Below are 230686 nucleotides of genomic sequence, written 5' to 3'. Positions count from 1 at the left end.
ATCTTTTAAACCATGGTGCGGATGCCACCATGAAAACAAAGCAGCAATACGATGCCGCACAATGGGCACGCTTGAAAAATCATAACGAGCTGGCCGACAAGCTTGATGTTGCTGCTGCCAAGGTATTGGCCCAACGCAATGGGACGGCATCAGGCAGGCCCAAGCAGCAGGCTGGCTCAGGTGGTCGTGGCGCAACTAGCGCCGATACCGCTAATGTTGGGCAAACTCCAGCCACCAATGCCGGAAACAAGACAAAAGATAGTTCGTCTTCCCGTTATTTCGATCTGGATCGCTTTAACGAAGAGCCTACACCCTGAGCAGTAGCCGCCGTCAGCCCCAGGGCGGCTACCCTCCGGTCATTAATTTGATGCGGGCATGAATTCTGGTCGAAGTATGCCTTGCAGCGAGGCATACGGTATCAGCAATTCGGGTTGCCCTGACGAGTAGGGTGCAAGTTGGTACGAGTCATACTTAACCACCAGCCCCTGGTCGGTAAAGCCGAAATTCTTGCTTATCTGGAAGGGCCACATCCGATTGAAGGTTTCCATGTCACGCTGGGCATCGGGGTGGGAAGCACGCCAAGTTGAGTGTGCCTGCTTCAAGACAGTTACATAAGCGTCATATTGACCAGGTTGAAGTATTTTTTCCAGGCTCAGTACTTTTCCGCTGTTGTTGTCCCAGTTCAGAAATTGAGTGGCCGAAATTCCATGTGCTGCTCCGGTGGTGTATTGCCAGCTGTTCAGCTCGATGACGGTCAGGGTGCGATTACGGTAGCGTGTTTTGGCAGACAGCAGCGTAGAGTCGCGTGGTGCTGCGGTTTTCCAGAAATAGTCTTCGTATTCCGCGATGGTGAAATAGGGAGGTGGTCCGCTATCACCCAGACCGGTCATTACGGCCAGGGCATGATCAACCAGTTCGGTGAGCATTGGGACGCCGGGAAATACAATGGAGTCGAGCTCTAGCGTGGGGCAGTCACCCTCGCAATCGGGCTTGGCATGCTTCCATTTGACCTCTTGAACGAACAAGCCTTCTTTGCTGGTTTGCTGGTCGGTGGCAACAGGGATTCTGGAGATATTTGCGGAAGGGCCGCTGGCACAGGCCGCGAGTACACTCAGAGCAATCGTCGTCACGCCCAAGCGAAGAAAAGGGGTCAAGTACATGCCTGCCCTCATTTGATAGTACTGGCGTCTTGGCCGAAAAGCAGCTTGCGGGATGCTTCGTCGCTGACCGAGGGTGTAGTGTTGATCAGTTCGGCTTTTTCGTAGGCTCGCCGAGTGGCGGGCCGTGCTTCAATCGCATCGAACCAACGTTTAAGATGGGGAAAGTCGTTCAGATCTTGCTCTTGGCGCTTATGAGGGACTATCCACGGATAGCAAGCCATGTCGGCAATAGAGTAGTCATGCGCGATGAATTCGCGGTCAGCCAGTTGCTTGTTCAACACACCGTACAAACGGGCTGTTTCACGTACATAGCGGTCGATGGCGTAGGGGAGTTTTTCTTGGGCATAGGTATTGAAGTGATGATTCTGCCCGGCCATGGGCCCCAATCCACCCATTTGCCAGAACAGCCATTGCAGGACTTCAGTCCGCTCGCGCAATGCAACAGGCAGGAATTGGCCGGTTTTTTCCGCCAGATACAGCAAAATGGCGCCCGACTCAAACACTGACATCGGTTCCGCACCCTCAGCAGGTGCGTGGTCCACGATGGCGGGTATGCGGTTATTGGGAGATATTTTCAGGAATTCAGGCTTGAACTGGTCGCCCTTACCGATATTGACGGGAAAGATGGTGTAGGGGAGCCCGGTTTCTTCGAGAAACAGGGTGATCTTGTGCCCATTCGGAGTGGTCCAATAATGTAGATCTATCATGTGTTTCCTTTTTCCAGCGCCTTTTCAATATCGCGGCGCATTGCCTCGGGTTTGGTGGTGGAACCATAGCGTTGCACGACCTTGCCGTCCCTGCCGATGAGGAACTTGGTGAAATTCCATTTGATGCTCTGACTGCCCAGTACGCCGGACTTTTCGGATTTAAGCCAGGCGTACAGCGGATGGGAACCAGGACCGTTGACTTCGATTTTCTCGAACAAAGGAAATGTCACGCCATACTGTTGCGTGCAGAAACTGGCGATCTGTGCAGCGTCACCAGGTTCCTGATGGCCGAACTGATTGCAGGGAAAACCGAGCACCAGCAGGCCACGGTCACGGTAGCTTTGATACAGGGCTTCCAGGCCTTGATACTGAGGCGTGAAACCACATTCCGACGCCACATTCACGATCAGTAGAACTTTGTCGCGGTAGCGGGAAAAATCTATGGCTTCGCCGTCAAGGGCAACCGCAGAGAAGGCATGTACCGATGTCATGTTCGCCCTGGTTTGTGTGGATGATGTTCATTGAACTTTACCATTTAACGCCCATTGCTTGACGGCTGCCATGGTGTTGGGAACGTGGTCGTCCGGATTCGAGCTGCTGAACTCATAATAGACCTTGTGATCGGGTGTGATGACATAGGAAACACGGCCGGCCATATTGGGACGAAATGCCATGCTGGCGTCGTAGGCCTTGATCACGCTGGCAGCCGGGTCGGCGGCGACGGCAAATTTGCTGCGGCAGGCACTCACGGAAAACTCCTTGAGTTTCTCCAGATTATCGGCCGACACACCCAGCACCGTGGCACCATAAGACTTGTACTCATCGGTAGCTTCGGCAAAGTTATGGGCCTCTATGGTGCAACCCGTGGTGAATGCGGCTGGGTAGAAATATAAAACAACAGGTCCTTGCTTCAGGGCCTCGTAGAGGGAAAACTCGAACGCATCGCCGGCCAGGGTCGCTTGCAGTGTGAAGTCAGGAGCCGGCGCGCCAGGTTTCAACTGCGCCGTCGCCGTTCCTGGCAGCATACAAATCAGCACCAGCGGTGCAAGCAGGCGAAACAGCGATAAACGGGCGGATTTCATAAGGACTCCTTGCAACGGCACAGTAGGCTGCCCCGAGCGCTTTCCTGGGTTGATGAGTGCAGCGGCGGCATCAAATTCGGATAATATGTCGCTTTTATGACCATTTATCTGGCTAGGGAAGCCCTGAATCAGGGCCTTCCTAGGCACAGGCACTGGACAGGGTTCATCATAATCCGTGCTTAGGGGTTCTGGATACACGAAGCGTATATGGTAAGCATAAAGCATGACCCCTGAAATATTCGGACTGGTAATCTGTGCAGCCGCCTTGCATGCAAGCTGGAATCTCATCTCGAAAAAAGCTAATGCATCAGCAGGTCATTTTGTTTTTGCCTATCGCCTGATTTCCGCTGTTCTGTATGCCCCGTGGGTGATCTATATACTTTGGGCCGATGGCATGAGCTGGAGCCTGCAAGCCGTGTTCTTCATCGCCTTGTCCAGCCTTTTGCATCTCGGCTATAGCCTATGTCTGCAATGGGGCTATCATGCTGCGGATCTCTCGATTGTGTACCCTATGGCGCGAGGAACCGGCCCCTTGCTCTCGAGCCTGGCCGCTTTCCTGTGGCTGGGCGAGCAACCGTCCACCCTGGGTATTTTGGGCATATTCAGCATCGTCGCCGGTATCCTGTTGATCGCGTCAGATGGCAATTTGCGCCGCTTTACCTCGCCCAAGGCCTGGACCGGAGTACGCTGGGGCCTGTTTATTGGTTTGTTTATTGCCGCCTACACAGTGGCCGATGCCTATAGTGTGAAGGTATTGCTGATTGCCCCGGTCATTCTCGATTGGCTGTCAGCGTTGGGCAATGCCATGATTCTCGCTCCACGCGCCTGGATGCGCCGAACCAGCATGCTGGAGCAAATGCGCGGCAAGTGGGGATACGCACTGGCGGTAGGTGCTTTATCGCCCATGGCTTATATTCTGGTGCTGTTTGCACTGCAAAAGGGTGGTCCGGTCAGTCTGGTCGCACCTCTACGGGAAATGTCCTTGATGATGGCTACGGTTGCCGGATTCTTCATCTTGAAAGAACGGGCTTCGACGGCTCGCTTGCTTGGATGTGCAGTGATTGTGGCTGGGGTGGTGTTGCTGACGCGCTGATGCGCGTCAGTCCTTGCCGCTAGGAAACTGACCCCGCCGTAAAAATATGCAGGTGTCTGGGGCGTGCCACCAATGTGTCGAATGGCTTGAGCTGCAGCTGCGAAAACCGTTCCGCCGAAATAACGGCTTCGATGACCTCATCCGTATCCTTACGCTTGAGCTCCAGCTGCGCCAAGGGACCTATGGCATGAAAGCGCTCCAATTGCACCACTATGCCCTGTGCATCCGGAGTGTATCGCACGATATCGATATCATGCGGGCGGACATAGGCTGTACCTTCTTCGTTTTCAGCCTGGTGGTGGCCTGGTGTCTCCAGACATACATCGCCGGTTTTCAATACGCCATTTTGCAGTCGACCCTGAAACAGATTGACGTGCCCAAGGAATCCGTACACAAAAGGCGTGGCAGGGTGCTTGTATACGCTCGCTGGCGCACCGGTCTGTTCGACCCGTCCCTGGTTCATTACCACAATTTCGTCAGCCACTTCCAGGGCTTCTTCCTGATCGTGGGTAACAAAAATGCTGGTGATGTTCAATTCCTCATGCAGCCGTTTCAGCCAGCGCCGCAATTCCTTGCGGACCTTGGCGTCCAGCGCGCCGAATGGCTCATCCAATAGCAGCACGCGTGGCTCAACTGCCAGTGCACGGGCCAGCGCAATGCGCTGACGTTGGCCTCCCGATAAGGCCGATGGCTTGCGTTCGGCAATCCAGTCCAGTTGCACGAGTTCGAGCAAACGCGTCACGCGTTCACGAATAGCGTTTTCGGAAGGGCGTTCCTTGCGCGGCTTGATCCTCAGGCCGAAGGCAATATTTTCAAAGACGCTCATATGTTTAAACAAGGCGTAATGCTGGAAGACAAAACCTACTTTTCGCTCCCGCACATGGCGGGCCACTGCATTTTCCTGGTCCAGCAGGATCTCGCCGGCATCGGGATGCTCCAGACCGGCGATAATGCGCAGCAGCGTCGTTTTTCCGCAGCCCGATGGGCCCAGCAGGGCAGTCAGCTTTCCATCAGGAAATTTCAGCGATACATTGTTCAGGGCCGTGAAACTGCCGAACTGCTTATGTATATGACGAACCTCTATACTCATGTTCAATGTGCTCCTGCATCGGACTCTGACACCGCATGATGTTGTGTGAGCCACGCTACCCACGATTTCAGGGCAAGCGTGACCAGTGCCAGCATCGCCAGGAGCGATGCCACGGCAAATGCGGCAGAAAAGTTGTACTCGTTGTAAAGAATCTCCACGTGCAGTGGAATCGTATTGGTCAAGCCGCGTATATGGCCCGACACGACCGACACGGCGCCAAACTCACCCATGGCCCGGGCATTGCAAAGAATGACGCCATAGAGCAGCCCCCACCTGATGTTGGGTAAGGTCACCCGCCAGAAAGTTTGCCAGCCCGAAGCGCCCAGTACTAAAGCGGCTTCTTCCTCTTCGCTGCCTTGCGATTGCATCAGGGGAATGAGTTCACGCGCGACAAAAGGAAAGGTGACGAAAATGGTGGCGAGCACAATGCCGGGTACCGCAAACAGAATCCTGATGTCATGCTCATATAGCCACTCTCCCATCCAGCCCTGTGCGCCGAACAACAATACGTAGATCAGACCAGAGATAATCGGCGACACCGAGAACGGAATGTCGATCAGGGTAAGTAGCAAACTCTTGCTACGAAAATCAAATTTGGCAATGCACCAGGCTGCCGACACACCAAACACCACATTGAGTGGCACTGCTATCGCCGCCGCCAACAGGGTCAGCTTGATGGCCGACACCGCGTCGGGCTCGATGATGGCTGTCGCATAGGCTCCCCAACCTTTGCGTAAAGCCTCGGTGAAAACCGCAATCAGTGGCATGAGCAGAAACAAGCCCAGAAACAGCAACGCTACCGAAATAAGGGTATACCGAAGCCAGCGGGGTTCTTGCGTCACCGATGGGGTGACTGCACTATTTTCCGAGTACAGGCATGCAGGTGTTTGGGGCCCGATGATGGCAGGTTTTACCAAGCTCAGGTCGGACACACTCATGTCAATTTCCTTTTTGCTTCGGTGCTGTGGCGCGCCCGGGCTTGCAGTAGATTGATAGCCAGCAGCAAGGCGAATGAAATGAGTAGCATGACAGCCGCTATGGCGCTCGCGCCCGCATAGTCGTACTGTTCCAGCTTAGTCACGATCAGCAGTGGGGCGATTTCGGAAATCATGGGCATATTGCCAGCGATAAAAATGACCGAACCGTATTCGCCACTGGCCCGGGCAAAAGCCATGGCAAAGCCGGTCAGCAAAGCGGGAGCAATCGTCGGCAGAATCACCCTTGACAGGGTCTGCATCCGATTTGCACCCAGGCTTGCAGCGGCTTCTTCCAGTTCTTGCTCGGCTTCTTCCAGGACGGGTTGCACCGTTCGCACGACAAAAGGCAAACCAATAAAGACCAATGCAACAACGATACCCAAAGGCGCGAAGGCGATTTTGATGCCCAAGGGCTCCAGCAATCGGCCTATCCAGCCATTGGGAGCATAAAGTGCGGTCAGTGCAATACCAGCTACGGCAGTGGGCAAGGCAAAAGGCAAATCCACCAGGGCATCGATGATTTTCTTGCCAAAGAATCGATAGCGTACCAGCACCCAGGCCACCAAGGTGCCGAAGACAACGTTGACCATTGCGGCCAGGAACGCCGCTCCGAAGCTCAACTTATAGGAAGCCACTACTCGTGGTGCAGTAATGGTCTCCCAGAAATCGCTCCAACTCAGGGTAAAGGTTTTAAGAAATACGGCCGACAAGGGAATCAGGACGATCAGGCTTAGGTAGAGCAGGGTGAAGCCCAATGTCAGGTTGAACCCGGGTATGACCCGGAATGGGGCCGCACTCCGCGCCGGCTGGCTATTCAGAATAGGCATAAAGTGTTTTCTTTCTTCTTATACAAGGTCATTACCTGCCGGCAGGTTGGTAAATTTGGTCGAAGATGCCACCGTCGTCAAAGTGATGCGCCTGAGCCTGGGCCCATCCACCCGCCACCTCTTCTATGGTGAACAGTTCAATGTCGGGATGCTGGCCGGCGTATCGGGCTGCTACCTCCTTATTGCTGGGGCGGTAGTAGTTCTTGCCTGCAATGTTCTGGCCTGTAGCGCTATACAGATATTCCAGGTAAGCCTGGGCCACGGCACGCGTTCCTTTCTTATCCACGTTTTTATCAACGATAGCGACAGGTGGCTCTGCCAGGATGCTGACCGAGGGCGTCACTATTTCCACCTTTTCAGGCCCCAGCTCCTTGATGGCCAGCAGAGCTTCGTTCTCCCAGGCCAGCAAGACGTCGCCGATACCGCGTTCAACAAAAGTCGTAGTCGAGCCACGCGCCCCGGAGTCCAGCACCGGCACCTGTTTGTACAAGTCGCCTACGAATTCCTCGGCACTTTGCTCGCTGCCACCCGGAAGGCCCAGAGCGTAACCCCATGCAGCAAGATAGTTCCAACGCGCCCCACCTGAGGTCTTGGGGTTAGGAGTGATGATTTGTATGCCGGGTTCCAGCAAATCCCCCCAGTCCTTGATGTGCTTGGGATTGCCTTTGCGTACCAGAAAAACAATGGTGGACGTATAGGGCGCACTGTTCTGCTTGAGTTGCCGCTGCCAGTCAGTCGCAATGGCTCCGTGTCCGGCGATTGCATCAATATCGGATGCCAGGGCAAGTGTGACCACATCCGCCTCCAGTCCATCTATGACTGAGCGTGCCTGCTTGCCTGAGCCGCCGTGTGATTGCCTGATGGTTACTGTGTCGCCAGTCTTCTCTTTCCAGTAATCCGCAAATGTCTGGTTGAACGCCTGATACAGCTCCCGTGTGGGATCATAGGATACGTTCAATAAGGACACCTCCGCAGCATGAGCAACGGGGGTGGCTAGCAAGGCAGCTATAAGTGCCGATTTGAATATTGACGTAAATCTCATGAATCTTCCTGTCCTAACGAGTGTGGGGTGGCCCGGTATCTAGACTACGGAAGCCTGCGCCAAAACAGAACGATTACTTTTTCCAATATTTATAAGCTGTGCGCATAATGTGCCCGAGCTATATGCTTAAGACGTGCGGAATCGGGTAAGCTATTTTCTTTTTTTTGCGCTACAGGATCGATCGATGAGTCTTTATGCCCAGTTGCAGGAACGCGCTGCTCAGAACAAACCCATACGCGTCGGATTAATAGGTGCAGGCAAATTCGGCGCCATGTACTTGTCACAGATTCCACGTACGCCGGGTGTGCATCTGGCTGGCATCGCCGACTTATCGCCCGAAGCAGCCCGCAACAGTCTTGCACGGGTCGGCTGGAAGCCTGAACAGTACGGCGCAAGCTCTGCCGATGAGGCTTTGCGTACAGGCTCCACATGGATCACCGACGACTGGCAGGCTTTGGTCAGCCTGCCCGAGATTGATGTTGTGGTGGAATGCACCGGAAATCCCATTGCGGCGGTCGAGCATTGCCTGGCTGCTTTTGCTCAGGGCAAGCATGTCGTCAATGTAACGGTCGAGGCCGATGCCTTTTGTGGCCCGCTGCTGGGCCGGAAAGCCGCTCAGGCTGGTGTGGTGTATTCCCTCGCGTTTGGCGACCAGCCGGCACTTATTTGCGACTTGGTCGATTGGGCCCGCACCTGCGGATTCCCGGTCGTTGCGGCTGGTCGCGGGCATAAATGGCTGCCACATTTTTCCGAGTCAACACCCGATACCGTCTGGGGCTATTACGGCCTGACGCCTGAACAGGCAGAACGCGGAGGTTTGAACCCCAAGATGTTCAATAGTTTTCTCGACGGCTCCAAACCTTCTATAGAAAGCTCTGCCGTGGCCAATGCCACTGGCCTGCGTGTGCCGTCGAACGGGCTGCTTTACCCACCAGCCAGTATTGAAGACATTCCTTTTGTCACGCGCCCCATCAGCGAAGGTGGTGTGCTGGAAAGCAAAGGCATGGTCGAGGTGGTTTCGTCATTGGAAGCCGATGGCAGGCGTATTCCCTACGACATACGCATGGGTGTCTGGGTAACCGTCGAAGCCGAAACTGACTACATCAAGAACTGTTTTGAAGAATACAACGCACACACCGATCCTTCAGGCCGCTATTTCACTTTATACAAACGTTGGCATCTGATCGGCCTGGAAGTGGGCATGTCCGTGGCTTCTGTAGCCTTGCGCAAAGAGGCCACAGGGGTTGCCACATGCTGGCAAGCCGATGTCGTGGCCACGGCCAAACGTGACCTTAAACCAGGCGATATTCTTGACGGCGAAGGCGGCTATACGGTCTGGGGCAAGCTGCTGCCGGCACAGAAATCAGTCAGTATTGGCGGGCTGCCTCTGGGCCTGGCGCATGGCATCAAAGTACTGTGTCCGGTAGCCAAGGGGCAATCTCTAAGTTGGTCTGATGTAGATATCGACACCAGCACACCCGCTTATCGGATACGCAAGGAAATGGAATCACTTATCCCACCGCAAGCCCAGTAAAGCTGGGTAAGCCAGGCTTCGATCCCTGCAGCCTGGCTTTTCATAGTACTGATGCAGTTGTACCTCTACGGTTTACGACAACCATCACATCCTGTACAGTGCTTCCTGACTCACCAGAGATGGCGGCTGCACATCTCATGAACGCATAGCGGAGAATGATGCATGAATCTCGATGCACTGATGCTGGCTCGAATTCAGTTTGGATTCACAATATCCTTTCACATTCTTTTTCCCGCCATCACCATAGGATTAGCCAGTTATCTGGCCGTGCTCGAAGGCTGTTGGCTCAAAACGGGCAAACCGGTATACAGACAGCTCTACCATTTCTGGATCAAGGTATTTGCCGTCAATTTTGGCATGGGCGTTGTCTCTGGCCTGGTCATGGCCTATCAGTTTGGCACCAACTGGAGTTATTTTTCCGATTTTGCCGGCAGCATTACCGGGCCACTGCTGGCCTACGAAGTCCTGACCGCTTTTTTCCTTGAGGCGGGCTTTCTGGGTGTGATGTTGTTCGGCTGGAATAGGGTAGGGCCAGGCCTGCATTTTTTCTCCACTGTCATGGTTGCCCTGGGCACACTCATGTCGGCCACATGGATTCTGGCGTCCAATAGCTGGATGCAAACGCCTGCGGGCTACGAGATCATCAACAATCAAGTGGTACCCGTCGACTGGCTGGCGGTAATCTTCAACCCGTCGTTTCCGTATCGCCTGGTGCATATGGTCATTGCCGCCTTTCTGGCTACAGCGCTGATGGTGGGGGCTTCTGCGGGCTGGCACCTGCTCAAGCGCAACGATACGCCGGCCATACGTAAAATGCTGTCCATGGCTATGTGGATGCTGCTTTTCGTGGCGCCCATACAGGCGATGGTGGGTGATTTTCACGGGCGCAACACACTCATACATCAACCAGCCAAGATCGCGGCCATAGAAGGGCACTGGGAGAACACGCCGGGCGAAGCCGTGCCTCTTACGCTCTTTGGCTGGCCCGATATGCAAGAAGAAAAAACCCACTTCGCGCTCGACATTCCCCACTTGGGCAGCCTTATCCTGACCCATAGCTGGGACGGCCAGTTTCCAGGTCTGAAAGAATTCGCCAAAGAAGACCGCCCCAATTCGACCATCGTGTTCTGGTCCTTCCGGATCATGGTGGGACTGGGCGTGCTGATGATAGGACTGGCTTTTTGGGCAGCCTGGGCTCGCTGGAAAGGCTCACTCTACCGATCACCACTACTGTGGCGCTTTGCCCTGTGCATGGGCCCCAGCGGGCTTATCGCATTATTGGCTGGCTGGTACACCACCGAAATCGGCCGCCAGCCCTGGGTGGTATACGGTGTGATGCGTACCGCTGACGCCGTCAGTCCTCATGGGGCGCTCGAGGTCGGGCTGACGCTGATTTTATTCGTCGTCGTTTACTTTATGGTATTTGGAGCCGGTACGGTATATATGCTGCGGCTGATACGCAAAGGTCCCACTGCACAAGAGCTCCTGCCTCCCGGAGGGCCGGGCGAAGCACGCACACCGTCACGACCGCTCTCGGCGGCCGGCCGGCCGCAGAAACCTCTGGTACCCGATGGTCGACCAGCTCCCATCAACACTGACAAGGATGAATGACATGGGTATCGATCTGGCTCTGCTGTGGGCAATCATCATTCTGTTTGGTGTACTGATGTACGTAATCATGGATGGCTTCGACCTGGGCATAGGCATACTTTTCCCCTTCGTACCCGCCAAAGAAGACCGTGACATCATGATGAACACCGTTGCGCCAGTGTGGGATGGTAATGAAACATGGCTGGTGCTGGGCGGCGCAGGCCTGCTGGCTGCATTCCCCCTGGCTTATTCCGTCATTCTCAGCGCATTTATGCTGCCTTTGATATTCATGCTGCTAGGGCTGATCTTTCGCGGGGTCGCTTTTGAGTTTCGCTTCAAGGCTGAGGAGCACAAGCGTCATTGGTGGGACAAGGCCTTTATTCTGGGCTCTGTGACCGCCACCTTTTTCCAGGGTGTGACCCTGGGTGCTTATATGCATGGCGTGCAAGTGATTGGTCGCAGCTATACGGGCGGCCCCTTCGACTGGGTCGCTCCATTTCCCTTGTTTACCGGCTTGGGCCTGTTGGTGGCTTACGCCTTGCTGGGTTGCACCTGGCTGATCTTCAAAACGCAGGACGCCTTGCATGACCGCATGCTGCAGCTGGCCAGACCGCTTACCCTGACATTGATGGGCGTGATAGGCATCATCAGTATCTGGACGCCACTGACCCATAGCAATATTGCCGAGCGCTGGTTCACGCTGCCCAATATATTCTGGTTCGCGCCCGTGCCCGTGCTGGTGCTTTTGACTGCGTTTTACCTGCTGCGCTTGCTCAGGCAAGAGCCTCATGCTGGCCCCTTCCTACTGACACTAGCCTTGGTTTTCCTGGGTTATAGCGGTCTGGGCATCAGCATCTGGCCCTATATCATTCCGCCGGATATTTCAATTTGGGACGCCTCGGCACCGCCGCAAAGCCAGGGCTTTGCCCTAGTAGGGGCCTTGCTGATCGTGCCCATGATCCTGATGTACACAGCCTGGTCTTATTATGTATTCAGAGGCAAGGTAGTGTCGGGCGAAGGCTACCACTAGTGGAGCAAGTTGAGCGCAAACGGCTCTGGGCCAAGCGTCTGGCCTGGATGCTGGGCATCTGGCTTGCCAGCATCGCTGCGCTGGGGCTGGCGGCTTATTTGCTGCGCCTGGTCATGAATGCCGTCGGCATGACGGCCTGAGAGTGTACTGGTCTTTGGGGCTGACAGCCCGATATCAGCTTAAGCGAACGGGTGAATAGCCGGCTTCACGTATGGCTGTTTCTATGGCATCGGCGTCGGGCGCACCATTGATCTGCACGTGATGGTTGTCGAGCCTGATGTCGAGCTCTGCACCTGGCGCAATGGCTTGCACGGCCTTGGTAATCGTGCTCGCGCAGTGACCGCAAGTCATGTCCTTGATTTCAAATTCCAGCATGTTTAGCTCCTTGTGATTTGGGCCAGTGCTTGGGGCAGCCATGGCAATAGTCGGACTATAAACCTTACAACAGTGACAAGGTCAAGCCTGGAGTTTCAGGCGCCACAAACACTGTGGGGACACCCAAACAGGGTGTCCCCACAGTGTGATAACCGGGAAACTGTACAGCTGTAGTTTAGCTGGACAGTTTCAGGGTGCCGGTCATGATGGCCCAATGGCCGGGGAAGGAGCAGAAGAAGGCATAGTTTTCGCCAGCGGCCAGTTTGCTGACATCAAACTTAACTGAAGTGGTTTCACCACCGCCGATAACCGGGGTGTGGGCAATAACACGAGCGTCGTCGGGTTTGACGTAATCGTTGTCGAGGCCGGCAGCCATGCCATCAGTGGCAGCGCCTTGCTTGTCGGCTTCTTTGGTGAGCACAACGTTATGGCCCATGGCTGCCTTAGGCAGTTGACCGGTGTGCTTCAGGTTGATCGTGAATTCAGTGCATGTTTTGTCGACAATGATTTCTTTGGTGTTGAACTGCATGGCATCGTTGCCCTCAACGGTGACGTCGCACTGGGCGGCCAGTGCTGGCAGGCTCATGACGGACAACAGGGCGGCGAAAGTGGCTTTTGCTAGCATAGGAATTCTCCAGTTGAAAAAAAGTGGCGGCATCACATGAATGCCCTATAGTGGTATTGGAACTCATTACACAACAAGAAGTCTTGATTCACATCAAACCAGTAGGGGTTTTCCATAACCAGGAGCTTACATGCACGATCTTATCATTGAGACCCGGGAACACGATCTCGGAGGTGGGTTTAAAGTAGGGCGTGTGCTGCCATTTCGCAAGCGCCGTATGGTGGGGCCGTTTATTTTCTTTGACCGCATGGGGCCGCATACACTGCCCGCACCTGTGCCGCAGCATATGGACGTTCGGCCGCACCCTCATATAGGTCTGTCTACCGTTACTTATCTGTTTGAAGGTCAAATGACGCATCGCGACAGCCTGGGGGTGGAACAAACCATCTTGCCCGGCGCCCTGAACTGGATGACGGCAGGATCAGGCATCAGCCATTCTGAACGTTTTGACGGCATGCGCACACAGGGTGGCCGCATAGATGGTATACAAGCATGGGTTGCAGTTCCCGAAGCCAACGAAGAAGACACGCCTGATTTCGCTCATTACTCGGCCGACGACCTGCCCAGTTTCAGCGATACTGGCATGTCTGGCCGAATGATTGCAGGTAGCGCTTATGGCGTAGACAGCCCTGCTAAAACTCATTCGCCCTTGTTTTATGCCGATATCACGCTTGAGGCCACAGCCTCTATCGCATTGCCAGACTCTCATCCTGAACGGGCAGCCTATATTGCCAGCGGCGTCATCGAGTTTGAAGGCCAGCGGTATCAGGCTGGGCAGATGCTGGTGTTTTCGGCAGGTGGGGCGCCGGTGCTCAAAGCGCTAAATGACTCGCGGCTGATGCTGCTGGGGGGCGAGCCATTGGGTGCCCGCCATATATGGTGGAACTTTGTATCGTCACGCAAAGAGCGTATTGAACAGGCCAAGGCAGACTGGATGGCTGGACGCATAGTCTTGCCTGAACACGATAATGGCGAATTCATTCCTTTACCACAGACGGTGGCGTAGCCTCGCAGCAGGCGAGGCGTCGACCACCAGCCGTTATGCCGCTTCGGTGGCAAAGGCGGAGGAACTTTTCAGCGGATGCAGGTGAGCCAAGAAGGTTTCCGTCGAGGCACGCCACGAAAATTTCTCTGCATGACTGCGAGCAATTTGACGCGGAATGTCCAATGCCTTCAGGCAAGCCAACCTCAAGTCCTCATCCATGACTCCCGCCGGCGCATCGCCAAGCACGTCTATGGGGCCTGTCACCGGGTAAGCAGCCACCGGACAGCCGCAGGCCAGCGCTTCCAGCAACACCAGGCCAAAGGTATCAGTACGGCTGGGAAATACAAATACATCGGCTGCGTTATACAGGCTGGCCAGCGTCTCCTGGTCCATCACGCCGGTAAAGCGTACCTTGGGATAACGCAGCTTGAGGTCAGCCAGCAAAGGGCCGTCGCCGGCCACCCATTTTGTGCCGGGCAAATCCAGCTTCAGGAATGCCTCGATATTCTTTTCGACCGCCACACGGCCCACACACAGGAAGACGGGTGGCTTTTCCTGATGAGACAGTGCAGGTCCCGGCTTGAAGATATTCAGATCCACACCGCGCGACCACAGCACAACTTGTTGCGCGGCAAAGCCATTGTCGAGCAGATCACGCCTCACTACCTCGGTGGGAACCATTACGGCACTGGACGGGCCATGGAACCACCTCAAAAAACGATAGGTCAGCGACAAGGGAAGGCGGGTGCGGGCCTGGACATACTCGGGAAAGCGTGTGTGATAAGCGGTGGTGAAAGGAATCTTGTTGCGCAAAGCATAAGCCCGTGCCGCCATGCCCAGGGGACCTTCGGTCGCAATATGCAAGGCATCAAGCTTGGCTGCCTTCAGGCGGTTGTTCACCTTCCTGCGCGCAAACAGCGATAGGCGAATTTCAGGATAAGTGGGGCAGGGCAAGGTACGAAACTCCAATGGATTCAGTAGATCGACCTCGTGTCCCATCTGCATGAGTTCGTCGCGAGTTTGAGTCAACGTGCGAACCACGCCATTGACTTGCGGCTTCCAGGCGTCGGTGACGATAACAATTTTCAATTTTGCGTAACTCCTTCGGCGGTTTCTGTTTCCACAGTTTGTGTGACAGCTTGCGGCATGATGGGGGTTGCGACTAGCGGCGAGGATTCTTTTCCGCGTGACTTCCTGGGTTTTGGACTTCTTTCAGGCAGCCATGAAATGATTTCCAGGCGGCCATCCACATGTTCGACCAGTGCGGTAAGGCTCTCGACCCAGTCTCCATCATTGCAATACAGAACACCGTCGACCTCGCGCATCTGTGCCTTGTGGATGTGGCCGCACACGACGCCGTCAAAACCACGACGCTTGGCCTCCTTGATCAAGGCATCTTCAAAGGCAGTAATAAACGAGACGGCATCCTTTACTTTGTGCTTCAGGTATTGCGACAAAGACCAATAGCCCAGACCCATACGGGCACGGGCGCGGTTGAACCAGACATTTCCGGCCAACACCAGGCTGTACAGTCTGTCCCCCAGATAAGCCAGCCAAGGCGCATACTGAATAACGCCATCGAACAAGTCGCCATGCGTGATCAGCAGACACTGTCCCTTAAGCGTCGTATGTTCGGCCTCAAGATGCACCTCGATACCGCCGAATTGCTCGCCTGTGTACTGACGGGCAAAGGAATCATGATTGCCCGGTACATAGACCACTCGCGTACCTTTGCGAGCCTTACGCAAGATTTTCTGCACGATATCGTTATGCGACTGAGGCCAGTACCATCTTTTCTTCAACTGCCAGCCGTCGATGATGTCGCCCACCAGATAGAGTGTTTCGGATTCGTGTTGTTTCAGGAAATCCAGCAGTGCGTCGGCCTGACAGCCTGGGGTACCCAGATGCAGATCAGAAATCCAGATCGTTCTGTATGTTTTGCTTGTGTCGTGTGCTTGTATCAACTCGAGTACACCGGTACGAGATTAACGATGCCTTGCATTACAGCAAGCACACGTGACGGACTGGTGACAAAAACAAGTAATAAGGCAATATGTGGTGTAAATGCCGCGCCGGATCGACGTCCAATATAATGGGCTCTTTACCCGAAATAATATAGGGACTGCGACAAAGCCCCTGACAGGAAGGATGTATTCATGGACTCCGCCATCATCTATCACAACCCTAAATGCAGCACATCACGCAATGCGCTGGCCTTGATTCGCGAGGCGGGTATAGAACCGCAGATCATTGAGTACCTGCAATCGCCGCCCGATCGCGCCACTTTAATCAGTCTGATCAAACAAGCCGGACTATCGGTGCGCGATGCACTACGCGAAAAAGAGACTCTCTGCTCAGAGCTGGGCCTGGACCAAGCCGACTTAAGTGACGATCAATTGCTCGATGCCATGCTGGCACATCCCGTCTTGATCAACCGACCCTTTGTAAGCACCTCTCTGGGTGCGCGCTTATGCCGGCCGGTAGATCTGGTACGGGAAATTCTGCCGAATCAGGCCTCTGCCAGCTGACGGTTACCCGGACTTTGCAGGTCCAGAAGCGGGCCTGCCGGCACGATGCCATTAGGATTGATGGTGCCGTGGCTACGGTAATAGTGTTGTTTGATGTGGTCAAAGTCTACGGTGGCCGCGATGCCGGGCCATTGGTAGAGCTCGCGCGTATAGCTCCATAGATTTTTGTAGTCGACCAGGCGCTTCAGATTGCATTTGAAGTGACCATGGTAAACAGCGTCGAAGCGAATCAAGGTGGTGAACAGGCGCCAGTCGGCTTCAGTAATGCGATCATCCACCAGATAGCGTTGTTGCCCCAGCTTGAGTTCGAGCTTGTCCAGGTAGGCGAACAGCTGGCTGACTTCCTGTTCATAAACGTGTTGGTCTGTAGCGAAACCCGCCTTGTACACGCCGTTGTTCACCGTATCGTAGACTTCGGCATTGATGGCGTCGATCTGGGGCAAGAGTTCCACAGGAGCATAATCGCCTTTACGCGCTCCGATCCCATCAAACGCTGTATTCAGCATGCGTATGATTTCAGACGATTCATTATTGACGATGGTATTGCCGTGCAAATCCCACAATAGCGGCACCGTCACGCGGCCACTGTAATTAGGTTGCGCGCGCTGGTAGATTTCATACAGATATTGGGCTTGCCCGACTGGATCGGCCACCACACCCGAGCCAGGTTCAAATGTCCAGCCGTGTTCACCCATATAGGGGTTGACGACTGACAGGCTAATCATTTGTTCCAGGCCTTTTAGCGCGCGCAGAATCAAAACACGGCTGGCCCAGGGACAAGCCAGTGAAACATACAGGTGATAGCGTCCGGCCTCGGCCTTGAATCCTGCTGTACCGCTCGGGCCTGCGCTACCGTCCGGGGTGATCCAATTGCGGAACTGCGTATCGCTGCGAACAAAGTTTCCGCCAGTGCTGCCAGTGTCATACCACTGATCATGCCATTTTCCGTCAATCAGAAGTCCCATATCGATTCCTTGTTGTGCAAGTCAGGTAAGCCCGCCCTGTATGTGCATATGGCGCGGTTCGCATAAACCGCGCCGCGGCGTGCCGGTTTACTTGGCTACGGCCTCAAGAGCGATGTCTAGCGTTACTTCGTCGCCTACACCGGGAGCATACTTGCCAGCGTTAAACTCGGTCCGCTTGATGATCGCCGTTGCGTTGGCACCGATGGCCTCTTTTTTTAACATGGGATGAGGGCCTTTATAGAAGGAAGTCACCGTCAGTGTTACTGGCTTGGTAACACCCTTGATCGTCAGATCGCCCTCGATGCTGACGGGCTTATCGCCTTCAAAATTGACTTGAGTCGACTTGAAAGTGGCCGTGGGAAATTGTGCGGTATCAAGAAAATCTGCGCCCTGGATATGTTCGTCGAACATCGGAAAACCCGTATCTATCGTGGCCATGTCTATGGTGACATCAACCTTGGCTTGCTTGGCTTCCTGGTCCAGCACAACCGTACCGGTGGTTTTATTGAAGCGTAGAATTTGCTTGGACATACCCATATGGTCATATGAAAACCGGGGGAAGGTATGGGTGGGGTCGAGCTCGTAAGTTTGTGGGGCGGCCATGGCCTGACCAGCAAACAGGGCAGCGAATGCTGCAACGATAAGTGTCTTTTTCATGATGAATCCTTCGTTTTAAGTTAGTTGTTACGCCCGCGATGTGAGCAATCAATTAAGGTTTGGCGACGATGTTGAACTTGATTGCAATGTCATTGGCGACAATGCTGAAATCCTTCCATTGGCCTTCGCCCACGCCAAAGTCAGCGCGATGAAAGGTAAAGCTGCCTTCAAAGACACCAGTATTGCCGTGTTCCTTAAAGCTAAAGGGAACCGTCACTTCTTTGGTCTTGCCCTTGATGGACAAATCGCCAATGACTTGATAGCCATTGGTCAAAGCTTCTACCTTCTTGGATGTGAACGTAGCCAACGGATGCTGGCCCAGAGCCAGCCATTCGTCTTTTTCCAGCTCCGCATTCGCTTCTTCGTAGCCAGCATCAATACTGGCGAGCGCGATCTCTATAGTGACTTTGGCCGCCTCGGGATTCTGTGGGTCGAAATTGAATTCAGTCGCCTTGATCTTGCCAAAGCTACCGTCCATCGACACATTCATTTGGCTATAGCCAAACGTGACACTGCTGGCGTCAGTATCCAATGCCGTATAGACGGCAGCGCTGGCATTGCCCAGGGCACCCAAACCTAAGGCTGCGGCCAGCGCCACTGCACGCAGAAAGGGAATATTCATGAAGATCTCCGTTTAATCAAACACTTATCAGCTGATACGTGCTTCAGTATGCGTGTGAACAAACCTGGCAGGGCGTTCAACAAAAGGTCTATTCTATTAAAAATAAAAACAGCGAAAAAGCCATATATTGATCTATAATATTTCCATATTTGGAACAATCCAGGTAATATGAACGCTAATACGCTCTATGCAAATGACTTGATATTGTTCGCCCATATCGTAGAGGCGGGCAGCTTTACCGGTGCATCCGAGCATACCGGCTTGCCCAAATCTACGTTATCACGCCGGCTGACTGACCTGGAAAATGAGCTTGGCGAACGTCTGCTGCAGCGTAGCACCCGGCGCTTGGTACTCACAGAGTTTGGCGAGCGCATGCTGGAATATGCCCGACGGCTTCAGGAAGAAACAGAAGCCGCCTCGGCCTTGGCCCAACACCGTCAAATCACCCCCCAGGGAACCTTGCGCATATCCTTGCCGCCAGAGTTCTATGAGTTCTCCTTCGTCAACGTCCTCACTGAGTTTTCGCAAGAGTATCCCGATGTTCGCCTGGAATTGGATCTATCACCACGCCGCGTGGATCTGATTGCAGAACGCTTTGATGCAGCCATTCGAGCCGCAACACATCTACCGGATGACAACACCTTGGTAGCGCGGCGCATCACTACGCTGCAAAACTGCCTATACGCCAGCCCCGAGTATTTGCGCAGCAACGGGGAACCAACGTGTCCCGCCGACCTGTTGGACCATGTAGGCCTGGTTCTGGTTACCAGCGCAGGAGAGCAGCAACAGTGGCGCCTGTCCCGAGGGGATGAGCGCTGGGAAGGGCTACCGTTGCGCAAACTTTCAGCAAACTCCCTGGGGCTGCAGCAGGCGCTTTCCGCAAGAGGCCTGGGCATTGTGGGTTTGTCCGAAGGGTTTGCGGAGAAATTCGTGAGCCAGGGCGAGCTCAGGCGAATTTTGCCGGACTGGAAGCTACCACCCACCACGATATGGTGCGTGACACCAGGGCGACGTCTGCTTCCTCAGCGAACCATCGCGTTTATTGACACGCTGAAAAGAGTGCTGTTCGAGAAGAGGGCATAACGGGTCGCATTAAAAGGCACAGGCAAGCAGCTTTGTAACAATTACGACATATTGCTTCTTTAGACTTGCGGTTTCCTTTTACTGGGGGCCCAGGTGCACCGGCTTTCAACTCTTACAGTCCGAACCAAAATTACACTCGGGTTTCTCATCGTTGCAGCGATAGCCGCGATTATCGGCAGCGTCGGTATTTGGTCAACCCAGCAAGTCCGTCAGATGGCGCTGCTGATGTACGAGCAAGAGGTGGCCGGATTGCGCCACGCCGCGCAGGCTCAGAACAATGTTGTCGCCGCGGGGCGGGCAATACGCAGTGCATTGTTGGCGACGGACAAAGGCCAGCGCATTGGTGATGTTTACTTCATGCGCGACTTCATCCAGGCAGCGTCTATCGAAATAAACAAGCTCCACGATCTTATTGACACAGATGAAGGTAGGGCTACCGTTGCAGCAGCGACTGCAGCCATTAATGCCTACAGCCAAGTTATCGAAGAACTCGCACAGGAGCTTGAACAAGCCGCTATGGAGCAAGTACCTTCTGCCGTCATTGCGCGGCTTCAGATGGAGGCACGTCCCCTAGGCGAAACTGCCGAAATGATGCTGAATTCCCTGATGCTGGAAAAACAGAACACATCGGGAGAATTGGCCGCTCGCACAGACAGCATTTATGCGAGCACTCTTCAGCTTATGTTGGCGTTGACCTTAAGCGGGGCCTTGATAGCCATAGTATTGGGGTTGATGCTGACTCGGGATCTCATGCGCCAGATCGGTGGCGAACCTCGTGAGGTGGCTCACGTGGCTACCACGATTTCCACTGGCGATCTAACGGCCAACATCAACACTCATCGAGCTCATTCCAAAAGCATCAGTCAGGCTATGAGCCATATGCAGGCTTCGCTTTCGCGGTGGTTGCCAGTGAAGTACGCAGCCTTGCGCAGAAAAGCGCCGATGCAGCCAAAGACATCAATGCACTCATAGAGAACAGCAGCCGCACGGTGGCAGCCGGAACCAAGCTCGCCCAGGATGCTGGCAAGTCTATGAATGACATCGTTGCCCAAGTTAAGGGTGTGACTGAACTCATCAATGCAATCAGCGTAGCAACGCTGGAGCAAAGAACTGGTCTGGAGCAAGTGAACACAGCCGTTTCGTCTTTAAGCGTGGTGACGAGCGAGAATGCTGTTTCAGTTGATGAAGCCGCGCAGGCTGCAATGCAGCTAAATGAGCAGGCCAATCATCTTGTGGAGCTGGTGGGCGGCTTCACGCTTGACGGTGAGAAACAGACTGCGGTCATTGAATCATCTAAGCCCAGACAGGCGCCTGGCATTGAGCGATCGCGTCGTCGATGGGTGAGGAGTCTGAGCCGATGCTGGGCTTGAGAATGATTACTCTGAAATACGTATAATGTGTATTATGTAAAGTTTAGTATTTGGGAGAATTATATAGCACCCCAATTCACTAGCAAGTCAGCATCAGCAACGCCACGATAAAAGGTTCCAGCAACTCCGCCCGCCAATGCGCCGGCGACTACATGGCTGTTTTCAGGCAAATACCAATAAGCCAGTAAAGAAGCAAAGCCCGCGACCACCCAGATGGCCAGTATGCGCAGGTTTTTCTCGCCACTTACCACCATGGCAAGCAGGAAGCAGCCCATGATCATGTCCAACCCAAAGCGCCTGGGATCACTGATGGCATTGCCGAAATAAATGCCTATGCAGGTACCGAGCACCCAGAAAAGCCAAAGGGCAAGGCCTCCTCCGAACAACAGGCCCAAGCCAGGTTTGCCTCGGCTGAATGCTTGATCTGCATGCCGAGACCTTGGCAGAATTTCGCGGCCAGGAATTAAGTGGCCGAATTCGGCTAGGTGTTCCCGATGACTATGCCGCCAAGTACCTTACTCCGGTTTTGAAGCGCTTTGCCCCCAGTCATGGGGCGGTCGAGATCGAACTGAGCTGTGAGCAATCGACCGCTTTGATTCCACGCGTTGAAAGCGGCGAACTGGACTTGGCGTTGGTATCCCGGAATTGCCGTACTGACCCAATGCAGCGCACCGTCGCATCTGAAGATTCTAGGCGGCAACCATCGCCTGGGGCCGCTTGAACCCATGGAGGTATCTGTGTTCAGGAGCCCTACCTCACAAAGTTCCGTAGCGGTAGATCGACTATACAAGCTGCTCATCACAACGCTCAGAGCGGCGGAAGGCTTGTAGGCATTACGGAGCTTAGTCCCTGGAAAACGGCTTACCGCTAAAGTCTACAGTAAGCAAATTACCGTCCAGCTCGCCCATGCCGGGTGCGTTCAGCGGCATGCCGGGCGCCGATACACCTTTTGTCGATGAACTTGCAAGCAGCTTGTTGACGGCATTGGCGGGCACATGCCCTTCTATGATTTGCCCGGTGGATTCGACAACGCCCGTATGGCAGGAAGCAAGCTCCATGGGCACGCCCAATTTTTGCTTGACTGCAGCCATACTGGCCGTTTTGATGGCCGTAACGTCGAAGCCGGATTCGCGCATATGCTCGACCCAACCGCCACAGCACCCACAATTGGGATCCTGATACACAGTGATTGCTGTGCCGGCCGCATTGGCAAAGGTTGTAACGGTCGCCAAAGCGGCCGCCGTCAGCCATAATTTCATGTGATCTGCTCTAAAAGATATTGGAAAACAATTATTCAGTAGTAGTGCCGTCGAAATGCTCTTCTTGCTCGTCGGCCTTGGTTGCGTGCAGCACGCCCTCGCGGTGCTCGGGTGGGCCGTATAAGGTGTACAGGCGCAATGGTTCGCTGCCTGTGTTGACGACGTTATGCTGGGCTCCTGCCGGCACAACAATGGCATCGTCATCTTGTATTTCATAGGTATTGTCGTCGATGAAGACGCGCCCTTTGCCCTCTTCAATGCGCAAGAATTGATCGTGTGTTTCGTGCACTTCTGCGCCGATTTCTTCACCAGGCTGCAAGGTCATCAGGACTAGTTGCATATGCTTGCCGGTATACAGCACCTTGCGAAAGTTGTCGTTCTCTATGGTTAGTTTCTCGATGTTCTGTACAAAGCCTTTCACACATGACTCCTAAAAATGTTCGGTTTCATTGATGTTAACACCGCCTTATATTTAAGCGATAAGATAGTCACACCGTAGACTCTTTAATATAGACAAGGTTTATCCATTGTCAAATAAACCTGAACATGGGCAAGCATGAATATCGGTGAAGTATCCAAAGCCTCGGGCGTTTCAGCCAAAATGATTCGTTATTACGAGCAAACGGGCCTGATCCCCTCCGCGCAGCGAACCTCATCGGGCTATCGCGTATATTCCGATGCAGATATTCATCGTCTGCGCTTTATCCGGCGTGCGCGTGATCTGGGCTTCTCGGCTACCGAGATCGGCAATCTGCTCAATTTATGGAATGACAATTCGCGGCAAAGCGCTGACGTAAAACGACTTGCCCAAGCGCATATAGATAAGCTGCAGCAAAAAATCGACGGCTTGCAACAAATGGCCAACACCCTGCAAACACTGATCAACTGCTGCGCAGGCGATGACCGTCCAGACTGTCCCATATTGGCCAATCTGGAGCAGCCGGAGCACTAGATACTCGTTCTGTACCAGCCATAACAGCTAAAAAAAGCCGCATATCCGGATTAATGCCGTTAGAATTACATAAAGAAATATAAAAATAACATTCGCAGGCTTTAGATACACCCTGTCGCCTGACTGCACATTTCTCCGGAGACAACATGCTCTTACGAACCAGCCTGGCTTTGCCTATTGCTGCCACGCTCCTCACACTTGCTTCCTGCAGCAGCAACTCGAGCTCCGACTCCGCAAGCATCCCTCCCGAGCGTGTCCTGCAAGCAGTGGCACAAGTTGACGGCATCGTTAACGACATCATGGCTCGCACCGGCGTTCCCGGAATCGCTGTTGCCGTTGTGCATAAAGGCCAAACCATCTATGCCAAAGGGTTTGGTGTACGACGTGTAGGCGATGCCACTCCTGTGGATGCTGACACAGTGTTTCAGCTGGCATCGATATCAAAATCGGTTGGCGCCACGGTGGTGGCCGCACAAGTCAGTAAAGGGATTATTGGCTGGGATACTCCTTTAGTGCAGCATCTGCCGTGGTTTGCCCTTCATGACCCCGACGCTACCAGGCAAGTAACGGTGGGCGATATGTATGCTCACCGATCCGGCTTGCCCGAACACGCAGGCGATGATCTCGAAATGGTGGGCTACGATCGCAGAGAGGTGCTGGAACGTCTGCGCTATTTAGCTACCGAGCCCTTGCGCACACGCTATAAATATACCAATTTCGGCCTGACCGGCGGCGCCGAAGCCGTGGCAGTTGCATCTGGCATCGATTGGGAAAGCCTGTCAGACCGAGAGCTTTACCGTCCGCTGGATATGCGCAGTACCAGCTCCCGCTATGCCGATTTCATGGCACGCTCCAATCGTGCGTATCCCCACCTCAGCGTCAATGGGTCCTTCCGGCTGACGCAGCAACAACGACAGCCCGATCCGCAATCGCCTGCTGGTGGCGTCAGTTCCAGCGTCAATGACATGGCGAAATGGATGGCATTGGTTCTACATGAAGGCGAGTATCAGGGCAGGCAAATCATTCCACGCGCCACCCTGCTGCCCGCGCTCAGCCCTCAGATGCAAACCTCCCCTGCCACTGAAGACTCCGCTGCGAGCTACTACGGATACGGATTCAATATTTCCACCACAGCCGGTGGCTATACCATGTACGGACACTCAGGCGCATTCCTGTTGGGTACGGGCACTGCCTACAACTTGCTCCCTGCAGCCGATACCGGCATCGTTGTCCTGACCAATGCCTGGCCGGTAGGTGCTGCCGAATCAATCAGCATGTCTTTTATGGATCTGGTGCAGTTTGGCGAAATATCCCGAAACTGGCTGGACGTTGTAGGCCCCCTTTTTTCCGACTTAACCAAGCCAACAGGTGAGTTTGTAGGCCAGTCTTTTCCGTTGTCCCCCACTCCTGCCCTGCCCGTTCATGCATATGTCGGCACCTACACCAATGACTATTTCGGCGATATGGGCATAATAGACCAGGCCGGTCAACTGGCGCTGGTCATGAGCGTTTCGGGGAAAACCATCCCATTGGACCATTGGGATGCCAACATCTATGTATTCGAGCCAGATGGCGAACTGGCTGCGGTGGGTTCCCGCTACAGCGTAAAGTTTGCAATTGGCCCAGGCGGCATGGCGCAAAGCGTTACCATAGAACTATTGGATGAGTACGGACTGGGCACGCTGACAAGAAGGTAACTGACGCATGAATGTCGGCACCAACGAACAGGGCTTTCGGCGCAAGTATGTGCAGCTTTTACGCCGCTGACACGCGCCGATACCCCCATAACAAAGCCAGGCCAGCCAACCAGATCAGACCTGCGGAACCCCCAGAGCTCCCACCACTTTGTGGAGCAGGAGGCTTGACAAACAAGGCGGCATACCAGGCTACGCCTTGATTTTCACTACCGCTGAGCCTCAGGTGCGCGTCAGCATCTGTTGTAAATACGTGGCGTTTGGTTTTGAGTTCGAAAAAGCGGTACACAGGCTCAAGGCCCGTCCAAGGCTGGTCAAAAGCGCCAAAGGCCCGCCCTTCGGAACGCCAGCCAGGTGCTTGGTCGAGCCTGGCCTGCTCTACCGGATCCAGGGTATAGATACGGTCACCGGTTTCCGAAACATAGCCCATCACGGCGCTGACGCCAGGCCTATCGGTTTCGTTGGCAAACCCGACATGCTCCAGGCTATAGCCCTGACTATCAACCCATTGATTGGCTAGTCGTGAATTGCTGGTCAATATATCTGCCTTGTCATCGGCTTGCAGGCGAAACACTACGGGCAGGTCATCATCCAGGTCGTAATCGGCAAGCGACTGGCTGGCGTAACTAACGGTGCGCGGCTGATCCACGCTATGGAAGATAGGGTATGTTTGCGGCAGCGCAGGCTTGGTATACGGTGTGGTCGGCGTTGGGGTACGCCCTGGGCCACCCGGGTTATAGATATCGCTGTAGCCAGTCACCGCGGAAGTGGGTATTTCGACTGACTGCAACAAGTTGATGGCTGCCTCATCACCCTTAAGCATAATATCGAAATAATTGTCGTGGTCTTCAGCATAGTAAGCTGGATCGACCGTACCATCTGTTGGCGGACCGACTTCTGCCAGGCCAATAATTTCAATTTTTCCCACGCCTAAATCGTATGTGTGCCCCGCCTTATCGAGCGTGACCAGCTTGCCCTCGGCATCATGAGCATGCAGGCGAAAGAAAGTTGCGAAGTCAGTTGGCAAGAAACCACTTACCCCATCGGGTGAAAACCCACCGGAAGTGAACAGGCGCAAACGGTATTGAGCTGCATTCCCATAGAGTGAATAGGCATCATTTGGAAAGGCGCTATTGAGCGCTGGCGGTGGAAAATCACCGGCCGGTGAAAAACGGCTGAGCTTGGCCCCAACCAACGCCGGCCCTGCCACATAAGGGTGACTACTGAGTGCCGACAGGCCTACGATGGAAATCGGCCCGTCGGGGCCTACCGCCATCAGGGGCGAATCCCCTTGTACAAAAGAGACGCTGACCGGATAAATTGCGCCCGGGGTGTCGGGCGTGAGGCGATTGGCAAACTCACCAAACACCACAATCACGTGGCGCTCGTTGTAGTCATAATTGGGATTCAACGCCGCAGCAACGGGATGGACGATTTCACCTGTATTCAGGGTGATTGCGATGTTGTCCGGCGATACCGAGCCAGGTAACAATGGCCAGCTGACTTCAATAGGCATGGCGTCGGCAAGCTGTGGCGTAGCGCCGAAGCCGGCAATGGCCAGGCCGAGCACCCCGGCGGCACTAGTAAGGTTGCGCAGAGGCGGTGCGGGATCAAGAGCTGCCCAGTCAAGATTCACACCAGCACCTGCAGCTACCGCGCGTGGCAGATCGTCGACCCCCATCAGGCCCGGAACACCAATAATCCCTTCAAACCCGTAATTGGCAGCGAGTATTTGAGGTTGATCTGTCCATAAGTCGGCGTTAATCAGGACAGCGCGTTGTAGCTGAATATACGCTGGCGCCTGTTTTGCCAATTCTGCTTGCTGGGCGGCCTGCACGGGAAGTGTCAAAAACGTAACGGCAAATGCCTTGCATAGGAAGGAGTTCATAGTGCCCTCTTCGCTCTTAATTTGATGTAAATGGTAACATTAAGAACTTTTTTTACATCAAATTATTTCAGCCAGAGCTGATGCGTCGGCACACCATGCCAACAAGCATCATGGTCAGCCCCGTACCAAAGCCATATAGGTGGGCAATGGCGGCGATACGCCCACCTATCCACTGTTCTTCGGTGGTTGACGGCCCAACCGCCAATTGCCAAAGCATCCAGCCCGCCGTCATGGCCAGGGCAAGCGCTGCCAGTCTATCTTTACGCCGGGCCTGAGGCCACAAACCCAAGACCAACAGACCATACAACACACCCGACATACCCGAATAAACTGTGATTTCGGGAGACCAGCACCATAGCGATAGACTCACTCCCAGCGCCAGGCAGACCAACTTGAGCCAAAGACGATAGTCAAACAGCTGGGGGGCTAGTGCGCAACACATCAGCACACCCAGGATATTCAAAATGGTATGGATCCAGCCCAGATGAACGAAATGCGCTGTCAGCAGGCGCCACCACGCTCCTTCGTCCAGAGCTTGACGGCTAAATCTCAATATGGCTTGTGCATCATCCCCCACCGTCTGCAGCAACAACAGCAATCCGATCAATAGCAAGGCTTGCGGCCATACCCGCTTGACCATCAGGGCTGTGTGAGTTTGGTGGATTTGGTAACGGGCACAAAGCCCTGTACCACATCGGCGGGGTTGGCTGGCATGGTCAGTTGTTCTATGACACCATCCTGATCTATGGATACGCCCTGGGCTGAAACGCCGGACAGGGTGACCCCGGGCGCGAGTGACTGACCCACACGATAAGCTTGGGCCGTAGTGCCGTTAATGGACAGCAAGGCGGCGCCACGCCCTCCCTCAGTAAAAATCACACCTGCCAGCGATATGGGCACACGCAGGGCGGGACCGCCAAACCAATTGGACACTGGCCCGGTATCTTGCCCTGAAAATGGGGCCGTATCGAGCGCAGGCGGCAAATCCTGTGAGACGGGTGCAAACAGCAAGGCAGCCCATACGCCCAGCCCGACCGCCATCAGCATGAAGGCCAGGCCACGCAGCAAGCGAGGGCCGTTTATGCCTGAGAACGTAGGTGGCAAGCCCATGCGATGACCTCCGGATTGATAGTTGTAACTTGCAAACCAACAGGATAATTCTAAAATGATCTAAATATAACAATTGTCAAATTTTGTTGCCCAGATAATATTAATGAAAAGTCATCACTCTTCTTCGTCGCAGCGCATTATCGCCAGCCGCCAGCTTGGCTTTTCCCTTATCGAAATCATGGTGGTCGTAGTCATCATGGGAATCATGGCCGCCCTGATCGTTCCCAATATCATGGATCGTCCCGATCAAGCCCGGACGGTAGCTGCTCGCCAGGACATTGGTGCCCTGATGCAAGCGCTGAAGCTGTATCGATTGGACCATGGCCGCTACCCAGGTGCAGACCAGGGGCTACAAGCGCTACTGGGCAATCCGCACGCCAGCAAACCCGCCGATAAGCAGGCATATATGGATCATCTACCCAACGATCCCTGGGGTACGCCGTATCAATATCTCAATCCTGGCGTGCATGGCGAAATCGATGTTTTTTCACTGGGCGCCGATGGCCGAGCCGGTGGCGAAGGGAGCGATAGTGATATCGGCTCCTGGACCAGGTAGCTCAATGGCCAGGCAACAGGGGTTTTCGCTGATCGAAGTCTTAGTGGCCCTGCTCATCATCGGCATAGCTACCACCACAGTGAGCGTTGCCGCGTTCTCGCACGGCGATGCTCGCAAATTGCAGCAGGATGCTCGGCGACTTGGCCAGCTGTTTGCGGTTGCGCAGGCACAAGCTCGCAAAGCCGACAGTTCAATCATCTGGTTCTACGATACGCAAGGATATCGCTTCGCACAGGCTCCCCCCAAGCTCCTTCTGCCCACCGGACTGACACAGCAATCGGGAACGGTTCAGACCCTTGATTTTTCAAACTCCAGCCCACTGCGCCCACGTAGCTGGACCCCCGATAATGCGATCCAAGTTCGTATCGAACCGCCCGGTGCGAATGTATTCAATACCGAATGGATCTCGGGGCCATTGGCCATAGAACTGGACGACGGCACGACCACTGTCAGAGTCGAACGTCTGGGCAACGGACAATACCAGGTAAAGCAATGAGTTCGGCTAGCGCACAGACGGGATTCACATTGATCGAGGTTCTGGTTGCGCTGGCCATAGTCAGTATTGCGCTCACCGCCAGCATGCGTGCCCTGGGCGTCAGCGCGAGCAGTTCGCAATCCATGCAAGAGCGCAGCCTTGCTCTGCAAGCAGCTGAAAACAAGCTTGCCGAGCTACGTTTGCTACGTGCGTTTCCTGCACCGGGCCGCAAAACCGAACCCTGCCCGCAAGGCCCTTTGTCCCTTGTGTGTGAACAGCAATTCCAGACTACTGTAAATGGCAATTTCCGTTTGGTAACCGTGCGCGTACGTCTGGAACAAGGCCCTGTACTCGCTGAACTGAACGGCTTGCTGTCATCCTTGCCATGAAACATATGCCATCGAACCAGCACGGCTTCACTCTGATCGAGGTACTGATCGCCCTGGCCTTGATGGCACTGCTCAGCATTATTTCGTGGCAGGCCCTTGATGTGGTGCAGCGCTCCAGTGAGCGCCTGAATGCCAGCACCCATGACACGCTGGCACTGGCGCGCGTGCTTGGCCAACTGGAACAAGACATCAGCCAGCATGCTACTGCCGGCATCTTGCCACAGTCTGCCCAGACACACCCACCTGTGACTGACCCATCCAGCCCCGACGTGCCCGATTCCAGCCTGCTGCCGCCAGGCATACACTGGAGTTCACCAGTGCTCACCATCTTGCGTTCAGCCCATGACGGCAAATGGCAGCAAGTCATATGGGGCCAACTTGGCCAGACGCTACAACGTGCGGTTGGCCCCGCCTCGCATACATTACCCTTGCCGCCCGCGCAGGCAAGCCAAGAGGTATTGCAGCAGATAAAGTCTTTTAGCGTACGTGCCTGGATACCCGGCCAAGGCTGGACTGCTCCCGACACCACCATCAGTCAGTTGGCCGCCACGGGGCTGGAAATAACCATCGTGCGCGAGCACAGGCAGCAAACTGAAACCTACAGAAAAGTGGTGCTGCTGCCATGAATATGCCCAGGCATCCTATACACAGGGGCGCGGGGCGCGACCCGGCCCGTCGGCAAACCGGCGTGGCGATCATCGCTGCCTTGGTCGTTGTGGCTGCAGCATCAATCGCAAGTGCAACCATCATCGAAAGCCAGGCCTTGCTGGCCGATACCTTGGCCGGCGAGCGCGAGCGCGTACAAGCCAAATGGCTGTTGCGCGGAGGGCTGGACTGGTCACGCATCATTTTATTGAACGACGCACGCCGAAATGCTGTCACCCACAAAGGTGCAATCTGGTCCCAAGCCATTGTGGGACTGGAAGTGAGCACGCCCGGGCAGTCGCGCAAGGCATATTTTTCGGGACAAATCGAAGATGAGCAAGGCAAGTTCAATATCTGGAGTCTGGCCGAAAACGGCATGATTCGGCCCCAGGAACTGGCCGTGCTTGAAAGCCTGCTGTCCGGGCTGAATCTGCCCATGTCGCTGGCCCAGTCCATAGCAAGGCGGGTTGCCGATACGCAGGCAGGCCCCTATGCCAAGCAAACAGCGCCAGGCCTTAGAACCTTGAACGATTTGCGGAAAATCGATGAGCTGACACCCGAAACAGCAGCCATCCTGGACACCTATCTGACTATCTTGCCGGAAAAAACCACCATCAATGCCAATACAGCCAGCGCCGAAGTGCTCAGCGCAATCGTACCTGGCCTGCACCTGGCCGAGGCTCGAGATATGGTCGGTCAGCGCGAACGTGGGCAATGGTTCAACAGTCGTGCCGATTTTTTCAATCGTCTGGGTAAACCCGCCATTAAATCCAGCAAGCAAATAGGAGTTGACAGCGAATGGTTCAAAGTAACTGGACAGATTACGCTCGGCGAGTCTGTTGCCAGCATGCAAGCCTTGCTGCACCGTCAGGGCGGGCAGCCTCCTTCCATTCGCTGGGCGAGCAACTGACATGAAAAGTACCCTGCGCCTGGCCCTGCCGCCCTTGGCATCCGTCACACAAGACGCTGTTGTAACGTATGCCTTGCGTGATCGCAGCCACAAGCTGCTGCGCTCAGGCCAGTTGTCTTTACGCCAGCTGGCGCACGCCATACCGGCTGCACGGGTACAGGCGGTGTTACACCCCGACGATGCCATCGTCACCCACATAAACCTCCCTCCCCTGGCTAACAAACGCCTGACTGCTGCCGTTCAAGCCAGTGTCGAGCCTATGGCACTGAGCAACATTTCAGACCTATGTATTGCTCATGGCCCCCGCGCTGCCGACGGCAGCGTCTGCGTAACCTGGGCAGACCGTCCAGTCCTGCTGCAAGCCTGGAACCAACTTGAAACGCTGGGTTTCAAAGTGGATGCTCTCGTGCCCTTCTCGCTGGCCATACCCCAGGATGATCCACAACCAACTCAGCCACTGGCCCTGCCCGTCAATGAGCGCTGGTCGACCACGCTGCCGCACTGGTCGCTCGCCAGGCCTGAATGGCGTCCGGTTTCTCAAAGCAAACGTTGGCGCAGCCCATTGCTATGGCTGGGCGCAGCCATAGTGCTGTGGCTGGCCGGTTTGCAACTGTATGCCGCTCAGCTTCGCCACGAAGTCAATGGTTTGCGTACAGCTACCGAAAGTGCTGTACGCGACGCGTTTCCGTCCGTTTCCATTATTCTCGACCCAATCAAGCAGGCGCGCAGTCAGCGCGACATGCTGCGTTTGGAGCATGGCACAACCTCTGCAGATGCATTCATACCTCTGGCAATAGGCGCTGCCCAGATACTGCCTTTTGCCGAAGGCCATGTCGCTGCTGTACGCTACGAGAAAAACATACTGACCCTGGTGCTGAACGAAGGCTATGAGCCGCCTTCAAACGAAGTCACTTTGCATCAAGCAGCCGCTGCGCTGTCATTGGATCTAGAAAAAGACCCGAAGACCGCCCACACCTGGCATATCAGACATACCGATATGGCACTCACCACCAAGGTCCAGCCATGAATCGGTATTCCTACACTTCAAATACATCGCAAGCCTCCGCCTGGCGACAACAAATCGACACGCTGTCCCAACAGATACGATCATGGTGGAATACACGCAGCCGGCAAGAGCGCAAGCTGTTGCGCTTATGCTCCATCGTGATTGTTGTTGCGCTGGTGTGGGTGCTGGGACTGCAACCCGCTCTCAAATCCATAGAGCAATCACGTGCACAACTTCCTGTATTGCATGCCGACGCAGCGCAAGTGCAGGCGTACATACTCGAGGCACAGGCTCTACAGCGCCGACACACAGGAAAAATAAACGCCGCCGATCTGACACCAGCCTTGCACACCAGCTTGCAGCGTGCGGGCTTGCAAGAGGCCCTGACCATAAATGAAATTCACGATTCGGGCGACATCTCGATGCAGCAGTGGGAGATCACGGTATTCAATGCCAGTGCCGCACGCACCATGGCCTGGTTGGCTGAGCTGCCTTATTTGCTCCGCTTGCACATATCCACCGTCGAGCTAGAGCGCGCCAATATTCAAGGTCGTGACAGGCCGGGACACGTATCCGGGCATATTCTGGTTCAGCGCGCCGTAAAGGGTCAGCCATGAGCCTGCACCGGCGACTTTTTCTAACCGGAACGCTGGTGCTGCTGGCCTGCTGCGCAGCCTTGGCAATACTGCCCGCCCGCTGGATCATGGCGGCTATTCCAGACCACTGGCCGTTGGCTGTGGTGGATGCCAACGGTACCCTCTGGTCTGGCAGTGCGACGCTCGCCTTGGGCGCGCGCGAGCATCAACGCACCTTGCCCGCCCCACTACGCTGGAATACTTCCTGGTCCCAAGGGCCCAAGCTGACAGCCACCCACCCCTGGCTAAACGGCCCTGTAACGTTCAAACCGGTCTGGTCAGGCTTGTCCATTTCAGGTCAGAGCATGCAACTGCCGGCATCGGCTTTGGCGACACTGGATGCGCGTATAGCGGCTATTGGCCCAGCCGGTACCTTGTCGATCAAGTGGCCCGCCACCATCGTTGGAACGGCTGCACGCCCAGCAGGAACCTCGTTGCTGAAGGCACAATGGGTGGACGCCGCGTCGGCATTGACATTCATCCGCCCCTTGGGCAGCTACACACTTCTACTGAGCCAGGCCGCCTCCGGACTCATTGACGTCACTCTCAGCACCCAGCAAGGACCGCTGATCCTGAGAGGCAAAGGCATGCTCGACAGCAATAAAGGCTTGCAATTCGATGGCACAGCACAGGCAGACCAGGCCGCCAGCGACGATATTCATGCGGCTCTGCAAGATGTGTTGGCAGCTCTGGGACCGCAACGAAACAATCTAACTCTATTGCGTGTCCGGTAACGCAACTCCACAGGATTATCGATTCAGTCATGACGAATTTCCCAAAAACCAGACAATACGGCCATCGTATCGGTCTCACTCTATCAGCACTGACACTCGCCCTGACTGGCTGCGCGACCCCCGACCCCGTAGCCGATGCCAACAAGCCGTCTCAATTTGTGGTGCATACGTCCACAAGCAAGGGCTGGCAGCAAGAGGGACGTACCAGCGCAACCCAGCCCGTGCCAGAGCCCAGACCTCGTACTCGCCGTCTTTCGCCTAGCGCTGCGGCACCCGACGCAAATGACTCTTCGCTTGCGGCTGAGTCCAACGCCGGATCACCTGGCGAACAGACCATGCTTAACTTTGTTGAGGCTGATTTGCAAGGGGTCGTGCGCGCCCTGGCACGTTTTACCGGGCACAATTTTGTGGTCGATCCACGTGTCAAAGGTCAGTTGACGCTTGTATCAGAAGCACCCGTCGACCCGGATACAGCCTATACCATGCTGCTCAGCGCGCTACGCATGCAGGGCTTCGCCGTGGTGGACGTCGATGGGGTAAGCCGGGTTGTACCCGAAGCCGACGCCAAGCTGCTCGGGGCGCCGGTGGCCGGCCCGCAGCAAAACAGCAGTGCTTATGGCGGCGAACTCATCACGCGCGTATTCCCGCTCAAGTTTGAGAACGCAGCCAATCTGGTTCCCATTCTACGGCCCATGATTGCACCCAATAACACCGTTAATGCCTACGCGGGCAACAACACCCTGGTCATTACCGACTATGCCGACAATCTTGATCGCATTGCCCAGGTCATTGCCGGTATTGACACACCCAAGGCCATCAACACCGATATCATCCCCATTCATTATGGTGTTGCACTCGATGTTGCCGCCTTGGCCAGACAGCTGCTGGGCAATGGCACCAGTGGCGCTGCCGGCATGCAGGCGACTGTGGTGGCCGATCCACGCAGCAATTCAGTTTTGCTACGCGCTGCCACACCTGCGCAGCTGGACATCGCACGCGACCTGATTGAACGCATAGACAGCCCGGAGACACAGAGCGGAAACTTGCACGTGGTGTACTTGCGCAACGCTCAGGCAACACGCCTGGCGGAAGTCCTGCGTGGCGTGCTGAGCGGCCAGGACGGCAACACACCAACAACCGAAGACACCTTTGGCAGCTTGTCCGGCTCAATGGGTGATGCACTGTCGGGCAACAACGCAGGCCGACTCAATACCAGCACAAACTCCACCATGGGAAATGAGGCGGGCAACAGCCTTGTGGGCGGTTCGATCGATGGTATGGGGGCGGACCTGGGTGGATCGCGCAATACAAGGCAGTCAATGGCCTTTACCGCAGGCGGAGCCACCATACAGGCAGACCCGGCTACCAATACGCTGATTATCTCCGCGCCGCCGCCGCTATATCGCAGCCTGCGTGAAGTCATAGACCAACTGGACCAACGCCGTGCTCAAGTCCTGGTCGAAAGCCTGATCGTTGAAGTCAGCACCGACAAGGCAGCCGAGTTCGGCATTCAATGGATGGCCGGCGGAAACGATCTATCCAGCGGCGACTCATCCTTCATTGGAGGTGCCAATCTCAATGGCAGCGGCATCAATCCCAGCGGCATCACCACCATCGACGCCCTGGCTCAAGGCTTGAGCCTGGGTGTAGTCAAGGGAACAGTGGATATTCTGGGTACTGAAATCCTTAACCTGGGTGTGTTGGCTCGCGCCTTGGAATCCAAGGGAGATGCCAACGTGTTGTCAACTCCCAACCTGATGACCCTGGATAACGAAGAAGCCAGCATTATCGTCGGACGCACCGTTCCTTTTGTGACTGGTCAATACACTACTTCCGCCGACGGTGCGAGCAATCCCTTCCAGACCGTCACGCGCGAAGATGTCGGCCTGACACTGCGCATACGTCCTCAGATTTCCGAGGGCGGTACCGTCAAGATGGCGCTTTACCAGGAAGTCAGCAGTATCGATGCAGCCGCTTCCAGCGCTGGCGCCGGACTGATCACGCGCAAGCGCGCGCTGGAAACCAATGTCCTGGTTGACGATGGACAAATCATTGTGCTGGGCGGCTTGCTTGAGGACACCATCGACGACAGCACGAGTTCAGTGCCCGTGCTGGGCGATATCCCCATATTGGGCAGTCTGTTCCGCTACGATAAGCGCAGCCGGACCAAGACCAATTTAATGGTGTTCCTGCGCCCGCATATTGTGCGCAATGCCCGCGATGGCGCCAGCGTAACGCTGGACCGCTACAACTATATGCGCGCAGCACAGGCCGGACTGCCGGTGCGATCCACCTGGTTCGCGCCGGACGCTGCCGTGCAAAAGCTGCCTGAAATACTGCGCAATCCCAGCACCGGATTGCTGGACCTGCGTGAGCCTTCGCCACCAGGAGCCCTATGAACATGCGGCTACCCTACACTTGGGCTCGCAGCCATAGGGCGCTGATCCATATCGGGCCTGGCGGCAGGGTGCTGACCACAACCGCCGGCACACCTGCCTGGGCCTTGGATGAAATCCGGCGGCGTCATGGTGAGCTCACTCGCCACGAAGTCAGTGAGTCTGAGTTCGATACGCTGCTCGCGGCCTCTTATGCGCAAACAGATGATGCGGCCGCGGTGGTGGATGCGGCAGGCAACGAGATCAACCTCGACCGCCTGATGCAGGATATTCCCGAAGTGGCAGACTTGCTGGAGGCCCACGACGATGCGCCTGTCATCCGTATGATCAACGCTCTATTCACCCAGGCCGTACGTGATGGCGCCAGCGACATCCACCTGGAAATATTCGAGACCCATTCCGTGGTGCGTTATCGGGTGGACGGCACACTGCGCGATATCGTCAATCCGCGCCGTGCTCTGCATAATGCACTGGTTTCACGCATCAAGATCATGGCCAGCCTGGACATTGCCGAAAAGCGCTTGCCCCAGGACGGACGCATCGCCTTGCGCGTGGGTGGCCGCCCTATCGATGTGCGTGTATCCACACTGCCCACCGGACACGGCGAACGGGCCGTACTGCGTTTGCTGGACAAGGAAGCTGGACGACTTGAGCTTGAACGACTGGGTATGGCCCCTGAAGTGCTGGCCAGGCTAGACGGGTTGATAAGGCAACCACACGGCATAGTACTGGTGACCGGCCCCACCGGCAGCGGTAAAAGCACGACTTTATATGCCGCGCTGGGCCGCCTGGACGCCACCACCACCAATATCCTGACGGTCGAAGACCCTATCGAGTACGATCTGCCCGGCATAGGACAGACTCAGGTCAATGCCCGTATAGATCTGAATTTTGCCACCGCCCTGCGCGCCATTTTGCGCCAGGACCCAGACGTCATCATGATAGGCGAGATCCGCGACCTGGAAACTGCCCAGATCGCCGTCCAGGCGTCATTGACCGGCCACCTTGTGTTGGCAACCCTGCATACCAACGACGCTGCCTCGGCTGTTACCCGGCTGGCCGACATGGGCGTGGAACCTTTCCTGCTGGCTTCTACCCTGCAAGGCGTACTGGCACAGCGTCTCATCAGAAAACTGTGTCCTCACTGCAAAACCAGCCACGAAGGCATGACCGGCCGGAGCCCCGGCGGCTGTACAGCTTGCAGCCATACCGGATACCTGGGTCGCACTGGCGTACATGAACTATTTGTGCTGAACGATCATATACGCAGCCAGATACACGCCAATGCCGGCGAGCAGGCATTGCGTCAGGCTGCCCGGCAATCAGGCATGCGCAGCCTGCGCCAGGACGGCAGGCGCTGGGTTGAGCGGGGCATCACTACCGAAGAAGAAGTCGCCCGCGTCACGCGCGACACCTGATTGAGAAAGCGAGACAATGCCTAGCTATCAATACGAAGCTTCCAACTCCGCCGGCCGTATAGAACGCGGATTGGTCGATGCGGATTCCGAGCGCAACGCCCGACAAATACTGCGTATGCGCGGCTTGTTGCCGCTTTCGCTGAAAGAGACGGGACGTCGCAGCAAAAGTAACGTGCTGTTCAAGGGGGCACGCATCAGCGATTCAGACCTGGGTTGGCTGACTCGCCAACTGGCCAGCCTGCTGGCGGCGGGTTTGACACTGGAAGCGGCACTCAGCGCAACACTGGAGCAGGCTGAACGCCAGCATGTTGCCCATACACTGGCAGCGGTTCGGGCCGACATTCGGGCCGGCCACCGATTGGGTGAGGCATTGGCAGCTCGCCCGCGCGATTTTCCGCCCATCTATCGGGCCTTGATCGATGCTGGTGAGCAATCGGGCGATTTATCGCAGGTGATGGAGAAGCTGGCCGACTACATCGAATCGCGTGGTGCCCTGCGCAACAAAATTCTGACCGCATTCATCTACCCTATCGTAGTGTCCGTTGTATCCATAGGGATAGTGGTCTTTTTGCTGAGCTACGTAGTTCCCCAAGTAGTGGGCGCCTTCAATCATACGCAGCAGACCCTGCCTTTACTTACCCGCATGATGCTGGCTGCCAGTGACTTTGTACAGAACTGGGGCGTCATCACTGCGCTGGTCCTGGCCTTGCTATTTGGCTTATGGCGCTGGCATTTGCGTCACCCCACAGCCCGCCTTGCCTGGCACACAAGTGTATTGCACATGCCATTGGTCGGACGCTATGCACTAGGCGTCAACACCGCGCGCTTTGCCGCGACCTTGGGCATACTCACGAGCAGTGGCGTTTCGCTGTTGGCCGCGCTTGACGCCTCGTGCCGTACCTTGAGCAACGATAGGCTCCGCCTGGCTGTTGACGAAGCCACCCGACACGTACGGGAAGGCAGCCCGTTGGCCTCGTCCCTGGCTGCACAAAAGGTTTTCCCGCCGTTGCTGATACATCTGATTGGCAGTGGGGAGCGTACCGGAGAAATGCCTGCCATGCTGGAGCGGGCCGCTAAAACCTTATCTGGCGAGCTCGAGCGCCGGGCCATGACTATGACCGCCCTGCTTGAACCCTTGATGATTTTGATCATGGGCGGCATTGTGCTTCTCATTGTGCTGGCCGTGATGATGCCCATTATCGAGATCAATCAAATGATCCAGTAATTTGTTTTGTTCGCCTGCCCTGGTATACAGCGGGCAACCGGACGGAGCCCTGTTACATACCTAATGTGCATTAATTATCTGATGCACAAAAAAATATATTCTGTTACGATAATTTCGTTTATTAACATAATAAGCAAGCGGCTCTCACAGTTTGTGCGTCCAGGCCGCCAAGGCGCACAGCTTGGTGTTGTATCGCTCCGTCCTCGCCCGGATCACCCATGAAAAAAAATATTCCAGCATTGCTCGCCCTGGTATTTGCTTCTGCAGGTCTGACCGCTTGCGGCGGAAGCAACAATACGGCCTCCCTCGACACACCACCCAATATTCTGTTTGTCGTCCTTGACGATCTCGGTGTCGATCAGTTGCCGGTGTTTGGCTATGGAGGCCTGACACCGGCCAGTACGCCCAACCTTGACGCCATCGCGCACGCCGGTGTGCGTTTTCGCAATGCCTGGTCCATGCCTACTTGTACGCCTACGCGCGCGACCTTTTTTCAAGGGCGCTATCCAATGCGCACTGATGTCCTGAATGCCGTTGTCGCGCTGGATCTGGCCAACTCTCAGGTTTCTCCCTTTGAAATAACTACGCCGAAACTCTTGAAGGAAAAGGGCTACGTCAACGCACTCATCGGTAAAATGCATCTGTCGGGCTCAGACCTGAATCCCGCCAACAACCCGTTGGGCAATGGTGTCATGCATGAGTTGGGCTGGGATTATTTCGAAGGCTACCTGGATGGGGGCCCCTACCCCATCGATACGACGGCAGGAGGTGTGAGTCAGGTCAGTGGTGGTTTCTATGGTTGCGGCTTTGTCCCCAACACCGCAGACAATCCCACTTACGGTGCCGATAGTGGCGCATGCTATCTGGCCAATGACAGCTGTTCCACGCTGTCCCTGTCTGACGCCCCGACCCCCGGCCGCACTTGCCTGGAACGCGGCGGCATTTTCGACCCTGGCCAATCCTGCAAACCCTCGCGCCCTACCTATCTGGATTTCGAAACCCAGAACGGCTACTACACAGGCGAATGGATCATTAACCATCCTGACGGCGGCGTACAGGTGTTGCCAGCTTCCGACGCAAGCAGCCGCGGCTACCGGAGCATTCTTGAAACCGATCGGGCCCTGGCCTGGCTCAAGCAGCAGTCGGCCGACCAGCCCTGGATGCTCAGTGTGGGCTATTCCGCCATACACACTCCGCTGCATCAACCACCGGTTGCGCTATTGCCTGCAGGCTCCGATGCAACCGGCGCCTTTACCTGTGGCACCGATGCCATTCAGGAACAGCGCATCATCACCAATCAAATGCTGGAAGCCCTCGACCACGAAATCGGCCGCCTGCTGGTCGAGGCCGGAATTGCCCGGTTCAAGCCGGATGGCGCGCTGGATTACCATCCCGAGAAAACCAATACGGTGGTAGTCATCATGGCCGATAATGGTACCTATGCACCCAGCGTCAAGGCGCCATTCAATCCGGCGCGCGCCAAAGGCTTCCCTTATCAAGGAGGCGTGTGGGTTCCATTGATCGTGGCCGGCCCCATGGTCAGCCAGCCTGATCGCGATATTCCGCACATGGTCAATTCAACCGACTTATACAGTCTGTTTGCTGAAGTGGCTGGCATAGACCTGGCCAGTGCAGTACCCGCAAGCCACAGCGTCGATGCCCAGCCGTTGCTGCCCTACCTCACCAATCCTTCCCAAGCCAGCATACGCCAAACCAACTACACAGAGATGGGCACCAACATCACCTCGACCATCGTGCCGCCTGCACCGCCCTGCGTCATTCCAGCTTCCAATGTCTGCGTGCAGATCTTTCCCCAGGAAGGAATATGCCTGGATCAGAGCGGGATCTGGTATGGCCCGGGCGGCGTGGCCGGCGCCCAAGGGCTGGGCTCGTGCTGCGCCGTCAACGACTACCGTATCTCTCAAGGAGAAGAAGCAGTCGACATCATGCCGGACTCACAAAGAGCCATACGCAACGAATTCTACAAGCTGGTACGCATAGAGCGCCTGAACTGCAGTACGAAGCAGCTGGAGTCCACCGACGAATTCTATCGGATCAACCAGGCCACACCCATACCAAAACTCGATAACAAACCCGGTAATTTGCTGGCGCATGCAGTCATGACGCCAGAGCATCAACAAAACTACCAAGACCTGAAGTCAGAACTGCAAAAACTGACCGAGAGCAGAATTCAATGTCCCGGTGATGGTAATCTGGATTTGGTCGTAGACGCCACAGACGTACAAAACTGGAAGCGCTTCAGTACCGAAAATGGTGGTAACTCGAGCTGGTATGACTTCAACCACGATGGCCTCACCAACGAGACCGATCTGATGGTCATCAATCAGAACATGGGCAAGAACTGCCAGCCAGCCTGACACCCACTCCGCCCCTGCCCTTGCTAGGCTGGTGCGGGGGCATCCCTAACCAGCCTGAAGCCCAGATGCGACATGGGACTGTAGGGGTCGGAACTGCGTCTGGCGCTGGGCCTGTACGATAGGCAATACGATTCATTGCACAGAAACGATCCGCCGCGTATGACCCGCTTGGGCGCATTGGCCGGCACACCCGGTTCGTTTGGATCAAAAGACTCGCTTGGCCCCTGAGGATTGTCTATGGGCGTTTTATCGGCATGAGCCGCCTGCAGGGCAAAATAATCAAAGCGATACCAATCAGACACCCATTGCCAGGCATTCCCTGTCATGTCGTGCAGCCCATAGCCATTGGGCGGAAAAGTACCCGCCGGCATGGTATTGGCTGCGCCACCCGCCTTGGGACTGACCACAGGAAACGGCCGTTCGGCGGTATCCCAGTAATTGGCCTGCATTTCGCCATTGGGCATGAGCTCGTCGCCCCATACATAGGTAGCCTGCTCCAGGCCACCACGCGCAGCAAACTCCCATTCAGCCTCGGTAGGCAAACGCTTGTCTGCCCATTTTGCATAACGCTGAGCATCTGCGTAGCTGACTTGCACCACAGGGTGATCGCCCTTGCCTTCGATGGAGCTGCCCGGCCCTTGCGGGTGACGCCAATCAGCACCTGGCACATAGCGCCACCACTGTGAATAATCATTTAAATTGACTTGAGCGTTAGTACCTACAAAGACCATGGCACCAGGACGCAGGACATTATCAGGAGGTTTGGGGACACCGGGAGGCAGTTGCACGCGAATGGTTTCCCAGTCTGGCTTTTGCTCGGCAGTGGTGACATAGCCAGTTTCTTTCACAAATGCCGCAAACTGGTCATTAGTCACGTGGGTAATGTCCATCCAGAAACCATGGACCTTGACCCGGTGCGTGGGACGCTCGTTGGCTTGGGCCAGCTTGCTGTCGCTACCCATCAGGAATACACCACCCGGAACCCAGGCCATATCTTGCGGCGTGTTCACACCATCACCCAGAATCACAACGGGTTCGGTACTCGGTTGCTGCGATGGCCAGGCCAACCATGCCGCCGCACCGCCTGCAGCGGCCAGCCCCAGGATCGCCCCTCCTGCCATGAATATGGAGCGGCGCGACAACTTAATGAAGCGCATAGGATTTTTCGCAGGTTTTACCCAAATTGTTTTGGATGACGGTTTCGTCGAGGTTGTTGGTCAGGCCGTCATAGAAGCCATTGATCATGAAATCGTAAACGCTGGATTGCCCCCAGTCATGTGCAATACGCCGCCACTCTGCCAAGTCCTTGGCATCGACCACACCGTCCATATTGCCGTCACCTGGGCAATCGGGATTGGAAGCCAGCATGCGCTCCAGCTTGGCGCGCAAATCATCGTAGATGGCCTGAGTTTGAGGCGTTGGAGACAGCAGCAGATTACGGTCTGTTGTGTCCAGCAAGGGTTTGGGAACAGCCTGATCTATTTGGTAGAGCTCTTCGGTGGTTGACAGCCCGAAACTGTCGGTGGCCGGTTCGTAGGTTTGGGTGATGTTTCTGACCAGTTTGTAGTCGTCGTTGCGTATGGCCATCGAGGTTTCAGGCAAAATATTGATAAGCGGCTGATTATCTTTGTATAGAGCCTGGTTCACTTCACCGCACATCAAGTAGCCCGCGCCACCATTGTCGACCACCGACGCATCGCTATAACCAGAGCCCCACCATATGCCCTGGTTGTCTTCGCACACGCTCTTCGTGACGGGTATTTGCGAGCAACTGCCAGAGATGACACAAGGGCCATTACGTGCGCCATTTTTCTGAATGTTGACCCCACCCAAAGTAAAATTGACGGTACGCAGACTGGCTTGATCCGGATTGGACAAATAAGGCAATACGCCCGTTGAATCAATGGTATAGGGTACGGTTTGTTGAACGTCAATATCGGCCAGTTCGCCAAACAGCTGGAACACATCAACCGTGTTGAGCATATGGTCAACTTCGCGATCTGGCTGTGCAACCTGCGGGCCTGCAACGATTAATGGAACCCAGACACCCGTCTGGTAAGCAGTGCCTTTGGCTTGACTGAGCTGGAAGGGATATTTGACCGCCGAGCCCAAAGAGCCGTTATCGCCGGCAATGACAATAATGGTGTTGGATGCGGCAGGGTTATAAACCAGCTTGCCATCGGCATTGCGCTCCGCCAGACCGGTGTCGACCAGGAGCCGGCCAAACTCGGTGTCCATGGCTTCGGTCATTTTGTCTTGTATCAGGCGGCCGGCAACACTGCCCTTGCAGTCTACACCGCTGGCTGCAGGCCCTTCATAACCGCTTACGAGGCTCCCGGGAGGTTGCTGCCAGGGAGTGTGAGCGGCACTGTAGCTGACGGTGGCCATCCAGGGCTTGTCGGCAGGACGCGATTTGATCCAGTCTATGGCGGCCTGGGTTTCAATGCGAGTGCGATAGCCGCGCGACCTCGGATCTGTCAGCGGCACTTCTTCCATGGTGTCCCCATCGATAATGACCAGTGGCGATACGTAATAGCCATTCTGGCGCGTGAAATCGAGTGAAGCCGGGGGCACGCCGCATACTTCGTTGCGGACAAAAATACCGCCGGAGTCCAGGCACTGCATGCCTGCGGAATCTTGTTGCGGCAAGCTATGGCTTATTTGCTTGCAACTGTTGTCGGCCTGGTAGCAGGCACCAGCATTGGCGCCGCCCAAATTGGGTTTGGCAGGTACAAAACCGCAGCTATAGGTATTTGCGGGCGCAACGCCGCCCGCCGTAGTGTCGACTGACGCCGGTAGACCACCGATCCAGCCGTAGAAATAATCCCAGCCCAAAGTGCGGGGCGTAAGATTGCCCGCCTGATTGTTTTCAGGGCCGGCCAAATGGAATTTTCCGAACATGGCACTTTCATAGCCCGCCTGCTTGAGCAGCTTGGGCGCGGTCATGGTGTACGGCGATATCTGCGAGTTGGCCAGATCGTTCTGGCCTATGGCTTGGCGGATATTAGTGCGGGTTGGATATTGCCCAAGGAAAAAAGCCGCGCGGCCAGGTGAACACTCGGGCATGGACCAGGTATTGCGAAAGCGCACCCCTGCCTGGGCGATGGTGTCGATATTAGGCATTTTCGGCTGAATCTTTCCGCCGTAGCCGAAGGATGCCATCTGATCTATGCCCACATCGTCCATAATGACAAAAAGAATGTTGGGAAAATTGCTGGCTTGTTCGTTTGACGCCACATCGGTATTACTGTCGCACGAGGCTAAACCCATTACGGCTAATACAGCCGTTAGCAAAGCCGGAAATTTCTGGGGCACGAATGGTCTCCTGGACTGCAGCGCCGACGAAAAACACCCAATCATCATGTGGGCATAAAGCACTGGATAAATCTATTTTTAATTTTCCAAATGTTAGAAAATAATAACAGATTACATTCACACCGCCGTTGAAATTTTTATTGCCGCAGTGCTGCTTCTGAAAGCTTGATCAGCACACTAAGCTCAAAGCTGGCACAACATAGTGGATAATGCCCAAGCTATGTTGAAGATTCGCCCGATAATGAAAAGCAGCTCCTTCCGGCTTGCTCTGGCTGCCTGTATTACGGCTGCCGCTGCAGCCGTGCTGGTTTACTGCCTGGCAACAGAAACCGAAACGCGGCTCATACATACCGAGCCATCCGAGTTTGCGCCGGTAGTGGTTCTTGAGGAAGCCGGGCAGCGCTGCATGAATTTCCACACTATCGAAGACAACGGGCGGCACACCTGCGTTGACCTAAGCGATCCCGACAAAATGGTCTTTGCCTACACCCGCATGATGGCCAGCGCGGTGCTTGTAAAGCCCAATACCAAAAACGTACTGGTTATTGGACTGGGCGGTGCAACCCTGCCACTGGCCCTGGCCAAAATGCTGCCAGATGCCATCATAGACAGCGTCGAAATCGACCCGGCAGTAGCCCGTGTGGCCGAGCAGTTTTTCGGCTATCGACAGGGTTCCAGACAACGCCTGTATATTGAGGATGGTCGCAGCTATGTGGAACGGGCGCGCAAGCACGGCAGACGCTACGACATGATCATGCTCGACGCCTTCGACGTTGATTACATTCCAGCCCATCTGCTCACTCGGGAGTTTTTTGAGCATGTACACGCCATTCTCGCGCCAGGCGGCGTGCTTGTAGCCAATTCATTTACCATCAGCACCTTGTACGAACGCGAATCAGCGACTTATGCTGCTGTATTTGGTGACTTCTTCAACCTGCGTCCGGAAAATTCTGCCATAACAAGCAATCGCGTCATCATCGCTACGAAAGGCCCCTTGCCCAGCATGAGCACACTACGCCAAAGTGCGGCTGAAATGAAAGCCCTACTGGCACCTTTTGGGATACAGGCTGAGCAGATGCTCAAGCTGTATTCACGCGAACGTGACTGGCCCCAAGATGCTGCCGTACTGACAGACTAAGTATTCAAGGAAACTGCACAGGTGATATGGAATTGCCTCATTATTGAAGACGACCGCGACAATGCGCGCTACATTGCCGACGGATTTCGCGAACTTGGTCACTGGCCCGTAGTTTGTCACGACGGCGTTGACGGCCTGCAGCGTGCCACCGCCGAGCCGTGGGATATCATCGTCCTGGACCGTATGCTGCCCAATCAGATCGACGGCTTGTCCATATTGACCACTATGCGTGGGGTTGGCATCAAGACGCCTGTCATCGTTCTGAGTGCACTGACTGCGCTGGATGAGCGCGTACGCGGCCTGAAGTCGGGTGGAGATGACTACCTCACCAAGCCTTTTGCGCTGGTCGAGTTGATGACACGTGTCGAAGCATTGGTGCGCCGTTCCCGCAGCAACGCCAGCGATCGCATACTGACGGTTGCCGACCTGCGCCTGGATTTGTCCTCGTCCAGGGCGACCCGGGCAGGCAAGCCCCTGGCTTTGCAACCCCGTGAGACTCGACTCCTGTCCTATATGATGATGCACCCTGATCAGACACTCACCCGAGCCATGCTGCTGGGCGCGGTATGGGGTTACCAGTTCAATCCGCAAACCAATGTCATCGATGCAGCCGTCAGCCGCCTACGCCAGAAGATCGATGGAGACAATCAGGGGCCTCCCCTGATCCGTACGGTCAGAGGCGTGGGTTATATGTTGACCAGCCAGCCAACTCGCGACGAAACATCCTGAGATGGCACAGCGCACACGTGCTGGGCGGGTTACCCATGCCTGGCGCAGGCTCTGGGACTCGGTCGCCTTTCGCCTGACCTTCAATTACAGCCTGCTGGCGGTTTGCACCACCACTTTCTTGCTGATTTTCGCCTACGGGAAAATCACCGATGTCCTGCAGACGCAATTCCAGCGCCAGGTAGTATTGACCACTCAGCGATTGATGGCTCACCAAGAACAATATGGCCGCCCCGCCCTGCGCGCCGAAATCATGCAGCTGCTGTCCGATCAGACTGATATTGATACTGAAATGTATTTATTGCTGGACGAACAAGGAGGAAAACTGGCAGGAAATCTTGAGTTTTTTGCCGCCGCCGAGCTCGCCCACGACACACGCGGTCCGATTGAACTGAACGTGCTCAGGCATGGCAAAGAGGTCGAGGCATTGCTGGGCATACGGCGCCTGAATGACGGCAGTACCTTGGTGGTCGGACGCGACACTCAAGACATGGCTGAAATCCGACGGCTTATCGGCAATGCGGTCATAGCCGCCATGCTGGTGGCCTTGTTGCTGGTGATGATCGGTACCGTCATCTTCCGGCGTGCACTGGGACAGCGCGTAGCGGCCATTCGAGACACCGCCGTGCGGGTGGGCACAGGCCAGTTGGCCAGACGCATCCCCGTGTCACCACAGGCAGATGAGTTCGAGCAATTACGCGGCGATATCAACCGCATGCTGGACCGTATTGAATTACTCATGAGTGGCGTGCGCAATGTGTCGGATTCGATTGCTCACAATATTCGTACTCCGCTGGCACGCGTGCTGGCCGGATTGGATAGAGCCCGGCACGGAGAACGCAAGCAAGCCGATCTTACGGCCGCTATCGATGCGGCTTCAGGTGAAATCATGGATCTGATTACAGTGGCTGAAAAATTGTTGTTGATTGCCGAGGCCGAGTCAGGCGTACGACGCCAGGCTTTTCGTCCGACAAGGCTGGAGGCCATCGTGCAGGACGTTATCGAACTCTATGAGCCTTTAGCGCTGGAGCGCGGTACATCCCTGACACATACGTCGCAAACGATGATAGGCGTAAAGCAGGAAACCTGGGTCATGGCCGACGCCGATTTACTGGCAGGCGTGTTGGCCAATTTAGTCGACAATGCCATGAAATTTACTGGCCCGGATGCGCACATCCGGATCAAAACAGAAAGACAGGCAGACAGGGCAATTCTGACGGTGACCGATAGCGGCCATGGTGTTGGCCCTGAGCATCTGGACCAGCTTGGTACACGCTTTTTCCGGCTGGAGCCCGAAGTGCCCGGTTCAGGGCTTGGGCTGGCATCCGTACGTGCCATCGTATCGCTCCATAACGGCATCCTGAGCTTCGAAGATGCACAGCCAGGCCTGCGCGCGCGCATCGAATTTCCTCTGCACGATGAACAAAATATCGAACATGACCAAACGGTAATGATTCGGTAATGAAACGGCGCCCTAAACGCCGCTAGCCTCGCCTACCATTCCAGGCTCCTATGGAACAAGGAGAGAGGCTTCCACGATGAACATCAGAAATAAACAGGACTTCTGGTCCGGCGTCATGTTTTTTGTCATAGGCGCGGGCTTTGCCCTGAAAGCAACGGATTACTCAATGGGTACCGCGGCACGCATGGGACCAGGCTATTTTCCATTCTGGCTGGGCATCTGCCTGGCTGTGCTGGGCGCAATAGTTTCATTGAATGCCATGCGGCCCAAGGCCGAAGATGTAGAACTGGAAAAGTTCGACTGGAATGTTGCCATCATCGTGCTGGGCAGCGTGGCCTTGAGCGGTGTGCTGTTGAACTACCTGGGCGTGTACATATCTGTATTTTTACTGGTTTTCCTGAGCAGCTTCGCCAGCCATGTGTTCAGCTGGAAAGTCGCTGCAGCCAATGGCTTGTTTCTGGTCGTTTTCGTCTGGCTGGCTTTCATCAAGGGCCTGGGGCTTATCTTCCCGCTATGGCCCACCTTTCTAGGCAGCTAAGGAAACACGAACATGGAAATTTTCGATAACCTGATGTTGGGGTTTTCCGTTGCGCTGTCAGTCGAGAATGTGGCCTATTGCCTGCTGGGCTGTTTGCTGGGCACACTGATAGGTGTGCTGCCCGGTATCGGCCCCGTGCCCACGATTGCCATGCTGCTTCCTATTACCTATGTGCTCCCGCCGGTTGCTGGCCTGATCATGCTGGCCGGCATCTATTACGGTGCGCAGTATGGGGGGTCGACCACGGCGATTCTTGTAGCGCTACCCGGCGAGACCTCGGCGGTGGTCACCGTGCTGGATGGGCACCAGATGGCGCGCAATGGTCGAGCAGGCGCCGCCCTGGCCATCGCCGCCCTAGGTTCGTTTGCCGCGGGTTGCTTTGCCACCGTTCTGCTGGCGGGCTTCGCACCGCCCCTGGCCGAGCTGGCCTTCAAGTTTGGGCCAGCCGAATACTTTTCCTTGATGGTGTTGGGTCTGATCGGTGCGGTCGTTCTGGCGTCTGGTTCGCTACCCAAAGCCATATGCATGATTTTGCTAGGCTTGCTCTTGGGCATGATAGGCACTGATGTCAACTCTGGCGTAGCTCGCTACGATTTCAGTATTCCCGAGTTGCAGGACGGCATTGATTTTGCAGTGGTGGCCATGGGCGTGTTTGGCTTTGCCGAAATCATGACTAATCTTGAGCTGCGAGACCAACGGGTAGACCTGACCGATAAAGTTGGCCGGCTCTACCCCAATATGCAGGAATTCAAGGAAGCGGCGCCTGCCTGCATACGCGGCACTATGCTCGGGTCCGCTCTGGGCATTCTGCCAGGTGGCGGGGCTGTGTTGTCTTCGTTCGCCTCATACACGCTAGAAAAGAAAATCTCGAAGAACCCGGAGCGTTTCGGCAAGGGTCATCCTGCCGGTCTTGCAGGTCCTGAATCCGCCAACAACGCCGCCGCGCAAACATCCTTCATTCCACTTCTGACTTTGGGCATACCTGGCAATGCCGTCACCGCCTTGATGATAGGCGCGATGACCATACACAACATTCAGCCCGGCCCGCAAGTCATGACCAGTCACCCCGAATTATTCTGGGGCCTGATCGCGTCCATGTGGATAGGCAACTTGATGCTGATCGTACTGAACTTGCCGCTGGTCGGACTGTGGGTCAAGCTATTGAAAGTACCTTACCGAATCCTGTTTCCAGCCATTTTGGTGTTTTGCACCATCGGCGTGTACTCGTTGAATTACAACGTATTCGATATCTGGATGACAGCGGCATTCGGCCTGGTTGGCTATCTATGGGCCAAACTCAAGTGCGAGGGTGCCCCCCTGTTGCTGGGCCTGGTCCTGGGACCCATGATGGAAGAGAATTTCCGCCGTGCCCTGCTGCTGGCCCGTGGTGATTACAGCACCTTCGTATCAAGGCCGTTGTCGCTATCGTTACTGATTGTGGCAATACTGCTGGTGGTTTTGGTGACCTTGCCCTCAATCAAGAAAAAAAGAGAAGAAACCTTTGTTGAGGAGGGTTGAGCTTTGTGTGTCAAGGCGTGTGTCCACGGGCACACACTTTGGCCCGCCTCAGGGGTTTATGATGCAATCCCATCCCCAGAAAGGCCTTGTCCGGATTGACGCAATCCCTTACGCTAGCCAAGGAGCGCTTGCCTTAAGTGCCACCACCTAATCTTATTCAGGAGATCTCCATGGCCCAATATCAAATCGCTGTCGTCGTAGGTAGCCTTAGGAAAGACTCATTCAATCGCCAGTTGGCCCATGCTCTGATCAAGCTTGCGCCGTCCGAATTCACTTTCAAGTTTCTGGATATCGGTGCCCTGCCCCTGTACAACCAGGATGACGACGATCATCAGGCTGAAGCAGTCCAGAACATGAAGGCTGAAATAACGGCATCCCAGGGCTTGCTGTTCGTCACCCCTGAATACAATCGTTCTATGCCGGGCGTGCTCAAGAATGCACTCGATCATGCCTCTCGCCCTTACGGAAAAAACGCCTGGTCAGGCAAGCCTGCCGGCGTCATCGGCGCTTCTATAGGCGGTATAGGAACAGCCCTGGCCCAACAGCATCTGCGCAACGTACTGGCATATCTCGATGCCCCTACGCTGGGGCAGCCCGAAGCGTTCATTCACGCTAAAGAAGGCTTGTTCAATGACGACGGCAGTATCGGTGCAGGCAGCAAGGATTTTCTGCAAGGCTGGATGAACAGCTATGCGGCGTGGGTAAAAAAGCACGCATAAATACGTCGCCTGCCGTGGGTCTATGCAAAACGCAATACCCGGCTATATTGCTTCGAAGCGATCAAAATACCGCCCGGTATGCTCTTCCTGGTGCTCGACCAGATCAACACGAGCATTGGGTGGGCCATGATGCAGCCACGACAGCATGCGGTCGACCTGGTCGTGCGGCCCCTGCAGCAAGGCTTGCACCGTACCGTCGTCCAGATTGCGCACCCAGCCTTTTACACCTTGCAGGTGCGCATGGCGCACGGTGGCCGCCCGAAAACCCACGCCTTGAACATGCCCGCTTATCGTGACGAGCAAGGTTTCAAGGCTATGCTTGTGATGCAGCGTTTTGATCGTCTTTCTCCTGAACCTTGATATTTATCATGATCCGATTTTACGGGTCTTTTAAAATAAAGTTAAAACAGCAACGCTGCTTGCCCTTCGTGGGGAAAACTAACCAGCACTCACTTCACAATGGGGATTTTCATGAGAACCATACTAGTACCTGTAGACGGATCCGAATCATCTTTGCGCGCTGTTCGTGCTGCCATCAAGGCCGCCAATGAGCTGGGCGGCGCCAATTTGCACGTCATCACCGTGCAAGCGCCCATTCTCTCAGGCAATGTAACCCGGTTCTTTTCAGCCGAAGCGATCCAGGATTATTATCAGGACGAAGGTAGCAACGCCTTGGTTTCGGCCAAAGCACTGCTCGACGAGTCAGGCGTGGCATATCAAAGCAAAGTAGTCGTGGGCCCGGTTGCCATGACTATTGCCGACTATGCCAAGGACAACAGCTGCGACCTCATCATCATGGGTACACGCGGCCTGGGCTCGGTCACAGGCCTGGTATTGGGCTCAATCACCACCAAGGTGCTCAGCCTGACCGAGCTGCCAGTCACTCTGGTCAAATAGATCTTTATTGCTGCAACCCTATTTTCAATAGCTTGCCTGCGGCCTCGTCGGTCAGTACATATACGTAACCGTCGGGGCCCACACGCACATCGCGTATGCGCTCGCTTCGGTCTTCCAAAAAACGCTCCTCACCGACGATCTTATCGCCCTTCAGGGTCAGACGTATCAAGGCTTGCTCTTTAAGCGCCCCGATAAATACTGAGTGCTGCCAGGCAGGAAAAAGATCGGCATCATAAAAAGCCATGCCTGATATGGCAGGCGACACCCTCCAGTAATAATGCGGCTGCTCGGTACCTTGTCTATGAGTGCCTTCGGCCTCGGGAATACGCAAGCCTGAATAATTGATGCCGTAGGTGGCCAGCGGCCAGCCATAGTTCTTACCCGCTTGCGGAATATTGATTTCGTCACCACCGCGCGGGCCGTGCTCGTGCGTCCATAGCGCTCCGGTCCAGGGATTCAGCGCCGCCCCTTGCTGATTGCGATGGCCATAAGACCAGATTTCAGGCCTCGCTTTCTTGTTGTCGACAAAAGGATTATCGACCGGGATACTTCCATCAGCGTGCAGGCGAACAACCTTGCCTTGCAGTTTGTCCAGATCCTGGGAGGTCGACCTCCGGTTGTTTTCTCCCAGTGCAATGAACAGATAGCCTTCTTGGCTGAAAACCAGCCGGGAACCGAAATGCGCTCCCGTGGACAGCTTGGGTTCCTGGTGAAAAATAACAGTGAAGTTCTCCAGTCTGCGGCTGTCGTTGGACAGCCTGCCATAACCTACTGCCGTGCCCGCGTGACCCTGCCCATCCTTTTCGGCATACGACAAGTAGACCAGCCGATTTTGGTCAAAATCGGGTGACAGGGCCACATCAAGTAAACCACCTTGAGAGTGAGCGTAAACGTCGGGCACGCCTTTTATGGGTTCGGACAGGCCTGTTGCGCGTTGCCATAAATGCAAATGTCCAGGCCGCTCGGTGATCAAGACGCCAGAGCCATCAGGCAAGAAAGCCATAGCCCAGGGATGATCAAGCCCGCTCAGGACTTCACTGACCACGAGGGGGCTGTGTCCATCACCTGGTTTCCATTCACTTTGCCCCTGCGCCACCGATATGCTGACCGACCACGGCAGAAGCCCGTAGGACAAAATTGTGCTTAGTGTCACTACCCATCTGGCATCCTGCCGCATATTAGCCCCTTGTTTTTCGGGTGGTTTGCTAGCCTTGCTCTTTGCCCTGCTCTGCGTGGCCGCCAAACTGCTTGCGCATGGCCGACAGAACACGATTGGCGTAATCGGCATTGCCACGCGATTCGAACCGTGAAAACAAGGCTGCGCTGAGAACTGGTGTGGGCACGCCCTGGTCGATGGCCGCTGACAAGGCCCAACGCCCTTCACCGGAGTCTGAAACATGGCCTGTATAGCCGTCCAGATCAGGGTCGCCCTGCAAGGCCTGAGCCGTCAGGTCGAGCAGCCACGAGCCCACCACACTGCCTCGACGCCAAAGCTCGGTAATTTCCGGTAAATCAAAGTCGTACTGATAGTGTTCGGGGTGTCGCAAAGGTGTGGTTTCCGCATCGGCCTTGCGCTCTTGTTTGCCAATATTGCCTTGATGCAAAATATTGAGCCCCTCGGCATAGGCCGCCATGATGCCGTACTCGATGCCGTTGTGTACCATTTTGACGAAATGCCCTGCGCCATGTGGACCGCAGTGTAGATATCCTTTGTCGGCGCTGGTTTGGCCCACCCGTCCCGGGGTATGCGGCGCGGCTTCTGCTCCTGGCGCCAGGGCGGCGAATATCGGTTCAAGATGCCGATAGGTGGCGGCATCGCCACCTATCATCAGGCAATAGCCTCGCTCACGGCCTGCTACCCCACCACTGGTACCCACATCCATATAATGCAGGCCACTCTGGGCCAGTTTGCTGGCTCGGCGTATGTCGTCATGGTAAGACGAGTTGCCGCCATCAATCACGATGTCATCCTCGTCGAGCAGCGGTGCCAAGGTGTCGAGCACACCATCCACCACAGCTGCGGGCACCATCAACCATATCGCACGCGGCCTGGCCAATGCCTGTACAAAATCAGGTAAGTTCGAAAACGCCGCAGCCCCCTGATCCGCGGCGGCAGACAGGGCTTGCGGCTGGCTGTCGTACACCACACAATCATGCCCTCTGGATTGCAGGCGCTGCACCATATTGCTGCCCATACGGCCCAAACCTACCATTCCTATCTGCATACCTACACTCCAAAATAAAGTCTACACTGCAATTATATTGGTCTATCATGACCAGCGAGCTTTAGCTGCACAGGGGATATTCATGAATCCAGTCGTCTATCAGCAGGCGCCATCCTGGTCGGTCAGTCAATGGATGAATACACGCGACGAACACATCAGCCTGGAGGCATTACGCGGTTTGGTCGTGGTCCTGCATGCTTTCCAGATGCTATGCCCTGCCTGTGTCTCACACGGCATTCCTCAGGCTAAATCCATACATATGGCATTTCCACTGGACAAGGTCAGGGTGATAGGCTTGCATACCGTGTTCGAACACCACGATGCCATGGGCCCTGTAGCATTGGCCGCCTTTATGCATGAATACCGGCTGGGGTTTCCCGTAGCCATCGATCAAGCCGACGAGCACAGCCCCATTCCCAAGACAATGCAGGCTTACGGCATGCAGGGCACACCCACGCTAGTCCTGATTGATAAGGCCGGACATATCAGGCTGCATCATTTTGGCTCGCTTGACGACTTGCATGTCGGTGCAGCCATAGGCCAGCTTTTGACTGAAGAAGTCTGATCGGCTGATGCTTTCCTTATGCCTGACCTTAGCGAGCTAGCCGTTTTTCTTGCCCATCAGCTCAGACAATAAATCTACCGGAACCGGAAACACCAGCGTCGAGCTTTTATCCCCAGCTACCTGCGTCAGGGTTTGTAAATAACGTAGCTGCATGGCTGAAGGCTGCCTGGCCAGGATTTCCGCTGCCTCCATGAGCGCCTGCGCCGCCTGCTTTTCACCTTCGGCGTGAATCACCTTGGCCCGCCGCTCGCGTTCGGCCTCAGCCTGGCGAGCAATCGCGCGCACCATGTTTTCATTCAAATCAATGTGTTTGATCTCGACATTGGTCACCTTGATGCCCCAGGAATCAGTTTGTGCATCCAGAATTTGCTGGATGTCGGTATTGAGCTTCTCGCGCTCGGATAGCATTTCGTCGAGTTCGTGTTTGCCCAGCACCGCCCGCAACGTCGTCTGCGCTAACTGGCTGGTAGCATCGAGATATCGTTCTACCTGAATAATGGCCTTATCGGGTGCCACGACACGAAAGTACAGAACCGCATTGACCTTGACCGATACGTTATCGCGCGAAATAACGTCCTGGCCGGGCACATCCATGGTCACCACACGCAGATCAACCCTCACTATTTGCTGCAGCACCGGAATGACGAATATCAGCCCAGGACCCTTGACGCTGCTGAAACGCCCAAGTGTAAAAATGACGCCACGCTGATATTCACGCAGAACCTTGATGGCATTGACGATCACCAGCAACAAAACAATGATGATGGCCGTAAGCCCAATATTGACGCTATAAAACATGCGATTCCCCTTTGACTGCCAGGCTGACGGCGGCTGCCTGGCTGGTACGAACAACCTGCAAAATCAGGCCATTCATTGCAACGACCTTTACCCTATCGCCAGGCGACAAGGCTTCCGCACTGGAAACCCGCCAGCTTTCGCCGCGCATCTCGGCATAGCTCATGCCGGCGTGTGTGGAGGTGACTGTACCCTCGATACCCAGCATATCTTCCTGGCCGCTCACCACCTTGCGCTTGTGCATGCGCGCAGCCAGGATACCCGTAGCGATGATCAGACCAGCACTTGCCAGGGAAAGCCCGATCAGGAAAGGAATGGAAAGATCAAAACCCGGCATGCCCGTGTCGGTCAGGAATAGTCCGCCCAACACAAACGCCACGATACCACCCACACCCAGCACACCAAAACTGGGAAGAAAGGCTTCGGCGATCATCATTGCCGAACCTGCCGCAATCAAGCCAACACCTGCCCAATTGACCGGTAGCAACTGAAAGGCATACATACTCAACAACAAACAAATCAGGCCAGCGACGCCAGGCAGCGCTGCGCCGGGGCTCATGAGCTCAAAAAACAAACCATAGATTCCCACCATCATCAGGATCAAGGCTATCTGGGGATTGGCCAGCAAAGATAATATTTGCGTGCGCCAACCAGGTTCTACGCGCTCTATGATGGCCTGCTTGGTATGCAGAGTGACCGCGACACCGCCATCCAGCATGACCGTTCGACCATCAATCTGAGCCAGTAGTTGCTCTATATTGCCCGCAAGCACATCTATCACACCCGCTTTCAGGGCCTCTTGGGCGGACATGCTGCGCGCCTGCAATACCGCCTGTTCAGCAAAGTCTGTATTGCGGCCACGTAGCTGCGCGAGGCTGCGAATATAGGCTGCCGCATCGTTGGTAGCCTTACTGCTCAAGGTGTCGGCATTGCTCTTTTGTTTTCCGCCCTCATTATTGTCTGACTTCTTGTCCTGATTTTCGGCACCGGCACCAGGCATGCCTATGGAGACCGGCGATGCGGCCCCCAGATTGCTAGCCGGCGTCATGGCGGCAATATGGCTGGCATACAGGATGAATGTACCCGCACTCGCTGCGCGTGCACCACTTGGACTGACAAAACTGGCTACAGGTATGGGCGAGGCCAGAATCTGGCGAATGATGGAGCGCATGGAGGTATCGAGGCCACCGGGGGTGTCGAGCTCGATGACAGCCAATGCAGAGCCATTTTCAACGGCTTTCTTTAAGCCTCGCGTAATGAAATCGGAGGTAGCTGGACTGATGACACCATTGACTTGCAAAACGGTAACCGTTAGAGCCTGGGCCTCGGCCTTGGCTGCAAATTGAGTTGCCGCAGCCAGAAAGCCCAGCAACAAAATACACGTGAACAAGCCTGCTCGTATTCTGTTCATGTCGGCCTCCTGCTTTCAGGTGCTGCCCGGGTACGCGCCCTGCACGAAGGGGTGCAGCCGCTTTTCAAGGCACCATCTCAGTATAGACGGTTTAGCTCGGCTGCCAAGATCAATGCATGGTTGTGATCGGGGTCTTTGGCACCATAGATCAAGGTTATCTGCTTGCCGCCCGCAGCTGTGATCAGGGCGCGCATGCGGTCTGTTTGTTCTGGCTTGCGCAGCTCGGACTCGTAGCTGTCGCGAAACTGCGCCCAGTTTTCAACCTTGTGTCCAAACCATTTGCGCAAGCCGGGACTAGGAGCAAGGTTCTTGCACCACTCATCGTAAGGCAGATCTTCCTTGCGCACGCCACGCGGCCACAGACGGTCAACCAGGACCCGATAGCCATCGGCATCGCTCGCCTGGTCGTATGCCCGCTTGATATGAACGTGCCGTGTCATATCTGTTCAACCTGTATGCGTCATGTCCAGAGGTTTAATCCAGTTATCGTACTCCTGCTCGCTGACATAGCCTAGCGCCAGGGCTGCCTCGCGCAAGTTGGAGCCTTCTTTCTGGGCCTTCTTGGCAATGGCGGCCGCCTTGTCGTAGCCGATATGCCGATTCAGCGCCGTCACCAGCATCAGATTCTTTTCAAGATTGTCGGCAATACGCGAACTGTTGGGCTCGATACCAACAGCACAATGATCGTTGAAGGCCAGGCAGGCATCGGCAAGCAAGGTAATGCTTTCCAGCACATTGTGCACCATGACGGGTTTGTACACGTTCAGCTGGAAATTCCCTTGGCTGCCGGCGAAGGCCGTGGCGGCATCGTTGCCGAACACCTGTACGCAAACCATGGTCATGGCCTCGCACTGGGTGGGGTTGACCTTGCCGGGCATGATGGACGAGCCCGGCTCATTGTCTGGAATCATCAGCTCACCAATACCGCAACGTGGGCCACTGGCCAGCCAGCGCACATCGTTGGCCATTTTCATGAGTGCACCCGCCAAGGTTCGCAGCGAGGCTGATAGATTCACCAGGGCATCATGCGCAGACAAGGCAAAAAACTTGTTATCGGCCGAGCGGAAAGGCAAACCGGTAATCTGGGCGATATACCCGGCCGCAGTATCGCCGAAGCGAGGATGGGCGTTCAGGCCGGTACCCACCGCCGTACCACCTATTGCCAGGTCGTAAATGCCTGGCAAATCGGACTGCACGGCATCCAGTCCGAAATCGATTTGTGCCACCCAGCCGCCTATTTCCTGGCCCAGGGTAATGGGTGTGGCATCCTGCAAGTGAGTGCGGCCAGTTTTAACGATTCCCTGATAAGCCTCGGCTTTTTCGGCCAGTGTATTGCGCAGTGCGCCTACGGCGGGAAACAGCCGGCGCTGAAGCTCTTGCGCCACCGCGATATGCATGGCGGTAGGAAAGGTATCATTCGACGACTGTCCACGATTCACGTGATCATTAGGGTGCACGGGCTTTTTCGTACCCATTTCACCGCCCGCCAATTCAATGGCCCGGTTGGAAATAACCTCGTTGGCATTCATATTGGACTGCGTGCCCGAACCGGTCTGGAAGACCACCAGAGGAAATTCATCGTTCAGTTTGCCGACAATGACCTCGTCGGCGGCCGATACAATCAGATCGGCAATGTCATCAGGTAATTCGCCCAGCTCGGCATTGGCCTGGGCGGCGGCTTTTTTCAGTATGCCCAGCGCCGTAATAATGGGCGCCTGCCAGGTAAAACGGCCAACACCTATGGGAAAGTTATGTATCGAGCGCTGCGTCTGGGCTCCCCAGTAATGTGTGGCGGGGACTTCGATTTGACCCATGGAATCGGATTCAATGCGGCTGGCGGTCATGCCTGCTCCTTCAAGTTAGTACAGCTCGATGCGTCTGGAACAGGCGGCAGGCCCTGAAACCGGGCTGACCAGGCTTGAACGACGTCAAGCATGCGATTGGCGAACCCCCATTCATTGTCAAACCAAATGAACAGATTGGCGAAACCATCACCATTAGTGCGTGTCTGGCTCGCGTCGATGATGGCGGAATGCGGGTTGTGATTGAAATCGATCGATGCGTGAGGATGGTCGGAATAATCCAGCAAGCCTCGATAATGTTGAGTTGCGGCCAGCAGCATTGCATTCAATGCCTGTGCCGGCACATCGCTTTGCAGCTTGACCATCAGGTCGATGGCGGAAACGTTCAGAATAGGCACGCGTATAGCCTTCGCCTGTACCTTGCCCTTTAACTGTGGCAGCAGCCGTTCTACACCTTGTGCCAGCCCGGTTGCCACCGGCACAATCGACTGCATCGCGGAACGCGTTCTGCGCAGATCAGAATGATGATAGCCGTCAATCATGGGCTGGTCATTCATTACCGAGTGCAAGGTTGTCAGGAAAGCGTGGTCAACGCCGAAAGCGGTGTCCAGTTCGGCCAGGATGGGCACGATGGCATTGGTGGTGCACGACGCGTTTGAGACTATGCTTTCGTGGCCGGTCAAACCCTTGTGATTGATGCCGTAAACCACGGTATAGTCCACATCTTGTGCGCTGTTGGACGGCTGAGATACCAGCACGCGGGGGCAGCCTGCATCGACAAACCGTTGAAGCTGTTGACGTGAGCTGTAGCGCCCGGAACATTCAAGCAAAAGGTCTATATCGAGTGCAGCCCAGTCTACCGCCTCTGGCTCTGTTGCGTGACTGACCTGTATGCGTTGGCCGTTGACCACCAGGCTATTGTCTGCCTGCTCGACCTTACCTGGGAAAATGCCATGCGTGGAATCGAACTGCGACAAATACGCCATGCTGGCCAGATCTGCCGGTTCGTTGATGGCAACGATCTGGAAAAAGTCTTTGAGCGGAGACTCGTAGAGGGCGCGCAATACGCATCGACCTATACGGCCATAACCATTGATTGCCAGACGTAAAGGGCGGCTCATGCAGTGCTCTCTGGAGTATTGAAGAAGTGTCGCGGCACCATGCCCTGAACGGATAAACCCGAACAGGGCATAGCGCACATCTTCAACTTTACTACTTTACGAAGTGCGTTACATGGTGGGCATGACGAACTCGTTGCCTTTGCTGATGTTCTGGGGCCAGCGCTGCATGATGGACTTCTGCTTGGTGTAGAAGCGCACGCCCTCTTCGCCGTATGAATGCGTATCGCCGAACAGGCTGCGCTTCCAGCCGCCAAAGCCATGCCACGACATGGGCACGGGAATCGGTACATTCACGCCAACCATGCCTACCTGTATGCGGCGCGCAAACTCGCGGGCGGTGTGACCGTCGCTGGTAAAGCACGATACGCCATTGCCGAATTCGTGACGATTGATCAGGTCGACCGCGGCGCCCAGGTCGGGAACATGCACGCAAGCCAGTACCGGCCCAAAGATCTCTTCCTTGTAGATGCGCATCTCGGGAGTCACATTATCAAACAGCGTGCCACCAACATAAAAACCTTGATCATGGCCTTCGACCTTATAACCCCGTCCATCGACCAGCAAGTCGGCACCTTCTTCCACACCCAGGGCGATATAGCCCTCGATGCGCTTCAGGGCTTCCGCTGTCACCACCGGACCCATTTCGGCATCTAGATGCATGCCATCCTTGATTTTCAGCGTGGTTGCACGCTCTTTCAGTGCAGGCATTATCTTCTTACCAACGTCACCCACCAGCACCGCTACTGAAATAGCCATGCAGCGCTCGCCAGCCGAACCATAGGCGGCGCCGACCAGAGCATCTACCGTACGCTCGATATCGGCATCGGGCATGATGATCATGTGATTCTTGGCACCGCCGAGTGCCTGAACACGCTTGCCGAAGTGCGCACCCCGCTCGTAAATATACTGGGCAATTGGGGTCGAACCGACAAAGCTCACTGCCGCGACGTCGGGGTGCTCAAGCAAGCCGTCGACCACGATTTTGTCACCCTGCACCACACTGAATATGCCGTCAGGCAAACCTGCCTGCTTGAATAAGTCTGCCATCAGCAGCGATACACTGGGGTCGCGTTCGCTGGGCTTCAAAATAAAGGCATTACCGGCGGCAATGGCCATCGGAAACATCCAGCATGGCACCATGCAGGGAAAGTTGAACGGCGTGATGCCCGCCACAACGCCTAATGGCTGGCGCATGGTCCAGTTATCGATCCCATTCGCGACCTGCTCGGTGTAGTCGCCTTTCAATAGCTGGGGGATGCCGCAGGCGAACTCAATCACATCAATACCGCGAGCGACTTCACCTTGGGCGTCGGTAAAGACCTTACCGTGCTCGGCTGTGATCATGGCTGCCAGCTGATCGGTATGCTGATTCATCAGGCCCAAAAATTTATTCATGATGCGGGCACGCTTGACCGGCGGCGTGTCGGCCCAGGCGGGCGCAGCGGCTTTGGCTGCGGCAACGGCGGCATTCAGGTCATCCAGTGTCGACAATACAACCTGGCGCGCGACCTTGCCGGTAGACGGATTGAACACGTCTTGCTTGCGGCTGCCACTGCTGGTCTTGGCTTGCCCATTGATAAAGTTGATGACATCACTGCTGTCGGTGTAGGGAGCCTGCGTGCTGAGTGTTCCGGCCGGCTGGTTCTGGTCTTTCATGGAGATCTCCTGTCTGGAATGCGGATGTCAAAAGTATAGGGAGGCAGCACTTGATCAACAAGATCTTATTCCTGGATACATTGTTTAATTTATTAGACAATAGAGTAAACAGGATCTGCAGTTTTGCAGTCTGAACACTCACCGCCCGAGAATGTCGTCATGAAGGAACAAAAAAACGAATTGATGTGGTCGCACATTTATTGGCTGGGTATGCTGGGCACCACAGGCAGCTATACCGCCGCTGCCCGGCGTCTGGGCGTCAGCAAGGGCGCGGTCAGCTTGCGTATTGCCGAGCTGGAACAAGTCTCGGGGGTGGCGCTGGTGCAGCGCACCACGCGCAGTGTGCGACTTACCGAGGCTGGCGAGGCTCTAGTGAACAGCACACGTAAGGCATTTACCGATATCGAGCAGGGTTTCGACAGCATACGCGACCTGGCCAGTACGCCTCGTGGTGTGGTTCGAGTCACCATGCCAGTTGCCCTGGGGCGGCAAAAAATCATGCCCTTGATCAACGACTTTCTGCATAGCCATCCTGATGTCCGGATGGAAATCGAGTTGTCGGATCATGTCAGCTCGCTGGCCCGGGAAGGTTTTGACCTGGCCATCCGTCATACCAGCCATGTTCCTGATACCCATGTTGCCTGGCTCTTGCAGGCATCCAGCACGCTGCTGGTGGCTGCACCCACCTACCTGCAGGCACATGGGAGCCCCAGGCGGCCCCAGGACCTGACAGGCCATAACTGCCTGTATTACCTGCGCTCAGCCGCGTCGCCAGCCTGGAGTTTTGCACCCGTCAGACGTGAAAGCGAACGGCATAGCGTCGAGGTGCAAGGCAATTTTTGCGCCAATAACAGCGAGGCACTTCGAGAACTGGTATTGGCTGGCCAGGGCATTGCCATGCTGCCCGACTTTACGGCGCAAACCGAGGTTGATGCCGGCCACCTGGTGCACTTGCTGCCCGGCTGGAAGCCGGTAGGCGTGTTTGGTGACGCCATCTATGCAATCAGACCCTACAGTGCCTATGTGCCCCGAGCGGTACGTGCCTTTGTTGATTATCTTAAAGAGGCCTTTGCGCCTGCCAGCCAGGCCCGCGTGCAATCACTGGCACGCTGACGCAGGTATTCACCCGCTTGCGCATAAGCCTGCTCCAGAGAAATCGGACCTGGCGCCAGGCTGAAGGCGGCGGTAATCCCCACTTCGTAGAGGGCCTCGTAGCCGTCGCCCAGGGAGCCCGCCAGGGCAATGACCGGAATGCCACGCCTGCTGGCACAGCGCGCCACGCCAGCAGGCGTCTTACCCAGCAAGGTTTGCGCATCCATGCGCCCTTCACCCGTAAAGACCAGCTCAGCGCCTTCCAGCGCCTCCTCGAGGCCGGAAAGTTCTGCCACCAGATCCACACCAGGTCTGAAACTGGCCTGGAAGCAGGTTTTCACGGCAAAACCCAGGCCACCGGCGGCGCCCATACCCGATATATTGCGGTTGTCTTGGCCGAACTGACGGGTACAAACGTCGGCAAAATGCGTCAGGGCCGCATCCAGCGTGGCCACATCTTCGGGCGTCGCACCTTTTTGAGGGCCGAAGATAGCAGAGGCACCGCGCGGCCCGCATAGTGGATTATCGACATCGACTGCAATTTCGAACTGTACTTCGCGCAGGCTGGGATCGATACCGTCAAGCACGATGCGATCGAGCTGTTGCAAAGCGGCACCACCTCCCGGCAGATCCTGGCCCTGAGCATCGAGCAAGCGTACGCCCAAAGCCTGCAGCAGACCGGCACCGCCATCGTTGGTGGCGCTGCCTCCCAGACCCAGCACGATATGCCGCGCACCTGCATTTACAGCTGCCTGAATGAGCTGCCCCACCCCATAGCTGGTGGCCTGCAGCGGCTTGCGCTCAGAAGGCGGAATTTGCTCAAGCCCCGCTGCCGACGCCATTTCGATAAAGGCCCTGCCCTCGCCCAGCCAACCCCAGCTGGCCTTACACGGCTGGCCGTTGGCATTGTGCACAAGCAGTTTCTTTTGTTGGCCTCCGGTGGCTGCCAGCACGGCGTCAAGAGAACCTTCGCCGCCATCAGCCATGGGTATGCAAACAACATCGGCCTGAGCCAGCACTTGCTGCACACCGGCTGCAATCGCCTTGGCAACTTCCATTGCACTCAGGCATTCCTTAAATGAATCAGGTGCGACGACTATACGCATGGACACAACCTTATTTAAATCGCGAAACGGCTATACCGCCGGAAACCATTCGTTTATTTACGAGCACCAACGACATTGCGTGGCTGCCCTTGATGAAAGGCGTCGATATTATCGATAAGCTGGTCTGCCAAGCCCTGTATGGCTTCCTGGCTGGCCCAGGCCACATGCGGCGTAAGGATGAAATTAGGTAAATCCAGTAACTGAACCAGAGGGTGATCATCGGGTGCTGGCTCTGGGGTTGTCACGTCGAAGCCGGCCCCTCCGAGTTGGCCGGAACGCATGGCCCTGACCAAAGCGTCATCGTTGACCAAGCCACCACGAGCGGTATTGATCAGCAGCGGTTTGCGTTTCATCAGGGCAAACTCGGCATCACCGATCAAGTCGCGGGTCTGCTCATTTAGCGGACAATGCAAAGTAATGACATCACTTTGCTCCAAAAACTGTTCGAACGGCGTATACAAGCTGCCCTGCTTCTGGCCGCCCTTGCGTGCGGCGAAGAGCACGCGCATGCCCAGAGCCCGGCCTATGGTGGCCACCGACTGTCCCAGCACACCTTCTCCGATGATGCCCAGGGTTGAGCCGGCCAAATCCTTGATGGGATAGTCAAAATAGCAAAATTGCTGCGATTGCTGCCAGCGTCCCTCCTTGACCGACTCCCGGTAGGCAACAATACTGCGGCGTAAGGCGAATATCAGGGCAAAAGTATGCTCAGGTACGGTATTGACGGCATAGCCACGAATATTGGACACCACCACATTTTTTTCAGCGCACGTGGCAAGGTCGATATTGTCGGTTCCCGTAGCGGCCACCGCGATCATTTTCAAGCGCGTGGCGCCCGCCAATGCTTCCCGGCGCAGCGGCACCTTATTCGTAATGACGATATCGGCATTGGCGATCCGCCCGGCAACCTGCTCGATGCTGGTACGGTCGTAGACCGTCAGCTCGTGATCAAAAGAAAATGGCCGGATAATGGTCTCGGGAGAAATGGTGTCGCGATCAAGGAAAACAACTTGTAGAGCTTGAGTGGCCATTGAGTACCCCGTGGATTGATTGACAGCAATGAAGCGCAGCCGCTCACCTTTGCATGCGGCGGAGGCTGGATAATAATCCGATATAGTAATGGGAAATGCGTATTGCACAAGCAATCGTCAACCAGCGTACCGCACTAAACTTGAGGCTTCCCCTTATGACGTTAAAGAAATATGCTGTCCAGGACTTTTTCCGTAATCCCGAGCGCGGTTTTTTCCGTTTATCCGATGACGGTGCCATGCTGGGATTCATGGAGCCGGTCAGCATAGACGGGCAGGCTGCCCGCATGAATGTTTGTGTTCAAGCACTTGACGGCAGCACGCCTACCGGCGCCATACGCCAGCTAACCAAAGAAACCGAACGCGATATTGCGCAGTATTTCTGGAAAGGCTCAGACACCATCATTTATGAAAAAGACTTCAAGGGCGATGAAAATTTTCATGTACTGACCGTAGACGTGAAGAGCGGCACACTTACCGACCTGACACCATTTCCCGGGGTACGCGCCAGCATCGAAGACGATCTGGAAGATGACCCCGATCATATTCTGATCAGCCACAACGGGCGCAATCCCGAAGTCTTCGATGTATACCGGGCGAATATCCGCAGCGGTCAATTGACGCTGGTCGCCGAAAACCCTGGCAACATCATCGGCTGGCAGACTGACCACAAAGGTCATGTGCGGGCCGGCATTGCCAGCGACGGCTTGCACACCACCCTTCTCTACCGTGACACCGAAGCCGACGAATTCCAACCCATTATCACTACCGACTTCCGCACCAGCGTAGTCCCTCAATTCTTTACTCCCGACAACCGCGCCATGTACGCGCTAAGCAATCGCGGACGCAACTATCTGGCCCTCGTTATCATCCATCCGGATGATCCCGACAACGAAGAGTTCATATTCAGCGCCACTGGAAATGATCTGGACGGCGCCGGGTACTCGCGGCTGCGCCAAGTGCTGACAGCTGCCGTCTACCAGTCCGACAAGCCTCAATATCACTTCTTCGACAAGATCAGTGCCGAACGCCATGCATGCGTTAGTGCCATGCTTGAAGGCTACGATGTCACTTTCCAAAGCAGCACGCGCGACGAGAACAAGTTCATCGTCGCTGCCTATAACGATCGCACACCTGGTAGCCGCCATATTTACGATGCAGCCCGCAATACACTGGACAAGCTTGCCGATATCAACCCTGTTCTAGACGAACACGATATGGCACCCGTGCAGGCCATCAGCTATCCATCGCGTGACGGCCTGACCATACATGGCTATCTGACTTTGCCCGTCGGGCGCGAGGCCAAAAATCTGCCGTGCATCATTAATCCCCACGGAGGACCCTGGGCCCGCGACGGCTGGGGCTTCAATCCCGAAACGCAATTTCTTGCCAATCGTGGGTATTGCGTCCTGCAAATGAACTTTCGCGGCTCCACCGGTTATGGCCGTGAGTTCTGGGAGGCCAGCTTCGGCCAGTGGGGCCTGGCCATGCAGGACGACATTACCGACGGGGTGCAATGGCTGGTGGCACAGGGCATTGCCGACCCCAGGCGCATTGCCATCTATGGCGGCAGCTACGGCGGCTATGCCACTTTGGCTGGCATCACTTATACCCCCGACCTGTACGCAGCCGCAGTAGACTATGTAGGCGTATCGAATCTGCTCACATTCATGAACACCATACCGCCCTACTGGAAGCCCATGCTCACCAAAATGCACAGTATGGTGGGCAACCCCGACACCGATCGCGAGCGACTGGTGGCTACGTCTCCCGCACTCAATGCCGATCGTATTGTTACGCCCTTATTCATTGCCCAGGGAGCGCACGATCCCCGAGTCAACAAAGACGAAAGCGACCAAATGGTAGCTGCCCTGCAGGCCCGTAGCGTCGAAGTTGAGTATATGGTCAAGGACAACGAAGGCCACGGTTTCCATAACGATGAAAACAAATTTGAATTTTATGAACGCATGGAAGCATTTCTTGCGCAGCATTTGAATCCGTCATCCGCCGAATAGGCTAATTAGGAAGCATCCTCATGAAACTGTATTATCTCCCGGGCGCCTGCCCACTTGCATCGAACATCGCCTTCGAATGGGCTGGCCAGCCCTACGAGCTGCAGCTTGTCAGCCGTGAAGCGCTCAAGCAGCCGGAGTACCTGGCACTGAACCCTTTGGGTGCCGTGCCCACCCTGGTTGACGGCGACTTCGTGCTAACTCAAAGCGCAGCCATCCTCGAGTACATCGCCGAATTGAATCCATCAGCCAAGTTGATGCCCGACACTCCCCGCGGCCGTGCTGAAGTACGGCGCTGGCTGGGGCTCTGCAACGCCGACCTCCACCGCACTTTCGGCAATATCTTCGGTGCCCAGGCTCTGGCCAGCACCGAGGAATTCCAGAACGAACTGATTGCCAAGTCATCAGCCAAGCTGCGACAGCTATTCGCGGTAGCCGACAAGCAACTGGAAAGCCAGGACTGGATTGCCGGCACACGCTCCATTGCCGATACCTATCTGTACACTCTGCTGCGCTGGACCCGTGCCAAGAAAGTCGATATTAGCGACATGAAGAACCTATGGGCCTTCTACGACCGGATGGAGCAAGATCCCGGCGTGCAGGCAGCGCTGAAGGCGCAAGGGCTGTCGTAGCCAAATCAGGCACGGTGCTGTCAGAGGGAGTGAGTTCACCCGTCGTCCAGCTGGACGACGTAAACGCAAGAAAAAGCACGCTGTAGCCGGTTCCACCTCAAGGCCCCTCTAACAGCAGAGCACGATGAAATGGCCAGCAAACAGACTCCAGCTTATGCCCCCAGATACGCCTTTCGCACCTCATCATTGAGCAGCAAATTCGCACCCGTATCTGCCAGCACCACCTTCCCGGTTTCGAGCACGTAGCCACGATCAGCCACTTGCAGCGCCTTGTTGGCATTTTGCTCAACCAGGAATACAGTCACGCCCTCTTCCCGGATCGTGCGAATAATGTCGAAAATCTGCGCAATGATCAAAGGTGCCAAACCCAGGGTAGGCTCATCCAGCAATAATAATTGCGGCTTGGTCATCAAGGCGCGGCCTATGGCCAGCATCTGCTGCTCACCACCCGACATCGTACCGGCGCGCTGATTCGCGCGCTCTTTTAGGCGAGGAAACAAAGTATATACGTGATTCAGACCGGCCTCGATTTCGTCACGCTTCAGGAAAAAGCCGCCCATCTTCAGGTTTTCGGCTACCGTCAGGTCAGGAAACACCCGGCGGCCTTCGGGCGAAATGGCAATGCCGCGCTGCATGATCGTGTGCGTGTCCTTCTGGGTGATATCTTCATCCAGGAAGGTCACTGTGCCACTGCTGGCGCGCGGCGAACCGCAAACCGTCATGAGCAGCGTTGTCTTGCCCGCGCCATTGGCGCCGATCAGGGTAACGATCTCGCCCTTGTTGACCTCGACCGAGACATCATTAAGCGCTTGAATGGCACCATAGTAGGTGTGTACGTTTTGGAGCTTAAGCACTTACTCTTCCCCCAGATAAGCTTTGATGACACGAGGGTCGGTACGAACATCCTCAGGCAACCCTGTGGTAATGGGTTTACCGTGTTCCATGACAAGAATGCGGTCAGAAACGCCCATGACCAGGCTCATATCGTGTTCGATTAGAAGAACAGCTACGCCGAACTCCTTGCGCAACAGATCTATCAATTGCTGCAGATCACGTTTTTCTTGTGGATTAAGGCCCGCAGCGGGCTCATCAAGCATCAGCAGACGTGGCTGGGTAATCATGCAACGCGCAATCTCAAGGCGACGCTGGTGACCGTAGGCCAGATTGCCTGCCTCCCGGTTGGCATATTCACGTATACCCATGAAGTCCAGCCATTCAGCGGCCCGCTTTTGCGCCTCTAGTTCAGAACGGCGAAAACTGGGTGTTTTCAGCAAACCCTGCACCAAGCCGGTTTCGATATGAGTATGCTGCGCCACCAGCAGATTCTCGAGTACGGTCAAGCTCTTGAACAAGCGGACGTTCTGGAAGGTACGGACCAGTCCATGCTGCGCGACCTTATGACTGGGCAAGCCTTGAATGGGCTTACCGTCCATGACAATGTTTCCGGTGGTCGGCTTGTAAAAACCGCCAACACAATTGAATACAGTGGTTTTGCCCGCGCCATTAGGGCCAATAATGGCAAAAACCTCATCAGACTTCACATTGAATTCAACGTGGTCGACTGCCAGCAGACCGCCAAACCTCATTGTCAGACCCGACACCTCAAGCAATACTTCGCTCATGCTTTCAACTCCACCTGCGGGCGCTTGACGGGCAGCAAGCCTTGAGGGCGCCACATCATCATCAACACCATGACCAAACCAAAGATCAACATCCGATACTCTGCGAACTCACGCGCAATCTCGGGCACCACGGTCAGTATGATGGCGGCCAGAATGACCCCCACCTGCGAGCCCATGCCACCCAACACAACAATAGCCAGAATCAGAGCCGACTCGATGAAAGTGAAAGACTCGGGATTGACCAGGCCCTGGCGAGCGGCAAAGAAAGCACCGCCAAAGCCGGCGAACATGGCCCCCATGGTAAAGGCAGACAGTTTGATGCGCGTAGGGTTCAGCCCCAGGGAGCGGCAGGCGATTTCATCCTCGCGCAAAGCCTCCCAGGCCCTGCCTATAGGCATGCGTATGACGCGGTTGGAAACGAACAAGGTGATCAGGGCCAGGCATAAGGCCATCAGGTAAAGATAAATGATGACGTCCTGGGTATCGTAATTCCAGCCAACCAGCTCATGGAAGGTCGTCACACCTTCGGGTGCGCGACGAGCCATGGGAAAGCCAAAAACAGTAGGCTTAGGAATGCCTGAGATGCCATCGGGACCACCTGTAAGGGTGTACAGATTGATCAGCATCAAGCGGATGATTTCGCCAAAACCCAGCGTGACAATGGCCAGATAGTCGCCGCGCAGGCGCAATACCGGAAAACCAAGCAGGAAGCCGAATAATGCCGACATGCCGCCGGCAAAAGGCAGGGCCTCCCAGAAGCCCCAGCCTGCCCAGTGATATAACAGGGCATAGGTATAAGCACCGACGGCATAAAACCCCACAAAGCCCAGATCCAGCAGCCCTGCAAAGCCCACCACAATATTCAGGCCCAGCCCCAGCATGACATAAATCAGTACCAGAGTGGCAATGTCGACTTGTGCACGACCTGTAGTAAATGGCCAGACCAGCGCAAGAGCGATCAGCAGGAAGATAAGCCCGCGCCGCATTGGTTCGGTGAGCACCGGCATACTGCGTTTTTTACCGGAAGATTTGAATACCCGGCCAAACACCGGCCGAATCATCTGGAAGATGAAAACAATGGCCATACCCGAAAGAATCATGTTCCACTCGGGCTTAAGATGTGTCTGCATGCCGCTACGGACAATCTGCAAACCGAAGACAGGCGCAATAATGACTCCAGCCATAACGGCTGCGATCAATGCGTTTTTGATGTTGTTACCCATTACACTTTTTCCACTTCAGGTTTGCCCAGCAGCCCTGTTGGGCGGAACAGCAAGATGAATACCAGCAGGCCAAACGCGACAATATCCTTGTACTGAGACGAGATGTAGGCAGCCGCGAACGTTTCGGCCAAGCCCAGCAGCACCCCACCCAGCATGGCCCCGGGGATACTGCCTATTCCGCCCAGGACGGCAGCGGTAAATGCCTTGATACCTACGATGAACCCAATAAACGGATTGAGCTTGCCGATCGCCAATGCAATCAGCACACCGCCCACGGCCGCCAGCATGGCACCGATAATGAAGGTAAAGGAAATAATGCGATTAGTGTCTATGCCCAGCAGATTCGCCATGCGCAAATCTTGTGAGCAAGCACGCGACGCGCGTCCGACACGGGAGTATTTAATGAAAAGCGACAGCGCGATCATCATGAGCACCGTCACGACAATAATCATGATGCGGGAATACGGTGCCGTAACCACAAAGTCTGAGCCCATCTGGAATTGGAACGAGCCTGTGACGAGTGCGGGCACGGCCATGTCGCGCGCGCCCTGGCCGATGGCCACCCAGTTCTGCAGGAAAATCGACATGCCGATGGCGGAAATAAGTGGCACCAGACGTGGTCCGCCGCGCAATGGCGCATAGGCAACCTTCTCAATGGCATAGCCATACACACCGGTAACCAGCACGGCAACAATGAGCATGATGAGAATAATAACTACCAGCGGCAGGCCACTGCCGACACCGATGGCAGAAAGGGTCACCAGACCGACATACGCCCCGATCATATAGATTTCGCCGTGGGCGAAGTTGATCATGCCAATAATGCCGTAGACCATGGTGTAGCCAATGGCAATCAGGGCATAAATGGCGCCAAGCGACAGGCCGTTGAACAGCTGTTGCGTAAGTTGGGGAAGAATCTCAGACATAAAACGGATATTTCCGGTACGTTAATCTGGAAGGTAGGCACAGACTAACCGGGAGAAGAAAAGAAGCTCCAGCCCGACCGGGCTGGAGCGGACTGCTTTGCAAATTAAAGCTTCAGCTGCTCAAGCTTGCCTTCTTTGTCCCATTTGTATACGGCAAACTCGAATTCCTTCAGGTCACCCTTGGCATCGTATTCCACTTTGCCGATGGCGGTATTGAAGGTGTTGCTGTGCATGTAATCAGCGACTTTTTCAGGGTCTTGGCCAACAGCATTGATACTATCGACCAGAATTTGCACGGCTGCATAGGCTGTCAGCGTGAACGCGCCGTCGGGGCTACGGTTGGCTTTTTTGAAGTTTTCCAGCACTTTTTCGTTACCAGGCAGCTTGGTGAAGTCGGCCGGCAGGGTAACCAGCAAACCTTCCACGGCGGGACCGGCAATGGCGACCAAGTCTTTATTGGCAACGCCTTCAGGACCCATGAACTGGGTTTGCAAACCTTGTTCACGCGCCTGGCGCAGCAACAGACCCAGCTCGGCATGGTAGCCACCGAAGTAGATCAGGTCAGGATCAAGCGACTTGAGCTTGGTGATGACCGCCGAGTAATCACTGTCGCCTACGTTGATACCTTCGAACAGGGCGACATTGACACCGTCTTTGGACAGATTATCGCGTACTTGCGTAGCTACACCCGAGCCATAGGTTTGCTTGTCGTGCAGGATGGCGACCGTTTTTGGCTTGAGGGTATTGATGATGTACTTGGCAGCAAAAGGACCTTGCTGGTCATCACGGCCAATGGTACGGAAGAAAAAGTGCGGCTTGATGGTATCGGTAACCAGCGGCGAAGTAGCCCCCGGGGTAATGGCAACAATACCTTCCTGTTCGTAGACGTTTACGGCAGGAACAGTAGTGCCCGAACACGCGTGCGCGACCGCAAACTTGGCGCCTTCATTGATGACCCGGTTGGCGGCAGGGACTGCTTGCTTGGGCTCGCAGCCATCGTCTATGAGCAAGGGTTCGAGCTTCATGCCCTTTACGCCGCCTGCTTCGTTGATGGCTTCGATAGCCGTCAGGGCACCAGCCTGGATCTGATCACCATATTGGGTGGCCGGGCCAGTCATAGGTTGGGGAATGCCGATTTTGATTGTGTCGGCCGCATAAACGCTGCCTGCCAGCGTCAGTGCGCCCAGCGTCATGACCAATGGTGATAATTTTCTAAGAACCTTCATGCCTGTGCTTCTCCGGGTTGAGCCCACCACTGACGAAATCATTGTGCGACATCGCATGGCTTGCTGCGGCGGGCCAGTTTTTATTAGCTTACGCCTAGTAACGGCTAGCGTATTCTGACGAGTAGCCCCTGGCATGTCACTACGGATAAGCCCTTAGAACTCACGATTTCATTGGGCAAATTCGCTCGACAACTCGGCCGCACGTGTATAGGCGGCCAGCATGGCCTGCTGCACGATATCCGGGAAGTTCTGGCTCTGCAAGACATCAAGGGCAGCGGCGGTGGTACCTCCTTTCGAGGTAACACGTTCACGCAGGATTTGCAGGCTTTCGTGCGACAGTGCAGCAAGCTGGGTGGCACCCGTCACAGTGGCCAAAGCAAGTGTGCGGGCCTGATCTTCGTCCAGACCCTGCTTGATACCCCCCTGTATAAGGGCCTCGATAAATAGAAAGACGTAGGCGGGACCACTTCCCGACAGCGCAGTCACGGCATCAATCTGAGCATCGGTATCAACCCAAGTGACCTCTCCGACTGCACGCATGCACTGCTGTACGACTGTTTTGTCGTCTTCGGATACACCCGGCAGCGCCAATAACCCACTGGCGCCGGCTCCAATCAATGCAGGAGTATTGGGCATACAGCGTACGATCCGGGTAAATGGCTTGTCATCGCTCCCCAGCCAGCTCGAAAGCGTTTCGGCCGAAATGCCCGCAGCAATACTTACTACCAACGTATCCTCTTGCAGGAACGGCCGGCACTGCATGACGGCCTCTTTCAGATATTGCGGCTTGACAGCCAGGATCCAGAGGCGGCGCCTGGCCAGCATGTCGTCGGGGGCCTGCGATACCGTCGTGCCTTGCACAGCCCAGCGGTCCAGGACTGCCTGATTGATATCAATGACATGCACGTCGTGGGCACCGCAGCGCTTTCCAATCAGGCCTGCTGCCAGAGCGGAGGCCATATTGCCGCCACCAATAAAGGCGATAGTGAGTTCTTGGTTCATAGTGACAATATTGTAGCGCCAGGAATTTCACATTGACGAAAGACTACGCTTCTCGTTACAGTCACGCCAGCGTCATAAACGTGAAATAAACTCTGTCCCGCGCCGGGTCCATCATACGCGGCATCACAGACAACACAGGAGAACAACTCATGCGAGTCAAGCTTTTTGCATTATCTCTGGCCGGCGTGATTGCCAGCATAGGCACGGCTCACGCCGCCACCGATATCAACTTCTGGCACTCTATGCAGGGAGCCCTGGGTGAGCGTGTCAATGCACTGGTTGATGATTTCAATAAAAGCCAGTCTGATTATGTCGTACATGCCGTCTACAAGGGTACATATGGCGAATCCATGAATGCAGGCATTGCCGCCTTTCGTGGTGGCCAGGCCCCCGATATTCTGCAGGTTTTCGAGGTAGGCACTGCCACCATGATGTATGCCAAGGGTGCCATCAAGCCAGTGCAGGAAATGTCGGAAGAATCCGGCAGCCCCATCAACCCCGATGACTTCCTGGGCGCTGTGGCCAGCTACTACTCGTCGGCCGACGGAAAACTGGTATCCATGCCATTCAACAGCTCGACGCCTGTTTTCTACTACAACAAAGATGCTTTCAAGAAAGCCGGCCTTGACGCTGAAAATCCACCCAAGACATGGAAGGAAGTAGCCGAAGCCGGTAAGAAACTGCGCGAGGCTGGCATGGAATGTGGCTACACCACTTCCTGGCCCTCCTGGATTCAGTTGGAAACCTTCGGTGCCTGGCATAACACGCCTTATGCAACGCAAGACAATGGTTTTGGTGGCCTGGATGCACGCCTGGCCATCGATAAGCCTTTGTTTGTGCGCCATATCAGCTTCCTCGCCGATATGTCCAAGGCAGGCACATTCACCTACGGTGGCCGCGGCGATGCATCGAACGCGCTGTTCACGTCGGGTAAATGCGGCATGTTCACCGGTTCCAGCGGCAATCGCGCCAACATCATCAAAACCGGCAAGTTCGAATTCGGCACATCTTCGCTGCCTTACTATGACGACGTCGATGGCGCACCACAGAACTCGATTATCGGCGGTGCATCACTGTGGGTATTTGCCAAGAAAAGCCCCGAAGTCTATAAAGGCGTGACTCAATTCTTCAAGTTCATTTCCAGCCCCGAGCAGGCAGCCCAATGGCATCAGGGCACTGGCTATGTTCCCGTTACCAAGGCCGGCTTCGAACTCACCAAGAAATCCGGTTTCTATGAAAAAAACCCGGGTTCCGATGTGGCCGTCAAGCAGCTTGACGCCACCACCACCGAGAACTCGCGCGGCATACGTCTGGGCTACCTGCCTCAAATCCGTGACATCGAAGATGGCGTCATGGAAGAGATCTTCGCGGGCAAGGTGACCCCCGAAGCAGGCTTGCAAGATATGGTCAAGCGGGGCAATGAACTGCTGAGCCGTTTCGAAAAAAGCGTAAAGTAAGTCTTCCTGGCTTAAAATCGCTGCCGTAAGAGGGCTGCCTGGCATCTCTTACGGCATTTTCTATTCACCTGCCAAGCCCGTCTGTGCCAGCGCCAGGCCGCTTGCTTGTGTTTTAATCCCGGTCAGCATTTACTCACATCCGTTCCCACATGGAAAAACGCGTAACTTTCAGCCACAAGACGCTCCCCTACCTGCTGCTCGCGCCGCAGTTGGCGATTACCGTTATTTTTTTCTTTCTGCCCGCCGGCCAGGCCATGTGGCAATCGTTCCGGCTCGAAGATCCCTTTGGCCTGTCATCCCAGTTTGTCGGGCTGTCCAATTTCGTTGCACTGTTCGATGACGCCGATTATGTCTACTCATTCAAGGTTACTGCCGTTTTTTCCGTACTGGTGGCAGTCCTGGGGCTGTCTATCTCCCTGCTACTGGCAGTCATGGCCAATCGGGTGGTTCACAAGGCAGCCGGAATCTATAAGACCTTGCTGATCTGGCCCTATGCCGTGGCTACCGCCGTGGCAGGTGTGTTGTGGTTGTTTCTATTTTCCCCTTCGGTAGGGATACTGGCCGTGTTTCTGGCTGACAACGGCATTGCATGGAATCCAAGACTGGATGGCAACGACGCCATGATTCTGGTTGTACTGGCTTCTGTCTGGAAGCAAATCTCCTACAACTTCCTGTTCTTCCTGGCAGGCTTGCAATCCATTCCCCGTTCGCTCATCGAAGCGGCCGCCATCGATGGCGCCAGCCCGGCACGCCGATTCTGGACTATTGTCTTTCCCTTGCTGTCGCCTACGACCTTCTTTCTGCTGGTCATCAACGTCATTTACGCCTTCTTCGACACGTTCGCCATCATCGACATCATGACGCAGGGCGGACCGGGATCCAGTACCTCAATTCTTGTCTACAAGGTCTACAACACTGGTTTCAAGGGACTGGACATTGGCTCTTCCGCAGCGCAATCGGTCATTCTCATGCTGATCGTCATCTTGCTGACGGTTGTGCAGTTCCGCTTCATAGATCGCAAGGTCAATTACTAATGTCCGGCCAAAGCCTCTCTTTGTTTTATCGTCAAGGCCATCATGATTGAACGCCGCCCTATTCTGGATATCATTACTCATCTGATCCTGATCGTTGGGGTGGCGATTATCGCCTTCCCGCTCTATGTCACCTTGATCGCCTCAACGCAAACCGCCCAAGAGGTGGCGCAAGCCCCGATGTCGCTTTTGCCGGGCAATCAGTTTATTGAAAACTTCCGCACCGTCCTGGCAGGCGAAGCGGCCAATACCCCCCCCGTTGCGCGCATGATGTGGGTCAGCACCGTCATGGCGCTGGCCATTACCATAGGCAAGATCGTCATTTCGATGCTGTCGGCCTTCGCCGTGGTGTATTTCCGCTTCCGCTTCCGCATGTTCTTTTTCTGGATGATCTTCGTCACACTGATGCTTCCAGTCGAAGTGCGCATTTCACCCACTTACAAGGTGGTGGCCGATCTGGGTATGCTGAATAGCTATGCCGGACTGACACTACCCCTCATTGCCTCGGCCACGGCAACTTTCCTGTTCCGTCAGTTTTTTCTGACCGTACCCGATGAGTTGATCGAAGCCGCCCGCATAGACGGTGCCGGCCCCATGAGGTTCTTCTGGGACGTACTCCTGCCCTTGTCCCGCACGAGTATTGCCGCACTGTTTGTCATTCAGTTCATCTACGGCTGGAATCAATACCTGTGGCCACTCATTATCACGACCCAAGAAGACATGTATCCCGTCGTTATCGGCATTAAGCGCATGATAGCTGGCGGTGATAGCGTCACGGAATGGAATCTGGTCATGGCGACTGCCTTGCTGGCCATGATTCCACCAGTCGCCGTGGTCATCTTCATGCAGAAATGGTTTGTCAAAGGTTTGGTCGATGCCGAAAAGTAAATACATTGTCAATAGCGAAAACCGTCATCAATACCGATTTTGGACGTACACATGGCTACTTTAAGTTTTAACAAAGTCACCAAAACCTATCCCGGCGATATCGCCGTCATACATGGCATAGACATGGAAGTGGCCGACGGTGAATTCATCGTCATCGTCGGACCCTCCGGTTGTGGAAAATCCACCCTGATGCGCATGGTTGCGGGCCTGGAAGGCATTACTGGCGGCGAAATCAGCATAGATGGCAAGGTCGTGAACAAGCTCGAACCCGCAGAGCGGGATATTGCCATGGTGTTCCAGAACTATGCGCTATATCCGCATATGACGGTCTTCGAGAACATGGCGTATGGCCTGAAGATCCGCAAGCTCAGCAAGACCGAGATACAGAGCCGCGTCGAAGGGGCCGCCCATATCCTCGAACTATCCCATCTGCTGACTCGTCGTCCGCGTCAGCTATCGGGAGGGCAGCGCCAGCGAGTGGCCATGGGCCGTGCCATCGTCCGCGATCCCAAAGTCTTTCTGTTTGACGAGCCTCTGTCGAATCTGGATGCCAAGCTTCGGGTACAAATGCGCCTGGAAATTCAAAAGCTGCACCACCGGCTCAAAACCACCAGTCTGTATGTTACCCATGACCAGGTTGAAGCAATGACGCTCGCACAGCGGATGGTGGTCATGAACAAAGGAATTCCGGAACAAATAGGAACACCGTCCCAGGTTTTCGACAAACCCGCCTCCACCTTTGTGGCCAGCTTCATCGGGTCGCCGCCCATGAACCTGATACCCGTTTACATCAACGATCAGCGCCAGGCACAAGATGAAGATGCTGCGCCCTTGCAGATCGACCCCGCTGCCGTACCGGCCTCGCTGGCCAACCGCAAAGCCATTATGGGGATCCGGCCCGAACACATGCATCTGCATGCAAGCGGCATACAAATGAATGTGGAAATGGTCGAAATACTAGGCTCAGAACAGCTGATCCATGGCCGCCGTGGTGACACCGCCATCATTCTTCGCTGCCCGGTTGGCCTGACCAAAGACTACCCTCTACAGATCGGTGAAGCTGTCCAGGTAGGGAGCGACGGCGTGCACCCGCTACACTGGTTTGACCCGGATACGGGAAAACGTATCGAAGACTGATCATAAAAAATACCGGCTGATGAAGCCGGTATTTTTTATGTAGCCACCCTTGCTGCGGCTCAAGCTGCAGCAAGGGTGGAAAGCAGATTATTGGTATACGGTTTTGGAGCCGTCTTTGTGCCAGTTGAAGATATCAAATTTGAAATCATTCAGGTCACCCTGCTTGTTCCAGGAAATTTCACCAATAGGGGTGGATACTTTATTGGCGTGCAGCCATTCGGCCACTTTTATTGGATCGTCGGCGCCGACACCCTTGATGCCTTCAGTGATGGCAACAGTTGCTGAATAGGCTGTCAGCTGAAACGCCCCGCTAGGGTTGCGCTTTTTGTCGGTAAAGGCCTTGACGATGGCCGCATTGGACGGATCCTGGGTGAAATCGGCGGGCAAGGTAACCAACAGCCCTTCTACTGCCGCACCCGCAATGGCATTGATATCTGGGTTACCTACGCCTTCTGGGCCCATGAACTTAACCTTCAGCCCCTGCTCAGCCCCCTGACGCAGCAACAAACCCATTTCGGGGTGGTAACCGCCGTAATACACGAAATCGGCATCGGAGCTCTTGAGCTTGGTAATGACGGCGGAATAATCACTGTCACCCGCGTTGATCCCTTCGAACAACACGACCTTTACGCCACCTTTTTCGAGCTCACTCTTGACCGAACTGGCAATGCCCTGGCCATACGATTGCTTGTCGTGCAGGATGGCAACGGCTTTGGGCTTGATTTTCTCTATGATGAACTTGGCGGCCGCAGGGCCTTGCTGATCGTCGCGCCCGATAGTGCGGAAAATCATGTCGTAGTTCTTGTCATCGGTGACGGCCGGTGAAGTGGCCGAGGGAGTGACCATGACGACGCCTTCGTTGTTGTAGATATCGGTGGCGGCAATCGTGGCACCAGAGCATACATGCCCGACGACATAATGGATTTCGTCATTGACCACCCGGTTGGCGACGACGGGACCCTGCTTGGGCTCGCAACCGTCGTCGATGGTAACCGCTTCGATCTGTTTGCCCAATACGCCACCGGCGGCGTTGATTTGTTCAACTGCGGTATCGACGCCCTCTTTGACCATAGTGCCGTATTGAGTAAGCGCGCCGGTGAATGGCCCTGCCACGGCAATTTTGATGGTGTCGGCAGCCAAGGCGCCGCTCGAGACGAATAGGCCCGCAGCCAGACTGATGGCACCCGCAATGGGAGTAAAACGAATTTTCATATAGCCTCCTGAAAGTACGCAGGAAAGCATACACCGAAAGACTCGGAAGCGCTGTCGTCTGGCTTCAGGGTTTTCGCTATGCTGAAAACTAAAAACGCTCCGTGGGCGCCAGCGCCGAGGAGCGTGAGTGCTGCTTGCAGCGCGTATTGCGCTATGACCTACTGCAGCAGACTGCGCAGCATCCAGGCGTTCTTTTCGTGGATATCCAGACGCTGGGTAAGCAAGTCGACAGTCGGCTGGTCGTCGACGGCATCAGCCTTCTTGAGGGCGGTACGCGCTGTCTTTGCGACGGATTCATTGCCCTTCACCAATAGCTGAATCATTGTTTCTGCATCGGGCACCGAGGTGGTTTCGGAGATGGACGAAAGCTTGGCGTATTCGGCGTAAGTGCCGGGCGCAAAATGCCCCAGCGCCCTGATACGCTCGGCGATGCTATCCAGTGCCTGCCACGCTTCGGTGTATTGCGTCATGAACATGAGATGCAGTGTGTTGAACAGCGGCCCGGTGACGTTCCAGTGGAAATTGTGCGTCATTAAATACAAGGTATACGAGTCGGCCAACATTTTGGACAACTCGAGTGAGACCGTAGCACGATCCTTGCTGGAAATACCGATGTCTATAGGTAGACCTTTATCGCTCATTTTTTCAACTTTGCTGTTGTCCAGTTTTTTCGCTCTTGCCATGAATACCTCCGAAAAAGCATAAGTGATATGAGTGAGATCAGAATAACATGCCACCATGATATTTGTGCTCGAGCAGACATATCCCCTTACACGAGCTCCCCAACCGGCATCGGGTCCAGATAATTGACGCCATCCAGGTGGCAGACCCGAACAGCTTCGATCAGAGCCTCTATGGCAGCCGGGCGCGGGAAGCTTTTACGCCAGGCCAGCACCACGCGCCGATCGGGCACCGGCTTTTTGAACGGTATGAAGCTCAGTAAGTCATTCTGCACGCCGGGCAAAGACAAGGAGCTGGACGGCAGCACTGTCACGCCTATGCCCGCAGCTACCATATGGCGTATGGTTTCCAGCGATGAACCTTCAAAGCTGCGCTGAATGCCTTCGCTAGCCGCTGAGAATCGCGAGAGTTCGGGACACACCTCAAGGACCTGGTCACGGAAACAATGGCCCGAACCCAGCAGCAGCATGGTTTCATCCTTCAGTTCGGATGAGGCGATTTCTTTGCGGCCGGCCCAAGGGTGATGCCTGGGCACCGCCACCAGAAATGGCTCGTCGTACAAAGGATGGATGGCCAGACCAGTGTCCGGCAGCGGCAAAGCCACAATGGCGCAATCGATTTCGCCCTGACGCAGCAACTCGAGCAGGCGCGTCGTATAGTTTTCCTGCAGCAACAACGGCATTTGGGGAGTAGCCGAGATTTGCGTGGGTACCAGCTTGGGCAGCAAGTAAGGCCCTATGGTGTAGATAATACCCACTCTCAAGGGCCCTGCAAGCGGGTCATGCCCCTGGCGTGCAATTTCCCGCAGATTGGCTCCTTCTTCCAGCACGCGCTGGGCCTGTGCCACAACACGCAAACCTATGGGTGTAATACCTACTTCAGTTCCTCCTCGCTCGAACAACACCACGCCCAATTCGTCTTCAAGCTTGCGTATCGCAACCGATAAAGTAGGCTGACTGACAAAGCAGGCTTCGGCGGCACGGCCAAAATGCCTTTCGCGCGCAACGGCGACAATATATTTCAATTCAGTCAAAGTCATGGTGTGTCTCGCAAATTAAATGTAGTAAATCACTGATCTTGGCGCTTACTCGGCCCAGCTTCCCGGGCATGACTACGCTAACTGCGCAGGAAATCTTGCTTGTTGCGCATCCAGCGGCGCAAATGCGACTGGGCGTGCCCGGGATAGTGATCGCGCAGTTCAACAACGGCCTCACGGGCCTGTTCGGCAATACGGATATCAGTGTCTATGCTGGCAAAGCGCAACAGCTCCTGACCTGATTGCCGCACGCCCAGGAATTCTCCGGGCCCGCGCAGCTCAAGGTCGCGTCGGGCAATGTCGAAGCCATCGGCGGTTTCATACATCGCCCGCAAGCGCTGGCGCGCAATCATCGACAAAGGCGTTTGATACATCAATACGCAGATGGACTGGAGACTGCCCCGCCCCACCCGTCCTCGCAATTGATGCAGCTGCGCCAGTCCGAAACGTTCGGCGTGCTCGATAATCATGAGCGACGCATTCGGCACGTCGACGCCCACCTCTATCACGGTGGTCGCCACTAGCAAATCTATGCTGCCGGCTCGAAAATCATGCATGACGGCCTGCTTCTCGGCGGTGGCCAACTTACCGTGTATCAAGCCGACCCGCATATCGGGTAATGCCTGCACCAGCCGGGCGTGCGTATCGACTGCCGTCTGCAGCTGCAAGGCTTCGCTTTCCTCGACCAGGGGGCACACCCAATAAGCCTGCCGTCCCTCACGCACCTCGGTCATGACGCTGCCCAGCACTTCGTCGCGCCGGCTGTCGGCAATCAGCTTGGTCAGGACGGGACTGCGTCCTGGCGGGAGTTCGTCGATCGCCGAAACATCCAGATCGGCAAAGAAAGTCATCGCCAGGGTTCTGGGTATGGGAGTGGCACTCATGTTCAGCTGATGGGGTATCAATGCTTCGTGGCCCAATGAATCTTCGCCCTTGCGGCTGAGCTCCAGACGCTGCCCCACGCCAAAGCGATGTTGCTCGTCCAGGATAATCAGCCCCAGCTTGGCGAATATGACTTTCTCCTGGATGAGTGCGGTGGTACCCACCACCAATTGCGCCTGACCCGACGCGACGGCATCAAATGCCGCTTTGCGCTGCTTGCCAGTAAGACTGCCAGCCAGCCAGGCCAAATGCACGCCCAAAGGTTCCAGCCAGGCACTCAATTTATGGAAATGCTGCTCAGCCAGAATTTCGGTGGGCGCCATGATGGCTACTTGGCAACCGCTGGCGATGGCCTGAACAGCCGCAAAGGCGGCGACTATGGTCTTTCCACTACCTACATCACCCTGCAGCAGACGGTGCATGGGGAAAGTACGCCGAAGATCCTGGGAAATTTCGGCTATGACCCGTGCTTGTGCGCCCGTCAGTTCAAAAGGCAGGCTTGCTTGCAATTGCTGCGGTAACACGGCCTGCACGGCGGTCAGCGCCGGAGCCCGCTGCCGGCGTCGCGCCGCACGGGCAGCCGCCAGCGACAATTGCTGAGCCAGCAGTTCGTCGAACTTGATACGCACCCAGGCCGGATGCTCGCGTTCAATCAGGTCAGCATACGAGACATTGGCCGGAGGATGATGCAAGACTCGTATGGCATCTGCAAAAGAAATCAGGTTGTAGCGCTGGCACAGCTCGGCGGGCAGACTGTCGGACAGATCGGCCGTATCGAGCGCCGCATCGATCGCCTTGCGCAAGCTCGCTTGCGACAAGCCATCGGTAGCCGGATAGACCGGAGTCAAAGCCTGGGGCAAAGGCGTACCTGCTGCGGAGACCTTGGGATGCACCATTTCGTAACCGCCAAATCCATGGCGAACTTCGCCTCTAACGCGAATGCGCTTGCCGGCCTCCACCTGCTTTTGCTGGTTGGGATAAAAATGGAGCCAGCGCAGGGCCAGCTGTCCGGTGTCATCCTGAATGATGGCATGCAGTTGCCGGCGCGGCCGAAACTGCACCTCGCTGCGAATGACATCACCTTCTATCTGTGCAGATGCACCGGGTTGCACAGATGCTATGGGCACTACCCGGGTTTCGTCCTCATAGCGCAAAGGCAAATGCACCACAAAGTCGGATGGCTGGTGCAGGCCCAGGTGCCGCAACTTGCGTTCAACCAGCGAACTGCCGGAACCTGCCGCCTGCGTTGCAGCGGCGGACTTCCGGGAACGTCGGCCAGGCGCCTTGAGAGCAGCCACCAAAATAGCCTGATTAAACGACGATAATCGCTTCGACTTCGAACTGTGCGCCTTTGGGCAGACTGGCTACGCCTATCGTGGAACGCGCTGGAAAAGGCTGTGGAATGATGTCGGCCATGATGGCATTGGCACTGGCAAATTTGCTCAGGTCAGTCAGAAAAAGCGTCAACTTGACGATATTTTCGAGTTTGCCGCCCGCAGCTTCGATCACCGCCTGCATGTTGGCAAACGACTGCCTTACCTGGCCTTCAAAATTTTCAGAGACCAACTCCCCGGTGCCGGGTTCCAGACCAATCTGGCCGGACAAATACACGGTTTTGCCAGGGCCCGCCATAACCGCTTGTGAATAAGGACCTACGGCTGCAGGAGCTGCATCAGTGTGGATAATTTGCTTAGTCATGATAAGTCTCAGTTAAGTCGTTAAAACAACTATTGGAGTTTAATCATCTATAGCTAAAATTAAAAGCCCCTACTCGCTGTCTGGCACAATAAATCAGTTGCCGGCGTTATGTTTGCCTGGTTGGGCTTGGTCAAACACAACGCCAAGCTCGGCTTTTCTAATTTGTTGTTGGCGAAATTTTGATTTATTTTTCGACGAAAGCACGCTCAATGACATAATCGCCGGGCTGGCCCACACCCGAAGACACAACAAAGCCGCGCTTATCGAGCATGGCGCTTATGTCGGCCAGCATATGGGGGCTGCCGCAAAGCATGGCGCGATCGACTTCGGGGTTCAATGGAGGCAAGCCTATATCGTCAAACAGTTGTCCTGTTTCGACGACATGAGTAATCCGGCCCTGATGAACAAAAGGCTCGCGCGTGACCGTGGGATAGTAAATAAGCTTGTCGCGCACGAACTCGCCAAAATATTCGTTATTGGGCAGTTCGTTCTGAATATAGTCGGAATAAGCCAGCTCGCTCTTGAAGCGTACGCCGTGCAACAGAACGACTTTATCAAAGCGTTCATAGACATCCGGGTCTTTGATAATGCTCATGAATGGCGCCAGGCCGGTTCCGGTGGCAAACAAGTACAAATGCTTGCCTGGCTTCAAATCGTCGACCACCAGGGTGCCGACCGGCTTTTTGCTGACTAACACCGAGTCACCTTGCTTCAGGTGCTGCAGACGTGAAGTCAGAGGGCCATCCTGGACCTTGATGCTCAGAAATTCGAGATTTTCCTCGTAGTTGGCGCTGGCAATGCTGTATGCACGCATCAGGGGTTTGCCATTTACCTCCAGCCCCAGCATCACAAAGTGGCCATTGTGAAAACGCAAGGCGGGGTCGCGCGTAGTAGTAAAGGAAAACAGCGTGTCGTTCCAGTGATGAACGTTAAGAACCTGCTCTGTATTAAAAGCTGCCATGTGTCTGATAAAAGATAATTGCCTGTGATGGATGGTGAAATAGCATGGCTCATGCCGGCATGCACAGGCTGGAAAGACTGGATTTTAGCCTACCCGGCCTACCTGTCGTCTAACGCCGCAAACGCCAAAGGGGTATTAGGGATAATACGACGTGAGTCCTCAAACGCAAATGCGGGCAGGCAACTATCAGAGGCTTGTTTAACATAGATCAAAAATCTCGGTGGCCTGCCCAGCATATCCTAATGCCGTTTGCTGTAATTCAGCCAAGATTCAGTATTGTAATGTTTCTAGTTGTCTGCTATCTTTCCATCTCTACTTGAGACTCATTTTCATTTCGGTACAGATCACTGCATTCGCAGTTTTATATTTTCCTTACTTACTTTCACCTACCTGCCCGGAGAATTCCATGCGTGCGCATAAAACGCTGCTCCCCTTTTTATTTAAAACTGCCGCACTAGCGGGTATCGCCGCCATGACGACCTTATCGACTGCCGCACTGGCCGCCGACGATGTCAGCCTGTACACAACGCGCGAGCCCAAGCTTATACAACCTCTGCTTGACGCGTTCACCAAAGACACAGGCATCACGGTCAACACTGTTTTTGTTAAAGACGGCTTGATTGAACGTGTGAAGGCGGAAGGCGATAAATCGCCCGCCGACGTGCTCATGACGGTCGATATCGGCAATTTGCTCGATCTGGTCGAAGCCGACGTCACCCAGCCTATCGAATCCAAGGTATTGAATGAAACCATTCCCGCTAATCTGCGCGGCCCGGAGTGGTACTCCTTGTCGCTACGTGATCGTGTAGCCTACGTGGCAAAGGACCTGGATGTCAGCGCGATTACCTACGAAGCGCTTGCCGATCCAAAATGGAAAGGAAAAGTCTGCATCCGTTCCGGCCAGCATCCGTACAACACCGCCCTGATCGCAGCCATGATCGCCCATAACGGCGCAGAGGCCACCGAGAACTGGTTGCGCAACGTCAAGAACAATCTTGGTCGCAAGGCCGCCGGCGGTGATCGCGACGTTGCTCGCGACATTCTGGGTGGTATTTGCGATATCGGCATTGCCAACGCCTATTATGTAGGCCGCATGAAAAACGCAGAACCCGGCACTGACAACCGTAAATGGGGTGATGCCATCAAAGTGGTGCGTCCAACCTTTGCCAGCGCAGACAGCAAAGGCACGCACGTCAATATTTCGGGCGCAGCTGTTGCCAAGTATGCTCCCAACAAAGAGAATGCGGTCAAGCTGCTTGAGTATCTGGTTTCCGAAAAAGCACAAGGCCTGTATGCTAATGCCAACTATGAATACCCTATCAGGGAAGGCGTGAAACTGGATCCCGTTATAGCCAGCTTTGGCCCGCTGGTGGTCGATCCGCTACCCCTGACTGAAATTGCCAAGCATCGCAAGCAAGCCAGCGAGTTAGTGGACAAGGTCGGCTTCAACAACTAAGCAAACACCTACACTCTCATGCTCACGCAAACGCGGGCCTTATGGCCCGCGTTTTTCCGATTTTTGCAGGAATATCTGCTGTTGTCTTCACATCGCCGTTTTTTCTTCGATCCTGGTCTAGGCTGGCGGATAGCCGCTTTCGTAATCGCCTTGTGTGTCATTGCCCCGGTACTTTCACTACTGTGGTTTACCTTCCAGGGTACCGCCGAGCACTGGACCCACCTGCTGCAATTCGTTCTGCCTACAGCCTTATGGAACACCGTGCTGCTGCTCCTGGGCGTTGGCACACTCGTTACCTGCCTGGGTGTAGGTAGTGCCTGGCTGATTACTGCCTACGACTTTCCTTCGCGCAGCATCCTGTCCTGGGCGCTGCTGCTGCCCTTGGCAGTACCTACTTATATCGTGGCGTTCGCTTATCTGGATCTGTTGCATCCCATAGGACCGATCCAGACTGTCTTACGCGAGCTGCTGGGTTACGATAGTCCGCGTCAGTTTCGTCTGCCCGACTTACGCTCCCTGCCTGGCGCCATCTTCCTGCTGGGTTTTGTGCTCTACCCCTATGTATACCTTAGCACTCGTGTGATGTTCGCCACGCAGGCCGGAAGCCTCTTGGAAGCTGCACGCATTTTGGGCACAACCGGGCGCGGAGCCTTCTTTCGCGTTGCACTGCCCATGGCACGACCAGCCATTGCCGTGGGCGTGAGCCTGGCCTTGCTGGAAACACTGAACGATATCGGCGCTTCAGAGTTTCTGGGCGTGCAGACACTGACGGTATCCATCTATACCACTTGGGTCACCCGTTCAGATCTCGCCGGTGCGGCGCAGATCGCATTGGCCATGTTGGCTATTGTCGCTGTACTGATTCTGTTCGAGCGCCATGGCAGACGCCGTCAACGCTATGCCAGCACACAGCGCACACGCACCCTGCAAGCCAGCAAACTGAAGGGATCACAAGCGGTACTTGCCATTGCGCTTGGCTGGTTTCCTATTGTCATAGGCTTTGTGGCTCCCGGGCTCTACCTGCTTAACGAAACCTATAAGCATTTTCACACCATAGGCTCGGTGTCCGATCAGCTATTGCATAGCGGCTACAACACAGTCAAGATCGCTTTGATTGCTACGGTAGTCACCGTGCTCGCCGGGCTGGTGGCAGTCTGGGCAGCACGCGTCATCCGGCACGGCGCACCGATGAGTCTGTCCAGGCTTTGCACCCGCATCGCCACTTGCGGCTATGCCATTCCCGGCACGGTGCTGGCCATAGGCCTGCTCATGCCCTTCATGCTCCTGGACGGGCTGGCCGGCTGGGTCTGGCAAATGTTGGGCAATCCAGATCCGGGGCTACTGCTCATGGGTAGCAGTACAGCACTGGTCTGCGCCTACATGATCCGCTTCCTGGCCATCTCGATTGGCGGTATCGAAGCCGGACTGGCCCGCATTCCACCCTCGCTCGAGCAGGCCTCTCGCTTGCTCGGAGAAACCTCGGCGGGTACTTTGCGACGGGTACACCTGCCCCTGTTGCGGCCAGCCCTGAGCGCGGCTGCCTTGCTGGTCTTTGTTGATACCATGAAGGAACTTCCAGCCACACTGCTGCTGCGACCGGTCAACTTTGAAACCCTGGCTACCTGGCTTTATGCCGAAGCCGCACGAGGCACCTACGAAGAAGGTGCCGTAGCGGCACTGGCCATTGTCCTGGCTGGATTGTTGCCGGTCATACTGCTGGCGCGTGCCCAACTCAAAACAAGTCATTAACCCTATGTCGGATTTCCTTGAATTAGATCGAATCTCGCTGTCATACAATACGCCTGATGGACTCGTCCCGGTCGTTCAGTCTTTGCAGCTAGCCCTGAACAAAGGTGGCATAGGCTGCTTGCTGGGTGCATCAGGCTGCGGTAAAACGACCATATTACGAGCCATCGCCGGTTTTGAGCCTTTGCGCGAGGGGTCAATTTCGCTGGGTGGTTGCTGCCTGTCTGAAGTTGGCCGGCAACTGGCGCCCGAGCGCCGCAATGTGGGCATGATGTTTCAGGACTATGCCTTGTTTCCTCATCTGACTGTCGAAAAAAATATCGCTTTCGGCTTACGCAAATGGGACAAGGCACGCCGCACACAACGAGTCAGCGAGCTCCTCGCCTTGACGGGGCTTGAAGGCACAGAACGCCGCTACCCCCATGAGTTATCAGGCGGACAGCAACAACGGGTTGCCCTGGCACGCGCTCTGGCACCGGAACCCGATCTGCTGCTTCTCGATGAACCATTTTCCAACCTTGACGTCGACACACGCGAGCGACTGGCTTTCGAGGTGCGCGACATTCTGAAGAGCACAGGCCATACTGCCATGCTGGTTACCCATAACCAGGCCGAGGCATTCGCCATTGCTGACCGGATCGGCGTCATGCAGCAAGGCAAAATCGTTCAGTGGGACACTCCCCACGGTCTGCATCAACATCCCGTCAATGACTTCGTGGCGGACTTCATCAAGCGCGAAACCCTGATGTCACTGCGCGCACAGGCCTATTTGCGTGGAGAAGTCGTTTAGGGTCTATCGAGCTTAATTGTCCAGGCCTAGCTCGCTACATTTGCGTGTCAGCGTATTACGCCCTATGCCCAGGCGCTGTGCCGCTTCCATGCGCCGGCCCCGACTATGCGCCAACGCAGTCTCGAGCAACACCCGCTCGAAGTCGCGTAGGAGCGTCGCCATGATTGCAGGCTCATTGCGCATAAGTCGTCGCTCAGCTTCTTGCGTCAGCTCACGCGTCCAGGCTGGCGCCGCAAGGTCGACCCTGGCGAGGGCAACGTCCGCTTCTGAACGCTGCGTAGTCTGCTGGGACGATATATTGGGCGTGGCGTCATGCGTATCGGCAATAGGTTTAGCACCCTGATTGCGCACATGCTCAAGTACTTCGGGCGGCAGGTCTTTGGCTTCGATTACCTGACCTGAAGACATGACCGTCAACCACTGGCAAAGATTCTCCAGCTGGCGGATGTTGCCAGGAAAATTGAACGAAGACAGCCAATGCATGGCTTCGACAGACAAGCGTCGGGCGGGAACGCCGAGATCCTCGGCACTGTTACGCATGAACAGCTGGGTCAATGCCGGGATGTCTTCGGTACGCTCCCGCAAAGGCGGCAAACGCAGCCTGATGACATTCAGGCGGTGAAAAAGGTCTTCGCGAAAACTGCCTTCGGCCACCCGCTGTTCCAACGGTTGATGAGTCGCTGCCACAATTCGCACATTGGCCTGTATGGCCTGCGATCCTCCTACTCGGTAAAAGCTGCCTTCGGCCAGCACCCTGAGCAGCCGGGTTTGCAACTCCAGCGGCATATCACCGATTTCATCGAAAAACAGCGTGCCATTATTGGCTTCTTCGAAACGCCCTCGGCGTTGTTGAGTTGCTCCGGTAAACGCACCCCGCTCATGTCCGAACAACTCTGCCTCGAGCAGGTCCTTGGGTATGGCGGCCGCATTCAGCGCAACAAAAGGCCCTTGCGCCCGATTACTGTGATCATGCAGGGCACGGGCGATCAGCTCTTTTCCAGTACCTGATTCTCCGGTAATCAACACAGTGACGCTGGAAGCCGCCAGACGCCCTATGGCTCGGAATACTTCTTGCATGGCCGGAGAGGCTGACTGCACCATCACCCGTCCCGTCTGCCGGGGAATGCTTTCAGTGCCGTGCTCGGCAGGTGCCTCTTTTTCGTCCGTTCGTGCCGCTCGCTGTATCAGACCAACAGCTGCATTCACATCAAACGGCTTGGGCAAGTAGTCAAATGCCCCCTTCTGGAAGGCTTTTACCGTACTATTCAAATCGGTGAATGCCGTCATGACGATAACTGGCAAACCAGGTTGAGCCTGCTTGATGCGATGAAGCAGGCTCAGTCCATCTTCACCAGGCATGCGCACATCGGTCACCAGTACAGATGGCGTTTCGGTTTCGAATGCGGCCAGGACCTGGCCCGCTGAATCAAAGCTGCGAGCCGGTATGGCCACACGCGCCAGGGCCTTTTCAAGCACCCAGCGTATGCTCTGGTCGTCATCAACTATCCATACAGCTTTCATACAGACTCCAAAGGCAGGATCAGGCGAAATTCCGTCTGGCCCTCGATCGAATCGAACTCAACGATGCCGCCATGCTGCTGAACAAATTCCTGAGCCAGGCTCAGGCCCAGCCCTGTGCCGCTGGCCCGTCCGGTCACCAGCGGGTGAAACAGCTTGTCTCGCAACCCTATTGGCACACCAGGACCATTGTCGAGCACCGACACCACAATAGCCAGCTTGGCCTGGTGAGCGGCGAGCAACAGCTGCCGGCCTATCCGGGTACGCAGGGTGATGCACGGCCCTTCTGTCGATTGTGTTTCATTCAGTACCTGGGCAGCATTGCGCGTAATATTCAGCATGGCCTGCAACAGACGTGCAAAGTCTCCCTTCACATCAGGAACCGACGCATCGTAGTCGCGGGTAAAACCAATCTTTGGAAACTCGGCCTTGACCAAAGTGTGCACCCGCTCACAAATCTCGTGAATATTGAAGGTGCTTTCCTGCAAAGTTTCGCCCTGGGGTGCGATCAGGCGATCCACCAAGCCTGCGAGCCGGTCTGCCTCGGCAATAATCACCTGCGTGTATTCATCCAGAGCATCATCGCCCAACTCGGCTTCCAGCAATTGTGCAGCGCCCCGTATACCACCCAAGGGGTTCTTGACCTCGTGTGCCAGATTACGCAATGATTCGCGCTGTGCGGTCAATTCCTTGCTTAGCTGTTGATGGCGCTGGATCAAGATGTGGTGCTCCACCAGCCGCACTTCGACCAAGGCGGACCATGCCTGCTTGTCCAGCGGCACGACCGCCAGACTGACCGCCACTCTTTCGCCGCGGCGATCCACCACCAGGTCCTGCCGCAAAATGCCGAAACGGCCGGCAATGGCGTCAGGCAACCGCTCGGCCAGCGCCTCATCCGAGCCAAACAACTTGTGTACCGGCTGACCAAGCAGCTGACGGCGTGAAACGCTGAACAGCTCCTCGGCTGCCGTATTGGCATGCTCAATGCAGCCATCACCATTCAGCAGCAACACGGCGGTCGATAGTAAGTCGTAACTGGCTACGTCCATGACTCTTCCTGATGCTGCCGTAAAACGGCAGATGGCCGCCCCGATACTACAGGCTGTAATACATATCGAACTCGACGGGATGCGTAGTCATGCGCAAGCGCGTGACTTCGGCCATCTTCAGATCGATATAGGCATCCAGCATATCGTTGCTGAATACACCTCCACGCGTCAGGAACTCGCGGTCCTGATCGAGCGCGGCAATAGCTTCTTCCAGCGATGCGCAAACGGTTGGGATCTTTGCATCTTCTTCTGGCGGCAGGTCGTACAAGTTCTTGTCGGCCGGATCGCCAGGATGAATCTTGTTCTGAACACCATCGAGACCCGCCATCATCAAGGCGGAGAAAGCCAAGTAGGGATTGGCCAGAGGGTCGGGGAAACGAGCTTCTACGCGACGGGCTTTGGGGTTGCCGACATAAGGAATGCGGATGGAGGCCGAGCGGTTGCGGGCCGAATAAGCCAGTTTGACGGGTGCTTCGTAATGCGGAACCAGACGTTTGTACGAGTTGGTACCGGGGTTGGTGATGGCATTGAGCGCTTTCGCGTGCTTGATGATGCCGCCAATATAGAACAAGGCAAATTCAGACAGGCCTGCGTAGCCATTGCCGGCAAACAGGTTCTGACCGTCTTTCCAGATGGACTGGTGTACGTGCATGCCGGAACCGTTATCGCCAACGATAGGCTTGGGCATGAAAGTGGCCGTCTTGCCATAGACGTGGGCCACATTATGCACTGTGTATTTCAGGATCTGATTCCAGTCGGCACGCTCGACAAGAGTGCTGAACCGGGTACCGATCTCAAGCTGTCCAGGGCCGGCAACTTCGTGGTGATGCACCTCGACGGGCACGCCCTGCTGTTCCAGCAGAAGGCACATTTCGGAGCGCATGTCGTGAAACGAATCGACCGGAGGAACGGGCACATAGCCGCCCTTGGCACGAGGACGATGGCCCAGATTGCCGCCTTCGAGTTCCATGCTGCGTGACCAGGGAGCCTCTTCGGACTTGATCTTGACAAAGCAGCCGGACATATCGTCGTTCCAGGTGATGCCGTCAAAGACAAAGAATTCTGGCTCGGGGCCAAAATAAGCCGTATCACCCAAGCCGCTGGACTTCAGATAGGCTTCGGCACGCTTGGCCAGGGAGCGCGGATCACGGTCGTAGCCCTTCAGGTCTGAAGGCTCGACCACATCGCAAGTCAGATTAAGAGTAGGCTCTTCACGGAAGGGATCCAGACGTGCCGACTTTGCATCCGGGATCAGCACCATATCGGACGCTTCTATGCCCTTCCAGCCGGCAATGGATGAACCGTCGAATGCAACCCCTGTTTCAAGCTTTTCTTCATCTACGGTGTGGGCCGGGGCCGTGAGATGGTGTGCTTTGCCCAGCGTATCAGTAAAGCGGAAGTCAACAAAAGCGATTTCGCGTTCTGTAATGAGTTTGACGACGTCTTCGGGTGTGGACATATAGGGGCTCCTGAGCCAAAGTAAGCGGAAAAATTAAAGACAGGTCCTATCAAGCAAAAGCCATGCCAGTTTTGTTCGCAGGGTTGATGCCAGATTTGCGCATGTGGATGGCTGATTGCACCAAAACAAGGCCAAACGCACCCTTATGGTGCAAATTATAGTGCGCCCAGCGCTTATACAAGATTTTTTTTCTCTGTATGAAAAGTGCCTGGAAAAACTCAATCAAGAAATTCGGCCTGCAGCTCATTAAGGAATTGCCAGCCCTGCTCCGTTGCCTGCAGCCTTTCATGGCCTGGTTCGAGCAAGCCACGCGCTACCGCGCGCTCGAGCGCTGGTGCAATGGCGAGAATCGACTGCCCGGTCCGCTCTATATAGCTGCTACGTAGAACCCCTTGCTTGAGCCGCAAGGCGTTAATCATGAACTCAAAACCCAGGTCTTTCCAGTCTATTTGCCGGTCTTCTGATAAATGACTGCCATCGCGCAGCACGGCTTTCGCCATCCAGGACGATGGATTTTTAAGCTTGGCCTGACGCACGATTTTGTCGTGGAAAGACAACTTTCCGTGTGCTCCCGGACCTATGCCCAGATAATCACCAAACTCCCAGTAATTCAGGTTATGCCGACAGCGCTGGCCGGGCTGCGCATAGGCGGAGACCTCGTAGCGCTCCCACCCCCCGGCAGCCGTGGCTTCGGCGATCATATCCTGCATGGTCGCGCTGCTATCGTCATCCGGTACAGTCGGGGGATACTTGGCAAAAACCGTGTTGGGCTCCAGCGTAAGGTGGTATAGCGACAAATGCCCGGTCTGGAATGACATGGCATGCCGCAGGTCCTGGACACATTCGTCAATGGATTGATTGGGCAGGGCATACATGATGTCCAGATTGACCCTGTCGACCACCTTCTGTGCCACCTCGATTGCGGCACAGGCCTGCTCGGCGCTATGAATGCGCCCCAAGGCTGCGAGCGCCCGATTATCGAAACTTTGTATACCCAGGGAAATTCGGTTGACGCCGCTGGCAGCATAATCGGCAAAGCGGCCGGCCTCTACCGTGCCCGGATTGGCCTCCAGGGTAATTTCGGCATCGGGCAATAGATTCAGGCAAGCCCGGAACATGGCCAGCATCTGGTCCAGTGCCTGGCCAGACAACAGGCTGGGCGTCCCACCTCCAATAAAAATGGAAACCACCTGGCGGCCCCAGATCAAAGGCAGCGCCTGCTCCAGATCGGCCTGCAAGGCGGCCAGATAATCCAGCTCAGGCAGTTCCGCACCCAGTTCGTGCGAATTGAAATCACAGTAAGGGCATTTGCGTACACACCAGGGAACATGTACATACAAAGACAGAGGCGGCAGGCTCGTCAGTATTGTCTTACCCCCCACTCCAGGTACAACCGGGGACGACCGGGGTGGTTGAATCAGCCTGGCGCCGGCTGCGGAGCCAGCCTCGTCGGATCGAGGCACGACCGTGGGCTTCTTCATGCCACACGTGCTCGCAGAGCACCCAACAACACCTGCAAGGCCTGAGCGCGATGGCTTTGGGCATTTTTTTCCGCAGGCTCGAGCTCGGCTACGGTCCGGTCCTGATCAGGCAGATAGAAATAAGGATCGTAACCAAAACCGTTATCTCCTCGTGGCTGGTCTATGATCCGTCCCTGCCAGCTACCTTCGGCAATCAGGGGCCGAGGATCGTCAGCAGAGCTCACGTACACCAACACCGCAACATAACAGGCACTGCGATCAGTCTGTGATGCCAGTTGTGCCACCAGATGCCGATTATTGGCGGCATCAGACTTTTCACCGCCTGCCATGGCGGCATAGCGAGCCGAATAGACCCCGGGAGCGCCGTTCAGGGCCTGTGTACACAAACCGGAATCGTCGGCCAGAGCAGGCAAACCCGTTTGTCTGCTGGCATGGCGCGCCTTGGCCAAAGCATTTTCCACGAATGTGGCATGAGGCTCTTCGGCCTCGGACACCCCCAATTCGCCTTGTGCCACCATGTCTATGCCCGCCTGGGCCAATATGGCTGAAAATTCTTTCAGCTTGCCTGCATTATTGGAGGCCAATACCACTTTAGTCATTCTTTTCGTCCTCAACGATTTCCTCTTGGCTGGTCACGGCATCCTTGACCAGCAAAGACACCAGCTCTTTGGCGAACACAGGCAGACGGTCAAATTGCCGGACACAGATATGCAGTCGCCGCAATGCCCAGGCATCATTCAGTGAGATCAGCTTCAAGGGCAAATCCTTGATGTAACGCCGCGCGGCTGTTTCCGGAATCACGCCTATGCCTACATGGGAGGCAACCATACGGCAGGCCGCTTCAAAATTGCTGACCTCTACGCGAAAACGCAGCACCCTGCCCAGGTCATCAGCCGCTTGCAGCAAAAACGCATGAATGGCGCTGGTCTCCGACAGGCCTACATAATCGTAGGCCAGGGTTTCGTCAAAATTAATGGATTCATTTGCCGCCAGGGGATGGTCCCGATGGGTGACCAGCACCAGCCTGTCGGTGCGATAAGGCAGAAACTCGATATTTTCACCACCACCCTCCTGGGCTGTAATGCCTATGTCTGCGGAACCATCGGCAACTGCCTTGACGACAAGATAACTGAGCCGCTCACGCAGTTCCACATTGACGTCGCGGTGCATACCCAGATAGCTGGCCAGGATGTTGGGCATGAATTCATTCATGGCGGTGGTGTTGGCATACACCCTGACCCTGCCCTTGACGCCACTGGCGTATTCCTGGATATCGCCCCGCAGGTGCTCAAGCTGGCGCAGCACAATACGGGCATGACGTATAAAGGCCTCGCCTGACGGGGTCAGGGTCACGCCCTGGCTGTTCCGATAGAACAAAGCCGTGCCCAGATGGTTTTCAAGATTCTTGACCCGATTGCTTGCCGCCGGCAGCGATAAAAACGAGCGCTCGGCACCTTTGGTCATGCTTTGTGCGCTGGCCACATTTACCATCAACTGCATATCGGTCAAATCAAAGTGCATGGCCATGTTGGCGCTTCCCCAGATGTTCTCTTCAAAATTCGCAAACCCCGGCTTAAGCAAGCAATAATTGGCAAGCTTGGCGGGTTCAGGCAAAGTAATCGCTATTGTAATAAACCGGACCGCACACCATGACCCAGCATGCCAACTCATTTCAAGACATCCGCGATGCCATCCGCGATCTCTGCGCCCAGTTTCCGGCAGAGTATTTTCGCAAAATTGACGAAGAGCGCGGCTATCCTGAAGAGTTTGTCCAGACGCTGACCGAAGCCGGCTGGCTGGCGGCCCTGATTCCCGAAGAATACGGCGGTTCAGGCTTAAGCCTGACTGAAGCTTCGGTCATCATGGAAGAGATCAACCGCAACGGCGGGAACTCAGGTGTGTGCCACGGCCAGATGTATAACATGGGTACTTTACTACGCCACGGCTCAGCCGAGCAGAAACAACTTTATCTGCCCCGCATCGCCAGCGGTGAATTGCGCCTGCAATCCATGGGTGTCACCGAGCCCACCACAGGCACCGACACCACCAAGATCAAGACCACAGCCGTCAAAAAAGGCGACCGCTATGTGATCAATGGTCAGAAAGTATGGATTTCACGCATACAGCACTCCGACCTGATGATATTGCTGGCGCGCACCACACAGCTGGATCAGGTCAAGAAGAAATCCGAAGGCATGTCCATCTTTCTGGTCGACCTGCACCAGGCCATAGGAAAAGGCATGGAAGTACGCCCCATTCCCAATATGGTCAATCACGAAACCAATGAGCTGTTCTTCGACAACCTTGAAATCCCCGCCGAAAACCTGATCGGCGAAGAAGGCAAAGGCTTCAAGTACATCCTGGACGGCCTGAACGCCGAACGCACCCTGATTGCCGCCGAGTGTATCGGCGACGGCCACTGGTTTATCGACAAAGTATCGGCCTACGTTAAAGAGCGCGTTGTTTTCAACCGCCCTATCGGACAAAACCAGGGTGTGCAGTTTCCCATCGCACGTGCCCACATCAACGTCGAAGCCGCCAGCCTGATGCGCTTCGAAGCCTGCCGCCTCTTCGACGCCCACCAGCCCTGCGGCGCCCAGGCCAATATGGCAAAACTGCTGGCTGCCGACGCATCATGGGAAGCCGCCAACGCCTGCCTGCAGTTCCACGGTGGCTTCGGCTTTGCCAACGAATACGACATCGAGCGCAAATTCCGCGAAACACGGCTGTATCAGGTGGCACCCATCTCCACCAATCTGATCCTGTCGTACGTAGCCGAGCACATATTGGGCCTGCCCCGCTCGTTTTGACCCAACCTTCCTGTACAACCGCTTAGCCAAGGATGCGACCATGAGCCACCCCAGTGCAGAACTTGCCGAATTTACCGCCCAACTGAGTTACGACGATATTCCTGCGCCTGTCCTGCGACGCACCGAAGACCTGATGCTCGATTACCTGGTATCGGCATTGGCGGGGTCCAGTGCCCGGGCAGTGCAAAGCATTGCACAGTTCGCCGATGCCATGGGCCCTACCAGCGGCCCTTGCGAAAACCTGGTCACCCGCCGCAGCACCAGCCCGCTGTTCGCTGCCATGGTCAATGCCGCATCGGCCCATATGGTCGAGCAAGATGACGTGCACAATGGCTCGGTATTTCATCCGGCGGCCGTGGTCTTCCCTCCTGCCATTGCGGTGGCACAGGCTTTGGGCCGCTCGGGTAAAGAGCTGCTGGTGGCCTCAGTAGCCGGCTACGAAGCCGGCATACGCATAGGCGAATTCCTGGGTCGTTCACACTACAAGATATTCCATACCACAGGTACGGCAGGTGCCCTGGCGGCGGCGGTGGCCGTCGGCCGGCTACTCAATCTGAATAATGAACAGATGCTGCATGCCCTGGGTTCGGCCGGCACACAAGCAGCTGGCCTGTGGGAGTTCTTGCGTGATGCCGCCGACTCCAAACAATTACATACGGCCAAGGCAGCGGCCAACGGCCTGACTGCTGCCTACCTGGCGCACGATGGCTTTACTGGTGCACGTCAAATACTGGAAGGCCCGCAAGGCATGGCTGCCGGCATGTCCAGCGACGCCAACCCGGCCAAACTGACCGATGGCCTGGGCACGCGCTGGACCGTGCTGGAAACCTCGTTCAAGTTTCATGCTTCCTGCCGACATACGCACCCCGCCGCCGACGCACTGCAGCAAGTATTGCAATCGCACAAGCTGTCGGCCAACGACATTGCATCCGTTGTCGCCCATGTACACCAGGGCGCCATCGATGTCCTGGGGCCCGTCGTCAAACCCGCCTCAGTGCACCAGTCCAAGTTCTCGATGGGCACGGTGCTGGGCCTGATCGCCCTGCATGGCAGGGCCGGCCTGCCAGAGTTCGATACAGCCCTGAACGACCAGGCCACTGCCGACTTCCGCGAACGCGTCTCGATGGACCTCGACACCGAGGTCGACGCCGCCTATCCGGCACAATGGATAGGCAAGGTCACCGTACAAACCTTCGACGGCCGCACTTTGTCGGGTCGTGTCGACGAGCCCAAAGGCGACCCCGGCAATACGCTATCGCGCCCCGAACTCGAAGACAAGGCCCAGCGCCTGGGCACCTATCGCAATGCGGCGAGCACAGATGAGGTCCAGGCCATCATCCAGAAGGTATGGCACCAGGCTGACGCCGAGCGTGTCGGCCATTTCCTGGGCTGAACTCACTCAAGACAGCCAGCCTCAAGACCAAGACCTGGGCCGCTGCCAAGACTTAAGCCAAGACGCGTTTTTGCTCTGCAAGCAACTGCGTTATACCCGCCTGCGCCAAGTCCAGCAGTTCGTCCAGCGCCTTGCGCTCAAAGGTCTGTCCTTCGGCAGTGCCTTGTACTTCCACAAAATGACCGACGCCAGTCATAACGATATTCATGTCTGCGCCGCACCCTGAATCTTCGGTGTAGTCCAGATCCAGCAGCGCCTGCCCACTTACTAGACCCACCGACACCGCAGCCACCTGGTCCAACAAGGGGTTTTGGGTCAGCACACCCTGCTCAAGCAGACCGCGTACCGCCAGGGCAGCCGCCACCCAGGCACCGGTAATGCTGGCGCAACGTGTGCCACCATCTGCTTGCAATACATCGCAGTCGAGCTGCACGGTACGCTCGCCCAAAGCAGTCAGATCGAATACTGCACGCAAGCTACGGCCAATCAGACGCTGGATTTCCTGGGTGCGGCCGCTTTGCTTGCCACGCGCCGCTTCGCGGTCAGAGCGTGTGTGCGTGGAACGAGGCAACATGCCGTACTCGGCTGTTACCCAGCCCTGCCCTTTTCCCTTCAGAAACGGAGGCACTTTTTCGAGCACACTGGCGTTGCACAATACATGTGTATCGCCAGCCTTGATCAATACGGAGCCTTCAGCGTGGCGCGTGTAGCCGGTTTCTATAAACACCGGACGCAACTCGGATGCGCTACGGCCGCTTGAACGTGCGGGTTTGGATGATGGGGAAAGACCAGTTTCAGTCAAATCAGGCTCCGATGAATAAAGAATAAATAATTGAATACATAAAGCTCAGCAGGGGGAATTCTCTCATGGTGACGCCCGGCGCGCGATGGCAGGCACCCACGAACCGCTTACAATAAAGCCTCAAGCAACTTCAGGACTACAACCCTCATGATCCGTAGCATGACCGCTTTTGGCAATGCCCGAGCCGAATCCCCGCAAGGCAGCGTCTCCATCGAGTTTCGCACCGTCAACAGCCGATTCCTGGATGTCAGCTTCCGGCTGCCCGACGAGCTCAGAATGGCAGAAGGCCCCATACGTGAACAACTGGGCCTGGTCATCAAGCGCGGCAAGGTAGAGATCCGGGCCAATTATGCACGCCCTGAAAGCCAGGGCGCCACGGCCCTCGACCTGCACTACCTCACACAGATTGCCAGTCAGCTCGAAGTGGCGCGCCAGTATCTGCCCGACGTTGCCGCACCGCGTCTTAGCGAGCTATTAAACAATTCGTCCGGGCAGAATGCCGCCACCACCGATAGCCAGACCTGGCTGGCCTTGTGTGCACAGGCCACCACTCAGGCACTTGCCGAGCTGCTTGCTGCCCGCGAACGCGAAGGCCGCCGCCTGGCCGATATGATGCTGGCCTGCGCCAGCGATATCGGCACCATAGTGAACCAGGTAGAGGCCGACCTGCCCGCCTTGCTTGCCGAGCACCATGACAAAATCGCTTCCAAATTGCGGGATGCCCTGACAGCCGCCAGTCCTGACGGGTTTGCACAGATCAGCGGCGCCGAGCTTACCGCGCGTATTGCGCAAGAAGCATCGCTGTTTTCGCTGCGCATAGACGTAGCTGAAGAGCTTTCCAGGCTGCGCTCACACATCACCGAACTTGAACACCTGCTTGGTGCGACCAGCAGCAGCGCCAGCCAGGGTAAAAAAGCGCAAGGTAGTGGCAGCGTGGGCAAGCGACTGGATTTCCTATTTCAGGAAATGAATCGCGAAGCCAATACGCTGGGCTCCAAGGCCAGTGCAATCAGTGTGACACGCGCTGCCATCGACTTGAAGCTGCTGATCGAGCAGATGCGTGAACAGGCGCAAAACATCGAGTAACATAAGGCATCAAACAACACTTTTTATTGCAAAATTCATGACATCCACCGCGCTCCCGCTTTTTTATAAACAGCCCCAGGCCTTGCAGCCTGGGCTGCACGCCAAACTATCGCTTGCAAAGCAACCAAATTATGCTTTTGCCGCCAGCGCCAACTCGGTTCCCCTGGTGTCGAGCGAAATGGCCGCAGCCTGCCGGCACTACCCTATTGTTTTTACTGAAGGCGAGCAGCCCGCGCCTGTAGCCGTGCTCGGCTTGCGGGGCCAGGAAAATCTGTTCATCAATGCCGATGGCCAATGGCAGGCTAACTCTTATATACCCGCTTATATTCGTCGCTATCCATTTATTTTTCTAGAGAATGCCGATCAGTTCACGCTATGCGTAGATACCTTGGCAAGCAGTGTAGTTGAAAGCGCCGAGAACTCCTTCTTCGATAACGAGGGCAAGCCCAGCGAACTCACACGCAATGCGCTGGAATTCTGTCGGGAATATCAAAGCCAGCATGCCTATACGCTCGAATTTTCCCGCGCGCTGGCTGAAGCCGATCTGCTGGTCGACAACAAGGCAGACATTACCCTGCCAAATGGTCAGCACCTGACGCTTTCAGGCTTCAAAGTCATTGACGAAGCCAAGTTCAATGCCCTGCCTGAGCAAGAATTTCTGCGCTGGCGCGCCAAGGGCTGGCTAACCCTGGTTTACTGCCACTTGATTTCAGTGGCTACCTGGAACAACCTGCTCAGCCAAGTCAAACCTGACTGATCTTTGCAGCTTTATCGTCGCCTTCGTGTATCCACTCACGCCAGATGGCGACCAGCAACGCCATTAAGACAGGGCCTACGAACAGCCCCACCAGGCCCATGGTCTGAACGCCGCCAACCAGACCAAAGAAAGTGGGCAGGAAAGGCAGCTTGACTGGTCCGCCCACCAGGCGGGGCCGCAAAGTCTTGTCCACAATGAAGAGTTCGACCGTTCCCCATAGAAACAAGCCCAGGCCTGCCATGGGGTCGCCCGAACCCACCAGATATAAGGAAACCACTGTAAACGACAGCGGCGCCCCACCGGGAACCAAGGCCATGAAGCCGGTAATCACCCCTAACAGCACGGGTGACGGCACACCAGCGACCCAGTAGGCCAGGCCCAGCACCACCCCCTCTCCGAGCGCAATCAACCCCATGCCCGTGACAGTAGAGTTGATGGTCGCGGGCACCACACGAGAAAAACGGCGCCAGCGTCCTGGCAAGATGCGGTCGCCGACGATATCGAGCTGACCCAGAATATGGGCGCCATCCTTGTAAATAAAAAACAGGGTGATCAGCATGAAGATCACGCCCAGCAGCAATCGGAACACATCACCTGTTGCAGAGAGCAGCATGCGATAAATATTGCCCAAGTGTTCGCCGCTGACGACTTCAACTATCTCGCCTAATGCATGCGGCTCACCTAGATAAGTCGTCCAGTATTCGGCCAGTCGCGCTCCCACCAGTGGCAAAGCGAGTATCCACGATGGCGCAGGCATGCCTTGCCGGTTAGCAGCCAATGCCCAGGCTATGAAATTGCTGGCTTCCTGCACCGCATAGCTCAGTGCCAGCGACAGGGGCACAATCAGCACAATAATCACTATGACTAAAGCCAATGAGGCCGCCAATGCATTACGGCCATGACAACGACGCAGCAAGCGCAGGTACAAGGGCCAACTGGCCAGGCTGACTATCAATGCAGCCAGGACGGGAACCAGGAAACCGCTCAGAAAGTACAAGCCAACCAGAATAAGCAGCACAAGCAGCCAACGGGCAATCAAAAAAGCGGGCAATACAGGATGCATAGTGTCGGTGCTGTGTTTTTTACATTAAAGGCCCGTTTTGGTGGGCCCATGGAACGAGTGCTGCAAAATGGTTGCTGCATTACCCGGTCTTGCTTTTCGTCTGGAGTGACCCAGGCTCGGTGTTGCGACAATATCACGAAAAAAGTCATAAACAGGAAACTGTGTTTGCGGCAGTATGGTCTTGTCAGAAAAACCGACAAACTTCAGGGAGCTGCTGACCAGGCATCAAGAAAGGCCAGCAATACCTTGGCCGAGTTAGCGGCGGCTATATCCATGAAAGTATGCATTTCGTTGGCGCCGTCCCCTCCGCCAGCCAGATCGCTGAGCGAGCGAAAAGCGATAAAAGGCACGGCATTGGTATAGGCCACCATGGCGCAGGCGGCGCTTTCCATATCCAGCACGTTGGCCTCGAAAGTCTTGAAAACATACTCCCGATACTTGGCATTGTCGACAAAAGCCGCTCCCGATACGCCGTTGCCCCCCACCATCAGGCGTGGCTCACGCTGCAAGCACTGATCGCCTGAGTCGCAGGACTGCAGCGCTATATCACTTAAGCCCCGGGCCACCGCAAGCATGTCGGGATCGACCTCAAACCAGAACTTCTTATGGACCTGTGGTTCATTGGCCGACACCACCTTGACTGGCCGTGTCTGCATCATGCCGAAACCGGGAAAGCCAAGTTTATTCGATGCCGACGGGTCAAACACTCCAGGCGCGACTTCGCGCGCCATCAACACTTCCAGGTACTGTCCCCAGCGGGCAGCCACCACCACATCGCCAATATGCAAGTCTGGGTTGACGCCGCCGGCAATGCCGCTGAACACAATATTACTGATGTTGAACCGATCGAGTGCAAGTTGAGTGGTCATGGCAGCATTGGTCATGCTGATGCCACTCAGGAACAGGACTACAGGCTTGCCCTGCAAGACACCTGTTGTGAACGTCGTGCCGTTGACTGAAAACTGGTGGGTCTGTCTGGTTTTATCCAGCAGCAGACTCAATTCAGGCTCGAAAGCGGAGATCACCGCTATGCGGGGTGTTTCATCAAGTCGCGGAGCGGCGATCGATGGCCGAATGGCCATCAGCACCAACAGCACAGTAGCAAGCAGGCAGCGTAGAAACAATGAGGTCGACTTCATGTACGCGCACCCAGTCGTTCGATCAGGGCTGCATGCTCCGGATGACGATGTGATAGCTTAGCGGTATCGGCTAACTCAAACTCACTGAACTCGAAACCCGGCGCCACCGTGCAGCCAGCCAGCGCATAGCCGTGTGGGTCAGCCAGCTCAGCAGCGAACCAGCAGCCTGCTGGCACCATGACCTGAAATGATGCATCTTCCGTCTGCAATGCATCGCCCAGCCTATGGGTATGCAGCATGCCGGCTTTATCGATCACATGAATCAGCACCACGCAGCCCTTGTAAAAATGCCACATTTCATCGGATGCAATACGATGCCAGGTCGAATACACACCAGCGCTGAGCAGATAGTAAATGGCTGTTGATGCGCTGTGCACAACACGCTCGTCCTGGCGTGCGACCTGTACCGCGCTGCGATATGTCTCGGTGTAATGACCGCCTTCGGGATGGGCTTGCAGGTCAAATCGCCTGATCAGGCGTTCAACCTCGGGGTTGATCGTCATGACCTATGCGCTCCGGGTTATACATTTTCGATTTGCAAAAGATTGTATCTTTACCGCTTGAGATTACAAAGCTGTTATTCAGACAAGAGACACAACGCCCAGCCGTCCAGGTAATGGCAAAGACGGGTATCATGTGCTCCAGCAAGGATTCCACTACTCATGAGCACTGTTGCATCGTCCAGCGAAGCTGTTGAAACGCCCTACGCCTGGGCCAGGCTTGTTGTCTCCCTACTGCTTATGACGCTGGGCGGCTCGGGCATGTATTCGGTTACCGTCGTGCTGCCGCAGATCCAGGCTGAATTCGGCATCAGCCGCTCCGACGCCTCCCTGCCTTATACATTGACTATGCTGGGCTTCGGTCTGGGCGGTATCCTGATGGGCCGGCTTTCAGACCGCTTTGGCGTCATCGTTCCACTGGTCGTTGGTACGCTCGGCCTGGGCACGGGATTCATCTGGGCAGGTTCGGCCGATGCCTTATGGCAATTGAATCTGGCGCAAGGCTTGCTGATAGGCATGCTGGGCACAGCTGCAAGCTTTGCACCTTTGGTGGCCGATACCTCACAATGGTTCACGCGTCGGCGCGGCATTGCGCTGGCTATCTGCATGAGTGGCAACTATCTGGCCGGCACAGTATGGCCTCCCGTGCTGCAGCATTTCATCGATACTGTGGGCTGGCGTCAAACCTATACAGGTGTAGGTATGTTTTGTCTGGCAGCCATGCTGCCGCTGGCATTGGTGTATCGTCGTCGTCCGCCCTCAATAGCCGTGGGCACCCCTGGCACAGCAGCCCAACGTCAAACATTCTTTACTCGTGAGGCTGCCCGTTTCGATCCATCCAGACCGCTGGGATTTTCCCCTGGAACGCTGCAAACCTTGCTCTGCATCGCGGGCGTAGCCTGTTGCGTCGCGATGGCCATGCCCCAGGTGCATATCGTGGCCTATTGTGGCGACCTAGGGTTGGGCGCGGCGCGTGGTGCCGAAATGCTGGCCTTGATGCTGGGGCTGGGTATCATCAGCCGCCTGGGGTCGGGCTGGATCTCCGACCACATCGGAGGCTTGCGTACACTGCTTCTCGGCTCGGTGCTCCAGGGCATTGCACTGCTCATGTTCCTGCCCAGCAAGGGCCTGGTATCGCTATATATCATTTCGGGCATGTTCGGCCTGTTCCAGGGTGGTATCGTGCCCGCCTATGCCTTGATCGTGCGCGAGTATTTTTCCCCAGCTGAAGCCGGCGCGAGGGTTGGAACCGTACTGATGGCTACCCTGTTCGGCATGGCCCTCGGAGGCTGGATGTCGGGGGCCATCTTCGACCTGAGCGGCTCATACCAGGCGGCCTTTATCAACGGCATAGCCTGGAACCTGCTGAACATCAGCATTATCGGGTTTCTGCTGTACCGCTCCAGGCGCGGCCCCGGTCCTGCAGGCCTTACAGCACGGGCCTGAGTCTGAAACAAACTGCAGTCGACTGGACCCGAACTTGTTACTGCCCACCACGGTAGCCTGGCATTCGATGCCAAACGGTTTTTCCATCTTTTTTTACTGTGTATAAAAACAGTAAACATCCAATATCCCTGCAGCTTATAGGGAGGACTTAAAAAAAAACTTAAATTAATGATGTAACTATCTAATATATAGCTATTTTTTCTGATACTATTTCGAGAATCAAAAATACTTCGATGGGCCGGCCATGTCTTTTACCTGGAATCCACCACATTCCCGCTATTCGCTATTGACTGTAACGCCCATACTGTTGCTGGCATCCAGTCTGAGTCTGCCCGTGCAAGCCAGCTCCAGTGCCGAGCAACAAGCAGCTAGCACTCATCAAACCCGTATCGTTCAACGCCAGAACCTGCAACCCGTCAACTACACCCCCAAGGGCGCGCAGCAAAGCCAAATACGCGTTGGTGTGCGCAATCCGGGGCAGCATGACAACGACATTGTCGTGCATCGCGCTGCTCGGGAAGCGGATCTCGCACCGCTGACCAATCTGGCCACCTTGCGTGCTGAAGTTGCCTTTGTTCAAGACCTCGACAGCCTTGATGTCCTGTACGACAAGAAGGGAGACGAAGTTCGCCCCATCGCTTCGATCTCCAAGCTTATGACGGCCCTCGTCATTGCCGAGGCCAAGCAGCCCATGGACGACATCCTTACTATTTCAGATGCCGACGTCGATCGCTTGCGTTATTCTCGCTCTCGTCTGGCGGTTGGCACGCAACTGTCGCGTGCCGATATGCTGCACCTGGCCTTGATGTCATCAGAAAACCGTGCCGCCCATGCCCTCGGGCGCTACTATCCGGGCGGCATGCCCGCCTTCGTACGCGCCATGAACGACAAGGCCCGTGCGCTGGGCATGCGCAATACCCATTTTGTAGAACCTACCGGCCTGTCCAGTGACAATGTGTCCACTTCGCGCGATCTGGTCAAGCTGCTGCGCGCCGCCAGCGAGCATAAGCTCATACACCGCTATACCACCGACGACAAGTACAAAGTCACCGTCGGCCGGGGCCGACAGTTGGTCTACAACAATACCAATCGATTGGTGGGTAACTCCAAATGGGACATCAAGGTATCCAAAACCGGCTTCATCAACGAAGCGGGTGAATGCCTGGTCATGCTGGCCCGAATCGATCAACGCGATGTCGCCATCGTTTTGTTGAACTCCAGCAACCATTCCCGCATAGGCGATGCGGTGCGTTTACGTACTCTGTTGGTCGAAAACGAAAACAAGCTAGCCATGCTTTAATTTTCCTGTAATGTGCATCGCCTATCTGGCCATTGCGGCACACCCCGACTGGCCCTTGTTCATCGCCGCCAATCGCGACGAATTCCATGACCGGCCTTGCCTGCCCGCAGCTCCGTGGACAGAGCATCCTGATGTCATTGCAGGCATAGATTGCCAGGCCCAAGGAAGCTGGTTGGGCGTCACACGGCAAGGGCGATATGCCCTGATCACCAACTATCGTGATCCGTCCACCTTAATTGACAACGCCCCCACACGCGGGCAACTGATCAGCCAGTACCTGATCGGCCACGAGTCACCTCAGACCTACGCACAGCAGGTGCACTCCATAGGTACACTTTATAATGGCTTCAATCTGATCATCGGTGACCGCCAGCAGTCTTTTTATACCGGCAACCGGCACGGGCAGGACAAGCCTAGCCAATTGACACCAGGCCGCTATATTCTCTCCAACCATTTATTGAACACAAACTGGCCCAAAGCCGAGCGCCTGCGCCTGGCGCTGGATGCCTTTCCCCTGGAGCACCTGGATCAGTCATTGACGCCTGTTTTTGACATTCTTAAAGACAACACGCCTGCTCAGGATCATGCCCTGCCCAGCACAGGCCTGACATTGGAGCGAGAGCGCCTGCTCAGCAGCCCTTTTATAGTCAGCCCGGACTACGGCACGCGTTGCTCGACCATTATTGCCCTGCATGCCAGCGGCCGCGCCATACTCAGCGAAATCAGCTATGACGCCTCAGGTGCCCCCACCCAACGCCATGACTGGCCATTTGCCGTGTCGTAAACTAGGCAGACCGACTATTGGATTAGTGCAGGATTCTAGCGGGGTCGCTCGTGGGCTGTGCCTTTTGATCGGCCTGCTGCTGCAAAGAACCCATGGCTTCTTCCCAACTACGCAAAGGAACACAGGTTTGCAAACGCACAATAGCCTGCCTGATCAGGGCGTCGTGCAACTCGTGCCCGATTTGTGAGGCCACATCCAGTGTGGCATCGCCCTGCAATTCGGCCAGACGGCTTAGCGTTGATTCGACCTCGTTGAGTGATACCTGCTGGTCGTTGGCACCATGGAAAAAATGCAACAAGGTGGCGGACGGCACTTCGGTGGGGGGCGTGACATACAGGCCCGAAAAAGCCAGCACACGGCCAGCCAGACCAGGTTGAGCATGGCTGGCTTCCAACGCCATCGAAGCGCCTTGTGAAAAACCCGCCAATGCGGTCTGTTGGCCAGACAAGCCATAACTGCGCTGCAGCTGCTGCACCTGTTGGATCAGGTCGGGTAATTGCCTGCCGACATCATGGAGACCCCGGGGCAGCACCACCATAGACAAAGGAAATGCCTGCTTGATGGCATCAGCCAGGGGCAACAGCTGTTCAGGATCGGCCTCTTCACCATGCAGCAGGACAAAAAGCAATTGAGGCTTGTCATGGGCCGGAATAAAAATCAAAGGCTCGGAAAGAGCGGGCTTGGTTGCCATGCGGTAAACACCCTGATCTGGAACAATAGAAAATTGTACGCCAGATATTCTTATCAAATTTAGGCTATATTAACTGTATATTCATACAGTTAAATATTTCCATGGCAGCAGCTCAACCTTCCAGTTTGCGGCATCCAGAACGGATACACCCGGCGCTATGGCGAGCCACGCAGCTCTCCCGGGCGCAATGCAGCAGCATCTCCAGTGGTTTCGGGCAGCTGAACCAAGAACTGCCTGACCAAGGATGGCCACTGGGCACCCTTATCGAAATCCTGCCGGCCCAGCCCGGCATCGGAGAAATCTCATTATTAAGCCCTGCCCTGGCCCAGTTAGACAGCAAGCGCAGCATTGCCCTGATCAACCCGCCTCATCAGCCTTATTTCCATTGCTGGCGTAACTGGCAGCTGCAGCAACACCGTTTGCTCTGGATCCAGCCCAGAACCTGTCTCGACACACTCTGGGCCACCGAGCAAACTCTCAGGCATAACGCTTGCGCCGCCGTAATTTGCTGGGCTGGCCATGTGCGGTTTTCTGCCTTGCGGCGCTTGCACCTGGCTGCCCAACAAACCGGCACCCTGCTTTTCCTGCTACGGCCCCAAGAGGCAAGCCAGCAAGCCAGTGCGGCACCTCTACGCTTGCGGCTGCAGGCCAAACCTTACGGCCTTGAAGTCCTCATCATCAAACGCCGTGGACCCTGCTCCACCGAGCCGTTGCTCATTACCTTCTCTTTTGCACGCGCCATTCAAGGCATCACCTCTCATGTCGCTCTGGATCAGTCTGTATCTGCCCGCCCCCAAACCGAACACCGATACTCCGCAGCCATCAACTAAAGAGTCCATGGCGGCCCTGGTACAAACCAGGCGGCAAGCTGCGCAATGCCTGGCCCTCGGCATGCTGCAGTACACACCCAACGTGGCCTTGTACCAAGATAACGCCATAGTGCTCGACGTAGGCGCCAGCCTCAGCCTGTTCCGTGGGCCCCGCGCCATGCTCAGGCATTTGCATCAGACGCTACAGAACATGAAAATCCACGCCTGCAGCGGCATGGCCCCTACAGCGCTGGGCTCCTGGATTCTGGCCATCCAGGCCAGGCATGTATGGCGCCATTGCCTACGTCTGGAAACCTTGCAGCGTCGCCTGCAAACTTTGCCGGTGCAGGTATTGCCTGCTGCCCTGCCTTATGCCCAATGGCTCGATGGTCTGGCTTGCCACACACTGGCGCAACTGCGCCGCCTGCCACGTGCAGGCCTGCAACAACGCAGCAATCCTCAGCTGCTGCAAGAGCTGGATGCGGCTTACGGAGATGCTCTGCAGCACTTCAATTGGTTCCAGGCGCCCTGCACCTTTGCACAACGTCATGATCTGGATGAAAGACTGGAGCACAGTCATGCCCTGTTGGCTTACGCAGGGCGACTCATCGAGCAATTGTGCGGATGGCTGCAAGCACAGCAAAAAGCCGCCCGTATGCTGGAATTTCATTTCCATCACGAAAAAGGACGTCACGCACAAGCACCCACATCCCTGTTCCTGCACTTTTCAGATCCCGTCTGGATACCTGGCGATTTTTATAGCGTGCTCAAAGAGCAGCTTGATGCCCTGCACTTGCCTGCAGGTGTCATTGCCCTGGAACTGTTCGTAAACGAGGTCTCAGACCGTCCCGCCCTGAGTGCCAGCCTGTTTCCCGAGCCGGCGCAATGGCTGCGCCAGGAGCACCGCCTGCTGGATTTATTGAGGGCACGCCTGGGACCCGACGCCGTACTGCAGGCCCAGCCTGTTGCAGACTACCGCCCTGAATTTGCCAACCACTGGGCACCTGTTACCGACGCTCCTGCACAGTCTTCCTGCATACCGCCTCTTTTACCTGAACAAACACGACCTTTCTGGCTACTGCCTACAGCTGTGGCTTTGCAAACAGTCAATAATCGGCCGGTTTATCTGGGTAGCCCACTACGACTTGTCCAGGGGCCCGAAAGACTGGAAACAGGCTGGTGGGGCGATGCAGGGCACGAACGCCGCGATTACTTTATTGCGCAGCATCAGCATGGCAACTACTACTGGGTTTACCGGCAACGCGAAACACCAGCCCCCAGCTGGTTTCTGCATGGCCTGTTTGCCTAAACCTTGCAGCACCTCATGACCAGGTCTTGCATACTGATGACCACCTATGCTTATGCACGCGCTGACACCCCCTCCCTATGCCGAGTTGGATTGCATTTCAAATTTTTCTTTTCTTCAGGGTGCGTCACATCCCGAAGAGCTTATTGAACGCGCTGCTCATTTAGGCTACGAGGCGCTGGCCCTGAGCGACGAGTGCTCGTTGGCAGGTGTAGTGCGAGCCTGGACCGAAGCCAAAAAACATCGCGTGAAACTGATCATAGGCAGTCGCTTCGTGCTGGACGGCATGCACATCATTGTTCTGGCCCGTAATTTGAATGGCTATGGCAATCTCGCCGAACTCATCACCCTGGCCCGCCGATCCTGCGCTAAAGGTCAATATCAGTTAAGCCTGCAAAACATACTTGCCCCTGCTCCAGGCCATGAGCACCTGAAGCGCATGCCTGACTGTCTGTTTATTTTCAAGCCTGACTATGGCGCCGACCTTGCCCAGCTGAAAACCCAGATTCCATTGCTGCAACAAGCCTTTCCAGGACGCCTGTGGCTGGGCCTGAGCCTGCATCATCGCTATACCGATGCACAACACCTGATTACGCTTCAATCCGCAGCCGAACGCTTCGACCTGAAGCTGGTGGCTACAGGGCAAGTACAAATGCATGTGCGCTCCCGGCAACCCTTGCACGATACGATGGCCGCCATCCGCTTGAAACAGCCCGTACAGAATTGCGGCTATGCCTTGCAAGCCAACGCAGAGCACTATCTGCGCAGCCGCTTGCGCCTGGCCAATATCTATCCTGAACCGGCTCTACAGGAAACGCTGTTTCTTAGCCAGCTTTGCACTTTCGACCTAGGAGAAATCCGCTATCAGTATCCCAGGGAAATCGTCCCCACAGGCATGACGCCAGGCAGTTATCTGCGTCAGGAGACCTTTGCCGGCGCCCATAAACGCTATCCCAAAGGGCTGAGCGTACAACTCAAGAGTCAATTGGAAAACGAGCTGGCGGTTATCGCCGGACTGCAGTACGAGCCTTACTTCCTGACCGTATACGAAATTGTCCAATTCGCCCGATCACGCAACATTCTGTGCCAGGGCCGGGGCTCGGCTGCCAATTCTGCCGTGTGCTATTGCCTGGGCATCACCGAGGTCGATCCTGAAAACGGCAATGCGCTGTTTGCACGCTTCATCAGCCAGGCCCGCAAAGAGCCTCCCGATATTGATGTCGACTTCGAGCACCAGCGTCGCGAGGAAGTCATTCAACATGTATACGAAAAATATGGACGGCATCGCGCAGCGCTAACAGCTGTTGTCACGACTTACCGCAGCCGGAGCGTATTGCGCGATACGGGTAAAGCGCTGGGCCTGGACCCTGACCTGATCGACAAGGTAGCAAAATCCTTTCATTACTGGAGTGGCAAGCAAAGCCTGCTCGAAAAAATCGCTGAACATGGTCTGGATCCCCATGCCCGCATTACCCAAATGTGGGCAGGATTAGCTCAAACCATGATGGGGTTTCCGCGCCATCTGTCCCAGCACCCAGGCGGTTTCGTGATTGCCCACAGCGCGCTATACCGGCTGGTTCCCATCGAGAACGCCGCTATGCCCGACCGCAGCATTGTGCAATGGGATAAAGATGACCTGGACACCATGAGATTGCTCAAGGTGGATATTCTGGCTCTGGGCATGCTGTCGGCTTTACAGCGTTGCCTGAAACTGGTGTCACAGCGTCGCGGCAAGGCATTCACCATGCAAGACATCAGATCGGACGATGCCGAGACATATGCCATGATCCAGCGCGCCGATACCGTCGGCGTGTTCCAGATAGAATCGCGTGCGCAAATGAGCATGCTGCCACGTTTGAAGCCCCAGGTCTTCTACGACTTGGTCGTGCAGGTTGCCATTGTCCGCCCCGGTCCAATACAAGGCGGCATGGTGCACCCTTATCTCAGACGACGGCAAGGGCTGGAAAATTCCGACAGCCCTACTCCAGCCATCGCCAAAGTGCTGAAGCGGACTCTGGGCGTACCCATTTTTCAGGAACAAGCCATGCAAATTGCCATGGTTGCCGCCAACTTCAGCGCCGACGAGGCTGACGAACTGCGTCGCTCCATGGCTGCCTGGCGGCGCAAAGGCGGGGTTGATGCTTTTCGTGATCGCCTGATCAACGGCATGATCGCCAATGGATGTTCCGAGGTTTTTTCACACAGCATTTTCAAACAACTGGAAGGATTCGGAGAATACGGCTTTCCTGAGAGCCATGCCGCCAGTTTTGCCCAGCTGGCCTACCTCAGCGCCTGGCTCAAGTGTCACGAACCCGAAGCCTTTCTGGCCGCCTTGCTGAACTCGCAACCGATGGGCTTTTATTCATCCAGTCAGTTAGTGCAAGATGCCCGACGCCATCAAGTATGCGTGTTGCCTGTCGATATCATGGCCAGCAACTGGGAGGCCTGCCTTGAGCCACAGGGCAGCAACCAGCGCCCCGCTGTCAGACTCGGCTTGAACCAGGTCAAGAGTTTATCCAAGGCAGCAGCCTTACGCATAGAGCACGCACGTGCGCAGCAGATTTTTTCCAGCGTACAAGACCTGGCGGTACGTGCTGACTTGAATCGGTCTGCCATGGATGTGCTGGCAGCTGCCAACGCCCTGCAAGCTTTGAGCGGGCATCGGCGCCTGGCAAGCTGGCAGGCAGCCAGCCAGACTTTTCAAGGCCTGTTGCGCAATGCTCCCATCATCGAAACACTGCCGCCTGCATTATCTGCACCCACAGAGGGCCAGGACATCAAGTCGGATTACCTGTCGCTGGGCTTGACCCTGGGACGGCACCCTTTAGCCCTGTTACGTCCCGCCTTGCAGGCACGGCAATTCATTCAGGCAACAACACTGAATGCTTATCCTGATCGGCGCCTGGCCCGGGCTTGCGGCATTGTGACGGGGCGTCAACGCCCCCAAACCGCCAAGGGCATTATTTTTGTAACGCTGGAAGATGAAACCGGCAACGTCAATGTCATTGTGCGGGCCGAATTGGCTGAAAGACAGCGGGCCGAGCTGCTCGAGTCCGAGCTCATGGGTGTCTATGGTATCTGGCAAAGTCACCAGGGTGTTTGCCACCTGATGGCCAGCCGCCTGGTGAACCTAAGCCATTTATTGGGTGGTTTACCCACCCGCAGCCGAAACTTCCATTAAAATGAAACGCTTTACACGGGATATTTTCATGGGCAATTTGCTGAAACCCCAATTGGCCGAGGCCGTCAAAACTGCCATGCGCGCCAAAGACTCTGCCCGCCTGGGCACCTTGCGCTTCCTGCAGGCAGCAGTCAAGCAAAAAGAAGTCGACGAGCGACGCGAGCTGGACGACACCGAAATCACTGCCATCATTGAAAAACAGGTCAAGCAGCGCCGGGAGTCCATTGCGGCCTTTGAACAGGCGGGACGCATCGAAACCGCTGAACAGGAAAAAGCCGAAGTAACTGTATTGCAGGAATTCCTGCCCCAGGCGGCCGATCCCGCCGAAGTCGAAGCAGCCATAGGCGCGGCCATTGCACAGGTAAACGACCAGGGCGTGACAGGCGCACCAGCCATGGGCAAAGTCATGGCCATACTTAAAACCGCACTCGCCGGTCGAGCCGATATGTCGGCAGTGTCGGCTCAGGTCAAGGCCAGACTCATGTAATTTCGTTTCCATACCAATGGATATGGATATTACTTATAGGCCACACACACTGAGGTATCCATCAGCACAGACTGGCGCATGGCCTGCAAGGCATCCTCATCCCAGGGAGTCCGCCCCCATACCGTGTGAGTAACCTCGGTATGGCTGGCATCAATTGCCTTGATGTCGCTCCGGGCCACCACTGCGCCCAAGGGGCTGCGCACAGAGACCGTTCCGGTTTGCATGTCCGGATCTACCTGCGCATAGACGTCATACTGATTCTTGCCTGTCAGGCACTCGCTGGCCTGGTTTTGCGCCCGCAAATAAACAATCTGGTAATTACGCGGCACTTTATACGAAACGCTGGGCGAATCACCCCCGGGCTGAACACCCATTACACATCCCGACAACATGGCCAACACACTAATACCGGACAATAACGCTTTCACCCCACGTCTCCTGACGGCTTGCACGCATATTAAAACGAACCACGCAACAGCCAGGCTGCCGTAGCGCTTTTACACTAAGAAGTTAGCACGCCTGTCCACGTCGTGAAAGCTTTTTGTCACCGACAACGCAAGCCCAAAGGAGCCGCGAAGAGATTTCTGATGTTGTCAGACGCAGGTTTCAGCCGCCATATTGCTCAAGCAGGGGTAATCCGTGTAGCCTCGGCCACCTTCAGTATAAAAGGTGGACTCATCCCACTCATTCAGTGGGGCGCCTGTTTTCAAACGGGCAACAAGGTCCGGATTGGCAATATAGGCCTTGCCAAAGGCCACGGCGTCAGCTTTGCCAATATGCACGGCATGCTGCGCGCCGGCGGCATCGTACTCCTGATTGAAAATCACCGGCCCCCTGAACAGGCGCTTGATCTCAGCGCCCAGGCTGTCTGGTCCTTGTGATTCTCGTATAAACAGAAAAGCAAGGCCCCGCTCACCTAGTACACGGGCAACATGGCTGAACAAGACTCCGGGATTCGAGTCGCTGACGGAGTGTGATTCGCCTTGAGGTGAAAGATGCACCCCTACTCTACCCGCCCCCCAAATACCGATGCAGGCATCAACCACCTCCAGCAGCAGGCGTGTACGATTCTCAATCGAGCCACCATAAGCGTCACAGCGCTTATTGGCACTATCCCGTAAAAACTGGTCTATCAGATAACCATTGGCCGCATGCACCTCGACCCCATCGAAACCGGCCTCCCTGGCTTTGCGTGCACCTGCGGCAAAGTCGGCCACAATGCCGGGGATCTCTTCGATATGCAGAGCGCGAGGCACGACATGGGGACGCTCAGGCCGCAACAGTCGCACCGGCCCTTCGCACGCGATGGCGCTGGGAGCAACAGGAATTTCACCATTCAGAAATTCTGGGTCAGACACGCGGCCCACATGCCACAATTGCATGAATATCTTGCCGCCGCGATCGTGGACCGCCTGGGTAATTTTCTTCCAGCCTTCAACCTGGGCGGAACTCCAGATTCCGGGGGTATTGGCATACCCCACCCCCTGTGGCGAAACAGAGGTAGCTTCCGACAAAATCAGGCCGGCCGTTGCACGCTGGCAATAATATGTACGCATCAAATCGTTGGGAATCCGCCCTTCGGATGCGCGGTTACGCGTCAGCGGAGACATTACAATGCGATTGGCCAGTGTCACAGAGCCTAGCTGAACAGAGTCAAACAAACCTACCATGTTGTATGCTGCCTTAAACTTATGTCCATAAGGGTTTGTACCAGAATTTCGGCTATCCTAGCAATCGACTATCGTATGACCACCTTATTCTTCTGATGTAAAACAAGGACACCGCATGGGACAATTTGCCGTCATTGGCCTGGGCCGCTTTGGCTCCGCCGCCTCCCTGGAGCTCATGAAAATGGGGCATTCGGTACTGGGCGTCGATACCAACGGCAAGGTCGTCGACAAGTTGGCCGACCAGATTACACACGCTGTTATTGCAGATGTAACCGATCGCGAAGCACTGGAAGAGCTGGGGCTCGACAACTACGACGTGGTTTTGGTCGCCATTGGAGAAGATGTACAAGCCAGCCTGCTTTGCGTAGTGCATCTGAAGTCCCTGGCCATATCCACCATCTGGGTCAAGGCCACGTCGCATGCGCAGCACTTGATTCTAAGCAAACTGGGCGTGGCCCGCATTATCCACCCCGAAGAAGAAATGGGCATACGCGTAGCTCAGGCGCTGAGCTACCCCATGGTCAACGACTACATTTCACTAGGTAATGGCGAATTCGTCGTGGAAATTGGCGTGAGCGAACGTCTGGAGGGCATCTTGCTCAGCGAAGTGCTGCAGGACATCCCCGACACCATACACGTACTGTTGATCAAACGCCGGTCCGACATCACAGTGCATCCTCCTGGCGAATTCATCCTGCAAGCCAAAGACGTACTGGTGCTGCTGGGTCAGCTCACCACCCTGAAAGCCATCGCTCCCAAACTCGTCTGAGCCATGCGCAACTGGCTTCCCCTACACGGCTACCAATCGTACCAACGCATCCAGCGCACAGGCCTGTTTCGCGCCAGCCCACCCGTTATACTGGCAGCCGGGTTTCTGGGCTTGATATTAATGGGTACTCTGCTTCTATCGCTACCCATGGCCAGCCGGAACGGCATCAGCGCCACCAACGCCTTCTTCATGGCGACCTCAGCCGTTACTGTCACCGGCCTGACAAGTGTGGAGCCAGCGATCGCCTTTACCCATTTCGGTCAAATCGTACTGATGACCCTGGTGCAGCTGGGTGGCCTGGGATTCGTGACCTTTGCAGTCGTTTCCGCGATTATGCTCGGCAAGAAAATGAGCCTGACCCACCAGGCGTTGGCTCTGGAAGCCCTGAACCAGACCAGTGTGTCGAAAATACAGAAAACCGCGTTTTCGGTTTTCAAGCTGTCCATTACCATCGAGTTGATTATGGCGACCATATTGACCTTATGGTGGTGGCGCGACTATCCGTTGATAACCGCCATTTACCGCGCCATCTTCCATGCCATCACCTCTTTCAACAATGCCGGCTTTTCATTGTTTCCGAATAGCCTGAACCAGTTTCTCGGCGACCCTGTTACTGTGCTCGTTATCACCGCATCCATCATACTGGGCGGTATCGGTTTTTCCGTACTGGGAGATATTAGCCAGAAAAAGCGCTGGTCCAGCTTGCTCACCTATACCAAAGTCATCATTATGGGCACGCTTGCGTTGAATCTGACAGGCTTTGTCGTGATATGGGCGCTGGAGTTCAATAACCCTCACACCTTGGCCAATCTACCCTGGCATAGCCAGGCCCTGGCTGCGTGGATGCAAAGTGTTACCTCACGCACGGCCGGTTTTGTCACCCTGGACATTACCCAGCTGCACGACAGCTCCACTCTCATCATCATGCTGCTGATGTTCATCGGTGGTGGTTCACTCAGTACCGCCAGTGGCATCAAGATAGGCACCTTCATCATCTTGCTGGCTGCCGTGTATTCCTACATACGCCATCGCAAGGAAGTCGTGCTGTTCAAACGCTCCGTATCGTCCGACACGATCCAGAAGTCGCTGGCCCTCCTGCTGGCCAATAGCGCTCTGATCTTTCTCGGGGTGCTGATACTGACCACGCTGGAAGAGCTACCCTTCATCAGTATCCTGTTCGAGGTGGTGTCGGCCGTCAGTACTACAGGCATGAGCCGTGATCTGACGCCGCAGCTGTCAACAGCCAGCCAGCTCGTACTGACCCTGCTGATGTTTGCCGGACGGCTGGGCCCCCTAACACTGATATACAGCCTGGCCACCCAGCAGCGCAGCCGGGTACGCTACCCGGAAACCGAATTTCAGGTGGGATAAAACAAACTCTCTGTACTATGTGTCCGCATTCCACAGGCCAGCAGTTTATCGCCCGCCAGTCAAGGCCTGCCCTGTGTGTTACCGGACTCCTGACTTAGATGCTTGATGAATAGCCTGGCAGCAGCCGGTAGCGACTCGAACGAGCGCACGCCAATCAATAACTTCCGGCGCGCCCAAGGCTCCTTGATGGGAACAGCACGCAAACCAAACATTTTGGAATAACGTTTGGCTATGGCCAGCGGTAGAACACCAATTCCCAGCTCTGAACTCACCATGAAACACAGCGTGTCGAATCCAGTTACCTGAACCTTTATTTTAAGTGTGCGCTTCAGATCGTCAGCCGCATTGGACACTATGCGGTTGATGGCGCTGCCCTTGTGCAGGCCGATAAAATCGTAATCCAGTGCTTCTGCAAAGCTAAAACTGGCGTTGCTTGCAAGAGGATGGCTTGCTGGCAGAATCAGAGCCAAAGCATCCTCTCTGTACGGAAAAACGTCGATACCCCCTTCCGGAGAGGTATCCGAGAAAATCCCGACATCCGCGACATTTTCTGAAATCGACTTGATAATGGCCGGTGTGACCTGCTCTTGCAGATCCACGTGTATGTTTGGGTATGCACTTAAAAACGATTTGATGTCCTGTGGCAGAAACTGGGTAATAGCCGAGATATTCGCGCAGACCCTGATGAAACCTCGCGCCCCATCCGAATATTCTTTCATATGAGTAGAGATATCATCCAATTCGCGCAAGGCGCGTTTAGCCATGGTTGACAAGGCTATGCCCGCCGGCGTGGGCCTTATGCCTTTATTGGTCCTGATGAGCAAATTGGTTTTCAGATGCGCTTCCAGCTCGCTAATTCTTTTGCTGATGGCCGCCGCCGCAATGTGTTCATGCTCGGCGGCCCGCGCAATAGTGCCTTGCTCGACCACGCTGATGAACAGCTTCAAAGAGATGGGGTCCAGATGCATGGTGGCCAACGATAAAGGAAGGAGCCGCGCAGAACGCCGCATTGGTGTTTTATAGTGTATTGACAGTATAGCGCTGCGGCACCTTGCCATCGCATTTAGCGATGACGGCATCACTAAGCAATTCTTTAATTATGAAAATTTGCTTGCTAGACTGGCCGGGCAACAATTCAAAAGCGATTCACGAGGAAATTATGAAAAAGCCATTGGCAGGAATCCGGATTCTAGAGCTGGGGCAGCTGATTGCCGGGCCTTTTGCGGCCAAGATGCTAGGAGAGTTCGGTGCCGAGGTCATCAAGGTAGAACCGCCTGTCAAAGGCGATCCCTTGCGCAAGTGGCGGCTGCTCCATGACGGCACCTCAGTGTGGTGGCAGGTGCAATCGCGTAACAAGAAATCAATAACTCTGGACCTGCGGCAGCCAGAAGCACAAGAGGTTGTGCGCACGCTGGCCAAGGAAGTCGATGTGGTCATCGAGAACTTCAAACCTGGCTGCCTGGAGGGATGGGGACTGGGATGGGAACAATTAAAGGTCATCAACCCCAGGCTGATCATGCTCAGAGTGTCCGGCTATGGCCAGACCGGCCCATATCGGGATTTGCCTGGCTTTGGGGTCATAGGCGAAGCCATGGGTGGTTTGCGCCATTTAAGCGGCGAACCGGGCCGTACTCCGGTGCGGGTCGGAGTTTCAATAGGCGATTCTCTATCGGCCCTACACGGGGTAATAGGTGTACTGCTGGCCTTGCGCGCGCGCGATCAGGAAAACGGCCAGGGCCAAATGATAGACGTAGCCTTGTACGAATCAGTCTTCAACATGATGGAGAGCCTGCTGCCAGAATATGCCGTTTTCAATGAAGTGCGAGAGGCTGCAGGAAGCAGCCTGCCCGGTATCGCTCCCAGCAATGCCTACCGTTGCCACGATGGTAAATTTGTACTGATTGCAGGCAATGGCGACAGTATCTTTAAAAGACTGATGGCGGTCATAGGACGGGACGATTTGGGCCAGGCCCCGGCCCTGGAAAGCAACGACGGACGGGTCAAGCACGTCAATACAATAGACCAGGCAATCTCGCAATGGACCGGCCAGCACAGTCTTGATGAAGTACTGGCTGCGCTGAATGCGAGCCAGATTCCTGCTGGGAAAATCTACGATATCGCCGATATCGTGGCCGACCCACATTATCAGGCCAGAGACATGATCCTGGATTCAGCCCTGCCCGATGGCACAGCCATCAAACTGCCGGGTATTGTCCCCAAGCTTAGCGAAACTCCGGGCGACGTCCGTAGCGCCGCACCCGAGCTCGGCCAGCATACGGACCAAGTGCTGTCAGGGCTGGGCATAGACCAAAGCACACGCGATGCATGGCGCAAGCGCGGGATTATTTAACGCTGCAGCACACTCAAGGATCAGCATAATGAACAGCGGAAAGAAGCTATACATTCAAGAGGTTGCGCCCCGGGACGGCTTCCAGAACGAAAAGCGCTTTATTGACACCCACGACAAGATCGAATTCATAAACCAGCTTTCGACCAGCGGCTACGCCAAGATCGAAGCCACCTCGTTCACTTCGCCCAAGGCTATTCCGGCCCTGAAGGATGCGGACATGGTCATGCATGAAATCGAACGCAATCCCCAGGTCATTTATACCGTGTTGGTACCCAATGTACGTGGCGCCGAACGGGCACTGGCTTGCAATGTAGACGAAGTCAATCTGGTGATGTCAGTAAGCGAGACCCATAACCGCGCCAATCTGCGCATGACTCGCGAGCAGTCATTTGCCCAGCTTTCTGATGTGGTTGGCGCAATGCGCGGCAGCAATGTCGCCATTAATGTTTCGCTCTCAACCGTATTCGGCTGTCCCATGGAGGGCGATATAGCCACCGACGAGGTGTTTGGGCTCATGAACCGGTTTGCACAATTGGGCATCGACGGTATCACCCTATGCGACACCACCGGCATGGCTTATCCGTCTCAGGTCAGCGACATCGCGGCAAAAGCTCGAAGTCAGTTTGAACAACTCGAGCTCACCATGCATTTTCATAACACCCGCGGCATGGCGCTGGCCAACACACTTGCGGCTATCGAGGCGGGTTGCGACCGCTTTGACGCATCCCTGGGAGGTCTGGGTGGTTGCCCCTACGCACCTGGCGCAAGCGGCAATGTATGCACCGAAGACCTGGTACATATGCTGGAGCTGATGGGCTACCACACAGGCGTGGATCTGGATCGGATATTGGCAATTTCCAGCGCCCTGCCTGAGCTGGTCGGGCACGATATCCCGAGTCAAATCCTGAAAGCTGGGCCACGAATGACCTTGCACCCTGCACCCGAGCAAGCCTACTGACAGCGCCTCGGTATTCGACGGCCACAGTGACGAATTGAGGTTTTGCAGCAAACATGGAAAAACCATCTTAAATTGTGCTAGAATTTCGTTCTTTGCTGGTCTTGATTTGGTCGGCTGGCAAAACCGCTAAAGGCTGAAAAGCCAATAGTTTCGGGGCGTAGCGCAGCCTGGTAGCGCACTTGCATGGGGTGCAAGGGGTCGAAGGTTCGAATCCTTCCGTTCCGACCAAATATATCAAGGGCTTACAGACTTTTGTCTGTAAGCCCTTGTTCTTTTGGCTGTCTAGCGCATGAAAGGCCCACGAAAAGCTTACGCCAAGCCACCTACCTCGACGGCCTTTCGACGGATGCGCTCTCAGCAAATCGGCCCAATCGGCATCCACCCTCTTCCATCCAGCCTACCCCATAAGCCGCATTTTACTGGCTGAAGTTCCTCTCTATCATTCGATCCATAAAGTCTGTATCTAGACGTTAAATATGTTGCGGGCATGACGTACTCCCTATGGCGTCAGTAACTTGATGGGCATCCGTCCTCGACAACCATACCAATGCTCGAAAGAAGAGGAAACCCCCACCATGCTCCCGTCCAGCAAGCAACTCACCCCAGCTGTTTCCGATTGACCAGGTCGCCATGAACACGCTGACATTCTTGCAATGCGCAAGCGCAGTCGCCGCTTTCACTCTAAGTAACGTGGCATGGTCCGCAGTGTCTCGGCATGAGTACGACACTTTAATCATGGACGCACGTGCCGGAAACTATGAGCCTGCCCTCGCGATGTTGCGCCAACATGCCATCGATCATCCACAGGATATTCAGGCCGCTTATGATCATGTGCTGATCGCCAGTTGGGCAAACCGCAGCAATGAGGCCATCATTGCCTACGAAGCGTTGCAGCCGGAGCCCAATCGTCCGCCCGCCAACGTACTGGAAGCGGTAGCTCGCGCCTACCGCGATACCCAGCGCTGGGATGCCGCCGTAACCCATTATCACAATGGTCGAAGGCTGTATCCCTCGCAGGTCCGCTTCGCGGTTGGCGAAGTCAAGACGCTGGCTGATGCAGGGCAGCGTGACAGTGCCGTACAACAGGGACAGGCACTTGTCGAGGAGCAGCCTGCAAACGCCGATGCACGACTCGCCTTGAGCTATGCACTCAAAAGCGCCTCGTCACCCTACGCCGCACTTTTTGAAACCAGTCAAGCGCACAGCCTGGCGCCGAGGCAAGCCTATGTTTCGCGGGAGTACCTGAACTCATTGGAGAACGCAGGCCTTGCACATGCTGCACTGGAAACAGCGCGGCAACATCAAGATCTGGTCGACGCATCGAGAATGCGAAAATTGCAGGCCGACTATCTGGCGGAATTGTCCCGACTGGCAGAGACTCCAGTCCGCCAGGAGAGTGAGCGCTATGTCCTCGCTGACCGAGCAATTACCGAATATGACAAGTTGATTCCGGCATGGCAGGCGCTGGGAGACGAAGCCAAGGCTGATGTCCGGCGCTTGCAGATTGATCGCTTGCAAGCTCTTGCCGTACGCGGCCGCTCGGCGGATGCCGTCGCCTCATACGAAGCGCTCGTCACCCAGGGTGTTCAGATACCGCCTTATGCACTCAGGCATGTGGCTGCCTCTTATCTCGCCTTGAGGCAACCCGAAAAAGCACGCAATCTATATAGACAGGTCGTCTCGGCCAAGGCCAGCCAGCACAGTAATCCTGCAGAAAAACTCAGTAATCAGTTCGGGCTTTATTACTCGCTGATCGAGAATGAGGAGTTTGCTGAAGCAGGACGTGTCATGGAAACGGCACAGGCCGGGCAGCCCACCTGGCGGCACATCAAAGGTGTACCACAAAGAGTACCCAACGACCTACATATGTATTCAGAACAGACCGGCGCACTGGGCCTGTTTTATGAAGACAACACGCCGGCAGCTCAGGAGCGACTCGAAGAGCTGGTGGACAACGCCCCTATCAATGTAGGCCTGCGCACGGCTCTGGCCAATGTTTACCTCAGTCGAGGCTGGCCACGACGTGCGGAAAAGCAATTGAAGGTTGCTGAAGCGCTGGAGCCACGGTCGCCCGAAATGGAGGCGATGCAAGGCATGACGGCCCTGGACCTTCGGGAATGGAAACAGGCCGAGATACTGCTCGATGACTTGCTTGCCCGCTATCCGGAAAGACCTTCGACACAGCACCTGGAACGAGAATGGAAGCTGCACCAAAAGGCGGAACTGCGCATCCAGGCCAATGGCGGAATAGCCTCCGACAGTCCAGTCACAGGCAGCAATGACCTGAGTATGGAAACCGTCCTCTATTCGGCGCCACTCCATCATAACTGGCGCGCCTTCGGCGGCGCAGGCTATGCCACAGGGGATTTCGAAGAGGGATCCGGAAGTCACCGTTGGCTGCTGGCCGGCATCGAATGGCGAGGCCGTGATCTCACGGGTGAGCTGGAGATATCCAGCCACAACTATGGTTTTGGTACGAAGCCGGGTGCCCGCGTCAGCGCTGCTTATGACTTGAATGACCAGTGGCAGGTTGGTGCTTCGATAGCGCTGCGTTCCAGCGAAACTCCCTTGCGAGCATTACGCAACGGCGTTTATGCCAACGGGGCCGGCGCCTATGTGCGTTGGCGCCAAAGCGACTATCGCGATTGGAGTCTTTCGCTGTCCGCTCTGGATTTCAGCGATGGCAACAATCGATTGACCGCCGTGCTCAGCGGCAGAGAGAGGCTTTATGCCTCGCCAAGCCTCAAGGCCGACCTGCTCATAGGTGTTGCGGCTTCACGCAATACCCATGAGAGCGCCGCTTACTTCAATCCCCAATCCGACCTCGAACTGCTGCCCAGCCTCAGGCTCACACACACGCTATATCGACACTACGACACGACCCTGGAGCACAGCCTGATGCTTGGTGCGGGCCTTTATGCACAACAACACTATGACACGGGCGCCATCGGCGTGGCGAGTTACGGCATGAAATACCGCCATGACGATGTATTTGAAATAGGCGCGACGGTTATGGGTGTCAGCCGGCCATATGACGGCGTGCGTGAACGTGAGCTGCGCTTCATGCTCGAAATGACCTTGCGATTCTAGGACACGCCATGCTTGTTTCCGCCCTCTTCCGCTCCCTGGCCTGCATGATTTGCTCCATCCTCATGCTGAGCAGTTGCGCCAAGGATATTCCGATCTTCGTGCCACCCGGCCAGCGCTCCATGCACAATTCCCAGCAAGACTGGCCCAAGAACAAGTTTCTTGCCCTGGCTTATCACGATATCCAAGACAGCGACCCCGATCAGGCCTTTGTCTCGGTCAGCACGGAACACCTGGTACAGCAGTTCGCATGGCTCAGGGAAAACGGCTACCAGCCCATTACAGTAGACCAAATACTGGAAGCGAACCGTGGCGGCCAACCTTTGCCCGACAAGGCCCTGCTCCTTACTTTCGACGACGGCTACCGCAGTTTCTACACGCGAGTCTTTCCGTTGCTTCAAGCCTATCAATGGCCGGCCGTCCTTGCACCGGTCGGTGCGTGGCTGGATACACCCGATGATGAGCCCGTCGACTTCGGCGGCAAGCCAGTCGAGCGTGAACGCTTCCTGACCTGGAAGCAGGTCAGCGAAATCGCTCGCTCAGGCCTGGTGGAAATCGGCGCGCATACCAATAACCTGCATTACGGCGTTCTGGCCAACCCGCAAGGAAATTTGGAGCCCGCTGCGGCTGCCCACAAGTATGACGCTGCCACAGGCCGGTACGAAACCGATGAACACTACAAGCAGCGCATCAGTCGTGACATTGATCTCATCACTGAAAAAATACGCCGTGCTACCGGCAAAAAACCCCGCGTCTGGGTGTGGCCCTACGGCGCCGCCAGCGGCGAAGCGCTGAAGATTGTTAATGCCAAGGGGTACGAGCTGGCGATGATGCTGGAAAGTGGGCTGGGAAACGTGCATGAGCTGAACAATATTCCACGCGTTCTGGTATCCAACGATCCGCAACTGGATAATTTTGCTTCCACCAGCATGGTGATGGAGAACAACACCGTCATGCGTGTGGCGCATGTGGATCTGGACTACGTCTACGATCCGGATCCCGAGCAGATGGAGCGCAACCTGGGCGAGCTGGTACAGCGCATCGCCGACATGCAAATAACAACGGTATTCCTGCAGGCTTTCGCCGACCCGCTGGGCGACGGCCTGGCGCGCTCCGTCTATTTTCCCAATCGACATCTGCCCATGCGTGCCGACCTCTTCAACCGTGCTGCATGGCAACTCAAGAGCCGCGCATTCGTGGATGTATATGCATGGATGCCTGTCCTGAGCTTCGACCTTGAGCCGAATATTGCACGTGTGTCGCGCTGGGATCCCGACACCGGGAAAATCGGTGTCAACCCCAACGACTATCAGCGTCTGTCTCCGTTCGACCCGGCCGCAAGACAGCAGATCATCGACATCTACGAAGACTTGTCCCGTCATGCTCTCTTCAACGGCATTTTGTTCCATGACGATGCCATGCTTTCCGACTTCGAGGATGCCAGCCCACAGGCACTGGCCGCTTACCAGGCAGCTGGGCTGCCCGGAAGCATCCAGGCGCTGCGGGCTGATCCCGGCACCTTGCATGCATGGACGCGGTTCAAAAGTCGCTACCTTGTCGACTTCACGCAAATACTGGCTGATCATGTCCGGGCGATACGCGGCCCACAAATAAAAACGGCCCGCAACATCTTCGCCGAACCCATTCTGAACCCAGCCAGTGAAGCATGGTTTGCCCAAAATCTGGATGACTTCCTGTCCGCCTACGACTGGACTGCACCCATGGCCATGCCCTGGATGGAGAACGTGCCCCGGGACGGGGCTGATCAATGGCTGGACAGCCTTGTCGATCGCGTTGCCTCACGGCCACAAGCTTTAAACAAAACAGTTTTTGAAATCCAGGGGCGGGATTGGCGACCTTCCGCACATGCCGAGGATTCGGGTCATGTGGACTCGGCCCTGATGGCGCATTGGCTGAAACGGCTGCAATTGCGCGGCGCCCGCAGCTTTGGCTATTACCCCGACGACTTTACCCAAGATCAGCCCCGGTTGGAAACCATACGGCCGGCCATTTCCAATTCCTGGTATCCGTTCAGATGATAGACCGACTCATAGCCTTCCTCGTCCTGAGCATTGTGCTGGGCGCCCCGTTCGGACTCACGCTGGTGCTCACGAGCAATGCACTGCTGAACTTCGTCTTCTTTTATCCCCTTTTCATGTCGGGAATATGGATGGCTGGCGGCCTGTATTTCTGGCTGCATTGGGAACGGAAGTGGAACTGGCGGCCTTACCGTCCACCGCAATTACCCGGCCTACCGCTGATCTCCATCCTGATTCCTTGCTACAACGAGGCGGACAATGGCGAAGAGACCATACTGGCGGCCCTCGGCCAGGAATACCAGAACATCGAAGTGATCGCCATCAACGATGGCTCCACCGATGGCACGACAGCCTTGTTTGACAGGCTGGCGGCGGAACACGATCGTTTACGCGTAATCCACCTGGCCAAAAATCAGGGTAAAGCCATGGCATTACGCATGGGCGCAATGGCCGCCCGTAGCGAATATCTGGTCTGCATTGATGGCGACGCGTTGCTGGCGCCGGATGCCACAAACTATTTGGTGGCGCCCCTAGTGGAAAACGCCCGGGTCGCTGCAGTAACCGGCAACCCGAGAATCCGCACGCGCTCGACGCTCATTGGCCGTATACAAGTCGGCGAGTTCTCTTCCATTATCGGCTTGATCAAGCGCACGCAGCGTGTGTACGGACAGTTGTTCACCGTGTCGGGCGTGTGTTCGGCATTCCGGCGCAAGGCACTGGATGAGGTGGACTACTGGAGTCTGGACATGATCACCGAGGATATCGACATCACCTGGAAGCTCCAGCGGGCGCACTGGAATGTATTTTATGAACCCCGCGCCCTATGCTGGATCCTGATGCCTGAAACCCTGAGCGGACTGTGGAAGCAGCGCTTGCGCTGGGCACAGGGCGGTGCGGAGGTTTTCCTGAAGAATCTGACCACCATCTGGTCCTGGGAACATCGCCGCCTTTGGCTGTTGATGATCGAGTTCGTCCTGTCGACCGGATGGGCCTTTGCCTTTACGCTATCCATCATCCTTTGGCTGCTGGGCCACACAGTTGCATTACCGCCCAGTATCACCGTATCCGTGCTGATGCCGCCTTCCTTCACCGGCATGGTGCTGGCCATGGTCTGCCTGCTGCAGTTTGTGGTCAGCGTATTCATTGACCGGCGCTATGAACCCCATCTGGCTCGTTCACTGTACTGGATCATCTGGTACCCCTTCGCCTATTGGCTTATTAACCTCGTCACCACGCTTTTCAGCTTCCCCAAGGTCATGCTGCGCATTCGGCGCCGGCGTGCTCGCTGGGAGAGTCCGGACCGCGGCATCAAGGAGTTGGCATGATCATCACAACACAACGCTCACACACTGCATGGACTATCGACACCATTCTGACGGCCCTGGGCTGGACTGGGTTTTTCTTTCTATTTACCCGAGGTGTGGTATCGATATTGGATAGCCACTTCGGCGCCGGCATGCCGGTGACAGACCCCTTGCTGCCTACCCTGGAAACACTCTTGATCTATGCCATCGTGGCCTGCGCCAACGCAGTGCTGGTTGTGCTATGGGGCAAATATCGCAAGCACTTCTTTACGACCCTCAGGCGAAACCGGCTGCCAAACGGCATAGATGATGCAGTGCTAGCTTCCCACTTTCATTTGTCGTGCCATCAACTGCATGAAATCCAGGGCAGCAGGGTGACGATCATCTACCACTCGAGTGACGGTGATATTGACCACCTGGACACTGATCAGCTGCGTGTGCGTCCGGCCGGCAATAACGAAGTATATGAAGCCCCGGCCAGGGTGGCCTGAGCGCGCCGGCCAGGTATCGAAAAAGGCTGTCATCCCTCCTTTTGGCGTAGGTCGAGCCGACATCATTACGCCATACGGGGGATGCCGGCCTAAGCCTTCTGACACATGTTTCAAAACACTGCTGTCCTTATCATAAAGCTATAGAGAAGGTTTCAAATACTAGCAAAAAGAATCAAGTTTTATAAAACATCCACCGATGAGCTTACCGCCTTGGAGTAGATGAAATGCGCCGTTTTGCTGTGTTACTCAGTTTTTTCGCTCTTGCAGCATCTTGCAGCCCGGTCAGTGCCCAGGACCAGGTCAAGGGCAAGCTGCCACCCAGCAAGATAGAGCAAGCTGAACGGCATGCGGGTGGCAAAAGTGTTTTTGATGATCCGCTGGGCGGCATCGTCGTAAACCGAACGGTGACCGTGCTGGGCCATGATTTCTATCAATATTTCTCGACCTACTGGCGCGAGAAAGACATCAGCAGCACATTCTCGATTTCCATCCACGAGCGCCCATCAGCTCGCTTTGGGAGCGAGATATGGGTGCAATTCCGGCGAAAACGCATGTTCCATACATTTCTGCCGCCTGCCCGCGCCGCCGTCAAAGAGATCAGCGCCATGGCAGTGGAAATGGTCTACCAGAACATTGCTGACAGCGAAGTGGAACGCCTCCTGACCCACAACCCCGATCTGGGACCAGAGGAAATGTAAATAAAAAGGAAGAAGGAACGATCATGACCACCAAACCCACCCTCCCTCTACATTGTCTCGCCATTGCAGTCGCCTGCACCTTGACCGCCCCGAGCAACGCAACGGAACTTGTCTACTATCCATTCAATCCCTCCTTTGGCGGCAATCCGCTGAACGGCACAGTGTTGTTGAACTCGGCGCTGGCCACCAACAAACACACCGATCCGGCACTGGACAATGCCGACCTGGGCATCGAAGAGCAATCTCCCCTGGAACTGTTCAATCAAACACTTGAACGATCAATCATCAGTCGTCTAGCCTCGGCAGCCAGCTCCAAAATCGTCAATGCCGACGGCCAGTTTGTGCCGGGCAGCCTCGAGACGGACAGCTTTCTGATCAATATCGTCGATCTGGGTAACGGCTATCTGTCAATCACCACGACAGACAAGCTGACGGGCGGCGAAACGACCTTTCAGGTGGGAAAATGAACGCGCCGCACAGCCTCAAGAGGCGTGGCTTGAACTTATGCTTGGTCACCACGCTAGCCGTCATGCTGACAGCTTGCGCCGTCCCGCAGCAACCTGTCGGGGTTGCCACGCAAGCACATCTGACCCCCGCCACACCCTCTACACGCGACTTGCTCAAGCTGCCCGATCCAAAAGGAAAAATCGTTGTCGCCGTCTATGGCTTCCGTGATCAGACCGGACAATACAAGCCCGCGCCGGACAGCTCATTCTCGACTTCGGTTACACAAGGCGCCGCATCCATGCTGGTCAAAGCACTCAAAGACTCTGGCTGGTTCACCCCTGTGGAGCGTGAAAGCCTGCAGGAACTCCTGACTGAACGCCGTATCGTGAGGGCGCTTGACGGGTCGCAGGCAGACGATGCTCCCGCCATTCACATTCCCGCCTTGATGCCCGCTTCCATCCTGATAGACGGCGGGGTGCTGGCTTATGAAACTAATCTGCGCACCGGCGGATTGGGCGCGCGCTTCCTGGGCGTAGGCCTGTCCACGCAGTACCGCATGGACCAGGTCACGATCGGCCTGCGCAGCGTCGATATTCGGACCGGCCGGGTGTTGCACACGGTTTCCACAACCAAGACGGTCTTTTCTTATGAAGTCAGGCCCAGCGTGTACAAATTCGTCAATTTCAAGGACTTGCTGGAAATCGAAGCGGGGGTCACCAGCAACGAACCCACCCAACTGTGCGTGAAGGAAGCCATAGAAGCGGCCGTCATCCATCTGACAGTTCAGGGCCTTAAGGACAGGAGTTGGTCATTAAAAAATGAGAGCGATTGGAACTCTCCCATCATCCAGACTTACCTGCAAGAAGGCAACACCTATGCAATCAATACTGTGGAGATGCAGGAAGCAGCGGCCGCACCCAATACGGCCAGCCCTGCACAGCCCATATCCACTGGCCAATGAACCGTGCAGTAAGGCGGCCGGTATGAAGACCGCCGGACGCGTCTATGGATTCAGGTCTTTATTTTGAGGAGAAACACCATGAGCATCAAACTGACTCTTATCGCCGTGGGTATCACCCTGGCCTATGGGGCTTCTGCAGCAATGGCAGCCAATACCGCTAACGTCGATCAGAACGGAGCCGGCAACGACGCTGTCATCGAGCAATGGAGCAATAGCAACTCCACTGCCAACATTACGTCGTGGGGCAACTATAACGACGCCTTCATTGAGCAGGAAGAAAACAGCAACGCGACAGCCACTTCAACGTCCCTGGGCAGCTTCAACGATAGCGTGATCAACCAGCACAACGTCAACAACTCTGGGGCCAGCATCTATCAGGCAGCCAGCGGCGGCGATGCCACAATCAACCAAAGTGGTACTTGGCATTCCTTCGGCTGGGGCTGGGGTTATATGGCTGACGGCAACAACCAGCAAGCCAGCATCAACCAGAATTGGGGCTGGGGCAACTCGGCATGGATTACCCAGACTGGCGACAATGTCAATGCCTCCATTACCCAGGCGGGTTTCGGCAATGACGGCGGCATCATACAGAATGGTCGTGGCGGTGCAAGCCTGGTCGCCCAGTTGAGCCAATCAGGCCACCATAACGACGGCTACATTAAACAAGATGGTGCCAATTTGCAGGCCTATGTCTCTCAAAGTGGTATCGGCAACGATGCGGTCGTGCTGCAAAAAGGCAATGACTACGTCGCCAACGTGACCCAAGTGGGCTATAGGAACAATGCCTACGTGAACCAGCGCTGATACGTAGATACTCACTGCCAGCACACCTGCGGATGGCCGATAAGCTATCCGCAGGCCAGCCAGGCATGCCTGTGCCAAGTAATAAGGAAGCGAAAGTCATGAATGCAGATGCGAATATACAAGTATGGCTGGAAATGTTTTCTCAAATTCCGCCCGGCATTGTTGTTCCGTATGTACAAACTTCACAGGACACAATGCTGCACTATAAAGTGCTTGTGGTCATGGAGGGGCACGCGGGCCGTTCATTGATCAGCCAGACTGGCGAGGTCCGGACCAAGGCCAGCATACCCTCCGCCCTAGGCAGGGTTTCGGTAAACCGCAATCCTGAAGACGATTGCCATATTAATTTAGTTTTGTCAGGACATGGTGGAAATGAGTTGAGTTATCACTTTCCGTGTCGTGATACTACACAGCACACAAAAAAACAACTTACTTTAAGTAACAAATAGATTTATTAATATATATAAAATACATTTGATTACACAATCAAAGCATGAAGAAAAATGATTTTCACGTATAGTATTGAAAAATAAGTAAATGTTTCGCCACGAGCGAATACTAGATGGCTGGATAGGACTGCGGCTTCAATTGTCTGCGTCACCCTCAAATGTTGGTAACAACAGACAATCTGTAGCGGTTTTAGCTTTCCCTAGCGCTCGACATGCGGCGAACGTCAAACTCGGGAAGAAAAAGCATGACTACCATAGTTGTCATCGAGCCGCATACTTTACTGCGGCTTGGAATATTACAAATATTGGCTGATATAAGTGCCTCATGCAACATCAATGGCGAGGATTACTCCGTCTTTACCCGAGAGCCTCCGGCCGCCAATTGTGATCTGGTACTGCTTTCCATTCCCTCTTTCGAAGAGATACAAAAGCTCACCGTCGCCACTGACCGCCTGTATTCACCCAAAGCCATGCTCTTGCTTTCCGAAAGCAGTGATATGCCCCATACAGTACAGGGCTTGCCCGCTTCAGTAGCAGGTTATGTGGCCAAAAGCGCGTGTCCCGAAGTGTTACAAGCATCAGCCCGTCTGGTGCTCGCCGGTGGAAGCTGCTTTCCTCTACGGTCTTATCCAAGCGACTCACAGCAGTCATTGCTGGCGCATTTCGAGCCCATGAAATGGCCGCCAGAGTCTTTACAAAGAACCAAAGCAGCCAACAGCAGCATCTCTCCAGAGAGCAAGATGCTGGGCCTAACGCCCCGCCAATACGAGGTGTTGGTATTGCTGGCTCGTGGCTATCCTATGAAAACGGTTGGGCGCTATCTGAATATATCAGTGGCTACCGCCAAAGCACACACCGAGACCTTGTATCAGCGTCTGGATGTTCATAATCGCAATGCTGCTGTTTATGAAGCCTTTGCTCGCGGAGCCACCCTGGGCTGGTCTACAACCCTGGGCTGGTCTACAACAGACCCATCTGCAGACGAGCAGGTTCGCTGATCATTTCGCGACTCCACGGCGGATCCCAAACCAGGTCGACCTTGACTTCATCTACACCATGTATAGACAATAATTTGCCGCGGGCCTCGTCGGCTATGAAGGTTCCCATGCCACAACCTGGCGCCGTCAGGGTCATTTGCACTTCGATACGATAAAGCTCGTCGGCAACAGGCAGTACCTTGCAGCTGTACACTAGCCCCAAATTAACGATATCGACAGGAATTTCAGGGTCGTAGCATGTGGCCAACAGGCTCCAGGCCGCGTCTTCGACTGACTGTGCCGTTACCGGGCCGTCATGCACATGCCGGACATCTTCTGTGGGCTCCAAACCCAAAGCATCACCATCGACCCCTTCGACCCGGTAGAGATTGCCTTCGACCATGACCGTATAGCTTCCGCCCAACTGCTGCGTAATCGTGGCCTCGCAACCTTTTTCTATTGTGACCGGGGAGCCGTACGGAACAGTAACGGCCGGACAATCACGGCTGACAATAACGTCTTGACGCGTATAGCTCATAAAGACCTCTTTCTATTCGGTGCGCGCAGTATCGCGCGCCTGGGTAATCGCGTTATGCAGCGTATGCCAAGCTAGTGTGGCGCACTTGACCCGCGCCGGGAATTCCCGTACGCCTGACAGGACCTCGAGTTTGCCAAAATCACGTGCTTCCGGGTGTTTTTCGGTGAGCATCGCATGCATGTCCTCGAACAAGGCCTCGACGTCGGATATCGACTTACCTTTGACTGCCTCAGTCATCAGCGAAGCCGACGCCGTCGAAATGGCACAGCCATGACCGACAAAGCTGACTTCTTCGACGAGATCATTTTTGACGCGGGCATAGACCGTCAATTGATCACCACACAGCGGATTGTGCCCATCGGCGCGATGGCTCGCATCATCCATGGCATGAAAGTTGCGCGGATGACGGTTGTGGTCAAAGATGACTTCCTGATAAAGCTCGCGTAGATCGCTGTACTGATCACTCATTCTTACTGCCCTGTTCCAAACAATTTCTGAGCCTTGCGCAAGGCAGCGGCCAACGCGACGACATCATCTTCGGTGTTATACAGTGCCAACGATGCGCGCGCCGTACCTGGTATGCCGAAGCGAGTCATTAGGGGCATGGCGCAGTGATGGCCCGCGCGAATGGCCACCCCTTCGGTGTCAAGAATGGTACCCAGATCGTGAGGATGTATGCCATCGACCACAAAAGACAATATGCCAGCCTTGTCATTGGCGGTACCTATCAAACGTATGCCCGGCAAGGCCAGCAACTGTTCAGTTGCCCTTTGCAGCAGGTCGTGTTCGTAGGCGGCAATGACATCGAGCCCGACATCTTCAACGTAGCGGATGGCAGCGTCCATGGCCACCACACCTGCAATATTGGGCGTACCCGCCTCGAACCGTTGCGGCACATCGGCGTAGGTACTGCGCTCGAAGCTGACGGTATGGATCATATCGCCACCACCTTGCCACGGCGGCATATCGTTCAGCACGTCGTAACGGGCGTACAGTGCACCCATACCTGTCGGTCCGTATAGTTTATGGCCCGAGAAAACGTAGAAGTCGCAGCCTATGGCCTGCACGTCCACCACCTGGTGGGCAACTGCCTGGGCGCCGTCGATCAGCACCAATGCGCCGGCATCATGCGCCAGGCGGGTCATCTCCGTAACCGGATTGACAGTTCCCAGGGCATTGGACACATGAACAATACCGACCAGACGAGTGCGGGTATTGAGCAAAGCCCGATATTCGTCCAGGTCGAGTTCGCCGCTGTCGGTCACCGGCACGACACGCAGGTGTGCACCCGTACGTTCACACAGCAATTGCCAGGGCACGATATTGGAGTGATGCTCCATACCGGTAACGAGGATTTCGTCACCCTCTTTGAGATTCGCCCAGCCCCAGCTGTAAGCCACCAGGTTGATGGCTTCGGTGGTGCCACGGGTGAAGACAATTTCCTCAGCGCGAGCTGCATTGAGCAAGCGACGCACGCTTTCTCTGCCCTGCTCGTACAAATCGGTGGAGTGCTGCGAAAGCCAATGGACGCCACGATGGATGTTGGCATTGGACTGTTCGTAATACTGACTTTCCGCCTGGATGACCGATAGCGGCTTTTGTGTGGTAGCGCCGTTGTCCAGATATACCAGCCGACGCCCTTTTACTGGGCGCGACAATATGGGGAAGTCATCCTTGCGATTCAGTTGGGATGGTCGGGACGCGGCAAGCGTGGGCGAGTTCATGCAAACTCCCCAAGGTCGAGGCCATTGGGTGCCAGACTGCGTATGGCGCCGATAATACGCCGGCGCAACACCTCGGGCTCGATACGTGCGACTGCTTCCGCCGCAAAGGCGTAGGTCAGCACACTGCGCGCACTGGACTCATCGAGCCCACGGGTACGTAAGTAAAACAGGCTGTCCTCGTCGATCTGGCCCACGGTGGCGCCATGGGCACATTTGACGTCGTCGGCATAGATTTCAAGCTCGGGCCGGGCATCGGCCTTGGCCATGCGCGACAAAAGCAGGCTGTCGGAGCGTTGTACCGCATCGGTCTTGTCGGCTCCGGGCGCCACCAAAATACGACCACTGAATACACCTCTTGCCGTATCGGCCAGGACGCCCCGGTAGTATTCGCGACTGATGCAATGCGGCATGGAGTGGCCGATCAGGGTATGGTGATCAACATGGCGCCGGCCATTCACGTAATACAAGCCGTTAAACAGCGTTTCGCAATGATCACCTGTGAAGTCGGTAGCAATATCGTGGCGCGCCAGTCGTGCACCAAACGACATGGAGTGCGAGTTGTATACCGAGCCTTTGCCTTGCACCACATCGATAGCACCCAGATGAACGGCCTGCTCGTCTTCGTGCTGCAGTTTCAAGTGCGTGACATGGGCGTCGGCAGCCAATTGGGCTCGCGTGACGGTATTGGTCAGACTGGCGCCACTGCCCTGCCCCAGGTAGTGCTCAACAACGACACCGCGCGAGCCTGCTTCGGCCTGAATGAGGTTGCGCGGAAAGCTGGCCGCCTGCTCGCTGGCGGCAATGAACACCAGGTGCACCGGTTTTTCCAACTCGACACCACGGGCAAGGCGTATGACAGCACCGTCGCTGGCCAAGGCAAGATTCAGCGCCGCCGTACTGGCACCCTGGGTTTCATCGCCCAGTAAATCCTGCAAGGCATCGGGCGAGTGCTCCAATGCCACAGACAACGCCTGCACTTGTGCGCCACTGGGCAAGTCGCCGATATCAGACAGCGCTGGATCAAACCGGCCGTCTGTAAACACCAGCCAGTGCCCGGGTTCGCTCGCGCGAACCTGCATGACTTTATCGGCGACCGAAGCCTGTCCGGCCGGCAGAAAGGACTGCTGCTCAAGTGAGGCCAGCGATGTATGACGCCAGTTCTCTTGTTTGGTCGTAGGCCAGCCTTCGCTGGCAAACCGGTCGATGGCGCGCTTGCGCATGGCAGCCAGCCAGGGAATGTTGGCGCCTGTCAAACCCTGCCCACGGGCCGTAAAATCGGCCACCCAGGTTTGTACAGTACTCATGCCGCAGCCCCTTTGCCTGCAGCGGCCTCTTCGGTAACCCAGCCGTAACCACGCTCTTCCAGTTCGAGCGCGAGTTCGCGGCCACCGGAACGGACAATGCGGCCACCGGCCAGTACGTGTACGAAGTCGGGCACAATGTAGTCGAGCAAGCGCTGGTAGTGCGTAATGACGATCAGGGCGCGTTCTGGTGAACGCAGCCGGTTGACGCCATCAGCCACCACCTTGAGCGCATCAATATCCAGCCCGGAGTCGGTTTCGTCCAGAATGGCCAGCTTGGGCTCAAGCAGCGTCATTTGCAGTACTTCGTTGCGTTTTTTCTCGCCGCCTGAAAAGCCTTCATTGACGGAACGATAAAGAAATTCCTCGCGCATGCCCACGGCTTTCATTTCAGCCTTGACCTTTTTCAGGAAGTCCATGGCGTCCAGCTCTGGCAGGCCCTGATGCCGCCGTGTTGCATTAACGGCTGCCTTCAGGAAATACGCATTGGACACACCCGGAATTTCGATGGGGTATTGAAACGCCAGGAACAGGCCCGAGCGTGCGCGTTCTTCGATGGACATGGACAACAGGTCTTGCCCCATCCAGTCGACCTCTCCGCTTTCGATTTTATAGTCTTCGCGGCCGGCCAATACCTGCGACAAGGTACTTTTACCCGAGCCATTAGGCCCCATGATGGCGTGTACTTCGCCGGCGTTGACTTCCAAATTCAAACCACGCAGTATCGATTTTTCTTCAACCGAGGCGTGCAGATTCTTGATGCTGAGCATTACTGACTTCTCCATTAACCTACGCTGCCTTCCAGGCTTACACCGAGCAGATTCTGTGCCTCGACTGCAAACTCCATGGGCAATTCCTTGAAAACTTCCTTGCAGAACCCGTTCACAATCATCGAAACGGCGTCTTCCGCGGACAAGCCGCGCTGCATCGCATAAAACAATTGGTCTTCGCCGATACGCGACGCCGTGGCTTCGTGTTCGACGCTGGCCGACGGATTCTGTACTTCCATGGTCGGGAAGGTATGCGCCGCGCACTTGCTGCCTATCAGCAAAGAGTCGCACTGCGTGTAGTTGCGTGCATTCTCGGCCTTGGGCGTAATACGTACCAGCCCCCGGTAAGCATTGCTGCCATGGCCAGCCGAAATACCCTTGGAAATAATCGTGCTGCGCGTATTGCGACCAATATGTATCATCTTGGTGCCGGTATCGGCTTGCTGACGGTGGTTGCTGAGCGCCACAGAGTAAAACTCGCCGGTGGAGTCATCGCCCCGCAGAATCACGCTGGGATATTTCCAGGTAATGGCCGAACCGGTTTCAACCTGGGTCCAGGAAATGCGCGAACGTGCACCCCGGCAGTCGCCCCGCTTGGTGACAAAGTTATAAATACCGCCCTTGCCGTCTTTATCGCCCGGATACCAGTTCTGTACCGTGGAGTACTTGATCTTGGCATCGTCGAGCGCGACCAACTCAACCACAGCGGCGTGCAGTTGGTTTTCGTCGCGCATGGGCGCCGTACACCCTTCGAGGTAGCTCACCGAGGCACCTTCTTCGGCAATGATCAAGGTCCGTTCGAATTGCCCGGTGTCCTGGGCATTGATGCGAAAATACGTGGACAGCTCCATGGGGCAACGCACGCCCTTGGGAATGAACACAAATGAACCGTCCGAGAACACAGCCGAGTTCAGTGCAGCGTAAAAGTTATCGCCCGGGGGCACCACGCTGCCCAGATACTTGCGTACCAAATCCGGATACTCTTTGACCGCCTCCGAGAACGAACAGAAGATAACACCTACTTCTGCCAGCTGCTTGCGAAAGGTGGTAGCCACCGACACGGAATCAAACACCGCATCGACTGCCACGCCGGCGAGGCGCGCACGCTCGTGCAAAGGCACACCCAGTTTTTCGTAGGTGCGCAACAATTCGGGATCAACCTCATCCAGGCTTTTGGGAGCGTCTTTCTTGCTCTTGGGCGCAGAGTAGTAGCTGATGTCCTGGAAATCAATGGCAGGGAAACTGACCTTGGCCCACTCAGGTAAATCCATGGTCAACCAATGTCGATAAGCAGCCAGCCGCCATTCGAGCATGAATTCGGGCTCGCCTTTCTTTGATGAAAGCAGGCGGATTGTGTCTTCGTTTAGACCTTTTGGAATAGTGACCGATTCAATTTCAGTGACAAAGCCTGCCGAATACTCCCGATCGAGAAAAGACTCGATTGGATCGGCAGCGGATTTCACTGTAGGTTCGGTTAAGGAATTCATTTGGTTTGACTCCATGTCGTGGGACGTGTTTGAGTCCGGACACTTGATTTGGAAACCGGATGCATATTCATGGGAAATTCAATGGGTGTGGTACGAATCATGTCGGCCACGCTGACCTCTTCGAGCGTATGCCTTACAATAGCGTTGATACGCTGCCAGTTGCTGCGTATGTGGCAGCCGGCCTCTACACTGCAGGCGCCAGGCAAAGAGGTGCATTCGGTCAACCCAAATGGCTGCTCCTCAAGGGCGTCTATAATGTCGGCCACACTGATCTGGCTGGCTGGCCGGCTAAGCATATAGCCGCCACGCGCACCCCTGCTGCTGTTGACCAGCTCATGCTGGCCCAGCAGTTTGAGTATTTTGCTGACGGTGGGTTGACCCAAACCCAGCGTGCTGGCCAAGTCTGACGCACTGAACATGCGTTCCGGGCTAGCTGCCATATGGGTCAGCACCAATGTGCCGTAATCGATGATTTTACTGATGCGCAGCACCTGCTGCCTCCGACTTGCTACTGTAGCCATATAGTACTACTTTGGTACTGTATAGGCAAATCAAAACAAGCCAATAAATCACCCGTGCAGCCCACCTGCAACAGCCGTTCAATCCGGCTCGCCGTTGTGTCCAGCCTGCTGCAGCGCCCACATTTGTGCATAGCGTCCGCGCTGCTCCAGCAACTCGCGGTGCGCTCCCCTTTCCAGTACTTTTCCGTGATCCAGTACGAGAATTTCATCGGCTTCGACGATAGTCGACAACCTGTGCGCAATAATCAGCGTCGTCCGGTCTTTGGCAATTTGATTCAGCTCATCTTGTATGGATCGCTCGGTACGTGTGTCCAGCGCACTGGTGGCTTCATCAAAAATCAGAATGGGCGGATTCTTCAGCAAGGTGCGCGCAATGGCGACACGCTGCTTCTCGCCGCCCGACAACTTCAGGCCGCGCTCTCCCACCTGCGTCTGGTAGCCATCAGGCAATCCCATAATAAAGTCATGAATGCTGGCAGCCCGCGCCGCCTGGATGATTTCATCCTGCGTGGCCAAAGGGTTGCCATAGGCAATGTTATACAAAATGCTGTCGTTGAACAGGACAGTGTCTTGCGGAACAATACCTATGTGCTGGCGCAGGCTGGTCTGGGTCAGGTTGCGAACGTCTGTGCCATTGATTTTGATGGCACCTGCCGTGACGTCATAAAACCGGAACAGCAAACGTGACAAGGTTGATTTGCCTGCGCCGGATGCACCCACTACCGCCAACGTTTTGCCTGCAGGTATAGTGAGGCTTACATCGAACAGAATCTGGCGCTTATCCTCATAGCCAAAGTCCACATGTTCAAACTCTATGGAAGCCTGATTGGTCTTGAGATTGCGTGCATCGGGCTGGTCAGCCACCTCCTGGCCTTGTTCCATCAGGTCGAACATACGCTCCATATCCGCCAAAGCATGTTTGATTTCCCGATAGACAAAACCCAGAAAATTAAGCGGCGCATAAAGCTGAGTCAGGTAGGCTGACACCAGCACCACATCGCCCACAGTCATGGCGCCACTGACCACTCCTTCGGCCGATAGCCACAACAGCAGCGTCACTCCCAGCGTGATGATGGCGCCCTGTCCAATATTCAGAAAGTTCAGGGAAACCTGGTTCTTGACCGCTGAATCCACCCATTTGCCCAGGTTGCGGTCATAACGGTCGAGCTCATAGCCCTCATTGCCAAAATACTTGACGGTTTCGTAGTTGATCAACGCATCAATGGCTTTGCTGTTGGCCTTGCTGTCCAGGTCATTCATGCTGCGCCGGTACACCATACGCTTTTCAGTCACCACCAGCGTGAACATAATATAGGCTGCTATCGTCCCTAACGTAACCACCGCAAATGGCCAGTCGTAGCGCCACAGCAAAATACCCGCCACCATGGTTATTTCGAGCAGCGTGGGCAAGATATTGAACACCATGAAATTAAGCAGGAAGCCGATACCTTTGGTACCCCGCTCGATATCCCGGCTCAGCCCGCCCGTCTGACGTTGCATGTGAAAACGCAGAGACAAGGCAAACAAATGCTTGAACAGTTGAGCTGCAATTCGTCTTATCGACCCTTGGGTGACCCGAGCAAACAAGGCATCACGCAATTCGCCGAATACGCTGCTAGCCAGACGCGCAAAGCCGTAGCCCAGCAAGGCTGCGACGGGCAACACCAGCAACGTAGCAGGCACGCTCAACTGGTCGACAATGTCTTTCAGATACAGCGGCAATGTCACGCTGGCCACCTTGGCGGCAACCAGGCAGGCTATGGCGGCGATCACCCTCCATTTGAATTGCCACACGTAGGGCAGCAAAGACTTGAGCGTCTGGAAATCGTTGCGACGGCGAGGAGCCGGACCCCGATGAGTAAGTTTCATGAAGAGATACTGAAAATAGTAGGGGCTGAGATTGTACCGGGCGCCATCGCTTGTTCGTTGCGCCGGGCCAGGTCTGAACGCTGGTCCAGTAATACATCGTAAAAAGCACGTGCGGCACTGGACAGGCTTTTTTCGCTGCGACGTATCAGGTACAAAGAACGTTTGATTCGGCTGCGGGGCACCAGTGGAATGACCTTGATCTGTTCATGTCGAAACTGAAACAGTGTCATGGCAGGCACCAGACTGACTCCCAGGCCGGCGCTCACCAGGCCGGTGACCGTGGCCAGGTGGTCGACCTCAAGAAAGCTGTCGAGATCGCAAAACACGGCGTTGCGAGCCAGGCTTTGGCGTATGCTGCTGCCTTTGCCCAGCTGGATCATGGCGCTACCTTTGAGCTCGCGCAAATGTACAGCGCTACGCTGCGCCAGTGGATGATCATCCCGGCACACCATATAAAAATAGTCTTCGCACAAAGGCTCTGCAAGCAGGCCACTCATGTCGCGGCCCTTGGCAGCCACCGCCATGTCGACGGAACCCCGCCTGACCATATCCAGACAAGGCTCCAGCAAAGCATCATGCAATTGCAGCTGTACCCCTGGATGCTGGGCGTGAAACTGTGCATAAATACCCGGTAGCCAGCCTGCCGCCAAAGAAGGCAAGGCCGACACTGCTACCCGGCCTTTGCGTTTGGCGACGTGGTCCTGGATATCGCCCATGACGGCATCCAGATCGTTCAAGAGACGCTGGGCTGACTCATTGAACAAGTGGCCTTCGGGTGTCAGTTCCACCCGCCGTGTGGTGCGATCAAACAGGCGTACACCAGCGATGTCTTCAAGAGACCGGATCAGGGCACTGAAGGCAGGCTGGGTCTGGTGACAACGCTCTGCGGCTCTGGTGAAGTGCCTTTCCTGTGCCAGGGCCACAAAGGCACGCAACTGCCGGGAGGAAAGATTCATAAGAAAATAAGTATCAATGAATAGAATATTTCTATTTTACTAATTAATAGTGTGATTTTATAGTTACCACAAATTAATCAAGGACATACACGGCCATGGAGACAAATTCATTCAAGATTGGTTGTGCCACCGGGTTTTCAGGCGACCGCAGCGATGGTGTCTTACCTGTCGTCCAGTCATTGGTGGAAAACAGCGGGCATGCACTGATATTCGAGACCCTGGCCGAACGCACATTGGCTTTGGCGCAGTTGGCCAAAAATCGCAACCCCGAACTCGGCTATGAGCCATTGCTGGTCGATCTGCTCAAACCGGTCCTGGGAATCTGTCTTCATCATCATATTCGTATCGTCAGTAACTTCGGGGCAGCCAATCCTCTGGCAGCGGCACGCCGGATCAAGACGCTGGCCCAGGAACTGGGCCTGCGCGCACCCCGCATTGCCGTGCTGTCCGGCGATCAACTTGTCCGAACCGATCAATTGGATTACTTAAGGGAACAGCTCGGCCCCAGTCATTTCGATCGCATGGATATCGTCAGCGCCAACGCCTACCAGGGTGCCCATGAAATCGCCCAGGCCTTGCTTGCCGGTGCAGACATCGTTGTCGCCGGCAGAGTCGCCGATCCGTCCCTGGTCCTGGGCCCCGCCCTGGCCCACTTTGGATGGGCCCCCAACGACTGGCACAAGCTGGGCTGCGCCACCATGGCGGGACACCTGCTCGAATGCGGCACACAAGTCACAGGCGGCTACTTTTCCGTCCCAGGCCTCAAAGAGGTACCCGGCATGGACAATCTGGGGTTTCCCATCGCCGAGATCGAAGCCTCGGGGGCCATGACTATCACCAAGGCCTCTGCCACCGGAGGCATCGTCAGCGAACAAACCGTCAAAGAACAACTGCTATACGAAGTGCACGATCCAGCAGCTTATCTGACACCGGACGTCACTGCCGACATCAGCCAGGTCAAAGTTGAGCAAACAGCTCCTGACATCGTCCGTGTTGGCGGCATCACCGGCCATCAACGGCCCGACACCTTGAAAGTCAACATCTGTCACCATGGTGGGTGGCTGGCCGAAGCTGAAATTTCATACGCTGGCGTACAGGCAGAAGCCAGGGCCCGTCAAGCTGCCGACGTCGTCATAAAACGCTTGGGTCAGCGTATGCAACTGCGTGCCGACCTGATCGGCGTAGTCAGTATTCTTGGAGACGATCACGGCGAATACTTGCGTCAACATAGCCCGAGCGCCGCACGCGATGTACGCTTGCGCATTGCCGGCACACACGCCCAAAAGGAGATTGCAGAGGGCGTGCTGCGCGAGGTGACTGCGCTGTATACCTGCGGACCAGCCGGCGGGGGCGGCGTCAGAACATCATTGCGCCCGCGCTTGAACAGTGTGTCCAGCCACATACCGCGCGATCTGGCCCCAGCCAACTGGCGCTTTCTGGAGGAAGCATGAAGTCGTCGGACACTCCATTGACTACCCTGCCCTTATATCGGCTGGCACACAGCCGCAGCGGCGACAAAGGCAATATATCCAATATCAGCGTCATTGCGTACAAGCCTGAATACTTTCCGCTGCTTGAGGCGCAACTGACTGAAGCAGCGCTGCTGGACTGGTTTGCCTACCGAAAGCCAAGCCGGGTACAGCGTTACCTCATTGAATCCATTCATGCCTTGAATTTCGTACTGCACGATGTTCTGGACGGCGGCGTCAACGACGCCCTGAACCTGGATACTCACGGCAAGGCGTTGTCGTTTCACTTGCTCGACTTTCCCATAAGCTTGGAGAGCAGACTGGCAAAGGACGTGCCTGACATTTCCACCTAAGCTTCAAATAAACCCACTAAAAGGAGACTCTCATGAAATCTGCATTCCTGCGTAAAACCCTACTGGCCAGTCTGGTCGGCATGCTCGGCATACCTCTGACCGCGCCAGCCCAAGCCGCTGACTATCCCGACAAACCCATTACCTTCGTAGTGCCTTTCGGCGCTGGCAGTGCAACTGATCAATTTGCCCGGGCCATAGGTCAGGGTGTCTCCGAACAAATCGATCAACCTGTGGTCATCGAGAACAAGCCCGGAGCCAGCGCCATGATAGGCGCCAGCGACGTGGCCAGGGCAGCTCCTGACGGTTATCGTGTACTGATCACTACCAACACCTCGCAGGCAGCCAACCCTCATCTGTACAAAAAGCTAAGCTACGATCCAGTCAAAGACTTTCAACCGATCACCCTGCTCGGCACAGGCGGGCAAATCATGGTGGTGAATCCGAGCTCTCCAGCCAAAACAGTAAAGGACTTCATCAAGCTGGCCAAAGAAAATCCTGGCAAACTCACCTTTGGCAGCGGTAGTTCGAGCAGCCGGGTGGCCGGCGAACTGTTCCAGCAAATGGCTGATGTAGAACTGCTGCATGTTCCATACAAGAGTAATCCTCTGGTCATTACCGACTTGCTGGGTGGCCAGATAGACATGATGATGGCGGACATGGCCACGGGCTTGCCACAAGTCAAGGCAGGCAAGCTGCGTGCACTGGGGGTGACCGACAACAAACCCTTACCGCTGGCACCAGATATCGCACCTATAGCCGACTCAGGTGTACCAGGCTATAAAATGGGCTACTGGTTCGGTGCCTATGTGCCCGCCAACACACCCAAAGACGTCGTCTCTAAACTGCACGACCTGATCGTCAATGCCACCACCCGCAAGGCGGCGCAACAGTTCTACTCCCAGACAGGCACAAAACCGGTCACGTCCACCCCTGATGAGCTGGCCAAATTCCAAGCTGACGAAACAAAAAAATGGGGTGAAATCATCAAAAAAGCAGGCATACAACCATCTTGAGTTAACTCCTGTTACTGCTGACTTGTCACTTCACATACTGATCGCCCTGGAACAGCTAATACAATAACGCCTACCCCAAGGGGAGAACCGGAGATTGTATGGCTGTTCCACTTTTCGACTACGACACTGCACTGCTTGCCTGCGCGCGAGGCGATCAACACGCCTTCCAGGATCTTTATCTTCACGAAGCGCCACATATGCTTGCGTTAAGCCTGAAAATGCTTGGCGAGCGCGCCGGTGCTGAAGACCTGGTCAGAGACGCTTTTATCTTGATCTGGAAGAACGCCGAAAGCTTTGACCCACAGACCAGCAGCGCCCGTGCCTGGATGCACAGTATTCTTCGTTATCGCGCCCTGGCGCGCTTGCGTCAGACTGGGCGTATCCGCCCCGGCCTGGCTGTGTGGTCCGAAGCATTGCCAGCCTTGCCCACCACCGCCGAGGCTGGCAGCCTGACCCACACTCTGGCAACACTTGAGGACGCCCCGCGTCAGGCCATCCTGATGGCTTTTTACCAAGGCTGCCATTACGAGCAAATATCCGAGCGGCTCAAGGTTTCGACCCCGAACATCAAAGCACGGGTCCAGCAAGGACTCAGCAAGTTCACGGAGCAGCGGCAAGCATGACAGGCAGCAACAGCACCAAACACGACATTCTGCTGGGCGAATATACGTTAGGGCTCTTAAGCACCAGCGAAATCAGTCAGGCACACGCACTACTGGGCAGTGACCAGCAAGCGGTCACCACTGCCCTGGCCTGGGAACACCACCTATTGGAGTTGACCGACCTGCTTCCTCCAGTTGATCCGTCCCCGTTGCTGCTCCAGCGTATTCAAAACAGTCTGGGTCACGATACGACGCCCACACCAGCAAGCCTGTATCGCAAGCCCGACAACGATACGCAGCCTGACGCCCTGTCGACGACAGACGCGATCCAGCCCGACTCCATCGCCACAGCACCCATCACCACCGTCACGACGCCCGCCAGTCCGGCGCCCATACCTGCTCCTGCTACTCCTGCCAGAGGCCAGCGCCTACGCACCGAGCCCGCCATCAGCCGGGAATATCTTGAGGAAATCGGGAGCCCAGCTCGACCCGAGCCCAGCCGTCCTGAGGCAAGCATCCCAACACCAATAAAAGCCAAGGCCCCTGACGCCGCCGCGGCCATGAATACTGCCAGCCCCCAGCCACAGTCTGAAGCTCGAGGGATCAATACACAGAAAAAAGAAAAGCGCGGGAGCATATGGTTCTGGCGGCTGGCAACCCTGGTCTTTGCCGCTGCATCGTTGGCTCTGGCCCTGATTCCCTCTCAGCCTCTTCCTCCGCCCATCACCATACTCCAGGTGGCGCCCACACAAGCGGCCATACTGCAAGCACCCGGACAGAGTTCCACCCCCGCCTGGGTCGTGACGGTGGATCCACATCGGAATGTTTTGATGAGCCCCAAGGTGCGCAGTGACATCCCTGCCGACGCTTCGGTACAACTATGGACACATAGCAAGAGTATGCCGGCACCCCGCTCTTTGGGCCTGATTGACCCGAATCAACCGGTAACGGTGCCTGCCACCCTGATGGGCAATATAAATGCCGATCAGATCTTTGAGATGACGCTGGAGCCCAAAGGAGGCTCGCCCACTGCCAGCCCCAGCGGCCCAGTACTCTTTATTGGTCGTATGGTTACCTTCGGTGCCCAGCCCGAAAAAACCGGCACCGAGTCTACCGGAGGCACCTAACAAACCACCACATTGACGGCCAGGCCGCCACGCGAGGTTTCTTTATACTTGGAGCGCATGTCAGCGCCGGTCTGACGCATGGTTTCGATGACGGCATCAAGCGATACATGATGGATGCCATCTCCCTGCAGCGCCAGCCTGGCTGCATTGATCGCTTTCACGGCACCCATGGCATTGCGCTCTATGCAGGGAATCTGCACTAGACCGCCTATGGGATCGCAAGTCAGGCCCAGGTTGTGCTCCATGCCTATTTCAGCAGCGTTTTCCACCTGCCGGGGACTACCGCCCAGCACGGCTGCCAGTCCAGCCGCAGCCATGGAACACGCTACACCGACCTCTCCCTGGCAGCCGACCTCGGCCCCCGAAATCGAAGCATTCTCTTTATACAAAAAGCCTACTGCTGCAGCGGTCAGCAGAAAATCAATCACCCCTTGCTCTGCACATTCCGGGATGAACGTTTGGTAATACCGCAGTACGGCTGGCAGCAATCCGGCCGCACCATTGGTGGGTGCTGTCACGACGCGCCCGCTGGCCGCGTTCTCTTCGTTGACGGCCATGGCGAACAAATTGACCCAGTCCATCGCATACAGGGCGTCGTTCTTGTTGATGTCGCGTTGCAATTCGCGATACAGCACAGGTGCACGACGACGAACCTTCAGGCCGCCCGGCAGCAACTGATCGGCCTGATCATTACTGATGCCGCAACCACGGTCTATACAAGCATTCATCACCTCGGCGATATGCAGGATGCCTTTACGGACTTCGTGCTCCGGAGCCAGTGCAGTTTCATTCGCCATCATGAGCTGGGCGACAGACAGGCCCGTTGTCTCGCATAAATCAAGTAACTGTGCGCCAGTCGAAAAACTATATGGAACGGGATCATGCTGAGGTACGGTTTCATCGGTCTCGATAGCATCAAGTGCACGTATGAACCCACCACCTATGGACACATAGCGTTCCGTGCTGACGCTTGCACCGCTATTGTCGAGCGCTTCGAAACGCATGCCATTGGGATGCTCAGCCATGGGTTTGATGCGATAGGAAAAAGCCCGATTGGGGTTGAATGCAATGGTTTTTGCCTCCCATAGCTCAAGCTTTCCGCTTGTATTGACTGCATCAATCAGACGAGAAATATCAGAGGGCTCGACAGTATCGGGGGAGGCACCCATAAGACCCAGCATGATGCCCATATCGGTGCCATGGCCACGGCCTGTTTCGGCCAGCGATCCGTACAACGCAACATTGATATTTTCGACCCGGCCCAACAGGCCTTGAGCCTGAAGATTGCGCGCAAAATTGCGGGCGGCACGCATGGGGCCCACCGTATGCGAGCTTGACGGACCTATGCCAACCTTGAAGATATCAAATACCGAAAGTGTCATCGCGGAACCCCCCCGTGCTGTTTCGCCGATTCTACACTGGGGGCATCACAGACTCCGGCCAGCCTGCCCCGGCCGGAGCTTTTTTAAGCACTGAATCAGGGGTCGGTCGAGCTCCATTTCATGGAGCCCTGCAATGCCGTAATGGAAGTCATGGGCGCCGTTTCACGAAAAACACTGGGTGACATTCCGATATGATCGCGAAAAGCGTTGGAAAAATTCGCGCTGCTCGAGTAACCCAGTGCTTGTGCAATCATGCGGATATCAAGAGAAGTCTGCACCAGCAGGCGCTGTGCCCTGCGCATACGCTCATCGCGCATAAATTGCGCCACACTGACGCCTAGTTGCTTGCGAAAAATACTCGAAATCCGCTTTTTGCTAATACCTAAGGCCTCCGACAGATCATCCAGGCTGAGCGAGGCAGGGCCATTGGCTATATGCTGCTTGATGGCCAGCACTATATGCTGCTCATTGTTTTCTTCAGGATGGATGATCGGCGAGACGTAAGGCATGATGGACAAGCGCAGCGGATGGCAGCTGGCCCTAGGCATAAACATGGACAGACTCAACGTTACGGTTGTCCTCATGTTTTGTCCAAAGTTTTAGTCCAATCTTAACTATTGTTGACCTTCGATACGACTAAAACCCCAATGCCGGTCACAATACAGCCGTGACGGACATTGGGGTTTTATATTTTCTTATGGCCGGAGGCAACCCCCCCACAGCCGGAATACGGATATCAGGACAAGCGGAAAGATTCGCCGTGCTCGTTTGCAGGAGTGCTTTCCAGAGCCTCGGCCAACATGCCTTTGAGCGCATTCAAATCATTGCGCAGGGCCTGCAACTCCGCGCCCGATAAACGCACCGCGGCGTCCTGGTCGTGAGGAACGTCGTGCAGGTCACCCAGCCGATTGCGCGCTCCGCTGATGGTGAAACCCTGCTCGTACAACAGATCGCGTATGCGTCGTATCAGCAGTACTTCGTGGTGCTGATAATAACGGCGATTACCACGACGCTTGACAGGTTTGAGCTGGGTGAATTCCTGCTCCCAGTAACGCAGCACATGCGGCTTGACGCAGCAAAGGTCACTGACCTCGCCTATCGTGAAATAGCGTTTGGCTGGAATGGGGGGCAAGGTGACAGGAGTTTCGCTGGTGCTCATAGGTTACCCGATGGATGCAGGGGCTTTCCCGGCTGATTCTACGACAGACTTGAGTTTCTGGCTGGCATGAAAGGTAACAACACGTCGTGCGGCGATCGGAATGACTTCACCGGTTTTCGGATTTCGTCCTGGGCGCGGCGGTTTGTCACGGACCTGGAAATTACCAAAGCCAGACAACTTGACTTCGACCCCGCGTGCGAGCGAATCGCGAATTTCTTCGAAAAAAGTATCGACAATATCCTTGGCTTCACGCTTGTTCAAACCCACACGGTCAAACAGCAACTCGGCCAGCTCTGCCTTGGTCAGGGTACGTTCCGGATTCATAATGTGGCCTCCTTAGGCGCGCTGACGTATACCGTGGGCGCTGACTAACGCTTCAAGCAACAACGCCATGCATTGCTCAACCCTGGCGTCGTCCAGCGTGGTTTCACGATCTTGTAACCAGAAGCGAAACGCCATGCTCTTTTCGCTGGTTTCTGCCGACTTGTCGCGCCAGACATCAAACAGTTTAATATCTTTGACGATGCCAAGAGTAGCATTAGATTCAATTACATGCGTAAGTGTGTTCAACAAATCCTTATACGATACATCCAGGCCAGCCCATACCGCCAAGTCGCGAATCACCACTGGCTGGCGTGAAATTTCGGTAGGCGCAGGAAACGCCTGGACAGAAACAGCATCGGCATCGAGTTCGAAAACGACTGGCGCATGCGTCAGGTCGCACTGCTGTGCCCAGCGTGGATGCAGCTCGCCCAGCCAGCCTATATGCTTGCCGGCCAGCTGCAATCGGGCCGAACGGCCAGGGTGCAAGGCCGGATGAGTATCTGCAAGACACTCCAGGTTTGCCCCCTGGGCACCCAACAGACACTCCACATCTTTCTTGACATCGTAGAAATCGACCTGGCGCACCGGCGTACCCCATTGCTCTTCCACAGCCGGCCCCCAGGCCGCGCCGGCGAGACGCTGCGGCTGATGTATGCCTGCCACTGCCAGATCACCGTCGACAACACTGACGTCACGCATAAAGACCCGGCCCAATTCAAAAACCCTGACACGGCTTTGCTTCCGATTGGCGTTATGAATGATATTGGCCAGCAGTCCGCCGATCAGGCTGGAGCGCATCACCGCCAGTTGGCTGGCGATGGGATTAAGCAACTTGATGGGATCAGTATTGCCTGCATAATCGCGCTCCCAGGCCTCTTCCACGAAAGCGAAGTTGATGACTTCCTGGTAATCTTGCCCGGCCATACGGGCGCGCAAGGCGTGCGGCCCGCGTAATGCCTCAGGGCTGGTCAGCATCTTTGCTCGCGCCATTGGGGGCACATCAGGAATACGCTCAAAACCATATATGCGTGCGACCTCTTCGATCAAGTCTTCTTCGATGAACAGGTCAAAGCGATACGATGGCGGAGTCACCACGAATACATCGCCCTCCTGCACCTCAAAAGGCAGGCCAAGCCGCGTGAATATACCTTCAACTTCGGCGCGCGATACCGGCACGCCCAAAATGCGATGACAACGCGCCAGTCGCATGGAAACCGGCTTACGCGCAGGCAAATTGACGATTTGATCATCCAGTGGGCCGACTTGGCCGCCGCAAATATCGATCAGCAGCCGGGTCATGAACTCCAGATGCTCTGTGATCGAATCAAAATCAACGCCACGCTCGAAGCGATGACTGGCTTCGGAGCTGAACTTATACCGGCGTGGGCGACCCATGATCGCCTCTGGCCACCAGAATGCACCCTCGAGGTAGATGTCAGTAGTATCCAGCGTCACGGCGGTTGCCTCGCCACCCATGATACCGGCCAGACTTTCCACCGCACTATCCGTTGCAACAACGCCAACATCGGGTGCCAGCGCAACGGTTTGGCCATTCAGCAACTCAAGCTGCTCGCCCTGATTGGCCCAGCGCACGGTCAAGCCGCCCTCTATGCGTTTCAGGTCGAATACATGGGTAGGCCGCCCCAGTTCAAGCATGACATAGTTGGAGATATCAACCAGGGCAGAGATCGAACGCTGTCCTGCACGCTCCAGGCGGCTCTTCATCCAGGCGGGTGTGGCGGCGCGAGCATTGACTCCGCGTATGACGCGACCGGCAAAACGTCCGCACAAATCCGGTGCCTTCACCGTCACCGACAGGCGATCATGCAAAGTAACGGGCACGGCCTCAAAACTTGGCAGCTGCAATACAGCTCCCGTCAATGCGGACACTTCGCGCGCAACACCGAGGATGGACAGACAATCAGCCCGGTTGGGCGTCATCTTCAAGGTAAATATCGTGTCATCCAGATCAAGCGCTGTACGCAGCGATGCGCCCACCGTTGCATCGGCGCCCAGCTCGAGCAAGCCTGCATGGTCTTGCGACAGGCCCAGCTCACGAGCCGAACAAAGCATGCCTGACGACTCAATGCCACGCATCTTGGCGACACCTATTTTCATGCCGCCTGGCAGCTCAGCGCCTACGCGCGCCAAAGGCACCTTGATGCCTGCCGCCGCATTAGGCGCACCACAAACAATTTGCAGCAAATCGCCCGAGCCGTCGTCTACCTGGCAAATGCGAAGCTTGTCAGCATTGGGATGCGCGGCAATTTCCTTGATGAGCGCTACCACCACGCCGCTGAAGGGGGGAGCCGCCGTGGTGGTCTCTTCAACCTCCAGGCCGGCCATGGTGAGGCGATGCGATAAGGTGTCAGTATCGAGATCAGGGTTTGCAAAAGCGCGTAGCCAGGACTCAGGAAATTGCATAATGTACTCGTCGGATTCGTTTTACAGCTGGACAAGGCAAGCGGGAGGCAGGCCTTAAGCAGCCCGCCCCGGAGGGTTTCATCGGTTGAACTGGCGCAGGAAACGCAAGTCACCCTCGAAGAATTGGCGCAGATCATTAACGCCATAGCGCAACATCGTCAGGCGTTCCAGCCCGGAGCCGAAGGCGAAACCAATATAACGTTCGGGATCAAGTCCGAAATTGCGGACCACCTGCGGATGGACCTGGCCAGAACCCGAAATTTCCAGCCAGCGCCCCTGGTTCGGACCCGAGGTGAACATCATGTCGATCTCGGCCGAAGGCTCTGTGAACGGAAAGAACGATGGGCGAAAACGCACGGAGAGATCTTCGGTCTCGAAGAAAGCTTGCAGAAAGTCGGTATAGACGCCCTTCAGGTCGGCAAAGGAAATGTCTTCGGCAATCCATAGCCCTTCGACCTGATGGAACATGGGTGAATGGGTAGCATCGCTGTCGACGCGGTAAGTACGCCCGGGAGCAATCACCTTGATGGGCGGCTTGTGCATACGTGCATAGCGCACTTGCATGGGACTGGTATGCGTACGCAACAACAAAGGCAGACCTTGGCTGTCTTGCATATCGACGTAGAAAGTATCCTGCATGGAGCGGGCAGGATGGTTTTCGGGGTTGTTCAGGGCGGTGAAGTTGGTCCAGTCATTTTCGATTTCGGGGCCATCAGCCACGTCAAAACCGATAGAGCGGAAAATGGCCTCGACCCGTTGCCATGTCTGTATGACGGGGTGTATGCCCCCTATTCCCTTGCCACGCCCGGGCAGGGTGACATCGATGGTTTCAGCCGCCAAGCGTTTGTCGAGCTCGGCCTGGGCCATTTCCTGGCGCCGGGCATTGAGCAAACCCTCAATGTGCTGTTTCAGCTGGTTGATACGGGCCCCTTCGGCCTTCTTCTGATCAGGCGCCAACTGCGCCAGCCCTTTCATGAGGGCAGTCAGCGCGCCCTGCTTGCCCAGAAAACGGGCTTTGGCATTTTCGAGCGCCGCGGCGTCATTGGCCTGGGCAAACTGTTCTTGCGCCTGAGCAATCAGGTCATCAACCGGAGAAGTCATAATGTAGCGTTTCCAAATACAAACGGAGCCCGCTAGAGCCCCGTTTGCAGCAATACAGAATCGAGATTGATCAAGCAGCCAAAGCAGACTTGGCTTGTTCAACCACGGCAGCAAAGCCAGCTTTATCGTTTACCGCCATATCGGCCAAAACTTTGCGATCAAGTTCAATCGAGGCTTTCTTGGTGCCGGCGATGAACACACTGTAGCTTACGCCCAGTTCGCGGCAAGCCGCATTGATACGAGTGATCCAGAGTGCGCGGAAGGTGCGCTTTTTATTGCGGCGATCGCGATAGGCATATTGCCCAGCTTTCATTACCGCCTGTTTGGCGATACGGAATACATTACCGCGGCGACCACGATAACCTTTTGCAGCTTTAATAACTTTTTTGTGACGGGCACGGGCAGTAACGCCGCGTTTTACGCGTGGCATAGTAGATCTCCTATCAAGCGAACGGCAACATTGCCTTGACCGCGTTCACGTCAGCATCGTGTACGGCGGTAGAACCGCGCAGGTGGCGCTTGTTCTTGGTTGTTTTCTTGGTGAGGATGTGACGCTTGAACGCCTGTCCTCGCTTGATAGACCCGCTACCACGAACCTTAAAGCGCTTTGCAGCACCTTTCTTGGTTTTCATCTTAGGCATGATGTAACTCTGTGATTGATGAATGAAGGTGGTCCCCAAACAAACTGGCGACGCTTGCACGACCCGGCATTCACTTATTGGTTCTTTTCAAGGCCCGCCAGTACGCTGATAAACAAAGATGCAAACCAGGCAAAAAGTCTGACTAGACAAAGAAAAGCCCTTGATTATACGATGAATCCAGGCTGTTTGTCTAACTGATTTCCAAGACGATATCAGCCATCCCATGGCAGCCGATATTGCACCGCCTCTGCAATATGCGTGGCTCCAATCTGGTCGGCACCCGACATATCGGCTAGCGTGCGGCTGACCCGGAGGATGCGGTGAACAACCCGGGCCGACCAGTTCCAGCGCTGCATGGCGCGCGCCAATAGCGCTGTACTTTCGTCATCCAGCCGGCAATGAATACCGATCTCGGCTACGCTTAAGCGGGCATTGGTGTCGCACTGGCGTTGCTGCTGGCGCGTGCGGCACTGCAGGACCCGCAACCGTACAGTGCTGGAGTCTTCGCCTTCGGGCAGATCTATCCAGTTGGCCTCTGCACCAGGAAGGGAAATCTGTAGATCGACCCGATCAAGCAGAGGACCCGACAACCGGCTGCGATAAGCCTCTATACGGTCAGGCGTACAACGACAACTTTTCTTTTTATGCCCCAGCCAGCCGCAAGGGCAAGGATTCATGGCAGCCACCAATTGGAAGTTGGCAGGAAAAGTCAGTGTGCGCGATGCTCGTGCAATCGTCACACAACCGGTTTCCAGCGGCTCGCGCAGGGATTCGAGAACCCGTCGCTGGAACTCAGGCAACTCATCGAGAAAAAGCACACCCTGGTGGGCCAGGCTGATTTCCCCTGGTCTGGGATAAGCACCTCCGCCCACCAGCGCTGGCACCGATGCCGAATGATGAGGAGACCGGAACGGAGGACGGTCAGTAAACATGGGAGGCTGCCCATTCAAGCTCGCCAGCGCCGACGCTTCGAGCGCCTGCCCGGGTTCGAGCCTGGGCAGCAATCCGGGAAGTCGGTGTGCCAGCATGCTTTTGCCGGTACCCGGAGGGCCTGACATCAACAAGCTATGGCCTCCGGCTGCCGCAATTTCAAGCACCCTACGCGCCAACGCCTGCCCCCTGACCTCTGACAGACAGGGCTCGCTGCCCTCGCCGGGGCACAAAGGCGAAGGCTGGGCGGGCAGCAAGGCCCGAACACCCGAAACATGGAGGGCGACATCGAGCAGACTACCCGCCGACAATACTGTCAGGCCCGGAACCAGGGCAGCATGATCGGCGCTACCGGCAGGAAGCACGAGAATGGCCCCGGGATGGCTGCGAGCTACGGCCAGGGCAATAGCCAATGGTGCCGCAACCGAAGTGACAGCTCCGGTGAGCGACAGTTCGCCCGCAAACACATAATCGTGCAGTTGCCGGCCGGCCTCGTTGGCAAGTGCTTCGGCCACCTGGCCGGATGCCAGCAGAATGCCCAGAGCGATTGGCAAATCGAAGCGCCCCGACTCTTTGGGAAGATCGGCCGGCGCCAAGTTCACAGTCAGGCGACCAGCAGGAAACTCGAACCCGCTACTGAGTATGGCAGACCGCACTCTTTCACGACTTTCACGTACGCCGGCGTCAGGTAGACCCACTACATGAAAAGCAGGCAGCCCCGGTGCCATGTGAACTTCGACCCGCACGGGTAACGCCTGAAGACCACAGAGCGCCCTGCTCGCCAGCACCGCTAAGGACATGCACAATCTCCCGTGCTATTTCATATGGCACCAGTATGGGACCATGCAAGCCAGCTGAAGACAGGCCAAACAACAGAACATCCACTAGTAGTAATACATATCCCTACTGAAGCAGAGGTGTACTTTTAGCCCCTTATTCGGTACCTGGCGCCGAAACCCCTTGCTGCAGCGGTGTATCGGGCCGGCCTTCAAGAGCCTGAACCCGCGACTCGAGAGCGGTGATACGCGCCAGCGCACGTTCGAGCAGTTGAACCTGTACATCAAACTCCTCGCGAGTGACCAGATCCATACGCGAGAAGGCTTGCGCCATCATTGCCTTGACGTTGCGCTCTATGTCGGCAGCCGGGCTTTTGGCAATGAGCTCAGACATATTCTTCTGAAAATCTTCAAACCAATCATTACGAGTAACCATTGCTATCTCCGGATTCTTAATAAGCATTAGTGTAATGAAAAAGCTCGCCTCATAGAAAACACCCCAGGGTCAGCATATAACCAACCTTGGGGTGCTCTTGCCCGGCCGCCGCTTGGCGCGGCAGCCTTGTCATGCCTAAGCCGGCCTTACTCGCTGGCTCATGACTTGGGTGCGGTGTCGTCGGCAGGCGGCGTGACGCCAGGATCAGGACTGCCATCGCCCACCGAATCCTGAATAGCACTGTCGGCCTTGGAAGCGCCTTCCTTGATGGCGTCGCCCGCTGCGTCCATGGAGTCGGACACTGCTTCGCCAACCTTGTCGGCAGCGTCAGCCATTTTCTCGCCAACAGTAGGCTCGGTATCAGTGGCCGAACCCGACGAAGGCGCGGGAGCGGGAGCGGGAGCAGGATCAGGCGTAGGTACAGGATCAGGCGTTGGAGCAGGAGCTGGGGTTTCCGTGCCAGCGGCACCATCCATGGGTGCGCTTGTGTCTTCCGAGTCCGAGCATGCTGCAAGCAGACTCATTGAAGCAACCATTGCGATGACGGCCAAATGCGTACGAGTCTTTTTCATAATTACCTCACTTATCCAAAGTCGCGTCTACCTCTTTTGCTGATGCCGGTGCGACTAACGGTTCAGCAGCGAGCTTGTTACAACTAGCTTGGAAACCATTCTAGTCACAGAAGTCGAATAAAAAGCGAGCCTAGTGTAAATACTAATTTCAATTATTTTTTTATTTGATCTCTTATCTCCCGGACATCCCTTTCAACATGGGTGTTTAGGGCTAAAACCATAAAACGGGAGCATCAACACACCGATACAAATACCGAGGCCCTACTCTTGTCTAGTTACATTTTGGCTTGCACGGCACGCTGCCCCATTATGGTGCCAAGCTTGAGCAACGCGCACCACAACAAGGCTCACGGTGCAATACCTGCCCTACCCGCTGTCCCCCAACGCGCATATATGCAGCCTCTTCTGCGGATCAAGCACGTCCAGTCGCCCGAACACTTGAAAAACTGGCATGACTATTGCTTTATTCCTGTCATCACCTTCACGAGGAACTGCAATGAAGCTTATTACCGCCATCATCAAACCCTTCAAACTGGACGAAGTTCGGGAAGCGTTATCCGAGCTGGGCATACAGGGCATGACCGTCACTGAAGTCAAGGGGTTTGGACGCCAGAAGGGGCATACCGAGTTGTACCGGGGCGCCGAATACACCGTGGACTTTCTTCCCAAGCTACGTCTTGAAATGGCAGTTTCCGAACATCTGGTCGAGCAAGCCATCGAGAACCTGTGCGCCGCGGCACACACCGGCAAGATAGGCGACGGGAAGATATTTATTACTCCAATTGAACAAGCCATACGAATACGTACAGGCGAATCGGGCGAAAGCGCACTGTAAAGCCGTACCCCCTCTTTTGTTGAACAACTTATCTGCCACCCGGTCAACGAAAAAGCGTGATCGGGCGCATCCTGGAGAATAGATAATGGATAAAGCCGATTTGGCATGGGTCAGTGTCTCGACCCTATTGGTACTGTTGATGGTCGTGCCCGGACTGGGTCTGTTCTACGGCGGCCTGGTGCGAGCCAAGAATGTCTTGTCGATATTGATACAGGTACTGTCGACCTTCGCACTCGCTATAGTCATCTGGTTTATTTACGGCTACTCGCTTGCCTTTACCGAAGCCAACGCCATCGTGGGCGGGTTCTCACGCATGTTCTTCAGCGGCATGCTTGACCTGAACACCCCAAGCTTCGAGTTGGCGGGCAGCATTCCGGAATTGAGCTTTGCCGCCTTTCAGGCTACCTTCGCAGGCATTACCTGCGCCCTCATCGTAGGAGGATTTGCCGAACGTGCAAAGTATTCCGCCGTGCTGGTCTTTACGCTAATCTGGCTCACTTTCGCTTATATACCCATCGCCCATATGGTATGGGCTCCCGGTGGCTGGCTGTTTGAGCGTGGCGCCCTGGACTTTGCCGGTGGCACTGTAGTGCACATCAACTCGGGCATAGCCGGCCTGGTGGGCGCGTATGTCATTGGCAAGCGCATAGGCTACGGACGCGAGTCCATGCAACCCCACAACCTGCCCATGGCCATGATAGGTGCGTCTCTGCTGTGGGTAGGCTGGTTTGGTTTCAATGCAGGATCGGCACTCAGTGCGAACGAGACAGCGGCGTTGGCCTTCTTCAACACGCTAGTAGCGACCGCCGGCGGTATTCTTGCCTGGACGCTGGCCGAGTGGAAATACAAAGGCAAGCCCTCCCTGCTGGGCGCCATTTCGGGCGCAGTGGCAGGCCTGGTGGGTGTAACCCCCGCTGCAGGGCTCATAGGCCCAGGTGGCGCCCTGATCATAGGTATTGTGGCGGGCATTGCTTGCCTGTGGGGCGTTAATGGCCTGAAACGCCTGCTGCGTGCGGACGACACACTGGATGTTTTCGGCATTCATGGAGTCGGCGGTATTGTGGGAGCGCTGCTCACCGGTGTCTTCAATGCCAAGCCCTTGGGTGGCCCGGGACTGGCAACGCTGGCAGAGGTACCCTATCAGGTATGGCTGCAACTCGAAGGTGTCCTGATCACTATCGCCTGGTCAGCTGTTGTTGCCTGGATCGCCTACTTTATTGCGGACAAGGTATGCGGCTTACGGGTCAGTGCCGATGTGGAGCGGGAAGGTCTGGACATCAGCACGCATGGCGAAACAGCCTACCATCGCTAAACTTCAGGCCAAGCACACAAAAAAGCCAGCGTTCCAACGCTGGCTTTTTTGCTTCTGATGCATAAGCTCTTAACCCGACAAGGCCGCCAGATCAATCCGTTCAGCCCGGTTCAGCGCAGAAGCCACCTTGACCCGCAACGCGTTGGAATGCGCTTGCCGGACCTCGTTCTTGACATCGAGCAGTTGCTGGGGATGCATGGAGAAGCCTGTCAGCCCCAAGCCCAACAGCATGCGTGTGACGGTAGAGTCACCCGCCATTTCTCCGCACACCGACACGGACTTGCCCGCCCGTTCGCCCGCATTAATGGTGTGGGCAATCAGGCGCAACACAGCCGGGTGCATGGGGTCGTATAAATCGGCCACTTCGCTATCGCCCCGGTCGATGGCAAGCGTGTATTGAATCAGGTCGTTCGTGCCTATGGATAAAAAGTCCAACGTTTCAACAAAGGGTTCTATCGCGATGGCTATGGCTGGAATTTCGACCATGGCACCCAATGAAATATTACGCGCATAGGCAACGCCATCAGCATCCATGCTGGCGCACGCCTGCTCAATGGCTTCCCGGGTCGCATGCACCTCGTGCATATGCGAAATCATGGGTATGAGTATGCGCACATGACCATGAAGTGAAGCTCGCAATAGCGCCCGCAACTGAGTTCTGAAAATCTCGGGATTGGCCAGACAATACCGGATGGCACGTAATCCCAGTGCCGGGTTGGTGGCCACGGTAATGTCGCCATCCAGACTCTTGTCAGCGCCCAGGTCCAGCGTACGTATAGTCACCGGACGGCCTTCCATGGCTTTGACGACGGATGCATAGGCCTGATATTGCTCGTTTTCGGAAGGCAGATCGGGACGGCCCATAAACAAAAACTCGCTGCGGAACAAGCCTATGCCATCAGCACCAGCAGCCAGGGCTTCAGCCGCTTCTTCGGGTAGCTCGATATTGGCTTCCAGCCTGATGGAAATCCCATCCAGTGTTTCTGCAGGGGCATCACGCAGCAAAGCAAGCGTAGCCCGTTTCTGAAGATATTCTTCCTGACGCTGGCGATATTCATTCAGTATTTTTTCTGATGGATTGACCAGCACCGTACCCGAGAATCCGTCGGCCACCAGAATGTCACCATCGCGCACCAGCGCCCGAAAATGGCCCAGGCCCACTACCGCCGGTACATTCATACTGCGTGCCACAATCGCCGTATGCGAAGTGAGTCCGCCCAAATCCGTAAGGAAAGCGGCAAAACGGCCGCCACGCAAACGCAGCATGTCCGCTGGAGAGATGTCCCGCGCCACAACAATAAGCGGATCGGTCGAGTTATCGGCCTGAAGGCTGGGCAATAAAGACATCGAGCCCGACAATACGCGCAGCACCCTTTCTATGACTTGGCGAATATCGGCGCCACGTTCACGCAAATACTCGTCTTCCATGAGATCGAACTGCTCGGACAACAATTGCCCCTGGGTGGTCAATGCCCATTCTGCGTTGTAGTGCCGTTCCATGATTAACGCACAGGTCTGCTCGAACAGCATGGGATCGTCGAGCAGCATGGTATGCACGGTCAGCAGTGGCCCAAGCTCGCGTGGCGCGTCCTCAGGCAAGGTGCTGGCAATAAGCTGGAGTTCGTCGCGCGCCTTGGACAGCGCCGCTTTCATGCGCTCGCACTCGGCTTCGACTTCTTGCTCGGGAATACGATAGTGCGCCACCTCAAGCGCGGCGGCGCTCATGACCGCCGCCTTGCCTATGGCATAGCCTTTCACAACGCCCTGACCCTGCATGCACAGCGTTGCACACAGATCTGGCGTATCGGTGTATGCAGACATAGTCACGGTATCGGCTCCTGATTAAGGAAGTTTATTCTTGCTCGCCGAATTTATTGTCGAATAAGGATTGAATGTCATCCAGCGCCTGCTGGGCATCTTCGCCCTCTGCATCGACCTTGACGGTAACCCCCAGCCCCGCCGCCAGCATCATGACGCCCATGATGCTCTTGGCATTTACGCGCTGCGCACCGCGCGCGATGAATATTTCACTTTTATACCTGCTGGCCAGCTGGGTCAGCTTGGCCGCGGCCCGTGCATGCAAACCCAGTTTATTGCTGATGACGATGTCGATGGATGGCATAAGGTCTTCTGGTTTTATAGGAATAATGAGTACTTTGACGAACGGCTCAGCACTTGCATTCGTTGTCGGCGTTGACAATACCCCTTAGGGCGCCAAGCTGGACATTCTTGCTGAGTTGCTCGGGATTGTCTTGTTGCTCGGTCAAGGCCTTGAGCACCATGCACAAATTAGTGCCTGTGATCAGATGTGCGCTGAAGCCCTGCTCTGTGGCCAGTTTAATGGCTCGCTTGGCAATATTAAATGGTGTTGCGCCAAATATATCGCAAAGAACCAGGGTCGCCTGACCGGGTGTGTGCTGCAGCATGCCGGCCAGGCGCCTCACCTGGGCCTCGGGCTCGCAATCGGGCGCCACGTCGAATACGGTCAGGTTTGCCTTATGGCCCAGCACATGCTCGGCACATTCTGCAAACGATGAACCCAAAGGCTCATGCATGACCAGAACAATGCGTGTCATGTCAGATTGCACCCTTGCCCGATGCCCGCGCCAGCATCGGCCACAGCCTGCTCCAGAGCCTCTGCAAAACAGGTGGCCACATCAAATCCGGTTTGCTCGGTAATCTCGACAAAACAGGTGGGACTGGTGACATTGACTTCAGTCAGATAGTCACCAATGACATCCAGCCCAACCAGCAACAGGCCACGCCCGGCCACACCGGCTGCGACTGTTTCGGCGATTTCAATATCACGGGCAGTCAGCGGCTGTGCGACTCCACGACCACCGGCCGCCAGATTGCCACGGGTTTCGCCGGCCAGGGGAATGCGTGCCAAGGCATAAGGAACAGGCTTGCCGCCTATCAGCAAGATACGTTTGTCGCCCTTGACGATTTCTGGAATATAGCGTTGGGCCATGATGGAGCGCGTACCATTGTCGGTGAGCGTTTCCAGGATGGCACCCAGATTGGGTTCGTCGGTACGCAGGCGAAAGATTCCGGTGCCGCCCATGCCGTCCAGCGGCTTGACAATGACATCATTGTGCTTGGCATGGAAGGCACGCAAACGAGCCATATCGCGCGTAACCAAGGTGGGCGAAGTCAGCGATGCAAACTCGGTAATCGTGAGCTTTTCGGGATGGTTCCGTATTGCTGCGCCCGAATTGAATACCCGCGCACCCTGCGCCTGAGCGTACTCGAGCATGTGCGTGGCGTACACATACTCCATGTCGAACGGCGGGTCCTTGCGCATGACTACTGCGTCGAATTCGGACAGCAGAGTTTCGCTAGGCGCTGAACGCTCAAACCACCAGGCATGCTCATGAAGATCAGCACCCTGCTCCAGGCCAATGCCCGTGGATACCGCCTTGACGAGTCCTTCGTCCAGGTACAGGCCTTCCTGGTAGACGACGCTGAGCGTGTGACCGCGTGCAACCAAGGCGCGCATCATCGCAACGGAAGAGTCTTTATAAGCCTTTAGCGTAGGTAAAGGATCAATAACAAACAATACATGCATAAAACACACCTGCCTGCGAGCTCCTGCGGACCTTCGCCCGCAAGAGCGCTAAAGGAATACCGACCCAGCTGCCTGCTATTCGGCGGATTTGCCGCCTGTTGCAGCTTTTTTACGAGGCGCAAGCACCATGACCATTTGACGGCCTTCCAGCTTAGGCATGGCTTCGACCTGACACAGCTCGGCCAGATCGTCACGTACCCGCTCCAGAACCCGCATACCGAGTTCCTGGTGAGCCATTTCCCGGCCTCTGAAACGCAGCGTCACCTTGGCCTTGTCACCTTCTTCGATAAAGCGGCGCAAATTGCGCAGCTTGACCTGATAGTCGCCTTCGTCAGTACCTGGACGGAACTTGACTTCTTTTACCTGAATGACTTTTTGCTTGGCACGCGCTTCTTGCTGGCGTTTTTGTTCTTGGTATTTGAACTTGCCATAATCCATCAGGCGGCATACGGGCGGTGAGGCATTGGGTGCGATTTCGACCAGGTCGACTTCGTGTTGCTCTGACAGCTGAAGCGCTTCGGAGGTTTTTACTACCCCTAGTTGCTCGCCGTCTACTCCAATAAGACGCACCTCGGGGATACGGATTTCACCATTGATGCGATGGGCTTTGTCGGTTGCGATGTCTAAAACTCCTAGAATTAATAAAAAATCAGGCCTGGCTGGATTCGCCGCCATAATGACGGGTGGCAATCTCTTGCTGCAGGCGCTTGGTAAAGTCGTTCAGCGGCATAACACCAAGATCAACGCCGCCACGTCCTCGTACCGCAACCTGGCCGGTTTCACGCTCTTTTTCGCCTACCACCAGAATGTACGGTATTTTTTGCATGCTGTGTTCGCGAATTTTACGGGTGATCTTTTCACCGCGCAAATCGGAAAAAGCCCTAAACCCTTGTTTTTTCAGGCCTAGCGCAACTTCGGCAGCATAATCGGCTGACGATTCGGAAATACAGCACACCACAGCATGCTCAGGAGCAAGCCACGCGGGCATGGCACCTGCATGGTTTTCGATGAGCATGCCGATAAAACGCTCGAAAGAACCCAGAATTGCCCGATGCAGCATAACCGGCGTACGACGTTGATCGCTGGCATCGACATACTCGGCGCCCAAGCGTTGCGGCATGGAAAAATCAACCTGTATGGTGCCACACTGCCAATGGCGCCCAATAGCGTCCTTTAGGGTGTATTCAATTTTGGGGCCGTAGAAGGCACCTTCGCCGGGCGACACTTCGTAGGCGCAACCTGTGCGGTCCAGGCTCTCCATGAGCGCTTGTTCAGCCTTGTCCCAGACCTCATCCGAGCCTATGCGTTTTTCAGGGCGCGTAGCGACCTTGTACAAAATCTCGGTAAAGCCAAAATCAGCGTACACCTTTTGCAGCAAGGCGGTGAAGTCAGCGCATTCATCCTGCAACTGGTCTTCAGTGCAGAAAATATGGCCGTCATCTTGTGTAAAGCCCCGCACCCGCATCATGCCGTGCAATGAGCCGGAAGGCTCGTTGCGATGGCACTGCCCGAACTCACCATAGCGTATGGGCAGTTCGCGATAAGAATGCAAGCCCGCATTGAAAATCTGCACATGCCCAGGGCAGTTCATGGGTTTCAAGCCATAGACACGATTCTCGGATTCGGTCGTGAACATGTTTTCGGCGTAATTGTCCCAGTGACCTGTTTTCTTCCAGAGCGACAAATCCAGGATTTGTGGTGCCTTGACCTCTTGATAGCCATTGTCGCGATACACAGAGCGCATGTACTGCTCGACCTGCTGCCACAATGTCCAGCCCTTGGGATGCCAGAAAATCAGGCCCGGGGCCTCGTCCTGGAAGTGGAACAGGTCCAGTTCACGGCCAATCTTGCGATGATCGCGCCGCTCAGCCTCTTCGAGCATGGTCAGATAAGCGGCCTGCTCTTCTTTGCTGGCCCAGGCCGTTCCGTAAATGCGTTGGAGCATTTCGTTGTTGCTGTCACCACGCCAGTAGGCACCGGCAACCTTCATCAGCTTGAAGACCTTGAGCTTGCCGGTGGACGGCACATGCGGCCCACGACACAGATCGATAAAGTCACCTTCGCGGTACAAGCTGATAGGCTCGTTGGAAGGAATCGAGGCAATGATCTCGGCCTTGTAATCCTCGCCTATGCTCTTGAAATACGCCACGGCATCATCACGCAACCACTCTTCGCGCGTCACGACTTCATCTTTCTTGGCCAGTTCGGCCATCTTCTTTTCAATGGCTTCCAGATCTTCGGGGGTAAACGGACGCTTGTACGAGAAGTCGTAGTAAAAGCCGTTATCGATTACAGGACCTATGGTTACCTGTGCATCAGGGAACAAAGACTTGACTGCATAAGCCAGCAGGTGGGCAGTGGAATGGCGGATTAAATCAAGCCCATCGGGATCCTTGGCAGTGATGATGGCCAGATTTGCATCTTGCTCAATCACAAAGCTGGTGTCGACCAGTTTCGCTTCCTTACCCTCTACGGCTACACGCCCCGCCAGCGCGGCACGACCCAACCCGGTTCCGATGGAATGGGCGACATCGCTGACAGAAACAGGGCCGGGGAACTCGCGTTGCGAGCCATCGGGCAAGGTAATGTGAACCATAAGATGTCCTGAAAATGCAAAAACGCGGCACTAGCCGCGTTCTGGGAATGTTGATTTTGCTAGTTAGCGAATGAACAATACGCGGCGACGGCTAGAAATGCCCGGTCATAGTTCGCGTTGTGCTCATGCTTGCTCAAAAATAAAAAATTCGTTGCTCCAGTGTAACACCTGTTGCGCCAGTAGCCCTTTTAAGCTTCATTAAATTGCAATATCGCCATTGAATACGTTTTTCGGTGTTGTGAAAAAGCCCCTTATTGTGAAATGGCAAGTAGAAGGTTCAGAAGCTGATGCTAAGTGTGGCCCGAGCGCCGTGGTCTTTGGCATCTGCGGCAAGCTGCCCCATATACGACAAACTCAAGACCGCATTGGAAGCGACAGCCAGGCTCAGACCCGCCTCGAGCACCGCTGCATTCCTGGCGATGGGCGCACCGGCGACCGTAAAGGCGTCACCCTCCGAAAAGGCATGTATCGAGGTCGGAACCGTATCGCCAAAAGCGTGTCTCCAGCCCAACGTACCGTATACAGATGCCTGCATCTGGCCCAAGGTAAAGCCGGTCTTCCCCCGCAGGCCCAGCGTCATGAATGTTGTGTCAGTCGTTTGGCCCCCGCTATGCAACGCAGCCGCTCCGCCACGCTCTGTGTAGCCGTCTGTGCGGTGGTTGATGTAGGCCAGGCCGACGAAAGGCTCAAACGACACATGCGGGGTATCCACCTGGTATCCCAGCTCGCCGAAAATCTGGAAAGTACCGGCACGATAGTCGGACGACAGTCGATCTGAAAAACTACCGATAGCCAGCGAACGATTGACGTCGATGTTGTGCCAGGTATAAGCCAGGCCAGTACGCAACCCCAATTGCCCCCATTGCCTGCCGCCATACAGCCCGAGATGATAATTGTCGCTTTCTCCCGAGGAAACACGTGCTGTCGCATCGAAGGAGCTACGACTGTAGCCGGCCACCAGCCCGGCACGCCAGGCATCGAACACCTGACCGTCAGCACCGACCAGGAAACCCCGCGTTGAACGTTCCAGGCGCGCAGAGTTTCCGTCACTGCCTGTGTGCCCCCAACTGCCAAAGGCATGGCCCCATGCGGCAAATCGGTCAGTTGGCGCCGTATGGTCTGCACCATAGGTCTGTACAGGCATGGTATTGGAAGCCATGCCATCGAATGCCGTCCGTATGCGGTCAAAGACTGCATTGCGTACAAAGCGACTCTCTTCCACCAACGCCGTCTTGGCCGACGCATACACCTCGCCCGAAAGCGCATCGAATCCAGCTTGAATCTGCATGGCGTCATCTGGCAGTGTGACCACCGCGTCATAGACCGCCTGCCCCATCCCCAGACTTTCAATACCTGCGGCGGTGGCGCCCTGGTTGCCAGTCAAGGCCATGGAGGAAAAGCTGACCTCATTCCGCTCGAGCGACAGATCAACCGTGCCAGCACCATAATCATAAGCAAGGTCAGGGGTCAGGAAAGCGAAGTCGGAGGTGACCTTCTCGAAAGCGCCAATAAGCGAACCATCAGCCTTGAGAATGCGGTAGGTCGAACTCGGGTCATAGGCACCATCTGCCCCAATGTGCACCACCGAACCGCCCGCCAGACTGGCGGTACCCGTAACGTGAACCAGATCGGCGTCCGTACCTTGCGGATCGACCTCGACCAGATAATGCGAACCCGCATCAAAGACCAAGTCGCCGTCTACCGTGAGCGTCCCGATGGAATTACCCGGCGTCAACATGCCACCGGCCCTAATTGTGGTGTTGCCGACGGTGCCGACCCCAGCTAGCGATGCTCCCGCCATAACCTGCACATTCCCAGTGACCGCGCCATTGACACTCAGCCGCCCACCGTTCATTGTCAGCTGGCCGGTCGATACGACACCCGTCACGTTGACGCCGGCATCCACCGAGAGTTCAACGCTATTTGCCTGAAGCGTATTGATCACCAGCGGCACCTCGTTGTTCAGGCTGAAGTCACCCAGAACATGCACGTTATCCAGTCGCTCGATGGCATTGGCGCTGCTAGCCAGGGCAACATCGCCATCGCTATCGATGCTGACGACCGGCGCTGTCACTGCACCACCCGACTGGGTGATGCCGCCGACGCCATGGAGCGCGAGCGATGAAGTTGCCGCCACATTATGGTTCAGGCTTATCCCGTCTCTTCCACTCAATTCGACCTGGGCCCCGCCCAGCGCTGCCGCTGTAGAGAGCGTGCCCCCGCGTGACATCAGACTCAGGGTTGCAGTGCCAACATTTATTGCATGCCCCGGGAGAGTCAGCTTCCCGCCAGCCTCCAGCACAATAGAGGCATTGAGGCCGTTAACCACTGACGCGATCTGAAGATCATTGACATCGACAATCTTGATATCCGTGCCTTGTACGGTCAACGAACCCAAAAAATCGTTGCTGGCGTTGTCGAGGGCGATGCTGCCGGCCCCAGCATCAATCGTGCTGGCACCACCAACGGATAGCGCACCAGACTGCAAGATCGCACCACCATTGCTGGAGGCCGACAAATCTCCAGTGACACTGCCCTGGCCAAGGTTCAGGCTGCCATGGCTGACCGCAGACAGGCTCCCGGCAGACACCGTACCCAGACTCAGCGAACTCTTATCGGTGATAGCCACGGCTCCACCGGTCAGCGTCACCGTCCCCCCGAATTCGTTGCTGGCGTTGTCGAGGGCGATGCTGCCGACCCCAGCATCAATCGTGCTGGCACCACCAACGGAAAGCGCACCAGACTGCGAGATCGCGCCACCATTGCTGGAGGCCGACAAATCTCCAGTGACAGTACCCTGACCAAGGTTCAGGCTGCCATGGCTGACTGCAGACAGGCTCCCGGCAGACACCGTACCCAGATTCAGCGAACTCTTATCGGTGATAGCCACGGCTCCACCGGTCAGCGTCACCGTCCCCCCGAATTCGTTGCCGGCATTGTGCAGGGCAATATCTCCGGATCCCGCGTTTATCGTGCTGGCACCACCAACGGAAAGCGCACCAGACTGCGAGATCGCACCGCCATTGCTGGAGGCCGACAAATCTCCAGTGACAGTTCCTTGGCCAAGGTTCAGGCTGCCATGGCTGACTGCAGACAGGCTCCCGGCAGACACCTCACCCAGATTAAGCGAACTCTTATCGGTGATAGCCACGGTTCCACCGGTCAGCGTCACCGTCCCCTCGAATTCGTTGCCGGCATTGCTCAGGATAATAGACTCATCAGCGACCTGAATAGAAGTTGTACCCGTAACTGTCACAGGCGAAGTCTGCGTCACGGGTGCAACTGACTGACCACTACTGGGCAGATCAATCGTAGAGTATGAACCTCCCACAGTTTCTGCAAACGCACCCCCAGCCAATCCCACCGTCAGCAAGCCACCTGCGACGAAGCCCACTCCTCGTCGACAATCCCCCGACGAGAAGAATCGATATTTAGTACGCATTGATGTCTCCTCTCTACCCTTGCCATGGCGCTTATTGTTTGGATTAGTTTTTTTGCTACGGCCAACGCTTCTGACTCGTTTATGCCAGCGAAAAAAAGCAAATCACAGTAGCACGCCGACCCAGAAACCAGTTGATCACGCCCTGTTATTTCGGGTAATCCCTTGATACATATCGCCCATATCGCTGCAACCAAACCACACTGAATATCTGATTTTGACAAGCTCGTTATTAATACGCTAGAATCTCGTTCTTTCTAGGCGGTTAGCTCAGTTGGTTAGAGCGCTACGTTGACATCGTAGAGGTCGCTGGTTCGAATCCAGTACTGCCTACCATTACCTTGTTACCCATGGCATCCCACAGATGTCCATTACTGCCTATAACCCGCAAGAATCAATGCTTTGCGGGTTTTTTTGCGCCTCAACACCCGGCCCTTCCCCATTTTCGGGAGATCAGGACATTCGTCAAACTCGGTTAATCACAACGTTCCAATCGCATTAAGCCAAGACGCGCAGGCGAGAAGTCATTGAAGTCGGGTATGGCCAGCCATACAGAAATTGGTATTCGTATAAGCGGATTGCTCCAAGAGGGAAATAACAATAAATTTTTATAATAATTACGAATGCGAATCGTTTTTATTTATAATTCTATTTTCTTTTTTTATGCCATCGTGCAAACACCATACCAAGAGGCTTTGATGACCCACCTTTCCCCTTCTTGCCACAAGCATCCCACCCGTGGCCGCAGCTCGCTGCGCCAGATAACTGCAAGCTCGCTTACTTGCGCGCTATCTGTGGCTTTACCTCTTACGGCAATGGGACAGGATGGCTCAGCGGAGCCAAAAACCAACACGCCCACAGTATCTACACTGCTCGACGCGATTACAGTGCAATCCAGTGGGCTTGCGTCCAACATCCCGCGTACCAGCTTCGCGTCCACCAAAACCGATACCCTGATTGCCGAAACACCGCAGTCAGTATCCGTCGTTACACGCAAACAACTGGATGAGCAGCAGCCACAAAGCGTGTCAGAAGCACTGAATTACACACCCGGAGTGTTCACCAACCTTGTTGGGGCCACAAACCGCTACGATTACGTTGCCCTACGCGGCTTTGTGGAAGGCAGCACGGACAACACCGTGCTGGACGGCCTGAAGGTGCTCAGCGATACCGGTACCTATAGCTCTATGCAAATTGATCCTTTCTTCCTGGAGCGTATCGACGTCTTTCGTGGGCCGTCGTCGGTTCTATTCGGCCGAACGGCCCCTGGCGGTGTCGTGGGACTGACCAGCAAGCGCCCTCTATTCGAGCCGCATCGCAAGCTGGAATTTCGCTTGGGCACGAACAACCGCATGGAAGGCGGCTTCGATCTAACCGGGCCCGTAAACGACGAAGGCACGGCTGCATGGCGGGTCGTGGGCATGGGTCGAAGCCTTGACTCACAGCTCGATCATGCCAAAGAGTCGCGATACGCCATCATGCCTTCGCTGCAATTGAATCTAAGTGATAAAACCAGCCTGCTGCTGCAGGGATACTTTCAGCGCGATCCTAATGGCGGTTATCACAGCGGCATTCCCGCCGATGCCAGTATTACGACGGACCATGATGGCAACAAGCTATCGCGCCATTTTTTTGACGGAGACACTACATACGATCGCTTCAAGCGTGAACAGAACATGCTGGGCTACCTACTGGAACATGCCTTCAATGATCGCTGGATCGTGCGGCAGAACGCGCGTTATACCCAATCAAACCTTGAGCTGCAGCAGGTCTATCAGACGGGTTGGGCCAACCAGCGCGAACTGAGCCGGGCCTATTCAGGGGCAGATGAATCATCGCGTAGCTTCGCCATCGACAACGTGCTGCAAGGGCAATTCGATACAGGGGCATTGAGCCACACTCTGCTGATCGGCGCCGACTACCAGCGCCGTCATGTAACGGGCACCTGGGACTACATGCCGGTATCCAATCTGGATGTCTATGCGCCGGTGTATGGCAATGCCACCTTCCTTGCACCCAACTACCAGACTGACGTCGACCGTACTTTGCGCCAGCAAGGGATATATGTTCAGGACCAGATCTCCTACGAAAACTGGCGTTTCCTGCTCAGTGGCCGCTGGGATCAAGCCGACGTCAGCAACTCCAGCTACGGTACAACATCGGAATGGGATGGCTCGCATTTCAGTATGCGTGCGGGCATTGTCTATCTGTTCGACAACGGTCTGTCACCGTATGCGAGCTACAGCGAGTCCTTCAACCCCAACGCGTACAGCGACCAGCAAGGCAATTTGTTACCCCCCACCACCAGCCGACAGTACGAAGTGGGCTTGCGCTATGAGCCGGCAAACAGCGACGCCATGTACTCCGCCTCACTCTTCGACCTGACGCAGGACGATGTCGCGACGCGAGCCATCGGACAGTCCTATCATGAAGCTTCTGGAGCTATTCGTTCACGCGGCCTTGAGCTGGAAGCCATGACTGCAGTCAACAAAGACTTGACTCTACACGCCAGCTACACACTGACTGACATCGAATACACCCGCGACACTGACTATGAAGGAAAGACACCTTATCAGGCGCCACGCCACATGGCTTCTTTGTGGGCTGCTTATCAGGTAACACCGGGCTTGTCGGTTAATGGTGGTGTCCGATACGTAGGCACCAGCTGGGCAGACAAGGAAAACACGCTCAAGGTGCCTTCCTACACGCTGGTCGACCTGGGTATGAAAATGGATCTGGGTCATTACAGCCCCACCTTGGAGGGTGCTACGCTGCAAGTCAACGCACACAATGTCTTCGACAAGGAGTATGTGGCTTCGTGCGTCAGTCTGCTTTACTGCTATTACGGCGCGGAACGCAGCGTAATGGCGACCCTCAGCTACAACTGGTAGCCTGCTGGTATTCAGCGAAACGGTGCGGCAGGCCCGAGACAATAAGTATCAAATCCATCATTACTCTGGCCTGCCCTGCCATAAACAATACGCGAAATAAATTGTGTGTAAAAAGCAATTGCAATAGAATCGAGAATCGTTCTCAATCAATTTAAAATAATTCGCTATACATGGTTTGGAGATGTCTGAACGCTTGCGCCTTCGGCAAGGCTTGTGATCATCAACCTTCCTCCAAGCAAACACAAAAAAGAAGGCAAGCAAAAATGATTCGTTCACCCCTTGCATGGGCAATTCTGGCAATAACAAGCGGAATGACCATGGCAGCACCCACGCGCGCCCAAGAATCCGATACCGCGTCAACGCCCCGAGCAACCTCCTCCATCGAGACTCTCGACACTGTAACCGTTGTGGGCACTGTGAACGATTTGCAGAGCCTGGATTTCTTCGCACCGAACTCCAGCTTTGTACTGAACCGCAACGATATCGATGAACAAGGAGCCCGTAAACTGGACCAGGCCTTGCATTACCAGGCGGGGGTGCTCAGTGAACCATTTGGCGCCGACAATAAAGTGGAGTGGTTCAAGATTCGTGGTTTTGATGCATCCATATCACTGGACGGCACTCCCACCACACCGAACGGATACTTTGTCTGGAAGCCTGAGCTTTTCGGAGTTGAGTCCGTGGAAGTCCTCAAAGGGCCCAATTCTCTGATATTTGGCGCCTCTGAGGCAGGTGGCGTCGTCAACCTGGTTACCAAACGACCCAAAAAGGAAGAAGCTCTGCTGATGCAGGCGGAAGTCGGCCATCCTGATCGTTTGGGCCTGGGCATAGACTACAACGGCATAGCCAATGAGGCCGGCACAGCCTATTACCGCATCGTGGCACAAGCCCGCCGTGAAGATGGGATGCAAGATGATACCAACATGAAGAGCTATTACCTGGCTCCCAGCTTCACCTTTGAGTTCACGCCACGCACCTCGCTGACGCTGCTGACCAGCATCCAGCATGAAGACGGCACACCAACCAATGGTTTTCTACCTGCCTACGGCACCATTATCGATACACCTTACGGCTTGATTGATCGAAACCTGAACGCAGGCGAGCCCGGCTTCGACCAACTCAAGCGTACTCAGATTAGCGCGGGCTGGCTGTTCAGCCACGAGTTTTCGCCTGAGTGGACCTTCACCCAAAACTACAAGTTCACGCACCTGGATCTCGACCAGCACAACGTATTCGCCTATGGCTCGGATGGCGATCGCCAGCTTCTTCGCGGCTATACCCTCACCGACGGCAACACCCGAAATCACTATTTTGACAACCGCATGAGCGGCAAGCTGCGCCTGAGCGATAACGTAGAGCTGTTGCCCACCTTTGGCGTCGACTATCTCAAATCAGACACCTCCGGTCTGAACAATGGCTTCGGCTTGGTGCCTAACCTCGATATGTTCGAACCCGTCTACGGCGCACCATTCACGGCAGAAGGCACACCTTACGACCTCGATACCAAACAGTTGGGCATGTATGCCTCAGCTCAGTTGCGTGTAGGCGACCATTGGAACTTCAATGCCGGCATACGCCATGACCGGGCCGAAAGCAGCGGCCACATAAATGGAGGCGATACCAGCTACGACGTCAGCCACAACAGCATCAACGTCGGTGCCATGTACATCAGCGACTATGGCATATCTCCCTACATCGGCTACTCAGAGTCGTTCAAACCGGTCGCCGGTGTCGACGGCTATGGCAATAGCTACCGCCCTTATGAAGCGAAGCAAACAGAAGTAGGCATCAAGCTGGAGCCTACCTGGCTGGATGGCACGATCACCCTTGCTTACTTCGACATCGAAGAAAAGAACGCACTGATTGCTGACTCGACCAACATTCAGACGCAGAGCGGCAAGCGCACCAACAAGGGTTTCGAATTGCAGGGCGACTTCAATATCACGCCTAATACAGCGGTCAAGCTCGCATACACCCACAATCATTCCCGCCAGGACATCAGCGACAGCCAGACCATCCGCACACCCCTGATCCCCAATCACCAGGCCAGTCTGTGGGTCAGCCATCGGTTCATGCTGGCCAACAGCAACCCACTGACCGTGGCCGCCGGCGTGCGCTACAACAGCTCAACCGAAGATGAGCGCTATTATCCTGGCGAGACTATTCCCAGTTTTACCCTGGTGGACTTGATGATGCAGTATCAGTTCCAGGAGAATTGGACTTTGCAGCTCAATGCCCGCAACCTCACCGACAAGACCTACGTCTCGGGTTGTGACTTTTATTGCTATTACGGTGGCGGTCGAACGGTCGATCTACAGCTTCAATACCAGTGGTAGCAACACCCGAAAAATGGACGCTTCAGGGCCTCTTTACCGTGGCCTTTCTGGGCATCGTCGCCGGCGTTCAAATGAGCGATATGGGTCTACAGGCCATATCGCTTTCTGCCATCCAGAAGACCTTTGAAGTCAGCGATGCCACCCTGGGTGCATTACAGGGACTGGCCGGCGTTCTGGTGGGCAGCGCGCTGGCCATACCGCTAGCACGATTTGCTGACCGCTACTCCCGCAAGGGCGTATTGCTATGCCTGATTGTGGCATCGACCGCCATGATGGTCTTGAGCGCGATCGCACCCAATTTCCCCTTGTTCTTCATTGGCCGCTCAGCAGCCGGCATTACCGAGTTTGCGATGGTGCCTCTGGTGTACTCGATGATTCCTGACCTGGCGCCGGAGCGTCACCGCGTCATCGCCAACCTCAGTTTTGCGGCATTGATGGCGGCCGGCGCCAGTGGTGGCTTTTTCTTTGCCGGCTCGCTGCTTTCCACTGCCGAACTGATTCCATGGTCCATCGAGCCTTGGCGCAGGGCATTCCTGCTGCTCTCTTGTGCCGGCCTGCCATTGCTGCTGCTCTGCACGCTAACCGTAAATCCCCCCAGACATATGGACGCCACGACACGGACGGTTGATGGCTCATTAAGGTCTTTTCTTCAGCAGCGCTGGCAAGCCATCGGCCTTTTTGTCGGCATTGCCGGATTTCTGGTGGTTGCCGTACAGGCCATCAACCAGTTGATCGCCCTGGCCCTGGAACGTAAGTTCAATGCCATTCCGGGCGATATCGGCCAGGCGATGGGGTTCATCATATTGATGTCTGCGGTAGGATGCCTGCCGGTTGCAGGCTTGCTTGACCGTCTGCTGGCGCGGCGTTTTGGCCTGGCCGTACGCCCGATGCTCATGGGTGCCTGCATTCTGATTGCGGCGCCCGTAGCGCTGCTACTCGCTACAGCAGAAACCCTTGACCATGCTGTCGTCGTCGTGGGGGTGGTGCTATTCGTGACCAGTACGGCCAATGCGCTGGTTCCGACCATGCTGCAGGATCTTACGCCTGCCTCCCTGAGAGCACGCAGCTTTGCAATATGGAGCTTTGTGGTATCGGTATTCGGCGCTGCCGGGCCTTTGCTGGCAGGCATATTTTCAGAGTGGGTATTCGATGGACATTTACTGAATGCAATTGTCGCCGTTGCCGTTCCGACGCTGATCGTATCGGCGTTCTGCGCCTTGCGATCATTCTTGCACACTCGCCAGGAGCAAAATACGTCAACAGCCTAGGCGCCTGACCTACTCAGGCTTCGTTCGCGGATACACAATGCCTGGCAAAAGCCCACAATAATGCTGCCTGGGCAAACTCGGCATATTGATCATCACTTTCCTGATGACCACTGTCGGGATTCAAGCGCAGCACGGCTGGATAATGGCTGGTGGAATGATGGCGTAAGCTCGCTACAAGCTTTGCCGGCTCCCAGTAAGGGACGCGGTCATCCTTCAGACCCGCTGTGCACAGTACAGGCGGATAGGCAGCCTGCTTTATATTCTCGTAGGGCGAGATACCCGCAATATAGTCATAGGCCTGGGGGTCGGAGATAGGATCACCCCAATCCGGCCGCAACAGCGGCACTAGCGGATGATCGGCATTACTCATGGTATTGAGCATGTCAACAAACGGCACCTGGGCAATAACACCCGCCCACTGCTGCGGATCAATATTCATGGCACCGCAAACCAGCAAGCCACCCGCCGAAACACCGTGCGCCACGATCTTGCCCGGCGCCGTATAACCTATGTTCTGCAAATGCTGGGCACAAGCAATGAAATCTGTCATTGAATTGCGTTTTTTCTCGCGGCAACCGTCCTGGTACCAGCGCCAGCCCTTTTCCGAACCTCCCCGTACATGAGCAATGGCATAGCGAAACCCGTTAGCCACCAATACCGTTGCTGGCAGGGAAAAGCGCGGTTCGTACGATATGCCGTAGGCCCCGTAACCCGTAAGCAACAGAGGCAGCGGCTTATCCTCCGGCGCGTCGGCAGGAGACAGGATGGTGATGGGGATGCTGGCCCCGTCACTTGCCCGGGCATATAACCGTTCCAGCCGGTAGGCACTGGGATCAAAACCGCTCAAGTGCGTCTGCCCCACTACCCTGCACTGCCCATCGGCAAGGTCAATATCCAGCCAACGCGGCGGGCTGTTCAACGTCTGATGCACAATACGCACTTGCCTGGCATCGTACGATTGTGACGGTGCAAGCTCGATGGTGTAAGCAGGCTCATCGAAATCAACAACGACCTCTGTTCCATCAGCCCGCATCAATACCAGACGACGCAAGCTGTTTACGCGTTCAAGACGCAGCAATGCATAGGCAAAAGGATGGATGGAAATGATGGAAGTGCCTGCACGATGCGGCACCCATTCCCGGCACACGTCAAAATTGACGGCGTCGATTTCGACCAGTTTGCGGTCCACAGAACCGTCTGCATTGGTCAACATCAATAGCGTATTATTCCATTCGTTGATTTCGTAGCGAATGCCGCGCTGACGTAGCCGCACAAGTCGCGGCGCGACAGTCTCGGACCCGGCAGCAATCAAATAGACCTCGCTCATGTCAGGGCCGGCAAGTGTCAGCGCAACAAAGCCATTGCCGGCCGTTCGGGCAATCTGCATGAAAATGGCAGGATCATGCTCCTCGTAGACCAGCACTGCTTCGCCTCCTTCAACCGGCGAGCGATACAAGCGCGTGGGCCGATTGCATGCGTCACGCCAGATCCAGAACAGATGACGCGACGAGGGACAAAGCGTGAATCCACCATAGCCAAAGGCGTCGGCTTGCACCACTGTGCTGATCAGGCCACTATCCGTGTCGAGTACACAAATACGGTGACGATCATCCCCGCTGACATCTTCCGCCCAGACAAAGTAGCGATCATCTGGACTGGGTTGGTGATCTGTGGCGCGATAGTAGGCATAGCCACGGGCACGCTCGGCTTCGTCGAATAATTCCTGCGTAACTCCGTCCGGCCTTATGCGGGAAAAGACTCTATGCGCATGGCCGTCAGGCACCGTGCAATCATAGCGCCATCTTTGGGCCGATGCCGGTAAGGCATCATTGGACCCTGAAGCTCGCTGCACCATCTGCTCATAAAAATACTTGGCATCCGCCGCCAATGGGTGCAGGACATCCCGTGCATACTCCATCTCGGCGTCCAGGTGTTGACGCAACCGCTCAGGCAACCCATCCAGCGTGCGCGAACAGGATGAAGGAATAAATTTCATCCACGCATAGTGATCGACACGTTCACGTCCCAACTGATGGATTTTGTGGTCTTCACGTGGCGGAATAGGCGGAACCGAATCAGGCCACAAAGCAGTGGGCCCGGATGATGAAGTAGAGTGCATGGATTTGAATAAATAGCGGTTGAACTACCACAACCGTATCGCAAAGAAAGGACGACGAATCTATGAGTTCTTCGATCGCAATGTAGCACGGTTCAGCGGCGCGCCAATCGGGCAAAGCGATCGGCCAAAGGAATCTTTGGACAAGTGTCGCATAGGGTGCCGTCATGGCATTTGTAAACCAGGCAACAAACCTTGCGCTCTATGGCAAGAGACTCGTCACCAACACGACCATACCGCAAGAATCCTCCAGCGTCATGCAAGCCCAAGGCATCCAGCCAGCGCTCGCCCCACGCAACCGTATCATCTGCGGACCAGTCCGCCCGCAAGTCTCCGATCCGTAACGTGGCACTCGTCACATAGTCAGCCAGCAAACGACCCGCGGCCTTGGGATGCAAATCAATGGTTTCAATGCAGGTATTGAATAGCCTGGCCACACCGTCATGCAAAGAGCCTGCCGCAATATTCAGCAGCTCATCTTCGCCGTCTTCGAACGGAACGTGATCAGCAATCCGGCAGCCCCACACCGTGCACGGGCTTGTTTGTTGGCTTATACATTCGGGCCGTATACCCATGCCATTCAGATGAATGCCGGCAAGAGTCAGATAGACCGGTTGCCAAACGAGCAAGCTCCAAGTACGAAAGGCCCAGTAATGCCTGCCAGCTTCCGGGTGGGTCTGAGCCAGTGAGTCAGCCAGCTCCCCCACTTGCCGTACAGACGTATGCGTCCAATCGGTATCAACCTGCGACACAATGTCCAAGGGCCAATCCGGCATGACATTCTGCATGCACTCAGTGAATTCTTCGAGACGGTGGTTCATTTGCAGATGGGCTAGGTGCGCGCGCACCTAGCGATGCATCGATGCGGACGCTACTGACTGTACAAACGCAGCGATCTTCTGCTCTGATTTGATTCCCGGTGCATCTTCCACCCCACTGCTGACGTCCACTGCATAGGGCTGCACCATTTTGAGAGAATGGGCGACGGTATCGGCCTTCAGCCCGCCTGCCAGCACTATGGATCGACTATCGGGCGCCTGTCGTACAGCGCTCAAGAGTTCGGGGTCGAAGCTCAAGCCGCTACCACCATAGCCCGTACTATAGCTGTCGAATAGCCAGGCACTGGCGCTCGGATACCGACGACAAGCAGCCAGTACTGCTTCTGGCGTATCAAGGCCTGGGCCACCCACCCGAAAAGCGCGCATATAGCGCTGCTTGAAACTTGTGCAGAATTCTGGGGATTCATCACCATGAAACTGAAGCAAGTCGGGTTGTACCTGTTCGATGACCTGTTCGACTTCGTGGGTGCTGGCGTTCACAAACAAGGCTACTACATCTACAAAAGCTGGTACCCGCTGGCGCAGGCTTGCAGCTTGCCCAAGCCCTACCGCGCGCTTGCTGGGCCCGTAAAAAACCAGGCCGACGGCGTCGGCGCCAGCCCGTACAGCCGTATCGACATCTTGCGGACGAGTCAAACCGCAAATTTTGATACGCGTGCGCTGCAATGTGCTTAACTGAGACGACATAAATATTTACTTGAATGCGGCGCCAGGATCGCCAGCCTGATAAGCGCCTTGATCGCTGCTTTCTTGTCCGCCAAAACCGAAACCACCAGCGCCGTATGAATCAGAACCATAGACGTTTTCGGTGCCAAAAGAAATGGAATCGGGGTCGAGTACGACCGCATCCTGTTTGTAATGTGTAACCATACCTGGAAACAGCAAGACCGCCGCAACCATCAGCAATTGTATGCAAATAAAGGGAATAGAGCCCATATAAATCTGCCCAGAGGTAACTTTGGGTATCAACTTGCCCGTGACCCGGTCATGGTAATCGTCCTTGGGCGCTACCGAGCGCAGATAGAACAGAGCGAACCCAAAGGGCGGATGTATGAACGACGTTTGCATGTTCACTGCAAGCAGCACACCGAACCAGATGAGATCGATGCCCATTTTCTCGGCCACAGGACCCAGCAATGGCACAATAATGAACGCCAGCTCGAAGAAGTCCAGGAAAAAAGCCAGGAAAAAGGTCAGGAAACTGACAACAATCAGGAAGCCCCACTCACCGCCAGGCAAACCCACCAGCAAATGTTCTACCCACAGATCGCCATTGACGCCCCGGAAGCTCAGGCTGAATACCGTTGAGCCCACCAGGATGAACACGACAAAGCATGACAGCTTGGTGGTGGTGTCCATGGCCTGCTTGAGCAAAGTGAGCGAAAAACGACCACGCGAAATTGCCATGATCAATGCACCAACCGCCCCCATGGCTCCACCCTCTGTGGGTGTTGCCACGCCAATGAAGATGGTGCCCAGTACCAGGAATATCAGGAACAAGGGCGGAATCATTACAAAAGTCACGCGTTCGGCGATGGGTGACAGCAAACCGAGGCGCAAGGTTTTATTGATCAGGGCGATAATCAGAGCGGTCAGGCCCCAGGCCATCAGGCTGATGACTACCCGCTCGTCCACCGGTACTTGCGTGTGCTCACTGAAATAATGCTGCGTGGCAAAATAGGAAACCGTTGAAGCGATAATCGTAAGCACGAGCAGGGAACGCAGTCCGCGGCTGCCGTCGGGCCTATCGTACACACGTGCCTCTTTGGGCAGTGCTGGCGCACTGGAAGGCTTGATAATGGCGCAAATCACCACATAAGCAATATAAGAGCTGGCCAGCAGCAGACCTGGCAGCATGGCACCACGATACATGTCGCCTATGGAACGACCCAGCTGGTCCGCCAGGATGATGAGGACCAGAGACGGAGGAATGATTTGCGACAGCGTACCTGATGCCGCGATTACGCCCGTGGCGAGACGTCTGTCGTAGCCATAGCGCAACATGATGGGCAGTGAAATAAGCCCCATCGAAATCACCGAGGCCGACACGACGCCGGTGGTGGCAGCCAGCATGGCACCCACCAAAACGACGGCAATGGCCAGCCCACCACGTATAGGCCCGAATAGTTGCCCAACGGTTTCAAGCAAGTCTTCGGCCATTCCAGAGCGCTCAAGGATAAGGCCCATCAATGTAAAAAACGGAACAGCCAACAGCGTGTCATTCGAGACGATGCCAAAAACACGCTGCGGCAAGGCCTGAAACAAGGCGGGCTGCATCAGGTCGAGTTCGATCGCCACCAGGCCATACAAAATACCGTTGGCCGCCAACGTAAATGCCACAGGAAAGCCCAGCAGCAGGAATACGATCAGGTTGAAGAACATGATCGGCGCAAGGTTATCGATTAAAAACTCCATGATCAACGACCCTTGCCTGTTGCATTGTTGTGGGTAGAACGTTCGGCATCAAGCTGAGCTTGCGCGAGAATTTCTTCAGCAAGCGCCTCTTCAGCCGTCTTGCCTACAGGCAAGGCCTGGGGATCGGGGCAGTCTCCACGTAAAAAACCTATGCATTTGATCAGGTGCGAAAAACCGGCAAGAATTAGCAGAAAAAAACCTATAGGAATCAACAGCTTGACCGGCCAGCGTATTAACCCACCGGTATTGGACGAAAGCTCATGCAGAACGAGCGATTCGTAGAAGAACGGCAGCGACAGCCAAAATATCAACATGCAGGCAGGAAACAGGAAAAACACCACACCGAGGATCTCTATGTAGATCTGGACACGCCGAGGAAATTTTTGTGAGAGCGCGTCAACGCGTACATGTTCGTTGAGCAAAAAGGTATAGCCCGCCGCCAACAGAAAGATGGCGCCGAACAAATACCATTGCAGCTCGAGCCAGGCATTGGAGCTCATGCTGAATACCTTGCGTATGACGGCATTGGAAGCGCTGACAAGCACCACGATAAGCGTCAGCCATGTGACTAGTTTGCCAATTCTTGTATTGATCGCGTCAATAACCTTGGCGATAGACAGGAAGAATTTCATGTGTCCCGTTGAGCAAGGGTAAAAAACTGTAAAACGGGGTGTATTCTAGCTGATGTGGATGGTTATGACTGTTGGTACATGCCCGCAGTCAAATCGTGGGCCAGCTTAGCCCTACATGCGTCAGCAGTGCCTGCGACGCATCGCGGGACGGAAGTCCATGCTCGTCCGGATACTCAACACCCGACAAATACAAACCCGCCGGACTGAAGGTGGGTGCAGCCCGGCGGCGATCACGTTGCGCCAGCAATTCATCCATCCAATCGGGCTCCTGCTTGCCTTGCCCCACATACAGTAGAGCCCCCATCAGATTCCGGATCATATGGTGCAGAAAGGCATTGGCCCGGAACTTGAACAGATAAAAATCGCCATACTGCTCGATGCTCACTTCCTGCATTGTACGAACCGGGCTGGCTGCCTGGCATTGCGATGAGCGAAAACTGCTGAAGTCGTGCTCGCCAATCAGGCGCCGTGCGGCATCACGCATAGGAGCCAACCGCAAGGAGTGATACACCCAACCAACTCGACCATGCATCAGGGGAGAACGCACCCGTGTGTTGCGAACTATATATATATAGCTGCGCGATATGGCTGAAAACCGGGCATGAAAGCTGTCGGAAACAGGCTTTGCCCACTGAACCGCAATGCTGTCAGGCAATAAAGCATTCAGGCCACGTACCCACGACTCAAGACGGCGGTCGGCTTGCGTATCAAGATGAACGACCTGTTCGAGAGCGTGCACGCCGGTATCAGTGCGACCGGCGCATATTGTGCTGACGGGTTGATCAAGGAATCTGGCTAACGCCGATTCGACCTTATCCTGAACTGTAAGCCCGCCCGGTTGAGTCTGCCAGCCTTGCCAGAACGAACCATCGTAGGCAAGGCCTAAGGCCATCCTGGGCATGATGCTTACTTTGAATCTGGAGGTGAGCGGTTGGGTGCTTCTTGTTCCAGGTCAAGGTTGATTTGATCGAGTTTTTCCTTGACCATGGCTTCGGTAATCGGCCCCGTATTACCTTCACGCCCGGTATCGCGAACAGCATTGGCCCGACGCAATAACCATGCAATGATCAATACGATAAATGCCAGCAAGCCAGTGATCACGCCCAGCATATGCTCTTGAAACCACGACACTGATTGTTCCGCCTTTGTAGAAATGGATTCGGCCGTCTGGGCAGCACCTTGAGTATCAGCCGACACGCTGTTCTGCCCACTGCTGCCACCTGCCGCCACGCCGTTTGCCTCATCTGTTGCAGCAGCACCGGCCTGACCGCTGCCGGTATTGCCACTTCCTGCCTGGTCAGCACCAGCATGACCATCCGTCGCCCCACTGCCTGGCATGCTGTTGCCTGCTGTTGAGCCGCTTGCAGTATTGCTGCTGTCGGAGGTAGAACTATTAGCGCTGGTATCACCGGCATCGGCGCTGGAAGCTGGCGCACCTGAACTGGAGTCTTGTCCGGCCCCGCCAGCTGATGTGCTATCTTGCACGCCCCCATCGCTGGCACCACTGCTGCCGGAGGATGCACTGCCGGTTCCCTGGCCTTGCTCCCCTTCGGGCGCGTTGCCCGATACGTCATTGGCAGCCACACTATCTGGCGCAGCATCGGTGCTGACACCTACCGTACTGCCGGCCTGCGCGATGGACTCGCTCAGGCCTTTGGCGCTGTCGATGACTAGGGACGATGCCGCCAAACCCTGGGACTGCAACGCCTGGTTCAGATTCTTGACGTTGTCTTCGAGTTGCGAAACACGCTGCTGGGAATCTTCTATGCCTTTACTTGTGGCAACAGCATCATCATTGGCTGCATCCGATGAGGCCTGTCCACCCGACAGGCGCAGCTGGTCGCGTGACTCACGAGAGGATGACGCGGCAACAGGAGCTGATTCAGTCACCACACCCATTGCGCCATTGCCCTCGACCACAGCGCCGGTATTGGCCGCAGCACGCTGGCGATATTGAGCATAGGCTTGAGCCTGCTGCTGAAACAGCCGATAGGCTTCTTCTTTGGAAACTGCGGTTAATGCATCGTGGCCAGGCATGGTCAGGCTGGCGCCCGCCTTGATCAGATTGATGTTTTCGTAGATGAAAGCTTGAGGGTTAGCCCGCTGCAATGCAATCATCATCTGGTACACCGTCACTCCGGGAACGGCATGACGCCTTGCAATGGCGAACATGTAGTCGCCTTGCTTGATGCGTATGGTTTTGGCGGGGGCCGCCTGCGATGCTGCCTGTGATCCTGTTGGCTGACTGCTCGTAGTGACCGGAGCTACCGTATCGAGGCCGGCATGCGTTAGCAGGCTGACCTGGTAGCGTTGCTGCCCGGTCGCCGTGCGCACATCAAGCAAAATATCAGCAACCGGCTTGTTGAAAGCTTGATTTGAGCGTATCTGTATTAGCTTGCCATCAGGTGTATAGCCATCAGCCAGATGCACTTGCATGGTGCTCAGGTCGACCGGAGGCGTAAGCCCTGCCTGCCGCCATGCGGCGGCAGGCGCCGGCACAGCGGAAAAGCTGCGCAAGTCGTCGGCGCTTAACTGGCTGACCTGCACATTAACCTGGAAAGGCTGCCCCGGCGCCGAGACAAGCCGGGAATGCCCGAAACTTGCCGCATAAACACTAGAGCAGGTCAGTAATGCCGCCGCAAGCGCCCCGGCCAAAGGTTTAGGTTTTAAAACCAGTACAGCCGACAAGGACACAGCACGGGACATACGCATGATTAGAGTTCACCCAAAGTAATTCTTAGCATGCGGCGCAGCGGTTCTGCCGCACCCCACAATAGCTGATCACCCACCGTGAAAGCACTGATCTGGTTGGTGCCGGTAGACATCTTGCGCAGACGGCCCACCGGGATATCGAGCGTGCCGGTCACTGCAACCGGTGTCAGTTGCTGCATGCTGGCTTCACGCTCGTTGGGGATGACCTTGGCCCATTTTGAGCCTTGGCTGATGATGTCGGAGACCTCATCCATGGGAATATCTTTGCTCAGCTCTATGGTGAGTGCCTGGCTGTGGCAACGCATGGCGCCGATGCGCACACACAGGCCGTCTATGGGCGTTTCGGGCTTGCCAAAGGCTTCACCGCGGCCAAGAATCTTGTTGGTTTCGGCGCCAGCCTTCCATTCTTCGCGCGACACGCCATTGCCCAGGTCTTTGTCGATCCAGGGAATCAGATTGCCACCCAGCGGCACACCAAAATGCTGTTGCGGCAGGCCGGCATCTTGCTGCGCTTTGAGCACGCCGCGGTCAATGTCGAGAATGGCCGATGCCGGATCGTCGAGCAAGGGTTTGACTTGGGCATTGAGCAGGCCGAACTGGGTCAGCAGTTCGCGCATGTGTTGCGCACCGCCGCCCGATGCTGCCTGATAAGTCATGCTGGTCATCCACTTGACCAGATCCTGGTTGAACAGGCCAGCCAGACCCATCAGCATGCAACTGACCGTGCAATTACCACCAATATAGTTCTTGATGCCGCGCTTGAGCGCGTCGTCGATAACAGGACGATTGACCGGATCGAGCACAATGATGGCATCGTCGGCCATGCGCAGGGTGCTGGCCGCGTCTATCCAGATGCCTTGCCAGCCGGCCGCTCGCAGCTTGGGATATACCGCCGAGGTGTAGTCGCCACCTTGGGCGGTAAGAATGATGGGTAGCTTGGCCAGTGCATCGATATCGTAGGCATCCTGCAAAGGACCGGCACCGTCGGCCCAAGCCGGCGCGGCACCACCAGCATTGCTGGTCGAAAAGAAGACAGGCTGAAAAAGGGAGAAATCGTTTTCGTCGCGCATGCGCTGCATGAGGACGGAACCCACCATGCCGCGCCACCCGACCAAACCTACTGCTTGGCTCATGTTGGTCGCTTAAAATAAGGTAAAAGTACTAGTCTGACACATTATTTTAAAGCTTTCAGCACAGCATCGCCCATTTCTGTTGTCGAAACCTTTGTAGTGCCGGATTCATACAGGTCTGCTGTGCGCAAACCCCGCTCCAGAACAGCTTGTACGGCAGCTTCGATACGATCGGCCTGCCCTGCCTCGTTCAGTGAGTAACGCAGCAACATGGCGGCTGACAATATGGTTGCCAGCGGATTGGCCAGGTTCTTGCCCGCGATATCGGGGGCGGAACCATGGCTGGGTTCGTATAGCCCCTGATTCGAAGCATTCAGCGAAGCAGAAGGCAGCATGCCGATGGAGCCCGTCAGCATGGCAGCCTCGTCGGAAAGAATGTCGCCAAACAAATTACCCGTGACAATCACATCGAATTCTTTGGGAGCCCGCACCAATTGCATGGCGGCATTATCGACATACATGTGCGACAGCTCGACGTCGGGGTATTCCCCGGCGACAGCAATCATGATGTCTCGCCAGAACTGAGAGGTTTCCAGCACATTGGCCTTGTCGACGCTGCACAAACGCTTGCCGCGTTTTTGTGCTGCCTGGAACGCCACATGCGCAATACGACGGATTTCCGGCTCGGCATAGTGCATGGTGTCAAAACCCTGACGCTCGCCCTTAAAGGGGCCATCGTCGAGTTGACGCACGCCACGCGGCTGCCCGAAATAGATGTCGCCTGTCAGCTCGCGCACGATAAGAATATCGAGACCGGATACCACCTCAGGCTTAAGTGAAGAGGCATTGGCCAATTGAGGGTACAGAATGGCCGGCCGCAAATTGGCAAACAGGCCCAGCGCCTTGCGCAGGCCCAGAATAGCCTGCTCGGGACGCAGCTCGCGCGGCAGACTGTCGTATTTCCAGTCGCCCACGGCGCCAAATAGAATGGCTGCCGACCCCTTGGCCAGTTCCAGCGTACTGGCAGGCAAGGGATGCTCTTGCACTTCGTAGGCAGCGCCTCCTACGGGGGCAGTTTGCAAATCCAGATCCAGGCCCAGTGCAGTCAATACACGGACGGCCTGTTCGGTAATTTCGGGGCCGATGCCATCACCGGGCAATACGGCAATCTTGTGAGTCATTGTGTTTCCTATGCGATGGGACGTGATTCCAGCCAGGGATGGCGGGCCAACCGTTCGGCTTCGAAAGAACGAATCAGGTCGGCCTTTTGCAGGGTCTGGCCGATGTCGTCCAGGCCTTGCAGCAAGCAGTGCTTGCGGAAGGGTTCGATGTCGAAAGCCAGCTCGCGACCATCTTCGGCAATCACGACTTGCCTGGCCAAATCTATGCGCAGCTTGTAGCCCACGAACGCCTTGACCTCTTCAAACAGGCGCGCCACCTGCAGCTCTGGCAGCACGATAGGCAATAAGCCATTCTTGAAACTATTGTTGAAAAAGATATCGGCGTACGAGGGCGCGATAATGGCGCGAAAGCCAAACTGGGTCAACGCCCATGGTGCGTGTTCGCGGCTGGATCCACAGCCGAAATTCTTGCGTGCCAGCAAAATCGAAGCACCCTGGTACCGCTCCTGGTTCAAGACGAAATCAGGATTGAGTGGGCGCCTGGTGTTATCCATGCCAGGTTCGCCGTGATCCAGGTAGCGCAGTTCGTCGAACAGGTTGGGCCCGAAGCCCGTGCGTTTGATGGACTTGAGAAATTGCTTGGGTATGATCAGGTCGGTATCGACATTCTCGCGGTCGAGCGGCGCTACCAGGCCTTGATGAGTGGTAAAGGCTTGCATGATGGCTTCCTATCGAAAATTTCGTATGTCAACAAAATGACCGGCTACAGCGGCGGCTGCCGCCATGGCCGGGCTGACCAGATGCGTACGCCCACCCTGCCCCTGACGACCCTCGAAATTGCGATTCGATGTCGAGGCACAGCGCTCGCCGGGTTCGAGGCGGTCGGCATTCATGGCCAGACACATGGAACAGCCCGGCTCGCGCCATTCGAAACCGGCATCCAGAAAGATTTTGTCCAACCCTTCTTGTTCGGCCTGGAGTTTGACCAGACCGGAGCCTGGTACGACCATGGCCTGCTTGACCGACGAGGCCACTCGCTTGCCTCGTGCCACAGTCGCTGCGGCGCGTAAGTCTTCGATGCGAGCGTTGGTACAGGACCCAATGAAGACTCGGTCTACCTTGATATCAGTAAGCGGTGTATTGGGCTTGAGTCCCATGTATTCGAGTGCGCGCTCTATGCCGCTGCGCCGTACATCGTCTTTTTCTTTGTCGGGATCCGGTACACGGGCGTCGACAGGCAGGACCATTTCTGGCGACGTGCCCCAGGACACCTGCGGCACGATGTCGCGCGCATCAATATCGACCACCTGATCAAACTGAGCACCCTCGTCGGAGTGCAGCGTACGCCAATATTGAACGGCCTGGTCCCACAATGCACCAGCAGGTGCGTAAGGACGACCACGGAAGTAGTCGATGGTTTTCTGGTCTACGGCCACCATGCCCGAGCGGGCGCCGGCTTCGATCGCCATATTGCAGACTGTCATCCGGCCTTCGACAGACAGCGCACGCATGGTGCTGCCACCAAACTCGATGGCATAGCCTGTACCGCCCGCAGTGCCTATCTTGCCAATGACATACAAGACCAGATCCTTAGCGGTGCACCCTGCGGGCAGCTCGCCTTCGATCCGGATCAGCATATTCTTGTTTTTCTTCATGAGCAGCGTTTGAGTGGCCAGCACATGCTCGACCTCGGAGGTACCGATGCCGAACGCCAGCGCACCCACAGCACCGTGAGTGCTGGTGTGGGAGTCGCCGCAAACCACCGTCATACCCGGCAAAGTGGCGCCCTGCTCAGGCCCGATGATATGGACGATACCCTGGCGGACATCGTTCATGCGGAACTCGGTAATACCGTATTTTTCGCAGTTTTCGTCCAGGGTATCGACCTGCAAGCGCGAAATGGGATCTTGTATGCCCTCGTTGCGCGCCGTAGTGGGAACATTATGGTCGGCAACCGCCAGATTGGCGCTGATGCGCCATGGTTTGCGGTCTGCCAGACGCAGCCCTTCGAAGGCTTGCGGGCTAGTGACCTCATGAACCAGATGACGGTCTATATACAGCAAACAGGTGCCGTCCGCCTCTTGGTGCACAACGTGTGCGCTCCAGAGTTTGTCGTACAGGGTTTGTGCCATGGTAGTGCTCTATAAAAAAGAGAAACGCGGGAAGAAACGCTGCAACAGCGTCATTTACCGATTATTATGCCAGCACACAAACCTGGTACAAGACAAGTTCTTATACTGGTATACACAGTGACAGGCAACCTTCAATCCAGGGTTAACCTGTACGGAATAGTACAATCGCCTACTTACCCGGCTTATAAAAACAAATTGCCCCAGGCATATATCCAGCCGCTATTCCCGCTTTTTTTATTTTAATCATGAACAAATACGCATTCCAGCTGGCCTTCGCTTATATGGGCGTGATCATCGGAGGCGGCTTCGCCTCCGGGCAGGAAGTACTGCAGTTTTTTACCGGTTACGGCTTGGCCAGTATTGGCGGCACTTTGCTGGCAGGTTTTCTGTTTGCGTTCCTGGGCCGGCAAATCGCTGAAATGAGCACCCAGCTACAGGCCGAATCGCACAAACATGTATTGCTGACCTTATTCGGCCGCCGTGCTGGCCAGGCCATGGACTTCTTGTTGACTTTCTTTCTGTTTGGCGTCGGAATTGCGATGCTGGCAGCTACGGGTTCGTTATTCGAGCAGCAATTCGGACTCTCGCCGGCACTTGGTGGGCTCTTCATGACGCTGTTGACTGTCGGCACTCTGTGTTTGAATGTCAGGCGCATTATCAACCTGGTCAGCGCTGCAACACCTTTCCTGCTGTGCATGGTGCTGATCATCACGGCGTATTCGCTCTTTACCAGCAATGCCAATATGGACGAACTGCTGATGCTTGCCAGCGAGCAGGAAACCGTCGCACCCCATTGGGCTCTGGGCGCGCTGCTTTATGCATCATTCAATATTGCCGTCGGCTTTCCTATGCTGGCGGTGATCTCCGGGCGCAACACCGACCGCAAGACAACCACACTGGGCGGAATCATCGGCGGTGTAGGCCTGGGCGTGCTGATCATGCTGATCAATATCGCCCTACTCTTCAACCTGAACCAGTTGCAAGGCGCCGAACTACCCACCCTAGCGCTGGCGGCACGGGTTTCACCTGTTGCCGGCATCCTTATGAGCATATCGATCATTTGCATGATCTACAGCACATCAGTCGGCATGTTCTTTGCCTTCAGCGCCAGGTTTGCCAAACCGGAAACTGGCCGCTTCCGCATATTCAGCATCGCCTCGGGATTTATCGGCCTGGGCTTGAGCCTGGTGGGCTTTACCAAGCTGGTGGGTACCGTATACCCCTTGCTGGGTTACCTGGGCCTGCTGCTTATTGCAGCCATCGGCGTGAACTGGTACCGCATACGTGGCCGCAGCACCCAGGCTGCAGCCACACAATCCGGCACCTGATCACCTGCGGTTTATTTTCTGGCCTGCTGGTACAAAGGCAAAACCTTGTTTGCCGCCTCGGTCAGGTCGGCAATTCGGCTCGCGGCCGACGGGTGAGTCGACAAAATTTCGGGCGGTGCGCTGCTACCGCCCAATGCCCCCATCTTCTGCCATAGAGTGACAGCCGCACGCGGATCATAGCCAGCGCGGGCTGCCAGTTCGACACCGATACGATCAGCTTCCGTTTCATGAGTACGGCTGTTGGGCAATGTGAACATAACGTTGGTCAGGGCACCGCCCAAATCAGCCGTTGCGCCCACACCGGTAACGGCTGAGAGCACCGACAGTCCCATGTTGGTCACCATTTGCTGCGAGACTTGTTCACGCGAGTGTTCACGCAATGCATGGGCCATCTCGTGACCAATAACTGCCGCTAACTCATCGTCAGTAGGCTTGATCCGGGCAATCAGACCAGTGTAGACAGCTATCTTCCCACCAGGCATGCACCAGGCATTCACTTCGTCGGAACTCAGCACATGAACATCCCAGTTCCAACTGGCCGCATCGGGACGGAACACTCCCGCCTGCTTGATCAGCCGCTGCGAGATAATCTGCACACGTTTGGTTTGTGCAGCATCCCTATCGAGAGCACCTTTGGCTTTGGCCTGTGAAAGCAAGCTGCTATATTGCTGGGCGGCCTCTTGCTGCAGCGCTTCTTCAGACACCATGCTGGACATGTACTGGGTACGCTCCACCCCTATGGCGCCAGAGTCTGTGGTTTGCACAGCAGCGCAGCCGCCCAGCACGACTGCCGTCGATACCAGCCCCAGGGCAAATGTCCTACGCAGTGTTGTTTTATGCATTTTCACGATGATTGCGCTCCTTTTTGCGATATTGATCTGCGAATAATTCCGATCTGTCAGCAGTGACTGTTCTGTGTTTGTACTCATCCGCACTGGGCACGATGCCGCAGCGCATGGTCCATCAGTACAAGAGCAAGCATGGCTTCGGCAATAGGCGTGGCACGTATGCCAACACAAGGATCATGCCGCCCCAGCGTCTGGACTTGTACCGGCTCACCTGCACGATTGATGGATTTGCGCTCGACACGTATGCTGGATGTTGGCTTGATGGCCAGGGACACGGTGATGTCCTGCCCCGACGAGATACCACCGAGCACACCGCCCGCGTGGTTGCTCAGAAATCCATCGGGCGTGATTTCATCGCCATGCTCCGATCCACGCTGGGCAATGCAATCAAAGCCGGCACCAATGGATACGCCCTTGACAGCATTCAGCCCCATCATGACATGGGCAATATCGGCGTCGAGGCGATCATACAAAGGTTCGCCCCAGCCTGCCGGCACGTTCTGAGCATGCACCTCGATGCGGGCGCCTATGGAGTCGCCATCGCGCCGCAGTCCATCCATATACGCTTCGAGCTCGGGGACGACCTGGGCGTTGGGTGCATAAAAGGGGTTGTTTGCGACCTCGTCCCAGGACAGGAAGGGAATGGCTATAGGCCCCAGCTGGCTCATATAGCCTCGTACCTGGGTACCGTGGACTTGTGCCAGCCATTTTTTGGCAATCGCCCCCGCTGCAACGGTTGGTGCCGTCAGGCGTGCGGAGGAGCGCCCCCCGCCGCGCGGGTCACGTTCAGTGAATTTACGCCAATAGGTGTAGTCGGCATGGCCAGGCCGGAAAGTATCGGCAATATTGCTGTAGTCTTTGCTGCGCGCATCAGCATTGCGAATAAGCAGGCTGATGGGTGTTCCCGTGGTCACCCCTTCGTAGACACCGGAAAGAATCTCAACCTGATCGGGTTCCTGACGCTGGGTTACATGCCGTGAAGTGCCGGGCCTGCGCCGGTCGAGCTCCAGTTGGATATCGGCCTCGCTGAGCGCGAGACCCGGCGGGCAGCCGTCGACCACCGCGCCTATGGCCGGGCCATGGGACTCACCGAAGTTTGTGACGCAGAAAAGTTTACCTAGGGTATTGCCTGACATAGTGATCTTTTACCTTAACCGTTGCATCAATTCTATTAAATATATGTGGCAGCATGACGGGCGAGCTGCCCGTCCCAGCACCTGACCTGCCTACGAAGAGCAGCTTACCTCCAGGCGGCTGGCCCAGTCGGGCGGCGCCGACGCATAAGCTTCAAACCCAGGCTTCTCGATATAGGGCTCGCGCAGTAAACCGAGCAAAGTGTCGATTTCGCCGGCATCGCCCCGGGCGGCCGCCTGTATGGCTGCTTCGGCCAGATGATTGCGCAGGACATACACTGGATTGGCTCCATTCATCTGTCCGATACGCTCCTCATCCGAGCGTTGATCACGAGCAAGGCGCGCCACATAGCGGTCGAGCCAGACAGTAGCCGCCGCCTGGTCCTCAAACCTGGACAACCAGGCTCCGCGTTGCACTAGTGCCGAAGCCAGGCTTCGAAACGATAGCGTGAAATCGGCGCTTTGCGTATGCAACAAACGCCACCAATCGTCGAATAACTCATCGTCGCCCTCTTCCCACCGCCTGAAACCCAGTTTGGTACTCAGGTTGCCACGATAAGCTTGCAGAAAAACGGTCTCAAAATGTTCGAGTTCTTGCTTCAGTGCATCAGCAGGAATATCCAGACCCATCAGCGCGCTGGCCAGCCGGTATAGATTCCAGTTGGCGACGGAGGGCTGTGCATTCCACGCGTAGCGCCCCTGAGTATCGCTATGGTTGCAGACATGATTGACTTGAAACGCATCCATGAAGCCATAAGGCCCATAGTCGATGGTCAGGCCCAGTATCGACATATTGTCGGTATTCATGACGCCATGGCAAAAACCCGCCGTTTGCCAGTCGGCAAGCAATCGTGCGGTACGTTCAACCACCGCTCTGAGAAAACGCAAGACGGCAGCGTGTTCGTGCGCCGGCTCGCTGCTGGCCGTATCGCGGCATTCCGGATAAAAATGATCAATTACATAATTGCACAATGTGCGCAAGTTATTTGAAGACCCCGCCCAATGCTCGAAAGTGCCGAAGCGGACGAAGCTAGGCGAAACCCGGGTCACAACAGCGGCCGTTTCCACGGTTTCACGATAGACGGGATCGTCGGACACGACCAGTGCAAGCGCACGGGTAGTCGGTATACCCAACCCAGCCATGGCCTCGCTCGCCAGATATTCGCGCACAGAAGAGCGCAATACAGCACGCCCATCGCCCATGCGTGAGTAAGGCGTACGCCCCGAGCCCTTGAGCTGCACCTCCCAGTTTCCCGAGGGGGTAACGACCTCGCCCAACAAATGAGCCCTGCCATCGCCCAACTGCCCCGCCCATACACCGAACTGATGACCGCTATACACCGCTGCCAGGGTCTTGCCACCGGGCAAAGGCGCCGTACCCGAACAAACATCGAGAAATGCCGGATCGTCGAATGCCTTGGCAGACAAGCCCAGCAATGCCGCTACATCAGAATTGGCATGTAGCAAGCGCGGCTGCGTCAGCGGCTGGGACGACAAGCGGGTATAGAACGCCGACGGTAATTCGGCAAAGGAATTCTGGATCGTCAGGTTTTGGATAGTGTCCTGCATCAGGAGCCTTTGACAGTACGCTGCGCGGCTCTTTGCTTGGCTGCCCGCTTGGCCGGTTTAAGATAAAAGATCGCGCAAATGTAAAACACCAGCGAAAAAAAGATCTCGAACCCACCCATCAGGGCCGACAGCGGTGAAGGATCGGACCAGGCCCTGACCACGCCTTCCATGAAGTAAAGCAGAATCAGCATGGCGGCCCATTGCATGGTATATAAATTTCCTTTGAGCACACCGCGCAAAGGCAGAAGCAAGGGCAGCACCTTCAGCGCGAGCAATGACCCGCCTGGGCGCAACGGTGCTATTTTCAGCTCCCAGAGCAAGCATAAAACAATCAGGGCGATCAGTGATACGGAAGCGCCATAGCGCAGCACGGGGTTTAATTGCGTAGTCATACTGGTATTATCGCTCGAAAGAGGCTTGCACTCGCTCCGGAACGAAAGGTTTGGACCATGCCAACCAAGATTGACTCTACCGCAACCCAGATACCATCCGCTGACGCATCGCCAGACGCGCTAGCCAAAGAGCCAGTACCCATGGCACGGCTCAAATCCCCCGACGACCCACACACCCTACTGCGCAATTACCGCAAAATTGCACACTTTGCCCTGCAGCGTGCCGGCGAGAAAAAACTGACACAGGTGGCATCCAGCCTGACCTTCACCACCGTACTCAGCATCGTGCCGTTACTGGCCGTGGTGCTCGCCTTGTTTACCGCCTTCCCGCTCTTTGGCGATTTTCAGCTTGCCCTGGAAGACTTCCTGACCCGCAATCTGATGCCGCCCTCGGTGTCCGACAACGCCATGCTTTACCTGAATCAATTCGCCGCCAAGGCATCAGGGCTGACGGCAGCAGGCACCTTGTTCCTGGTCGTCACCTCAGTCATGCTGTTCATGACCATAGACCAGGCCTTCAACAGCATCTGGCAGGTTAAGCGGCAACGGCCATTACGACAGCGCATGCTGGTTTATTGGGCCATTATTTCACTTGGCCCCGTATTGATAGGCGCCAGCTTGTGGGCCACCTCCGTACTGGCACGAGAGTCACTGGGCGATATCAACGACCTACCCACACTGGTCGGTGTAGCGTTGTCTTTTGTCCCGCTACTGGCCACCGGACTAGGCTTTACCGCCCTGTTCGTCACGGTTCCCAACCGCAAGGTATTGTGGAAAGACGCATTGGTAGGCGGTTTTGGCACCGCCATCGTGCTGGAAATCATGCGTGCAGGCTTTGCCTTTTATCTGACCCGCTTCCCTTCCTATACAGTCATTTACGGCGCCTTTGCAACGCTGCCGATCTTCCTGCTATGGCTCTACCTGTCGTGGCTCGTGGTTTTGCTGGGCGCCACGGTGGCTTCCATTTTGCCCGACCTGCGTCTGCGGCGCTGGGCTCTGCAACACTATCCAGGCGGCGCTTTCACCCACGCCATTCGCGTGCTGCGTGTTTTGTGGCACGCCCAGGACAACCTGCCGCGCGGGCGCAGCATGCGTTTTCTGTGCGCACACCTGCAGTTGCACCAGGAAGAACTGAGCGAGGTGCTGAGCAGTCTGAAAAACCTGGGCTATGTGGTGGACACCGAAGAAGGTGATGCTGATCAGTGGGTACTGGCTTGCGATCAGCGCGCGGCCACGATAGGCCCCCTGATCGATACCTTGCTGATCGACCGTCGTCAGCCCGGCATGAACGACCAGCCTTTACTTCTTGATGCGATTGCTGTCTCTTTGACACAGCCCGAAGTCATGCTGACAACGCTTTTCGAGCGGGACGAACCACTACCCGAAAGCCCGCAGATGGTGCAAAATACTCTTATCGTGTCAAACGGGGACACACAGGAGAACAACGATGCTCAAAGTCAGTGAAATTCTACGCGTGAAGGGCCACACGCTGTACACGGCCACACCCGACACACCGATTTTGCAGGCGCTCGAAACCATGAGCGAACAAGACATCGGATCATTGGTCATCATGGATCACGGCGAACTGGCAGGCATGCTGACTTTCCGTGAAATCATCCGCCACCTGCACCGTAACCAGGGCAATACCGGCAACTACACCGTACGTAGCGTCATGGACGACGCACCCGTCAGTGTGTCGCCCAACACCAGTTTTGAAGAAGTGCAGCGCCTGATGCTCGAAAAGCACGCCCGCTACATGCCGGTCATGGATGGCCCTACTTTAATGGGCGTCATCTCCTTTTACGATATGGCGCAAGCCATTGTGGCCGCCCAGCAATTCGAAAACAATATGCTCAAGGCGTATATACGCGACTGGCCGGGTGACTCCGACGTCGCAAGTGCTCAGTAAGTGGCGTCGGCGGTACGCAGCACCAGGTCTGACCACGCCTTGTCCAGCAGGCCGGCATCATTCTGATTCAGCAAGCGGGCATCCGATAAGGTCCGGCGCCAAAAACGTGACCCCGGCCGCCCACTCATCCATCCCAGCATAGGTTTCACGATCATGCGCAAGGGTACGCCTTGCTCAATCTGCCTGACGGCATACGATTGCATGGCTTGAATAATCTGAGCAGGCTCAGGCAGCACTGTATCGGGAGCCATGGCGCGGCTGATTTCAGACAGCACACCGGGCTGGTGCCAGGCCGCCCGGCCCAGCATGACACCATCAAACTGGCGCAACAACTCCATGCTTTGGTCGGCCTGGGCGATACCGCCATTCAGCACGAAGATGCTATCGGGAAAATCGATCTTGAGCCTGGCCGCCGTGTCATAGCGCAAAGGCGGTATCTCACGATTATCTTTAGGAGAAAGCCCTTTCAGGACAGCATTGCGCGCATGCACAATAAATACACGGCAACCCGTGTCGTGTATTGCGCCCACAAAGTCACGTACAAAACCGTAGCTGTCGTCGTAGTTCAGGCCCAGCCTATGCTTGACTGTTACCGGAATCGTTACCGCATCCTGCATGGCCTTGATGCAATCGGCCACCAACTGCGGTTCCGCCATCAGGCAGGCGCCGAACGCACCGCGCTGGACACGCTCGGATGGACAGCCACAATTGAGATTGATTTCGTTATAGCCCCATTGCTGCCCCAGTTTTGCCGAATCGGCCAAGGCTTCGGGCTCGCTTCCGCCCAGTTGCAATGCAACAGGCTCTTCGGCCGGATCAAAATCCAGATGCCTGGCTACGTCGCCATGCATCAAGGCACCAGTGGTAATCATCTCGGTATAAAGCCGGGCCTGGGGCGCCAATAAACGGTGAAAATATCGGCAATGTTTGTCGGTCACGTCTATCATGGGCGCGACGCAAAAACGCCAGCCATCGGGGTTGTGGAGCTTGTCTTGCATGAAAAAAAGTTCTGCGTTGATGATTGCCGCTAAAGTGTAGCTGAGAACTTATTGCACCGTTGCGCCGGCAGCCCCCCACCCTTCCCGCAATCTCCACAAACGCAACGCCATATGGATGTCCAGAACACGACCTGCTTCGTGCCAATCGCCCAGGACGGTATCGATCGCTTCGAGGCGCTGCCTGAAGGTATTGATATGTATTTGCAACATATCGGCAGCCAGCCTGGCATTATGACCATGATCCAGATAGGCGAGCAGCGTCCTGGCCAGCACCATGCTGCGGGCATCCCCAGGCCGATAAAGCGTACGCAGGCTGCTGCGCAGCAAACTATCCAGGTCTTGCTGTGAGGCAGCAGCAAACAGTGAGGCATACAGACTCAGATCCCGCTCCTGCAGCACCGCACCATCGCGCCCCAGTTTTATGCATAGATCAAGATTCCGTACGCTGGCTTGAAATGCCTCCGGCAAGCCCGCCGGATCAAGCACAGGATCGGAAACCACCGCCCAATAACGGCCATTCATCTCGCTCAGATACCGTGACAGCATGGTTTGCAAGCCTGGCAAGGCAGCCGGATGAGCAAGAGCCACCAGCGCCTCGCCCACGTGGTCCAGCAATATACCCGGCATACCCGAACGGCGGCGCAGCTGCTTGATGATGTGATCGGCCCCGAGTTTTTCGTGACGCAACTGCAGCAGCCTTACCGGCTGAGCCAGGTCCAACCCCAATGTCGAAGCCTGCAGAGTCAGTTTTCTTAGCTGCCCCTGTGGCCTGTGCAGCAAGCCTCGCACGACGACAGGGATGTCTGTCAGGATGGAAAATTCCCGCCTTTCCCTGAGCAGCAGTACCACACCGGCTACGGTAGCGCTGCGCTCGAAAATACGCACCGCTACCTCGTGAAGGTCGGCTCGGGTATGAATAATCAAGCCGCCCAGCAAACCGCTGCCACCCACTGCGGCACACACACGGCACACGTGCCCTGGTAAAGAAAAAGCCAGGGCCGAACGGCCTGATCGCCGGCTTTCGTCGAGGGCGGCGTGCAACTCATCATGCATTTGGGTCAAAAGCTTGTCTGCATTATTGGCCAAATCTGCAAAGACCTGCCTATCGCCTGAATCACAAATCGTGAACTCAGCCTCATCACAAACCGCTACATGCCCCTCCAGGCGTTCAGCCACCATCAGGCAGATATCACGCAGCTCACCACCTCTCGAGACCAGCGCCGTCAATTGCTCGTGTGCTTCGGCCGCCGCGCGAGTGTCATTGGTTTGACGTGTCAGCAAGGCATTGGCTGCGCTCGCTTGCTGCAAAGCCAACTGGGCCTGCTCAAATAGCCTGGCATTGCCAATGGCCACCGAGGCATGGGCTGCCAGAGTGGAAAGTATGGACATCTCCCAGGCAATATAAGCACGCACGTAGCGGTCGCCCACAAACAATACGCCTATGACCTGCCCGCCCGCCAGCAAGGGCACACCCAGTATGGACTTGATGTTTTCATCGAGCACGGCAGTATCGACGTGGCGAGTATGAATGAAGCGCTCATCGAACTCATAGTCGGCCGAGGTATATGGCGTGCGGTTACGCGCAACGAAGCCGCAAATACCCACATCGTGGCCAATGCGGATCTGCTTGAATTTTTCTGAAAAAGCACCATCAGTCGCCCTGACGTAGAAGTCGCCGCGCTGCGGGTCGTAAATCGACAGATAGCCCACATCGCAACCCACCAGCTTGCGCGCACGCTGCACGATGGCCTGCAAGACCCGGTCCAGGTCGGTGATTGCGGTAAGGTCCTGGGCGGTTTCAATCAAGGCCAGCAAGCCCCGTTCGCGCAATTGGTGCTGCTCGAAACGCTCCTTCAGAGCGATACCGGCCTTCAGGCTGGCAATCTGTTGGGCCTGTCCGGGCGCAGAGGGCTGCGCACGCACCTCATCGAGCAGCCGGATCAAGTCTTGCCGCTGGGCGTCCTGGTTCAACAAACGCAGTATGGTTACCTCGATGGCCTCGGAGCCGGCCTCGCAAGGCGAAACGCGGGCTTGGCGTAGTTCCATGGTGAAACACTCCATGAACAAACACTAATTATTAATTTTTATGTGTACTTTTCACATAGGAATTAACACTGACTCTTCCTATACTTTCCTGACCTCCTTCTATCGACTTCACATCAAGCCATCATGACTCTCGACTCTTCCCTGCCCAAGTTCCGCACGCTTACGCCCGCCGACCGGCTGGAACACCTGGCTCAAAAACTGCCATTGAGCAAGGATGATCTCCGCCTGGTGGCCGAGCCTGGTGCCCTGCCGCTGGAAACCGCCGACAGCATGATAGAAAACGTAATCGGCAAGTTCGAGCTGCCCTATGCGGTAGCAGGCTACTTTCAGATCAATGGAAAAGACGTGCTGGTCCCCATGGCGGTCGAAGAGCCATCGGTCGTTGCTGCCGCCTCTTATATGGCCAAGCTGGTGCGCGCAAACGGCGGCTTCCACACCTCCAGCTCCGGACCCATCATGCGTGCCCAGGTCCAGATCATGAATCTTCAGGACCCCTACGGCGCCCGGCATGCCATTTTGCAGCAACACCAGGACATCATTGATATCGCCAACAGCCGGGACAAGGTATTGCTGGGGCTGGGCGGTGGATGCAAGGATATCGAAGTGCATGTGTTTCCCGATACCGCGCGAGGTGCCATGGTCGTCGTCCACCTGATTGTCGATGTCCGCGATGCCATGGGTGCCAACACGGTCAATACCATGGCCGAAGCCGTGGCCGGACGCTTGGAGCAGATTACCGGTGGCCGCGTCAGATTACGCATTCTGTCCAATCTTGCCGACTTGCGCTTGGCGCGCGCCCATCTGCGACTCACTCCTGAACTGCTGCAAACCAGCGAATACAGCGGGGTTGACGTCATAAACGGCATTGTCGATGCCTACGAATTCGCGGCGGTAGACCCCTACCGCGCCGCCACGCACAACAAAGGCATCATGAACGGCATAGACCCCATCGTCGTCGCTACCGGCAACGACTGGCGGGCGGTCGAAGCCGGTGCACACGCCTATGCCTGTCGCAGCGGCCACTACACCTCGCTCAGCACCTGGGAAATCGCCGGCAATGGCGACCTGGTCGGCACGCTGGAAATGCCCATGCCTCTCGGGCTGGTGGGCGGTGCCACCAAAACCCATCCGCTTGCACAGCTGTCCCTGAAAATCCTGAATGTCGCCAGCGCCCAGGAACTCGCTGAAATTTCCGTGGCGGTGGGCCTGGCACAGAACCTGGCCGCCCTCAGGGCGTTATCCACCGAAGGCATACAGCGCGGACACATGGCCTTGCATGCTCGCAATATCGCGCTGCTGGCCGGCGCCAAAGGCGACGACATTGCCTGGGTGGCTCAAAAAATGGTCGAAGCCCGGGATGTCCGGGCCGATCTGGCAACAGAACTACTACAAAAGAAATCCACACTTAACGGAGACAACGCATGAAGAAACTACTCAAGTATTCCAGCCTGATGGCACTAGTGCTGGCCGGCCTGACCGGCACGGCACAGGCACAAGGCAGCGATACAGTGCGTATCGGCTTTATTACCGACATGTCGGGGCCTTACGCCGATACAGACGGTTCAGGTGGCCTGGAAGCCGTACGCATGGCCGTCCAGGATGCCGGCGGCACCGTGCTGGGCAAGAAAATCGAGGTGCTTTCGGCCGACCACCAGAACAAGCCTGAAATCGCTGCCGCACGCGCTCGCGAATGGATAGACCAGGACGGTTTGTCCTTGCTGATTGGCGGTGTGAACTCGGCGGCCGGGCTGGCCATGAACACTATCGTTGCCGAAAAACACATTCCCTATATCAATATCGGCGCAGCCACAGCACGCCTCACCAACGAAGACTGCACACCCTACACTATTCATTACGAATACGACACCGTAGCGCTGGCCAAGGGAACGGGCTCGGCTGTGATCAAGCAAGGTGGAAAATCATGGTATTTCCTGGTGGCCGACTACGCTTTCGGCCACTCGCTTGAAGCAGACACCAGTGCCGTGGTCAAAAATCAGGGCGGCACGGTGGTCGGCTCAGTCAGACATCCGCCCTTCTCACCCGATATGTCGTCGTACATTCTGCAGGCCGCCGCATCCGGCGCCGATGTATTGGGCCTGGCCAATGCCGGCTCCGACACCATCAACTCCATCAAGGCTGCCAACGATTTCGGCCTGGTCGACAAAATGAAGCTGGTGGGCCTGCTGATGACCATCAACGACATCCACGGTCTAGGACTGCCCGTTGCACAGAAGCTGCTCATGACCGACAGCTGGTACTGGGACAAGAACGAAGCCTCACGCGAATTCTCGGAGCGCTTCTATAAAAAGATGAACAAAATGCCCAGCACCCACCAAGTGGCTGCCTATTCCGCCACATCGACCTATCTGAAAGCCGTCAAAGCCGTGGGCAGCACAGACTCCGATGCCATCATGGCCGAACTCAAGAAGATGAAAATCGACGACGTATACACTAAAGGCTATATACGCGCTGATGGCCGCTACATTCATGACATGTATCTGATGCAGGTCAAGACACCCGCAGAGTCGACCAAACCATGGGACTATATGAAAATTGTGGCCACCATACCCGGCGAGGAAGCCTTCACGACCGTAGAAGACTCCAAATGCAGCCTGCTTAAAAAATAGTCTGTAAAAATCAAGCCAGCTACACATCGGCCTCGACCAAGCAGCGTCGGGGCCGATGGACTAAAATCAAACGCCCGATTCACGGGCGTTTTGTTTATTCAACTATCCACGCTTGCATACAAGCGGAGTCTGCAGCTTATGGCCGTCTTCACCCCCGTCAGCGAACGCGACGCACAGCAATTGCTGAACCACTACACCCTGGGCGAACTCGTTTCCCTGCGCGGCATTACAGCCGGCATCGAAAATACCAATTATTTTCTGACAACAACCCAGGGTGAATATGTTCTGACACTGTTCGAAGTCCTGAGCCACGAGCAACTGCCGTTCTATATAGAACTGATGCATCACCTGGCTACGCATGGTGTACCAGTGCCCGAACCCCAAACCTTGCGCGACGGCACACGTCTGACGACTTTGCACGACAAGCCCTGCGCCATCGTCAGTCGCCTGTCCGGTGGCTACGAACCTGAACCCGGCACCGCTCATTGTGCGCTGGCAGGCCGGACCCTGGCTCAGGCTCACTTGGCTGGCCGCAGCTTCAGCATCGCACAGCCCAATTTGCGCGGCCTGCCTTGGTGGCAGGAAACCATACCTAAAGTACTGCCCTTCCTGTCCACGTCCCAAGCCACCCTCATCACCGAGGTCCTTGAAGAGCAAACGCGTTTTGCCCAGAGTGATACCTACCAGGCCTTGCCTTACGGACCGGCACACTGCGACCTGTTTCGCGACAATGTGCTGTTCGATGGTACCTTCGACATGCCGCGTATGGGCGGTATCATTGATTTCTATTTCGCTGGTTGCGATACTTGGTTGTTCGACGTGGCCGTCAGTGTGAACGACTGGTGCATTCATCGCAATACTGGTGTGCTCCAGCACGACAAGCTGCAAGCCTGGCTGAATGCCTATGCCGAGGTCAGACCTTTTACCGAAGCAGAAAAACACGCCTGGCCCGTATTGCTGCAGGCGGCCGCATTACGCTTCTGGGTGTCCAGGCTATACGATTTCTATCTGCCCAGGCCGGCCCAGACGCTCAAGCCCCACGACCCACGTCATTTCGAACTCATATTGCAAGAGCGCCGCAACACACCAGCACCGGCTCTATAGGAAACAAGATTCACCATGCAAGCTGCCTCACTTCCCATCACCTCCGGCTGGCTCTGGATACAAAACGGCTTCCAGCTGTTCAAGCGCCAGCCCATGGCCATGTTCTTCTGGAGCCTGATGACGGGATTTCTGATCAGCGTCAGCTATCTGATTCCGCTGTTCGGCCAAATGTTGCTGATAGCCGGCACGCCCATACTGACCTTTATCACGCTGTCGGCCTGCCGCAATATCGCCAATGGCAAACCCATGCTGCTGAACATGTGGCTCGAGCCGCTGCACGACCGGGACACCCGTCGGCGCCTGCTGGCCCTGGGTCTCGCCTACCTGATCTTTTGCCTGGCCGGCGGGTTCTTCGCCACTCTGCCTTTTCTTGATAGCCTGATGAGCGCCATCGATGTTGACGGTGCAATCGATGAAACCGCCCTGATCTCTGCCATGCGCGGCCCCTTCATTACTTTCGGCCTGCTGTACGTGATCATCTCCGCCCTGTTCTGGCATGCACCCGCACTGATAGGCTGGCACCGCATCAAAATGTCGCAGGCGCTGTTCTTTTCAATGGTGGCATGCTGGCGCAACAAACTGCCTTTCCTGGCCTACGGCGCCAGTTGGGCCGCCATTTTCTTTGCCATTCAAATGGTAGGATCGTTTGTGACCTCGTTGGGCGTATCGCCCGGCACCGTGCAAATATTGCTGACGCCTGTCAACATTATTGTGGCGGCCGTGCTGTATTGCAGCTTTTATCCTGCCTACTTCAGCGTGTTCGGTGCCAACTACGCGGCCGAAGACTGAGCCCGAAATCCTGTTTTGTTGGCCAAGCAAGCGCTTGGTCGAGCAATACATCAGCAGCCGGAAAAAGAAGATATCGGACTTAAGTTGATGTCAGGGCAGCGTAAATGGCCTGCCTGAAATCAGGATGGGCATCGCAATAGCCACCGGGCAGCTCTACTACGGCAGCACCAACGGGGCAACAGGCAAGTCGCCAGGGTGCTAGGTGGTGCCGTTGCGCCAGCACCCGATGGTATTTATCCAGAAAAACCACATCAATAGGATAAGACAAGCCAATTGTATGTATGGCGCGGCAAGGAGCAATGTATAGGCCTGTATGCGGCGACAAACCATTGTACGCGTGCAAACCACGCAATCGTGCCCAGAAGCTTGTTGCCTTGTAGAGTTTCAAGGTGCACATGAGGAAGAGAAATCGCGCAGCGTGGTCCGGATGTGCCTGGTCATGAGTCAAAGGCCAGCAACTTGATCACTATGGGAAACCCGATGATAAGAAACGTGCAGGGAAAAATACAGAAAACCATGGGAAACAACATTTTCACAGGCGCCTCAAGCGCCAGTTTTTCTGCACGTAAAAACCGCTCGACCCGACGCTGCTCCGACTGCGAGCGCAGCAAGGGTCCCAGGTTCATACCCAATTGGTCAGCCTGAGCCAGCGCTGTCACCAGACTCTGTACAGCGGGTACTCCGCAGCGTTGAGCCAATTTCTGCAAGGCCTGTACTCTAGGGACACCTGCACGCATATCTGCCAGCGCATGCCGAAGCTCACCCCGCAAAGGCCCTTCCGGCCCGTGCTGAGCAGCCTGTTGCAAGGCGCCATGCAAATTCAGGCCTGCCTCGACACAAAGGGTGGTCATATCCAGCAAGAAGGGAAACTCACGCAACATTTGCAGTTGCCGCTGACGTGCCAGGCTGCGCAGCCAATAGCGCGGCCACAGCATACCTACCAGACCTACAAGCAGACATGGCAGCACTATATGAGTCAGACGGGACACGCCACTGGCTTGCAGTGTCAGCGCTGAAACCAGCGTCAGTGTGAACAGGCCGAACAGTTGCATGGCGACGATATGCTCGGGCAAGCACCACTGCCCTAGCCCTGCTGTCAACAAGCGTTGACTCAGACCTCGCCGCATGCGCCATGAAACAAAAGGCTGGCATACAGGTGTCAGTGCGAGTATCCAGGGCCAGCTCAAATGCAGCAGCAGTCGGCCGGGCATATGATGCATCTGCCCTTTTTTCTGCAGGAGCGGCCGCGTAAACACCCACACCAGCAAATACAGTGACAGCCCGGCGGCCAGGCAACTGATCCAGAAAAACATATATCCTCCTGGCGTATGAGGTGATTAAGCAAAACGGATCGTGTGCATGACGGTGGAGTGCTGCCCGAGTCCATGCACCAGAACTCAAGCTCACCAGCAACCCAAACAGGACACTACACCTGGATGGCAACAATACGGCGTATGAACCATATACCAACGACTTCCATCACAACCACGGTAGCTAATACTGACCAGCCTGCAGGAGTTTTCCATAGCGCCTGCATGGCATCCGGATCCAGATAATGCAACACAATGGCCAGTATCGGTGGCAAACCAGCCATAATCCAGGCCTGCAACCGCCCTTGCGACGTCAGGGCCTGTACACGGTCGAGAAGACGCAAGCGAGCCCGTAGCGTGGCGGCGATGCCTTCCAGCGTTTCCGCAAGATTGCCGCCACTCTGTGCCGCTATGGTCAGCGCTGACACAACCAGACCGGTGCCTTCAAAAGGCATACGGCGATATAAGTCTGCCAAGGCTTGCTCAAAACCGACACCCATGCGCTGCTGACGGAGAATCAGTCCGAACTCCTGAGACAACGGCGCTGGTGACTGAGCCACAATATGCCTCAAGGCAGACTGCAGACCGGCCCCAGCACGCAAGGCACCCGCCAATGCCTGCAGCAGGTCAGGGAGTTGCTCATCAAAACGGCGTACACGCCGCTTTCTCAATCGGCCTATGCCGTACTGGGGTAGCAGCAAGCTGATGACACCCGAGAGTACGGCCCATGCCACGCCACCGGTCAGGCCATACACGACGGCGATCAGCACTGTACATAAACTGAGGTTTGCCATCCAGAGCTGCGCCGGATCCACGAACAGGAAAAATTCATCCAGCCGTTCGCTGGTTTGCCGCTGGAATGCTCGTTGATAGCGTACATACGCCTTACTCAGCCATTTTTGCAAGAACCAGCAGCACACGCCAAACAAAATAGTTGTGCTTAACAGGAAAAAAAATATTGTCATGCTTGTTTTCAGCCAGGACTTTGCGCCGCCTTAGCCTGCATCCAATTGGTTACGAATCAGCTCGGTACGTCGATCGAACAGTGCTGTCTGCAGCGCAGCGGCACCCATCTCGTCCATAAAACACTCAGGGATCACACCGCAACCCACAAATGCTGGAATCGGCGACTGCACATACCTGAAAAGCTCTTGTGTTTGTATACGACCACTTTCCATGCCGGTGATTTCGACGATGGATGTGATCAAACGACGGCCATTACTCAAACGCGCCTGTTGCACGATGAAATGTATGCTGGCGGCGATATGTTCACGCACGACAGCCAGGGGTAGATCCATCCCCGCCATCAATATCATGGTCTCCAGCCTGGCCAGCGCATCGCGCGGACTATTTGCATGCAAGGTAGTCAATGAGCCTTCATGGCCAGTGTTCATCGCCGCCAGCATATCGAATGCCTCGCCGCCCCGGCACTCACCGACCACGATACGATCGGGACGCATGCGCAAGGCATTGCGCACAAGATCACGAATAGCAATAGCGCCCCGCCCCTCCAGATTGGCCGGTCGCGACTCCAGCGCAACCAGATGCGAGTGCTCCAGCTTGAGTTCGGCGGCATCCTCTATGGTGACGATGCGCTCACCTGAAGGAATGCAGTTCGACAGCACGTTAAGCAAAGTTGTTTTGCCCGAGCCCGTGCCGCCAGAGACAATGATATTTTTCTTGCTGCGCACGCTTTCTGCCAGAAAGATCTGCATCGCTTCGTCAAAGGCCTCGAGGCGCAAGAGATCATCCATATCCGGACGCTTTTGTGGAAACTTACGTATGGTCAGACTGCTGCCACGCAACGCTACGGGGGCCAGCACAGCATTGACCCGAGAGCCATCACGCAAGCGCGCATCGACCATAGGAGAACTTTCGTCTATGCGTCGACCCAACGGAGAAACAATACGATCAATAACACCCAGCACTGCTTGTTCGCTGCTGAATACTGCACTATGCCGCGTGAGCTTCCCATTGATCTCGACAAATATTTCATCATGACGATTGACCATGATTTCGGTGACCGCCTGATCCGCCAGCAAGGGTTCCAAAGGCCCCAGGCCCACAGCCTCATTAACGACTTCCAGCAATAACGCCGACCGGTCGATATAGGGTGGAAGCTCGGTATCGGCAGAGATAATATCCCCTAACGCGGCAGAGGCTTCACTGCGCAGAGCGTCATCAGTCATGCTGGCAATATCGCGGCGTCTTAGATTCAGCGCCTCCAGCAAGGCCGCATGCAGCCGACGCCGATGAAATAACAATACGCTCAGCACACCTTCTTTACCGGCAGAATTGCTGTCATGATCAACTGAGCCGCCCTGCACTACAGTCGGTTGATGGGTCGTTGGGATACCGTCTTGCAATAATGGCTGGACCGCACTTATACCCATGCCCGCTCCGTTCACACGCGTCGCGGATTCAGTTGCTGCAACACACTGCTTATTCATGGTCAGGCGTATGAGACACGGACCGATAAGTATTTCATCGCCCTGTTGCAAAGGCCCATATTCGGCCACGCGCCGGCCATTCACCAAGGTGCCACCCAAGGAACCAAAATCTTCTAGAAACAAACCCGCCTGCCGGCGTTCAATGCGTGCATGCCGCTTACCAACCCGCCACGCCTTCAGGCGCAAGTGACTGTCTGGCCCGCGACCGATCTCGAGCGGAAGAGCGTAGCATGCCACCTGAACCTGACCATCCTCAAAACGTAGTTCCATATCCAGCATCACACTACTCCATGAAAACAGATCAATTGCCGCTGGCCTTGTCCACTTGCGGTAAAAAGGACTCGGGTATTTCTTGCGACCATTGCGACCCTGGGCCTTGCCATGGATCCCACAAGGCTTGTCCATCAGAGGAGATAGGCTCAGGAAACAATGCCACTGAAGCGTTGATCATGGGTGCTTGCGGAAAGGCATTTTGAAGTATCTCTTGCCCTTGTTGAACTCGACGGGCCATTCCTGGATGATCAGCGCCGACCAGTACCGGTGTCACAAAGATGGCCAATTCGGTTTCATGACGCTGGAACCGGCTGGATTTGAACAGCTCGCCAAGAATGGGGATGTCACCCAGGCCCGGCACCTTGTCGACGTTATGTGCTGCCTCGCGGGAAAGAAAACCTGCCAGAACCAGTGTTTGCCCTGAGCGTACATTGAACTCTGTTGCCGCACGCCGGGTCTTCAAGGATGGTCCATTAGGTACAGACAAAGCGCTATCAACGGAACTGACTTCGACCTCGATGCGGGACCGTACCGCTCCGTTGCGTTCGATCTGGGGGGTAATGCGCAAGGAAACACCGTAGGGTTTGAAGGCAGTGTTGGTATTTCCATTGGCATCCACGGTCGAATAAGGCACTTCGCCACCGGCCAGGAACTCTGCAGTCGCGCCGCTGCGGGCCAACAATTGCGGCTGAGCCAGTACCACCGCAGTGCCTTTCTGAGCCATGGCGTTGATACGTGCCGACAGCAAGGCACTTGCTCCAAAGTAGCCAGCAGCCATAGTGGCCGGAAATCCTATTGGCATGATTGATTCGCCGGGACGGCCATCCAGCCTTTTGCTACCTGTATCCCAGGCCAGGCCAGCGTTGAGTCCACCATCGCTCACAGTACTCCAGCGCAAGCCCAGCTCCTGCAGCTGTATGCGCGGAACCTCGACCACCTGGACATCAAGCAACACCATGCGATCCCATCCCACCTGGCCAGTGAAATCAAGCAGTTGCGGGTAATGCTTTGCCAATTCGGCGATGCGCTCGCGATCACGGTCGGAAAGATCGTCGCCCTCTACCAACAGCTTGTCACCCACAACGGAGAGTTGTGCGTGTGGCACACGTTCGAGAACGCTACGCAGTTCTTGCTGTACTTGTCGCAAACCTTCTGGCGCAACCTCGATTTGATACTGCCAGCGCTGGCCGTCGGCTGACCAGATCTGCAAGGCAGTAGAACCTTCGTGCCGGGCAAACACAATAACCTCTTTTTCGTCGGTAGCTACCGCATTGACGATATGGCCGTCGCCGACCGCCACACGAGCGACGTCTGGAATACCCAGAACCTTGACTTCACCCACTTGCAGGCTCAGCATAACTTCTTGCGAAGGAGCGGCATTGCCATACTGCATCAGCAGCATAAGGCAATATCCGAGCATTAACTTGCGTACATTCATGCGTGCAGCCCTATTCTTCCTTCACATTCAGACCTGCCAGGTCTGGAGGAAAATCTTGCGCTTGAGAAGCTTGAAGCATCTGACGCTCCATCGCAGCGAGCATCCAGGCACTGACAAGGTCTTGTGAACCCGGAAGGTTAAATAAACCGCTGGTCTGCGGCGATGTGGATGTTGCGGGCTTAAGCCTGGACACACTGCGTACCGATTGATTGCCATAGATCACCTGAGCTTTTCTGTTGAATGCGGGAGGCTTGCGGCTTACCCCCAGCAAACTTGCCAAGTCGCCCCGCACTGCTTTCTGGCTTGCATCCATATCTTGAGGCGGACGCAGGACGGCGGTGATTGTTCCGCCGTGCCGAGCGGCAACCAGCTTGACAGCATCTTCCGGCGATGCATCGAGCGTTACCGTGGCATAGGAAGCCCTGGGCGTATGACCGACATCTTGAACAAATTGCGTGTTGTTATCGGTAGCAAGTACCAGCACCCCCTGCAACAATGGGGCGGTAATATGACGACGCTGATACTCAAAAGACACATAAAGATCGATCAGGTCGCCTGGCTGCAGCAAGCCGGAAACTGAATTGATGGCATCAACCGGCATAGAAATAGCCCGTCTGCCGGTCGACAAATGACTAGAAAAGGCTGCATGTTCCTGCACTGCCGTATGAACTTGAAGCACGGCATCGCCACCTCGCAACGGGGCACGCAGCACCGTTCCTGTCAGTTCGCCAAAACGGCCTGGCGTAAGACTATCGCTCGACACCACGTTCGCAGGAAAATCACGCAGAGCAAGATGCTCTGATCCCAGACGTGTGCCGGCTGGCAGATCATACGCGGCGACGATTCTTTTTACGGTTGGCGTGCGCGCTTGCTCCTCAAGTAACTGGACTTTGCCCTCAATATGCTGCTTGGCCGCCCAGGCAGCGGCTAGTCCTGCAATACCCGCCAGCAACAACATGGCCAGCGATCGGTTAAATACCGGCAAACGCATTTTTTAAAGCCCTCTTGGTGACTATTCGGAATAATGCACGTATAAAGAAGTTCCGCTCGCGCCTTGCTGGGGAAACAGCATCACACGCGCCCCAGCCCGACGCCATACCGTACTGGCCCCCATACCGGCAAACTCGGGCTCTGGCGCCCAGCCCTCAGCACGCAACTGCCTGCGCACATATGACGTTAGGGTTTGTATAGGCAAGGCAACGCTGTAAACCTGCTGAACAACCTTCTTGTTGCCCAGGGTGCTTTGATGATCGAACTGTTGTCTGGCTTGTGGCGGAAGCCATATGAATGAAGATTTCGCCGCGTACCGACCTTGTGCGAGACCATCGACCTCTACGTGTAGGGCTGACACATAACCCTGAGAACCCGAGGTAGATGTATCGACTTCAGCCAACCAATGCCAGTCCGAGCGCAAGCCCGATAACACCACTTTGGAGTTCAGCTTCAGGATGCGCTCAAACAAGCCGGAGTGCTGAGCCAGTGCTTGCGCAGCAGGTATCACGGCATCATTGGACGAGAAGCGTCGTACATACATTGGCACACCGGATAATTGCATCGTTTGCTGCGCTTCCCACTCAAAGCCGGGTATAGTCAGGGCCGCCAGGCTTTCAGTTACGGAAGCCTGAGCCAAGGCAGGCGGGAAAAGCAAGGCCAATATGACCGTTGACAAGATCAGCTGTAAGCTGCCGCACAAGGGCAGCTTCTTGATTCGACGACGTCGCAACCATACATTGATAAAGTTCATTCTGGCTCCTTGACGGGATGAGCAAGGCGTGCTGCCGGGACATGGCCAGCCCATGGACTCAACCAGTCCAGCACTGGCCGCGCGCGATGCCAGGGCGCATCAACTGCTGCCATAGCGGCGTCAACTTTTTTACCCATATCGACCGAAGCACGCGCACTGTCAGACCAAGCCTGCGTTGACTGCGCCACAACTTGCTGGACCCTGGTATCGTTCGAAGCATGTCCGGCGCCTTCAAGTATGGCTGTATGCCGACGTAGCTGCGGGTAGTCGTTGAATGCTCCAAGACCCAGCACACTATTACCGGCCACGTCGACAGTGCCGGACCCGGGCAAGAAATGTACCGCAGCATTGACAATACCCTCGTCTTGTATGCCCCAGTCATCACGCAATGACACGGCCATGGCATCGATACCGCCTGGTTGTCCTGCCTGGCTCAATACAGATGCTCGTTTGAAATCGAACTGCACCTGATGCAAAGACGAAGCCAATAAGGAATGGCCGCTGCGATCTTTCCATTGATGTGCAGGCCCCTGAAAATAGTGCGCTCTTATACCGTAATCAATATGAGCTGCAGGATTGCGAGTGTAGGCAAATGCCGCTAGACCACTCGCATGCTGGGCCGACAAGGCCATATCTTGCAAACGACCCAGCCAAGCCACCGCCACCCATATGGATGCCAGGACTACCATAGCCACAAGTCCCTCGGCCAAAGCCTGCCCACCCTGCGTGACTTTCGCGCTCATGGCTGCCTCATTTTTGAGTCAGTAGCGTCCTTATGGATGGCCAGACGAGCTTGCCAGTAGGGGTTGAACAAACTGGCCTGTTCAATGCGTGCGTCACTACGGAGCTCTGGACGATCAAAGAAGGTTTCTGCAGCACTACGGGTACTGACTATGAGGCCGTCGGGACCAGGATGACGCAGGCTTACAGAGAACCCTAGAGATGTAATAGCTGCTTTGGAGGCCACATCAAAATAGGAAGGCAACCCGCCACCTTGCCAACGCTGGCGAGACGCCACGGCACGCGAGTTCGCAAGTGGATTGGCACTGTCAGAAGTGATGTCCCAGTTCGTCGCCTCCTGAACCCAACGCCAGAAATCCTGTGCCGCAAAATCAGCAGGAGGATCATCAACATGGGGTTGGCCTATGGTTTGCGTCTGGGCGCTTGGAATCCAGCCCCACCCCATTGCATATTCGCGAAAATAGCAGCCTATCCAGCGGTTGGACCGTAGGGCATGAAAAGACAAAGTATCGGCAGATTGCCAACGGCCTTGCTGGTCGAGCTCGGTACCGCCACGACGACGCAACTGATGCCGCATGCCCGGACAGCGCGCATCGACGACCCAGTTGTTGAATGCCGTATCATTGCGCGGCGACAGGAACTCATACAACAGAGCAACGTCTTCGACCAGGTTGCGTAATTGCCCATGACCTGATTGGCGCTGCACATAGCCAGGCCAGTTATCGTGATCCAGAGTCAGATCAAACCGGATCGATGCCGCCTGTTCGGGATAGTTTGTTCTTAACACAGCCTGCATGGCCTGCTCTCGTGCTTGAGGCAGTGTTGCGACGATTGCATCCTGTGCTGTATTGAGCACGGCACGCACCGCGTGATCGTGCCCGCCGTAGGCGCGGGCAAGGTCAGCCTGAGGCATGGCCAAACCACTAAAGCCCGACGCCTGTGACGCGGCACGATAGGCGGCGCCATGTTCTGGACCAAACAGCATGCTGATCAAATGTGGGGGTGGATTGCCGGATGCCAACTGCCTGGCTTGTGCTCCGCCCAATGAGGCCCATGAACCCAGGGTAACCAGATGTGCCATGGCCAGTTGGTGACCTATGTGTGCACGGTTGATATATGACAGCATATTCATGGCTCGTGCCTGTATCAACGCGCCGCTATATGCGGTGGCATCCAGGGCATGCAGCTGCCTGGCCTTGGCGCCCACCATTTGCCCGACTGCAAAATACCGGATCAACACCAACAAGGCCGCACCCAACAGCAAAGTGGCAAGTACCAATGCCTGACCCTGTTGAGCCGGACAGGCAGTATGCTTGTTATAGAAAATCATTGGCCTGCACCGGCATTTCCGGTGAACGATTTAAGTGTTTTGGCTGCCACCTGAGCCGCCGCTGCCTCGGCTGCGGTTTGCGCCATACGCGACTGCTCGGACCCGTCTTCGCCAGCCAGCTCCTTGGCCATGGCCGCTGTTTGTGATCGGACTACTTGCCCGAATAGTTGATAGACAGCGATGGCCGCAACAGCAACCAACGCCACTACAATTATGTATTCGGTCATACCTTGACCGCGTTGCGCATCATGTTTCTTGTGCACCACACTCTCCCGTCTCATCATCACGACTGCAGTGTGCACCCGCAAAAGCAAGCCAACAATTCGCAGATGCCGAGTTGGGCAAAGCCATCAACCCGGCTAAAGTGATCATGATCCAGCTAACCTAGCTACTCGCAGGAACTCACCCCAATCTTGAAGGAGCGTGTCTTGAATCAGGAACAATGGAATCAGGTTGATGACTATTTTTCGGCCACGTTGGCGCCGTCCGACCCGGTGCTGGATGCCGCGCTGGCCGACAGCCATGCGGCCGGCCTGCCAGCCATCAACGTGGCGCCCAACCAGGGCAAGCTGCTGCAATTGCTGGCCCGTATCAGCGGCGCCCGCCGTATTCTTGAAATTGGCACGCTGGGCGGCTACAGCACTATCTGGCTGGCACGTGCTCTGCCACCAGGCGGCAGCATTGTTACGCTGGAACTGGAACCCGAACACGCCAAGGTAGCGCAGGCCAACCTGCAGCGCGCCGGCTTTGGCGATGCTGTTAGTGTCAAGGAGGGCAATGCAGTCGATACATTAAAAAGCCTGGTCGCAGACCAGGTCGAGCCTTTCGATTTTGTCTTCATCGACGCCGACAAGCAGAACAATCCGCACTATCTGGAATGGTCGCTCAAGCTTTCCCGGCCGGGCACGGTTATTGTCACCGACAATGTGGTGCGCAAGGGTGGTGTCGCCGACCTCAGCAATCACGACCCCGACGTCGAAGGCGTGCGCAGCCTGTTTACCATGGCTGCTGCCAACCCTAGTTTAAGCAGTACCGCCGTGCAAACGGTAGGCACCAAGGGCTGGGACGGCTTCGCGATTACTGTAGTGTCAGGCTAGGCTGAGGCCATTCCAGCCAGCACCGGGTTACCAAACACCGCGCCATCGTGGCCCACTACCACGCCATCAGGCAAAGTATTGGCCTCGTCCATCAACCAGACATCCAGGCCGTGGCTGATATGCGTCAACACGGCCTGTTTTACATTCAGCGCATGTATGGTGTCCAATGCACGGCTCAAGTCGTTGTGGTTGCGTGGTGCGGTGGTGGTCGGGGCGAAAGAGCAGTCCAGCACCAGTAAATCCAGGGGCTGACGCGCCAGAAAAGCCTGTGTATCGGGCGGCAGCCCCACCGTGTCGGTCAGGTAGGCGTAGCGCTGTCCTTCTGCTTCAAACACATAGCCGTAAGTTATTTTGGAGTGCGCCAGCGGCACGGGCGTGACCACGCATCCATCCAGTTGCGCCGGTACAAAGGCTTCAAGTTTGCGGGAAAAATCCAGTATGCCGGGATACTTGTACAAGTCGGCCAAGCCGTCAGGGTCTGGCGGCCCCAGCACGGGCAGACTCATATCCAGGCCCCATCTAAGGTGTAGCAAACCTTGCGCATGGTCGGCATGGTAATGGGTTTGGATGATGCCACTAAGGCTGCCGGGCGGAAAGCGCTCGGCCAGATCGGTTAGCCCCGCATCCACCAGCCAGCGCTGCGTACCGAACTCCAGCAGCGCCGAACAAGGCCCACGCCGGTACTGCGGCTTTGCCCGAGCACGCTCGCACGCCGCACAAAAGCAGTTGTAGACGGGTACCTGCCCTGCATTGCCTGTGCCCAATAGTGTCAGCCGCATGTCTCAATCTGCCTGTTTTTGTTTTGCCTTAAATGAGTGTAAAGCATGGTAATAGCCTGGTCGAGGGGCCCGGAATTATCGATAGTCAGCAGTGGGCTTGCACTGGAATGCTGCGGTAAAGCGGTGAACTGAATATTGCGCTCCAGCCGCGCATTGATCTGTTCGTTACCCTCGCGACCCCGGCGACTCAGCCGTTGACGCAGCAAGTCACTGTCCACCGTCAGCAAAACGGGCAACAAGCCGCGGTAGCGTCTGCACGCTTCGGGCAGGTAGCCACGCGAGCCGTTGACCAGCACATCGCAGCCAGCTTGCAACCTGTCATCGATGTGGCGCAACACGCCGTAGGACAAGCCGTGAGCCCGCCATGCCAGGGCAAGGCGGTCATGAGCCTCCAGCCGTTCGAACTCAGCCTGCGATACCGACACAGCGTGGGGCTCATCGTGCGTGATGGGTCGGGTAACCAGCCGCGGTGCCAAATGGCAGTCACCGTCGCTCATTAAATTCAGCACGCCTTGCAGCACAGCGTCTTTACCCGCACCGGAAGGCCCCATGACATAGATCAGACGGCCAGACATCAGAACACTCTTTGTCCGCCACGCCACACTTGCTGCACCACAAACTGCTTGTCGTGCGAACGCACGCGCACCAGATCGCCACGCAGTCCCTGGCGTATCTCGCCGCGGTCATGCAAGCCGGCGGCGCGTGCAGGCGTCAGGCTGATGGTCTTGACCGCCTTGGGTAAATCATAGCTTTCGTGCTCATCCGCCAGCCTGCGCGCGGCCTGCAGCAAGCTGGCCGGATAGTAATCACTGGAAAGAATGTCGAGGACGCCCTGGTCGGCCAGGTCGGTAGCCGCAACATTGCCCGAGTGCGACCCACCGCGCACGACATTGGGTGCGCCCATCAGCACGCTCAAGCCCAGGCGATGGCTGACGGCAGCTGCTTCCACGGTGGTCGGGAATTCGGCAATGCTCATGCCGTAACCGGCCGATTCCTCGGCGTGCTCGAGCGTGGCATCGTCGTGGCTGGCCAAAGACAGGGAACGCTGGCGGCATTGCGTGGCGATCGAACGACGATAATCGTTGCTATATCGCCTGGAGTTTTCCATTTGGCGCTCAATGAATTTTTCCATCTCGGCATCGCTCATGTGGTACTTGCCTTGATAGTATTCACGGTATTTTTCCAGCTTGACGAACTGGCGTTGACCAGGCGAATGGTCCATGACAGACACCAGCTGAACCAGCGGGTTTTCTACCAGTTCATTGAACAGTTCCAGGGTTTTCTCGTGGCTCAACTCGCAACGCAGATGCAGGCGATGCTCGGCCCGAGTATGGCCATGCTGCTCGGCTTGCGTAATCGCTTGCTGCATCATCGGCAATTGCCGGAGGCGGTCACCTTTGGGGTTCACATCACCTATCGACAAGGCATCGAATACTGTAGTGATGCCCGCCGCCACAATCTGTGCATCGTGCGCCAATACGGCCGATTCCGGCGGCCAGTCCACGCCGGGGCGCGGGTTCATATACTTTTCCAGATTATCGGTATGCAGCTCGACGAAGCCCGGCATCAGATAATCACCGTCCATATCCTGTGCATGTGGCAGCGTGCAAGTACCCTGGCTGACGTCATGGATCTGGCCGTCGTGCAGCGTAACCGTGCCGAGAAAAACTTCGGAATCAGTCACGACGCGAGCATTGGTCAATATTTGGTCAGCAGGCATGGTCCAGCTCCTTGGGGCTCATATCAAGATAACGATCGGCGATGGCATCGCGTGTGGCCGCATCGTGAGAAATAGCAATCAGCGCAGAGCCTGCCGCACGGGCTTCGGCGATCAGCTCAATGACAACACTACGGTTGGCATCATCCAATGATGCAGTGGGCTCATCCAGCAACAGCACAGGCCAATGCACCATGAAGCTGCGTGCAATATTCACACGCTGCTGTTCACCCCCGGAAAACGTACCGGGAGCAAGTGACCACAAGCTATCGGGTATACCCAGGCGTTGCAGCAAATCTTGTGCGCGTCGCTCGGCTTGAGCTGGATCCAGGCTGCGCGACAGTGCCGGTTCCATCACAACATCAAGACACTTGACGCGTGGTATGACACGCAAAAACTGACTGACGTAGCCTAGCGTGCTGCGTCTGACAGCCAGGGTCTGGCGCGGTTCGGCGCCCACCATTTCTATCATCTGCCCTTCGTGCTGTATGCGTATACTGCCGGCTGCCGGCAGATAATTGCCGTACAAGGTACGCAGCAAGGTGGACTTGCCGGCACCCGAACGGCCATGCAGGATCAGACATTCGCCGGGCTGCACTGAAAAATTCAAGCCCTGCAAAACATTCAATACCACCCCATGCTGTTGATGCAGGGTAAAGGCTTTGCCAAGCCCATGGACTTCTATGACGGGATTCATGTGGTTTACCTCAAGGCTGCAATACGGACGAGACGAGTAACTGGCTGTATGCGTGCTGCGGATCATCCAGAATCTGGTCAGTCAGTCCGGCCTCGACCACGCGAGAGCGACGCATGACCATTAATCGATCGGCCAGCAACCGAGCCACGGCCAGGTCGTGCGTCACGATCACGACGGCCAGCTGTAATTCACGTACCAGGCTGCGCAGCAAGTCCAGCAAATGCGCTTGCACCGATACATCCAGGCCACCGGTAGGCTCATCCATGAAGATCAGACGCGGGCTGGAAACCAGATTGCGGGCTATCTGCAGCCTTTGTTGCATGCCGCCCGAAAAGGTGCGCGGCAAGTCATCGATACGGGCTGGGTCTATCTCTACTTGTTTGAGCCACTGCAAGCCGGCCTGACGCAGTTGTCCGTAATGGCGCACCCCTTGCGCCATCAGCCGTTCACCGATGTTGGCACCGGCCGACACATTCATGCGCAGGCCATCGCGCGGATTCTGTTCAACAAAACCCCACTCCGTGCGCAGCAAGGCACGGCGCTGTGCTTCGCTTGCGCGATACAGATCCATCCCGGCCGCTTGTCGGCCGTGGTAGACGACCCGGCCGCGATCAGGCATGGTGCGACCCGACAGCACGCTGAGCAAGGTAGATTTACCCGACCCCGACTCGCCGACAATACCCAGCACTTCGCCGGGGTACAGCTGGAAAGATACGTCCTGACAACCCTTGTCGGGCCCATACAGCAAGGTCAGGTCTTGTACGGATAACAGTGGATTCATGATGTAACTTCCTGAGCGGCCGAGCGTTGTCCGCAATAATCGGTGTCTGAGCAAACAAACTTACGCGAGCCCTGGTCGTCCACAATCAACTCGTCCAGGTAAGAGTCATGACTGCCGCAAAACGCGCAGCTTTGATCCCAGGTAGGCAGCTCAAACGGATAGTCCTCGAAGTCCAGGCTGTTTACCTGGGTATACGGCGGTACGGCATACAGGCGTTTTTCTCGCCCGGCACCGAACAGCATCAAGGCTGGGCTCATGTGGAGTTTGGGATTGTCGAATTTTGGAATGGGCGACGGGTCCATCACGTAGCGCCCGTCCACCATGACCGGATAGGCATAGGTGGTGGCGATATGCCCATAAGTGGCAATGTCTTCATACAGCTTGACATGCATGACGCCATAGTCGTTCAGGGCATGCATGGCGCGTGTTTCGGAATCCGACGGTTCGATAAAGCGTAAGGGCTCCGGAATGGGTACTTGATAGACCATGATCTGACCCGGGCGCAAAGGGACTTCCGGTATGCGATGGCGGGTCTGGATCAGGGTGGCCTGCTCGGTATGGGTCGTCGTCGCAACACCCGCCGTACGGGTAAAAAAGCGCCGGATGGAGACGGCATTAGTCGTGTCATCCGCTCCCTGGTCTATGACCTTGAGTACGTCGTCACGACCCAGCAAGGCTGCCGTCACCTGCATGCCACCAGTACCCCAGCCATAAGGCAAAGGCATCTCGCGGCCGCCGAAAGGCACCTGATAGCCTGGAATCGCCACCGCTTTCAATAGCCCGCGCCGCAGGCTGCGCTTGGTCTGCTCATCGAGATAAGCATAGTTGTAGCCCGGCTCGGCTTCGTTTGTCTTGAGGTGCATGGTCATGCCCGTTTCTCCTCTTGTTCCGCTGCGTCCTGTACAGGTCCTCGACGCAGTCTGCGTATCAGATCCAGCTCTGACTGGAAGTCAACGTAATGCGGTAGTTTCAGGTGTGATACAAAACCCGCTGCCTCGACGTTGTCGCAGTGCATGAGCACAAACTCTTCTTGCTGAGCAGGCGATTCAATATCTTCCTGATATTCGTGAGCGCGCAAGGCACGATCAACCAGCGCCATACCCATGGCTTTGCGCTCGGCATAACCAAAGGCCAGACCATAGCCACGCGTAAATTGAGGCGGCTGCGTTTTACTACCGACAAACTGATTGATCATTTCGCACTCGGTCACTTCGATATCGCCCAGAGGCACGGCGAAATCCAGCTCTTCGGGCTCTACCCATACTTCAATCGCACCTATGCGTATCTCGCCCGCAAAGGGATGATTACGGCCATAGCCACGCTGAGTCGAATAGCCAAGCGCCAGCAGAAAACCTTCATCACCACGCGCCAGTGTTTGCAGCCGCTGTGCGCGCGAAGAAGGAAAATCCGGAGGTTCGCGCGTAATATCGGGCACTGCACCACCCTGTTCGCTTTCCACACCCACCAGGCCTTCTTGTGCCAGCATATCCACTACACGCGGGCAGGGTTGCGGCTGCCCGGCCTCCACCTCATCCATTGCCGGTAGCTCCGACCCTTCGGCCAGCAGCGAAAAATCGAGCAAGCGATGGGTATAGTCGAAAGTAGGCCCTAGCCTTTGGCCGCCCGGCAAATCCTTGAAAGTGGCCGATATGCGCCGCTCCACATTCATGACTTCGGTCTGCAGGGGAACGCTGTAGTTAAAACGCGGCAAGGTCGTGCGATAGGCACGCAGCAGGAAGATGGCTTCAAGCAAATCACCCGCGGATTGCTTGATGGCAAGAGCGGCAAGCTCTTCGTCAAACAAAGACCCTTCCGCCATCACTCGGGACACCGCAAGAGGCATTTGCTGGCGTATTTGCGCCACGCTCAGCTCAGGTACCGATATCTCTCCCCGCCTTTTCTTTGCCAGCAGGGCATGAGCATTGTCTATGGCTTGTTCGCCACCTTTCACGGCAACATACATTCAGATCACCTCTTGAATCATGGGCAGGACCTTCGTGCTGCGTGGCAATCCCAGCAGTGTGCAATCTGCAGTCAGGAATAGGTCTATGCCAATAGGGAAGTCATATTGGGTGCGCTGCGCCCAGAAGTCGGTCGGCACAGGCAAATTAACCACTTGCTTGTTCAATATGCCCGGACCGCGCCACGCCGTGGCAGGCCCACCCTCCAGACTGTCCAGCTGTATCATCACCGTGCACGACAGGTGGGGATCCCGATCATTCCCCGGATTGAAACGAGAAATATCCAGCGCTGCCTTTCCATCCAGAATCGCAAAAGCAGCCGATTTGGGCTCATCCACAATGGGGCAACCACAGTGAAACGACAGGTTGGCCCGCACTACAGGCGTATCCAGCGAGGGACTCAACCACAAGGGCGTATCGCTATCCAGCAAGCTCAGGCAAAGTGCATAGGTGGCTGACGCCAGCCCACCGAGCCCCGGAGCATCGCTGACTGTCTGCGGCTGTCCGGGTTCGGACAAGGCGCTCAAGGCCTGGCGAAATACCTGCTGTGCTGTATGAACTGGCTCGGCAAAAGCCGGCAATAGTTGGTTTTCCATCAGTCGTCTTCTCCCCTTACCATGGTGACGAAGTCCACTTTCGTGGCGGCGCTTTGTGCCTCTTTGGCGGCACGTGCAGCCACCTGTTCCCGATGCAAGGGTTCAATCAGCTGAGTCATCCAATAATCACGACGTTCACCCTGCAAATGAGCATCGGCCAATGCCGCCAGCTCCGCATGTGCTTTACTGCGACCCGCCACATAGCTATAACCATGACAACCATCGGCCAGTTGCACCACGCAACGCGTCACAGTCATCTCACCCAGATTGAAGGGTTCGCCGCTTGCACCGGTGCGGCCACGAACCATAACCATGCCGATTTCGGCAGGCCTGATATAGCGGTGTGTATCTTGCCGCAATGCGTCGTCGTACTTGGCCAGTTGCTTGCCGGCGCATGCCAGTACCTGCATCCATTGCTGACGCGGTGCAAGCGCACCCTCGTCGGCTTCGACATCCAGACTAGACTTCATGTTGTTCTCCTGAAATAACGTGATACTTGAAACGATCGGCGCGTGTGATGGAGTTGGACAGTTCGAATGAGGCGCCATCGGCATCGCAAGAAAGTGTGCGTATGCTCAGGACTGGCGTATGCCTGGGCATCAACAGATGCAAGGCATCACGCTGGGATGGAGCCCGCGCTCCTATCAATGTGGACATGCGCTTGAGTCTGACACCCTGCTGTCCCAAATACAGGCGCATCGAACCGCCTTTGTATGCTTGCACCAAGTCCTGATGCCGCTCGGCAAAACAGTGGCTAATCAGGCTGATAGGTTGCTGGTCCAGCAGACGTAGCGTTTCAATCTCCAGCACCGGCTCGTTATCTGCCAGCGCCAGGGCTTGTGCCTCTTCCGCTGTTCCAGCACGCTTACGCTTGCTCAGTACGATGGCCTCGGAGCTGAAGCCCATATGTTCCAGAGTTTTGCTATAGGCACTAGCGGCATGCACCGGATAGATAATGGGACGCGGTAGCACACAAGTTCCTCGCCCCTTGCGACGCAGTACCCGTCCTTCCGCAATCAGCTCATCAACAGCGCGTCGCAAAGTGTGGCGGTTGACGCCAAAACTCATAGATAGCGCAGCCTCCGAGGGCAGGTAGTCACCTGCCGCGTAGCTGTCCAGCTGCTCGCGCAATGCCTGAGCCAGCTCAAGATATCTAGGTGTAACTTGTCTAGACATGTACATGTTTACTGAAAGGCGGACGGACCGCCTGGCTCCTGTTTAAATGAAATGCTTGCGTAAACGCTGCGACACGATATCGATGATGCTCACCGCAACAATGATGATGATGAGAATGGCGCAAGTCTGCGCTAGCTGAAACCCTCGTATGGCTTCCCACAAGGTCACTCCTATGCCGCCCGCCCCTACCATGCCTACGACTGTGGCCGAGCGGACATTCGACTCGAAGCGATAAAGCGAATAGGAAATCCACAATGGCAGCACCTGAGGGATCACACCGTAGATGACCTCCTGCAGACTGCTGGAGCCGGTTGCTCTTACGCCTTCCACCGGGCCTGGTTCTATCGCTTCGACCGCCTCGGCAAATAGCTTGGCCAGCACACCCGTCGTACCGATAAACAAGGCCATCACACCCGCGAACGGCCCCAGGCCTACGGCCACCACAAACAGCATGGCGAAGACCATTTCGTTGATGGAACGAAAGGCATCCATGATCCGGCGCACCGGCTGGCAAATCCACCACGGCGTGATGTTTTCAGAACACAATATGCCCAGAGGTATGGAGCACACAATCGCCAGTGCTGTCCCCCATACAGCGATCTGTATGGTGACCAGCATTTCACTCATGTAGAACTTCCAGTTGCGAAAATCCGGAGGAAAAAAATCGGCGAGAAAGGTCCGCATATTATCGGCATCGCGCCAGAGCATGGCGGGGTTCATTTCAGCCCCCTCCCATGACCAGGCAAGGATCAAGGCCAGCATGCCCCAGGCAAACCACTGAGACCACGAACGCTTGGGCGCCCGGTAGGACAAAGGAGTAGATACCAAACTTGTCATAAAAAAAACCGTGTTTGAGTCTGCGCATTCTTGCGCGTCACCATGACGCGCAAGAATGCCGGGGGATTACTTGGCGTTGGCCAACTTCTTGTCCAGCTCATCCATACGGACGGCCAGCTCTTCAAGATCAGCGTCCAGCGTGGCAAGCTTTGCCTGCTTATCGCTGTCACTCAGCGTGGTGTCGGCGACAACCTGGCTGCGTTGCTTGAACAGCTCAAGCTGACGGATGGGCAACAACTGGTCGTTGCTCGAAACACGAAACTTGCCCCACTGCAAGCCGGCCAAGATGTCCAGCTCTTGCTGATTGGCGCCGTAATTCTTGAAGAAAGCCAGTATCTTCTGCTTGGTTTCTTCAGGCAGATTCTTGCGCCACACTATTGGGTCGGAGGGGATCAGGGGTGATTTCCAGATTGCCTTCAACTGAGCTGCCTTCTCGGGATTCGTATCTTTCAGACGATCCATACCCTCGGTATTGAAGGTGGCAACATCAACCTGTTTGTTGGCAACACTCAATGCATTGACCTCATGGCTGGCATTCAATGTGCGTTTGAAGATTTTCTTGGGTTCAACGTTATTCTTGGCAAATACGTAGTAGCCAGGGACCAGAAAGCCCGAGGTCGAGTTGGGATCGCCATTGCCAAAGTTGAGATCCTTGGCGTTCTTGAGCATGTCTTCGACCGAATTGATGGGGCTGTCTTTATGCGCAATCAACAGGCTCCAGTAACCCGGTTTGCCATCGGCCGCCACGGTTTGCATGAAGACTTCACCACCTGCGCGGTCAACAGCTTCCATGGCAGACTTGTTGCCATACCAGGCCACATCAACCTTATCGAAGCGCATACCCTGGATGATGCCGGCATAGTCAGGCGCAAAATAGGCATTGATCTTCATGCCGGTTTGTTTACTCATATCGGCCAGGAAGGGATCCCAGTGCGACTTCAGGTTCTGGGACGATTCCGTTGAAATGATCCCGAAATTCAATTCCTTGAGTTCCGCTGCATGAGCTACAGCAAAAAAGGACATGCCAGTAACCGCGGTGGCTACCAGCGCTTTGCGAACACCTTTGAACATATTGCTACTCCTGCGGTGCCGAAGGCACCTGTCTAGACAAGTCAACACAAAAAAACCTGGGGCGCCCAAGGCGCATCAGGCGGCAATTAAAGAAACGGGGAGCGGTATGTCCCGCTGACGTTGCTCGCGGACGGGCAACAATAGGCCGGTATCAAGGTCACCGTCGTACAGATCATTCAGGAATGTGCCGCTTAGTGCCTGCACCGTACCGTCGTAATGAATGCGGCCTGCCTTGAGTGCGACAACACGCTCGCAATAGCGCACGGCGTAATCCACCTGGTGCAGGGTTACCACGACCGTCTTTCCATCTTTCTCATTGATGTCGGCCAGAATATCCATGACCTTGCGTGCCGATTCAGGATCAAGTGAGGCAATGGGCTCATCGGCCAGAATCACTTCAGCCTCCTGGGTCAGGGCTCGGGCAATCGCCACTCGTTGTTGCTGTCCACCCGATAAGGTAGAGGCGCGACGATGAGCGTATTCGGCCAGCCCCACTCTTTCCAGCGCGGCCATGGCGCGTTGCTTTTCTTCTTGACTGAACAAGCCCAGCGAGCCTCGCCAGCGTGGCATGCGACCCAAACGTCCCAGCAATACATTGCTGAGTACGCTCAATCGGCCCACCAGATTGAATTGTTGAAAGATATAGCCTATTTCGGCCCGCAAACGGCGTACCTGCCCATTCAGGCGACCTTCCGCCTGGACCGACTGGCCCAAAACCCGTATGGAGCTGCTATCGTGCCTATTGCCGCAGGCCAAGCCCGCCAAGTGCCGCAGCAGGGTCGATTTACCTGAACCCGATGCGCCAATCAGCGCAACCATTTCGCCTGGCTCGACGGCCAGACCCAAATCGAACAGCACTTGCTTGCCGCCAAAGCTTTTGTTCAAGCCTGTGACATGAATTGCTGGGTGCATAGATGACATCCTAAAAAAATCCGGGCGACTAACGCCTTACAGGACAGCATCTTAGAAAGTGCAGATGACCAGCAGATTAATCAGTCATGACATTTTTATGACCTGGCAAATGATTGAGGACAAAAAAAACCGGGCAAGAGCCCGGCTTTTTGATGACAAACCGCCTGATACAGGCGTTTGTAGTGGTGATGCTACTTCACGGAATTGGAAATGGCATTACCTGCTTTGCTGATGTCTTCTCCCGCCCCTTCGACGGTATTGGTGCAACCGACCATGCCCAGACATGCCGTCAGAGCAAATAAGGCCAGAATTTTCTTCGTCATAACGATTCCTTCTTTGACATGAGGTTTTGTGGTGTTTAGTTTGCTATCTTGACTCGCAGCTCACCCAGGCCAGCGACAGCGCCCACCATAGTGTCGCCTGCAACAACCGGCCCTACACCTTCGGGGGTGCCGGTAAAGATAATATCACCAGCTTTCAGCTCAAACAGGCCCGACAAATACGAAATGGACTCGGCAATATTCCATATCATTTGCGACAGGTCGCTGGACTGCCTGGATTCGCCATTCACGCTCAGCGAAATGGCTCCTGTATTCAGAGTGCCGGTCTTGTCGCGCGGGTGCAGCGGACCTATGGGTGCTGACAGGTCAAAAGCCTTGCCGACTTCCCAGGGGCGTCCTTGCTTCTTGGCTTCGCCCTGCAAATCACGCCGTGTCATGTCCAGACCAATGGCATAGCCCCAGACACACTGAGCCGCCTCTTCAACGGTCAGATCGCGGCCGCCCTTGCTCAGTGCCACGACGAGTTCAATTTCGTAATGCAAGTTGGACGTTTTGGGCGGGTAAGGCATATTGCCTACTTCGCCATCAGCCACATTCATTAACGCGTCGGCGGGTTTGCAAAAGAAAAATGGATCTTCCCTACCCGTAAAGCCCATTTCCTTGGCATGCTCGGCGTAGTTACGCCCAACACAATAGACACGCCTGACCGGAAACACAGCATTTGAGCCAGCTACCGACAGCGCCGAAACCGGCAAAGCAGGTATGACGGTGTCCATTTATTTTGCTCCTTTGGCGTAACGCTCTACGCTATCGCTGATTTCCTTCCAGGCTGCCTCAGGGCCGTCCCAGCCCTTGACCTTGACCCATTTGCCCTTTTCCAGATCTTTATAGTGCTCGAAGAAGTGCTGGATACGGGCCAGCTCTTCTTCGGGCAAATCAGAGGCGCTCTTGATATTGCGATACGGAGGATAAAGCTTGTCTACGGGCACGGCCAGCAGTTTGGCATCCCCACCTGCTTCGTCGTCCATCTGCAGCACGCCAATAGCCCGTGAGCGAACTACGGCGCCCACCTGTATGGGGAACGGAGCCAATACCAGGACATCGACAGGATCGCCGTCGTCGGAAATGGTTTGAGGAATATAGCCATAATTACATGGGTAATGCATAGCCGTCAGCATGAAGCGATCAACAAATACGGTGCCAGAGTCTTTATCGACTTCGTATTTGACCGGATCGGCGTTCATGGGTATTTCGATAACGACATTGAATTCTTCAGGCAATTTATTGCCCGCGGGTACTCGGTCCAAGCTCATGCTTAATCTAACCTTTAGGATAAAAACAATAAAAAATCAATCGTGACCGGAGTCTTGCCGCGGGCGGTCTGAGGTTTGCGACAGATCAACGCCGGGAATCGGGGCGCTATCGAAATATTCGTCCAGATAACTGTCTTCGCTGGCGGCCGGTGGCTGAACAGCCTTTGCTGAGGATGCGGATGGATCAACGCTGGAAGGACCTGCGCGATGATCGGTATCAGAAAAGTCATCGTCATTGACGAAGTCAGCGGCACTGGCAGCCAGGGGTACGTGCATGTCACGCAACACCTGAGCTTCAGGAGGCAGACGTTCGACATCGACCAGGGTTGGATCACCACGTGTATCGGCGGCAGGCAAGAACCGGCTCGACGGAAGCACCGGCAGCACACCGGCCACGCCGGAGGCCAAACGCCAGTGCGTCATGGCATCTTTTGGACGACCGAGCCGATCGTACAGATTGCCCAGCAGCGCATGAATCCGCATATCGCTACGTATCTTCATGCTGCGCAGAAGGTAACGCTCGCCCTGCCCCCAAAGCTGGCCAGTCAGACATAAATTGCCCAGCGCCGCCAGCAAAGCCGAGTCGTCCGGGTTCGATTTGAGCCAGTCTTCGGCCTTGCTCAGCCGGCGAGCCACATGCTCTGCCGGACATTGCGAATAGGCATTGAGCAGGCGTGGTTCCAGACGTGCCGATATGCCTGCCTCGAGAATCTTCGAAGCCTCATCGATATTGCCTTGTGCCGCCTGGATATCAGCCGCAGCCAAGGCAACATCGGGTAATGCCCGCTCATCGGATTTAAGATCAGACCAAATGGTTTTGAAGCCTTCGGCACCACCAGCCCGCAAACGCGCGGCAGCCGAGGTCTCGATCAATTGCACGGCTTCGGATTTTTCAAGGACTCCACGACGCGACAACAAGCGTGTCAGTTCGAAGACACGATCGTGATTGCGCAACTGCCTGTGCGCACGCAGCAATAATCGGGTGGCATGGAAGTAGCGCGTGGTGGCATCTTGTAATGGCTGCAACAGCACCAGCGCATCTTGCGGGCGATTCTGGTCAAGATACATTTCTGCCGCCACGATGGCAGTAGCTTCGCTCAGACGCGGGTTGTCCTGGGCATTCTGGCGAGCCAGCGTCAGGGCCTCATCGCGGCGCCCATATTCGCCCATGTGCTGCGACGCTCTGGCCGAAGCCAGGCCGGCCAGGACTTTACGGCTTTTGGACTTGCTGCGGCTCAATAGCTTGGACAGATCTTTTTCTGCATCGGGGTAACGACCTTCAAGCACATTGATCCAGCCGTTCTCAAGCAGCTCGTGCTCGCGCTTTTGTGAACGGCGGCTACGCCACGAGCGGAAACGCTCAGGCCGCACGCCTATCCAGGCCAATACCCGCAGCAGGCAATACAAAATAATGAAAGTGGCCAATATCAGCAATACGGCGAGCGTAAGGGAAAGCTCGACGCGCCACGGCTGTGCAACGATCAGCACATTGCCACTATGTTCACGCAGCAGCAAGGCCAGGCCTACCGCAGCGGCGAGCACCAACAGGGTCCAGAACCAGGTTCTCATGCCATTACCCCTTATGATCCAAGCGTCTCGGCCACCGAGTCAGTGACCGGGGTGGATTCCTGGCTTGGCAGAGCAGTATCGGACGCTTCCTGGCTTTGACTGGCTGGCAGGACATCTGAGGGTACGCCCTCAGCATTTTGCTCTTTTTGCGACACTCTTTCCGCCCGCAAAGCCTCGAGAGCTTGCAAAGTATTGTCGACGGTGGGTAGCTCGGCGTCGATAGTGGTATCGGCCATTTGACGGGCTATTTTGAGTGCCTGGCGAGCCTGCGGAGAGCGTTCGTCGAAACGGGTTTCTATGGATTTGACCAGAGCGGCGGTTTCGGCCTGCCAGATTTTGGGTTGTTTCATCATGAGCGCCAGCTGGGCCGTCATGACACGCAAGCGCAAGGTTTCACGAAAACGTGTTGCCTGGTCTGGCGACATCAGTAACGCCGCAGCATCATCAACACGTCGCACCATAATGAACTGACCCAGGTCTTCGCGCACAGAGTTCCAGGCGTCTGCTGACCACGATTGTGCCGTATTCAAGCCTTGCTTCCACCACGGTACGGCGGGATCTGCTGGCGAGTCGGAGGCGCCGGATGAAGACGTTGTCGAGGCAGGTGCATCGGGTGCGGGGACTGGTTCTGGTGCCGCGTCGTCAGGTACCAGCAAGGGAGCGTCACTGACCAAGCCACTAAGCTCATCGAGTTGGGCGGACAAGGCGGCAATATCAACCGTGGACGTCGCCCGCAGCCGGTCGAGATCGCCATTGAGTGTTTGCTGCAGGGAAGCCAAACCTGGACGATTGGCGCGAGCCAATTGTGCCTGCGCTGTTTCAAGCGAAATGACCGCATTGGCCACGTTGCCGCCAAGCTGCAACTGCTGCTGTGCAATAGTGACCAGATGATCTACATCGTTGATGAGGACCAGGTCGGAACCGCTGTCGGTCAAGGTCTGGAAAGCCTGGTCCAGGCCATCAACTTGCCCCTGGAACTGGCTCAGAGCGCTTTCCAGTGTCGAAATCTTCCCCGATTGCTCTTGCGTCAGGGCAAGTGCCTGCCTGGCCTGATCAAGCGCCTGATTGACGGAGCTGTTGCTACTTTGAACCTGACTGAATAATTGTTGATTGGTCTGCTCGAAGCGCTGCTGCTGATACCAGAGCGCAAAGGCCAGTGCTGCGGCAATGACCAGCACAATAATGAATGCTGGTAGCCAGGGCGAACGCCGCTTGCGGCTGGCCACAGGCGGCGGGGGCACGCTGGTGGATGGGCCTGGTTTGCCTGCCTTGCCGGCGGCAGCACCCGGCCCCGATGTAGCGGCTTGAGGGGTGCTCGTTGATTTGGAAGGCTCGGGCTTGGCTGCGCTGCTTGCCGGCTCAGTAACGGCCGGTTTGGACGCGGAAGATGCCTGCGAGATCTCGGTTTTTTTATCAGTCATGGCGAGATTGTAATCCTAGGAGCTTACTCAAAGCGATGCGGCCTGTATGATCGCCTGGAAAATGGAATCATCATCCGGCTGGCATATTTTTACCATCGGTGGCTCTACCTTACCAGATGCCGTAAAGGTCGATTGTAAACGTCTGGCAATACGTTCATGAATGACCACGAAGCGCGTTTGCCTCCAGGCATGCTCCATACCCAGCCGACGTATATTGTTATGTACCGCAACCACGCTTTCGTTGCTTGTCAGCAATAACACCACAGGAGGCGTAGCGTTCAAGGCGCGCTCGAACTGTGTCGCCTGAAGATCACTCCATTGTTCCGGTATTCGCTCATACATGGCCAGCCTGGCAACTTCCAGGCCAGCCTGCTCCAGTGTCGAGCCCAGCCACTCCCTGCCATGGGTGCCACGCACGATAAGCACACGGCTCATGGACGCAAGGCGTGGCTCGAGCAATCGCAACAGGCTTTCAGAATCCTGGTGGGTGTGATGCCCCGGATGAATGATTTGTTCTGAAGGAATGCAAGCGCTGTCTTTCAGTTTTTGAGCACTGGCAACACCCACCGTTGCAGCAAGCGTACCGGCAGGCCATGAATCGCCGCAGCCATGCCTGGCCAATGCCTGCAGATAAAACTGCCCAGCGTGGCCACTCACAAAGACAATAAGATCGTAATCTGCTGGTACGGGCAAACTGGCTGGGCCGGACGGCAAAGGCCGAATGCGTAGGGCCGGCAACAGCAAAGCCGGCAAGCCAGCAGCCGCGAGGCGCACGGCCAGGGCTTCGTTTTTTTCTTGCGGCCGGGTCAGTACAACACGCGCCCTAATCGCCGTCGTCGACACGGTAAGGCCTCTCAGGCGGCTGGGCCAGATGCCAGGAGCCGGTCTAGTATGATGCGTGCGCCGTTTTGCAGCAGCTCGTTGGCTATGCATACGCCCAGTTCTTCGGCTTGCCCTATGGCGCCCGAAGCCTGAGCTCGAATAATGCGCGAACCGTCTGGTTCGGCCACCAGGCCGCGAACCATCAAGGTATCGCCATCGCGCTGGGCAAACGCAGCCAAGGGAACCTGGCAAGACCCGCCCAGAACCCGGGAAACGGCTCGCTCAGCCAATGCGCATGCTGTCGTATCAGGATCAGCCAGTGGGGCCAACCAAGCTTGCATATCAGTGCGCGCCTCGAGGATTTCGATACCCAGCGCACCCTGGCCCGCCGCCGGCAAACTTTGCTCTGGACTCAGGTGGCTGCGTATGCGAGCCTGCATGCCCAGGCGTCGCAAGCCTGCAGACGCGAGAATAATTGCTGCATAGTCGCCACGATCAAGCTTGCCCAGGCGCGTATCCAGATTGCCGCGCAGAGGCTGGACCTGAAGTTGCGGGTAACGTTGACGTATTTGTGCCTCACGGCGCAGACTTGACGTACCCACCACGCTGCCTGCCGGCAGCTCGTCGAGCGAGGCGTGCTCGTTGGACACAAAAGCATCGCGGGGATCATCACGCTCTAGTATGACCGACAACGCAAAAGGGCTCTGCATATCGACAGGAACATCTTTGAGCGAATGAACCGCCAGGTCTGCACGCCCGTCCAGCAGTGCCGTTTCAAGTTCCTTGACAAATAAGCCTTTGCCTCCGACCTTGGAGAGACTACGGTCAAGAATCTGATCGCCACGCGTGGTCATGGTCAGCAAGCTGACCTCACATTGCGGATATAAGGTTTGCAGCCGATCCCGCACGTGCTCGGCCTGCCACAGGGCGAGCCGGCTTGCACGGGTTGCAATAACTAGTTTTGCTGGAGCTTCCGACATGCGGGCGCTATGCAAAATAGTTGAGCAGGACGGCGGCAATAATGCCAATCAAGGCCAAAATACCCAAGCCTTGCAGCAAAGATAGGCCGGAATCTGGCTGTTCCTTGCCTTTTGACGATTTGAACAAACTCATGCGTTTTCTTCCTTGGGTGCGGATGCCTTGCGCGATCCCAGCCATTTGCCCAACACCACCACCAATATAGCGCCGATCACTTCAGCAGCGATCTTGGTCGTATTGGAAATGGGGCCAAACTGTTCAACAACGAACACATCAGTAACCAGCATACCGCCGGCAATCCAGCCTAACAGCGCTGCGCCGAGAGTAACCACTATTGGGAAACGATCGATCAGCTTCAGGACCAGCGTGCTGCCCCAGATGATGATAGGTACGCTGACGATCAGGCCGAAGATCACATAGTACAGCTGATGATCCAGGTGTGTGTTCTGGGCCGCGCCTGCAATGGCAATGACATTGTCCAGACTCATGACGAAGTCGGCGATCAGAATGGTTTTGACAGCCGACCATATGGAACTTCCGCCTTTGATATTGCCGTGCTCATCTTCATCGGGAATCAGCAGCTTCACGCCGATCCAGACCAACAGTGCGCCGCCGACCAGTTTAAGAAATGGGATGCCCAACAGAGTCAGTGCAAAGGCAATCAGTAGCACACGAAGAATGATGGCGCCCGCCGTACCCCACAAAATACCCTGCATGCGCTGCTTTTGGTGCAAATTGCGGCAAGCCAGGGCAATCACGACCGCGTTGTCGCCCCCAAGCAGAATATCGATCAGGATGATCTGAAACACGGCGCCCCAATGGAGCGTTTGAAAGAACTCAAGCATTTTTTGTCCGTTTTAATCTAAGGCGTATAGAAGAAATACCTGGCCGTACTTTGTACGTCGAGGTAAAAAAACGGGCCATTATAATTCAGCTGTTTATGAGGTTCGCCGCAAGGCCCTGCGCACACGTTCCGTCTCGAAACCAAAAACCGACCATGTGATTCGCGTCGTGGAACGCGATAAAGAGGCCCACCAGTGGCAGGCCCCTATTTAGCTTACAACACCGACTTGAGCAGCTTGCCCATTTCGGATGGATCGCGAGTTGTGCGTATACCGCAAGCTTCCATGATTTCAAGCTTGGCATCGGCGGTGTCAGCACCCCCGGAAATCAGGGCACCGGCGTGGCCCATACGCTTGCCGGCAGGAGCCGTCACGCCCGCAATGAAGCCAACCACCGGCTTCTTCATGTTGTCTTTGGCCCACTCAGCAGCATTGACCTCGTCGGGGCCGCCGATTTCACCAATCATGACTACTGCATCGGTATCGGGATCGTCATTGAACATTTGAAGGACGTCGATATGCTTCAGGCCATTGATGGGGTCGCCGCCGATACCCACCGCAGTGGACTGGCCCAGACCCAGTTCGGTCAGTTGCGCAACAGCCTCGTAGGTTAGCGTACCCGAGCGACTGACAACGCCTATGCGGCCCTTGCGGGAAATGTGACCGGGCATGATGCCGATTTTCAGCTCGTCTGGGGTAATCAGGCCCGGGCAGTTTGGTCCGAGCAACAAGGTTTTCTTGTTTTGGTCGCGCATGCGATTACGTACTTCCAGCATGTCGCGTACGGGAATCCCTTCAGTAATGCAGATGACCAGATCCAGATCAGCTTCAACAGCTTCCCAGATGGCTGCCGCGGCACCCGCTGGTGGCACATAAATAACGGAAACGGTTGCGCCGGTTTCAGCCTTGGCATCTTTGACCGTACCGAAAATAGGCACGCCTTCGAAGTTTTCGCCGGCTTTCTTGGGATGCACCCCTGCTACGAAAGCATCTTTGCCATTCGCATATTCGCGGCACATATGAGTGTGGAATTGCCCGGTCTTACCGGTGATTCCCTGAGTGATGACTTTGGTGTCTTTGTTGATCAGAATCGACATTTACAAATCCTTGGCAATATTCTTATTTCGCGGCGGCTACGACTTTGGTCGCGGCTTCAGCCATGGTGTCAGCGCTGATGATGGGCAAGCCCGACTCGGCCAGCAGCTTCTTGCCCAGCTCTTCGTTGGTGCCCTTCATGCGGACGACCAGCGGCACGCTGAGATTGACAGCCTTGCACGCGGCAATTACGCCTTCGGCGATAACATCGCAGCGCATGATGCCGCCGAAGATGTTGACCAGAATGGCTTCGACACCCTCGTTCTTGAGCATGATCTTGAAGGCTTCGGTGACTTTTTCTGCCGTGGCGCCGCCGCCAACATCAAGGAAGTTGGCCGGCTCGCCGCCAAACAGCTTGATGGTATCCATGGTTGCCATGGCCAGACCCGCACCGTTGACCAGGCAGCCAATATTGCCGTCGAGCTGAATATAAGCCAGGTCGAACTTGCTGGCTTCGATTTCGGCAGGATCTTCCTCGTCGAGATCGCGATAGGCAACGATCTCGGGATGACGGAACAGTGCGTTGGAATCGAAGTTGAATTTCGCATCGAGAGCAATGATATTGCCCTTGCTATCGCGATTCAAGGGGTTGATTTCTACCAACGAGGCATCGGTTTCCATGTAGCAGGCATAGAGCTTCTGGCACACATCGATGAACTGGGCCACGGAATCGGCCGGCATGCCCACGCCCTTGGCCAGCGTTTCGCCATCGGCCTGAGTAAAGCCTTTCAGCGGATCGACCATTACGGTGATGATTTTTTCGGGAGAGGAATGA

224 protein-coding genes, 2 tRNA genes and 1 pseudogene (2 of these 227 cut by a window edge) are annotated in these 230686 nt (G+C 55.7%); 89 read left to right on the top strand and 138 right to left on the bottom strand.

Annotated elements, in window-relative coordinates:
- Window positions 1–317: the end of an ankyrin repeat domain-containing protein gene (locus tag ERD84_RS10635; protein WP_245150668.1), read on the top strand. 565 nt of this gene lie to the left of the window's left edge; only the last 317 of its 882 coding nucleotides appear in the window; its start codon lies off the left edge, out of view; its stop codon occupies window positions 315–317.
- 42 nt (window positions 318–359) lie between these two features.
- On the opposite strand, the gene ERD84_RS10630 is transcribed toward ERD84_RS10635, so the two are convergent.
- From ERD84_RS10630 to ERD84_RS10615, 4 genes are read right to left on the bottom strand one after another with little or no spacing between them, the layout of a single operon-like run.
- A complete protein-coding gene (locus ERD84_RS10630; RefSeq protein WP_130039585.1) occupies window positions 360–1160 on the bottom strand; it encodes an RsiV family protein in 801 nt (266 codons plus the stop codon).
- An 8-nt stretch (window positions 1161–1168) separates the two neighbouring features.
- Window positions 1169–1867, bottom strand: coding sequence for a glutathione S-transferase N-terminal domain-containing protein (locus ERD84_RS10625; RefSeq protein WP_130039584.1), 699 nt, complete (start codon window positions 1865–1867; stop codon window positions 1169–1171).
- On the bottom strand, window positions 1864–2358 hold the full coding sequence (locus ERD84_RS10620) for a glutathione peroxidase (RefSeq protein ID WP_130039583.1): 495 nt from the start codon (window positions 2356–2358) through the stop codon (window positions 1864–1866). Before ERD84_RS10620 ends, ERD84_RS10625 begins: the two co-directional genes overlap by 4 nt.
- Window positions 2359–2385: 27 nt before the next feature.
- Complete coding sequence (locus tag ERD84_RS10615; protein WP_130039582.1) at window positions 2386–2949, bottom strand: peroxiredoxin; 564 nt, start codon at window positions 2947–2949, stop codon at window positions 2386–2388.
- Window positions 2950–3172: 223 nt separating this feature from the next.
- On the opposite strand from ERD84_RS10615, the gene ERD84_RS10610 reads away from it, so the two are divergent.
- A complete protein-coding gene (locus ERD84_RS10610; protein WP_130039581.1) occupies window positions 3173–4042 on the top strand; it encodes a DMT family transporter in 870 nt (289 codons plus the stop codon).
- Between the two features lie 19 nt (window positions 4043–4061).
- Here ERD84_RS10610 and ERD84_RS10605 read toward each other — a convergent pair whose 3' ends face one another.
- From ERD84_RS10605 to ERD84_RS10590, 4 genes are read right to left on the bottom strand one after another with little or no spacing between them, the layout of a single operon-like run.
- Window positions 4062–5132: a sulfate/molybdate ABC transporter ATP-binding protein gene (locus ERD84_RS10605; protein ID WP_130039580.1), complete on the bottom strand. Its 1071-nt coding sequence runs from the start codon at window positions 5130–5132 to the stop codon at window positions 4062–4064.
- Window positions 5133–5134: 2 nt separating this feature from the next.
- Window positions 5135–6070, bottom strand: a complete 936-nt coding sequence (gene cysW / locus ERD84_RS10600; protein WP_130039579.1) for a sulfate ABC transporter permease subunit CysW — start codon at window positions 6068–6070, stop codon at window positions 5135–5137.
- Window positions 6067–6936, bottom strand: coding sequence for a sulfate ABC transporter permease subunit CysT (gene cysT, locus ERD84_RS10595; protein ID WP_130039578.1), 870 nt, complete (start codon window positions 6934–6936; stop codon window positions 6067–6069). Before cysT ends, cysW begins: the two co-directional genes overlap by 4 nt.
- Before the next feature lie 31 nt (window positions 6937–6967).
- Window positions 6968–7978, bottom strand: coding sequence for a sulfate ABC transporter substrate-binding protein (locus ERD84_RS10590; protein ID WP_130039577.1), 1011 nt, complete (start codon window positions 7976–7978; stop codon window positions 6968–6970).
- A gap of 184 nt (window positions 7979–8162) precedes the next feature.
- Here ERD84_RS10590 and ERD84_RS10585 point away from each other — a divergent pair, with 184 nt between their 5' ends.
- From ERD84_RS10585 to ERD84_RS10570, 4 genes are all read left to right on the top strand, one after another.
- On the top strand, window positions 8163–9512 hold the full coding sequence (locus ERD84_RS10585) for an NAD(P)H-dependent oxidoreductase (protein ID WP_130039576.1): 1350 nt from the start codon (window positions 8163–8165) through the stop codon (window positions 9510–9512).
- A 162-nt stretch (window positions 9513–9674) separates the two neighbouring features.
- Window positions 9675–11123 (top strand): cytochrome ubiquinol oxidase subunit I, encoded by a 1449-nt coding sequence (locus tag ERD84_RS10580; RefSeq protein WP_130039575.1) that lies wholly within the window; start codon window positions 9675–9677, stop codon window positions 11121–11123.
- A gap of 1 nt (window position 11124) precedes the next feature.
- Window positions 11125–12132, top strand: coding sequence for a cytochrome d ubiquinol oxidase subunit II (gene cydB / locus ERD84_RS10575; RefSeq protein ID WP_130039574.1), 1008 nt, complete (start codon window positions 11125–11127; stop codon window positions 12130–12132).
- On the top strand, window positions 12132–12272 hold the full coding sequence (locus ERD84_RS10570; RefSeq protein ID WP_130039573.1) for a DUF2474 family protein: 141 nt from the start codon (window positions 12132–12134) through the stop codon (window positions 12270–12272). Before cydB ends, ERD84_RS10570 begins: the two co-directional genes overlap by 1 nt.
- A 34-nt stretch (window positions 12273–12306) precedes the next feature.
- On the opposite strand, the gene ERD84_RS10565 is transcribed toward ERD84_RS10570, so the two are convergent.
- Window positions 12307–12507, bottom strand: a complete 201-nt coding sequence (locus ERD84_RS10565) for a heavy-metal-associated domain-containing protein (protein WP_130039572.1) — start codon at window positions 12505–12507, stop codon at window positions 12307–12309.
- A gap of 175 nt (window positions 12508–12682) precedes the next feature.
- Window positions 12683–13132, bottom strand: a complete 450-nt coding sequence (azu, locus tag ERD84_RS10560; protein ID WP_130039571.1) for an azurin — start codon at window positions 13130–13132, stop codon at window positions 12683–12685.
- Between the two features lie 130 nt (window positions 13133–13262).
- Between azu and ERD84_RS10555 the strand changes: the two genes are divergently transcribed.
- On the top strand, window positions 13263–14138 hold the full coding sequence (locus ERD84_RS10555) for a pirin family protein (protein ID WP_130039570.1): 876 nt from the start codon (window positions 13263–13265) through the stop codon (window positions 14136–14138).
- Between the two features lie 33 nt (window positions 14139–14171).
- Here the strand turns inward: ERD84_RS10555 and ERD84_RS10550 are convergent, their stop codons facing one another.
- Both ERD84_RS10550 and ERD84_RS10545 read right to left on the bottom strand, forming a co-directional pair.
- A complete protein-coding gene (locus tag ERD84_RS10550; protein WP_130039569.1) occupies window positions 14172–15206 on the bottom strand; it encodes a glycosyltransferase family 4 protein in 1035 nt (344 codons plus the stop codon).
- Entirely contained in the window at window positions 15203–16081 is an 879-nt protein-coding gene (locus tag ERD84_RS10545; RefSeq protein WP_130039568.1) for a UDP-2,3-diacylglucosamine diphosphatase, read from the bottom strand. Before ERD84_RS10545 ends, ERD84_RS10550 begins: the two co-directional genes overlap by 4 nt.
- Before the next feature lie 192 nt (window positions 16082–16273).
- On the opposite strand from ERD84_RS10545, the gene arsC reads away from it, so the two are divergent.
- Window positions 16274–16645, top strand: coding sequence for an arsenate reductase (glutaredoxin) (gene arsC, locus ERD84_RS10540; RefSeq protein WP_130039567.1), 372 nt, complete (start codon window positions 16274–16276; stop codon window positions 16643–16645).
- On the opposite strand, the gene ERD84_RS10535 is transcribed toward arsC, so the two are convergent.
- From ERD84_RS10535 to ERD84_RS10525, 3 genes are all read right to left on the bottom strand, one after another.
- Window positions 16627–17610, bottom strand: coding sequence for a glutathione S-transferase family protein (locus tag ERD84_RS10535; protein WP_130039566.1), 984 nt, complete (start codon window positions 17608–17610; stop codon window positions 16627–16629). The genes arsC and ERD84_RS10535 overlap by 19 nt on opposite strands.
- Before the next feature lie 87 nt (window positions 17611–17697).
- A complete protein-coding gene (locus ERD84_RS10530) occupies window positions 17698–18267 on the bottom strand; it encodes a YceI family protein (protein ID WP_130039565.1) in 570 nt (189 codons plus the stop codon).
- Between the two features lie 52 nt (window positions 18268–18319).
- Window positions 18320–18889, bottom strand: coding sequence for a YceI family protein (locus tag ERD84_RS10525; protein ID WP_130039564.1), 570 nt, complete (start codon window positions 18887–18889; stop codon window positions 18320–18322).
- A gap of 168 nt (window positions 18890–19057) precedes the next feature.
- Here ERD84_RS10525 and ERD84_RS10520 point away from each other — a divergent pair, with 168 nt between their 5' ends.
- From ERD84_RS10520 to ERD84_RS10510, 3 genes are all read left to right on the top strand, one after another.
- Window positions 19058–19972 (top strand): LysR family transcriptional regulator, encoded by a 915-nt coding sequence (locus ERD84_RS10520; RefSeq protein WP_130039563.1) that lies wholly within the window; start codon window positions 19058–19060, stop codon window positions 19970–19972.
- Window positions 19973–20065: 93 nt separating this feature from the next.
- A complete protein-coding gene (locus ERD84_RS10515) occupies window positions 20066–20944 on the top strand; it encodes an MCP four helix bundle domain-containing protein (protein ID WP_167667392.1) in 879 nt (292 codons plus the stop codon).
- On the top strand, window positions 20872–21342 hold the full coding sequence (locus ERD84_RS10510; protein WP_130039561.1) for a methyl-accepting chemotaxis protein: 471 nt from the start codon (window positions 20872–20874) through the stop codon (window positions 21340–21342). Before ERD84_RS10515 ends, ERD84_RS10510 begins: the two co-directional genes overlap by 73 nt.
- Before the next feature lie 59 nt (window positions 21343–21401).
- Here the strand turns inward: ERD84_RS10510 and ERD84_RS10505 are convergent, their stop codons facing one another.
- A complete protein-coding gene (locus tag ERD84_RS10505; RefSeq protein WP_209019825.1) occupies window positions 21402–21692 on the bottom strand; it encodes a hypothetical protein in 291 nt (96 codons plus the stop codon).
- 65 nt (window positions 21693–21757) lie between these two features.
- Between ERD84_RS10505 and ERD84_RS10500 the strand changes: the two are divergent.
- Window positions 21758–22172, top strand: a pseudogene (locus tag ERD84_RS10500) (LysR substrate-binding domain-containing protein); the annotation flags it as partial.
- 12 nt (window positions 22173–22184) lie between these two features.
- On the opposite strand, the gene ERD84_RS10495 reads toward ERD84_RS10500, so the two are convergent.
- Together ERD84_RS10495 and ERD84_RS10490 are read right to left on the bottom strand one after the other, a co-directional pair.
- Entirely contained in the window at window positions 22185–22601 is a 417-nt protein-coding gene (locus ERD84_RS10495; protein WP_130039560.1) for a DUF411 domain-containing protein, read from the bottom strand.
- Between the two features lie 31 nt (window positions 22602–22632).
- Window positions 22633–23022: a cupin domain-containing protein gene (locus ERD84_RS10490; RefSeq protein WP_130039559.1), complete on the bottom strand. Its 390-nt coding sequence runs from the start codon at window positions 23020–23022 to the stop codon at window positions 22633–22635.
- A 135-nt stretch (window positions 23023–23157) separates the two neighbouring features.
- Between ERD84_RS10490 and cueR the strand changes: the two genes are divergently transcribed.
- Together cueR and ERD84_RS10480 are read left to right on the top strand one after the other, a co-directional pair.
- Window positions 23158–23553, top strand: a complete 396-nt coding sequence (cueR, locus tag ERD84_RS10485) for a Cu(I)-responsive transcriptional regulator (RefSeq protein WP_130039558.1) — start codon at window positions 23158–23160, stop codon at window positions 23551–23553.
- A gap of 146 nt (window positions 23554–23699) precedes the next feature.
- Window positions 23700–25250 carry a serine hydrolase gene (locus ERD84_RS10480; RefSeq protein ID WP_130039557.1) on the top strand — a complete coding sequence of 517 codons (1551 nt, stop codon included), beginning with the start codon at window positions 23700–23702 and terminating at the stop codon, window positions 25248–25250.
- Between the two features lie 58 nt (window positions 25251–25308).
- On the opposite strand, the gene ERD84_RS10475 is transcribed toward ERD84_RS10480, so the two are convergent.
- The 3 genes from ERD84_RS10475 to ERD84_RS10465 all read right to left on the bottom strand — a co-directional run bounded on the left by ERD84_RS10475 (window position 25309) and on the right by ERD84_RS10465 (window position 28245).
- Window positions 25309–27135, bottom strand: coding sequence for a hypothetical protein (locus ERD84_RS10475; RefSeq protein ID WP_130039556.1), 1827 nt, complete (start codon window positions 27133–27135; stop codon window positions 25309–25311).
- A gap of 67 nt (window positions 27136–27202) precedes the next feature.
- Window positions 27203–27775: a rhombosortase gene (gene rrtA, locus ERD84_RS10470; RefSeq protein WP_130039555.1), complete on the bottom strand. Its 573-nt coding sequence runs from the start codon at window positions 27773–27775 to the stop codon at window positions 27203–27205.
- Window positions 27775–28245: a type II secretion system protein N gene (locus ERD84_RS10465; RefSeq protein WP_130039554.1), complete on the bottom strand. Its 471-nt coding sequence runs from the start codon at window positions 28243–28245 to the stop codon at window positions 27775–27777. Before ERD84_RS10465 ends, rrtA begins: the two co-directional genes overlap by 1 nt.
- Window positions 28246–28348: 103 nt before the next feature.
- Between ERD84_RS10465 and gspG the strand changes: the two genes are divergently transcribed.
- The 12 genes from gspG to ERD84_RS10405 all read left to right on the top strand — a co-directional run bounded on the left by gspG (window position 28349) and on the right by ERD84_RS10405 (window position 41012).
- Window positions 28349–28801, top strand: a complete 453-nt coding sequence (gspG, locus tag ERD84_RS10460) for a type II secretion system major pseudopilin GspG (protein WP_130039553.1) — start codon at window positions 28349–28351, stop codon at window positions 28799–28801.
- A 4-nt stretch (window positions 28802–28805) separates the two neighbouring features.
- Window positions 28806–29297: a prepilin-type N-terminal cleavage/methylation domain-containing protein gene (locus tag ERD84_RS10455; protein WP_167667390.1), complete on the top strand. Its 492-nt coding sequence runs from the start codon at window positions 28806–28808 to the stop codon at window positions 29295–29297.
- On the top strand, window positions 29294–29665 hold the full coding sequence (gspI, locus tag ERD84_RS10450) for a type II secretion system minor pseudopilin GspI (RefSeq protein ID WP_130039551.1): 372 nt from the start codon (window positions 29294–29296) through the stop codon (window positions 29663–29665). The genes ERD84_RS10455 and gspI overlap by 4 nt, the downstream gene beginning before the upstream one ends.
- 5 nt (window positions 29666–29670) lie before the next feature.
- Window positions 29671–30291, top strand: coding sequence for a PulJ/GspJ family protein (locus ERD84_RS10445; protein WP_167667388.1), 621 nt, complete (start codon window positions 29671–29673; stop codon window positions 30289–30291).
- Window positions 30288–31220 carry a type II secretion system minor pseudopilin GspK gene (gene gspK / locus ERD84_RS10440; protein WP_130039549.1) on the top strand — a complete coding sequence of 311 codons (933 nt, stop codon included), beginning with the start codon at window positions 30288–30290 and terminating at the stop codon, window positions 31218–31220. The genes ERD84_RS10445 and gspK overlap by 4 nt, the downstream gene beginning before the upstream one ends.
- Window position 31221: 1 nt before the next feature.
- Window positions 31222–32247, top strand: a complete 1026-nt coding sequence (gene gspL, locus ERD84_RS10435) for a type II secretion system protein GspL (RefSeq protein ID WP_130039548.1) — start codon at window positions 31222–31224, stop codon at window positions 32245–32247.
- Entirely contained in the window at window positions 32244–32843 is a 600-nt protein-coding gene (gspM, locus tag ERD84_RS10430; protein WP_130039547.1) for a type II secretion system protein GspM, read from the top strand. Before gspL ends, gspM begins: the two co-directional genes overlap by 4 nt.
- A complete protein-coding gene (gene gspN, locus ERD84_RS10425; protein ID WP_130039546.1) occupies window positions 32840–33595 on the top strand; it encodes a type II secretion system protein N in 756 nt (251 codons plus the stop codon). Before gspM ends, gspN begins: the two co-directional genes overlap by 4 nt.
- A gap of 29 nt (window positions 33596–33624) precedes the next feature.
- Entirely contained in the window at window positions 33625–35994 is a 2370-nt protein-coding gene (gene gspD / locus ERD84_RS10420; RefSeq protein ID WP_130039545.1) for a type II secretion system secretin GspD, read from the top strand.
- Window positions 35991–37409, top strand: coding sequence for a type II secretion system ATPase GspE (gene gspE, locus ERD84_RS10415; RefSeq protein WP_130039544.1), 1419 nt, complete (start codon window positions 35991–35993; stop codon window positions 37407–37409). The genes gspD and gspE overlap by 4 nt, the downstream gene beginning before the upstream one ends.
- A 16-nt stretch (window positions 37410–37425) precedes the next feature.
- Window positions 37426–38634: a type II secretion system inner membrane protein GspF gene (gspF, locus tag ERD84_RS10410; RefSeq protein ID WP_130039543.1), complete on the top strand. Its 1209-nt coding sequence runs from the start codon at window positions 37426–37428 to the stop codon at window positions 38632–38634.
- Between the two features lie 218 nt (window positions 38635–38852).
- On the top strand, window positions 38853–41012 hold the full coding sequence (locus ERD84_RS10405) for a sulfatase-like hydrolase/transferase (RefSeq protein WP_130039542.1): 2160 nt from the start codon (window positions 38853–38855) through the stop codon (window positions 41010–41012).
- 23 nt (window positions 41013–41035) lie between these two features.
- Here ERD84_RS10405 and ERD84_RS10400 read toward each other — a convergent pair whose 3' ends face one another.
- Entirely contained in the window at window positions 41036–42133 is a 1098-nt protein-coding gene (locus ERD84_RS10400; protein ID WP_130040029.1) for a formylglycine-generating enzyme family protein, read from the bottom strand.
- Window positions 42134–42155: 22 nt separating this feature from the next.
- On the bottom strand, window positions 42156–44327 hold the full coding sequence (locus ERD84_RS10395; RefSeq protein WP_130039541.1) for a sulfatase-like hydrolase/transferase: 2172 nt from the start codon (window positions 44325–44327) through the stop codon (window positions 42156–42158).
- A 241-nt stretch (window positions 44328–44568) separates the two neighbouring features.
- On the opposite strand from ERD84_RS10395, the gene ERD84_RS10390 reads away from it, so the two are divergent.
- The 6 genes from ERD84_RS10390 (at window position 44569) to ERD84_RS10365 (ending at window position 50428) form a co-directional block, all read left to right on the top strand.
- Complete coding sequence (locus ERD84_RS10390) at window positions 44569–45465, top strand: spermidine synthase (protein WP_245150666.1); 897 nt, start codon at window positions 44569–44571, stop codon at window positions 45463–45465.
- A gap of 24 nt (window positions 45466–45489) precedes the next feature.
- A complete protein-coding gene (locus ERD84_RS10385) occupies window positions 45490–46194 on the top strand; it encodes a response regulator transcription factor (protein WP_167667445.1) in 705 nt (234 codons plus the stop codon).
- Window position 46195: 1 nt separating this feature from the next.
- Window positions 46196–47653 (top strand): sensor histidine kinase, encoded by a 1458-nt coding sequence (locus ERD84_RS10380; protein ID WP_130039538.1) that lies wholly within the window; start codon window positions 46196–46198, stop codon window positions 47651–47653.
- Window positions 47654–47729: 76 nt separating this feature from the next.
- Complete coding sequence (locus ERD84_RS10375) at window positions 47730–48191, top strand: tripartite tricarboxylate transporter TctB family protein (RefSeq protein WP_130039537.1); 462 nt, start codon at window positions 47730–47732, stop codon at window positions 48189–48191.
- A gap of 12 nt (window positions 48192–48203) precedes the next feature.
- Window positions 48204–49709, top strand: a complete 1506-nt coding sequence (locus ERD84_RS10370) for a tripartite tricarboxylate transporter permease (RefSeq protein ID WP_130039536.1) — start codon at window positions 48204–48206, stop codon at window positions 49707–49709.
- A gap of 170 nt (window positions 49710–49879) precedes the next feature.
- The gene (locus tag ERD84_RS10365; protein WP_130039535.1) at window positions 49880–50428 is read left to right on the top strand and encodes an NADPH-dependent FMN reductase; all 549 of its coding nucleotides are present in this window, start codon (window positions 49880–49882) and stop codon (window positions 50426–50428) included.
- A gap of 42 nt (window positions 50429–50470) precedes the next feature.
- Here ERD84_RS10365 and ERD84_RS10360 read toward each other — a convergent pair whose 3' ends face one another.
- Entirely contained in the window at window positions 50471–50758 is a 288-nt protein-coding gene (locus ERD84_RS10360; protein WP_130039534.1) for an acylphosphatase, read from the bottom strand.
- A 141-nt stretch (window positions 50759–50899) separates the two neighbouring features.
- Here ERD84_RS10360 and ERD84_RS10355 point away from each other — a divergent pair, with 141 nt between their 5' ends.
- Window positions 50900–51325 carry a universal stress protein gene (locus tag ERD84_RS10355; RefSeq protein WP_130039533.1) on the top strand — a complete coding sequence of 142 codons (426 nt, stop codon included), beginning with the start codon at window positions 50900–50902 and terminating at the stop codon, window positions 51323–51325.
- A gap of 4 nt (window positions 51326–51329) precedes the next feature.
- Here the strand turns inward: ERD84_RS10355 and ERD84_RS10350 are convergent, their stop codons facing one another.
- Together ERD84_RS10350 and gnd are read right to left on the bottom strand one after the other, a co-directional pair.
- Window positions 51330–52478 carry a PQQ-dependent sugar dehydrogenase gene (locus tag ERD84_RS10350; RefSeq protein WP_371743166.1) on the bottom strand — a complete coding sequence of 383 codons (1149 nt, stop codon included), beginning with the start codon at window positions 52476–52478 and terminating at the stop codon, window positions 51330–51332.
- A gap of 52 nt (window positions 52479–52530) precedes the next feature.
- Window positions 52531–53550, bottom strand: coding sequence for a phosphogluconate dehydrogenase (NAD(+)-dependent, decarboxylating) (gnd, locus tag ERD84_RS10345; RefSeq protein ID WP_130039531.1), 1020 nt, complete (start codon window positions 53548–53550; stop codon window positions 52531–52533).
- Window positions 53551–53632: 82 nt separating this feature from the next.
- Here gnd and ERD84_RS10340 point away from each other — a divergent pair, with 82 nt between their 5' ends.
- Complete coding sequence (locus ERD84_RS10340; protein ID WP_130039530.1) at window positions 53633–54115, top strand: peroxiredoxin family protein; 483 nt, start codon at window positions 53633–53635, stop codon at window positions 54113–54115.
- A gap of 36 nt (window positions 54116–54151) precedes the next feature.
- Here the strand turns inward: ERD84_RS10340 and ERD84_RS10335 are convergent, their stop codons facing one another.
- The 6 genes from ERD84_RS10335 to ERD84_RS10310 all read right to left on the bottom strand — a co-directional run bounded on the left by ERD84_RS10335 (window position 54152) and on the right by ERD84_RS10310 (window position 60900).
- Window positions 54152–54913 carry a slipin family protein gene (locus ERD84_RS10335; protein WP_130039529.1) on the bottom strand — a complete coding sequence of 254 codons (762 nt, stop codon included), beginning with the start codon at window positions 54911–54913 and terminating at the stop codon, window positions 54152–54154.
- A complete protein-coding gene (locus ERD84_RS10330; protein WP_130039528.1) occupies window positions 54903–56321 on the bottom strand; it encodes an NfeD family protein in 1419 nt (472 codons plus the stop codon). Before ERD84_RS10330 ends, ERD84_RS10335 begins: the two co-directional genes overlap by 11 nt.
- 77 nt (window positions 56322–56398) lie before the next feature.
- Window positions 56399–56761, bottom strand: a complete 363-nt coding sequence (locus ERD84_RS10325; protein ID WP_130039527.1) for a DUF488 domain-containing protein — start codon at window positions 56759–56761, stop codon at window positions 56399–56401.
- A 6-nt stretch (window positions 56762–56767) separates the two neighbouring features.
- Entirely contained in the window at window positions 56768–58165 is a 1398-nt protein-coding gene (fumC, locus tag ERD84_RS10320) for a class II fumarate hydratase (RefSeq protein WP_130039526.1), read from the bottom strand.
- Entirely contained in the window at window positions 58162–59244 is a 1083-nt protein-coding gene (locus ERD84_RS10315) for a type I glyceraldehyde-3-phosphate dehydrogenase (protein WP_130039525.1), read from the bottom strand. Before ERD84_RS10315 ends, fumC begins: the two co-directional genes overlap by 4 nt.
- Before the next feature lie 108 nt (window positions 59245–59352).
- Window positions 59353–60900: a CoA-acylating methylmalonate-semialdehyde dehydrogenase gene (locus ERD84_RS10310; protein WP_130039524.1), complete on the bottom strand. Its 1548-nt coding sequence runs from the start codon at window positions 60898–60900 to the stop codon at window positions 59353–59355.
- A gap of 159 nt (window positions 60901–61059) precedes the next feature.
- Here ERD84_RS10310 and ERD84_RS10305 point away from each other — a divergent pair, with 159 nt between their 5' ends.
- Complete coding sequence (locus ERD84_RS10305) at window positions 61060–62013, top strand: LysR family transcriptional regulator (protein ID WP_130039523.1); 954 nt, start codon at window positions 61060–61062, stop codon at window positions 62011–62013.
- Here ERD84_RS10305 and ERD84_RS10300 read toward each other — a convergent pair.
- Entirely contained in the window at window positions 61953–63098 is a 1146-nt protein-coding gene (locus tag ERD84_RS10300) for a glycerate kinase (RefSeq protein WP_130039522.1), read from the bottom strand. The two genes, ERD84_RS10305 and ERD84_RS10300, sit on opposite strands and share 61 nt — an antisense overlap.
- A 53-nt stretch (window positions 63099–63151) precedes the next feature.
- Window positions 63152–64129 (bottom strand): D-2-hydroxyacid dehydrogenase, encoded by a 978-nt coding sequence (locus ERD84_RS10295; RefSeq protein WP_130039521.1) that lies wholly within the window; start codon window positions 64127–64129, stop codon window positions 63152–63154.
- Window positions 64130–64284: 155 nt separating this feature from the next.
- On the opposite strand from ERD84_RS10295, the gene ERD84_RS10290 reads away from it, so the two are divergent.
- Window positions 64285–66141, top strand: coding sequence for an alpha/beta hydrolase family protein (locus ERD84_RS10290; protein WP_130039520.1), 1857 nt, complete (start codon window positions 64285–64287; stop codon window positions 66139–66141).
- Window positions 66142–66161: 20 nt separating this feature from the next.
- Window positions 66162–66770 carry a glutathione S-transferase family protein gene (locus ERD84_RS10285; RefSeq protein WP_130039519.1) on the top strand — a complete coding sequence of 203 codons (609 nt, stop codon included), beginning with the start codon at window positions 66162–66164 and terminating at the stop codon, window positions 66768–66770.
- A gap of 152 nt (window positions 66771–66922) precedes the next feature.
- Here ERD84_RS10285 and ERD84_RS10280 read toward each other — a convergent pair whose 3' ends face one another.
- The 6 genes from ERD84_RS10280 to proC all read right to left on the bottom strand — a co-directional run bounded on the left by ERD84_RS10280 (window position 66923) and on the right by proC (window position 72769).
- Complete coding sequence (locus ERD84_RS10280; RefSeq protein ID WP_130039518.1) at window positions 66923–67624, bottom strand: ABC transporter ATP-binding protein; 702 nt, start codon at window positions 67622–67624, stop codon at window positions 66923–66925.
- Window positions 67625–68392, bottom strand: coding sequence for a high-affinity branched-chain amino acid ABC transporter ATP-binding protein LivG (gene livG, locus ERD84_RS10275; protein WP_130039517.1), 768 nt, complete (start codon window positions 68390–68392; stop codon window positions 67625–67627).
- Window positions 68389–69615 carry a high-affinity branched-chain amino acid ABC transporter permease LivM gene (locus ERD84_RS10270; RefSeq protein ID WP_130039516.1) on the bottom strand — a complete coding sequence of 409 codons (1227 nt, stop codon included), beginning with the start codon at window positions 69613–69615 and terminating at the stop codon, window positions 68389–68391. The genes livG and ERD84_RS10270 overlap by 4 nt, the downstream gene beginning before the upstream one ends.
- Window positions 69615–70541, bottom strand: coding sequence for a high-affinity branched-chain amino acid ABC transporter permease LivH (gene livH, locus ERD84_RS10265; RefSeq protein WP_130039515.1), 927 nt, complete (start codon window positions 70539–70541; stop codon window positions 69615–69617). Before livH ends, ERD84_RS10270 begins: the two co-directional genes overlap by 1 nt.
- Window positions 70542–70645: 104 nt before the next feature.
- The gene (locus tag ERD84_RS10260) at window positions 70646–71767 is read right to left on the bottom strand and encodes a high-affinity branched-chain amino acid ABC transporter substrate-binding protein (protein ID WP_130039514.1); all 1122 of its coding nucleotides are present in this window, start codon (window positions 71765–71767) and stop codon (window positions 70646–70648) included.
- A gap of 168 nt (window positions 71768–71935) precedes the next feature.
- Window positions 71936–72769: a pyrroline-5-carboxylate reductase gene (gene proC / locus ERD84_RS10255; RefSeq protein ID WP_130039513.1), complete on the bottom strand. Its 834-nt coding sequence runs from the start codon at window positions 72767–72769 to the stop codon at window positions 71936–71938.
- Between the two features lie 149 nt (window positions 72770–72918).
- Between proC and ugpB the strand changes: the two genes are divergently transcribed.
- From ugpB to ERD84_RS10235, 4 genes are all read left to right on the top strand, one after another.
- Window positions 72919–74226, top strand: a complete 1308-nt coding sequence (ugpB, locus tag ERD84_RS10250; RefSeq protein WP_130039512.1) for a sn-glycerol-3-phosphate ABC transporter substrate-binding protein UgpB — start codon at window positions 72919–72921, stop codon at window positions 74224–74226.
- A gap of 149 nt (window positions 74227–74375) precedes the next feature.
- A complete protein-coding gene (gene ugpA, locus ERD84_RS10245; protein ID WP_130039511.1) occupies window positions 74376–75260 on the top strand; it encodes a sn-glycerol-3-phosphate ABC transporter permease UgpA in 885 nt (294 codons plus the stop codon).
- A gap of 42 nt (window positions 75261–75302) precedes the next feature.
- On the top strand, window positions 75303–76145 hold the full coding sequence (ugpE, locus tag ERD84_RS10240; RefSeq protein ID WP_130039510.1) for a sn-glycerol-3-phosphate ABC transporter permease UgpE: 843 nt from the start codon (window positions 75303–75305) through the stop codon (window positions 76143–76145).
- 51 nt (window positions 76146–76196) lie between these two features.
- Window positions 76197–77282 carry a sn-glycerol-3-phosphate import ATP-binding protein UgpC gene (locus tag ERD84_RS10235; RefSeq protein ID WP_130039509.1) on the top strand — a complete coding sequence of 362 codons (1086 nt, stop codon included), beginning with the start codon at window positions 76197–76199 and terminating at the stop codon, window positions 77280–77282.
- Window positions 77283–77369: 87 nt separating this feature from the next.
- On the opposite strand, the gene ERD84_RS10230 is transcribed toward ERD84_RS10235, so the two are convergent.
- From ERD84_RS10230 to ERD84_RS10205, 6 genes are all read right to left on the bottom strand, one after another.
- The gene (locus ERD84_RS10230; RefSeq protein ID WP_130039508.1) at window positions 77370–78494 is read right to left on the bottom strand and encodes a branched-chain amino acid ABC transporter substrate-binding protein; all 1125 of its coding nucleotides are present in this window, start codon (window positions 78492–78494) and stop codon (window positions 77370–77372) included.
- 158 nt (window positions 78495–78652) lie between these two features.
- Window positions 78653–79135 (bottom strand): Dps family protein, encoded by a 483-nt coding sequence (locus ERD84_RS10225; RefSeq protein WP_130040028.1) that lies wholly within the window; start codon window positions 79133–79135, stop codon window positions 78653–78655.
- 128 nt (window positions 79136–79263) lie between these two features.
- On the bottom strand, window positions 79264–80214 hold the full coding sequence (locus ERD84_RS10220; protein ID WP_130039507.1) for a LysR substrate-binding domain-containing protein: 951 nt from the start codon (window positions 80212–80214) through the stop codon (window positions 79264–79266).
- A 77-nt stretch (window positions 80215–80291) separates the two neighbouring features.
- Window positions 80292–82391: an ATP-dependent DNA helicase RecG gene (gene recG, locus ERD84_RS10215; protein WP_130039506.1), complete on the bottom strand. Its 2100-nt coding sequence runs from the start codon at window positions 82389–82391 to the stop codon at window positions 80292–80294.
- A 13-nt stretch (window positions 82392–82404) separates the two neighbouring features.
- Window positions 82405–82791, bottom strand: a complete 387-nt coding sequence (locus ERD84_RS10210; protein WP_130039505.1) for a Rid family detoxifying hydrolase — start codon at window positions 82789–82791, stop codon at window positions 82405–82407.
- A 184-nt stretch (window positions 82792–82975) separates the two neighbouring features.
- Complete coding sequence (locus tag ERD84_RS10205; RefSeq protein ID WP_130039504.1) at window positions 82976–83752, bottom strand: ferredoxin--NADP reductase; 777 nt, start codon at window positions 83750–83752, stop codon at window positions 82976–82978.
- 406 nt (window positions 83753–84158) lie between these two features.
- Here ERD84_RS10205 and ERD84_RS10200 point away from each other — a divergent pair, with 406 nt between their 5' ends.
- From ERD84_RS10200 to ERD84_RS10190, 3 genes are read left to right on the top strand one after another with little or no spacing between them, the layout of a single operon-like run.
- Entirely contained in the window at window positions 84159–85208 is a 1050-nt protein-coding gene (locus ERD84_RS10200) for a Fe(3+) ABC transporter substrate-binding protein (RefSeq protein ID WP_130039503.1), read from the top strand.
- Between the two features lie 18 nt (window positions 85209–85226).
- A complete protein-coding gene (locus tag ERD84_RS10195) occupies window positions 85227–86957 on the top strand; it encodes an ABC transporter permease (RefSeq protein ID WP_245150664.1) in 1731 nt (576 codons plus the stop codon).
- Window positions 86958–86961: 4 nt separating this feature from the next.
- The gene (locus tag ERD84_RS10190) at window positions 86962–87744 is read left to right on the top strand and encodes an ABC transporter ATP-binding protein (RefSeq protein WP_130039501.1); all 783 of its coding nucleotides are present in this window, start codon (window positions 86962–86964) and stop codon (window positions 87742–87744) included.
- 12 nt (window positions 87745–87756) lie between these two features.
- Here ERD84_RS10190 and ntrC read toward each other — a convergent pair whose 3' ends face one another.
- The 6 genes from ntrC to ERD84_RS10160 form a co-directional block, all read right to left on the bottom strand.
- Window positions 87757–89265, bottom strand: a complete 1509-nt coding sequence (gene ntrC, locus ERD84_RS10185) for a nitrogen regulation protein NR(I) (RefSeq protein ID WP_130039500.1) — start codon at window positions 89263–89265, stop codon at window positions 87757–87759.
- On the bottom strand, window positions 89262–90311 hold the full coding sequence (glnL, locus tag ERD84_RS10180) for a nitrogen regulation protein NR(II) (protein WP_130039499.1): 1050 nt from the start codon (window positions 90309–90311) through the stop codon (window positions 89262–89264). Before glnL ends, ntrC begins: the two co-directional genes overlap by 4 nt.
- 46 nt (window positions 90312–90357) lie before the next feature.
- A complete protein-coding gene (gene glnA / locus ERD84_RS10175; RefSeq protein ID WP_130039498.1) occupies window positions 90358–91770 on the bottom strand; it encodes a type I glutamate--ammonia ligase in 1413 nt (470 codons plus the stop codon).
- Window positions 91771–91988: 218 nt separating this feature from the next.
- Window positions 91989–93251: a radical SAM family heme chaperone HemW gene (gene hemW / locus ERD84_RS10170; protein WP_130039497.1), complete on the bottom strand. Its 1263-nt coding sequence runs from the start codon at window positions 93249–93251 to the stop codon at window positions 91989–91991.
- Window positions 93248–93850 (bottom strand): RdgB/HAM1 family non-canonical purine NTP pyrophosphatase, encoded by a 603-nt coding sequence (gene rdgB / locus ERD84_RS10165; RefSeq protein WP_130039496.1) that lies wholly within the window; start codon window positions 93848–93850, stop codon window positions 93248–93250. Before rdgB ends, hemW begins: the two co-directional genes overlap by 4 nt.
- Entirely contained in the window at window positions 93843–94778 is a 936-nt protein-coding gene (locus ERD84_RS10160; RefSeq protein WP_130039495.1) for a LysR family transcriptional regulator, read from the bottom strand. Before ERD84_RS10160 ends, rdgB begins: the two co-directional genes overlap by 8 nt.
- Before the next feature lie 122 nt (window positions 94779–94900).
- Here ERD84_RS10160 and ERD84_RS10155 point away from each other — a divergent pair, with 122 nt between their 5' ends.
- Together ERD84_RS10155 and ERD84_RS10150 are read left to right on the top strand one after the other, a co-directional pair.
- Window positions 94901–96061, top strand: a complete 1161-nt coding sequence (locus ERD84_RS10155) for an acyl-CoA dehydrogenase family protein (protein WP_130039494.1) — start codon at window positions 94901–94903, stop codon at window positions 96059–96061.
- A gap of 40 nt (window positions 96062–96101) precedes the next feature.
- Window positions 96102–97454, top strand: coding sequence for an MmgE/PrpD family protein (locus ERD84_RS10150; RefSeq protein WP_130039493.1), 1353 nt, complete (start codon window positions 96102–96104; stop codon window positions 97452–97454).
- Window positions 97455–97506: 52 nt separating this feature from the next.
- On the opposite strand, the gene rph is transcribed toward ERD84_RS10150, so the two are convergent.
- Window positions 97507–98256, bottom strand: a complete 750-nt coding sequence (gene rph, locus ERD84_RS10145; protein ID WP_130039492.1) for a ribonuclease PH — start codon at window positions 98254–98256, stop codon at window positions 97507–97509.
- A 147-nt stretch (window positions 98257–98403) separates the two neighbouring features.
- Between rph and ERD84_RS10140 the strand changes: the two genes are divergently transcribed.
- Both ERD84_RS10140 and ERD84_RS10135 read left to right on the top strand, forming a co-directional pair.
- Window positions 98404–99342: a YicC/YloC family endoribonuclease gene (locus ERD84_RS10140; RefSeq protein ID WP_130039491.1), complete on the top strand. Its 939-nt coding sequence runs from the start codon at window positions 98404–98406 to the stop codon at window positions 99340–99342.
- A 37-nt stretch (window positions 99343–99379) separates the two neighbouring features.
- Entirely contained in the window at window positions 99380–100099 is a 720-nt protein-coding gene (locus ERD84_RS10135) for a SapC family protein (protein WP_130039490.1), read from the top strand.
- Here ERD84_RS10135 and ERD84_RS10130 read toward each other — a convergent pair.
- The 3 genes from ERD84_RS10130 to ERD84_RS10120 form a co-directional block, all read right to left on the bottom strand.
- The gene (locus ERD84_RS10130; protein WP_130039489.1) at window positions 100086–101162 is read right to left on the bottom strand and encodes an AI-2E family transporter; all 1077 of its coding nucleotides are present in this window, start codon (window positions 101160–101162) and stop codon (window positions 100086–100088) included. The genes ERD84_RS10135 and ERD84_RS10130 overlap by 14 nt on opposite strands.
- Window positions 101163–101365: 203 nt before the next feature.
- Window positions 101366–102301, bottom strand: coding sequence for a 5'-methylthioadenosine/S-adenosylhomocysteine nucleosidase (locus ERD84_RS10125; protein ID WP_130039488.1), 936 nt, complete (start codon window positions 102299–102301; stop codon window positions 101366–101368).
- Window positions 102298–102804, bottom strand: coding sequence for a cupin domain-containing protein (locus tag ERD84_RS10120; RefSeq protein ID WP_130039487.1), 507 nt, complete (start codon window positions 102802–102804; stop codon window positions 102298–102300). The genes ERD84_RS10125 and ERD84_RS10120 overlap by 4 nt, the downstream gene beginning before the upstream one ends.
- 159 nt (window positions 102805–102963) lie before the next feature.
- Here ERD84_RS10120 and ERD84_RS10115 point away from each other — a divergent pair, with 159 nt between their 5' ends.
- The 3 genes from ERD84_RS10115 (at window position 102964) to ERD84_RS10105 (ending at window position 106331) form a co-directional block, all read left to right on the top strand.
- Window positions 102964–104247, top strand: a complete 1284-nt coding sequence (locus tag ERD84_RS10115; protein ID WP_130039486.1) for an MFS transporter — start codon at window positions 102964–102966, stop codon at window positions 104245–104247.
- Window positions 104248–104491: 244 nt separating this feature from the next.
- Window positions 104492–105547, top strand: a complete 1056-nt coding sequence (gene pbpG / locus ERD84_RS10110; protein ID WP_130039485.1) for a D-alanyl-D-alanine endopeptidase — start codon at window positions 104492–104494, stop codon at window positions 105545–105547.
- 10 nt (window positions 105548–105557) lie between these two features.
- Window positions 105558–106331: an NRDE family protein gene (locus ERD84_RS10105; protein ID WP_130039484.1), complete on the top strand. Its 774-nt coding sequence runs from the start codon at window positions 105558–105560 to the stop codon at window positions 106329–106331.
- Window positions 106332–106353: 22 nt separating this feature from the next.
- Here ERD84_RS10105 and ERD84_RS10100 read toward each other — a convergent pair whose 3' ends face one another.
- Window positions 106354–107022 carry an alpha/beta hydrolase-fold protein gene (locus ERD84_RS10100; protein WP_130039483.1) on the bottom strand — a complete coding sequence of 223 codons (669 nt, stop codon included), beginning with the start codon at window positions 107020–107022 and terminating at the stop codon, window positions 106354–106356.
- A 101-nt stretch (window positions 107023–107123) separates the two neighbouring features.
- Between ERD84_RS10100 and imuA the strand changes: the two genes are divergently transcribed.
- From imuA to ERD84_RS10080, 4 genes are read left to right on the top strand one after another with little or no spacing between them, the layout of a single operon-like run.
- Window positions 107124–107852, top strand: a complete 729-nt coding sequence (gene imuA / locus ERD84_RS10095) for a translesion DNA synthesis-associated protein ImuA (protein ID WP_130039482.1) — start codon at window positions 107124–107126, stop codon at window positions 107850–107852.
- Entirely contained in the window at window positions 107782–109140 is a 1359-nt protein-coding gene (locus ERD84_RS10090; RefSeq protein WP_130039481.1) for a Y-family DNA polymerase, read from the top strand. Before imuA ends, ERD84_RS10090 begins: the two co-directional genes overlap by 71 nt.
- A gap of 52 nt (window positions 109141–109192) precedes the next feature.
- Entirely contained in the window at window positions 109193–112318 is a 3126-nt protein-coding gene (locus tag ERD84_RS10085) for an error-prone DNA polymerase (RefSeq protein ID WP_130040027.1), read from the top strand.
- A 28-nt stretch (window positions 112319–112346) separates the two neighbouring features.
- Window positions 112347–112805: a GatB/YqeY domain-containing protein gene (locus ERD84_RS10080; RefSeq protein ID WP_130040026.1), complete on the top strand. Its 459-nt coding sequence runs from the start codon at window positions 112347–112349 to the stop codon at window positions 112803–112805.
- Window positions 112806–112834: 29 nt separating this feature from the next.
- Here the strand turns inward: ERD84_RS10080 and ERD84_RS10075 are convergent, their stop codons facing one another.
- Both ERD84_RS10075 and ERD84_RS10070 read right to left on the bottom strand, forming a co-directional pair.
- The gene (locus ERD84_RS10075; protein ID WP_130039480.1) at window positions 112835–113233 is read right to left on the bottom strand and encodes a BPTD_2524 family lipoprotein; all 399 of its coding nucleotides are present in this window, start codon (window positions 113231–113233) and stop codon (window positions 112835–112837) included.
- 165 nt (window positions 113234–113398) lie between these two features.
- The gene (locus tag ERD84_RS10070; protein ID WP_130039479.1) at window positions 113399–114475 is read right to left on the bottom strand and encodes an alkene reductase; all 1077 of its coding nucleotides are present in this window, start codon (window positions 114473–114475) and stop codon (window positions 113399–113401) included.
- Between the two features lie 115 nt (window positions 114476–114590).
- Between ERD84_RS10070 and ERD84_RS10065 the strand changes: the two genes are divergently transcribed.
- Window positions 114591–115244: a potassium channel family protein gene (locus ERD84_RS10065; RefSeq protein WP_130039478.1), complete on the top strand. Its 654-nt coding sequence runs from the start codon at window positions 114591–114593 to the stop codon at window positions 115242–115244.
- A 3-nt stretch (window positions 115245–115247) separates the two neighbouring features.
- Entirely contained in the window at window positions 115248–116615 is a 1368-nt protein-coding gene (locus ERD84_RS10060) for a TrkH family potassium uptake protein (RefSeq protein WP_130039477.1), read from the top strand.
- A 59-nt stretch (window positions 116616–116674) separates the two neighbouring features.
- Here ERD84_RS10060 and ERD84_RS10055 read toward each other — a convergent pair whose 3' ends face one another.
- Complete coding sequence (locus ERD84_RS10055; RefSeq protein WP_130039476.1) at window positions 116675–117583, bottom strand: LysR substrate-binding domain-containing protein; 909 nt, start codon at window positions 117581–117583, stop codon at window positions 116675–116677.
- A gap of 191 nt (window positions 117584–117774) precedes the next feature.
- On the opposite strand from ERD84_RS10055, the gene ERD84_RS10050 reads away from it, so the two are divergent.
- The 13 genes from ERD84_RS10050 (at window position 117775) to ERD84_RS09990 (ending at window position 131201) form a co-directional block, all read left to right on the top strand.
- Window positions 117775–118965 (top strand): CaiB/BaiF CoA transferase family protein, encoded by a 1191-nt coding sequence (locus ERD84_RS10050; RefSeq protein WP_130039475.1) that lies wholly within the window; start codon window positions 117775–117777, stop codon window positions 118963–118965.
- Window positions 118966–118993: 28 nt separating this feature from the next.
- Window positions 118994–119923, top strand: coding sequence for a hydroxymethylglutaryl-CoA lyase (locus tag ERD84_RS10045; protein ID WP_130039474.1), 930 nt, complete (start codon window positions 118994–118996; stop codon window positions 119921–119923).
- A 151-nt stretch (window positions 119924–120074) separates the two neighbouring features.
- Window positions 120075–120151 (top strand) — tRNA-Pro (locus ERD84_RS10040).
- Window positions 120152–120553: 402 nt separating this feature from the next.
- The gene (gene pgaA / locus ERD84_RS10035; protein WP_130039473.1) at window positions 120554–123013 is read left to right on the top strand and encodes a poly-beta-1,6 N-acetyl-D-glucosamine export porin PgaA; all 2460 of its coding nucleotides are present in this window, start codon (window positions 120554–120556) and stop codon (window positions 123011–123013) included.
- 8 nt (window positions 123014–123021) lie between these two features.
- Window positions 123022–125049, top strand: a complete 2028-nt coding sequence (gene pgaB / locus ERD84_RS10030) for a poly-beta-1,6-N-acetyl-D-glucosamine N-deacetylase PgaB (RefSeq protein WP_130039472.1) — start codon at window positions 123022–123024, stop codon at window positions 125047–125049.
- Window positions 125046–126374, top strand: a complete 1329-nt coding sequence (gene pgaC / locus ERD84_RS10025; protein ID WP_130039471.1) for a poly-beta-1,6-N-acetyl-D-glucosamine synthase — start codon at window positions 125046–125048, stop codon at window positions 126372–126374. The genes pgaB and pgaC overlap by 4 nt, the downstream gene beginning before the upstream one ends.
- Window positions 126371–126844, top strand: coding sequence for a poly-beta-1,6-N-acetyl-D-glucosamine biosynthesis protein PgaD (gene pgaD, locus ERD84_RS10020; protein WP_130039470.1), 474 nt, complete (start codon window positions 126371–126373; stop codon window positions 126842–126844). The genes pgaC and pgaD overlap by 4 nt, the downstream gene beginning before the upstream one ends.
- Before the next feature lie 224 nt (window positions 126845–127068).
- Complete coding sequence (locus tag ERD84_RS10015; protein WP_130039469.1) at window positions 127069–127542, top strand: curli production assembly/transport protein CsgE; 474 nt, start codon at window positions 127069–127071, stop codon at window positions 127540–127542.
- A 23-nt stretch (window positions 127543–127565) separates the two neighbouring features.
- Complete coding sequence (locus ERD84_RS10010; protein WP_130039468.1) at window positions 127566–128009, top strand: curli assembly protein CsgF; 444 nt, start codon at window positions 127566–127568, stop codon at window positions 128007–128009.
- Entirely contained in the window at window positions 128006–128950 is a 945-nt protein-coding gene (locus tag ERD84_RS10005) for a CsgG/HfaB family protein (protein WP_130039467.1), read from the top strand. Before ERD84_RS10010 ends, ERD84_RS10005 begins: the two co-directional genes overlap by 4 nt.
- Before the next feature lie 78 nt (window positions 128951–129028).
- Window positions 129029–129754, top strand: coding sequence for a hypothetical protein (locus ERD84_RS10000; protein ID WP_130039466.1), 726 nt, complete (start codon window positions 129029–129031; stop codon window positions 129752–129754).
- Between the two features lie 32 nt (window positions 129755–129786).
- Window positions 129787–130203, top strand: coding sequence for a hypothetical protein (locus ERD84_RS09995; RefSeq protein WP_130039465.1), 417 nt, complete (start codon window positions 129787–129789; stop codon window positions 130201–130203).
- 245 nt (window positions 130204–130448) lie between these two features.
- Window positions 130449–131201: a response regulator transcription factor gene (locus ERD84_RS09990; protein ID WP_130039464.1), complete on the top strand. Its 753-nt coding sequence runs from the start codon at window positions 130449–130451 to the stop codon at window positions 131199–131201.
- Here ERD84_RS09990 and sufT read toward each other — a convergent pair.
- From sufT to ERD84_RS09945, 9 genes are all read right to left on the bottom strand, one after another.
- Window positions 131164–131718, bottom strand: a complete 555-nt coding sequence (gene sufT / locus ERD84_RS09985) for a putative Fe-S cluster assembly protein SufT (RefSeq protein WP_130039463.1) — start codon at window positions 131716–131718, stop codon at window positions 131164–131166. The two genes, ERD84_RS09990 and sufT, sit on opposite strands and share 38 nt — an antisense overlap.
- A gap of 12 nt (window positions 131719–131730) precedes the next feature.
- The gene (gene sufU, locus ERD84_RS09980; RefSeq protein ID WP_130039462.1) at window positions 131731–132186 is read right to left on the bottom strand and encodes a Fe-S cluster assembly sulfur transfer protein SufU; all 456 of its coding nucleotides are present in this window, start codon (window positions 132184–132186) and stop codon (window positions 131731–131733) included.
- A gap of 2 nt (window positions 132187–132188) precedes the next feature.
- Window positions 132189–133442, bottom strand: a complete 1254-nt coding sequence (locus tag ERD84_RS09975; RefSeq protein ID WP_130039461.1) for a cysteine desulfurase — start codon at window positions 133440–133442, stop codon at window positions 132189–132191.
- The gene (sufD, locus tag ERD84_RS09970; RefSeq protein WP_130039460.1) at window positions 133439–134746 is read right to left on the bottom strand and encodes a Fe-S cluster assembly protein SufD; all 1308 of its coding nucleotides are present in this window, start codon (window positions 134744–134746) and stop codon (window positions 133439–133441) included. Before sufD ends, ERD84_RS09975 begins: the two co-directional genes overlap by 4 nt.
- Entirely contained in the window at window positions 134743–135513 is a 771-nt protein-coding gene (gene sufC / locus ERD84_RS09965) for a Fe-S cluster assembly ATPase SufC (RefSeq protein ID WP_130039459.1), read from the bottom strand. The genes sufD and sufC overlap by 4 nt, the downstream gene beginning before the upstream one ends.
- Window positions 135514–135527: 14 nt before the next feature.
- Complete coding sequence (gene sufB, locus ERD84_RS09960; RefSeq protein ID WP_130039458.1) at window positions 135528–137000, bottom strand: Fe-S cluster assembly protein SufB; 1473 nt, start codon at window positions 136998–137000, stop codon at window positions 135528–135530.
- A complete protein-coding gene (locus tag ERD84_RS09955) occupies window positions 136997–137521 on the bottom strand; it encodes an SUF system Fe-S cluster assembly regulator (RefSeq protein ID WP_218947942.1) in 525 nt (174 codons plus the stop codon). The genes sufB and ERD84_RS09955 overlap by 4 nt, the downstream gene beginning before the upstream one ends.
- A 78-nt stretch (window positions 137522–137599) precedes the next feature.
- Window positions 137600–139390, bottom strand: coding sequence for an ABCB family ABC transporter ATP-binding protein/permease (locus ERD84_RS09950; RefSeq protein WP_130039457.1), 1791 nt, complete (start codon window positions 139388–139390; stop codon window positions 137600–137602).
- Window positions 139387–140346, bottom strand: a complete 960-nt coding sequence (locus ERD84_RS09945) for a LysR family transcriptional regulator (RefSeq protein WP_130039456.1) — start codon at window positions 140344–140346, stop codon at window positions 139387–139389. Before ERD84_RS09945 ends, ERD84_RS09950 begins: the two co-directional genes overlap by 4 nt.
- Before the next feature lie 95 nt (window positions 140347–140441).
- Between ERD84_RS09945 and ERD84_RS09940 the strand changes: the two genes are divergently transcribed.
- The 5 genes from ERD84_RS09940 (at window position 140442) to ERD84_RS09920 (ending at window position 144910) form a co-directional block, all read left to right on the top strand.
- A complete protein-coding gene (locus ERD84_RS09940; RefSeq protein WP_130039455.1) occupies window positions 140442–141797 on the top strand; it encodes an acyclic terpene utilization AtuA family protein in 1356 nt (451 codons plus the stop codon).
- Window positions 141794–142168, top strand: coding sequence for an AtuA-related protein (locus tag ERD84_RS09935; RefSeq protein ID WP_130039454.1), 375 nt, complete (start codon window positions 141794–141796; stop codon window positions 142166–142168). Before ERD84_RS09940 ends, ERD84_RS09935 begins: the two co-directional genes overlap by 4 nt.
- A 32-nt stretch (window positions 142169–142200) precedes the next feature.
- On the top strand, window positions 142201–143181 hold the full coding sequence (locus tag ERD84_RS09930) for a Bug family tripartite tricarboxylate transporter substrate binding protein (RefSeq protein ID WP_130039453.1): 981 nt from the start codon (window positions 142201–142203) through the stop codon (window positions 143179–143181).
- A 98-nt stretch (window positions 143182–143279) separates the two neighbouring features.
- Window positions 143280–143804 carry a sigma-70 family RNA polymerase sigma factor gene (locus ERD84_RS09925; protein WP_130039452.1) on the top strand — a complete coding sequence of 175 codons (525 nt, stop codon included), beginning with the start codon at window positions 143280–143282 and terminating at the stop codon, window positions 143802–143804.
- The gene (locus tag ERD84_RS09920; RefSeq protein ID WP_130039451.1) at window positions 143801–144910 is read left to right on the top strand and encodes an anti-sigma factor; all 1110 of its coding nucleotides are present in this window, start codon (window positions 143801–143803) and stop codon (window positions 144908–144910) included. The genes ERD84_RS09925 and ERD84_RS09920 overlap by 4 nt, the downstream gene beginning before the upstream one ends.
- On the opposite strand, the gene ERD84_RS09915 is transcribed toward ERD84_RS09920, so the two are convergent.
- The 11 genes from ERD84_RS09915 to ERD84_RS16000 form a co-directional block, all read right to left on the bottom strand.
- Window positions 144907–146292: an L-serine ammonia-lyase gene (locus ERD84_RS09915; protein ID WP_130039450.1), complete on the bottom strand. Its 1386-nt coding sequence runs from the start codon at window positions 146290–146292 to the stop codon at window positions 144907–144909. The two genes, ERD84_RS09920 and ERD84_RS09915, sit on opposite strands and share 4 nt — an antisense overlap.
- 95 nt (window positions 146293–146387) lie before the next feature.
- Window positions 146388–146876 carry a helix-turn-helix transcriptional regulator gene (locus tag ERD84_RS09910; RefSeq protein WP_130039449.1) on the bottom strand — a complete coding sequence of 163 codons (489 nt, stop codon included), beginning with the start codon at window positions 146874–146876 and terminating at the stop codon, window positions 146388–146390.
- Between the two features lie 152 nt (window positions 146877–147028).
- Entirely contained in the window at window positions 147029–147451 is a 423-nt protein-coding gene (locus ERD84_RS09905; protein WP_130039448.1) for a MerR family transcriptional regulator, read from the bottom strand.
- Between the two features lie 3 nt (window positions 147452–147454).
- A complete protein-coding gene (locus tag ERD84_RS09900) occupies window positions 147455–147775 on the bottom strand; it encodes an integration host factor subunit alpha (RefSeq protein WP_130039447.1) in 321 nt (106 codons plus the stop codon).
- 12 nt (window positions 147776–147787) lie between these two features.
- The gene (pheT, locus tag ERD84_RS09895) at window positions 147788–150199 is read right to left on the bottom strand and encodes a phenylalanine--tRNA ligase subunit beta (protein ID WP_130039446.1); all 2412 of its coding nucleotides are present in this window, start codon (window positions 150197–150199) and stop codon (window positions 147788–147790) included.
- Window positions 150200–150277: 78 nt separating this feature from the next.
- Entirely contained in the window at window positions 150278–151300 is a 1023-nt protein-coding gene (gene pheS / locus ERD84_RS09890; protein WP_130039445.1) for a phenylalanine--tRNA ligase subunit alpha, read from the bottom strand.
- Window positions 151301–151370: 70 nt separating this feature from the next.
- Complete coding sequence (gene rplT, locus ERD84_RS09885) at window positions 151371–151730, bottom strand: 50S ribosomal protein L20 (RefSeq protein ID WP_013742339.1); 360 nt, start codon at window positions 151728–151730, stop codon at window positions 151371–151373.
- 13 nt (window positions 151731–151743) lie between these two features.
- On the bottom strand, window positions 151744–151941 hold the full coding sequence (gene rpmI, locus ERD84_RS09880) for a 50S ribosomal protein L35 (protein WP_130039444.1): 198 nt from the start codon (window positions 151939–151941) through the stop codon (window positions 151744–151746).
- A gap of 212 nt (window positions 151942–152153) precedes the next feature.
- The gene (locus ERD84_RS09875) at window positions 152154–153671 is read right to left on the bottom strand and encodes a YifB family Mg chelatase-like AAA ATPase (protein WP_130039443.1); all 1518 of its coding nucleotides are present in this window, start codon (window positions 153669–153671) and stop codon (window positions 152154–152156) included.
- A gap of 133 nt (window positions 153672–153804) precedes the next feature.
- A complete protein-coding gene (locus ERD84_RS09870; protein ID WP_130039442.1) occupies window positions 153805–154083 on the bottom strand; it encodes an accessory factor UbiK family protein in 279 nt (92 codons plus the stop codon).
- Window positions 154084–154241: 158 nt separating this feature from the next.
- Window positions 154242–154655: a hypothetical protein gene (locus ERD84_RS16000; protein ID WP_130039441.1), complete on the bottom strand. Its 414-nt coding sequence runs from the start codon at window positions 154653–154655 to the stop codon at window positions 154242–154244.
- Window positions 154656–155151: 496 nt separating this feature from the next.
- Here ERD84_RS16000 and ERD84_RS09860 point away from each other — a divergent pair, with 496 nt between their 5' ends.
- A complete protein-coding gene (locus ERD84_RS09860; protein ID WP_130039440.1) occupies window positions 155152–155490 on the top strand; it encodes a P-II family nitrogen regulator in 339 nt (112 codons plus the stop codon).
- 85 nt (window positions 155491–155575) lie between these two features.
- Window positions 155576–156802 carry an ammonium transporter gene (locus ERD84_RS09855; RefSeq protein WP_130039439.1) on the top strand — a complete coding sequence of 409 codons (1227 nt, stop codon included), beginning with the start codon at window positions 155576–155578 and terminating at the stop codon, window positions 156800–156802.
- A gap of 69 nt (window positions 156803–156871) precedes the next feature.
- Here ERD84_RS09855 and ptsP read toward each other — a convergent pair whose 3' ends face one another.
- From ptsP to ERD84_RS16040, 7 genes are all read right to left on the bottom strand, one after another.
- Window positions 156872–158578, bottom strand: coding sequence for a phosphoenolpyruvate--protein phosphotransferase (gene ptsP, locus ERD84_RS09850; RefSeq protein ID WP_167667440.1), 1707 nt, complete (start codon window positions 158576–158578; stop codon window positions 156872–156874).
- Between the two features lie 76 nt (window positions 158579–158654).
- A complete protein-coding gene (locus ERD84_RS09845; RefSeq protein ID WP_130039438.1) occupies window positions 158655–158924 on the bottom strand; it encodes an HPr family phosphocarrier protein in 270 nt (89 codons plus the stop codon).
- Window positions 158925–158970: 46 nt separating this feature from the next.
- Window positions 158971–159378 (bottom strand): PTS sugar transporter subunit IIA, encoded by a 408-nt coding sequence (locus ERD84_RS09840; protein WP_130039437.1) that lies wholly within the window; start codon window positions 159376–159378, stop codon window positions 158971–158973.
- A complete protein-coding gene (gene gshB / locus ERD84_RS09835; RefSeq protein WP_130039436.1) occupies window positions 159375–160370 on the bottom strand; it encodes a glutathione synthase in 996 nt (331 codons plus the stop codon). The genes ERD84_RS09840 and gshB overlap by 4 nt, the downstream gene beginning before the upstream one ends.
- 75 nt (window positions 160371–160445) lie before the next feature.
- On the bottom strand, window positions 160446–161045 hold the full coding sequence (gene infC, locus ERD84_RS09830; protein ID WP_130039435.1) for a translation initiation factor IF-3: 600 nt from the start codon (window positions 161043–161045) through the stop codon (window positions 160446–160448).
- Complete coding sequence (thrS, locus tag ERD84_RS09825; protein WP_130039434.1) at window positions 161020–162966, bottom strand: threonine--tRNA ligase; 1947 nt, start codon at window positions 162964–162966, stop codon at window positions 161020–161022. Before thrS ends, infC begins: the two co-directional genes overlap by 26 nt.
- Before the next feature lie 277 nt (window positions 162967–163243).
- Window positions 163244–166408: an autotransporter outer membrane beta-barrel domain-containing protein gene (locus ERD84_RS16040; RefSeq protein WP_245150663.1), complete on the bottom strand. Its 3165-nt coding sequence runs from the start codon at window positions 166406–166408 to the stop codon at window positions 163244–163246.
- A gap of 256 nt (window positions 166409–166664) precedes the next feature.
- Here ERD84_RS16040 and ERD84_RS09815 point away from each other — a divergent pair.
- The 4 genes from ERD84_RS09815 (at window position 166665) to ERD84_RS09800 (ending at window position 172900) form a co-directional block, all read left to right on the top strand.
- Window positions 166665–166741, top strand: a tRNA-Val gene (locus tag ERD84_RS09815).
- A 362-nt stretch (window positions 166742–167103) separates the two neighbouring features.
- Entirely contained in the window at window positions 167104–169296 is a 2193-nt protein-coding gene (locus tag ERD84_RS09810; protein ID WP_167667384.1) for a TonB-dependent siderophore receptor, read from the top strand.
- Window positions 169297–169613: 317 nt separating this feature from the next.
- On the top strand, window positions 169614–171632 hold the full coding sequence (locus ERD84_RS09805; protein ID WP_245150662.1) for a TonB-dependent siderophore receptor: 2019 nt from the start codon (window positions 169614–169616) through the stop codon (window positions 171630–171632).
- Window positions 171626–172900, top strand: a complete 1275-nt coding sequence (locus ERD84_RS09800; RefSeq protein WP_130039432.1) for an MFS transporter — start codon at window positions 171626–171628, stop codon at window positions 172898–172900. The genes ERD84_RS09805 and ERD84_RS09800 overlap by 7 nt, the downstream gene beginning before the upstream one ends.
- A gap of 13 nt (window positions 172901–172913) precedes the next feature.
- Here ERD84_RS09800 and ERD84_RS09795 read toward each other — a convergent pair whose 3' ends face one another.
- From ERD84_RS09795 to leuC, 11 genes are all read right to left on the bottom strand, one after another.
- On the bottom strand, window positions 172914–175019 hold the full coding sequence (locus tag ERD84_RS09795) for a S9 family peptidase (protein WP_130039431.1): 2106 nt from the start codon (window positions 175017–175019) through the stop codon (window positions 172914–172916).
- Between the two features lie 92 nt (window positions 175020–175111).
- A complete protein-coding gene (locus tag ERD84_RS09790; RefSeq protein WP_130039430.1) occupies window positions 175112–175837 on the bottom strand; it encodes a siderophore ferric iron reductase in 726 nt (241 codons plus the stop codon).
- Window positions 175838–175864: 27 nt separating this feature from the next.
- Window positions 175865–176542: a phosphoribosylanthranilate isomerase gene (locus ERD84_RS09785; protein ID WP_130039429.1), complete on the bottom strand. Its 678-nt coding sequence runs from the start codon at window positions 176540–176542 to the stop codon at window positions 175865–175867.
- Window positions 176543–176548: 6 nt separating this feature from the next.
- Window positions 176549–178270: a TRAP transporter large permease gene (locus ERD84_RS09780; protein WP_130039428.1), complete on the bottom strand. Its 1722-nt coding sequence runs from the start codon at window positions 178268–178270 to the stop codon at window positions 176549–176551.
- Between the two features lie 2 nt (window positions 178271–178272).
- Window positions 178273–178902, bottom strand: coding sequence for a TRAP transporter small permease subunit (locus ERD84_RS09775; protein ID WP_130039427.1), 630 nt, complete (start codon window positions 178900–178902; stop codon window positions 178273–178275).
- A gap of 88 nt (window positions 178903–178990) precedes the next feature.
- The gene (gene truA, locus ERD84_RS09770; RefSeq protein WP_130039426.1) at window positions 178991–179803 is read right to left on the bottom strand and encodes a tRNA pseudouridine(38-40) synthase TruA; all 813 of its coding nucleotides are present in this window, start codon (window positions 179801–179803) and stop codon (window positions 178991–178993) included.
- Between the two features lie 5 nt (window positions 179804–179808).
- Window positions 179809–181614, bottom strand: a complete 1806-nt coding sequence (locus ERD84_RS09765; protein ID WP_130039425.1) for a type IV pilus assembly protein FimV — start codon at window positions 181612–181614, stop codon at window positions 179809–179811.
- Window positions 181615–181616: 2 nt separating this feature from the next.
- Window positions 181617–182747: an aspartate-semialdehyde dehydrogenase gene (gene asd / locus ERD84_RS09760; protein WP_130039424.1), complete on the bottom strand. Its 1131-nt coding sequence runs from the start codon at window positions 182745–182747 to the stop codon at window positions 181617–181619.
- A gap of 41 nt (window positions 182748–182788) precedes the next feature.
- Window positions 182789–183865 carry a 3-isopropylmalate dehydrogenase gene (gene leuB, locus ERD84_RS09755; RefSeq protein ID WP_130039423.1) on the bottom strand — a complete coding sequence of 359 codons (1077 nt, stop codon included), beginning with the start codon at window positions 183863–183865 and terminating at the stop codon, window positions 182789–182791.
- Between the two features lie 8 nt (window positions 183866–183873).
- The gene (leuD, locus tag ERD84_RS09750) at window positions 183874–184524 is read right to left on the bottom strand and encodes a 3-isopropylmalate dehydratase small subunit (protein WP_130039422.1); all 651 of its coding nucleotides are present in this window, start codon (window positions 184522–184524) and stop codon (window positions 183874–183876) included.
- A 9-nt stretch (window positions 184525–184533) separates the two neighbouring features.
- Window positions 184534–185937: a 3-isopropylmalate dehydratase large subunit gene (leuC, locus tag ERD84_RS09745; RefSeq protein WP_130039421.1), complete on the bottom strand. Its 1404-nt coding sequence runs from the start codon at window positions 185935–185937 to the stop codon at window positions 184534–184536.
- Window positions 185938–186182: 245 nt separating this feature from the next.
- On the opposite strand from leuC, the gene ERD84_RS09740 reads away from it, so the two are divergent.
- On the top strand, window positions 186183–187265 hold the full coding sequence (locus ERD84_RS09740) for a YkvI family membrane protein (protein ID WP_130039420.1): 1083 nt from the start codon (window positions 186183–186185) through the stop codon (window positions 187263–187265).
- A gap of 11 nt (window positions 187266–187276) precedes the next feature.
- Here ERD84_RS09740 and ERD84_RS09735 read toward each other — a convergent pair whose 3' ends face one another.
- From ERD84_RS09735 to ERD84_RS09720, 4 genes are all read right to left on the bottom strand, one after another.
- On the bottom strand, window positions 187277–188107 hold the full coding sequence (locus ERD84_RS09735) for a M48 family metallopeptidase (RefSeq protein ID WP_130040021.1): 831 nt from the start codon (window positions 188105–188107) through the stop codon (window positions 187277–187279).
- A gap of 83 nt (window positions 188108–188190) precedes the next feature.
- Complete coding sequence (gene aroC / locus ERD84_RS09730) at window positions 188191–189249, bottom strand: chorismate synthase (protein ID WP_130039419.1); 1059 nt, start codon at window positions 189247–189249, stop codon at window positions 188191–188193.
- 90 nt (window positions 189250–189339) lie between these two features.
- Entirely contained in the window at window positions 189340–190815 is a 1476-nt protein-coding gene (locus ERD84_RS09725) for a protein adenylyltransferase SelO (RefSeq protein ID WP_130039418.1), read from the bottom strand.
- Entirely contained in the window at window positions 190815–191207 is a 393-nt protein-coding gene (locus ERD84_RS09720) for a DUF2069 domain-containing protein (RefSeq protein WP_130039417.1), read from the bottom strand. Before ERD84_RS09720 ends, ERD84_RS09725 begins: the two co-directional genes overlap by 1 nt.
- A 141-nt stretch (window positions 191208–191348) precedes the next feature.
- Between ERD84_RS09720 and ERD84_RS09715 the strand changes: the two genes are divergently transcribed.
- Window positions 191349–192671 carry a YihY family inner membrane protein gene (locus ERD84_RS09715; RefSeq protein WP_167667436.1) on the top strand — a complete coding sequence of 441 codons (1323 nt, stop codon included), beginning with the start codon at window positions 191349–191351 and terminating at the stop codon, window positions 192669–192671.
- Window positions 192655–193116 carry a CBS domain-containing protein gene (locus tag ERD84_RS09710; RefSeq protein WP_130039415.1) on the top strand — a complete coding sequence of 154 codons (462 nt, stop codon included), beginning with the start codon at window positions 192655–192657 and terminating at the stop codon, window positions 193114–193116. The genes ERD84_RS09715 and ERD84_RS09710 overlap by 17 nt, the downstream gene beginning before the upstream one ends.
- Here the strand turns inward: ERD84_RS09710 and dusA are convergent.
- Window positions 193110–194114 (bottom strand): tRNA dihydrouridine(20/20a) synthase DusA, encoded by a 1005-nt coding sequence (gene dusA, locus ERD84_RS09705; protein WP_130039414.1) that lies wholly within the window; start codon window positions 194112–194114, stop codon window positions 193110–193112. The genes ERD84_RS09710 and dusA overlap by 7 nt on opposite strands.
- Window positions 194115–194162: 48 nt before the next feature.
- A complete protein-coding gene (locus tag ERD84_RS09700; protein WP_167667382.1) occupies window positions 194163–196160 on the bottom strand; it encodes a helix-turn-helix domain-containing protein in 1998 nt (665 codons plus the stop codon).
- 123 nt (window positions 196161–196283) lie between these two features.
- On the opposite strand from ERD84_RS09700, the gene ERD84_RS09695 reads away from it, so the two are divergent.
- The 4 genes from ERD84_RS09695 (at window position 196284) to ERD84_RS09680 (ending at window position 200680) form a co-directional block, all read left to right on the top strand.
- Window positions 196284–197585 carry a hydroxymethylglutaryl-CoA reductase, degradative gene (locus ERD84_RS09695; protein WP_130039412.1) on the top strand — a complete coding sequence of 434 codons (1302 nt, stop codon included), beginning with the start codon at window positions 196284–196286 and terminating at the stop codon, window positions 197583–197585.
- Window positions 197582–198787 carry an ABC transporter substrate-binding protein gene (locus ERD84_RS09690; protein ID WP_130039411.1) on the top strand — a complete coding sequence of 402 codons (1206 nt, stop codon included), beginning with the start codon at window positions 197582–197584 and terminating at the stop codon, window positions 198785–198787. Before ERD84_RS09695 ends, ERD84_RS09690 begins: the two co-directional genes overlap by 4 nt.
- Before the next feature lie 138 nt (window positions 198788–198925).
- Complete coding sequence (locus ERD84_RS09685; protein ID WP_130039410.1) at window positions 198926–199891, top strand: homoserine kinase; 966 nt, start codon at window positions 198926–198928, stop codon at window positions 199889–199891.
- Between the two features lie 15 nt (window positions 199892–199906).
- A complete protein-coding gene (locus ERD84_RS09680) occupies window positions 199907–200680 on the top strand; it encodes a BPSS1780 family membrane protein (RefSeq protein ID WP_130039409.1) in 774 nt (257 codons plus the stop codon).
- Window positions 200681–200759: 79 nt separating this feature from the next.
- Here ERD84_RS09680 and ERD84_RS16175 read toward each other — a convergent pair whose 3' ends face one another.
- The 10 genes from ERD84_RS16175 to ERD84_RS09630 form a co-directional block, all read right to left on the bottom strand.
- Window positions 200760–201077 carry a DUF192 domain-containing protein gene (locus ERD84_RS16175; RefSeq protein WP_130039408.1) on the bottom strand — a complete coding sequence of 106 codons (318 nt, stop codon included), beginning with the start codon at window positions 201075–201077 and terminating at the stop codon, window positions 200760–200762.
- Between the two features lie 40 nt (window positions 201078–201117).
- Window positions 201118–201993 (bottom strand): type II secretion system F family protein, encoded by an 876-nt coding sequence (locus ERD84_RS09670; RefSeq protein ID WP_130039407.1) that lies wholly within the window; start codon window positions 201991–201993, stop codon window positions 201118–201120.
- A gap of 113 nt (window positions 201994–202106) precedes the next feature.
- Complete coding sequence (locus ERD84_RS09665; RefSeq protein WP_130039406.1) at window positions 202107–202955, bottom strand: type II secretion system F family protein; 849 nt, start codon at window positions 202953–202955, stop codon at window positions 202107–202109.
- Window positions 202956–202985: 30 nt separating this feature from the next.
- Entirely contained in the window at window positions 202986–204719 is a 1734-nt protein-coding gene (locus ERD84_RS09660) for a TadA family conjugal transfer-associated ATPase (RefSeq protein WP_130039405.1), read from the bottom strand.
- 22 nt (window positions 204720–204741) lie between these two features.
- Window positions 204742–206115, bottom strand: coding sequence for a type II and III secretion system protein family protein (locus tag ERD84_RS09655; RefSeq protein ID WP_245150661.1), 1374 nt, complete (start codon window positions 206113–206115; stop codon window positions 204742–204744).
- A 46-nt stretch (window positions 206116–206161) separates the two neighbouring features.
- Window positions 206162–207142 carry a Flp pilus assembly protein CpaB gene (cpaB, locus tag ERD84_RS09650; RefSeq protein ID WP_130039403.1) on the bottom strand — a complete coding sequence of 327 codons (981 nt, stop codon included), beginning with the start codon at window positions 207140–207142 and terminating at the stop codon, window positions 206162–206164.
- A 21-nt stretch (window positions 207143–207163) separates the two neighbouring features.
- Window positions 207164–207895: a hypothetical protein gene (locus ERD84_RS09645; protein ID WP_130039402.1), complete on the bottom strand. Its 732-nt coding sequence runs from the start codon at window positions 207893–207895 to the stop codon at window positions 207164–207166.
- A complete protein-coding gene (locus ERD84_RS09640; protein WP_130039401.1) occupies window positions 207892–208638 on the bottom strand; it encodes a hypothetical protein in 747 nt (248 codons plus the stop codon). Before ERD84_RS09640 ends, ERD84_RS09645 begins: the two co-directional genes overlap by 4 nt.
- Complete coding sequence (locus ERD84_RS09635; RefSeq protein ID WP_130039400.1) at window positions 208635–209966, bottom strand: hypothetical protein; 1332 nt, start codon at window positions 209964–209966, stop codon at window positions 208635–208637. The genes ERD84_RS09640 and ERD84_RS09635 overlap by 4 nt, the downstream gene beginning before the upstream one ends.
- A complete protein-coding gene (locus tag ERD84_RS09630; protein ID WP_130040020.1) occupies window positions 209963–210247 on the bottom strand; it encodes a hypothetical protein in 285 nt (94 codons plus the stop codon). Before ERD84_RS09630 ends, ERD84_RS09635 begins: the two co-directional genes overlap by 4 nt.
- A 147-nt stretch (window positions 210248–210394) precedes the next feature.
- Between ERD84_RS09630 and ERD84_RS09625 the strand changes: the two genes are divergently transcribed.
- Window positions 210395–211063 (top strand): O-methyltransferase, encoded by a 669-nt coding sequence (locus tag ERD84_RS09625; RefSeq protein WP_130039399.1) that lies wholly within the window; start codon window positions 210395–210397, stop codon window positions 211061–211063.
- Here ERD84_RS09625 and phnP read toward each other — a convergent pair.
- The 24 genes from phnP to sucC all read right to left on the bottom strand — a co-directional run.
- Window positions 211060–211842 carry a phosphonate metabolism protein PhnP gene (phnP, locus tag ERD84_RS09620; protein WP_130039398.1) on the bottom strand — a complete coding sequence of 261 codons (783 nt, stop codon included), beginning with the start codon at window positions 211840–211842 and terminating at the stop codon, window positions 211060–211062. The two genes, ERD84_RS09625 and phnP, sit on opposite strands and share 4 nt — an antisense overlap.
- Window positions 211833–212417, bottom strand: coding sequence for a phosphonate metabolism protein/1,5-bisphosphokinase (PRPP-forming) PhnN (phnN, locus tag ERD84_RS09615; protein ID WP_130039397.1), 585 nt, complete (start codon window positions 212415–212417; stop codon window positions 211833–211835). Before phnN ends, phnP begins: the two co-directional genes overlap by 10 nt.
- Window positions 212417–213562 (bottom strand): alpha-D-ribose 1-methylphosphonate 5-triphosphate diphosphatase, encoded by a 1146-nt coding sequence (locus ERD84_RS09610; RefSeq protein ID WP_130039396.1) that lies wholly within the window; start codon window positions 213560–213562, stop codon window positions 212417–212419. Before ERD84_RS09610 ends, phnN begins: the two co-directional genes overlap by 1 nt.
- Entirely contained in the window at window positions 213552–214256 is a 705-nt protein-coding gene (gene phnL, locus ERD84_RS09605) for a phosphonate C-P lyase system protein PhnL (RefSeq protein WP_130039395.1), read from the bottom strand. Before phnL ends, ERD84_RS09610 begins: the two co-directional genes overlap by 11 nt.
- A gap of 10 nt (window positions 214257–214266) precedes the next feature.
- Complete coding sequence (gene phnK / locus ERD84_RS09600; protein ID WP_130039394.1) at window positions 214267–215037, bottom strand: phosphonate C-P lyase system protein PhnK; 771 nt, start codon at window positions 215035–215037, stop codon at window positions 214267–214269.
- On the bottom strand, window positions 215034–215906 hold the full coding sequence (locus tag ERD84_RS09595; RefSeq protein WP_130039393.1) for an alpha-D-ribose 1-methylphosphonate 5-phosphate C-P-lyase PhnJ: 873 nt from the start codon (window positions 215904–215906) through the stop codon (window positions 215034–215036). The genes phnK and ERD84_RS09595 overlap by 4 nt, the downstream gene beginning before the upstream one ends.
- The gene (locus tag ERD84_RS09590) at window positions 215903–217000 is read right to left on the bottom strand and encodes a carbon-phosphorus lyase complex subunit (RefSeq protein ID WP_130039392.1); all 1098 of its coding nucleotides are present in this window, start codon (window positions 216998–217000) and stop codon (window positions 215903–215905) included. The genes ERD84_RS09595 and ERD84_RS09590 overlap by 4 nt, the downstream gene beginning before the upstream one ends.
- A complete protein-coding gene (gene phnH, locus ERD84_RS09585; protein WP_130039391.1) occupies window positions 217001–217594 on the bottom strand; it encodes a phosphonate C-P lyase system protein PhnH in 594 nt (197 codons plus the stop codon).
- Window positions 217594–218064, bottom strand: coding sequence for a phosphonate C-P lyase system protein PhnG (gene phnG, locus ERD84_RS09580; protein ID WP_130039390.1), 471 nt, complete (start codon window positions 218062–218064; stop codon window positions 217594–217596). Before phnG ends, phnH begins: the two co-directional genes overlap by 1 nt.
- Window positions 218054–218770 carry a phosphonate metabolism transcriptional regulator PhnF gene (phnF, locus tag ERD84_RS09575; protein ID WP_245150660.1) on the bottom strand — a complete coding sequence of 239 codons (717 nt, stop codon included), beginning with the start codon at window positions 218768–218770 and terminating at the stop codon, window positions 218054–218056. Before phnF ends, phnG begins: the two co-directional genes overlap by 11 nt.
- A gap of 42 nt (window positions 218771–218812) precedes the next feature.
- The gene (gene phnE, locus ERD84_RS09570; protein ID WP_130039388.1) at window positions 218813–219607 is read right to left on the bottom strand and encodes a phosphonate ABC transporter, permease protein PhnE; all 795 of its coding nucleotides are present in this window, start codon (window positions 219605–219607) and stop codon (window positions 218813–218815) included.
- 66 nt (window positions 219608–219673) lie between these two features.
- Window positions 219674–220678 carry a phosphonate ABC transporter substrate-binding protein gene (phnD, locus tag ERD84_RS09565; RefSeq protein WP_130039387.1) on the bottom strand — a complete coding sequence of 335 codons (1005 nt, stop codon included), beginning with the start codon at window positions 220676–220678 and terminating at the stop codon, window positions 219674–219676.
- A 75-nt stretch (window positions 220679–220753) separates the two neighbouring features.
- A complete protein-coding gene (phnC, locus tag ERD84_RS09560; RefSeq protein WP_130039386.1) occupies window positions 220754–221590 on the bottom strand; it encodes a phosphonate ABC transporter ATP-binding protein in 837 nt (278 codons plus the stop codon).
- Between the two features lie 191 nt (window positions 221591–221781).
- A complete protein-coding gene (locus ERD84_RS09555; protein WP_130039385.1) occupies window positions 221782–221913 on the bottom strand; it encodes an entericidin A/B family lipoprotein in 132 nt (43 codons plus the stop codon).
- A 35-nt stretch (window positions 221914–221948) separates the two neighbouring features.
- The gene (locus tag ERD84_RS09550) at window positions 221949–222647 is read right to left on the bottom strand and encodes a fumarylacetoacetate hydrolase family protein (protein WP_130039384.1); all 699 of its coding nucleotides are present in this window, start codon (window positions 222645–222647) and stop codon (window positions 221949–221951) included.
- Complete coding sequence (ppa, locus tag ERD84_RS09545) at window positions 222648–223184, bottom strand: inorganic diphosphatase (RefSeq protein WP_130039383.1); 537 nt, start codon at window positions 223182–223184, stop codon at window positions 222648–222650. It abuts the gene before it with no gap.
- A 36-nt stretch (window positions 223185–223220) separates the two neighbouring features.
- Window positions 223221–224753, bottom strand: coding sequence for a heme biosynthesis HemY N-terminal domain-containing protein (locus ERD84_RS09540; protein ID WP_130039382.1), 1533 nt, complete (start codon window positions 224751–224753; stop codon window positions 223221–223223).
- 11 nt (window positions 224754–224764) lie between these two features.
- The gene (locus ERD84_RS09535; RefSeq protein WP_130039381.1) at window positions 224765–226174 is read right to left on the bottom strand and encodes a uroporphyrinogen-III C-methyltransferase; all 1410 of its coding nucleotides are present in this window, start codon (window positions 226172–226174) and stop codon (window positions 224765–224767) included.
- 27 nt (window positions 226175–226201) lie between these two features.
- Window positions 226202–227017, bottom strand: coding sequence for a uroporphyrinogen-III synthase (locus ERD84_RS09530; protein ID WP_167667376.1), 816 nt, complete (start codon window positions 227015–227017; stop codon window positions 226202–226204).
- An 11-nt stretch (window positions 227018–227028) separates the two neighbouring features.
- Window positions 227029–227976, bottom strand: coding sequence for a hydroxymethylbilane synthase (hemC, locus tag ERD84_RS09525; RefSeq protein ID WP_130039379.1), 948 nt, complete (start codon window positions 227974–227976; stop codon window positions 227029–227031).
- Between the two features lie 7 nt (window positions 227977–227983).
- Entirely contained in the window at window positions 227984–228109 is a 126-nt protein-coding gene (locus tag ERD84_RS16110; protein ID WP_257215250.1) for a hypothetical protein, read from the bottom strand.
- On the bottom strand, window positions 228106–228819 hold the full coding sequence (locus tag ERD84_RS09520) for a TerC family protein (protein WP_130039378.1): 714 nt from the start codon (window positions 228817–228819) through the stop codon (window positions 228106–228108). Before ERD84_RS09520 ends, ERD84_RS16110 begins: the two co-directional genes overlap by 4 nt.
- Before the next feature lie 212 nt (window positions 228820–229031).
- Complete coding sequence (gene sucD, locus ERD84_RS09515; RefSeq protein ID WP_130039377.1) at window positions 229032–229913, bottom strand: succinate--CoA ligase subunit alpha; 882 nt, start codon at window positions 229911–229913, stop codon at window positions 229032–229034.
- A gap of 22 nt (window positions 229914–229935) precedes the next feature.
- On the bottom strand, window positions 229936–230686 hold the 3' portion of the coding sequence (sucC, locus tag ERD84_RS09510) for an ADP-forming succinate--CoA ligase subunit beta (protein WP_130039376.1). 410 nt of this gene lie beyond the right edge of the window; only the last 751 of its 1161 coding nucleotides appear in the window; its start codon lies beyond the right edge, outside the window — the gene reads right to left on this strand; its stop codon occupies window positions 229936–229938.

The sequence above is a fragment of the Pollutimonas harenae genome (assembly GCF_004153685.1).
In the GTDB taxonomy this organism is placed as follows: Bacteria; Pseudomonadota; Gammaproteobacteria; order Burkholderiales; family Burkholderiaceae_B; genus Pusillimonas_C; species Pusillimonas_C harenae.
The sequence above is the reverse complement of the archived record's forward strand: the minus strand, read 5'-3'. Positions and strand labels throughout refer to the sequence as shown.

Bases quoted from the DNA above. Each gene is read 5' to 3' on its own strand.
- phnH (WP_130039391.1), bottom strand. From the start codon at position 217,594: ATGGAAAACCAACTATTGCCGGCTTTTGCCGAGCCAGTTCATACAGCA.
- pbpG (WP_130039485.1), top strand. From the start codon at position 104,492: ATGTCTTTTACCTGGAATCCACCACATTCCCGCTATTCGCTATTGACT.
- livH (WP_130039515.1), bottom strand. From the start codon at position 70,541: ATGTCTGAGATTCTTCCCCAACTTACGCAACAGCTGTTCAACGGCCTG.
- ERD84_RS09950 (WP_130039457.1), bottom strand. From the start codon at position 139,390: ATGAAACTTACTCATCGGGGTCCGGCTCCTCGCCGTCGCAACGATTTC.
- ERD84_RS10535 (WP_130039566.1), bottom strand. From the start codon at position 17,610: ATGGGACTTCTGATTGACGGAAAATGGCATGATCAGTGGTATGACACT.
- ERD84_RS09775 (WP_130039427.1), bottom strand. From the start codon at position 178,902: ATGAAATTCTTCCTGTCTATCGCCAAGGTTATTGACGCGATCAATACA.
- ERD84_RS10225 (WP_130040028.1), bottom strand. From the start codon at position 79,135: ATGAGCGATAAAGGTCTACCTATAGACATCGGTATTTCCAGCAAGGAT.
- asd (WP_130039424.1), bottom strand. From the start codon at position 182,747: ATGAGCCAAGCAGTAGGTTTGGTCGGGTGGCGCGGCATGGTGGGTTCC.
- ERD84_RS10580 (WP_130039575.1), top strand. From the start codon at position 9,675: ATGAATCTCGATGCACTGATGCTGGCTCGAATTCAGTTTGGATTCACA.
- ERD84_RS10390 (WP_245150666.1), top strand. From the start codon at position 44,569: ATGAAAAGCAGCTCCTTCCGGCTTGCTCTGGCTGCCTGTATTACGGCT.
- ERD84_RS10070 (WP_130039479.1), bottom strand. From the start codon at position 114,475: ATGGTAGGTTTGTTTGACTCTGTTCAGCTAGGCTCTGTGACACTGGCC.
- ERD84_RS09810 (WP_167667384.1), top strand. From the start codon at position 167,104: ATGACCCACCTTTCCCCTTCTTGCCACAAGCATCCCACCCGTGGCCGC.
- ERD84_RS09645 (WP_130039402.1), bottom strand. From the start codon at position 207,895: ATGAACTTTATCAATGTATGGTTGCGACGTCGTCGAATCAAGAAGCTG.
- ERD84_RS09845 (WP_130039438.1), bottom strand. From the start codon at position 158,924: ATGCCATCCATCGACATCGTCATCAGCAATAAACTGGGTTTGCATGCA.
- glnA (WP_130039498.1), bottom strand. From the start codon at position 91,770: ATGTCCACACCCGAAGACGTCGTCAAACTCATTACAGAACGCGAAATC.
- ERD84_RS09685 (WP_130039410.1), top strand. From the start codon at position 198,926: ATGGCCGTCTTCACCCCCGTCAGCGAACGCGACGCACAGCAATTGCTG.
- ERD84_RS09715 (WP_167667436.1), top strand. From the start codon at position 191,349: ATGGCACGGCTCAAATCCCCCGACGACCCACACACCCTACTGCGCAAT.
- pgaD (WP_130039470.1), top strand. From the start codon at position 126,371: ATGATCATCACAACACAACGCTCACACACTGCATGGACTATCGACACC.
- phnL (WP_130039395.1), bottom strand. From the start codon at position 214,256: ATGAATCCCGTCATAGAAGTCCATGGGCTTGGCAAAGCCTTTACCCTG.
- ERD84_RS16040 (WP_245150663.1), bottom strand. From the start codon at position 166,408: ATGCGTACTAAATATCGATTCTTCTCGTCGGGGGATTGTCGACGAGGA.
- ERD84_RS10285 (WP_130039519.1), top strand. From the start codon at position 66,162: ATGAAACTGTATTATCTCCCGGGCGCCTGCCCACTTGCATCGAACATC.
- ERD84_RS09635 (WP_130039400.1), bottom strand. From the start codon at position 209,966: ATGATTTTCTATAACAAGCATACTGCCTGTCCGGCTCAACAGGGTCAG.
- ERD84_RS09990 (WP_130039464.1), top strand. From the start codon at position 130,449: ATGACTACCATAGTTGTCATCGAGCCGCATACTTTACTGCGGCTTGGA.
- phnK (WP_130039394.1), bottom strand. From the start codon at position 215,037: ATGAATCCACTGTTATCCGTACAAGACCTGACCTTGCTGTATGGGCCC.
- ERD84_RS10125 (WP_130039488.1), bottom strand. From the start codon at position 102,301: ATGAAGTCGACCTCATTGTTTCTACGCTGCCTGCTTGCTACTGTGCTG.
- phnD (WP_130039387.1), bottom strand. From the start codon at position 220,678: ATGTTCAAAGGTGTTCGCAAAGCGCTGGTAGCCACCGCGGTTACTGGC.
- ERD84_RS10160 (WP_130039495.1), bottom strand. From the start codon at position 94,778: ATGGCCATGCACTTTGATTTGACCGATATGCAGTTGATGGTAAATGTG.
- rrtA (WP_130039555.1), bottom strand. From the start codon at position 27,775: ATGGTCAAGCGGGTATGGCCGCAAGCCTTGCTATTGATCGGATTGCTG.
- ERD84_RS10480 (WP_130039557.1), top strand. From the start codon at position 23,700: ATGCTCTTACGAACCAGCCTGGCTTTGCCTATTGCTGCCACGCTCCTC.
- gspD (WP_130039545.1), top strand. From the start codon at position 33,625: ATGACGAATTTCCCAAAAACCAGACAATACGGCCATCGTATCGGTCTC.
- ppa (WP_130039383.1), bottom strand. From the start codon at position 223,184: ATGAGCTTGGACCGAGTACCCGCGGGCAATAAATTGCCTGAAGAATTC.
- ERD84_RS10135 (WP_130039490.1), top strand. From the start codon at position 99,380: ATGACATCCACCGCGCTCCCGCTTTTTTATAAACAGCCCCAGGCCTTG.
- ERD84_RS10100 (WP_130039483.1), bottom strand. From the start codon at position 107,022: ATGGCAACCAAGCCCGCTCTTTCCGAGCCTTTGATTTTTATTCCGGCC.
- ERD84_RS09640 (WP_130039401.1), bottom strand. From the start codon at position 208,638: ATGAGCGCGAAAGTCACGCAGGGTGGGCAGGCTTTGGCCGAGGGACTT.
- ERD84_RS10615 (WP_130039582.1), bottom strand. From the start codon at position 2,949: ATGAAATCCGCCCGTTTATCGCTGTTTCGCCTGCTTGCACCGCTGGTG.
- imuA (WP_130039482.1), top strand. From the start codon at position 107,124: ATGGCAGCAGCTCAACCTTCCAGTTTGCGGCATCCAGAACGGATACAC.
- ERD84_RS10590 (WP_130039577.1), bottom strand. From the start codon at position 7,978: ATGAGATTTACGTCAATATTCAAATCGGCACTTATAGCTGCCTTGCTA.
- ERD84_RS09860 (WP_130039440.1), top strand. From the start codon at position 155,152: ATGAAGCTTATTACCGCCATCATCAAACCCTTCAAACTGGACGAAGTT.
- ERD84_RS10340 (WP_130039530.1), top strand. From the start codon at position 53,633: ATGAATCCAGTCGTCTATCAGCAGGCGCCATCCTGGTCGGTCAGTCAA.
- gshB (WP_130039436.1), bottom strand. From the start codon at position 160,370: ATGCATGTATTGTTTGTTATTGATCCTTTACCTACGCTAAAGGCTTAT.
- truA (WP_130039426.1), bottom strand. From the start codon at position 179,803: ATGCCCAGGATGGCCTTAGGCCTTGCCTACGATGGTTCGTTCTGGCAA.
- ERD84_RS10310 (WP_130039524.1), bottom strand. From the start codon at position 60,900: ATGAAAGACCAGAACCAGCCGGCCGGAACACTCAGCACGCAGGCTCCC.
- hemW (WP_130039497.1), bottom strand. From the start codon at position 93,251: ATGAAGAAGCCCACGGTCGTGCCTCGATCCGACGAGGCTGGCTCCGCA.
- ptsP (WP_167667440.1), bottom strand. From the start codon at position 158,578: ATGCAGGGTCAGGGCGTTGTGAAAGGCTATGCCATAGGCAAGGCGGCG.
- azu (WP_130039571.1), bottom strand. From the start codon at position 13,132: ATGCTAGCAAAAGCCACTTTCGCCGCCCTGTTGTCCGTCATGAGCCTG.
- ERD84_RS09725 (WP_130039418.1), bottom strand. From the start codon at position 190,815: ATGCAGGACACTATCCAAAACCTGACGATCCAGAATTCCTTTGCCGAA.
- ERD84_RS10445 (WP_167667388.1), top strand. From the start codon at position 29,671: ATGCCATCGAACCAGCACGGCTTCACTCTGATCGAGGTACTGATCGCC.
- sucD (WP_130039377.1), bottom strand. From the start codon at position 229,913: ATGTCGATTCTGATCAACAAAGACACCAAAGTCATCACTCAGGGAATC.
- ERD84_RS10115 (WP_130039486.1), top strand. From the start codon at position 102,964: ATGAGCACTGTTGCATCGTCCAGCGAAGCTGTTGAAACGCCCTACGCC.
- ERD84_RS09870 (WP_130039442.1), bottom strand. From the start codon at position 154,083: ATGGTTACTCGTAATGATTGGTTTGAAGATTTTCAGAAGAATATGTCT.
- ERD84_RS09690 (WP_130039411.1), top strand. From the start codon at position 197,582: ATGAAGAAACTACTCAAGTATTCCAGCCTGATGGCACTAGTGCTGGCC.
- ERD84_RS09910 (WP_130039449.1), bottom strand. From the start codon at position 146,876: ATGAGGACAACCGTAACGTTGAGTCTGTCCATGTTTATGCCTAGGGCC.
- ERD84_RS10210 (WP_130039505.1), bottom strand. From the start codon at position 82,791: ATGACTAAGCAAATTATCCACACTGATGCAGCTCCTGCAGCCGTAGGT.
- gspF (WP_130039543.1), top strand. From the start codon at position 37,426: ATGCCTAGCTATCAATACGAAGCTTCCAACTCCGCCGGCCGTATAGAA.
- ERD84_RS09595 (WP_130039393.1), bottom strand. From the start codon at position 215,906: ATGACCATGCACCTCAAGACAAACGAAGCCGAGCCGGGCTACAACTAT.
- ERD84_RS10065 (WP_130039478.1), top strand. From the start codon at position 114,591: ATGGGACAATTTGCCGTCATTGGCCTGGGCCGCTTTGGCTCCGCCGCC.
- fumC (WP_130039526.1), bottom strand. From the start codon at position 58,165: ATGACCGCCAGCCGCATTGAATCCGATTCCATGGGTCAAATCGAAGTC.
- ERD84_RS09905 (WP_130039448.1), bottom strand. From the start codon at position 147,451: ATGAGCACCAGCGAAACTCCTGTCACCTTGCCCCCCATTCCAGCCAAA.
- ERD84_RS10260 (WP_130039514.1), bottom strand. From the start codon at position 71,767: ATGAAGGTTCTTAGAAAATTATCACCATTGGTCATGACGCTGGGCGCA.
- ERD84_RS09780 (WP_130039428.1), bottom strand. From the start codon at position 178,270: ATGGAGTTTTTAATCGATAACCTTGCGCCGATCATGTTCTTCAACCTG.
- thrS (WP_130039434.1), bottom strand. From the start codon at position 162,966: ATGGTTCACATTACCTTGCCCGATGGCTCGCAACGCGAGTTCCCCGGC.
- ERD84_RS10290 (WP_130039520.1), top strand. From the start codon at position 64,285: ATGACGTTAAAGAAATATGCTGTCCAGGACTTTTTCCGTAATCCCGAG.
- ERD84_RS10140 (WP_130039491.1), top strand. From the start codon at position 98,404: ATGATCCGTAGCATGACCGCTTTTGGCAATGCCCGAGCCGAATCCCCG.
- ERD84_RS10630 (WP_130039585.1), bottom strand. From the start codon at position 1,160: ATGTACTTGACCCCTTTTCTTCGCTTGGGCGTGACGACGATTGCTCTG.
- pgaA (WP_130039473.1), top strand. From the start codon at position 120,554: ATGAACACGCTGACATTCTTGCAATGCGCAAGCGCAGTCGCCGCTTTC.
- pheT (WP_130039446.1), bottom strand. From the start codon at position 150,199: ATGCAATTTCCTGAGTCCTGGCTACGCGCTTTTGCAAACCCTGATCTC.
- ERD84_RS09840 (WP_130039437.1), bottom strand. From the start codon at position 159,378: ATGACACGCATTGTTCTGGTCATGCATGAGCCTTTGGGTTCATCGTTT.
- ERD84_RS10195 (WP_245150664.1), top strand. From the start codon at position 85,227: ATGCTCACGCAAACGCGGGCCTTATGGCCCGCGTTTTTCCGATTTTTG.
- ERD84_RS10085 (WP_130040027.1), top strand. From the start codon at position 109,193: ATGCACGCGCTGACACCCCCTCCCTATGCCGAGTTGGATTGCATTTCA.
- ERD84_RS10620 (WP_130039583.1), bottom strand. From the start codon at position 2,358: ATGACATCGGTACATGCCTTCTCTGCGGTTGCCCTTGACGGCGAAGCC.
- ERD84_RS10565 (WP_130039572.1), bottom strand. From the start codon at position 12,507: ATGCTGGAATTTGAAATCAAGGACATGACTTGCGGTCACTGCGCGAGC.
- ERD84_RS09930 (WP_130039453.1), top strand. From the start codon at position 142,201: ATGAAATCTGCATTCCTGCGTAAAACCCTACTGGCCAGTCTGGTCGGC.
- ERD84_RS09590 (WP_130039392.1), bottom strand. From the start codon at position 217,000: ATGTATGTTGCCGTGAAAGGTGGCGAACAAGCCATAGACAATGCTCAT.
- ERD84_RS09655 (WP_245150661.1), bottom strand. From the start codon at position 206,115: ATGCTGCTGATGCAGTATGGCAATGCCGCTCCTTCGCAAGAAGTTATG.
- sufC (WP_130039459.1), bottom strand. From the start codon at position 135,513: ATGCTCAGCATCAAGAATCTGCACGCCTCGGTTGAAGAAAAATCGATA.
- ERD84_RS10155 (WP_130039494.1), top strand. From the start codon at position 94,901: ATGACCCAGCATGCCAACTCATTTCAAGACATCCGCGATGCCATCCGC.
- pgaB (WP_130039472.1), top strand. From the start codon at position 123,022: ATGCTTGTTTCCGCCCTCTTCCGCTCCCTGGCCTGCATGATTTGCTCC.
- ERD84_RS10130 (WP_130039489.1), bottom strand. From the start codon at position 101,162: ATGCATCCTGTATTGCCCGCTTTTTTGATTGCCCGTTGGCTGCTTGTG.
- leuB (WP_130039423.1), bottom strand. From the start codon at position 183,865: ATGACTCACAAGATTGCCGTATTGCCCGGTGATGGCATCGGCCCCGAA.
- ERD84_RS10455 (WP_167667390.1), top strand. From the start codon at position 28,806: ATGGCCAGGCAACAGGGGTTTTCGCTGATCGAAGTCTTAGTGGCCCTG.
- ERD84_RS10315 (WP_130039525.1), bottom strand. From the start codon at position 59,244: ATGAGCCGCCCTTTACGTCTGGCAATCAATGGTTATGGCCGTATAGGT.
- ERD84_RS09550 (WP_130039384.1), bottom strand. From the start codon at position 222,647: ATGGACACCGTCATACCTGCTTTGCCGGTTTCGGCGCTGTCGGTAGCT.
- ERD84_RS10555 (WP_130039570.1), top strand. From the start codon at position 13,263: ATGCACGATCTTATCATTGAGACCCGGGAACACGATCTCGGAGGTGGG.
- ERD84_RS09630 (WP_130040020.1), bottom strand. From the start codon at position 210,247: ATGAGACGGGAGAGTGTGGTGCACAAGAAACATGATGCGCAACGCGGT.
- ERD84_RS10015 (WP_130039469.1), top strand. From the start codon at position 127,069: ATGCGCCGTTTTGCTGTGTTACTCAGTTTTTTCGCTCTTGCAGCATCT.
- gspN (WP_130039546.1), top strand. From the start codon at position 32,840: ATGAGCCTGCACCGGCGACTTTTTCTAACCGGAACGCTGGTGCTGCTG.
- ERD84_RS10605 (WP_130039580.1), bottom strand. From the start codon at position 5,132: ATGAGTATAGAGGTTCGTCATATACATAAGCAGTTCGGCAGTTTCACG.
- ERD84_RS10090 (WP_130039481.1), top strand. From the start codon at position 107,782: ATGTCGCTCTGGATCAGTCTGTATCTGCCCGCCCCCAAACCGAACACC.
- phnE (WP_130039388.1), bottom strand. From the start codon at position 219,607: ATGACAAGTTTGGTATCTACTCCTTTGTCCTACCGGGCGCCCAAGCGT.
- ERD84_RS10335 (WP_130039529.1), bottom strand. From the start codon at position 54,913: ATGTTTTATAGCGTCAATATTGGGCTTACGGCCATCATCATTGTTTTG.
- dusA (WP_130039414.1), bottom strand. From the start codon at position 194,114: ATGCAAGACAAGCTCCACAACCCCGATGGCTGGCGTTTTTGCGTCGCG.
- phnC (WP_130039386.1), bottom strand. From the start codon at position 221,590: ATGCACCCAGCAATTCATGTCACAGGCTTGAACAAAAGCTTTGGCGGC.
- gspM (WP_130039547.1), top strand. From the start codon at position 32,244: ATGAATCGGTATTCCTACACTTCAAATACATCGCAAGCCTCCGCCTGG.
- ntrC (WP_130039500.1), bottom strand. From the start codon at position 89,265: ATGAAAGCTGTATGGATAGTTGATGACGACCAGAGCATACGCTGGGTG.
- ERD84_RS09695 (WP_130039412.1), top strand. From the start codon at position 196,284: ATGACTCTCGACTCTTCCCTGCCCAAGTTCCGCACGCTTACGCCCGCC.
- ERD84_RS10270 (WP_130039516.1), bottom strand. From the start codon at position 69,615: ATGGGTAACAACATCAAAAACGCATTGATCGCAGCCGTTATGGCTGGA.
- ERD84_RS10625 (WP_130039584.1), bottom strand. From the start codon at position 1,867: ATGATAGATCTACATTATTGGACCACTCCGAATGGGCACAAGATCACC.
- ERD84_RS10010 (WP_130039468.1), top strand. From the start codon at position 127,566: ATGACCACCAAACCCACCCTCCCTCTACATTGTCTCGCCATTGCAGTC.
- ERD84_RS10200 (WP_130039503.1), top strand. From the start codon at position 84,159: ATGCGTGCGCATAAAACGCTGCTCCCCTTTTTATTTAAAACTGCCGCA.
- ERD84_RS10150 (WP_130039493.1), top strand. From the start codon at position 96,102: ATGAGCCACCCCAGTGCAGAACTTGCCGAATTTACCGCCCAACTGAGT.
- ERD84_RS10365 (WP_130039535.1), top strand. From the start codon at position 49,880: ATGGCCCAATATCAAATCGCTGTCGTCGTAGGTAGCCTTAGGAAAGAC.
- ERD84_RS10005 (WP_130039467.1), top strand. From the start codon at position 128,006: ATGAACGCGCCGCACAGCCTCAAGAGGCGTGGCTTGAACTTATGCTTG.
- ERD84_RS10610 (WP_130039581.1), top strand. From the start codon at position 3,173: ATGACCCCTGAAATATTCGGACTGGTAATCTGTGCAGCCGCCTTGCAT.
- ERD84_RS10235 (WP_130039509.1), top strand. From the start codon at position 76,197: ATGGCTACTTTAAGTTTTAACAAAGTCACCAAAACCTATCCCGGCGAT.
- ERD84_RS10400 (WP_130040029.1), bottom strand. From the start codon at position 42,133: ATGGCAGGAGGGGCGATCCTGGGGCTGGCCGCTGCAGGCGGTGCGGCG.
- cysW (WP_130039579.1), bottom strand. From the start codon at position 6,070: ATGAGTGTGTCCGACCTGAGCTTGGTAAAACCTGCCATCATCGGGCCC.
- ERD84_RS09855 (WP_130039439.1), top strand. From the start codon at position 155,576: ATGGATAAAGCCGATTTGGCATGGGTCAGTGTCTCGACCCTATTGGTA.
- ERD84_RS10370 (WP_130039536.1), top strand. From the start codon at position 48,204: ATGGAAATTTTCGATAACCTGATGTTGGGGTTTTCCGTTGCGCTGTCA.
- ERD84_RS10375 (WP_130039537.1), top strand. From the start codon at position 47,730: ATGAACATCAGAAATAAACAGGACTTCTGGTCCGGCGTCATGTTTTTT.
- ERD84_RS10495 (WP_130039560.1), bottom strand. From the start codon at position 22,601: ATGAAATTATGGCTGACGGCGGCCGCTTTGGCGACCGTTACAACCTTT.
- ERD84_RS09920 (WP_130039451.1), top strand. From the start codon at position 143,801: ATGACAGGCAGCAACAGCACCAAACACGACATTCTGCTGGGCGAATAT.
- ERD84_RS09925 (WP_130039452.1), top strand. From the start codon at position 143,280: ATGGCTGTTCCACTTTTCGACTACGACACTGCACTGCTTGCCTGCGCG.
- ERD84_RS09720 (WP_130039417.1), bottom strand. From the start codon at position 191,207: ATGACTACGCAATTAAACCCCGTGCTGCGCTATGGCGCTTCCGTATCA.
- ERD84_RS09535 (WP_130039381.1), bottom strand. From the start codon at position 226,174: ATGACTGATAAAAAAACCGAGATCTCGCAGGCATCTTCCGCGTCCAAA.
- ERD84_RS09900 (WP_130039447.1), bottom strand. From the start codon at position 147,775: ATGAATCCGGAACGTACCCTGACCAAGGCAGAGCTGGCCGAGTTGCTG.
- ERD84_RS10045 (WP_130039474.1), top strand. From the start codon at position 118,994: ATGAACAGCGGAAAGAAGCTATACATTCAAGAGGTTGCGCCCCGGGAC.
- gnd (WP_130039531.1), bottom strand. From the start codon at position 53,550: ATGCAGATAGGAATGGTAGGTTTGGGCCGTATGGGCAGCAATATGGTG.
- ERD84_RS09700 (WP_167667382.1), bottom strand. From the start codon at position 196,160: ATGGAACTACGCCAAGCCCGCGTTTCGCCTTGCGAGGCCGGCTCCGAG.
- ERD84_RS09740 (WP_130039420.1), top strand. From the start codon at position 186,183: ATGAACAAATACGCATTCCAGCTGGCCTTCGCTTATATGGGCGTGATC.
- ERD84_RS10300 (WP_130039522.1), bottom strand. From the start codon at position 63,098: ATGCGTATAGTCGTCGCACCTGATTCATTTAAGGAATGCCTGAGTGCA.
- cueR (WP_130039558.1), top strand. From the start codon at position 23,158: ATGAATATCGGTGAAGTATCCAAAGCCTCGGGCGTTTCAGCCAAAATG.
- ERD84_RS09790 (WP_130039430.1), bottom strand. From the start codon at position 175,837: ATGAACCACCGTCTCGAAGAATTCACTGAGTGCATGCAGAATGTCATG.
- cysT (WP_130039578.1), bottom strand. From the start codon at position 6,936: ATGCCTATTCTGAATAGCCAGCCGGCGCGGAGTGCGGCCCCATTCCGG.
- ERD84_RS10475 (WP_130039556.1), bottom strand. From the start codon at position 27,135: ATGAACTCCTTCCTATGCAAGGCATTTGCCGTTACGTTTTTGACACTT.
- ugpE (WP_130039510.1), top strand. From the start codon at position 75,303: ATGATTGAACGCCGCCCTATTCTGGATATCATTACTCATCTGATCCTG.
- ERD84_RS10355 (WP_130039533.1), top strand. From the start codon at position 50,900: ATGAGAACCATACTAGTACCTGTAGACGGATCCGAATCATCTTTGCGC.
- ERD84_RS10325 (WP_130039527.1), bottom strand. From the start codon at position 56,761: ATGACACGGCACGTTCATATCAAGCGGGCATACGACCAGGCGAGCGAT.
- leuD (WP_130039422.1), bottom strand. From the start codon at position 184,524: ATGCAAGCCTTTACCACTCATCAAGGCCTGGTAGCGCCGCTCGACCGC.
- ERD84_RS10585 (WP_130039576.1), top strand. From the start codon at position 8,163: ATGAGTCTTTATGCCCAGTTGCAGGAACGCGCTGCTCAGAACAAACCC.
- ERD84_RS10000 (WP_130039466.1), top strand. From the start codon at position 129,029: ATGAGCATCAAACTGACTCTTATCGCCGTGGGTATCACCCTGGCCTAT.
- infC (WP_130039435.1), bottom strand. From the start codon at position 161,045: ATGGCGGCGAATCCAGCCAGGCCTGATTTTTTATTAATTCTAGGAGTT.
- ERD84_RS09955 (WP_218947942.1), bottom strand. From the start codon at position 137,521: ATGGCTACAGTAGCAAGTCGGAGGCAGCAGGTGCTGCGCATCAGTAAA.
- ERD84_RS09795 (WP_130039431.1), bottom strand. From the start codon at position 175,019: ATGCACTCTACTTCATCATCCGGGCCCACTGCTTTGTGGCCTGATTCG.
- ERD84_RS10190 (WP_130039501.1), top strand. From the start codon at position 86,962: ATGTCGGATTTCCTTGAATTAGATCGAATCTCGCTGTCATACAATACG.
- gspG (WP_130039553.1), top strand. From the start codon at position 28,349: ATGAAAAGTCATCACTCTTCTTCGTCGCAGCGCATTATCGCCAGCCGC.
- rpmI (WP_130039444.1), bottom strand. From the start codon at position 151,941: ATGCCTAAGATGAAAACCAAGAAAGGTGCTGCAAAGCGCTTTAAGGTT.
- glnL (WP_130039499.1), bottom strand. From the start codon at position 90,311: ATGGACGTAGCCAGTTACGACTTACTATCGACCGCCGTGTTGCTGCTG.
- ERD84_RS10080 (WP_130040026.1), top strand. From the start codon at position 112,347: ATGGGCAATTTGCTGAAACCCCAATTGGCCGAGGCCGTCAAAACTGCC.
- ERD84_RS09765 (WP_130039425.1), bottom strand. From the start codon at position 181,614: ATGCGTATGTCCCGTGCTGTGTCCTTGTCGGCTGTACTGGTTTTAAAA.
- ERD84_RS09805 (WP_245150662.1), top strand. From the start codon at position 169,614: ATGGCAGCACCCACGCGCGCCCAAGAATCCGATACCGCGTCAACGCCC.
- aroC (WP_130039419.1), bottom strand. From the start codon at position 189,249: ATGTCAGGCAATACCCTAGGTAAACTTTTCTGCGTCACAAACTTCGGT.
- sufT (WP_130039463.1), bottom strand. From the start codon at position 131,718: ATGAGCTATACGCGTCAAGACGTTATTGTCAGCCGTGATTGTCCGGCC.
- ERD84_RS10380 (WP_130039538.1), top strand. From the start codon at position 46,196: ATGGCACAGCGCACACGTGCTGGGCGGGTTACCCATGCCTGGCGCAGG.
- ERD84_RS10465 (WP_130039554.1), bottom strand. From the start codon at position 28,245: ATGGGCTTGCCACCTACGTTCTCAGGCATAAACGGCCCTCGCTTGCTG.
- ERD84_RS09975 (WP_130039461.1), bottom strand. From the start codon at position 133,442: ATGAACTCGCCCACGCTTGCCGCGTCCCGACCATCCCAACTGAATCGC.
- ERD84_RS09555 (WP_130039385.1), bottom strand. From the start codon at position 221,913: ATGACGAAGAAAATTCTGGCCTTATTTGCTCTGACGGCATGTCTGGGC.
- ERD84_RS09875 (WP_130039443.1), bottom strand. From the start codon at position 153,671: ATGTCCTTAGCGGTGCTGGCGAGCAGGGCGCTCTGTGGTCTTCAGGCG.
- ERD84_RS16175 (WP_130039408.1), bottom strand. From the start codon at position 201,077: ATGTGCACCTTGAAACTCTACAAGGCAACAAGCTTCTGGGCACGATTG.
- ERD84_RS09735 (WP_130040021.1), bottom strand. From the start codon at position 188,107: ATGCATAAAACAACACTGCGTAGGACATTTGCCCTGGGGCTGGTATCG.
- ERD84_RS09710 (WP_130039415.1), top strand. From the start codon at position 192,655: ATGCTCAAAGTCAGTGAAATTCTACGCGTGAAGGGCCACACGCTGTAC.
- ERD84_RS09940 (WP_130039455.1), top strand. From the start codon at position 140,442: ATGGAGACAAATTCATTCAAGATTGGTTGTGCCACCGGGTTTTCAGGC.
- ERD84_RS16000 (WP_130039441.1), bottom strand. From the start codon at position 154,655: ATGAAAAAGACTCGTACGCATTTGGCCGTCATCGCAATGGTTGCTTCA.
- gspK (WP_130039549.1), top strand. From the start codon at position 30,288: ATGAATATGCCCAGGCATCCTATACACAGGGGCGCGGGGCGCGACCCG.
- ERD84_RS10055 (WP_130039476.1), bottom strand. From the start codon at position 117,583: ATGCATCTGGACCCCATCTCTTTGAAGCTGTTCATCAGCGTGGTCGAG.
- ERD84_RS09610 (WP_130039396.1), bottom strand. From the start codon at position 213,562: ATGCCTGCTGACCAAATATTGACCAATGCTCGCGTCGTGACTGATTCC.
- pgaC (WP_130039471.1), top strand. From the start codon at position 125,046: ATGATAGACCGACTCATAGCCTTCCTCGTCCTGAGCATTGTGCTGGGC.
- phnN (WP_130039397.1), bottom strand. From the start codon at position 212,417: ATGTCTGGCCGTCTGATCTATGTCATGGGGCCTTCCGGTGCGGGTAAA.
- phnG (WP_130039390.1), bottom strand. From the start codon at position 218,064: ATGAAGTCTAGTCTGGATGTCGAAGCCGACGAGGGTGCGCTTGCACCG.
- phnP (WP_130039398.1), bottom strand. From the start codon at position 211,842: ATGCGGCTGACACTATTGGGCACAGGCAATGCAGGGCAGGTACCCGTC.
- rdgB (WP_130039496.1), bottom strand. From the start codon at position 93,850: ATGACTAAAGTGGTATTGGCCTCCAATAATGCAGGCAAGCTGAAAGAA.
- ERD84_RS10205 (WP_130039504.1), bottom strand. From the start codon at position 83,752: ATGGCAGCTTTTAATACAGAGCAGGTTCTTAACGTTCATCACTGGAAC.
- ERD84_RS10330 (WP_130039528.1), bottom strand. From the start codon at position 56,321: ATGAACAGAATACGAGCAGGCTTGTTCACGTGTATTTTGTTGCTGGGC.
- ERD84_RS10530 (WP_130039565.1), bottom strand. From the start codon at position 18,267: ATGAAAAAGACACTTATCGTTGCAGCATTCGCTGCCCTGTTTGCTGGT.
- ugpB (WP_130039512.1), top strand. From the start codon at position 72,919: ATGCGAGTCAAGCTTTTTGCATTATCTCTGGCCGGCGTGATTGCCAGC.
- ERD84_RS10295 (WP_130039521.1), bottom strand. From the start codon at position 64,129: ATGGCCACTCAAGCTCTACAAGTTGTTTTCCTTGATCGCGACACCATT.
- ERD84_RS10520 (WP_130039563.1), top strand. From the start codon at position 19,058: ATGAACGCTAATACGCTCTATGCAAATGACTTGATATTGTTCGCCCAT.
- ERD84_RS10405 (WP_130039542.1), top strand. From the start codon at position 38,853: ATGAAAAAAAATATTCCAGCATTGCTCGCCCTGGTATTTGCTTCTGCA.
- cpaB (WP_130039403.1), bottom strand. From the start codon at position 207,142: ATGCGTTTGCCGGTATTTAACCGATCGCTGGCCATGTTGTTGCTGGCG.
- ERD84_RS10230 (WP_130039508.1), bottom strand. From the start codon at position 78,494: ATGAAAATTCGTTTTACTCCCATTGCGGGTGCCATCAGTCTGGCTGCG.
- phnF (WP_245150660.1), bottom strand. From the start codon at position 218,770: ATGTCTAGACAAGTTACACCTAGATATCTTGAGCTGGCTCAGGCATTG.
- ERD84_RS09915 (WP_130039450.1), bottom strand. From the start codon at position 146,292: ATGACACTTTCGGTATTTGATATCTTCAAGGTTGGCATAGGTCCGTCA.
- gspE (WP_130039544.1), top strand. From the start codon at position 35,991: ATGAACATGCGGCTACCCTACACTTGGGCTCGCAGCCATAGGGCGCTG.
- ERD84_RS09540 (WP_130039382.1), bottom strand. From the start codon at position 224,753: ATGAGAACCTGGTTCTGGACCCTGTTGGTGCTCGCCGCTGCGGTAGGC.
- arsC (WP_130039567.1), top strand. From the start codon at position 16,274: ATGGACTCCGCCATCATCTATCACAACCCTAAATGCAGCACATCACGC.
- gspI (WP_130039551.1), top strand. From the start codon at position 29,294: ATGAGTTCGGCTAGCGCACAGACGGGATTCACATTGATCGAGGTTCTG.
- ERD84_RS09670 (WP_130039407.1), bottom strand. From the start codon at position 201,993: ATGTTTTTCTGGATCAGTTGCCTGGCCGCCGGGCTGTCACTGTATTTG.
- sufD (WP_130039460.1), bottom strand. From the start codon at position 134,746: ATGAGTACTGTACAAACCTGGGTGGCCGATTTTACGGCCCGTGGGCAG.
- livG (WP_130039517.1), bottom strand. From the start codon at position 68,392: ATGAGCGAAGTATTGCTTGAGGTGTCGGGTCTGACAATGAGGTTTGGC.
- ERD84_RS09680 (WP_130039409.1), top strand. From the start codon at position 199,907: ATGCAAGCTGCCTCACTTCCCATCACCTCCGGCTGGCTCTGGATACAA.
- gspL (WP_130039548.1), top strand. From the start codon at position 31,222: ATGAAAAGTACCCTGCGCCTGGCCCTGCCGCCCTTGGCATCCGTCACA.
- leuC (WP_130039421.1), bottom strand. From the start codon at position 185,937: ATGGCACAAACCCTGTACGACAAACTCTGGAGCGCACACGTTGTGCAC.
- ERD84_RS09660 (WP_130039405.1), bottom strand. From the start codon at position 204,719: ATGCTGGATATGGAACTACGTTTTGAGGATGGTCAGGTTCAGGTGGCA.
- sufU (WP_130039462.1), bottom strand. From the start codon at position 132,186: ATGAGTGATCAGTACAGCGATCTACGCGAGCTTTATCAGGAAGTCATC.
- ERD84_RS09945 (WP_130039456.1), bottom strand. From the start codon at position 140,346: ATGAATCTTTCCTCCCGGCAGTTGCGTGCCTTTGTGGCCCTGGCACAG.
- ERD84_RS10060 (WP_130039477.1), top strand. From the start codon at position 115,248: ATGCGCAACTGGCTTCCCCTACACGGCTACCAATCGTACCAACGCATC.
- rplT (WP_013742339.1), bottom strand. From the start codon at position 151,730: ATGCCACGCGTAAAACGCGGCGTTACTGCCCGTGCCCGTCACAAAAAA.
- ERD84_RS10050 (WP_130039475.1), top strand. From the start codon at position 117,775: ATGAAAAAGCCATTGGCAGGAATCCGGATTCTAGAGCTGGGGCAGCTG.
- cydB (WP_130039574.1), top strand. From the start codon at position 11,125: ATGGGTATCGATCTGGCTCTGCTGTGGGCAATCATCATTCTGTTTGGT.
- ERD84_RS09995 (WP_130039465.1), top strand. From the start codon at position 129,787: ATGGCCGATAAGCTATCCGCAGGCCAGCCAGGCATGCCTGTGCCAAGT.
- ugpA (WP_130039511.1), top strand. From the start codon at position 74,376: ATGGAAAAACGCGTAACTTTCAGCCACAAGACGCTCCCCTACCTGCTG.
- hemC (WP_130039379.1), bottom strand. From the start codon at position 227,976: ATGTCGGAAGCTCCAGCAAAACTAGTTATTGCAACCCGTGCAAGCCGG.
- ERD84_RS09520 (WP_130039378.1), bottom strand. From the start codon at position 228,819: ATGCTTGAGTTCTTTCAAACGCTCCATTGGGGCGCCGTGTTTCAGATC.
- pheS (WP_130039445.1), bottom strand. From the start codon at position 151,300: ATGACTTCTCCGGTTGATGACCTGATTGCTCAGGCGCAAGAACAGTTT.
- ERD84_RS10305 (WP_130039523.1), top strand. From the start codon at position 61,060: ATGAAGGAACAAAAAAACGAATTGATGTGGTCGCACATTTATTGGCTG.
- sufB (WP_130039458.1), bottom strand. From the start codon at position 137,000: ATGAATTCCTTAACCGAACCTACAGTGAAATCCGCTGCCGATCCAATC.
- proC (WP_130039513.1), bottom strand. From the start codon at position 72,769: ATGAACCAAGAACTCACTATCGCCTTTATTGGTGGCGGCAATATGGCC.
- ERD84_RS10120 (WP_130039487.1), bottom strand. From the start codon at position 102,804: ATGACGATCAACCCCGAGGTTGAACGCCTGATCAGGCGATTTGACCTG.
- ERD84_RS16110 (WP_257215250.1), bottom strand. From the start codon at position 228,109: ATGAGTTTGTTCAAATCGTCAAAAGGCAAGGAACAGCCAGATTCCGGC.
- ERD84_RS09785 (WP_130039429.1), bottom strand. From the start codon at position 176,542: ATGTCGTCTCAGTTAAGCACATTGCAGCGCACGCGTATCAAAATTTGC.
- ERD84_RS09665 (WP_130039406.1), bottom strand. From the start codon at position 202,955: ATGACAATATTTTTTTTCCTGTTAAGCACAACTATTTTGTTTGGCGTG.
- ERD84_RS10220 (WP_130039507.1), bottom strand. From the start codon at position 80,214: ATGACTTTGACTGAATTGAAATATATTGTCGCCGTTGCGCGCGAAAGG.
- ERD84_RS10105 (WP_130039484.1), top strand. From the start codon at position 105,558: ATGTGCATCGCCTATCTGGCCATTGCGGCACACCCCGACTGGCCCTTG.
- ERD84_RS10525 (WP_130039564.1), bottom strand. From the start codon at position 18,889: ATGAATATTCCCTTTCTGCGTGCAGTGGCGCTGGCCGCAGCCTTAGGT.
- ERD84_RS09935 (WP_130039454.1), top strand. From the start codon at position 141,794: ATGAAGTCGTCGGACACTCCATTGACTACCCTGCCCTTATATCGGCTG.